Consider the following 230,686-nt stretch of genomic DNA (forward strand, 5'->3'; position numbering starts at 1 on the left):
GCTTTCGTGAACTGTCCGAATTTTATTTTCCTGATAATCAAATTGGATAAGTCGCTTATCTTTTTCAATATATATCAATATTTCCTCGGCACTGGCAGTTGTAATCAATTCGACCGATGATAGTAATTCCAATTTGCGCCTGAAATCACCTGTATAACTCAAGAGATGTTGGTCGGAAAGCATCTCTTTGAGTGTATCAAAAATTGAACTGGCTAACTTCTCTGCCTGGGAATACAAAAATAAACCTTGACTGGCCATATTAAACTCAATGGCCATCTTGATTTCTTCTTGTGTTTTTAGCCCGAACCCCTTTGCTTCGATCAGTCGATTTTCGTTACACGCATAGTAAAGCTCTCCTAACGTTTCGATTGCAAGCGTATTCCATATGATCAAGATTTTTTTTGGCCCCAAACCTTTTATTGTTAGCATCTCTAAAATGCCTTCAGGTGTTTTAGCGAGTAATGCCTCTAGATCCTCTATACAGCCCGTATGGATAAGCTCCCAAACTTTTGACGCTATGCTTTTGCCGATACCTTGCTCTGTACTTAATTCTTGTTCCGTTTTATCAATAATTTTAAAAGGTAGCTTATCTAGCTTAAAAGCTGCATTAGCTATCGCTTTAGTTTTGAAGGAATTCTCGCCATGTAATTCCATCAATTGCGAAAGCAATCTAAATTTGCGGGATATAATTTTATTTTCCATTTCGATGTATTGTTAAGGGGCTTCGAAGCTTTGCCAATATAACGGGCAAACTTACGTATATAGACGATATATAACAAAATGTGCGCAACCAAAAAAGGGCACTCCGAAAGGAGTGCCCTTTTTTGGTTGCGCACGGTAAGATTTAATGAATATTAATCATATACGGTAATCTTGCCTGTATACCGCTTTGTTGCATAACCTGCTTTGCTTGTTCGTAAAGAAGGTAGCCTTCATTCATTTCTTTCTTCATTATCCAAGTCTTCAGCTTATCGCTGGAAGAACCGAGAAAAGCTTCTAAAGGATCTTTCATGGCAGGGTAGCTCACCAGTTTATAGTCTTTCAATTTGGCTTTACGAGCTGCAGCTGTAATAGCTTCATTGAAACTGGCTAAACGATCAACTAAACCAATTTTTGCCGCTTGTGCACCCGTCCATACCCGTCCTTGACCGATACTATCTACTTGGCTTTGACTTATTTTTCTACCGTTAGCTACTTTTTTTGTAAAGGTATCGTACGTCTTGTTTACTTCTTGTTGAATAAGGTCGCGCTCGTCCGCTGTAAGTGGTCTATTAACACTCATTAGGTCAGCATATTTTCCTGTTTTTACTTCATCAAACGTAATTCCCAATTTGTTGTTGAAAAAGTTCTGTAAATTTGGAATAATACCAAACACACCGATTGAACCTGTAATGGTATTCGGTTGAGCAAAAATGGAATCGGCGGCGCAGGCAATATAGTAACCACCCGAAGCTGCAACGTCGCCCATTGATACGATAATAGGTTTTACCTTTTTTGTCAGTTCAACTTCTTTCCAAATAACATCAGAAGCCAACGAGCTTCCACCCGGAGAGTTGATACGAAGCACAACTGCTTTAACTTTATCATCTTCACGTACTGTTCTAATCGCTCTCGAAATTCTTTCCGAACCAATTTGCTCATCAGAACCCTCACCGGAAACGATATCACCTACTGCGTAGACTACAGCTAGCCGATTTTGCGAACCGTTTTCTTCTGTTTTTGGAGAAGTATAATCTTCAATATTTATTGACTTGATCTTCTTCTTTTTATCAATGCACAACTTAACTTTTAGTTCATCTATTATTTCATTTTTATATTTCAACCCGTCAACTAATTTTGCGTTCAGCGCCTTCTCGGCATCTCTTCCACTGTAGTTGTCGGCAATGTTCCGCAAGGAATCCATAGGTATATTCCGTGATTTGGACACATTGCCAAGGTAATAGTCGTATAAAGAATTAAGATAGGAGTTGACCTGTTCTTTGTTTGCCGGGCTCATTTTATCTAATATAAAAGGCTCTACCGCACTCTTGTAAGTACCTACTTTCACTACCTGTGCTTCAATGCCCAGTTTTTCAAGTGTGCCTTTAAAGAATGGAAGCTGCGCTGCCATTCCGCGGAAGTCGACCGACCCTTCCGGGTTCAAATAAACCTTATCAGCTGTTGAAGCAAGGTAGTATCCCTTCATTGAATACCCCTCACTGTAAGCTAATATGAATTTTTTTGATTCTTTAAATTTGAGCAATGCATCTCTAATCTCTTGAAGTGTGGCAAAACTTGCACCGATACCGTCCATATCGAGTACAATACCTTTTATTCGATTGTCATTTTTTGCTGCATCAATTCGAAGCAATATCTCATCTAAACCAATATATTTTTCCGAATTCATAGACGGAAGGCTAACATTGTTAAAGGGACTTCTGTCTGTACGTTCTTTAATGGCGTAATTTAAAGACACGCGTAGAATGGAGTTTTCACTTATTTCTACTGCCTTGTCTGAACTGGCAGCACTTATTATCGCGGCCATAATGGCAATAGCAACGAAGAAAAAGATGATCGTTGATAAAAATACTCCAAGCATGGAGGCAAATACAAATTTGAAAAATTGCTTCATGTATGTTTTCTATGTCTGAAATTTAAATGTTTACACTGCTATAAGACAAATAAGGTGCTGTATTGTTACATGAAATGCAAAATAAGTAATCATTGGTATAGAAGCTCAATCGATCATCGGAGTACCGTCAAAACCATAATTGGATATCAATGTCATTTTGATTAAGTTTGTTTATGCACACAGTTTATCTGATATTGGGTTCAAATTTAGGAGACAGCAGACAGCAATTAACTAAAGCCATTCAATTAATTGAAAGTAGAGTAGGAAACGTTATTGATCAATCCGCAATTTATGAGACAGTTGCTTGGGGGGTAAACAACCAACCGAATTACCTAAATCAGGCGCTCAAAGTCAATACGATTTTAACCCCTGAACAAACGCTAAAAGAAATCCTCGCGATTGAGGAGACGCTTGGAAGGAAAAGAAATACAAAGTGGGAGGCTCGACTAATCGATATTGACATTTTATTTTATGATGCAATCATCTTAGATACCCTTAATTTGAAAATCCCTCATCCGTTGCTTCATTTACGGAGGTTTGTACTAACTCCCCTTGTTGAAATAGCGCCTGGGCTAATGCACCCTTCCTACAGAATGGGGATAGCTGATTTATATGAAAAATTAGATGATAACCTGTCGGTAAGGCGGCTTGAAAAATGACTTTACGATTAAACTTCATCAAATCTGAGCAAAGATAAATTGAAAATCGAGTCGTTTTTCAATTTATAACTCTTGAGTAAGCTTATTATATTGCATAAGTGACAATACCAAGTAGAAAATAATGATGAACGGAATGGCCGTTAGTTGAAATAAAAAAAGCAATATTACACTGACCAAAAGAAGGATATAGCGATGAAGGTTGGTGCGCAATTGTAAATCTTTAAATTTTAGCGACATGAGCGGGATTTCCGCCACCAATAAAAAACTTAAAGCAAGTATTAAAGCAAGCAAAATAACCGGATGCTGCACATAGGCACTGATTATCGGATCTTTGCTTAAGGCGATATGTGGAAGCGATAGGATGAACAATGCACAGGCAGGAGTAGGAAGACCTATGAAAATAGAAGTTTGCCTGCTATCTAAATTGAATTTCGCTAAACGTAGCGCAGAAAAAACGGCTAACAAAAAAGCCGAATATTTGATCCACGAACCGCCGTATTCTATCGCCGGGTTTGTCTCCAGCATCATAAAGACAATAACAGACGGTAAAAAACCGAAGCTAATCATATCAGCAAGTGAATCCAACTCTTTACCTACCGGAGAGTTTACTTTCAATAGACGAGCCGCCATGCCATCGAGGAAATCAAAAATTGCGGCTATGATAATAGCGTACCCCGCATTTATCAACTGTCCTTCAAAAGCTAGTACGACACCTATGCACCCACTGAACAGATTAAAACTTGTAATCGTATTAGGTATATGTTGTTTCATGCGTCATTTCTTTCACTCCCGTCAAATGCTTAGAAAAAATATGATTTTGGCAGTGTCTTCATAAAGTGTTACAAAAAAGCTTTCCTACCTATTATAAAGTAAGAAAGCTTTGTTTATCAATTAATTGTACGATTATCCGTTTCTAGCCGTTCATGCTGATAAGAAACTCTTCATTTGATCTTGTTCCACGCATTTGAGCTAGCAAGAATTCCATAGCTTCTGTGGAGTTCATATCCGCTAAGTGATTTCTAAGCACCCATATACGTTGAAGTGTTTCCTTGTCGTTTAACAAATCGTCTCTACGTGTACTCGATGCAGTAATATCAATAGCCGGGAATATACGCTTATTAGCCAACTTCCGATCGAGTTGTAATTCCATGTTACCTGTACCCTTGAACTCTTCAAAAATCACTTCGTCCATTTTGGAGCCGGTATCGGTCAAGGCAGTAGCTAAGATAGTAAGCGAGCCGCCATGCTCAATATTACGAGCTGCTCCAAAGAACCTTTTCGGTTTATGCAAGGCATTAGCGTCCACACCTCCCGATAAAATTTTTCCGGAAGCAGGAGCAACTGTGTTATAAGCGCGAGCCAGCCTGGTAATCGAATCTAACAGAATGACAACATCATGACCGCATTCGACCATACGCTTTGCTTTTTCGAGCACGATATTGGCGATTTTAACATGTCGTTCAGCCGGTTCGTCAAAAGTAGAAGACACCACCTCTGCCCGAACACTTCTAGCCATGTCAGTCACCTCTTCCGGACGTTCGTCGATTAATAAAATGATCAAATAAACCTCTGGGTGATTTTTTGCTATGGCATTTGCCACCTCTTTCAATAAAACTGTCTTACCGGTTTTTGGTTGCGCTACAATTAAGCCGCGTTGCCCTTTTCCAATAGGCGTAAACAAATCCATGATGCGGGTCGAATTGTTTCCTGCATCGGTATAGAGCTTCAAACGCTCAGTAGGGAATAGCGGTGTCAAATAATCAAACGGAACCCGATCCCTTACCTCTGCGGGAATTTGGCCATTAATGGCTTCTACACGCACCAAAGGAAAATATTTTTCGCCTTCCTTCGGAGGGCGAATACTTCCTCTGACAGTATCGCCTGTTTTAAGCCCGAAAAGCTTTATCTGTGATTGTGAGACATAAATGTCGTCGGGTGATGTCAGGTAGTTATAGTCAGACGAGCGTAAAAAGCCATAGCCATCAGGCATGATTTCTAATACGCCTTCGTTGACGATCACATTGTCAAAATCAAGATTAGAAGCGGGTGTCGATGCCGGAGCAGTTTCCGTTTTTGTTTGAGGTGGGGTTGTAGAGGAGGGAGTTGAGCTGCTCGCTCTGCGATCAGTGCGCTGTGGACGGTTTTCAGATGAAGCAAGTTTTTCTTTGCTAGGTTCATCTTTTATAGCCGTAGCCAAGACAGGCTCTTTCTCTACTTTTTTTCTTATCTCTATAGGCTCGGCCTGTTTTACAGAGGTCCTGACCCGTTTACGATGTTTCGTTTCACCGGATTCTTCCTCTTTTTCAAGAATGTCCGCCATCGCTTCTTCTTCTGCAGGCTTTTCATTGTCTGTAGCAATAATTTTGTTGATCAACTCTTGTTTTCTCAACTTTTCAGCATCTGCAATACCGATTAATTTTGCAATTTCACGTAGCTCAGACACGAGCTTAGCGTTCAATTCATTAATATTCATCAAATGTCGTTATGTGTAATAAGGATTTTTATGCTTGTGTTTAACAGAAATTTACCCATATAAAAACTCGATTGATAAGTTTAAATTTTTCGCTGAAGGACTAATGATTCTCCTTTAACGGATAGGTAAATTTTGAGATTCCGCTGCAATTGTATGCATAAGAATTGAAAATTCAAAAAAAAAACGAAAAAAAATAAAAATAGAGATCAATATGTCTTGTTAAAATTGTTCAATTTAGTGCCCTTTTATATTGAACACCATTAAAAAAGTGATAAGGTCTCAATTGCAAAGTCTTTTGTATATGCCGACAAATATAGCTAAATTTGTCGTGTTTTTTTACATGTTCCTAATAATTTTTCCCCTTATATGACTCGTAAGCAATTAATAGAGCAGATTAAACTGAAACGCTCTTTTTTGTGTGTTGGCTTAGATACGGATATCGAGAAAATACCAAGTTGCCTATTGGACTTGGAAGATCCCATTTTTGAATTTAATAAGCGTATTATTGAGGCAACTGCTGATCTATGTGTCGCTTATAAACCCAATATTGCTTTTTATGAGAGCAGGGGCGCTCAGGGTTGGCGGAGCCTACAGCGTACGTGTGAGATCATTCCGAAAAGTTGCTTAAATATTGCAGATGCCAAACGTGGCGATATAGGAAACACAGCAGATATGTATGCTAAGACGTTCTTTTCAAAGGAGGTGTCCGGTCTGGAATTCGATGCGGTAACTGTTGCACCTTATATGGGAGAAGATTCGATTAGCCCTTTTTTGGAGTATCCGGGTAAATGGTCGGTCGTGCTGGCCTTAACATCAAATAAAGGAAGCTTGGACTTCCAGTTTTTGGCTGATTTAAGTGGTAAAAGGTTGTTTGAACATGTTATTGAAAAGGTTAATGCTCTGGGAAGCAGTGAACAGGTAATGTATGTCGTAGGAGCCACCAGAGGGGAATATTTTAAGGATATACGACGGATAGCACCCGATCATTTTCTGCTAGTGCCGGGGATCGGTGCTCAAGGTGGCAGTTTGCAAGAAGTGTGTGCGTTTGGAATGAATAAGGAATGTGGTTTGTTGGTAAATGCTACCAGATCAATTATTTACGCGAGCAATGGTAGTGATTTCGCTGAAAGGGCAAGAGAGGAGGCCCAAAAATTGCAAATTGAAATGGAACAGGAATTACAAAAAATCGGTATACTAATTTAAAGAAAGTAAAAAGCTGCGAAGGGAAAATGACGACCGTCATTAATTTACATTGAGATTATTTATTTGCCGTAAAAGAGCCGGTAAATGCTCGAATAATTGCTCTTCAAATTGTAACTTTGCAAATTAATTAATGGCAATCGCTTCTAAAGGAGAAGAGAAGTACGAAGCGAAATCGATAATGAAATGAGTACGAAAGACGATAATATATTGCAAGAACTCGCGGTAGAGGAGTACAAATATGGTTTTACTACCAATATCGAGATGGATATCGCTAAAAAGGGTCTATCCGAAGAAACAGTACGCTTCATTTCTGCAAAAAAAGGTGAGCCTGCTTGGCTTCTTGACTGGAGGTTAAAGGCCTTAAGGCATTTTGAAAAAATGACAATGCCTAAGTGGCAAAACTTTGAGCATCCCAAAGTTGATTTTCAGGATATATCTTACTATGCTGCGCCAAAGGAAAAACCGAAGGTAAACAGCATGGATGAGGTTGACCCCGAATTGTTGGATACTTTCGCAAAATTGGGAATTCCCCTAGATGAACAGAAGGTGTTGGCAGGTGTCGTTGCTGTAGATGCTGTTTTTGATAGTGTATCAGTAAAGACAACCTTTAGGGAAAAATTGAAAGAATATGGCGTCATATTCTGTTCTTTTGGAGAGGCGGTAAAAGAACATCCCGATTTGGTAAAGCAGTACCTGGGAACAGTAGTGCCACAAACCGATAATATTTATGCGGCTTTAAACGCCGCTGTATTTTCCGACGGATCTTTTGTCTATATACCAAAGGGCGTAAATTGTCCAATGGAGCTTTCCACCTACTTTAGGATTAATGCGCAGAACACAGGGCAATTTGAACGTACGCTAATAATTGCCGATGAAGGAAGTTATGTGAGTTACCTGGAAGGATGTACCGCCCCAATGCGGGATGAAAACCAGTTGCACGCTGCCGTTGTAGAATTAATTGCACTTGAAAACGCAGAGATAAAATATAGCACTGTACAAAACTGGTATCCCGGAGATAAAGAAGGCCGGGGAGGTATCTACAACTTTGTAACCAAGAGAGGAATTTGTAAAGGTGATAATAGCAAGATCTCTTGGACACAGGTTGAGACTGGTTCATCGATTACATGGAAATATCCAAGTGTAATTTTGAAGGGCGATAATTCTGTAGGAGAATTTTATTCCGTTGCTTTGACAAGAAACCATCAGATAGCAGATACCGGAAGTAAAATGTATCATATCGGTAAAAACACACGCAGTAAAATTGTTTCTAAAGGCATTTCCGCCGGTGTTAGTCAAAATAGTTACCGAGGCCTGGTTCAAATAGGTAAAGGTGCCGAAAAAGCTCGAAACTTTACGCAGTGTGATTCTTTATTAATTGGCGATAAATGTGGAGCTCATACGTTTCCTTACATTGAAGCAAAGAATAAAACAGCGAAATTGGAACACGAGGCTACTACCTCAAAAATTGGGGAAGATCAGATATTCTATCTTACACAACGAGGTATTGATCCGGAAAAAGCCGTTGGACTGATTGTTAATGGTTATGCTAAGGAGGTTCTTAACCAATTACCAATGGAATTTGCCGTGGAGGCGCAAAAGCTGCTGGCAATTTCACTGGAGGGTAGTGTTGGATAAAGAGTATTGTAAATATTGTTAATATAAAAAACAAATAGCAAATCGCGAGATTTGAATTGATGAAGATATGTTAAGTATAAAGAACCTACAGGCATCTGTAGATGATAAAGAGATTTTAAAAGGATTAAATTTAGAAGTTAAAGCGGGTGAAGTGCATGCTATTATGGGGCCGAATGGCTCGGGTAAAAGCACGTTGGCTTCGGTTTTAGCCGGTAAGGAAGCTTATGAGGTAACCGGCGGGGAAGTTAGGTTAGATAACAAGGATTTACTGGAGCTATCTCCCGAGGATCGAGCACGGGAAGGGCTTTTTCTGGCTTTTCAGTATCCGGTTGAGATTCCAGGTGTCTCTAATATCAACTTTTTAAAAACGGCCGTTAACGAAATCAGGGCCTATAAGGGACTAGCCCCAATGGAAGCGAAAGAATTTTTAAAGTTGGTTAAAGAAAAGCAAAAGCTTGTTGAATTTGATGCTAAATTGGCTAACCGGTCGTTAAATGAAGGATTTTCAGGTGGAGAGAAAAAGCGTAACGAAATTTTTCAACTTGCCATGCTGGAACCAAAGCTGGCTATTTTGGACGAAACAGATTCAGGCTTAGACATCGACGCGCTTCGCATTGTGGCGAACGGTGTTAATCATTTGCGTTCAGAGAATAATGCTTTTATTGTTATTACGCACTATCAACGCCTTTTGGACTATATAGTGCCTGATTTTGTACATGTACTATATAAAGGAAAAATCGTAAAATCCGGAACGAAAGAACTAGCACTCGAGCTGGAGGAGAAGGGTTACGACTGGTTAAAAGAAAGTGTGGATGCAGAAGAGAATGCTGCCATTTAGGTTATAGCGATTATTTTCTCATCCTTTTATGATAATTAACAAATGATTACACAAGTTTCAAGTTCATTATATCATCAATTAGTTACTTTTTTTGAAGAGAGGCTAACCTTAAAGGGATACCAGGAGCCGCAAGTCTCTCTACGTAAGGAGGCTTTTGCCCGTTTTAAGGATTGGGGCTTTCCTACGCTGAAGGCGGAAGATTGGAAGTACACGAATCTGCAACCTTTAATCAATCAGCATTATCTATTAAATGACGCCATTCCGGGAAAAAATGTAGATACGAGTCAAGCGATTATAAAAGGTTTGGACGCTTATCGACTCATATTAGTGAATGGGCGCTATCGCAAAGACCTTTCTGATGTTATTACAGAACCAGGCATATTTGTGAGTGCTATTGAAGATGTAGCGAATAATGAATTATTCGCTGCGCATTTTGCAAAATACGCAGATAAAACAGATAATCCACTAGTTGCGCTCAATACAGCTCTTCATGAGGGGGGACTCTATATCCACATAGGTCAAAATATTGCTTTAAAAAAGAGCATTCAAATTATTCATGTTGCATCTTCAAGTGAAGCTATTTTTAACCAAACAAGGAATTTATTTGTTTTAGACCCAAACGCTGAAGCAGAGATTATCGAATCCTTTATTGCAAATGGTAGCACGATAAGTCTGAACAATACAGTATCCGAACTTGTTTTGAACGAGAATGCTCATCTCCAACATTATTATTTACAGACTTCCGGCGAAAAGTCTCGATACCTTAACCATACAGAGGTTAAACAAGCTAAGCATAGCTTGTACAACAACTATAATTGTTCATTTCCTGGATCTTCATTCGTTCGAAACAATATTAATGTCCGTTTAGACGATACATCGGTAGAAAGTCATTTATACGGGGTAACGCTTACCGCTAAAGATCAACTGGTGGATAATCATACTATTGTTGACCATCGAATGCCTCATTGTGAAAGCTATGAATGGTACAAGAATATTGCACAAGATACCTCAACGGCAGTATTCAATGGCAAGATTTTTGTACAACCCGACGCTCAGAAAACCAATGCTTTTCAACAGAATAACAACATGTTAATTGGTGATAAAGCAAGTATTCTGACCAAACCGCAATTAGAAATATTTGCAGATGATGTAAAATGTAGTCACGGTTGTACCATGGGACAATTCGATGATGAAGCTTTATTTTACCTTAAAGCAAGAGGTATTGGCGAAGCGAGTGCAAGAGTGCTCTTGGTTCATGCTTTTGCCTTTGATGTAACGGAAAAGTTCAGCAATGATAATGTAAGAGCTTACGTTGATCATCTAATCGAACAGGGCCTAATTATTGAGTAATAAGTTTTCGGTCTTACTTTAAATTTCTGATTTTGACACATTACGATATTCATAGTATAAGAGCTGATTTTCCTATATTAAAAACGAAGGTAAATGGGTACCCCTTGGTTTATCTGGATAACGGAGCGACTACGCAGAAGCCACAATCGGTAATTAATGCTATTACTGATTATTATACACAAATCAATAGTAATGTGCACCGGGGTGTTCATCACTTAAGTCAGCTGGCAACAGATGCTTATGAGGTCACACGGAGAAAGCTTTCTGAATTTATAAATGCAGCGCAAGATTATGAGGTTATTTTAACCAATGGGACTACGCACAGCATCAACTTGGTTGCGCATTGTTATGGAAAGCAATTTGTAAAAGAAGGGGACGAGATTATTATTTCGGCCATGGAACACCATAGCAATATTGTGCCTTGGCAAATGTTATGCGAAGAGCAGGGCGCGAAGCTACGTGTAGTTCCCATAAATGATGAAGGAGAATTGGATATGGGCGCTTATCAGGCTATGCTCAACGAAAGAGTAAAGCTTGTTTCCATAACCTACGTATCAAATACGCTCGGAACTTTAAACCCAATAAAAGAGATTACAAAGCTGGCGCATGATCATGGCATTCCCGTGCTGGTTGATGGTGCGCAGGCCATACAACATTTACATGTGGATGTACAAGCTTTAGATGTTGATTTTTTCGCTTTTTCAGGACACAAGATGTACGGTCCAACCGGCGTGGGGGTCTTGTACGGAAAGGAAAAATGGTTGGATCAGATGCCGCCTTATCAAGGAGGGGGTGATATGATTAAAGAGGTTAGGTTTGAAAAGACGATTTATAACGAACTACCATTTAAATTTGAGGCGGGTACACCCAATATCGAAGCGGGAATATGTTTGGGGGCAGCCGTAGATTATATAAAGACGATTGGCTTGAGTCAGATTGCGCTTTATGAAACGGAACTGCTTAAATATGCGACTAAAGCTTTGTCGGAAATTGATCAAATCCGGTTTATAGGTACGGCGAAAGAGAAATCCAGCGTGATATCTTTTCTGGTGAATGGTGCGCATCCGTACGATGTGGGCGTTATCTTAGACAAGTTGGGCATTGCTGTTCGTACTGGTCATCATTGCACACAACCTTTAATGGAGCGGTTTGGGATTCCTGGCACGGTGCGTGCCTCCATTGCAATGTACAATACAAAGGAAGAAATAGATCTGTTGGTAAGCGCTGTAAAAAGAGCCGCTTCTATGTTGCTATAACGATGGTTGATATGACAATTAAGGAAATACAGGACGAATTGATAGAAGATTTCTCTTTTTTCGAGGATTGGATGGCTAAATATGAATATATTATTCAATTGGGGAAGGAGCTGCCTTTAATCGACGAGTCCCATAAAGTTGACGATTTATTGATTAAAGGATGCCAGTCTCGCGTTTGGTTGCATGCACAGTATGTAGACGACAAAGTCTTTTTTACGGCCGATAGTGATGCAATCATTACTAAGGGACTTGTTAGCTTAATGATCAAAGTTTTATCCGGACAGCGTGCAGAAGATATTGTGAGTGCCGATCTTTATTTTATAGATGAAATCGGATTAAAAGAACATTTGTCACCTACTCGTGCTAACGGGTTGGTGGCGATGGTAAAGCAAATGAAATTGTACGCGCTTGCCCTAAATGCTAAACGTTAATTGGCACTCATTTTCCATCGTATTAAATGTACTATTGAATACCTAATCTTTGAAATTAAAAAATCAATATTGTAAAATTTTATTTGGTTATTTGTTAACTTTACGCTAAAACTGTTAGCCATGGCTTTTGAACCAGATAGAATTGATTTAAAGATTATTAAATTACTCCAAGAAAACGGTAGAATAACCAACTTACAACTTTCTTCCAATATCGGTTTGTCACCGGCACCAACACTGGAAAGGGTTCGAAAACTTGAAAATGCGGGCTATATCAAAAGCTACCATGCCTTGGTGGATGAAGAGCTTCTAGGCTTGGGCATTAAATCCTTTATACAAATACAATTGGATTTTCATACACACAATTCAATCCCTGAATTTGTTGAAGCGATCAAAAGTATACCTGAAGTGACCGAATGCCATCACGTCACCGGGCAATGTGATTTTATTTTAAAGGTTTATGTCAAGGACATTAAATCTTACGAGCGGTTGATTATGGAAAAGATTAGTCGGATACCATGTGTGAAAACCTTTCAAACGATGATGATTATGTCAACGTCTAAAAAAGAACCGATCGTACCAATGGAATACTAAGATCGATTTTTTGCATAACAATCTACTAGGTCTACACCTGCCAGTCAATTGGCGTTTTTCCGTGTTTTTCTAAATAGTCATTGGTTTTTGAGAAGGGTTTACTGCCAAAAAATCCATTGTGTGCAGATAGCGGCGAAGGGTGGGCTGATGTTATAATCAAATGTTTGGAGGAATCGATCAGTTTCACTTTCTGTTTAGCGTAATTTCCCCATAATATAAAAACAATTCCTTCTCTTCGTTGTGCGAGTTCCTTAATTACGGTATCCGTAAAAACTTCCCATCCTTTTTTTTGATGAGATGCTGCCATGTGTGCTCGCACCGTCATTACCGCATTAAGGAGCAGTACACCCTGATCAGCCCATTTGGTCAGTGTACCGTGATTGGGAATCTTAAAACCTGGAATATCATTACTTAATTCGATATACATATTCCGTAGCGATGGAGGGATTGCAATGCCTGGTTGAACCGAAAAAGACAATCCATGTGCTTGTCCGATATTATGATAAGGATCTTGCCCCAAGATAACGGCTTTCACTTCATAAAAGGGTGTGTGTTCAAAGGCATTGAATATAAGTTTATTGGGCGGAAATACCTGATATTGTGCTTGCTCTGTCCTCAAAAAATTTCGTAACTCGCTCATATAGGTTTTGGAAAATTCCGGTTCTAAAATTTCTTTCCAGCTTTTTTCAAGGGCTATACTCATGCTCAAACTTAGCTAAAATTGACATTATATACAATACAATAGTCGTTTGCACGTCCTATAGACCGGATTTAACAACAGATTTTAACGGATAATTTTTTGTTAAAACCCATAAATTAACGGATATTTGCAGCATTATAATGAATACATTCATAAAGTAAAGATATGCCAAATTTCATTCGTATTATTATAGCTTTCCTTTTGTTGGGAGCAGCTGTCAGTCTATTTGTATTTGGCCACTGGCCGTGGGGAGTATTAGCACTTCTTTTGGCTATAGTTGTTTTTGTCACTTTCTTTTTTAACGAAAATATGCTGATTGCGCAATTTTACTTACGAAAGGAAAATATGGACAAAGCAAAAACTTGGCTAAATAAAATCACTAATTATGAGAAACAGTTGATTCGTGCTCAGCATGGGTATTATCATTTACTCATTGGACTAATTGAGTCGCGATCCGCTCCATTACAGTCAGAAAAATATTTCAAGAAGGCACTTAGCTTAGGCATGCAGATGGATCATAACGTAGCATTGGCTAAATTAAGCCTGGCGGGCATCGCCATGGCCAAGCGAAATAAGCGGGAAGCTACACAATTACTTCAAGAGGCTAAAAAAGCTGATAAAAATAAATTGCTAGCCGATCAGATTAAAATGATGAAAGATCAAATGGGTATGCTTGACAAGCAGCAGATGCGATTCCGTTAGTAAACAAGACGCCAGATACCCAAGCGAATTAAGAGCAGCTACTGTTGGTTAAACTTCTTCCTCCAGTAGCTGTTTTTCGTATAGCTCAAAGTAACTGCCTTTAGCAGCCAGAAGTTCTGTGTGTTTACCTTCTTCTATTATCTGACCGTTTTCCATTACCAAGATATGATCTGCGTTCTTGATGGTAGAAACACGATGCGCAATAAATATGGCGCTTCTGTCACGCATAACCGTACCTAAATTCTGAAGAATTTTTTCCTCTGTTTTGGTGTCTACCGCTGATAGGCAGTCATCAAAAATTAGTATTTTAGGGTTTATTGTAATTGCTCTTGCTATCGAAACACGCTGTTTCTGTCCTCCCGAAAGGGTGATTCCTCTTTCTCCGATAGCTGTCTCAAAACCTTTTTCGAACTCCATGATATTGTCATACACGGCTGCTTTTTTTGTTGCCTCCTCTACCTTCGCCATATCCAGTTGATCCAGCCCAAAAGCGACGTTCTTTGCTATCGTATCTGAAAAAAGGAAAACGTCTTGCGGAACAAAACCTATTGTGCTCCGATAGCTGTTTAGGTTTAAGTCCTGTATGGGTATCCCATCGACAAGAATAGTACCGGAAGAAGTATCATACATACGCATTAAAAGTCGTGCAATGGTGGATTTTCCCGATCCTGTTTTGCCAATGATCGCTAAAATTTTTCCTGGATTAACCTTAAAAGATACTTCTTTTAGTGCAGTAATTCCTGTATCCGGATAGGTGAAAGATACGTTTCTAAATTCAATATCTCCTCTAAACTCCTCTTTCCCGCCGGTTTGCGATTTTATACGAGGAGAAGTATCTAAAAATTCATTGATCCGTTTTTGCGAAGCTGCCGCTCGCTGCACCAATGAAGTCACCCAGGCAAGTGACATTGCAGGAAATGTTAATTGATTAACATAAACAATAAATTCTGCAATGTTTCCGGATGATATGCTACCACGCATGACCTCGATACCTCCAATATAAATAGTTATAATCGTACTTAAACCAATGAGAAGTAAGATAAGCGGAAAAAATACAGCCTGAACTTTCACTAATGATAAGGAGACAGTTTTGTAATCGTTGCTTTCTTTTGCAAAGCTGTTTTTCTTATCCTGCTCACGACTGTATGTTTTAATAACACGGATCCCTGAGAAAGTCTCTTGTACAAAAGAGCTCAACGCGGATAGCTGCTCCTGTATTTTTTCACTTCTTTTATTGATGAGCTTATTAATAAAAAGTATGACCGCTGATAGAACGGGTATAGGAGCTAATGCGTAAATAGCTAGCTTGGCGTTCACGGTAAACATAGAACTAATGACCATTATTGACAGCACAACCGTGTTAATAGAGTACATAATGGCCGGACCCAAGTAAGCTCGGACACGACTTACATCTTCGGTTACACGATTCATTAAATCTCCCGTGTTGTTTCGTTTAAAGAAAGCCATATCCAATTGTTGGTAGTGATCATAAATTTCATTCTTTAGATCATATTCGATATGACGTGAAGTCAGGATGATTGTTTGTCTCATAAGAAAGAGGAACAGTCCCCTTATCAGTGCTAAGACCAAAACAAGCGTACCAAATAAAAGAAGACTATGTCCAAATATCTCATAAATCAACGACTGACGTTCAAAGCCATCGAATAGCTGAAAAAGAGCTATATTATCTTTAACCAGATCAAAGGCAATACGAATTACTTGAGCCGGTATAATGCCGAAGTAGTTTGATACTACCACGAATATAAAACCGGGAATCATTCGCCAACGATATTTATAGAAAAATTTATTAAGATAAGCTAAGTGCTTCATGAAGACTAAAATTAAACCTATCGTACAAAAGTACGTATCCTGATAAAACTATTGCTATACTGAGTGCATTTAACTAATATTAAAATTAAATGGCAATGCAAACAATTATTTACTGAATGAAATGATTTTAAATTCGTAAAAAGATACCGATAAAATTAGTACTTTTGCGCAGAATTGCCGATACTAAAATAATAGTAAAATATGTCTTCCGAAACGCCATACCCCCAAATGTTTGATTTGTTACGACAATTTGAACATCAAAAGATTGTATTTTGCCAAGATCATACAATAGGATTAAAGGCTATCATCGCTATTCATGACACTACACTTGGTCCCGCTATCGGTGGAGTACGTATGTTGCCATATAAAACCGAATTGGAAGCGATAGACGACGTCTTAAGATTGTCTCGGGCGATGACATATAAATCGGCAATAAGTGGTGTCAATTTAGGGGGTGGAACTGCGGTAATTATTGGCGATCACCGTACCCAGAAATCGGAAGTTATCTTAAGGAGGCTCGGGCAGTTTGTAGAAGAGATGAATGGTTCATTTATCGCTTCATTGGATATGGGAACTACTTCCAAGGATATGGAATTTATCCACATGGAAACCAACCATGTGGTTGGCTTGCCGAAATCTTTGGGTGGAAGCGGCGATACGGCTCCCTTCACCGCGAAAGGCGTGTTTTATGGTATAAAGGCAGCCGTCAAAGAACTTTATGGTACAGATAGTATGGCTGGGCGGACGGTGGCCGTGCAGGGAACGGGAAAAGTGGGGGAACATCTTGTTTCATTACTTCGGGAAGAGAATGCGAAGGTATATGTAAGTGATATTGTTGAAGATCGAATGATTCAGGTTTCTAACAAATACGGTGCAGAAGCCATCGCGCATAATAACCTCTTCGATATGGATTTGGATGTTTATGCGCCTTGTGCATTAGGAGGGACAGTTAATAATTACACGATTGAGCGTATGAAATGCAAAATTATTGCGGGTTCTGCTAACAATCAGTTGGCCAACGATCGTGAACATGGCGCTAAGCTTCTGGAAAAAGGCATTATTTACGCGCCTGATTTTTTAATAAATGCTGGAGGCCTTTTGAGCTGCTATGCTGAAATTGCTGGATATAATGTCTTAAGAAGTGCCGCATTAACCGAAAATATCTATGAAGCAACGCGCTCGGTGATTCAAAAATCGTTGAAAGAAAAAATTCCAACGCATCAGGCTGCTATGCAAATTGCTGAAGACCGGATTGCGCTTATAAAAAAAATAAAACAAAACTAGTCATAGGGCTAGCATGACTATATAATCGTTCTTTATAAATAATATGTTAAATAGAAGGCACCTGAGGGTTAAAGTATTACAAACAATCTATGCATTCCAGCAATCGGATGATAAGAATATAAACAATTTTGAAAAGGCATTGCTGAAAAGTGTTGATCAGGTTTATGAGATGTATATTTGGGTGCTCGCACTCGCGTCAGAGGTGGCTGAATATGCGTTGGTAGATGCGGAAGACCGGGCAAATAAATTTTTACCTACTGAACACGATCTCAATGCCAATACACGATTGGCGAATAACACCTTTATTGAACTGCTACAACAAAATGAGGAGTTTGTGGATCTGTGTAAAAAATATAAGGTAGATGCCGTTTTTGATATGGAAACGGTGAAAAGTATTTTCCACATTTTAAAACAATCTCCCGAGTATGTTGCTTATTTAGAGAATGAAGATCGATCGCTCAAGGCTGAGAAGGATATTATAAAGTTTATCTTTAAAAAAATTATATTGAAATCACCGGCTATTGAACAGATATTCGATGAGCATTTTATTAATTGGACGACTGATAAAGATGTGTTACAAGCGCTGTTAGCTAAAACTTTGAAAAATTTCAACAGCGAAGATCCGGAGAAAAATAAGTTAGCGCAATTGTGTCCAAATTGGGTTGATGATAAAGAATTTATTGTTGACTTGTTTCGATTGACAACTCGGCATGGAGAGGATTATCAGATATATATTTCGGGGAAAACAAAAAACTGGGAAGCTGACAGAATAGCGTTAATTGATACCTTACTGATGAGAATGGCGATCACCGAATTATTGAATTTTTCTTCTATACCTGTTAAGGTTACAATTAATGAGTATATTGAAATTTCTAAGGAATTTAGTACACCGAAGAGCAATTCGTTTATCAATGGCATCCTCGATAAAATTTTGATCGAACTTCAAAAGGAGGGCAAAATCAGAAAATTCGGAAGGGGACTTATTGGATGAGATGTTTCTATAAACCCTTAGTCGATAAGCTAGTGCATGGCTGATCTACATCAAATAACCAACAATTATAAGTATATGAAAAATAAAATTTTGTTACTATCATTAGCAGTTTTGGCGCTAAGCGCTTGCAATGGATCTAAACAAAAGGAGAAAAGTGCTGGAGAGGATATTATCGAAAGTGTAAATACGACTGATAATACCGGGGTGAATAAGCAGATTCCGGATTCCGCCGATGTAGCGGATGCTCCCGTGCTAAAATTTAAGAATGATACATATGACTTCTCCAAGATCAAAGAAGGGGAGAAGGTAAATCACGTTTTTGAATTTACTAATACAGGGAAATCACCTTTAATAATAAGCGACGTGCAGGCAGGATGTGGCTGTACTACTCCCAAATTTGATAAAAAACCGATTAAACCCGGAGAGCAAGGCAGCATTGAAGTTGGTTTTAATAGTGCAGGACAACGCGGTGCACAGCATAAAATTATTACCGTATATAGTAACGCGCAACCCGCACAATTAATGCTACACTTAAAAGGTGAAGTACAATAGTTAACAATTTTAAATCACAGTAATTTACATGACAACAGCAGCAATTTTATTACAAGCAGGATCAGGCGGAATGTCATCCCTCATTATGATGGGATTAATTGTGGTAGTATTCTATTTTTTCATGATACGCCCACAGATGAAGAAACAGAAAGATCATAAAAAATATATAGAAGATTTAAAGGTGAATGATAAAGTGGTAACTACCGCAGGCATTCACGGTCGTATCGTTGAGATAGGCGAAAGCACATTTATCATTGACGTAGGTTCCGGTACACGTATCAAATTCGATAAAGCTGCGATTTCATTGGATGCTTCCAAACTTGCCAATACACCAAAGCAAGGGACAGTAACTACAACAACGGACGAAAAGAAATAGACTTTGTCGGCTAGACGAGGTGCTATAAAACGCCTGACAAAATTGATTTGACCGACAAAGGTTGTTATTTTTGTTAGGCGTTTTGTTCGTTTATAAAGGGTAGGTATGTTTAATCTCAATAAGAAGCAACAAAAGAAACTAAGCTTATTTGCTATTTGTCTCTTTATCTCCTTTCTGGTGTGGAGCCTCTTTGCTTTATCAAACCGTTACATTTATACGGTAAAGGCCTCTCTAAATTATGTAAATGTTCCGCCGAAAAGGGCATTTCACCCACTTCAGTCAGATACCGTCGCTATGCAGGTCGAAGGAACGGGCTGGCAGGTGTTATTTTCTAATCTTCGACTTAAACCTCAAGATATACATGTTGACTTAAGCGGTTTAAAAACACGTGATTGGATACTATTTTCCAATCAAATGGGATATATAAATCGGCAATTTAGTGCAAATCAACGTATTGTTTCCATTTCTCCCGATACACTTTTCTTTAATTTTTCTAAGCAAGATGTTAAAAAAGTAACCGTTAATTTGTCCAAAGACATTAAGTTTAGAAAGCAATATGATATCACAGGCGATATTCAGATTGAACCGAAGTTTGTGACGGTTACAGGGCCTTTGGAAGACCTGGTATTGATTGATGGCTGGGCGACAGATACATTAAGGAGAAATAATGTTGACAATACCATTACTGCCAAAGTTACTTTATCAAAAAGTCAGAAAGCAAATATTAATGTACACCCCTCATCGGTTGATGTTACCATACCGGTAGGTGAAGTGACGGAAAAGATTATAGAGGTACCTATTAGGGCAGAGAATAGTAGAGCCTTTAGAACGGTGAAAGTGCTACCTGAGAAAGTAAGATTAACAACCATTGTGTCTTTAGAAAAATACGAAGATATAGATCGGGATATGTTCGAAGCAGTTATTAATTTGAACGACTGGCGAAGTAATCACATCAAGAATTTGCCGGTTATTATCACGAAGCAGCCGGATTTCGTGAAAATTATTAAGGCAGAACCGCAAAATGTAGAATTTTTATTGTGGAAATAAATAAAGATAAACTACGCATTGGCGTAACTGGAGGAATTGGTACTGGTAAAACCACCGTTTGTAAAATATTTGAAGCTATGGGATATCCGGTGTTTTATGCGGATACCGAAGCTAAGAATGTGATGGTAGACAATAAGGATTTAGTGGAAGATATCAAAGGAATATTCGGAGCGGAAGTCTATTCAAAAGAAGGTAAACTTGACCGGGTCTATCTCTCGAGGATTGTTTTCCAAGACCGTGATAAATTAGATAAGCTTAACGCCCTGGTTCATCCAGCTACAATAAAAGCCTATGAAAACTGGGAAAGGCAACAACAAGCAGAGCTAACATTTAAAGAGGCTGCGTTACTTTTCGAAACAGGAACCTATAAATTATCAGACTATAATATTTTAATAGTTGCCCCGCAGGAACTTCGAATCAAGCGCGTGATGGAAAGGGACCAGCTAACAAGAGAGGCGGTGTTAGCAAGAATAGATAAACAAATGATTGATGAAGAAAAACGCAAGCTCGCTGATTTTGTGATAGATAATGACGAGATTCACGCTCTTATTCCGCAAGTTTTAAAAGTCAGGGCTCGCTTGCTAGCGCAGCTGAAAGCAAGATGATTTTAGATGATTTTTTGACAGTCAATTCCAAGGGTATTTATTGTGCTTATGGCGACTTTTTTATAGATGCCCGGGAAGCGGTGAGAGTTTCGGTGGTGTCTCACGGCCACGGTGATCACATAACATCAGGCTGCTTTACTGTATTCTGTACGGCTCCAACAAAGTCATTTATGGAGCTGCGTTATAACAAGGGCGCTGCACGCGACTTCCAAGTTTATGATTATGGCGTGCCTTTTACGTTAGGAGGTGTGACGGTTACGTTTCTTTCTGCAGGTCATATTTTGGGTTCGTCTTTAATATTGATGGAATTCAAAGGAGTACGTTATTTATATACCGGCGATTATAAGTTGCAAGCAGATCCAACCTGTACTCCCATCTCGCTTGTTAAGGCGGACGTTTTGATTACAGAAAGCACTTTTGCGAATCCGATTGTAAAACATCCGGACCCTTCGGTGGAACTTGATAAGCTAAATAGTACAACCTATCCGATTATGCTTGGTGCTTATGCGTTAGGCAAAGCACAACGTTTGACGGCGATGATCAATCAATATTGCCCGGAAAAAAAAGTACTTCTCCATCATGCAGTGCTTCCTTTTCATCGGATTTATGAACAATATGGCTATGCTGGTTGGCACTATATACCTTATGGTCGTAAAATTATTAAAGAGCAGCCTGAGAATATCATTTACCTTGTGCCACCATTAACTTTTAATAGCTATTTTAGAGCTAAAAACCTTATAAAGGTCTTTGCCTCCGGTTGGAAATATCTGCAAAACAGAAATGATATGGAATTGTTTATTTCAGATCATGTTGATTGGGGGGATATTTTAAAGACAATTGATGTTGTTGATCCCCGGGAGATATGGACACTTCATGGTGATGGCAGTTTTCTTGTAGATCATTATAGAGGCAGTCGTTATGTGAAAATTTTATAATCGTCGATTACACGATATTATACAGAATGTAGTTGCAAGACATCTTTATTTTTTAGATCAGATTTTAAGCTATATATTAGTGCTCCAATTCTAAATTAGGTATATGAAGATAGAAGAAGTACTCGTCACTAATAAATTCGAAAACGAATACCATAAGGCTGCTCTAAACGTCATATATACAAGCAACTTCATTCAAAGTCTTTTAAAAGAGCGGACCGACAAAGAGAAAATAACGCTTCAACAATACAATGTGTTGAGAATTTTGCGGGGTCAAAACGCAAAACCGGCTACCGTTAACATGTTAAAGGAGCGTTTGTTGGATAGAATGTCGGATGTGAGTAGAATTATCGATCGTTTGGTGCAAAAGGGACTGGTTTCGCGGTGTATGAGCCATAAAGATAGACGTGCTGTTGATATTTTCATTACCCATGATGGTATGACAATTTTGGAACGTTTAGATAAAAAAATGTCTATCTTGAGCGTCTTGGATGAAAACCTTTCTGAAGAAGAATGCAAGCAACTTAATTACCTTCTTGATAAGTTGCGTGGTTAAATTTATTAGACAAACCAGTAGCTTAATGCACCAGAAAATTAAATAGGGAAAGAGTGACCCCGGTAATCACTGCTAAGAGCTTTCTTTTATTAAAGTGATGATGATCTGCTGAAGAAGATTCAAACAGAATCGTTGTAGAGATGTGAAGAAATATACCGATGACAATCGCCATCATTTTATCAAAGTATTGGTTGATTTCGCCAATACCTCCTAAACTAATCATATTACTCAATGTAAAACCTATTGGCGACATTAAAGCAAAAATAAAAAGAGATAGGATAATGGTGCGTTGCCTAACAGTTGACTGAATGAGTAAACTGCCTAAAGCGAAGGCAGCAGGAATATGATGAATGGCAATGCCGAATAACAGCTCTCTCTGATGTCCCTTTGCTAGTGGCATCCCTTCTAAAAAAGCATGTAAGCATAAGCTGGTCATAACGCCTATCGGGAAATGTCCGTGGTGGCCATGCTTATGAATGTGACCATGTTCTATACCTTCTGAAAATCTCTCTAATAATAACTGAAATAAAAAACCGCCAAGTACATATAAGCCTAAATAATGATCGTCGTTATGCGCGTAGATCTCAGGGATAAGATGCAATACAGTGATCGAAAATAAATACGCACCGCTAAAAGAAAGTACGAGCCTTAATAAATCGGTATTATCTCTTTTTACAAAGAATACAGCCAAACCGCCCAAGAGAGCCGAAAGAAATAAAGTAACTATTATAAGAAGTGTCATGGTTGTGCTATCTGCCGAGTTGTTTCGGGCTGAATATAAAGAAATAACGTTGCCATAGAATAGCCAATGATACTACCAAATAGGGCGCCGGCAGTTACGTCAAGAGGATAGTGCACGCCTACATAGACTTGAGCAAAACTAATAGCGAAAGCCCATAACAAAGCAAACCATAATATGGCGCTCCAACGCTTCCTATAGACCATAATAAGAAATAGAGCCATGGCAAAATGATTACTTGCATGGGACGACGGAAAACTGTATCCGCTGCCGCATCGTACCCGGCTTACCATTTCCCCCTGTAGGGTAAGTTCATTACAGGGTCTTATCCTTTTTACTATGGGTTTAATAACCGAGGCAGATAAAAAGTCAGCTATTCCAAAGCTAAGCACCAGAAATAACATCATGATTACTCCTCGTTTTTTATAAGTACGTATCGAAAAAATTAAGATGAACAAGTATAAGGGGGCCCACGTATATGGATTCCGTAAGTAAGGCATTAGCCAATCAAAGACAACATTGGCCATATCCTGATTTATTATCAGGAAAAGATCTATATCAAATTGTATGATAGAAGCAAACATGTGTTTTTATGAAATAAGATTTTAATCTTTTTTACCCCCAAAGCGATCTGTATATAAATTACCATTGAAATGTAATATGCCTTTCTGTGTCGCTAAATTCAATAAGGTTGCAAATATACAGTTTACAAACGTATCCGGATTTATAATTGCGTCATAAAAATAAAAAATTATTTTATTAAGCAATCGGTTGCTTCTACAGATGGTGACAGAAGCGTTAGAATATTCTAATGAAAATGCTATTTTTACCACCTACTTAATAAATTCGAGTATAAAATGACATTGATAAAATCTATTTCGGGTATTCGCGGAACCATAGGTGGAAAACCTGGCGAAGGCCTGACTCCTATTGACATTGTAAAATTTACCGCTGCTTTTGGAAAATACATTACCGAAAAAGCCGGCAATAAAAAAATAGTAATAGGTCGAGATGCACGGCTTTCAGGAGAAATGGTAAGTAATATTGTAACAGGTACACTCCAAAGTCTCGGCATTGAGGTGATAGATCTCGGTCTGTCTACTACGCCTACCGTTGAAATAGCCGTGCCCGAGGAGGATGCGGCAGGTGGTATCATCTTGACAGCTAGCCATAATCCGACAGAATGGAATGCATTGAAGTTGCTTAATCAGCAAGGAGAGTTTATTAATGATTACGAGGGAAAAGAAGTATTGGCTTTAGCCGATGAATTGAGTTTTGATTTTTCTGAAGTACACGCACTTGGACGGGTCATAAAAAAGGACACCTACCTGGAAAGGCATATTGAGAAGATCTTAGCGCTGGAAACAGTTGATAGAGACGCAATTGCACAGGCTAATTTTTCAATTGCTGTAGATGCTGTTAACTCAACGGGGGGACGCTTTGTACCAGCTTTATTGAAAGCACTAGGGGTATCAACCGTATATGAATTGTATTGTGAGCCAAATGGCCTCTTTCCGCATAATCCTGAGCCCTTGGCCGAAAATCTAAAGGATTTATCTGCCCTTGTAAAAGAAAAGCAAGCCGATCTCGGAATTGCGGTTGATCCAGATGTCGATCGGTTGTGTTTCGTCATGGAAAATGGAGAAATGTTTGGAGAGGAATATACATTAGTAGCCGTTGCAGATTATATCCTCCGGCAAAAGAAAGGGAATACGGTATCTAACTTATCCTCCACACGGGCCCTTAAGGATATAACAGAGAAACACGGCGGTACTTATTACGCAGCAGCGGTTGGGGAGGTGAATGTAGTGACCAAAATGAAAGAGGTAAATGCAGTGATAGGAGGCGAGGGGAACGGAGGTGTAATTTACCCGGCTACCCATTATGGTAGGGACGCTTTGGCAGGTATCGGTATTTTCTTGACACATCTTGCTAAAAGCGGTCAAAAAGTGTCCGCTTTGCGCAACAGTTATCCTTCCTATTTTATGGCGAAGAAAAAGATCACGCTCACTCCTGGATTGGATATTGATCAGCTTTTAAAATCGATGGAGGAAAAATATAAGGATACCCCCCATAGCACCATTGATGGTTTGAAAATAGATTTTGAGGAAGAATGGGTTCATCTACGGAAGTCGAACACCGAACCGATCATCCGTATTTACACAGAATCGCCAACACAGAATCGCGCCGACTTATTGGCTGATAAGATTATTGGCGAAATAGAAGCCATTTTATCTTGATCACCTAGAAGTAAAAGTATAAAAGAATAAAATTCTGTTAATGGATTACTTAGTAGATTTGTAGCATGCGCGTATATTTAGATAATGCGGCAACCACTGCAATAGATGAACAAGTATTGCAAGAGATGATGGTTGTTATGCGAGACGATTATGGGAACCCTTCATCCATTCATGCGGATGGTAGAAAGGTTAGAACAATTATCGAAAAAGCCCGAAAAAAAGTCGCTGCTTTATTAAATACTTCTCCAGCGGAGATTTTTTTTACATCAGGAGGAACAGAAGCCGACAATACGGCAATTCGAAGGGGAATTTTAGATCATCAATTAAGTCACGCAATCAGTTCACCGCTCGAACACCATGCGGTTTTGCATACCTTACAAGAACTGGAAAAAGAAGGGAGCATTAAGCTAACACTGCTTGACGTTGATGCGAAGGGACATGTGGATTTATCGCAACTGGAAAGAGTTTTGCAAAATAGTCCACCTAGTTTCGTCTCATTGATGCATGCAAATAATGAAATAGGCACAATAACCGATATACAAAGGGTATCCGATATCTGTCAGACCTATAACGCATTATTTCATACCGACACGGTCCAGACAATGGGACACTTTGTGCATGACCTAAGTGCTCTGAAAGTAAGCTTTTTGGCGGGAGCAGCGCACAAATTCCACGGCCCGAAAGGAGCAGGCTTCCTATATGTTAATCATGAAGTAAAAATAAAGCCGTTCATCCATGGCGGTGCGCAAGAACGAAATATGCGAGGGGGCACGGAGAATGTCTATGGCATTGTTGGCTTGGCCAAGGCACTCGAGATTGCTTATGAACATATGGCCGAACATAGGGCTTATATACAGGGGCTGAAAGATTACATGAGAGCGCAACTTATTCAGCATATTCCCGGTGTAAGCTTTAACGGCGAGTTGGAAGCCGATCAAAGCTTGTATACGGTATTAAATGTGTCGTTTCCACCTACAGATTTAGCTGACATGTTACTCTTTAACTTAGATATTGCGGGTATTTCCGCTTCGGGCGGCAGTGCATGCAGTTCGGGATCAAATATCGGATCTCATGTTTTAACCGCGATTGGCGTGGATGCCAAACGGCCGTCTGTTCGATTTTCTTTTAGTAAATTCAATACGAAAGAAGAAATCGATTTCGTTGTTTCTAAATTGAAGGAAGTATGTCCGGAGAACGTATAACGTAACTTTCGTGATATTTATCCAACAAAATGGGTTTGGACTTGTTAATCAATTACCAACCCGTTTTTTGTTTATTTAATTAAGAGGAGGTTATTATGCGTGATGAATTGAAAGATAGAAAAAGTGACAAAGAAATCATAAAGGAAAAAGATGGAAAGAAAAAAGTCGTTGAGGTGAATCAAGGCAGTTTTTCCGAGAGAGACCATCATAGAAAAAACGAAGGTCCTGCTTTTACTGCAGACTCACCTACCACAAGAGAACGGAAATAGTGTAAAAAAAGCCTGATTTTAAATCAGGCTTTTTTTACACTATAAAATATTTCTTAGGAATGTTGCTATTTTATGCTTCATTTCCCTTCGATCAACAATAAAATCTAAAAAGCCATGTTCAAGCACAAATTCAGCTGTTTGAAATCCCTTTGGCAAATCTTTTTTGATCGTTTCTTTAATGACACGAGGCCCTGCAAATCCGATCAATGCACCCGGCTCCGCAATGTTGATATCACCGAGCATGGCATATGAGGCTGTTACGCCTCCTGTCGTAGGGTCTGTTAAAAGGGATATATAGGGAAGCTTCGCCTGACTGAGAAGCGCTAGCTTAGCCGATGTCTTGGCCATTTGCATAAGCGAAAACGCTGCTTCCATCATCCTGGCACCACCCGATTTTGAGATAAGTAAAAAAGGTAGACGGTGCTGTATGCAATAGTCGATCGATCTTGCAATTTTCTCTCCCACTACGGAGCCCATTGAACCACCGATAAAAGTAAAATCCATGCAGGCTATGACTAGATCAAGCCCTTCGATCTTGCCGTGCCCGGCACGTATTGCATCGTTTAAACCCGTTTTAGCATGGCTTTCCGCAATTCGTTCCGTGTATTTTTTTGTGTCTTCGAAGTTAAGGGGGTCTGCTGAACGTAGACTGCCAAACAGCTCAGTGAATTGATTGTCGTCAAATAGTACTGAAAAGTATTCTGCTGAGCCTATCCTCAAATGATAGCCGCAATATTGACATACATATTTGTTTTCAACTTGCTCTGATTTCAAGAGTGGTTTTTTACAGGACGGACATTTATTCCATAACCCGTCGGGAGCTTCTTTTTTATTTTCTGTTGCCGTGTTAATACCGGCACGATCTCGTTTAAACCAAGCCATTCAAAAAAATATTAGAGGTACAAAGAAACAAAAAAAATGTATAAAACGTGACCTTTTGTGTAACCTTATCACTTTATATCCTATTTTACTAAAAACTACCCTAAACGGCTCCTGCTGTTGAAAGAAAAATGAAAGGGAAAGTAGCTTATTTTAAATAAAATACCTACTTTCGGGAATCAAAAATTAAACAACGTATTACAAATGAGTTTAAAAGGTTATAAAGGTGTTCTGCATGGAGATGCTGTACAAGAATTATTTGAGATCGCTAAAAAACATCGATTTGCTCTCCCCGCAGTAAATACCATTGGAACAAATTCTATCAACGCAGTGATGGAAACTGCAAAAGCAGTTAATTCACCGGTAATCATTCAATTGTCAAATGGCGGTGCGCAATTCTATGCTGGTAAAACGCTGGATAATAATAAATTGCAAGCATGTATACTAGGTGCTGTATCTGCTGCAAAACACGTGCATTTACTGGCCGAACATTATGGTGTAGCGGTTATCCTACATACAGATCATGCAGCTAAAAAATTACTACCTTGGATAGACGGTTTGTTAGATCACGGCGAAGCGTTTTTTGCCCAACATGGTAAGCCTTTATTTTCTTCTCATATGCTTGATTTATCAGAAGAACCTATTGAAGAAAATATAGAAATCTCTAAAAAGTATTTAGAGCGCATGAAGCCGCTTGGAATGACTGTTGAAATTGAATTGGGAGTAACTGGCGGAGAAGAAGATGGAGTGGATAATAGCGATGTTGATAGCTCAAAACTTTATACACAACCGGCCGAAGTAGCTTATGCTTTTGAAGAACTCAGTAAAGTAAGCGATAAGTTCACCGTAGCGGCAGCATTTGGAAATGTGCATGGCGTTTACAAACCGGGAAATGTTAAACTTCAACCGGTTATCCTCAAGAATTCTCAAGACTATATTAAAGAAAAGTTTGGACTAAGCGCTGAAAAACCCGTGAATTTTGTTTTTCATGGTGGATCAGGTTCGTCTCCGGCCGAAATTGAGGAAGCGATCTCTTATGGAGCCATTAAAATGAATATTGATACCGATATGCAATGGGCGTTTTGGGAGGGGATAAAAGATTACTACAAAGCAAATGAAGGCTATCTTCAGAGTCAAATTGGTAACCCTGACGGAGAGGATGCTCCTAATAAGAAGTATTATGACCCTCGCGTTTGGTTAAGGAAGGGAGAAGAGAGCTTTGTGAAACGTTTAAAACAGGCTTTCGAAGAACTTAATTGCGTTGATGTGAACGATAAATTATAAAAAAGGTGTTTTTGCCATAGTAAAGGGAAACAAGTTGTTTCCCTTTTTTTATGTTCAAAATTTTCTAAACATCCTCTCGTAGTCTTCCGATTCCCTTTCTTTTGACTAATATAAAAAATGTAAAACAAAATAGCTTTTAAAAGCTTTATTATGGCAAGAAATAAATAGGCAGTTACAGCGCAATGAAATGTGCCTGCCTGAACTAATTATTAATCGAATTGTTATGGGAAATCTATTGTATTTAATCGCTGTTGTTCTGGTAATTATCTGGGCCATCAGTTTTTTCGGGGGATACACCAGTAGCGGTATTATCCATGTTCTGTTGGTAATTGCAATCATTGCGGTATTGCTTAGAATTATCAGAGGAGCTGCCTAGTCGTTGGCTAACGACTTCATTATGACCTCTGCAAAGAGTAAATCTTCCGAAAAAGTGATTTTAATATTACGGGTATCCCCAGGTAGAATCTGAATCGGATACCCTTTTTTTTCCACAACAGAAGCGTCGTCTGTAAATGTATCACTATAGGTTTGCTCATAAGCTTCAAATAAAATCTCCGCGGAGAAAAATTGAGGCGTTTGAACGAGGAAAACGGTGCTTCTATCAACCGCTCTAGAGGTATCTCCCGACTCTTTAATGCGTACAGAGTCCTTGCTGCTGACAGCTGTTATTAGTGCTCGGTGCCGACCTATTTGTTGAAAGCCGTAATCAATGATTTCTTTAGATACAAGTGGGCGTACCCCGTCGTGAACCGCGATGTAAGTTGGCTTTATTGGTTCACTTAACTGCTTTATGTGGCTTAATCCATTCTGTACGGAGTGAAATCTGGTATCTCCACCTTCAACAATTATATGGGGTACATCAAAACTATACTTAATACAAAGCTGTTCCCATTCTGATTTCAGTCGGTTATTCAATACTAATATAATCGTTGGTCTGGTGTTACTTTGTGAGAAAGCAGTCAGCGTGTGCATTAGTACCGGAAGTCCATTTAATAGCATAAATTGTTTCGGAATTGCGCTTTGCATGCGTGTTCCCGATCCGCCACCAACAATAATTACGTAGTTTTTCCTCATTCCAATACCAAGAAAAATAGGCTACCTTTATTAGATAGCCTATTCGTTAAGAGTATTCCTCCTTATATGATTAACATCGCGTCACCGTAGCTATAAAAACGGTATTTCTCTTTTACGGCGATCTCGTAAGCATTCATCACATGTTCATAACCGCCAAAAGCACAAATCATCATTAAAAGTGTGGATTCCGGTGTATGGAAATTAGTGATCATACTATTTGCAATACTGAAATCATAAGGCGGGAATATAAACTTGCTGGTCCAATCGTTTGCCGCTTTCAAGGTCCGGTTGGCCGAAACCGCTGACTCGATAGAACGCATGCTTGTTGTACCAACTGCGCATACTCTTCGCTTTTCAGCAATCGCTTTATTGACAATATCAGCATCTTTTTGTTCAATAATAAATTGCTCCGAATCCATTTTATGTTTCGTTAGGTCTTCTACCTCTACCTGACGGAATGTTCCAAGACCAACATGTAAAGTAACCTCTGCAAACTCAACACCCTTTAATTCCAAGCGCTTCATCAATTCTCTGCTAAAGTGTAAACCAGCTGTAGGTGCCGCTACAGCGCCTTCGTTCTTAGCAAAAATAGTTTGATATCTAAACTTATCTTCCGGCGTAGGCTTTCTTTTGATATACTTGGGAAGTGGTGTTTCTCCTAAGATTTCAATGTTCCTCCTAAACTCTTCATCAGACCCATCAAACAGGAAGCGAATGGTTCTACCACGCGATGTCGTATTGTCTACAACTTCAGCAACCAGTAAGTCGTTGTCGCCAAAATATAATTTATTCCCGACCCGGATTTTTCTGGCGGGATCAACCAGTACATCCCAAAGACGCAATTCCTTATTCAATTCACGGAGTAAGAAGACTTCTATCGTGGCGCCTGTTTTTTCCTTATTGCCATATAAACGAGCGGGGAAAACTTTTGTGTTATTGAGGATCATCACATCATGTTCTTCAAAATAGTTCAATACATCCTTGAAAATTTTGTGTTCAATTGCACCGGTTTTGCGATCAAGCACCATTAAACGCGCCTCGTCCCTCGTTTCTGCGGGTTCATGAGCAATTAACGAATCAGGTAGATTAAACTTAAATTGAGATAACTTCATGTTTTGTGAATTTTATATATCTTATTTCTTAATAATAAATAGGTCAGTCAACCTAAATATGGTAATAACAAAAACGGGGCATAATTTGTTCCCCTCTTTTATTAGCTGATAAATTAGCGCGCAAATTTACAAAAAAAAGTTTTAAAAACGTAAGCCTTAAAGGCTATATATTAGGTGATTGTTGGATAAAAACATCCGCCTATAAAAAAGTACCGAAACTTGTAACCTTTCCCTGTTTTACGTGTCTTAAGAGCGTATGATTTTTATCAAGCTATTTTTTGAGAGTTTCCGGTTTGCATTTTCAGCGTTAAGGGAAAATAAGACGCGTACTTTCCTTTCACTATTAGGTGTAACGATCGGTATTATGACGATTATTGGTATTTTCTCTGCCGTTAATACACTCCGAGCGAATTTAGAAAGTAGCGTTGAAAAATTGGGAAGTCGATCAATTTACATTCAAAAGTGGCCCTGGGGTGGTGGAGGTGATTACCCTTGGTGGAAATATGTGAACAGACCCGAGCCTACTGTCCGTGATTTTGATCAATTAAAACAACGGGCAACACTTGCTGATGGTATCGCACTTGAAGTCGGGATGTCGGACAAAACGCTCAAATTTTTGAATAACAATGTGGAGAAGGTGTACATCAGTGCAGTTTCAAATGATTACTATAAAATACGAAATCTCGAATTTCAGGCAGGACGATATTTTACCGAAAGTGAATCAGAGAGAGGTACCGCTGTTGTCATTATTGGATCAACGATAGCTAAAGGTTTATTTCCGCATACGGATCCCATAGGAAAGACTATACAGGCGCTCGGGCGCCGATTAAAAGTAATAGGTGTTTTCAAGGAAGAGGGGGAAGGCATGTTAATTGATGTTTCGCTGGATAATATTGCAGTGGTACCGTTGAATTTTGCCAGAAACGTAATTAATGTGAGAAATTTCGGACCGTCGATTATTGTTAACGCAAAAAATGGTGTTTCCTTGGATGAAGCGGAAAGCGAATTGAGAGGGCTCATGCGTTCCATTCATCGGCTTAGCCCTAAACAGGAGGACGATTTTGCACTTAATCAAACAACCATTATTACCGCGCAGCTCGATACCATGTTCCAAATTGTAAATACAGCAGGCTTTTGTATAGGCATTCTTTCTGTATTAGTTGGGGGATTTGGAATTGCCAATATTATGTTTGTATCCGTTAAAGAGCGTACCCATATTATTGGCATTCAAAAATCGCTTGGTGCAAAGAACTACTTTATACTTTGGCAATTTTTGATCGAATCAGTCGCTTTATGCATTTTTGGCGGTTTAATGGGTTTATTTGTGGTATACACCTTGGCGTTTTTATTAAAAATCATCGCTGGTATAGGCGTTGTCGTACACCTTGATGAAGTGTTGTTGGCTATTTTTATTTCCACTACTATTGGGCTCATTTCCGGAATTATACCCGCTATAATTGCTGGTAAACTGGATCCTGTTGAGGCTATAAGAAGCAAATAATCTGCCCACCGTCGCGAAAAAATTACGATATCGTTTTCGTAAATAATACATCCTTTCCAACCTTAGTATTGGGAATATTTACTAATATTGAACGTTGGGACAAAGATCCGATTGTAGGCTGTTAAATGATAGATAGCCTGCAAGGGGTGCAGTCTACAGCGTTTCAATTGATAAATATCCAATGATAACCGACTCGCTAGCAATGTTAAATTTTGTCCCGCTTAAAAATCACTCGCACATATTGAAGAAGCTTCGCTAGCCATTAAAATGTATATTATTAAACCAATATAGGGATACTAAAACATGAGAAAAATAAGTTTAATTGCTTTGAGCGCCATTGGGATCTGTGTTTTTTCAGCCTTTTATACTCAGAAAAGCACTTGGCAGGATTTATTCGACGGAAAGTCGTTAAAAGGCTGGAAACAAGTTGCAGGGGATGCCCCTTATACCGTAGAAAACGGAATGATTGTTGGAACTACCGTTAAAAATACCGGGAATACCTTTCTGGTAACGGAAAAGGAATATGGGGATTTTATTTTGGAACTGGATGCGAAAATAGAAGGAGATCACAATAATTCAGGCATTCAAACGAGAAGTCATATCGATCAACAGGCAAATAATGGTAAAGGGCGGGTATATGGAAGACAGGTTGAAATCGATCCGACTCCACGTAGTTGGACAGGTGGCATTTATGACGAGGCGAGAAGAAATTGGCTTTATCCTTTAGATCTCAATCCGACAAGTAAATCAGCATTCAAAAAAGGAGAATTTAATCATTTTCGGATTGAATGCATTGGCAACACAACCAAAACTTGGATTAATGACATCCCTGTCTCTTATGTCGTTGATACCCTAGACAAGACCGGGTTTATCGGTTTACAGGTTCATAGCGTCGGCAAAAATGGCGAGGAGGGCAAAAAAGTCTATTTCAAAAATATTAAAATACAAACAAATAATTTACAGCCCAAAAGGATAGGAAAGGAAATTTATGTTGTGAATTTAGAGCCCAACACACTTTCGTCCCATGAACGCGAGAGCGGATATAAACTGCTTTATGATGGTAAAACAACAAATAATTGGGTCAGCTCAAATAAAAATGTCTTTCCTGAAAAGGGATGGTCGTACGATCAAGGAGAATTGCGCGTGCATGCTACTGAAGGAACAGATATACCCCGTGCCGGTGATATTGTAACTAAAGAGCTTTTTAGTGCTTTCGACTTATCCTTTGAATTTAAGCTAACACCCGGTGCTAATAGTGGACTTAAATATTTCGTCGTAATCGATGACAAAAACAAAGATTGGCCTTTGGGTCTAGAATACCAGGTACTTGATGATGTAAAACATCCGGACGCAAAAATGGGACGTGATGGCAATCGGACGCTCGCTTCGCTATACGATCTATTGACTGCCGAAAAGCAGCCAAGGTTTTTAAGGCCAATAGGTTCCTGGAATAATGCACGAATCGTTGTGTATCCGGATAATAAGGTAGAGCATTACTTAAATGGTGTAAAGGTTCTTGAGTATGTAAGGGGCTCTGATGAATTCAAAAAAATGGTATCTTTAAGTAAATTTAAAGATAAACCTGGATTTGGTGAGGCAAAAGAGGGTCGTATTTTACTACAAGATCACGGGAATGAGGTGAGCTTTAGAAGCATTAAAATAAGGGAATTGTAAAAGAATGGACAGAAGAAGTTTTTTACAACAAGGCAGTTTGTTAGGGGGGAGTCTACTTATGTTTGATGAGCTGTTGGCAAAAACGAGCTGGCTGAATGATAAGCCAATTAACATTGGGATGATTGGTTGTGGTGATCGGGGAAAGGGCGTGTTATCTGTCATAAAGTCGTTGCCCCAGTTATTCAGAATCAGAAGTTACTGTGATGTTTTGGACTTTAGATTAGATGAGGCGAATCATCTTCTGAAAGACGATAAGATTATTAAATTCAAATCGCATCAGTCAATGCTTGACGACAAGGATCTCGATGCTGTCTTTATTGCAGTGCCCTTGAGTGCGCATTTTAGTATTGCTAAAGACGCAATTGAAGCAGGTAAACACGTTTACGTAGAGAAAACGATGACCTACTCGATTGATGAAGCAAAGCAATTAGTGAGGTTAGCTGATCAACACCCTAAACAAACGGTTCAAGTAGGTTATCAATACCGGTATTCACCCCTATATTTCAAAGTGAAAGATATGATTAGTAGCGGCTTCCTTGGCAAAGTTAGTCAGGTTGACTGCAGGTGGGATAGAAATGGCACTTGGAGAAGGGCAGTACCCGAACCTGGGCTGGAAAGGCAAATTAATTGGCGCATGTATAAAGAATTTTCCGGTGGCTTAGCAGCAGAATTGTTGTCACATCAGATCGATTTTATAAACTGGGCCTTTGATACGCACCCGGATGAAGTTTATGGTACCGGCGGTATTGATATTTATCCTGATGGCAGGGAAACGTTTGATAATATCCAAGTCATGTTTAGGTACAAAAAGGAGGGGATGATCGGTAATTTTGGTGCCACTTGCGGAAATGCGCGAGATGGTTATCTATTTAAGATCAAGGGTACCAAAGGAACTGTTTCCTTGTTGACAAACACAGGGCTGTTTTATCCTGAAAAAGAAGCAAAGGAGGCTTTAAGTACAGTAGATGGGGTAAGTGGTGCAACGAAAATTGTTTGGAACAAAGATGGCGGAACACCGATTTTAGATGAACCGACTAAAGATGGTACTTGGTATGCACTACAGGAGTTTTACAAAGCCATAAAGACCAATACGATGCCTTCGTCAAACGTAAAACGTGGTGCTAGCGCTGCTATTTGTGTCGCCATGGCTAATAACGCCATTTATAACAATCGGCCTGAGTATTGGAAGGCGGACTATGATATATAAAAAATACCCGTATTTGCTCCGGAGCAAATACGGGTATACGGAATACGTTTAAACTAATTTTTCAAGCGCAATTTTAATGCGTCGCAATGCTTCCGTTAGTTGCTCGTCCGAAGCAGCGTAGGACAAACGGATGCAGTCATTGTTGCCAAATGAATCTCCTCCTACAGTTGCCACATGCGCTTCATTCAATAGGTAAAGTGCCAGATCCGATGAATTAGCAATCGTGTTACCATTTCCATCCTTTCGTCCGAAGAAGGCACTTACATCAGGGAAGAAGTAAAAAGCTCCTTCGGGTAGGTTAACCTTTACGTCATTAATTTCTTTCAGCGCGTTATATACCAACTCTCGCCGACGCTCAAAGGCCTTTTTCATTTCATTTACCGATTCTAGTCCCCCTTCATAGGCCGCAATTCCTGCCCGTTGCGCAATTGAGCAAGTTCCGGACGTGGTTTGTCCTTGAAGTTTGTCATTTGCGGCTGCTATTTCTTTACTAGCTGCAAGATAACCCAAACGCCAACCTGTCATAGCATAAGATTTGGAGAATCCGTTGATCAATATCACACGGTCCTTTACGCTTTCAAATTGGGCAATTGATTCGTGTTGACTTTTAAAATTAATATGCTCATAAATCTCATCAGATATAATATAGATCTGAGGATGCTTTTCAAACACTTCCACTAAAGCAGCGAGTTCATCCTTGCTATAAACGCTACCTGTTGGATTGCAAGGAGAAGAGAACATGAATAATTTCGTTTTATCTGTTATCGCAGCTTCTAATTCTTTTGGAGTGATTTTGAAGTCACTTTCAATGCTGGTATTAATGAAAACCGATTTTCCTTCCGCCAAATTAACCATTTCTGAATAAGACACCCAGTAAGGAGTCGGAATGATAACCTCATCTCCCGGATTAATCACACAAAGTATAGCGTTAGATAGTGATTGCTTGGCACCGGTTGAAACGACAATCTGCGAAATATCATAATCTAAACCGTTTTCTTCCTTTAACTTCTTTACAATGGCTTTTCTTAGTTCGGGATATCCGGGAACGGGAGAATAACGCGTATAGTTTTCGTCCAACGCCTTCTTCGCCGCTTCCTTTATATGATCCGGTGTATTAAAATCAGGTTCACCTACACTAAGGCTAATAATGTTGGCGCCCTGGGCTGCCAACTCCCTACCTAATTTGGTCATTTTTAGTGTGGCCGATTCAGATAGGTTATTGATTCTTTCAGATAATATTGATAGTGTTTCCATTAGATTACAAACCTAAGCAAAATTCTACTATTTTAAATTTTATAACAATCTTTTTGATAAAAAAGTTATGAACTGTGATTTAGGATAGCATATTCGCAACAAAGTGCAATTAAGTCGACTAATTCTTTCAATATGCCTTGAGGCCTTCATTCAATTCACATTGTTATGATTTTTTAATTTTTACCTTTGCACTTTAAGCAGTCTGCGCGTGCAAGAACAGAAAAGGATTATATTATACTCGCTGAGTACCGGTATCATTTTAATGCTGTTTAAATTCACAGCTTACCTCATAACGCACTCTAATGCGATTCTGACTGATGCTGTTGAAAGCATCGTTAACGTAATAGCGAGCGGCTTTGCGTTCTATAGCATTCACCTTTCTTCGCAGCCCAAGGATGAAAATCACCCTTATGGTCACGGCAAGGTAGAGTTCTTTTCGGTCTTTCTGGAAGGCGGTTTGATATTTATCGCCGGACTTTTAATTGTCGGCAAGGCTGTTTATAATATTTTCTTTCCAGAGCAAATTAGTAATTTGCTAGAGGGAATGGGCATGCTGGCTTTTACGGGTTTGGTTAATTTCGCGTTGGGCACTTACATGATAAAAAAAGGTAAGAGCTTGTATTCGCTCACTATTATGGCCGACGGCAAGCATCTACAAGTTGACTCATACAGCACCTTAGGCTTATTGGTAGGATTACTTCTGCTCTATATGACAGGTGTACAGCAAATTGACATAGTGCTTTCCTTAGGATTAGGCTTTTACATTTTATTTAGTGGTTACAAATTATTAAGGAAGTCGGTCGGTGGCTTAATGGATGAGTCCGACTTCGAATTAATAAACCAGGTTGTGCAAATATTGGAAGAAAATCGGAAGGACAGCTGGATCGATGTTCATAATTTACGGGTTCAACGCTACGGACACGAACTCCATATCGATTGCCATATGACTTTACCCAACTATTTTGATTTGATAAAAGTGCACGAGGAAGTGTCTCAAGTTGACGCCCTTATCAATAAGAAAGTACATATAGATACCGAACTCTTTATTCACGCAGACCCATGTTTGCCCGCATGCTGTCACTATTGTAATATGAAGAATTGCCCTATTAGGAGTGAGGAAAAAAAAGTGGATATCGTTTGGGATGCGCCACTTGTTATGAGAAATAAAAAGCATTTTGATGTCTAGCGCTCTTACGAAAAACAAATTGAATGGTTAAGGAGTTTACCTAATAAAGCACCTTAACGATGAATAAGTTTTTTAGAGCACTAATTGCAGGATTTACCGCCAAAAAATTGGGAGGTGGATGTTTATCGACTATAATAATTTTTATAATCGTTTATTACGCGCTTGGACATTGCAATTGATAACGAAATAGTGTCTGTTAACTCTATTTTGAATATCCTAAAATCACGCCATTTTCTTTGTGTCTATGTGAGTGGATTTTTCTTTCTATTGAAAAATATTTCAAAATTCTAATTTATCCTTCAAAATTCTTTAAAATTAGGCCTCAATTCCCGACCTAGGCGAGCACCATTTTATGATTCCCATTTGTGTATTTTAACAACATATTCAGATAATATTTACTTTGTTGATATTTTTTTTGAAGAAATATTAGGAAATTTCGAAAAAATATGATGATTTTTACGGCATAATCTCTAAACAAAGACAAAAAAATAATAAAATCAACACAAAAGCATGTCAAATCTCAGGTTTAGCGCAGTTGAAGCTGCAATTTCTCGTGACAAAAGACCAGCAGTGATAGCCGCTGGAGAAAAAGCTTCCTCATACTTTGGTAAAAATGTTTTTACCGTGAAGAAGATGAAAGAGTATTTGCCGAAAAATGTATTCGCGAAATTAACAAGTGTAATCGAAGCCGGCGAGGCGATCGATTTTGATTTAGCGGAGCATATCTCTCAGGCTATGAAAAGTTGGGCGATCAGCAATGGGGTAAGCCATTACACTCACTGGTTCCAGCCTTTAACGGGCGCAACTGCAGAAAAGCATGATGCCTTTTTTGAGCCTGGCGGTGATGGTGTAGCCATTGAGAAATTTACAGCTGATGCGTTAGTGCAACAGGAGCCGGATGCGTCCAGCTTTCCGAATGGTGGTATTCGTAATACCTTCGAAGCAAGAGGCTATACCGGCTGGGACCCCTCTTCACCTGCATTTATTTATGAAACAGGAGGCAGCAAGACACTTTGTATTCCAACAGTCTTCTTGTCATATACAGGTGAAGCATTAGACTATAAAGCTCCTTTGTTAAAAACCCTAAACGCGTTAGATAAGGCGGCTGTTGATGTTGCACAATATTTTGATAAAGGCGTTGAAAAAGTTTTTGCTTCTTTAGGTATCGAACAAGAATATTTCTTGGTTGATTTAGCCTTATTTAACGGTCGCCCTGATTTGCAATTAACGGGAAGGACTTTATTTGGTCATATGTCTGCTAAAGGTCAACAATTGGAAGATCATTACTTCGGTGCTATTCCTGAGCGGGTACTAGCTTTTATGGTTGACCTGGAGCAAGAAGCGTTGAAACTGGGTATTCCATTGAAGACACGCCACAACGAGGTAGCCCCTTCACAGTTCGAATGCGCTCCGATGTTTGAGGAAATCAATTTAGCAATTGATCACAACCAATTGTTAATGAACTTGATGGATCAAGTGGCTTTGCGTCATAACTTCAAAGTTCTTTTACACGAAAAACCGTATGCTGATATTAACGGATCGGGCAAACACAACAACTGGTCGTTGATTACCAATACCGGCATCAATTTGCTGTCTCCGGGGAAAACCCCTAAAAATAACCTGATGTTTTTGACATTCTTCGTGAATGTTATTCGTGCGGTATATGAGCATTCCGATTTGTTAAGAGCTTCTATCGCTACAGCCAGCAACGATCACCGTTTAGGAGCGAACGAAGCTCCTCCTGCTATTATCTCTATTTTCTTGGGCAGCCAATTAAATGCTGTGTTGGACGAAGTTGAAACGGCACGTGTTGCGAAGAAAGTGAAAGCGGATAGTCAATTGTGGCATGGAATTCCTAAAATCCCTACCTTACAATTAGATAATACAGACCGTAATCGGACTTCTCCTTTTGCATTTACAGGAAATAAGTTTGAGTTCCGTGCTGTAGGTTCTTCTGCAAACTCAGCCAGTCCGATGACGGTATTAAATGCGATCGTTGCAGAGCAGTTGATTAAGTTCAAGGTTGAAGTAGACAAACAAATAAAGAAGGGAACGAAGAAAGATCTAGCGATCTTAAACGTTGTTCGTAAGTATATTAAAGAATCAAAGGCTATCCGCTTCGAAGGTAATGGATATAGCAAAGAGTGGGAAGACGAGGCAGCGAAACGCGGATTGTCTAATATCAAAACAACACCAAGAGCTTTAGATGTTTACGTGAGCGAAAAAACCGAAAAGATGTTCGAATCTTTAGGGATCATGACTAAGCGTGAAGGTGAAGCTCGCCATGAGATCTTATTGGAAAACTACTTCAAAAAGATTCAAATTGAAGCCCGTGTAATAGGCGAAATCGTTAACAGTTCACTTGTTCCTGCGGCTATTACCTATCAGAATGAGCTGATAGAAAACGTTAAAGGCTTAAAAGACCTCGGTGTAAAAGCTTCTGCTTATAAATCGCAATCTGAATTATTGGAGCGTATCGGTGAGCATATCAATATAATACTTGAAGAAGCTGAAGCTATGAGACAAGAGCGTAAGAAAGCCAATGTTTTGGAAGACGTTCGTGACAAAGCTATCGCTTATGACGAAAATGTGAAGCCGTATTTTGATAAGATTCGTTATCATCTCAATAAACTTGAGCAGATTGTTGACGATCGCAAATGGCCTCTTCCAAAATTGAGAGAACTTCTGTTTGTAAGATAAAAGAGGCGGCCAAAAAATACATCCTCAAGGGTTTCCCTTGGGGATTTTTTATTTTTACCCCATCGTATTATATTTATATTAAGGTGTCTAAAATATCATTAGGATTAGTTACTTTTGCAGCCGTATGTCAGATTTAAAGTACAACCAACGCGGTGTTTCGGCCGGTAAAGAAGATGTGCATAATGCCATTAAAAACATTGACAAGGGCTTATTTCCAAAAGCGTTTTGTAAGATAATACCGGATATTTTAGGCGGGGCGGATGATTGGTGTAACATTATGCATGCCGATGGTGCAGGCACCAAGTCCTCATTGGCCTATGTTTACTGGAAAGAAACCGGTGATTTATCGGTATGGAGAGGTATTGCACAAGATGCAATCGTCATGAACATCGATGATCTGCTTTGTGTTGGAGCCTTAGATAATATATTAATTTCGTCCACCATAGGAAGAAATAAGAGTCTAATCCCCGGAGAAGTAATCGCAGAAATCATTAATGGAACGGAAGAAATCCTTCAAGAACTGAGAGATCTGGGGATAGGCATCTATTCGACCGGGGGAGAAACGGCGGATGTCGGCGATTTGGTTAGAACAATTATCGTCGACAGTACAGTTACCTGCCGCATGAAGAGAGCTGACGTGATTTCAAATCATAAGATAGAGGCAGGAGATGTTATTGTAGGGCTTTCCTCTTACGGAAAAGCTGTGTATGAGTCTGAATACAATGGCGGAATGGGATCAAACGGCTTGACATCCGCCCGTCACGATGTGTTCAATAAGTCAGTCGCTGAAAAATATAAAGAAAGTTACGACCCCGCAATTCCTCATGAGCTTGTTTTTTCGGGAAGCAAAGCGCTTACCGATACGATTACTATTGACGGCGAGGAGATTACAATCGGAAAATTGGTCCTTTCGCCAACCCGTACTTATGCGCCCGTTATGAAGGAAGTGCTCGATCATTATCGCCAAGATATACACGGGATGGTTCATTGCAGTGGTGGAGCACAAACAAAGGTTCTGCATTTTATTGATCGTTTCCATATTATTAAAGATAACCTTTTTCCGATCCCTCCCTTGTTCAGACTGATACAAACGGAGTCAAAGACTGATTGGCAGGAGATGTATAAAGTCTTTAATATGGGACATAGAATGGAGTTATACGTTCCGGAGGCGAGAGCAGTCGATATCATTCGCATCGCAGAAAAATTTGGCATTGAGGCTAAAATAGTAGGAAGAGTTGAAGATAGTGAACAAAAGAAGGTAACCGTCCATTCCGAAGTTGGGGAATTTGTTTACTATTAATTATCTTACGCATACATTATAGTTGAGAAATTAGTTAATATTATGAAGATTATCGGCTGGAAGGAGACTGTCGATTTTATAGATTTTAAACTTTATAATGTTCCAGCCAAAATAGATACGGGAGCCAAAACATCCGTATTACATTGTAAGTTCATCGAACTGGTTAAAGTAAAGCGAAAAAATTTTGTTCGTTTCATCCCCTTGGACGACAATTTTGGGGGAAATGGAACAGTTTATATGCTTCCATACCATAAAGAGCGAAAGGTTAAAAACTCGTTTGGGAGTGAAGAAAATAGATTCATAGTAAAAACAGCAATCTCTATATTTAATGAAAATCACGAGATTGAAATTTCGCTTCGTGATCGGTCGGGTATGGAATTTCCGATGTTACTTGGAAGAAGTTTTATCCGGAAGAAATTTCTGGTCGACGTCTCCAAGTCAAATTTATCAAAAAAAGAAAGCAAAACCAAATAGAAACCTAATAACGAAAGAATCACAACTGACCTCTCGAAACAAAACATGATCAGCTGCTGTTGAAACACATGTTTATCGTTGCGTTCAATTTATTTATACATATTGTGAAGATTGCAGTACTGTCAACCAATAAAAATTTGTATTCTACCAAGCGTTTGGTAGAGGCGGCCCTAAAAAGAGGGCATGAATGTGTTGTGCTAGATCATAGGCAGTGTTATGTAGGCATAAAACAGGGGGAGCCCAGTATACATTACAAAGGGCAGGATGTGTCCAATATCGATGCAATCATCCCCAGAATAGGTGCTTCGGTAACCTTTTACGGCTCGGCTATAGTGAGGCAATTTGAAATTATGGGAGTAGCGTCCGCTAATCCAAGTCAGGCTATTACGCGATCCAGAGATAAATTACGATGTATGCAGATTTTATCCGGTGCCGGTATTGGTATGCCGATAACGGGATTTGCACGACAAACAAATGATGTCGATGATTTAATAAAGATGGTAGGAGGGGCGCCTCTTGTGATCAAACTATTAGAAGGAACACAGGGTATTGGCGTTGTTCTTGCCGAAACCAGAAAGGCTGCCAGCTCGGTGATCGAAGCATTCTATGGGCTTGGAAACAACATTTTGATACAGGAATATATTAAAGAGTCGAGAGGCGCAGACATCAGGGTGTTGGTAGTAGATGGTAAAGTGGTAGGCGCAATGAAGCGCACTGCTAAAGAAGGCGAATTCCGATCGAATCTTCACCGAGGTGGATCTGCTACCGTCATCAAGTTAACGAAAGCCGAAAAAGAAACCGCTTTACGAGCTTCCGCTGAGCTTGGCCTAACCGTTTGTGGAGTAGATATGTTGCAATCTGATAGAGGTCCGCTTGTTTTGGAAGTGAACTCTTCACCGGGTTTAGAAGGTATAGAAAAGGTTACCGGAAAGGACATTGCTACCCACATTATCGAATTTTTGGAAAAGAAACACCAGCTAAAGAAAGAGCCAAAGGAAAGGAAAAAGAAGAGTAAGGTGGGGCAGACACTTTAGTGTCCCGGTCAATCTTTCTTTTACAATCGATTATGCTTTGATTATCAAATTCTTTTTCATATTTTTGCGGACTTTAATAGAAATAGGACAAAAAGCAAATTAAAAAACAGTAAATGCCTACTATTCAACAATTAGTTAGAAAAGGTAGAGTAGCTCTGGTTGATAAGAGTAAATCACCAGCGTTGGACAGCTGTCCACAGCGAAGAGGTGTGTGTACACGTGTATACACCACTACCCCTAAAAAACCAAACTCAGCCATGCGTAAAGTTGCTCGTGTACGTTTAACCAATGGAAAAGAGGTGAACGCCTATATCCCTGGTGAAGGACACAATTTACAAGAGCACTCGATTGTATTGATCCGCGGAGGTCGTGTAAAAGACTTACCAGGTGTGCGTTATCACATCATTCGCGGTGCCTTAGATACTTCCGGTGTTGCCGGTCGTAATCAACGTCGCTCTAAGTATGGAACAAAACGTCCAAAACCAGGACAAGCTGCTGCAGCTCCTGCAAAAGGTAAAAAGAAATAGTTAAACGGAGGAAATTAAGATGAGAAAGTCAAAACCAAAGAAAAGAATCATTTTACCTGATCCAAAGTTTAACGATATTCAGGTTACACGTTTTGTAAATAACATGATGTACGATGGAAAGAAATCCATTGCATACTCAATTTTCTACAATGCTGTTGATTTGGTTGAACAAAAAACCAATGAAAATGGCTTGGAAACATGGAAAAAAGCACTAAACAATGTGATGCCTTCAGTTGAAGTAAAATCACGTCGTGTAGGCGGTGCTAACTTTCAAGTACCAACAGAGGTTCGTCCGGAACGTAAGATTGCCTTGGGAATGAAGTGGCTGATCAGCTATGCTCGTAAACGTGGTGAAAAAACTATGTACGAGAAATTAGCCGGTGAGATAATTTCAGCTTCTAAAGGTGAAGGTGCTGCTGTTAAGAAAAAAGAAGATACCCATAAGATGGCGGAAGCTAACAAAGCTTTCTCTCACTTTAGGTTCTAATCCAATTACAATGACACAGATTAAATTGAATAACACAATAGCATGTAACAAACTAGTGTGTGTCAATTTAATCTGTGTCGTTTTTTGCCGAAGTATAAAGCAAAGTGGATTTACCAATAGTAGATTCACATTTATATAAGAGTTTAAATACACCTTTAGGGAATATAAAAAAGATGTCAAGAGACTTAAAATTCACAAGGAATATCGGTATTGCCGCACACATCGATGCTGGTAAAACCACTACTACCGAGCGTATCTTATACTACGCCGGAGTTAACCACAAAATTGGGGAAGTGCATGAGGGAGCTTCAACCATGGACTGGATGGTCCAGGAAGCTGAGCGCGGTATTACCATTACTTCCGCTGCTACCACTGTATTCTGGAACTATCGAGGAAGTAAATATCAGGTAAATATTATAGATACACCGGGACACGTTGACTTTACCGTTGAGGTAAATCGTTCTTTACGTGTACTGGACGGATTGGTATTTTTGTTCTCTGCAGTTGACGGTGTAGAACCTCAATCCGAAACTAACTGGCGCTTGGCAGATAACTATAAAGTTTCACGTATCGGCTTCGTTAATAAGATGGACCGTTCAGGTGCTGACTTTTTAAAGGTAGTTAAGCAAGTAAAAGATATGTTAGGTGCTGATGCAATTCCTTTGCAATTACCAATCGGTGCTGAGGATAACTTCAAAGGAGTTGTTGATTTGATCAATAACCGTGGGATCGTTTGGAATGAAGAAGATAAGGGTATGACCTTTACTGAAGTGCCTATCCCTGAGGATATGGTTGACGAAGTTGCCGAGTGGAGAGAGAAGCTATTGGAATCGGTAGCGGGTTACGATGAATCGTTGATGGAGAAATTCTTTGAAGATCCTAACTCGATCTCAGAACGTGAAATCTTAACAGCACTTCGTAAAGCGGTAATTGACAATGCTATTGTGCCAATGGTTTGTGGATCGTCCTTTAAAAATAAAGGGGTTCAAACCATGTTGGATTTAGTAATGGAGTTGTTACCGTCCCCGCTAGATCAAGAAGCGGTAAAAGGAACAGATCCTCGGACTGATGCAGAAATTATTCGTAAACCTTCTGTTGACGAACCATTTGCTGCACTAGGTTTCAAAATTGCAACGGATCCATTTGTGGGCCGCTTATGCTTCATTCGTGTTTATTCGGGCATATTGGAAGCAGGTTCCTATGTTTATAATACACGCTCAGGCAATAAGGAGCGTATATCTCGTATCTTCCAAATGCACGCGAATAAGCAAAATCCTATTCCAAATATCGGAGCAGGTGATATCGGTGCAGTTGTTGGTTTCAAAGATATCAAAACCGGGGATACCCTTTGCGATGAAAAACATCCAATTGTTTTAGAATCCATGACTTTCCCCGAACCGGTAATTGGTTTGGCGATTGAGCCTAAGACGCAAGCCGATGTTGACAAGCTGGGTGTTGCTTTGGGTAAATTAGCTGAAGAAGATCCTACCTTCGTGGTACAAAGTGATGAAGAAACAGGCCAAACGGTTATCAAAGGTATGGGTGAGCTACACTTAGATATCTTAATTGATCGTTTGAAGCGCGAATTTAAAGTAGAAGTAAATCAAGGCGCTCCGCAAGTGGCTTATAAAGAGGCGATTACAGCAGAAGCTGCGCACCGCGAAGTATACAAAAAGCAAACCGGTGGTCGTGGTAAGTTTGCGGATATACAAGTAGTTATTTCTCCAATCGATAAAGATTACGAGAAAGGCGGCTTACAATTTGTGAATGAAATCGTAGGTGGAGCAATTCCACGTGAATTTATTCCTTCAGTACAGAAAGGTTTTGAAGCAGCCATGGTAAATGGTGTGTTAGCGGGCTTCCCGGTAACGGATATGAAAGTTCGATTGGTAGATGGATCTTTCCACGCGGTCGACTCCGATGCACTGTCTTTCGAGATTGCCGCCCGTACTGCCTTCCGTGAAGCACTACCGAAATGTCGCCCCGTGTTAATGGAGCCGATCATGAAAATTGAGGTGCTTACACCGGAAGAAAACATGGGAGATGTAATGGGTGACTTAAACCGTCGCCGCGGACAGCTTCAAGGTATGGATACACGTAACGGATCTCAAGTAATTAAAGCACTTGTGCCACTTTCTGAAATGTTCGGTTATGTGACTCAATTGAGAACAATTACATCCGGTCGCGCTACTTCTACCATGGAGTTTGATCACTATGCAGAAGCACCTAAAAACGTTCAGGACGAGGTGATTGCAAAAGCAAAGGGTAAAGTTAAAGCCTAATTTTTAAATCTGATGTTCCGTTATAAATAGCTCTAACGGAACATCATTAATATAACATATAATGAGCCAAAGAATCAGAATTAAATTAAAATCGTACGATTACAATTTGGTTGACAAATCAGCCGAAAAGATTGTAAAAACTGTAAAACCTACAGGAGCTGTAGTAAGCGGTCCAATTCCACTTCCTACTGAAAAGAAAATTTACACCGTTTTACGTTCACCACACGTGAATAAAAAAGCGCGTGAACAATTTCAGTTATGCTCTTATAAAAGATTGTTAGATATTTACAGCTCTAACTCAAAAACAGTTGACGCTCTGATGAAACTTGAATTGCCTAGTGGTGTAGAAGTTGAAATCAAAGTTTAATGATTTTAGTTTTCTTTAGAACAAGAAGCGAGGGCCAAACCCCTCGCTTTTTTTGTTTAGGGACATGATATAAGCCATAAAATGTGTATTTTAGCAATTAACGCTTTTTTATTTAATAAGTATGGCCAATAAAATCTTAGTTATCGAGGATCAGTCGAAATTAGCATCGTTAATTCAAAGGGGACTCAGCGCAGATGGTTATGACGTTCGGATTGCTTCCGATGGAGAATTGGGCTTGGACATGATATACCACAACGCATTTGACCTTATTGTTTTGGATGTCATGTTGCCTGGAATTAGTGGAATTGAAGTTTGCCAACTGTTGCGTAAAGAAAATAACCCCGTTCCTATTCTAATGCTAACCGCATTAAGTGCAACAAACAATGTTGTAACCGGATTGGATTCAGGAGCGGACGATTACATGGTTAAACCTTTTAAATTCGAGGAACTGAAAGCTCGCATTCGCACATTGGTGAGAAGGGCAAATGGCACTAACGGTCAGCAGAATCCAGCTTCGTCTACTATTCGAATTATGGACTTAGTATTAGATATGGATGCGCGGATCGCTACTCGAGGTGGTAAAGAAATTGCCTTAACGGCAACCGAATACCGTTTGCTGGAATTTATGATGAAAAACAAAAATAAAGTACTAACGAGAATCGAGATTTTAGAACATGTCTGGGACATCAATTTTAATATGGGAACCAACGTGGTAGACGTTTACGTAAACTATCTTAGGAAGAAGGTAGACAAAGGTTTTGACGTAAAATTGATTCATACGATGATAGGAGTCGGTTACTCGATCAAAGAAGCTTAAATATTGAGACTGTCGAAACAAGTGCGGTATAAGCTTCTCTGATGATAAAGAATATGTTGACTTAGATGAAAATCCAAAGTAAGTTTGTCCTTCTTTTCTTCTGTGTTGCGCTCGGATTAATTTCCATTTTAATGGGAGCTATCTTCTTTTTTACGCAGCAGTATGCTTTTGAAGATTTCTATAAGCGCTTGGAGGCAAGGGTGAATATCGGTGCTGAGGTATATATGCAGGAAGACGAACTGACCATCTACTATTACCGACGGATACGAAATCGTTATCTCGAAAGATTACCGGCAGAAAGCGATTTCTTCTTTCGTGTTGAACATGGAAAGGTAATTCCAAAAAAGGGAGCGCCGCAACTGCCGAAGAGCTTTTTTACGGAAATACTAAAAAAAGGCCGTAGTCGATATAATAACCGGAACGATTTTTTTGCCGGTCGATTTTTTAAGTCGGAGAAAGGCGATTTCATTGTAGTGGTTTACGCCAAAGACCCTTCCGGTTTCCGTGAACTGGCCATGCTTCAAAAAATATTGATCATCGGTTTTTTTATATCTATTCTGGTTGTTTATTTCATCGGCAAGGTTTTTTCTCAACAAATTTTCAAACCTTTTTCGCAAATTATTAAAAAAGTGCAGGAAATAACGGCTGATAACCTACATCTACGCTTGCCTGGACGTAAAGGAACGGATGAGCTGGCTGAAATTACCACAACATTTAATGATATGCTGGATCGATTGGAAACTGCATTTGATACACAGAGTAATTTCATCAGTAATGCTTCTCACGAGCTACGAACTCCCATTAGCATTATATCCGGGGAAGCAGAATTGGCTATGGGTAGCGGTGAATTGCCAGAATCACATAAACAATCCTTGTCGGTCATTATTAGCGAAGCTGATAAATTACAGGAGATTATCAGTGGCTTACTTTACCTTGCCAAAACGTCTGCAGATAAAAGTAAGCAACCAAAAGAGCGGGTGCGCATGGATCAGCTTTTAATGAATATTAAAAAGATCACCGATCAGGTGAATCCCGGTTGTGAATTGAGGTTAACCTTTGAAGACTTGCCGGAGGAGGAAGATGAACTTACGGTGATGGGATATGAACATTTGTTACAGCTGGCTTTATCTAATATTGTGACAAATGCCTGCAAATACTCCGACAACAAGCCAGTACGAATTCATTTAAAAACTTCTAATAAACATATTCTCATTAATGTTTTAGACGAAGGGATAGGTATCCCCGAACAAGAAAAGAAATACATCTTCGAACCATTTTTCAGGGCATCCAATACTCATTTTTATGAAGGACATGGTGTAGGGTTACCTTTAGCCTTAAAAATAATTCGCTTACACAGAGGCACAATCGATATTAGAACCCAAGTAAATTCCGGAACAGATATCACTGTTTTACTGCCAAGCGTTGCCAATCATAAATAAGGTCATAGCTTGATTTTGCCTAAAACTCTAATCCTATTTTAATTTTATCCTTAATCTTCTTTAATGAGTTTCTTATTTCTTTGTAAAGTTAGGTAAAATGAGCAATTGTTTGTGGGAGCTTTAGCAATGTTCTTTTTTATTGATTTTTAAGCTAAAAGGAGACATTTTATGAAGAAAATTCTTATTCCGACTGATTTTTCAGGCCAATCATTGGATATTCTGACCGATTATCTTTTGTCTTGCAATGAAAAAGAGGTATCTGTTTTATTCTTTAGCGTAGTGAAACTTTCTGATTCTATAACTGATTTGTTGCTTTTGTCGAAAAGGACTAAAGAAATAGAATTGATCCCAAGATCGTTCGAAAATTATTGTAGATGTATACAGGATGAGTTCGAAAGGATTAAAGATGTAAGATTTGAATACTTTTACGGGAATACAATTGCACTTTTTAGAAACTTTTTGGATGCAAACCGTATCGATGAAATTGTTTACGATCCTTCTATTGAATTACAGATGATTACCAAGGAGAGTTCCGATCCCATTGATCTAATTGAAAGGTGTAAATGGAATAAATGGGTTCCATCAAGAAAGCAGATGGGCAGTAAATTAACCGAGGAGGAGAAAGCAATTTATGCTCGGGAATTAGAAAGAGCGCTCCTATAAATCAAAAAACTTAAAGAATTTACTTATGCTACTGAAAAACAATATACCCATAGGATACGTGCTTGGTAAAGTAAAATACGACAGCGCGCTGGTTGCCATATATGCCATTGTTGTGACGGTTTCACACCAACTGAACATATTTAATTTTGACATTCCAATAGGAGGAGTGCCTGCGATTCTTGGAACGGTTATTTCCTTATTACTGGCTTTTCGTTCAAATCAAGCTTATGATCGTTGGTGGGAGGCCCGCATTGTTTGGGGAGCTATCGTAAATGATTCAAGAAGTTTCGCAAGGCAGGTTATTACATTTATTGGAAATCTTTACGATTCAGGAAGCACCGGCGAATTGAAAGAAAGACTGATTAAACGTCAAATCGCATGGAATTATGCGTTAACGAAGTCGTTGCGGAAACAAGATCCGTATAAAGATATCAAAAGGTTATTATCCGAATCTGATTTTGAGTTTGTCAAGGCTTATGACAATGTACCTAATGCTTTACTTAAGTTGCAAGGCATGGACATTAATAGGGCGACAAATGAGGGGCTTTTAAACCAATTTCAACAGATTGAATTAGAGAGAACCTTAATGAAGCTGACCGATTCGATGGGGAAATGCGAACGCATAAAAAGTACGGTATTTCCTGAAACGTATACACTATATATACGTTTGGCAATTTATCTATTCATTACGGTGCTGCCATTCAGCCTTTTCGGTTTGTTCGGATATATATCTATTCCTTTGGTTATCGCCATCGGTACGTTGTTCCTTTTAATAGAAAAGATGGCTGTACATTTGCAAGATCCATTTGAGAATAAGCCGACGGATACGCCTATGTCTACCATTTCCGCAAAAATCGAGCGGGATTTAATGCAAATGTGGCTTGATGATCGAATGGAAGATCAGCGAGATGAAGCGAAAAATGCAGATCGAAAAATGTTCTATATACTTTAATTAACCTAACTTTTATCCGTTAAAAAAGCCGGTAGAGATTATCTCTACCGGCTTTTTAACTATAATCGCCATAGCCTATTATTTATAAGCGAAGACATCATCCAATTGGGTGCTTTCTGTAAAAGTTAAGTCAAGGTCAATCAACCTGCCTGTTTCCAGTTCAATAACCATACCGTGAACAGCTAAATCGTCCCTTTCCTTCCAGGCGTTTTGGATGATGGTTGAGGTGCAGAGATTAAATACCTGTTCTGCAACATTCAGTTCAACCAAGCGATTCACCTTAGCAGTAGAGTCGGTAATAGCATCGATTTCGCCTTTATGTAAGCGATAAACGTCTTTAATATGGCAAAGCCAGTTGTCAATTAAGCCAAACTGCTTTTGACTAAGAGCAGCAGCCACGCCGCCGCAACCATAGTGCCCTGCAACGATAACATGTTTAACCTTTAATACATTTACTGCATAGTCCAATACACTCAACATATTCATATCCGAATGAATACACATATTTGCAATATTTCTATGCACAAAAACGTCTCCCGGTCTTGTATGCGTGATTTGATTTGCCGGTACACGACTATCTGCGCAGCCGATCCAAAGAATCTCAGGACGTTGTCCCTTGGCTAATTCTTTAAATAAGCCCGTTGTATCGCTTGCTACTTCATTAACCCATGCGTCATTTCCTGCCTTAATTCTATTAAATGTTTCTTCTAAAATGGGATTCTTAAAAGCTTTGTTCGACATATTAAATTTGTTTTATTGGTTTAATCTTTTTTTTTCTTGTTCTTGGTTGTATTTTCTTAAATAAATGATGGATATTCGGCGCTTCTCGTTTATCATACACATCGATCAATTCGACGCGTTTTCCCGAACTGAGCGCATTTTGTTCAAAGTCTTTGATTACTTGAACAACATCTTTGTCTATGAAACGGCTACCGGTTCCGTCCACGATAATATGCGTTACATCTTTCGGCAAATTATATAATGATTGTTGAATAGCTGCCTTATTTAGAAAGGACACTTCTTCAGATAAGTATACTTTTATTTTTTTATTTCCATTGCTTTCCTCCAGGTCATATCCAAAAGGATTGCGCATATTGTTACGTAAGATATAGAATATAGCCACTACCATGCCAATACCGACCCCTTTTAATAAATCAGTAAAAACAATTGCTAATATCGTAACAACGAACGGAATAAATTGATCGAGCCCTCTTCGGTACATGCGGGTAAATAGGGGGATTTTGGCTAATTTGTATCCGGTAACCAATAGTATGGCCGCTAAGCAGGCGAGCGGTATCATATTAATAATGGCAGGAATAATTAATAGTGCCAATAGCAACCAGAAGCCATGAAACATCGCGCTTTGCCTGGTCTTTCCGCCGGCATTAACATTTGCGGAAGACCTCACAATTACGGAAGTCATTGGAAGGCCACCTAACATACCGGTTGTCATATTTCCAATTCCTTGCGCAACCAACTCCCGATTAGTAGGAGATACACGCTTATAGGGATCTAGTTTATCAACCGCTTCAATGCAGAGAAGTGTTTCCAAACTCGCAACAATAGCAATTGTAAATGCAACTATCCAAACATCATAGTTTACGATCGCAGTGAAATCAGGGAACTGAAATAAGCCTAAAAATTCATTAAAAGAGTTAACAACCGGTATCTCAACTAAATGTTTTGGGTCAATTTCGAGCTTGCTGCCCTTAAAGGCGATATTAAGCAATACGGCGAAAACAACGACCATAAGAGGCGCCGGCACTATACTCAGCTTTTTAAGTTTTGGCCAGTAGATTAATACTAGGAGGGATAAAGCCGTTATAATAGTAGCACCTAAATGGATCGCTCCGAAAGCGGCTTTAATAGCTAATAACGTGTTGTCTCCGTCTAATTGCTTGAAGCTTTCATCTCCAAAAAAATCAGCGTCATATCCCAATGCATGGGGTAACTGTTTAAGGATAATGGTTATACCGATGGCAGCTAACATACCTTCGATAACTGCTGAAGGGAAATAGTTGCCGATGGTTCCTGCTTTAATCATACCAAGAACTAGTTGTATCATGCCCGCCAAGACTACAGCTAATAAAAAAACATGATACGAACCTAACGACTGAATAGCACCGAAAACAATAACCGTTAAGCCGGCGGCAGGGCCACTTACACTTAATTGCGAACCACTAATAGAGGCTACTACGAGTCCTCCGACAATTCCTGTCAATAGACCTGCAAATAAAGGTGCTCCCGATGCCATTGCTATCCCCAAACAAAGGGGTAAGGCAACTAGGAAGACGACCACACTTGCGGGTAAGTCGTACTTTAAGTCTCTTTTGGCAACTTTAAAAAATGCTGAAAAACGTGTGCCTAGCATAAAATTTTAATGTGTTAGATAAATGATAATTATTTGTTGTTTTAAGCAAGTATATGTTATCCCTACAATACAGCACCGAATCTTTATTATTGGTTATACGATTATAAAGAGCTGATTGTGGGAGTATATCAGTCCTTTACTAGCTCGCATAACCAATAAGGTATGTGGGTGCTATAGCTTTAGGAAAAATTAATTTGGGAATTACTTGTTTAACAATTTGGAGGCGGCGTTGGGACAGAAGGGTAGAATGACTTTACGCTGATGTCATCATCTGTAACATATTGCTTGATAGCTAAATAACGTAAAGGAGTCATGAAAATGTCCCAATTAATTACCGTTGCGAATTCTTTGCTGAAATTTTCAATATTGGTGTCGCCACAATTAGATTTACCGGAGTGGTTTTCAATCTCTAATTGCAAGATAACTGCCATTACATGTTTGCTATCGTATAAAGAAGCATATATAGGTGCGATTGAAATAGCCATCTTCAAAAAGAAGATAGAAAGAAAAAGAGCGCTATATACTTTTCTGATCCTTTTCGTTCTCATGCTATTTTAAGTTGGTAATTTCATATTATACCTGTCGCTAAAATAAACAAAAAACATTTATATATGATTTTAATGAATAAAAAAATTACGAAAGTCAGACAAAGTTAGGGAGTTTAAAAACTAAACCAGACAGGCTTTGTTTTTCAGTCGTGATCTTCATATGATCGATATTAATAAGACACGAGAATCATCGGCCAAAGCAAAATAGCTGGATGATAAAGGCTTTTGAACGCAAGCTCCTATGTCAGTACTTAAAGCGAGGGCAATGAAAATGAGCTTTATGAAGCATTAAGGGTAAATTTATTTTTAGGTGAAATGTATAAATTACCTTGAGATTATTCAATAAAAAAGGCGACTTTTGCAGCAAATAGAATTTTTATGTAAAAACTTTACTTGAGGGCTTTTGTATGGAGAATAACCTGGACACTCTGGTAGAACAAATAGAATTATTGATTGCCGAAGGTGATAAGGAACAGCTACAAGAATATCTGGATAGCCTAAATATATCCGAGGTAGAAGATCTCATCGACGAACTGCCCGAATATGGTTCTACATTTATTGAGACGCTCAGTATCAATAGAGCGGTTAATGTCTTTAGGATTTTAGATTTCCCTACGCAAGAGCGAATTATAAAGAAACTATCCGGTGCAAAAATAACTGAACTGATCAACGAGTTGCCCCCGGATGATCGAACAGCTTTCTTTAGCGAACTTCACGGCGACGCCGTGAAGAAGATGATTATATTAATGCCGCCTGAGGATAGAAAGGAGGCTCTGACATTATTGGGTTATCCCGAGGATAGTGTAGGTCGATTGATGACACCGGACTACGTAACGGTGAAACAAGACTTTACCGTGGCGCAAGCACTGGAACACATACGTAAATATGGGAAAGACTCCGAAACCATTGACGTCATTTACGTGATAGACGATAAAGGCGTGTTACTTGACGATATCCGAATCCGCGAAATACTTTTGTCCGCTCCCGATGTAAAGGTTGCCGATCTAATGGATAATCGATTAATCGCCCTTAATGCTTTCGATCCACAAGAAGAAGCTATCAATATATTTAGGATGAACAACCGGGTGGCTCTACCCGTAACTGATAAGCAGGGAATTATGTTGGGGATCGTGACGGTGGACGATGTGTTGTGGATAGCTAATGAAGAGTATACTGAGGACATACAACGGATGGGGGGGTCCGAAGCGCTGGACGAGCCTTATTTGGACGTATCAATTTGGCATCTGGTAAAAAAACGGGCTCCATGGTTAATGGTGTTGTTTATCGGTCAGCTATTTACAGCTACCGTTATTGAAAAATATGAGGTACAATTGGCGACAGCCGTTGTATTGATGACCTTTGTTCCTTTGATTACTTCAAGTGGAGGGAATACCGGTTCGCAAGCTTCTGCTCTTATTATCCAGGCGATGGCTATGGGAGAGGTTAATCTATCTGATTGGTTTAGAGTCTTTAAAAGGGAATTGATATCCGGTGTCATATTAGGCGTTATCTTAGGTGTGCTTGGCTTATTGCGGATATTCGGTTATCATCTTTTCGGCGAATATGGGCAAGACTGGTTTTTAATCAGTATGGTCGTAGGCCTATCCCTGGTAGGAGTGATATTATGGGGTTCTTTGGTTGGCTCCATGCTTCCCTTTATTTTAAGAAAATTGGGAGCCGATCCCGCCACGTCATCGGCTCCTTTTGTTGCTACTTTAGTGGATGTTACGGGGTTGGTCATCTATTTCACCGTGGCGACATCGATTCTAAAGGGTACGCTGCTTTAATCGATTATTACTTTTTCTTTTTATAGGCCAGGTAAAATACCTGTGGTAAAACAACAAGGCTCAGTATCATGCAGATTAAGAGCCCCCCAACGATCATGATGGCTAAGGGTTTCTGTATTTCAGAACCCATTCCCTGAGAAAGGGCAGCTGGTAATAAACCTAATGATCCCATAATAGCAATCATAAACACCGGTCTAATTCGGTCATATACTCCTTCCGAAATAGCATTTGATAGATCTTTGCCTTTGATTAAATTGCTTTTCATAACTGAAATAAGAATAATTCCATCAATTGTTCCTACACCGAACAAAATAATGAAACCAATACCGGCAGAAATACCAAAAATGGTTCCTGTTAACCATAAAGATATGAAGCCACCAATAAAGGCAAAAGGAATGGTTATTAACGAAATGAGTGTATCCTTTAAGTTGCCAAAGTTTAAGTACAAAAGAAAGGCTATTAGCAGCAGAGACACAGGCACTATAACGGCCAGTCTACTTAAAGCGCGTTGTTGGTTTTCAAAATCACCCGCCCACTCTAATCTGTAGGATGAGGGGAGAGACACTTGTTTCGTTACCTTATCCTGTGCTTCTTTAATTGCGCTGCCCAGGTCACGTCCCCTGACTGAAAAGCCGACGGCAATATAGCGCGAGTTCCCTTGCCGATAAATAAAGGCAGGGCCTGAATGATACCCGATGTCAGCAATTTCGTAGAGCGGAATTTTAGCATTGTCGATTGAGGGAACTAAAATATTTTTAATCTGTTCTTCTGTATCCCGAAAGGGCTTATCATAGCGTACGCGAATATCAAACATCTTTTCTCCGTCATAAAAGGTAGACGCCGCCTTTCCTCCAATAGCCATTTCAACAACGGCTTGTGCGTCACGCATGGAAACACCGTATCGTGCCATTCTGGCCTCACTCAAGCGTATTCTTAATTCCGGTAAGCCAATATTTCTAAAAACTAATAGATCTTCAATCCCCTTTACCTGATTCAGGCTTTTGGCGATACTATCCGCAATTTGTTCTAATTTGTATAGATCATCACCGTATACTTTTGCCACTAAAGAACTCTTAACACCGGCAACATACTCCTCCACATTATCCATAATGGGTTGGCTAAAGCCGAAATTAATCCCCGGATAAACATTAAGCGTTGCTTCCATCTCTTCCAGGAGGTCTTCTTTCGTTATGTTTTTTCGCCATTCGTTGTCGTCCTTTAGCTGCACGTGAAATTCTATATTGAAGAAACCCGTTGGGTCCGTTCCATCGTTAGGTCGTCCTGTTTGTGTCAGTATAAACTTCACTTCCTGAAATCTTCTCAATTTTTCTTTCATTTCTTTGGTTAAACGTACCGATTCGTCGAGATTTACGCTATTTGGTAGGGTTGCTCGTATATAGATGGCACCCTCATTCAATTCAGGTATGAATTCTGTACCAATTTTGGTAAAGCCGATGCTGCAAATTGTTAAAAGCAAAGCAAATAAGAACAAGGTTGTTTTGATATGCCTGTGGGCAAATTGATAGCAATTGAAAATGAGCCGACGAAAGAACTCGGCAACGGGATTGTGCCGATCCACCACATGGGTATTCAATAAGAGCTTGCACATGGCCGGAACGTAGGTGAGCGATAATAAAAGCGATCCTAAAAGTGCATAACCCAAAGTGAAAGCTAAGGGTGCAAACATCTTGCCTTCAACTTTCTGGAAAGTGAAAATCGGCATCAGTGCGATGATCAATATAATTTGGGCAAAAAGGATAGATTTTGCGACGCCCTTTGCGTTTTTTCTTATAATGCCTCCTTTAGCAATTTTGTTGAAGCGTTCCATTCCCAATAGCTTCGCCTTTTTGTCGAGACTTACATATACGTGCTCTACAATAACCATCGTACCTTCCAAAAGTAATCCGAAATCAATAGCACCAATTGAAATTAAATTGGCGGGTAAACCCTGGATCCTCAGCATCAAAATTGCGAACAGAAACGCCAGTGGGATGACGGAAGCAACGATTACGGTTGTACGCCAGTTAAATAGAAATAAGAATATGACAACGGATACCAGTACAATACCTTCAATCAAGTTATGCGTTACAGTATCTACCGTTTTCTCCACAAGATGCGTGCGATCGTGAAAAGCTTCAATTTTAACACCTTTCGGCAGTATACGATCGTTTAAATCCTGTATACGTTCTTTCAATCGTTCAATAACTTCACTTGGGTTTTCGCCCCGTAACATCACGACGATGCCTTCGATCAGGTCGTCTTGTTCATTTAATCCGGCCTGACCTAATCTTGGTTTGCTGCTAATCTGGACGTCGGCCACATTTTTTACCAGTACGGGGACCCCGTTTACATTTTTTATCAATATACTGGCGATATCACTTACCTTGTCAAGTAAACCAACGCCCCGAACCACATAGGCTTGATCGCCCCTTTGAATGACATCGCCTCCCACATTAATATTGCTCTTTTCTACCGCATCATATACATCAAGAGCCGTCAAATTATAGTTTGCTAACTCAGCGGGATTAACTCTTATTTCAAATATCTTTTCCTCACCACCGAAACTAACAATGTCTGCCACGCCATCTACGGATAAAAGTTCTCTTTCAATAACCCAGTTTTGCAATGCAGATAACTCTCTAATCGGAATCTTTTTTTCACTTTTAATTACATACCTAAAAATCTCGCCGGTTGCCCCATAGGGCGGCTCTATTTCTGCTTCAGCCCCTTCGGGTAGATCAACAGCACGCAACCGGTTGGCTGTATACTGTTGGGCGTAAAAGTCTTCTATATGATCTTTGAAATTGACAGTGATCACAGATAGGCCAAAAAGTGATATGGAGCGGACTTCTGTTTTACCGGGAATGGTGTTCATTTCCTTGCTTATCGGCAAAGTAATGAACTTTTCTATTTCTTCGGCGCTTCTCCCGGGCCATTGCGTGATGATCCGTGCACGTGTATTGGTAACATCAGGAAAGGCCTCTATAGGAGTATGTTTATACGCATAGACGCCGGCGGCTATCAAGAGGGCCACAAAAAAGAAAACAATCAGTTGATTCTTCAGTGAAAAACCAACAATCTTCTCTACAAGTTTAATCATTTGAAATAAAGTATGAGTAGGGGATAGCGCTTAAAATAACTTAGAACAAATTGTTATCTTCCGATCAATCGGTTATAGATTAATAAACTGTTTTTACCAATAATACGATCACCGTCATGAAGGTGGTCATCAGACACATAATAATAATGATTGTCTTCATAGCTAGGTGTAAAATCCACCACCTCTAAATCACAATCGTTATTGTATTTAATAAGATGATACGCTTCATTATCAAAAATAACGGCGTTATGTGGAATGGCCATGCTGTGAACTTGATGATCTAAGTAAACATCAATGGTAGCCATCATTTCCGGTCTTAATAGTAAGTCTTGATTGTCTAGCTCAATAATGGCTTTCAGAACACGTTCGTTTGGGTCCACTACATTGGAAATACGATTAATAACCCCATTAAAATGCTTGTTTGGATAGGCTGTTGTTTCTATATTGACAGATTGTCCCCTTCGTACACTACTAATATTGCCGGTATACACGTTAGCTTTTACCCAAACCCTACTCAAATCGCCAATTACAAACAGCGGTTCTCCTCCCGCTTCTATCTGCTGACCATTTACAATATTTTTCTCCACGATGTACCCATCATTCTTTGAGCGGATAACCAGTACTCCTTTTTCAATATTGCCACCAAAGATATCTAAGCTTGCTTTGGTCTTTTTAATTTCGAATTGTGCATTACTTACATCAGCCTGTGCCTCTAAAATTTCTTTATCCGAAGCTACGCCATCGGCATATAAATTTTGGGTTGCGCTTAATTGTCTTTGTGCAATTTTTAATTTTAGTTCGGCTTCATTCAAACCGGCAACCATATCATTCAGGTCTGTGCTGCTTATTTCAAGTAATATCTGACCTTTCTTCACATAGTCGCCAAGGCTGAATCCCACATGTTGCACCACACCGCTTAATAGCGGTACAAATTTGTAAACTTTATCTTCGTCATAGCTAACACTTCCGGTAAGTTTGAGAATTTCCTTGTTTTCAACGCTTGTTCGGATCGTCTCGGTTGATATTATTTTTTTAAGATCATCGTTCAAACAGGTTTTTTTTATGTTTTCTTCTTCTTGACCTCCATTGCTTTCTTTACTTGAATTACAAGAGCTTACACCTAAGGCTATAATGAACGAAATAAATATTATACTTTTTCTCATTAGAATGAATTTGTTTATGTATCACCTGTTTAAGGTACTTATCTATAAATGCTATTTTCAGCGCCGAAGCGCTTTGAATAAACTTGGTTAATATGTTAGTTGAAGCTTACTTTCTCATACCTATTCAATTTTTCCTATCCAGCTACAGATCCTTGCCAATTATATAGGTCAGTTCGCAAGCCTGTAATTGAATATCCCTTTTCGTTTTGTAGTACAATTGTTTATTGCTTTTAAATGAATCGAAGAGATCAAGAAATTCAAGCAGGCTCAGGTTGCGGCTGAGTAGATTATTGGCGATAGATGATTGCATTTTTTCTAACTGAACAAGGTAATTGGCATCGAAACTTCTATAAAGCTGAATCCGCTGGCGGATGTTTTTGTAGGTCTCGTCCAGCTGATTGCGAATGGCGTTTCTCTTTTCCTCCGTCAACTGCTCCTGCTTTTTCATCTCAATTGTGGCATACTTAATATTGCCTTTGTTTCTATCAAACAAGGGTAAATCGAACGAAATACCGGCACCGAAAAAATTGAACATCGTAGAACCATTGCGATCATAGTTTAAATTAACAGTCAGGTCTGGAATCCTTTTTGCTTTTTCAACAGCCAATGTAGATGATGAAACTTCTTTTAGACTATTGGCAATCTTAAGTTGACTGTTATGATGATCAGCCATTTCAAGCAATGCCGTATAGGGCATATCGGACCATTTATTAATCGTCTTTTCGTTAAGTTTATTGTCATTTAGTACAATGAAGGTAGAACCACTAATGGCCATAAGCGTTTTTAGATTTGATTGCAACTTATTGCGTTCTTCGCTAGTTTCATTAAGTTCACTGAGCAGCTCAATTCCAAGCGCCTTGAGGCGTAGATAGCTGGCTTGCGATATATTTCCTTCCTGCAGTTGCACCTCCTGTGCCTTTACTAGCTTGTTAACGAGCTGTGCTTGTCGTTCCAGATCCGAAAAAGTTTCCTGATTAAATAATAAATTAGCCAGAAGCGCCCTAAACTCTACTTTTAATGATTGTAAAAAATCGATGAACGTATTTTCCGCTAATTGTTTATTGCTGACTTCAAGGCTTATGTTTTTCTTTCTTTTCCTAGCCGTTAAGATCAATTGTTCGAGTTGTACGGTAAATTGTTGATTGCGCGCAAAGCTTCCGAATAGAGGCGGAATGGATTCGGATGTAGAATTGCGATTCAAGTTGATTTCATCAATACTCAAGTTTGGGTTTGGCCAAACTTTCGCTTGCAGTATCAAAGCATTTGCCTGATCGATATTTAATCGTTCGGCTATCAATGATAAGTTATTGCGAAGAAATAGCTGTTCCGCTTCTTCGGGATATATGCGGAGCGTATCCGGTTTTATCTGTCCGTAAGAGACGCTACAAATGGAAGAAAGAAAAAATATAACCAATAGAATAGGTGTCTTTGCCGTCATTATCATTCATTATAATGCAGCAAAGATGAGGCACGCCTTATTAGGAATACTTTATAAGTATATTAGAGTTAGATTAAAGTTGTGGGCCTTTTGAACTTTCCCTTACGATTAGTAAGGGGTCAAGCTTGATTCTTTGCGGGGCCATTTTATAAAAACTTCCCTCTTTTAACATCGTCAAAAATAACTGTGCTGTCTCTTGTCCCATCAAATGCGTTTGTTGATCAATGGTTGAAAGAGATGGCGTAACCAGACTGCCGAAAGCTTCGTTGGCAAAGCCTATTACACCTACTTCTTCCGGTATTCTGATCTGTTGTGATTTTAACTGCTGTATAACTCCCATAGCAGTAAAGTCTTCTAGTGTAAAAATAGCATCAAAGTCGATGCCTCTGCTTGTCAACTCCTTTACACAGTCTTTACCGAAATTAAGCGATAAGTTGCCCTTAAGAATTAAATCCTCGTTAACGGGAATATTATAGGCTTTCAAAGCATCTAAATAACCTTTTAGACGTTCCTTAAAAATGGATAGATCCCTTGTTTCTGTAATGTGGATGATCTTTTTATACCCAGATTGGATGAGGTGTTCTGTTGCCATATAGCCACCTTTGTAATCGTCTATAGTAACGGACGGTGCATTCAATTGATATAACGCACGATCGAAAAACGTAAGCGGAATATTTTTCGAGATAATTTCCTCAAAGATGGTACTATCTTCACGGTCGATAGCAAATGAGGTAATGATGCCATCAACACGCGAATTAAGCAGCGTTTCAATACCTTTGTCCTCTTTTTTATAGGATTCCTGCGATTGGTATAAAAGTATCGAATATCCATGTTGGTTCATAATAGATTCAATACCATGTACCACTGAGCTGAAGAAACTAACGTCCAACGAAGGGACGAGGACACCGATGATATTACTTTTGCCCGAACGTAGCGAAGAGGCAATCTTGTTTTTACTATACCCTAGTTTCTCGGCTGTCTTCTTTACAGCTTCTTTTGTTGATTTACTAATAGCAGGATGATCATTTAAGGCCCTTGCAACAGTTGAAAATGTGATGTTCAGTTCTTTGGCAATATCCAGTATAGTGACTTTCTTCATTCGGTAATATAATATTTAAACTTGGGTTGCCGGAACTAGACCACCAAAGCAAAGATCCACGGCTATTATAGAAAATATACGAAATAATTTATCAAACATAGAAAAAATGAAGGTGATATGCAATTTTGCTATATAGCAGCGGGCGATATCATTGTGAAGCCAAAAACAATAAAATAATACGCTGCCTATTGCAATTTTCATTCTTTAGTTCTATTTTTATGCCAACGTTAGCATTAACCTAAGTAAACTGGAGATCTATGTTATTATTAGGAATAGATATTGGAACATCTGCTATTAAGATATCAGTGGTAGACGCTGACAAGCAAAGCTGTGTCGCCTCGTTAAGATATCCCGAAGAAGAGGAGACAGCGATTTTAACTCCCGAGGCAGGCTGGGCGGAGCAATCACCCGATATGTGGTGGGAGCATGTTCAACAAGCGATCCGCTCATTAAACAATCAAAAATGTTATAACCCGCAAGATATTAAGGCTATTGGTATTGCTTATCAAATGCATGGATTGGTCATGGTTGACAAAGCGTTAAATAATCTTCGTAACGCGATTATCTGGTGTGACAGTCGGGCTGTTTCAATAGGAGAGAAGGCTTTTCGTGCATTAGGAGAAGAAGCCGCTCTTGCTAGCTTGCTCAATTCTCCCGGAAATTTCACCGCTGCTAAATTGGGATGGATAAAAGAATATGAACCAGTTCTATATGATAGCGTATATAAAGTAATGCTTCCAGGCGATTATATTGCCATGAAATTAACAGGAACCATTACGACAAGTATTTCAGCTCTTTCTGAAGGGATATTTTGGGATTTTCGGAACAAGCGATTATCCAAAGAACTTATGGACTATTTTGGCTTTAGAGAAGATCTAATACCAACAGTGGCACCCCTTTTCGGGGAACACGGCAGGCTTAGCAAGGAGATAGCCGATAAATTGGGTCTTGCTGCCGGTATTCCTATAAGTTATAAGGCAGGAGACCAGCCTAATAATGCATTATCCTTAAATGTTTTAAATCCGGGAGAGGTGGCCGCAACGGCAGGCACATCCGGCGTTATTTATGGTGTAAGTGACCAACTTGTTTATGATCGCCTCTCGCGTGTGAATACATTTGCTCACGTCAATTACGGGTTAGATGACCCGAAGGTTGGTGTATTGCTTTGTATAAACGGCACGGGGATTTTAAATAGATGGGTTAAAGAACAATTCGGAAAGGGACTTGATTATGAGGATATGAATAGGCTGGCTTCGACAGTTTCCTTAGGAAGCGATGGACTTAAGATACTGCCATTTGGAAATGGTGCCGAACGGATTTTGGAAAACCGTATACTTGGTGCGCACTTAGCCAATCTGGATTTAAATAAGCATCAGCGTGAACATGTATTTAGAGCTAGCCAGGAGGGAATTGCCTTTGCTTTTCGATATGGTCTTGATATTATGAGAGAGAACGGTATGTCTCCCGAGGTGATACGTGCGGGTAAAGCTAATTTATTTTTAAGTGACCTATTCACACAGATTTTTGTGAACGTAACGGATACCCCCGTCGAACTTTACAATAACGATGGCAGTGTTGGAGCTGCGCTTGGAGCAGGTATTGGTGCCGGCGTTTTTAATTCATCGAAAGAGGCTTTTCAAAACGCAAAAGCACTTAGGGTAATTGAACCAAATCCCAACTGGAACTATGAGGAGGAATATGGTCAATGGCTGCATCTATTAGAGAATCAACTGAAATAATGTATTATAATAAACTAATAAATAGATATCATATGTCAATTATTATTGGAGAACGCGAGTATTTTAAAGGAATCGGACAAATAAAGTATGAAGGTCCGGAAAGTGATAACCCATTAGCTTATCGTTGGTACGATCCTAACCGGGTAGTAGGAGGTAAAACCATGAAAGAGCATCTTCGCTTTGCTGTAGCCTATTGGCACTCATTCAACGGAACGGGTTCGGATCCTTTTGGTGGTCAAACGCATGTGTTTCCGTGGGATGAGCACGCAGACGTAATTCAGCGGGCAAAAGACAAAATGGATGCCGCATTTGAGTTCTTTACCAAAATTGACATGCCATACTATTGCTTCCATGATGTAGATGTAGTGGATTATGGAGATAATGTTATGGAAAATGAAGAACGTCTACAAAAATTAGTCGCTTATGCAAAAGAAAAACAACAGGCTAGTGGCGTAAAATTGCTATGGGGGACGGCTAATCTCTTCAGTCATAAACGCTATATGAACGGCGCTGCAACGAATCCTGATTTCCATGTAGTGGCACACGCGGGCGCACAAATCAAAGCGGCGCTCGACGCAACAATCGCTTTAGGTGGTGAAAATTATGTCTTCTGGGGTGGTAGGGAAGGTTATATGACCTTGCTGAACACGGACATGAAGAGGGAACAGGAGCATTTGGCGAAGATGTTACATATAGCAAAAGACTATGCACGTTCGCAAGGTTTCAAGGGCACCTTCTTCATTGAACCCAAACCTTGTGAACCTACAAAACATCAATATGACTACGATGCCGCGACTGTTATAGGTTTTCTACGTCAATATGACTTGTTAAATGATTTTAAGCTAAATCTGGAAGTGAACCACGCTACCTTAGCAGGACATACTTTCCAGCATGAGCTACAAGTAGCTGCGGATGCGGGATTATTAGGTTCCATTGACGCTAACCGTGGCGATTACCAAAATGGATGGGATACGGATCAGTTTCCGAATAATATCAACGAACTGGTGGAATCCCTGTTGATCATTTTAGAGGCGGGTGGTTTTGCTGGAGGCGGTATTAACTTTGACGCTAAAATTAGACGAAACTCAACCGATCCGGCCGATTTATTCTACGCACATATCGGTGGCGCAGATACTTTTGCACGTGCTTTATTAGTGGCAGACAAAATTTTGAAAAACTCTGACTATACTAAAATAAGAAGAGAGCGCTACCTTTCTTTCGATAGCGGTGATGGCAAAGCCTATGAGGAAGGAAAGCTATCGTTAGCGGATCTTCGAAACCTGGCGATTTCGCTTGGTGAACCGAAAGCAATCAGTGGTAAACAAGAATATTTGGAGAATCTGATTAATCGGTATATTTAAAAATGTACTCGGAAACCCTGCCCCATAAGCAGGGTTTTTGGTTTGCTCAAAAAAATGTAATATATTGAACCCTCAGTATTAGAAAAGCCAACAAAAAGTAAAATTTGGAATGAAACCGAGACGTAAATAATATTGACACATAGAGCAATATTATTTACGCGAGCTCTCATCAGCAATTAAAAAAAATAATAGATGAAAACAATTAAAGGACCAGGCATTTTTTTAGCACAATTTATTGGAGAAAATCCACCATTTAATACCCTAGATTCTATTTGTAAGTGGGCTAAAGATTTAGGGTTCAAAGGTATACAAATTCCCACATGGGCGACTTCTTATTTCGACTTGCAAAAAGCCGCTGAAAGCAAGACCTATGCTGATGAAATAAAAGGGCTTGTAAATAGTTACGGTTTAGAGATTACGGAGTTATCAACCCATTTACAAGGACAACTGGTAGCAGTGAATCCCGCATATGATAAATTGTTTGACGGCTTTGCTCCGGAGAAGTATCATAATAACCCGAAAGCTCGTACCGAATGGGCGGTTCAGCAGCTCAAATATGCAGCGAAAGCCTCACAGCATCTTGGCCTTACCGAGCATGCTACTTTTAGCGGTGCCTTGCTGTGGCATACCGTGTATCCTTGGCCGCAACGCCCTGCGGGTCTAGTGGAAGAAGGCTTTAAAGAGTTGGCTAATCGATGGTTACCCATCTTAAATACATTTGACGAAGCTGGTGTTGATTTATGTTACGAAATTCATCCGGGGGAAGACCTACATGATGGTATTAGCTACGAGATGTTTCTAGATAAAGTCGATAACCACAAAAGAGCTTGTCTTTTATATGATCCATCTCACTTTGTACTTCAATGCTTGGATTACCTAGCCTATATAGATCATTACCATGAGCGTATTAGAATGTTTCATGTAAAAGATGCCGAATTTAATCCAACAGGTAAACAAGGTGTTTATGGAGGATATCAGGGTTGGGTTGAACGTGCGGGTCGATTCAGGTCGTTAGGCGATGGTCAGGTAGACTTTAAGTCAGTGTTTAGTAAACTCACCGCGTACGATTTTAGCGGATGGGCTGTTATGGAATGGGAGTGCGCACTAAAACACCCCGAAGATGGTGCTAAAGAAGGGGCTAAGTTTATTAGTGAACATATTATTCGAGTAACGGATAAAACATTCGATGATTTTGCTTCTACCGGGGTGAATGAGAAACTCAATAAAGAGATACTAGGAATCCGCTAGATCAAAGAGTAGGAGGTCGTCTAGAAAGTAGTTTCCGGACGACCTCTTACTTAGATTTAGAAACTGCAATTAAATCCGAGATTAAACCACCGTCCCGGCAGCGGAATAGCTGATGCTTCAATATAGCTCGTATCGAATATATTATTGGCGTCTAAGAACAGTCTGTAATTCTTCCAGTTATAGCTCAGTTTTACATCTGTTAAAAAATAATTTTTATAACTTATCCGCTCAACAAAACGTTCTGATATACTGAATGATATAGGTTCTGATCTAAAGCTTAATTGCAGTGCTGCTTGATGCCTTAAACTCTCAATGGCGTATTTGGACATAACAGGATCCCGGTAAACTGCCTTTACCTTGGGATCTAGGTAATTATAGGCAAGACCGAGATACCAGTTACTATTAGCGAGGGTGCTCAATTGCCAATTGGCATTTACATTAAAACCCTGCACTTGATTTTGCATAAAATTGGAAGCACGCCAACTTTCATCGGTGTTAGCCCTTGTCCAATCAATAAAATCAGTTATTTTCCTGTAAAAATAACTGATGCTTACAAAACTACGCTCATTGTTATATTTTAATCCCCCTTCTGTATACCAAGCATTTTCGGAATTTAAATCAGGATTACCAACGTTGCCTCCACCATTGGTGTAAAGATCGGTGAAAGAAGGAATTCGCTGTCCCGAACCCGCGTTGATATAGAGACGCCAATGAGGAGCTAATTTATAGCCCAAGTCTAAGCCAGGGTATACCTGCCAGCCGAAATGTGTGTTATAATTCAAATAGGCGCCGATATTAGCTGTTAACCGTTCCGAAAATTCAGTTTTATACTCAGCGTACAGGCCATAGTTATTTCGTTGTCGATCACCCATATTCGTACTGATGAGAAATTCATTTCGCAACTCTATACCTAATCCTAATACACCCCTTCCTGTGCCATAGGTAGCATTGAACTCTGTGTTAACTACATGAGAATGGTGTAAATTTCTGAACAAGCTTAAATTATATTGGTTGTAACGATAGTCGTCATAATTATATCGATAACTCAGTCGCGGTGAAAACTTCCATCGATTTAAAGTGCTGCTGGTAAACCCAAGCGAAAAAAGGGCGGTTTGTACAATCTCCTTTGCTTCTTTGTCATTTGGCGGAGCGTAGAAAGCATTGGCTCCAAAATTATTATAGGTATAGCCTCCCATGAGGTTCCACAGTCCCTCATGATGGTTTTTTATCTTTCCTTGATAAAAAATCTTGCTGTTATTGTAGGGCGTATTATAACGATATCCATTTCCGGAATCATGACTTCCATATACGAGATGCGTCGCAGTACTATCTGCGAATCCGGTGCCCAATTGGATAGTGCGTCCGTTATAAAGGCCGCGGCCTTCTTCCTTGCTTTTTAAACTGGAAGCGAGTTGGACAGTTCCCTCGTAGAAATCGTTATCAGGTGTTCGGGTGACGATGTTAATGGCTCCGGTTAAACTATTTATACCATAGACACGAGCCGCTGGCCCACGGATAACTTCCACTCGTTCTATGGCTCCGATAGGAATTGGGATATTCATGGAATGGTGTGCGGTTTGTGGATCATTTACTTTAATACCATTGATCAAAATCATCGTTTGCTCGAAAGTACCCCCATCAATACTGATATCCGCTTGTGCACCCCACGGACCTCGCTGTCGAACATCCACACCGGGTATAAAGCTGAGCAACTCACTAACCGAACGCGCAGGTAAATTCTTTATTTGCTCTTTCGTTAGGATATTGATATTTCTGTTTTGTTCCGAAAAAGGTGTCTGAAGGCGATTTTCATTAATAATCACTTCATTTAGTGAAGTAGTTACGGTATCCGTGTCAATAGATGATAGGGGCGATTGTGCTAATAGGGCCTTTGTAAAGAGGCAAAAGACTATAAACGTAAAAACTCTCATGACAGCTAGGTGTTTTTAAAAGTGCTTCTTCCGGTTTCTCATAGTAGAAACCGGTGCAAATTAAACAGCTATTACGTTAGATTAGGTAGTCCGGTTTTAATATTAGAGGTAGTCCGGATTACTTATTGCCATTCTTCCCTGCCAAAGGCTTTACCATTAGGGGGGATGCTATCTTTTTCGGGATTAACCAGGTGGCGGCTATCAATTTTTAAAAGATTTTCCAGATCGGGCTGCCCGGCATCGATCCATGCCGAATACCAGAAACTGCCGGTAGCTAAGATTGATTTCCTCATCTGTCTTTCTACCATTCCGCCCAATGATCGATGATAAGCTGTTGAGTAAGAACGGGAATAGACCCTTTCCAATGTACGTAGCCGGTTTTCATAGGTGTATTTTTTTTCCTTGGGATGCCGATCGTTAAGCGTAGATTCCAAAGTCAACACGCTGTCGACGAGTAAAAAACTTTGCTGGACGATTCTCCAAGCCTCATCTAGCGGATCTGCAACATACCGGGCACGGCCGACAATAAAATTATATTGATGAGCAAACAATTCAGGAAGACGGCTTTCCCAGAACGCGTGGATCCCGACTTGATTGGTCAATTGACCATTGTAATTGTGCGTCGTATGAAGTGGAACATGTGCGTCGGCAATATAGTGCCCCAAGTCAGCAGAATATCGTAGAATCTTCGAAAGTTCGCCATCGCTAAAGGCTTTTGTTAAAAGACGGTAGGTTCGATCGATCTGCCAAGGCACAATACCATGGCTGTTGAGCGTATCCTCGCCGTACTTTGAGACGGCTTCCGACCAATGCTTCGGTAAACTATCAAATGGATGGCTTCCATAAGCATCGATGTCAATATAGTGTCGGGCCGCCTCGTATTCATTGGCATATCTTCTTTTGTCAGCATCCACCGCGTGTTCACTTAAATACAACAGATGTTTTTTGTAAAAAGGAGCCAATTGGCTTGGTAAAGTGAAAACGGCTAAGCGATTGATCTCTCTGTGGGCATAAAAGCCCCAAGAACTTAAGAAAAATATGGTTGTACAGGCTAATAAAAATGTCAGGATACGATTCATAAGCAAGATTCGTTTCAAACTCTTTTTAAAACTTTTTTGTAATATCCAAATCTTAATTCTATATTTGCAGTCCGAAAAAAAACATTAAGGATTAAAGGCTAAAAAATGGCAAACCATAAATCTTCAATTAAAAGAATTAGAGCTAACGCTGCGAAGCGTTTAAGAAATCGTTACCAAGCAAAAACAACGCGTAACGCTATTAAGAAATTACGTGCGACAACTTCGAAAGAAGAAGCTGCTACTTTATTACCTCGTGTAATATCAATGCTAGATCGTTTAGCAAAGAAAAACGTGATTCATAAAAACAAAGCATCTAACAATAAGTCTAAATTGACGAAGTTCGTTAACGGTTTAGCTTAAGATATATAGTTTAAGATTTTTGGGGTTGGGATTTTTTCCACAACCCCTTTTATTATTTGGTGTCCCTTTCACGAATTTCCTTCAATATACCATCCAACTTTTTTGGATCTTTAGCATAAGGTTCTAAATCAATAATAGCAACTTTTCTAAATTCTATTGGATGGCTTTCGCTTTGCAGGGAAAAATATCCGCTGCTCAGCAATTTCCCATCTTGTTTCACTTTAGGGTCGTAATTGCTAACGCCACCACCATTTATCGTCGGCTTGGTATAAACCATTACGGTATCACGATTGATGATATGTTTGATAATGGAATCACCGAGCACTAGCACATCCGCAGTAACCCATTGATCACCGGCATAGGTCTTTGAATTAGAGTTCAAACAATGAGGCGTATATTGCTCATTTTTATAAACGACCTCGGTACCCGGCGTGCATAAATTTCCGGTGCTTCTTTCTTCTTTTCCATTCCCGCCAAGAAGTTGTGCTTCAAGAGAAATCGGAAAGTCTTGATCTTTTAACATAGTATGAGGTTCCTGCCCATGAAGCATAATACCGCTGTTTCTCCAGGCCCAACCTTCACCGCCTTTTGCTTGCTCACCAACAAATCGATATTCAACTCTTAACAAATAATAAGAATACGGTTTATTATAAAAAATATGTCCGTACTGTTGGTCGAACTGATCATATCCTTCGTAGCCTACCTTGATAACGCCATTTTCCACCCGAAACGTGTTAGCATAATTTTCGCCAACCTCATGTTTGGCAATCTTTACCGTCCAATCATCAAGGTTTTTTCCGTTGAATAAATCAACCCAAGACGGTGTTTCCATTTTTGCTTCTTTCGATTGAATGTGTTGACAAGCCGATAGCGTTCCGCCGATCAATGCGCACATTCCTAACTGTAGTAATTTGTTCATTGCTTATAATTGCGTAAATTAAGGCCTAAAATAGTAAACTTAGATGAATTTGCTACTATAAGATTTGGGTTTTAGCTATCGGGAGGAGGAGAGAGGATTTCCAACCGAAATTTACTATCTTAGTCCTATAAATTTCACTGAACCTGAAAATCTTTTTTAAACCTTAGAATTAAAATTATGCAGGAAACCTACACCAAAAGAATGCGTTTAAAACAATGGGCAGAACAAGACAGACCAAGAGAAAAGTTATTATTAAATGGCCGTCGTTTACTCAGTGACGCTGAACTGATAGCCATTTTAATAGGCAGCGGATCAAAAGAGGAAACCGCTGTTGAGCTCAGTAAGCGTATTTTAAGTGATGTGGAAAACAACCTGAGTGACTTAGCGCGATTAACCCTTGCAGATTTATGCAATTATAAGGGAATAGGAGAGGCGAAAGCTATTGCCATCATTGCTGCTTTGGAGCTGGGACGACGGAGAAAAGAGAATGCCTCGGTACTAAAGCCTCAAATTGAGAGTAGCGAAGATGCCTATCAGGTGTTGCAATCGGTTTATGCTGATCTATCTCATGAGGAATTCTGGATTCTGTTATTAAATACAAATAATAGGGTAATTGCAAAGGAATTAATAAGCAAAGGTGGGAGCGGTGTAGTGGCTGTTGATGCCAAGGGTGTGTTCCAAGCGGTATTGCAGGCAAAGGCAACGGGTTTGATCTTAAGCCATAACCATCCTTCCGGCTCGCTGAGGCCAAGCATGGCAGACAAACAGCTGACGAAGAAAATTGTTGAGGGAGGGAAACTGCTTGACGTTAGGGTACTGGATCATCTCATCATTTCCGATGAAGGCTATTACAGCTTTTTAGATCATGGAGATATCTAGTAACCGAATTCAAGTTAATATTCGTGATCTATCTTATCTCAAAGTACGATAAAAATAAAAAATATGCTAAGTTTGCAACAATTTTTAGCGTTGCAACCGGTGGGACGATTAACAGGTAGCCTGTTTATTGCAGCCTCCGTATTGAGTCTGGATTTAATAAACTTTTATTGGCGATATTTATTTAATCTGTCACCCTAGCAACGTCGAAATAAAAAAGCAAAGAAAACAGACTATTTCCATGAAGATATCGTACAACTGGCTCAAACAATTTATATCTACTGATAAAAACCCGAACGAACTTTCACAAATATTAACAGATATTGGTTTAGAAGTTGAAGGTGTTGAAGAAATCCAGGGCATTCCTGGGGGTTTGACAGGTTTAGTGATCGGAGAGGTGAAAACTTGCCAGCAACACCCAAATGCTGATAGACTGCGTATTACTACGGTCGATGTCGGTGAAGCTTCTTTATTACACATTGTCTGCGGGGCTCCAAATGTCGCTGCCGGCCAGAAAGTAGTAGTAGCAACCGTTGGTACAACGGTTTACCCATTGGAGGGTGAGCCTTTTAAAATCAATAAATCGAAAATAAGAGGAGAAGTTTCCGAAGGGATGATCTGCGCGGAGGATGAAATAGGTTTGGGCAAATCGCACGAAGGAATTATGGTATTGCCCGCTGACGCACCCGTTGGAAGTTTGGCTAAAGATTTTTTCGGTGTAAAAGACGATTATTGCTTCGAAATCGGGCTGACGCCGAATCGTGCTGATGCCGCCTCTCATTTAGGCGTTGCTAGGGATGTAGCGGCTGTTTTGAGACAGGAAGTAAAGTTGCCGGATATTAGCTCCTTCAAAGCGGGATCGGGTCGTTTGATGCCTGTCACTGTGGATAACACCAATGCTTGTAAGCGTTATTCTTCCCTGAGTATTAGTGGCGTAAAAGTTGCCGACTCACCTGAGTGGTTACAGGAAAAACTAAGGGCAATTGGCTTAAGACCCATTAATAATATTGTTGACGTCACCAATTATGTCCTTCACGAGCTAGGGCAACCACTGCATGCATTTGATGCAGATAAGGTAGCAGGTAGTCACATTATCGTTCGCAACGCAAAAGAAGGCGAGGCTTTTGTTACATTAGACGAGGTAGAACGTAAGCTATCTTCGGAAGATCTTATGATTTGTGACGAGGAGAAGCCCCTATGCATTGCTGGCGTATTTGGCGGACTAAATTCAGGCGTTACCGGAACGACTATGAATGTGTTTTTGGAAAGCGCCTATTTTGATGCCGTTTCTATTAGAAAGTCGTCAAAGCGACATAACTTGAAAACAGATGCTTCGTTCCGATTTGAACGTGGTACAGATCCCGATATGACCGTTTATGCGCTTAAACGGGCGGCGTTGCTAATGGTGGAAGTCGCAGGTGGAGAAATATCTTCCGAGATATCAGATATTTATCCTGCTCCGGTAAAACCTTTTGTTTTTGAGGTCAATCCGGACAACGTTCGACGTTTGATCGGTAAAAATATCACTGACGAAAATATTGTTGATATTTTACAGGCATTGCAAATACAGATAGCAAGCAAAGACGCAGGCGTTTTGACGGTTTATGTTCCGCCCTATAAAGTTGATGTGACGCGGGAGGTTGACATTACCGAAGAAGTTTTGCGCATTTACGGTTATAATAATATCGAGATGAAGCAGCAAATCAAGGCTTCATTGAATACTTCTGCAAAACCGGACAAAGAAGTGATTCAGAACCTTGTTGCGGATACTTTAATAGCCAATGGATTTAATGAGATTTTATCCAACTCGCTTACTAAACTAGCCTATGCCGATAATGAAGAGACAGTGGTTAAGATACTAAATCCCTTAAGCAGTGATTTGGACGTCATGCGACAAAACTTGCTCTTTTCCGCATTAGAAGCTGTTGCATATAATCAAAAGCGAAAAAATCCCGATTTGAAATTATTTGAGTTCGGGAAGACTTATCATATGGTAGACGGCGTTTACGAAGAAGAACAGCAATTAAGTTTAACCATTACGGGCGCTCAACATACCCAGCAATGGAACCAACCGTCGCAGCCCGTTTCTTTTTACGATATAAAAGCAGCAGTTGATGCCTTAGTGAAGCGTCTTAACATTCGCGATCTCAAAACGGAAGACTTGGAGAGCGTGCATTTTTCATATGGCCTACAATATGTTAAAGGACAAAAGACCTTAGTGAAATTTGGCGCAATTTCTACAAAGGCTTTAAAAAAAGCCGATGTGAACGGCATGGTATATTGCGCGGTATTCAATTGGGAATTACTACTAAAGGCCATCCGTAAAAATAAAATCACCTATAAGGAAGTAGCCAAATTTCCTGCGGTAAGAAGAGATTTATCGCTATTGATTGATCGGCAAGTAACCTTCGACGCTTTAAAGAATATAGCCGAACGAACCGAACGTAAACTTCTCAAATCAGTAGGTGTTTTTGATGTTTATGTAGGTGACAAGTTGCCGGCGGGAAAGAAGTCCTACGCTTTGAGCTTTGAGTTGCAAGACGAGGAAAAAACCTTAACAGATAAACAAATTGATTCGGTGATACAAAAATTAATACTTAACTTTGAAAAAGAAGTAGGTGCAGAAATTAGAAAGGGATAGAGGCTAACTAAAAATGCTAAATAGAGATGTCAACGGTTTCAGCGCAATTAGATAATGTCGTAGAGAAAACAGCAAAACTGATTGAATTATGTTTATCTTTACAAGAAGAAAACGACATGCTTAAATTGGAGAATCAATCCATTAAAGTAGCATTTGAAGCGTCCAAAGATAAAAATAAGGATCTGGAGGAGAAACTGAAGGCGCTAACTGTTGCCCGTTCTTTGGAAGGTGCACCGGTAGAAAAGGAAGCCATTAATGAAAAAACACTTGACATCAAGCAAAAAATTAACGATTTTGTGCGAGAAATAGATAAATGTATTGAGTTACTAAAATAGAGTAACCCAAATTATATAGTGAATCAAGCTCATTCTATGGGAGATATTTCCATAAAAATAAATATTGCAGACAGGATATATCCTTTACGGATAGAGATGGAAGAAGAAGAGATTATCCGTCATGCAGCGAAATTAATTAACGACCGTATAAAAGATCTACAGGAGAATTATGCGGTAAGAGATAAGCAAGATCTGCTTTCGATGGCTGTATTGCATTATGCTACAGCAGCCTTAAAGGCAGAAAAAAAGGTGAGAGAAGAGGATACAAGCGTATCCGATAAAGTTTACCAATTAGATCAATTGCTATCGGAGTTTTTTAAAGATTGATTCGTTCTTTTGAAATATAGAGCTATAAGATTTAACCGCAGTTAATTCGGGTTTCACTATTTTTAAACTTAACACTTCAATATAAAGAAGCGTAAATAGACATACTCCATTTTGCTTTCGCCACCTGGAGATAGTTAGTACGCTAAACCTGTATATAGAAGTTTAAAATAATTGGAACCTATTTTTAACTGCGGTTTTTTTTTGCGTAAACCTTCCTGACCTTATGGGAAAGGTGTTGGTTTTGCACGATGATTAAGCAATCAACGGTTCTAGAAACGGGGATAGTATGATCCCCCGGTTCTATTATCAACTAAATATATATATAAACAACATGGAAATAGTAATTTATGTGTTATTAGGTTTGGCTATTGGCGTATTGATCGGACGCTTTTTACTCCGTAGCTTACTTAAGAAGCAAGAAATTGCAGCACAGAATAAGGTTAAACGTATCTTAAAAGAGGCTGAACAAGAGGCGGAGATGCTGAAGAAAAATCGTTTATTGGAAGCAAAAGAAAAGTTTCTTCATTTAAAGGCCGAACATGAACGGGAGGTTAACCAAAAAAATAATGCGATCAATCAAAAGGAGAACTCGCTTCGCCAAAAAGAACAATCACTTAATTCCAAATTAGAGCAAGTTAATCGGGAAAAGCAAGAGCTTGATAACGTTAAGAAAAATCTGGAACGTCAGATTGAGCTGAACAACAAAAAACAGGATGAGGTGGAGCATTTGAAAATGCAGCACATTAAGCAGTTAGAAACAATTGCGGGTTTATCGGCGGAAGAAGCGAAAGAACAACTGGTAAATAACCTAAGAGAAGAGGCACGGTCGAAAGCAATGATCCAGATAAAAGACATTGTAGATGAGGCCAACCTCACCGCCAGTAAAGAAGCAAAAAAGGTGGTCATTCAAACTATACAGCGTACGGCTACCGAAAGCGCTATCGAAAATACGGTTTCCATCTTTAACATAGAAAATGATGAAATCAAAGGACGCGTTATCGGTCGTGAAGGACGTAATATCCGTGCATTGGAAGCAGCTACTGGCGTAGAGATCATCGTTGACGACACACCTGAGGCGATTATCTTGTCCGGGTTTGATCCGGTAAGAAGAGAGATTGCGCGGCTTGCTTTGCACCGATTGGTTACAGATGGACGTATTCACCCCGCCCGCATTGAAGAAGTTGTAGCGAAAACCAAAAAGCAGATAGAAGACGAAATTGTAGAGATTGGCGAACGTACCGTTATTGATTTAGGCATTCATGGTTTACATCCGGAGTTGATCCGGATGGTTGGCAGAATGCGTTATCGTTCCTCTTATGGGCAAAACTTGTTGCAGCACTCGCGCGAAGTGGCTAATTTTTGTGCAACCATGGCAGCTGAATTAGGGTTAAACGTAAAACTGGCAAAACGTGCCGGCTTATTGCATGATATTGGCAAAGTACCTGATGATAACCCGGAATTACCTCATGCGATTTTGGGTATGCAATTGGCTGAGAAATACAAAGAACATCCGGAAGTTTGTAATGCCATTGGAGCTCACCATGACGAAATCGAAATGACTTCACTTATTTCTCCAATTGTGCAAGCTTGCGATGCTATTTCCGGTGCGAGACCGGGAGCACGGAGAGAAGTTGTTGAAAGTTATATCAAGCGTTTAAAAGAGTTGGAAGAGCTAGCACTTTCTTATCCAGGCGTGGAAAAAACGTTTGCGATACAAGCCGGTAGGGAATTGCGTGTGGTGGTAGAAAGTGAAAAAGTTACTGATGCCCAGGCAGAAATATTAGCGGCAGATATATCCAATCGTATACAAACCGAAATGACATATCCCGGGCAGATTAAGGTTACGGTTATCCGCGAAACCCGATCAGTGGCCTTTGCAAAATAAATAATACAAGGAGGTTGTTTAAAAAGGCCTTTTCTTGACATTTTTTCGATTGCTTGCTCATCGCTGGTAGGCAATCGAAATAAGTTGAGATATGAGTACACGGTCGAATGAACATCGGGAAAGCTTTTAGGCATCCTCTAAATTCTTACTCTTATGTCAAAACAGCTTAAGTCGGCGAAGCAAATACAGACAAAGAAACGCCCTATTGATCTTTATTTTGAGCAATATGCTGAACACCACCAACGTTCAAGCAACAAACTGATTCATTGGATCTGTGTTCCACTTATAACCTTTAGTATTTCCGGGCTTATCTGGTTCATTCCTTTTCCACATCTTGAATTCTTAGGGCGCTATAATGGCTTTATTAACTGGTTTACCATCGCAATGGCACTGGTGGTTTACTACTATCTCCGTTTAGCTCCTACGTTATCTTATGCGATGCTTTTTAGCTTTGGGGTTTTCAGCTATATTATCGTACAACTGGAGTATTGGGAAAAAGCAGGAGGGCCTGCACCTTGGTTGATATGCCTGATCATTTTTGTTATAGCATGGATCGGACAATTTATAGGTCACAAAATTGAAGGTAAGAAACCATCGTTTTTGACAGATATCAAGTTTCTTTTAATCGGTCCGGTTTGGTTATGGCATTTTATTTTCAAAAGGCTAGGAATACCGTATTAAGGTCTTAGGTATTAGCTGTTAGGTCTTCAATCCTAACAACCAATAACCAGTAACCAACAACAAACAATTTTGGTTACAAATAATTAACTTTAACCTAACCAAAAGATTAAGTATAGTACTTATCATTATCAAATGAAGATATTGTATGCTGTACAGGGAACAGGTAACGGACATTTAAGCCGGGCGATGGATGTGATCCCTTGTTTAAAAAAACGGGCAGAGGTAGATATTCTTGTGAGCGGTATCCAAGCCGATTTAGATTTGCCTTTTGAGGTCAAATATCGTAAGCACGGGCTTAGCTTTATCTTTGGAAAAGCAGGCGGTGTTGACCTTTGGCGAACTTTTATGAGTAATAAAGTTCGAGATATCGTAAAAGAGGTAAATGAAACGCCTGTTGAGGATTATGATCTCGTGATCAACGATTTTGAACCTGTAACGGCTTGGGCCTGTCATCTACGTGAACACCCTTGCATCGGCATGAGCCATCAATCAGCTGTTTTGGATTCCAAATCGCCAAAGCCTGAAGAAGTGGACATGATGGGTAAGTTTATTTTAAAGCATTATGCCCCCGTAGATGTAAGTTACGGCTTCCATTTTCAGCCTTACAGTCCCTCTATATTTACACCGGTTATCAGAAGGCAAATCCGGGAGCAGGAAATCAGTGATAAGGGGCACTATACGGTGTACCTACCGGCCTATGATGACGCACGTCTATTAAAAAGCCTGCTACGCTTTGATCAAGTTCAATGGGACGTGTTCTCTAAGCATAATCGAGTGCCCTTTTCACTCAAGAATGTGAACGTTCAGCCTATTAATAATCAGAAATTTGTGGAAAGTATGGCCTCTTGCCATGGTATTTTATGCGGGGCGGGCTTTGAGACACCTGCTGAAGCGCTTTTTTTGGGTAAGAAGTTAATGGTTGTTCCGATGAAAAATCAATATGAGCAACATTTAAATGCGGCGGCGTTAATGCAAATGGGCGTACCGGTTATCAAAAATCTCAAATCAAAGAATGATGAAGCTATTGAGCGCTGGATAAATACCGATCAGGGGGTAAAAGTTAGTTACCCTGACAATACACAAGAGATTGTAGATAAGATTTTAGCCACGCATCTCCATATATGAATCGCAGTTTATTTGGTGAAGAGTTTATCTGGGGCGTATCTACGGCCGCTTATCAGATAGAAGGGGGGCATAATGCTGACGGGAAAGGCCCATCCATATGGGATGTTTTTAGTAAAAAGAAAGGAAAAATCAGAAACGGGCATCATGCGCAAGTTGCGTGCGATTTTTACAATCGGTATGAAGACGATATTTTACTAATGAAACAGCTGAATATCCCGCATTTTCGCTTTTCCATTGCTTGGACACGTATACTGCCGGAAGGTGTGGGAGAAATTAATCGCGAGGGTATCAACTTTTATAACCGGGTCATTGATACGTGTATCCAACATGGAATTACACCTTGGGTAACCTTATATCATTGGGATCTTCCGCAAGCACTGGAAAACAAAGGTGGCTGGACCAACCGTTCCATTTTAGAATGGTTTGAGACCTATGTCCGTTTATGTGTTGATTCTTTTGGCGATCGTGTAAAGCATTGGATGGTTATGAACGAGCCGGTTGCCTTCGTTGGTGCGGGCTATTTTTTCGGAAAGCACGCGCCGGGACGGTGGGGTCTCCGTTATTTTTTGCCGGCGGTGCACCATGCTACCCTTAGCATGGCCCGAGGGGCCAAAATTATAAAAGAGCGTTATCCTACGGCAATGGTAGGCACTACTTTTTCACATTCGGTGCTCGAGCCCATATCCCTTAAGACGAGACATATCCATGCACTTAGAAGGGCAGATGCAATTATGAATCGCCTTTTTTTAGAACCTATCTTAGGGATGGGATATCCCATCGACGCTGTCAAAGCGCTTAAAAATTTAAAGAAATACATCCTCCCCGGCGATGAAGATAATATTGCTTTTAATTTCGATTTTATTGGACTTCAAACTTATACCCGAGAGGTTATCCAATTTTCAATGCTGATGCCTTATGTGTGGGCTAACATTGTTGAACCTCGCAAAAGGGGGATAAAACACACGACGGCGATGGATTGGGAGATTTATCCATCATCTATCTATGAGGCACTCAAAAGATTTCAGAGCTATCCCAATATGCCGCCTATTATCATAACCGAAAATGGGGCTGCATTTAAAGACGAAGTGATCGGTGATCGTGTTTATGATGCGGAGCGGACAAAATATTTACAAGATCACATTCAGCAGGTCTTGCGCGCTAAAGAGGAGGGAGTGGATGTGCGTGGCTATTTTGTATGGACCTTTACCGATAATTTTGAATGGGCGGAAGGATACCATCCGCGCTTCGGTCTGGTGCATGTCGACTTTGAAACGCAAAAACGTATCGTTAAAGAAAGCGGGAAATGGTATGGAGAGTGGTTAAGTCGTTGATTTGTTAAGTAGGGTCTTAAGTGATGAATGTTGAATGATGAATAATGAATGATGAATTTTTGCGTAGAGTAGAATAGTTCATGCCTATAGCTTAATATAGACATAGGATGTAAGACAGGAAGTGTTGATACTTGATACCTCCTAAGACATAGGAGGGGAAGAAAACACGCAACCCACAACTCGCAACTTAAAACTACTCCCTTAACTATTTTCCTACTAACTATTTCCCCACTCAACTAATTTTTTTATGTTTGCCTATCATGATCAAACCATTAATTATCGCGGGTCTTGTAGCTGTGTCGGCACTTCCTACATTCGCGCAGCAAAAAACGAAACAAAAAATAATACCCAAGCAAAATAAAGTTACACCCATGTTCGAAAGTAAAATCGACTCAGCTTCTTATGCCTTTGGTTTAAGTATGGCAAGAGATTTAAAGAAGAGAGGATTGAAAAATCTAAACGGAAAATTAGTAGCACAGGCTATCGAGGACTATTTTTCAGAGAGTCCTATCCGTATAAAAGAAGAAGATGAATATAAGGCTATCAGCGACGTGTTAACAGCGGCAGCAGAAGATTTAAAGAAAGAGCAAACAGCTGCGGGTGATTCCTTCTTAGCACAAAACAAAACGAAAGCAGGGGTTCATACTACAACGAGTGGTTTGCAATATGAAATTATTCGGGACGCTGTCGGACCGAAACCATTGGCGACAGATTCCGTTACCGTAAACTATAAGGGTGCACTTTTAAGTGGAAAAGTATTTGATAGCTCTTACGATCGGGGCGAACCGATTTCATTTCAATTAAATCGCGTTATTCAGGGATGGCAGGAAGGCTTGCAGTTAATGCCTGTTGGGGCGCACTATCGCTTCTATATACCCTATCAATTAGGATATGGAGAGCGCGGTGCCGGAAACGATATTCCTCCATTTAGCGTTTTGGTATTTGATGTTGAGCTGCTTAAAATAGGAGGCTAGTATTCATGAATGTGCTTGGAAAATCCGATTTAAAAGTTAGCGAAATCAGCTTTGGCTGTATGTCCTTAGGAGAAAACCAATCGCATGCAAGTCACTTATTACGTAAAGCTTTTGACAATGGCATTAACTTTTTCGATACGGCCGATCTCTACGATAAAGGGATGAACGAAACCTATGTTGGCGAAGCGCTGAAATCGGTCAGAAAAGAGATTGTTCTTGCCACAAAAGTTGGAAATCAATGGCGACCAGATGGAAATGGCTGGGAGTGGAATCCTTCGAAAGAGTACATTCTCAAAGCGGTAGAGCAAAGCCTTCGACGTTTGCAGACGGACTATATCGATCTGTACCAGCTTCATGGCGGTACCATAGAAGATCCAATAGATGAGACGATTGAGGCCTTCGAACTATTGAAGCAACAGGGTAAAATTAGGTGGTATGGAATTTCATCGATTCGACCAAATGTCATTCGCGAATATATTAAGCGATCTAGTATTGTGTCGGTGATGATGCAATACAGTCTGTTGGATCATCGTCCGGAAGAGGAGATACTGAAGTTGTTAGCTGATCACCATATTAGTGTAATCAGTAGAGGAGCTTTGGCTCAAGGAAGATTGCTTGGAAAGAAAGAAGGAGATTATTTGCAATTCAGTTCGAGTGAGGTACTCAAAGCCGCTAAAGCCATTCATAAACTAGCCGGAAAGTTGGATACATCGGATACTGCTGTGGCATTAGCCTATGTACTCGAAAATCGGGCAGTAGCTTCGGCCGTAACAGGCTTTCGTACAGAAGAGCAGTTAGATCAAGGTTTAAGCATTTTGAAAAACCGGCCGAAACTATCATCTGATGAACTGCAGGTGTTAAGAACGCAAGTCCGAAGCTTTACCTACGATAGCCATAGATAGAATAAACCCACAAACCAAATAAAATCAAGATGAACTATAAAAAACATGTATGGAGTAGCCTGATTGCTATCGTAGCAATCGTTTTTACAACAAGCGTTTTAAAAGCGCAAGATAGGCCGGAAGAAAAATTAGGTTGGAAATTAGGCGCCCAGGCCTATAGTTTTAACCGATTTACTTTCGCCGAGGCAATTGCTAAAGTAGATAGCTGTAAATTGAAGTATATTGAAGCTTATCCAGGTCAAACTATTGGTGGTGGGATAGAAGGTAAAATGGATTTCGCCATGAGCAAAGAAAAAAGAGCGCAGGTTTTGCAATTGTTGAAAGACAAAGGAATTACCTTGGTTGCTTTCGGTGTTGTAAGCGCCGATTCGCCGGAAGCTTGGCGTCAACTTTTTGAGTTTGCCAAAGCCATGGGTATTAAAAACATCAATACTGAGCCTAAGCAAGAAGATCTTCCTTTAATCGGAAAGTTGGCTACTGAGTTTAAAATCAAAGTATCCATTCACAACCATCCGAATCCAACCCACTACTGGAGCCCCGAAATTGTGTTAAATGCTATCCAACTGGCAAACAGTAAATATGTAGGCGCTTGTGCCGATATTGGCCACTGGGTACGTTCCGGTTTAGATCCCATAGAATGTCTACAAAAGTATAAGGGACATATCAACCATTTACATTTTAAAGATTTGAACGAAAAATCGAGAAATGCACATGATGTACACTGGGGTACCGGCGTTGGTAACATAAAAGGGGTGATGCAAGAATTAAAAAACCAAAAGTTTAAAGGGATGCTTTCAGCGGAATACGAATACAATTGGTTAGCCAATTCTGCAGATATCGCGGCTAGTGCTGAAAACTTCCGCAAATTAGTGAAAGACTTAGAGTAGGATAAGTTTAAGCTATACGTTGTAAGTTATACCGTATAGAATGGAGCCATTGCACACCGCAGTGGCTTTTTTATTTACAAATCAACGTAAAATTTTTTTTGAAGCTACCGTGTCACAGCAAGGCGGGGATTTCGTTTATTATTACAAACATTTCCACTGATTTTAAATACATCAAGAATTTATTATATTCGCCTTAATTATCATATATTCTTATGAATAAACAATTTTCCTCAAATACGCCCCCTCCGGTAGCCTAAAGGCTAAATAACCGGATTTATCATTTTCATGTTCTCACTTTTTCAGTGAGGGGATATTGTCTACATTTTCATGTGACCATTCAAGGTTGTTTGGCCTCTAAGCAGGTATTAACGTAATTATTTTCTAACAATCTTGAAATGGCAAATTTAAAATACATCATAATGGTCTTAATGGGAGGCATCATGTATGGTACGATGTCCTCGTTCGTAAAGTTATTCTATTCACGCGGGTACCATGCCGCTGAACTATCCTTTTCACAAGCATTCTTGGCAGCAGTATTTCTCGGGACAGCCCAATTCCTTTCCCGTAAGGGAAAAGTACGCCTCACACGGAATGAATTTATATCTCTTTTAGCAACAGGCGGAGCGATTGGTCTCACCAATTATTTATACTATCAGTCCGTAAGCTATATTTCCGCATCACTTGCTATCGTAATTCTTATGCAGTTTACATGGTTCAGTTTATTACTGGATTGGGCTGTGTTCGGTAAAAAACCAAATAAGTCGGAATTGCTGACGGTTGTTTTCATTCTTATCGGCACGGTTATGGCCGCAAACCTTTTCGGAGAAGATGTCCAATCCCTCTCGTGGATCGGTATTACCTTGGCACTTTGTTCATCGTTGACCTATGCCATCTATATCGTTGCGAATAGTAGGGTTGGCCACACGGTGGGTTGGTTGCCTAAAAGCATGGTAATCATGGCGGGTTCTGCATTGACTATTTTCATCATCAATGTAAAAACCATTTTGGCGGGAAGCTATTTCAGCTATGAATTTGCAATGATGGCAGTTTTTCTTGCCATCATCGGAACGACCATTCCTACAGCGCTTTTTGCAGCCGCTATTCCAAAGATCGGGGCAGGCATCAGCTCCATACTAATGACGATCGAGCTTCCCGTTGCCGTCCTTTGTGCAAGCATCGTCCTGAATGAACAACTAGGGTTCGTGCAGATTGTAGGCATACTTGTGATGTTGGCAGCAATATCGACAATGAATTATTATAAATCACTAAAAAACAAAAAAGAAAAGCAATCAGGTTCTGCATTGTCTCCATAATTTAAGCATTATATGTACCTGGTTTAGCCATTTATCTATTTTAGTATGCTTCTACGGAATTGATTTGGGACGCGGTTGTTGCAAGCGCTTAGATCCGACCTTGAGCCGTGCTCCATCCGTGTCCCATTCGCCCTATATCCCAGTGATATCCTTATATGGTACGTAAAAAGGCCCAAAACACGGCTTTTTAAGCAATACCTATCGGACTCCTATCGAACTAAGCTATAGATGCGATCAAGCATGAACAAAGATCGTGTAAAGCAGTTTGGGCCCCTCGCTTGTACCTCTTTTGGAGATGGCTTCGGTGGTTCGATTCACCTTGGTCGGAGCTCAATGGGGACTCGTGGCGAGATCCTTGGGGAAACACTCCATTAAGTGCGCCTTCAGCCCCGCTCAAGTTAGCTCGCTGGGGAGAGGATGGGGAGGGGCGAGGGAGTAACTAGATAGCTTTTCAGGGATCTTATCTTCGAGAGGTGCTTAAATAGTATCTACGACGTTCTGTCTTATGCCTGATGATTCATCGAATCCACGTGGTAATCCCTTTTTATTCCATTCAATTACCCCTTAACTCCGTACCAAATTCGTAAGTTTATTAGGTGCTGTTCAGGTTTTACCAGATTTTAGTCAGGTTTATCTGATAAAAAGCTGATAGGATCTGGTAAATATCTGATGAAATCTCGAATTTGGCACGAATTTAACCTGAAGTTGGTTATGCCTTTTAGACTTTGGCATGCTAAGCAGCGCAGCTTCAGGCAGTGTATATGTGCTTAGTCTTACATTTAAATACAAGTAGGTAGCTGTCTCCGTTATCTTTTTTGAACTGTTGATGATTTATAACATCACTTCGAGGGGGTGTTTTTTATGAACGAACACGAAATGATCCATTTACGAGTTCCGAAATCATGAAGATTTTATTTAAGTTATTTTTATAGTCTCGAATTGCGAAAGCAATATTATAAAGAGGTTATGAAAGTGTTAAGCGTTATATAAAATGCTGATTTTATGCTTAATATTCCAATGACAAGGTATGTCTAACAATTCAATCCTTGTTTAGTCTTAACACTATATTAACAATAGATATATATAAGAATAATACGAACTTAACATTCTGTTTACCTGTTCTTGCGTCCTTTGTAGCGGAATATTACAAGTTACATGAAAGTCAAGACCCTAATCTTTTTAACTCTATTATTTAGCGGTTCAATTACTTTTGCTCAACAAAAGGGAATCGTTAGTGGTGTTGTGGTAGATGCTTCATTAAATAATGAAACCATGCCCGCGGTGTCCGTCGCCGTGCAAGGTACCAAGTTGGGTGCCAATACAGATATCGACGGAAAATTCAAATTAGAACTTAATCCTGGAACTCATATCCTCGTGTTTAGTTATGTAGGTTACCAAACTTTACGGGATACAGTCACTGTAAAAGCAGGAAACAACATTAATCTTAATGTCGCCATGGCCTCCGATGCACAGATGCTCGATGATGTAGTGATTGTTGGTGAAGTAAGAAAGGATACTGAATCGGCTTTGTTAAGAAAGCAGATGAACTCGGCTGTGATTACGCAAAGCATTGGCTCACAGGAAATGAGCCGAAAAGGTATCAGTAATGCAGCCGTTGCTATTACGAAAGTAACTGGTATTGCGAAACAAGAAGGGACAACGGGTGTATTTGTTCGTGGTTTAGGAGATCGTTATAATAATACCTTGTTAAATGGTTTGCCGTTGCCATCGAATGAGCCAACAAGTAAGAACATCTCGTTAGATTTATTTGGAACGGATGTTATTCAATCAATTGGCATTAGTAAAACATATACTGCAGAGGACTATGGTGATGTTGGAGGTGCTACTGTTAACATTCTTTCGAAAGAACACGTTGGTAATCCTACATTAAGCGTAGAAATTGGTGGTGGTTTAAACACAAATGCTTTTCGGTCTGATTTTAAAAGAGCAGATAACTGGAAGCGCTTTGGTTTCTATAATATCAAGCCACCTACTACGCTGCAACAATATACTTTCGGGAGTAAATGGTCGCCTAATACTGTTGATAAGCCTTTTAATTATGACTTTTCTATTCAAGGGGGAAAAAGTTTTCAGATAGGCCAAGAAGGGAGATTAAATGTTTTTGCAACTGTCTCTCATAAAAACAATTATCAGTTTAGAGAAGGTTCTGAGAAAGTAATGGGTTCAAGGGTTGATATCGTCAATGCCGATTACTTCAACATAGAGAAGAATGTTTACGAGACGAATACCACTGGTATGTTCAACCTAGATTATCGAGTTAATTCAAAAAACCGATTAAGGTGGAATAGCATATTCATTAATGGCTCTTCTAGTGCTGTGAATGATTATGATGTGGCTCCATTAGATGAACCAATACAATTTACACGACAAACATTGACCCAGCAAAACCAATTATTCTTGAATCAGTTGCTCGGAGAACATCAATTAAAAGAACGTTTATCTTTAGACTGGGGAGCATCTTATGGTATCGTCAATGCTGATATGCCTGATCGGATTACTAGTACCTTATCAACTAGTAACAGTGGAGGTTTTGAGTTCAACAATTCTCAGGTAAATAATCAGAATAGGTATTTTCAATATATTAATGAGAAAGAAGTCGCAGGGAGATTTGCTTTTAATTATAAGCTGTTTGAAAATGAAGCAGGGGAATACGACGGAAAACTAAGTGTGGGTTACACCGGACGGTATAAAAAACGGGATTTCGAAGCTACTCAAATTAACGCTCGCATCCAACAGTCCGGCATAGCAGCTGATCCTAACAATCTAGATGCATTTTTGAATGCAGATAACTTTACAACTGCTACTGGTACAGGTCCAACGTTTCGCTTTGAAACCGCAAGAGTTTTAAGTTTGGTTCCCCAAACATACGACGCTAATTTAAATATACATGGTGGCTTCGCCCTTTTTGAGCATAGTCCAAACAAAAAACTTACCTATACATTGGGGTTAAGAGCAGACAAGGTCTTACAAAAAATGACATGGGACGTAAATATTCTGCAACCCATAGTAGATTTTGATCAAGCGGACATTGATAAAATTTTTATATTACCTGAAGCTACTCTTAAATATGCTTTGTCGGAAAATCAAAACTTACGAGTAGCAGCTAGTAAATCTTATACGCTTCCTCAATTCTTAGAAAAAGCCCCTTTTCAATACGAAGATGTGACATCTTTGACCTTCGGAAACGGAGCGTTAAAGCCCGCAGACAATTATAATTTAGATATCAAATGGGAGCAGTTTCCAAGTTCTGATGAATTATTTTCGGCAGGAATCTTTGGTAAATATATCAAAGATCCGATTAGCCAAACATTAATCACGTCAGCGGCATCGAACTTGTTTTCATTTCTAAATGCTGGAGATTATGCTTACGTATTTGGTGCCGAAGTAGAGATGAGAAAGAACATTGCTGGCGGTTTTTCGGGAGGGATGAACGTAACTTATATGTATAGTCGCCAAGAGTTGGATCCCGAGAAAGTTGCGGAAGAGACCGACTACACAATGAGTGTTAATTTTAATGGTGATCATGATCGCCTACAAGGAGCCTCGCCTTTGTTGGTGAATGCAGACTTGACTTATAAGTTAAATACTGGAAAAATCAGGCCAACTGTTGCTGTCGTAGGAAATTACTTCTATGATCGAATTTTTTCATTGGGAGCTTTCGGTAGAGGGAACATAGTAGAAAAAGGCTACCCTACTTTGAATTTTATTTCAAACACTGCAATAAATGAAAGATGGGAGGTAGGATTGAAAATTAATAACTTATTAAATAATGAAGTGCGTATGGAACAGGAAAATACCGATCAAAGTGTAGAGGTATATAACTACAGGAGAGGATTGGACTTTAGTTTAGGTATTAAATACAAGATTTTTTAGACAAAAATAAAAACAGAAAACAACAGAGTTATTCATTCAAAATGACAATTATGAAAAAATTATTCTTAAGCATGATGGTTATCGCAACTATGTTTGCAAGCTGTAGCAGCGATGATGATAATAATCCAGGCCCTGATGGTGGAGAAATTACTTTTGAGGATGGTATTATTAGTGGAAATATCGATAGAAACGCTCGTGTAACCGCGGGGAGAACATATACTTTGCGTGGTCCGGTCTATGTTAAGTCAGGAGCAACCTTAACAATTGAACCAGGTGTGCGTATTGAAGCGGAATATTCAGAGAATGTAACAAATGTAGCTTTTTTAGCTGTTGAACGAGGTGCTATGATCAATGCTGCCGGAACAGCGGAAAATCCAATAGTATTTACTTCAGGCGCTGCTACACCTGCTGCTGGGCAATGGGGTGGCATTGTTATTTGCGGAAATGCTGGCACTAATAAAGGTGCAAATGCACAAGCAGAAGTGGCTGGTTTGATATATGGCGGTAATAATAATACTGATAATTCAGGTGTCTTATCACACATCATTATTGAGTATTCAGGCAATAAAATTAATGACGAATCTGAATTCAATGCGCTTACGTTATACGCTGTTGGTAACGGGACTACTGTAAACAATATATTTATCAATCAAGTTTCCGATGACGGTGTAGAATGGTTTGGAGGTTCGGTAAATGCTGAAAATTTGACAGTGATCGGGTCGCAAGATGATTCCTTTGACTGGGCTGAAGGCTGGAATGGTAGAGTGACGAACTTGTATGCTGATCAATCTGCAGCTACAACTTATTCTTCAGATAGCCGTGGCATTGAAGCGGACAGCAACCAGGATAATCCAACTTTAGCTCCTGTTTCAAGTCCGACGTTAACAAATTTAACATTAATAGGTCGTAATAGCACCTCTGTAACTTCGGAAGCGGGAATGATGTTGCGTCGTGGTACATTAGGCTCAATCACCAATGTTTATCTAAAAGATTTTATCGCTGGAGAAGGCGTTGTTGCAAGTGGTGCAGAATCTTTAGCTCATTTTCAAGCTAATAAAGTGAAACAAGTTCGTTTTGATAACGTACCAAATAAAGGTACTGCTGGAACGTACGAAGAAGATCCTAACGCTACGGGCGCTGGTAACGGTGCTGCTCGTCCTAATTGGTCAACTTGGGCTGAGTCGCATTTAACTGCCAACTAGTCTATTGTTAACATAAATGCTTTAAAGCGGCTATCTAACAGGATAGCCGCTTTTTTGTTATCTATACTTGGATGTTTGATATAGGATGACTGTTAGGTTTAACTAAAACCTCACTTCAAAGAGGTTCGTCCTTATAGCAAACACTATTGGCTTTATAATAAACACATTCAGATTTAATTTAAAGTTGTTTGCCTTTATCTTGTTTCCGTACAACTTTGCCTTAATTCCGGTCGTCTTTACTTCAAAGTCGGTTGGGTTTATGATGAATCCTTTTGGGTTTATTTCATTGCTGTACGACTTTGTAGCAAAGTTGATCGACCTTATATGAAGGACGTTTCCATCTATAATAAAGTCATATGGGTTTATAGTAAAAACCGTTGACTTTACTATAAAGACAATTGGGATTACGTTAAAGTCAATTGGAATTGAGGTAATTCCGTACTTCTTTAAAGCAAAGCTAATTGCCGTTACATTTATGTTGATCGGCTTTATAATAAAGGTGATCAAATTTGTATTAAATATGGTTGTCTTTATGACGATCCCGGTTGACTTTACATCAATACTAGTTAGGTTTGTTTTAATGTCATTTGGGATGGGATTGAAACTGGAGGGAATAGGGAGTAGTTAGTAATGAATAGGACTTAAATGAGGACGTAAGGTATGTTCCCAACTAACAGGTTCCCTTGTTCACTGGGGGAGGTGAATAGAGAGTAGTTAATAGGACTTAAATTAGGACGTAAGGTATGTTCCCAACTACCAGATTCCCTTGTTCACTGGAAGGAGATGAATAGGAAGTAGTGAGTAGTTAATAGTGAATGGAGTAGGAGTTAAATGAGGACGTAGGGCCTATTCCCAACTAACAGGGTCCCTTGTTCACTGGAAGGAGGTGAGTAGTGAGAAGGGAGTAGTTAATAGTGAATAGGACTTAAATGAGGACATAAGGCATGTTCCCAACTACCAGGTTCCCTTGTTCACTGGAAGGAGGTGAGTAGTGAGAAGGGAGTAGTTAATAGTGAATAAGACTTAAATGAGGACGTAAGGTATGTTCCCAACTACCAGGTTCCCTTGTTCACTGGAAGGAGGTGAGTAGGGAGTAGTTAACAGTGAATGGGGTAGGACTTAAATGAGGACGTAAGGCCTATTCCCAACTACCAGGTTCCCTTGTTCACTGCGGGAATATAGCGTACTGCCTATAGCCTAAAAAAAATAACATTCCTTTAACATTTAAACGACGTTCTGTTTAACTCTCCATGCTAGTTTTATGCCAGGAAAGCCTTACTTTTATGGAACTTATTCTTCGTCGTAAACTAAGCAGAAAGTGGATGAACTTCTTCTTTATTACCTGTCTTTTGTTTTTGGTTGTGAAGCGATATTTTCAAGTTTGTCGTGTTCCTACACAAAGTCATTCGTTTATTAGCTTCAATACCCATCCTCCTGAAGAATTGCCCATCAATTATGAGGGTGAATTTTCCGTCATAACTTATAATATAGCGGGTTTGCCACAGCTTATTTGCAGCGCTGTTACCGAGCGTTCGTCAAGTATTGCAGAAATTGGGCGTCGATTGAATGATTATGATATTGTTCATGTGCAGGAAGACTTTAACTATAATAGCTTCTTGTACTATAGTGGTAATGAGCATCCTTATAAAACCAAAACGAAAGGAGGCGTACCTTTTGGTGATGGTTTGAATACACTCTCAAAATATCGTATTACGGAAATACACCGCATTCCTTGGAATAATTGCACAGGGGCGGACTGTTTGACACCTAAGGGTTTTACGTTTAGTAAGATTGAAGTAGGGAAGGGCGTATTTATCGATTTTTATAATGTACACGCAAATGCGGCGGATGATCCGGCCGCTGCTGCCGCGAGACGGAAGAATATGATTCAACTGTCCAATTATATTAAAGAGCACTCAGGCGATCGAGCGGTCATCGTTATGGGTGATTTAAATGCGCACTTCTGCTATGAACATGACAATATTCGCGATCTGCTTGCCCAAAATGGTTTGAAAGATGCATGGGTAACGCTCAAGGCTAAGGATAGCTTCCCCGCTTTCAAAAAATTTGTGAAAGAGGATATTTTGAAGTTGACTGACGACTGTGAGTCTATCGATAAGATACTCTTTCGAAGCAGTGCTGATCTGTTGCTGACTCCAAATGCCTACCGTTTCGAGAACGAGAAATTCAATAATAAAGAAGGAATACCGCTCTCGGACCATTGCCCCGTGAGTTTATCGTTTAGTTGGCAGCAACGTAGTTATTAGTTGTTGGTTATTAGTTATTGGTTATTAGTTGTTGGTTATTGGTTGTTGGTTGTGGGTTATTGGTTGTGGGTTGTGGGTGTGAGTTTTCTTCCTGTCTTTATGTTCTAGCAGGTATCAAGTATCAAGACACCAGCCTACCGGCAGGCAGGTAAGTATCAGGACATAAGTATCACGACTTTCCGTTCTATGTCAACTATTTTCCTGTTCAACTACTCAACAACTTAACTACTTAACAACTCGGCGACTTAACTACTCAACTAACCCCAAAAATGCCTCATAATAAGCTTTGACCATTTTCTTCCAACCGAAGTGTCTTTTTGTATAATTAACCGACGCTGTCTTTTTCTCCTCGTCGCTAGGTTTCTTCATAAACTCGTTTAGTGTCGTAATCCATTCTTCTGCTTGTTCTGATGGTAACAGATAACCGTTCTTCCCGTGTTTTACAGCGTCCGAAATACCTCCTGTGTGGGAGGCAAAAACAGTTGTTCCACATAAGGCAGCTTCCAAACAAACCAGGCCAAAGCCCTCCATATCACCCTCTACTTCGATATTGGGCATAATAAAGGCACTTGCATGATACAGGATGTTCAGAATTTCATCGAACGGCAATCGTCCCAAGTGTTTGGCTCTTTTTCTTATTTCAGGCTTGCTTAATAACTGACGCAATTTCGGCTCATCGGTGGCCGCACCTAGAAATAACGCAAGTTTGTTTCGGAAAAAGGGTGGAAGGAATTTAAAGAAGCGTTCTTGTTTGGTTGCTTTCCAATGAAACGGCCCTATAAAGAGCAATAAATAATCATGTTGCAAATGAGGCATTACGCGTTCGACAAACCAAGAAAATCCCTTTCTCTTAACGGGCCTGCCCATGGCTACCAATAATTGTTTTCCACGAATATCCAAACGGTACCTTGCTTGGAAATCGTCATGGAAATTTAATGAGAATTTATGTTTAGGTATTTTTTCATCGACACCGTTTGAAATGACTCGTAGCTTTCCCGTAGCGATCCCCACGCTTTGTGCGGCTTGGGCCGTAGCTTTGCTTACTGCCACGATAAGATCAAAGCGATTCAGTTTTGGGAGAATAAATTTCCTATATAAAAAACTCGGAAAGACGACGTCTAAACCATGTATGGTAACCGTGTGTTTAATGTGCGGATTGAATCGACAGCACAATAAATAATAGGAGGCAATCAATGCATCATTAAAATGGATAAGTTTAATATTGGGATGCTGATTGATAAGATGTCTTATGTTTTTTCCGAGTGCTAGAAAAAAGCTCAGCCGGCTACCGATGCCTTTGTATATTAACTCGTGCACCGTACACCATTTTCTCATACCCACTACCAGTTCATAGCTTTGCTTTTCCATACCGCCGGTAGTAGGGGGATATTTATGACTTACAAATAGAACTTCCATGAATAATTATACTGCTTGCAGTTGCGGGGCCTTTCTATGATATACAACATAACTGATACCGCCAAAAAGTAACCAAACGAGTTGTCGAGCCCGCCGGACAACGGAGACGCTAAGCCATAGGCTGCCCGTTATACCAATAAATTCTAACATAAATTGATTGCCATACTCTTCAATACCGATTTGCCCCGGAATTATTGCGCCTGCTGATTTAAAAAAAATAACGCCCATATCCATGGCTAAACTTTCAATTACGTCAATATTGATATCCAGCGAATGCAAGATGAGCAGGAATTCAAGGGAACCGACAAACCAATGGAGCGAGAAAAAGAGAAACGACAGCCATAGCGCCTTTTTCTCTTGGTGATAGTATAACTTTGTTTCGGATAGGGTAGTTGTTAGACTTAATTTGAGTTGACTAAAACGGGTTGTAAGTTTCTTATGCAACGATTTAGTAAGGCGAAATATTAAGAAAATAAGCAGACTGATGACTAAAAAAACAATCACAAAATAAGGGAAAAAAGACGCTACTTGTCGATTAAAACTATCGTCGCTGCTCTGCTTAAGTAGAATAGCTACCGCTAGTGCCGACAACAGAAGCTGCGAAGCGATCATCAGAAAGCGTGAAACGATAACCGATCTAATAGCCGATTTTCTTTCGATCATATAGGGTTTCAACAATTCGGCCTTTAGAAAATCGCCCCCAATAATGCTACTGGGATTAAAAAGGCTCACCGTTTCACCAATAAGTCTGATCCAAAACAATTGATAAATGTTGATTCTCTTTCGCTGGTCTCCCAAGCAATAAGCCCAGGCCAGAGTGCCTAGGAGATACGCGAGGCAGGTAAGGATCAAAACCCAGCAAAAACCCCAACCGATATGTGCTAACGACCGGGTTACCTGCGTAAGGTCTGTATGAGCAATGTAGATTCCTAAAGAAATAACAACAGATAAGAATAGTATAATTTTAATAAATCGAAGCATTCCGGTACTAAGAGGTTAGTTTGTAAATGCTGGGAACTTTGCCCAACTGCTCAATATCGTTAAAGTAAATGTCCGCTAGCCGCTCCCAGTTCCGTTTTGTGCTTTCTTGTATGCCAAGCATGCTGAATTGCCGGTGAATCGTTTTTTTATTCAATAACGTTTCTATACAGTCTACAAATTCTCCCTCACTGTTAGGATTGCAAGCAAAGCCATTAACACCATTTTCTATTAGATCTTTGGAACCCCCACCGTTGGCAATGACACAAGGCAGGCCGGGGGCCTGTGCTTCTAAAATAACATTGCCATAAGTTTCACTAACAGATGGGAAGACAAAAATGGAACTCGATGCATAAAGACTTGCTAATTCGTCGTGACCAACATGGCCTAAAAAGATTGCTTCAGGCATATTGCTTTCGCATGCTTTTCTTGCGGATCCATCTCCTACAACTAAAAAATTACATGCAATTCCTCGTATTTTAATTAATCGATAAATTTTAAAGAGCATTTTTAGGTTTTTTTCCCATACCAAGCGGCTTACAAACAAGAGTGTAGGCTGTTGGTTCCCGGTTATTTTTTCAAGCTTTGCCAGATCCTTTTTCAGCGGATTAAACAATGTATTGTCAATTCCTCTTTCCCATAGCAACATCTTCGATGCTTGAATGCCGTAATTGATTAGTTCCTGTTTAATGGATTTTGTTGGAACATAAATGCAATCACATTGATTATAAAATAATTTTTTCTTCGACGAAACATATCGCTTAACCGGGCCGATAAGAAAAGGCAAATGTTTCAAGTAGTAGTCTATATATGAAATAAAGTGGGTGTGATAAATGCTGACGACCGGGATATGCCGCTTGCTGGCGTAAGTGACCGCGAAATGCCCCAAAAGAGAAGGGGTAGCGATGTGTACGATATCCGGACCGAATGTATCTAGTTTACGGATTAATCTTCTTTTTATTAAGGAAGGAATCGATAACGTATAATTCTTATTGGAAGGAATGGTGATAGTTGGAACTTTAAGCGAAGGAAAGTCTAACAGCTGATCCGGGCCATCACCATAAATAAACATGAATTCAAAACGATCGAACGGAATCCTCTTAATAAGCTGAAACATCGTTCGGGATGCCCCATCTTTATCTTCATGCAAGATTTCCGCAAAAAACGCTACTTTAATTTTTCGCATAGCATATACTTCGTATTTATAAAGCTATCGGTTTAAATTAATAATAGCATTAATCAATTGTTATGAATTCGTCATGTAATGAAGAAAATCTAGCCGATAGCCTTGTTTTTTTCACAAAGGCATAATGCTTTTTTAAAATAGGCTTAACGCGGATACCTTAGATTTGTATCAGAGTTAAATAGTAATTGATTCATGTAAATTAGGTTTGGTTAAAATTGGGAAAAGGCTCGCTGTGAAGCGCGCCTTTTTTTGTTGTTATTAGCTGTTAGTTATTAGCTGTTAGTTATTAGCTGTTAGTTATTAGTTGTTAGTTGTTAGTTATTAGTTATTGGTTGTTAGTTGTTAGGTGCTATTATTAAACTCTATTCCTTCATGCTAAGTGTCAGGGTCATTTTTCCATAGTCAATGATACCTTGATATTGGGTGAGTATATCGCCGCCAATAACGCCGATTACAGGCTCGACTGAAAGATTCTCGTAGGCAAAATTAATAGAAGACAGATCCAGTACGGCCACTTCAAAATTTTTAAGGTGGAAAGTGCCGATTTGAAAATCAGGAAGTTGCCAAGTAAAGCTTTCCATATTAGTCGTACCCAAACCGGTAGATACGCGGTCACTGCTTTTAAGTTGCTCATTACCTATGTGACGCTCTACGATTGTTTTGTCGAATACAGTTTTGGACGCACCCGTGTCCAATACAGCTTTAAAGCTATGTTCGAAAACAACGACTTCCACCAATAAGTGGAAGCCGTCATCTTGAAGATTTAATAATGCTAGTGGTATTTTAATCATTAACGATATTAGTTTTTTAGATGATTTTACTCTCAGAAAGCACGTTATTCATGCTTCTCACGGCTTCGGCACTTTGTCTGAATTTAGCCTTGTCTTCTTCGTCCAATTGAAGAGCAATTATTTTTTCGGCGCCGTTTTTACCGATAATAACAGGAACTCCCAACGTGATGTCCTGCTCACCATATTCGCCTTCTAAATAAACAGAAGCCGTGAATAGTTTTTTCTGATTTCTGACAATACTTTCCACCATCCCGGCGATAGCTGCACCCGGCGCATACCAAGCAGAGGTGCCTATAAGTTTCGTTAAAGTGGCTCCACCTACCATCGTGTCGGCTACTACTTGTTCCTGTTGCTGTGCAGATAAAAACTGTGTCACTGGAATACTGTTCCAAGTGGCGTGTTTTATCAACGGAATCATCGTAGTATCACCGTGCCCGCCTATGACAATGGCGTTTAAATCGGAAGGAGAGGCTCCGGTATGCTGACTGATCTGATATTTAAATCGGGAAGAGTCCAATGCGCCACCCATACCGATAATTCTGTTTTTAGGTAAGCCAGTGGCTTTAAGGGTAAGGTAGGTCATGGTGTCCATGGGGTTAGAAACCACTAGAATAATCACCTCAGGCGAATATTTTAGCAGATTCTCGGCAACCGATTTAACAATATTTGCATTTGTTCCGATCAATTCCTCACGTGTCATTCCCGGTTTACGCGGTATACCTGAAGTAATAACAGCAACGCTTGATCCGGCAGTTTTTTCATAATCATTTGTTACCCCCGTGATTTTAGTGTCAAATCCTAAAAGGGCTGCGGTTTGCGAAATATCCTGCGCCTTGCCTTCGGCAACTCCTTCTTTGATATCCAGCAGTATAACTTCTTCTGCAAGTTCTTTCCTTGTGATATTGTCTGCAGCGGTTGCGCCTACGGCACCGGCGCCAATAACGGTGATTTTCATAAATTTCCGGAATTAAATGATTCGTTAAAATTATTGTTTTTTACCTCAGTTCCGCACGATGGTAAAATAGTAAAAAGGAATGGGAATGGCAAAACAAGTCGTAAGTTATAAGTCATAAGTTGTATGCTATTACTTATATGGGGTAAATCGTGTTACCGTTGCTACTAACAACTCAAAAACTTATAACGTATAACTAAAACGGATAACCAATAGCCAAGTTGAAGACCAAGTTATCACGTCGCCAATCAGGGTCTCTAAAATTAATTTTATTGAAAACCCAGCGCTGGCCATCCGGTAAATAAGGGATACGGAGTGGAATAGCAAGATCCGTTCTTAAAATGAGGAAAGTCAGATCAAAGCGGAGCCCCACGCCGCCGCCAACCGCTAATTCCTTAAAGAAATTCTTGGAAAATTTACCACCTTGAAATACCGTATCTGCATTTTGTAACCAAATGTTACCGGCGTCGATAAAGGCCGCCCAATCTAATATACTAACAATCTTAGACCGATACTCTAAATTGAATTCCATGCGGATATCACCGGTCATATCCGGAACGAAATTATCGTTTCCAAATCGCTCGGGGTTATAAGATCCCGGACCAATTGCCCGGGCTCTAAAAGCACGTAGACTGTTAGGCCCACCCGCAAAGAACTGCTTCACATAGGGAAGTCGAGTCGAATTGCCATAGGAATAACCATAACCAAACAAAGCACGAGCGGCAAGCGTCCGATTTTGCCCCAGTTTCATATAATGACGGTACTCAATTTCGGTTTTAATATATTGCGAAAATGCAGCGTTAAAAATACTGTCTTGCTTCCCTTTTTTTACGTTTGATCCCAAAATCAAGCCAACGGTATTGGCGGAAAGATCCAAACCACCGGAAAAGTAAAAGGTATGTTTCCTGTCGGTTTCCATGGTATTGGTATAGGTAAATTTGTAGTTCGGACCAAAGGTGAACTGTCGGTCGATCGCTCTTTGTAAATAGGGAAACTCTGTAGCTAAGCTATCGTAAAAGCGGGTTACATTTACCGGTTGCACGTAAGCAACGTCTAATACGTTCAGTTGATGTGTTTTTTTTGCGGATTCCTGCCAGTTATAGCCCCATGCAAAACGTAACGAATTCAAACGGTAGGCCTGTCTTCTATTTAGAAATTCGTAGCCTACCAGCGTGGTAGTATGCGGGACGAACCGACGCGTAGGCTCCCAACCAAAAGGAGCAATGATACGTGGCCAAGTTAAGGAGGCTTCTAAACCATAACGGTAAAAATTGGAGTTGATATTGATACCACCACCTGATTGCACTTCGTAGCCGCCATAAGCAGTTAAACGTAAAAGTTCGGCTCCTTTGAACGCATTTCGATGACTCCAGCTGACGTTAACCTCGGAACCATTGTAAACAGCAGCTGTTTTACCAAGCAATTCAACACGTACAGCCTTTTTTTGTTGTGGCGTAAGGTAGTAATGGACATCTAATTTATTGCTTTTTCCACGATCGGCCAACATAAAGTTATTTTTAACAAAGCGGAAAGTTCCCATTCCGACAAGCTGGCTAATCGTTTGATTTTGCCGATCTCGGTTATAAAGATCGCCTTTATGGAAAAACATCGTTCTGGCGAGTGCAAACTTTCGAAAGGTCCGATGTGGATCTATAAAATAAAAGCCTTTGTATTCTTCGGCATCTTTGGGAGTAGCCACTTCATAATTACCCTGAACTAGTGAATATTCCGGATAAATGAAAATGTTGTTGATCGTATAAGGTTGTTTCGCATTTTTTGGTGTTTCCTCTTTTAGTTTGACATTCATGTCTACCATGTGATTGCCAATCATACTGTCTACCTGTACCAAAAGGTGATCAGGGCTGAAAAAATAATAACCTTTATCCTTGAGGATATTATCAATCCGCTCGCGTTCCGCAATGATCCTATCCAAGTTATAAGGTCTACCGGGCACCAAAAGCGATCCTTCCTGCGCTAATTTTAACTCCCTTCCAATCTGTGTAGTTGTGTCAGCTTCATACGTTACTTTATTGATACGGTAAATTTTATTGGTCGTAGCTACATAGTTCAGCGTCGCCTTTCTGTTTTCAATAGTCGTATCTGTCGTTACATAAGCATTAAAGAAGCCGATGTTTTCCAACCTATTCCTGACGAGATTTTCATTGTACGGAACATTTACATCTTGGAGCAATACCGGAGGTTCACCTACTTTATTTTTCAACCAGTGTTTAAATCCTTTGTTTTTCTTGGGCTGACCGGCAATGTTATAGAAATAGAGTTTGGTACGTAAGCCTAAAAACTTCTTATTCGGACGCGGCCGTAGCACCCCCTCCAGTCGTTCGGTTAGCGGTCCTCTATACTGGTCCGGAATCGAATCGTTATTCAATTCCACCTCACCTTTCACATACAAGTTTTCACCTTCCTTTAAATACTTGATATTACTACAGGAAGCAAAAAGTACTGAAATCGCTATATATGTGTATATTTTAATTCTCATCGTTGCTCTTCTCTGATGATTCTTGCTCTGTAACTTCATCCTCATTCCGGTAGGCTTTGTTTAACTTTTCGACGTGATCCGCAGGTATGTCTTCTTTCTTTTCTTCGGCCACCCCATCTTCTTTCTTCGTCTCCTTAGGTTGATGGTCATTGCGGCGCTCCACACTATCCTGGCCGTTTTCATCCTCCTCATCATTTTTTTCCAAATGCTCTTTCATCTCCTCTGCTCGTTCTTCATTAAGCTTTTGAATGCGCTTAGCGCTCATAAACAGCTCCCTGAATTCATCGTAATTCATATTGATAATGAAACCCAGCCCGGTCTCAATAAATTGGCCCTGTAGGGTTACCTGATATTGATTTTTTCGATATACACGGGCGATATAACGACCGTCTCTTGATAATTGGTATTCAACCGAGATATCACCCGCAATATTCGTAGCCTTTTGACCAGGTTGCGTAGCTCCTTCTAATTCAAAATTGGAGCCGACGGTCACTTTCAACCGATCATCTAACATTCGTTTTGAAACCCCGACGTTTAGATCTGTCCGATTTTGCGCTTGCCCCGTGCTATAGTCATCCGCAGTAGATTGTAGATCAAAATTCAATTCTACACCGGCAATTAGATCACCGGCCATTTTATTTAGCTGACTTGTTAACAAACTACTAACGCTGGATCGTACCATCGTTTCAGTGCTGGATCCGCCTGCACTGGAGAAAGGATTCTCAGCGATAAACCTACCTAATACAATCAGAGCAAAGGTCTGCTTGTTCATCTCCGAAGGGTTGTCTCGTAGTTGTGCCAGTTTTGCTTCTACATTTTGGGTCACATCTTGCGATACCGTATTGGCATTTCCGCCGGTTCCCAAATCAATGTCAAAAGAAATCTCGGGTTTTAACATTTTGCCCCCTATATGAAGATTGACATTGAAAGGAAGGCGTTGTCGATAATAATTTGCTTGCGTGCCGGTAACCTGTACCAAATCAATCGGTTGTGCTTGCAAGGTATAAACTGCCGTCATATTAAGATCAGCGTCCATAATGTCGCCACCCCAAGTGATTGTACTTCCTTTTTTAAAGTCAAATCTTCTTTTGATCATATTAAAGGATAGGGAATAGTTACCTTCTTCCACTTCGTAAGTTCCGGCAAGGGTCATCTCGCCGCCCGGATTGATACCGAAGTTAAGTAGAGCCTGGCCTTTGACAAATAATTTATCGCCGGTTCCGGGATCAACGATCACAGTAAAGGCCGCGTTTCTATCCACATCGATATTTAAGGATATGTTCATCCCGGTAATGGTATTGCCCGTCGTTTCGGTTGTATCGTAAACCGCTAAGATCTCCGCGCTATCTCGAGGACTCAAACTAGTAAATTCTACAATGCCCTCACGTTCCACTAAACCGGGATCCGTTTCTGGCATGGTCAGTGTCATGTCGGTATTTTCATTGACTCTTAAGGTACCATTCACAGACGGACTCATGGCTGCGCCACGGATACGCAGGTCGGTATCGATGTTCAGTTTTCCATAGAATAAGTTGTTATCGACCTCTGTAGAATTTAAAACCTGGAAATCATCAGCTTTTACGTCCATACCCAAAGCAAATTCGGTATACGTCTTTGTTCTGATATTGCCATTGATAATCGCTTTATTACCAACACTATCAGTCAAGGTAAATTGTTTAAAGCTGATGCCTCGATCATTGAAATTAATCCGCTGCTGATCCATGTTAAACGTAGCGTTTAGCATGGAAATATTCATTCTGGCTCGGTTAAAGATCAAATCGCCGTTGATGATCGGTGCATCTAAACTTCCCGTTAAATCAAGCTTTCCGGAAATGCTTCCGGATGAGCGCCTTAAATTGCCGAAACTAAAGGCTTCGATGGTACTCATATTAAGATTATTAACCAACAAATCAAAATCCATCGTAGATTCGGCGTCAAGCGGTGTAATATAGTCGCCACTTAATTGAATATCGTTTCCTTTTCCTTGAATAGTAATATTCGCATTGTAGGTGTTTTCCTTCGCATTATTTATTTGAACGCCAATATCTCCAATAGTGTCTTTGCCAAAGTAGAAGTCGTTGATGGTTATATCGGATGTAAAAACGGGGTAGCCATCGAGTCGATCGACTAAGGCATTACCGTTTATTCCGCCACCTAAGTCTAAATTTGCACTTTCCACCATATTAGCAAAAGTTTCAATACGAAAGTTTTTGAAATTAACGGCTAAAGGTGAATTGGGTACGGAGTCTTGCGATGCAATAGTCATTTCTTGCCCATTTTGGCTGAGATCGAAGTGAGAAGCCAATAAACCTTTTGCGCCAAAGCTAATAGCGTTTTGGGGATTAACGGACCATTTGTCATAATTTAACATAAGGCCGTTTTCCTTTAAGGAAAAGAGAAAGTCTTCGGCACGGGCCTGTAGATTAGCGCCCAAATGATATTGCTCTTTACCTTTCTTATCTTTGATCCACAAACCCGCATCAATAGAACTGTTCTTTACGGTACCGCTTAAAAGTGTATTCATGATTTCGATACCGGATACTTTAATGTTATTAATAAGTGCAGCGTAGTAGAGTGTACTATCTAAAGTGTTGACATCAAAGCTAACATTTTGTATATCGGTGCCTGCATATACCGCCTTCGGTGCAACACCCTTAATGTTAATCGATTTGGTTTCGCTATTGAAGTTGCCGTCTAAAGTAATAGGTTGCATTTCGGTTAGTTCCGGCATTACACGGATGATGAGTGGTGACCTTCTGAAAGTTGCACCAAATTCGATTTGTGCAGGACTATATGCAGGAATGGTGTCCGGTAGGCCTGTCTTTTTATTAATGGCCGGATTGGGATTATAATACGTGTTTAGTATATCCTGAAAAGCATAGGATAAAGAAGTGAGTTTATAAGATCCAATCATATGTGCATGGAGAAACTCAGAACGTAATTGTAAGAGATTTTGACTACTGTCAGTCTGCGCAATCAAACTGATCGTGTCTAATACGTATCGATCAGTATTATAAGCGATAATAGCATTTGTTAAATCCAGCTTTCCATTGAGATAATCTGGATCGGCTGAATCAAAATTAGCAAGCAATTTGCCATGAAACCGGATATTGTCGTTGGTCAGGTTTAAATTTTTGGTGTTGATACTATCCACTAGTAGATCCATGTTAAACGTTGGGTATCGCTCTTTCAAGTTTGCAAATGCCTGCATTTCCAGGCTTATGTTTGGATCTTTACTGCTAAGCGATGCTTTTACATCGCCACTATTGGCTGTGGCCGCTAAGTTTATATTGGTATAGGTATAACCCAGGGCTTCCGCACGTATCAGCTTGGCTTTGGCATCTGCTACTAGTTTAGATGGATCAAGACCTTTCCCTTTGATTTGTGCAGCAAATGATATCTTTCCAAGTGTTGAATCCATCTTCATCAGATGACCTACATTCACATCTTGGATTGTAATATCTGCATCATAACTCGTATCCCTTTGGGCGGCATAGTTTGCTCGGAGATTTGCATTTCCCATAGATGATCGAAGATGCATGTTGGTAGTAAATTGATTAAGCCCTCCTTTGAACGTACCGTTCAAGTTCAGCTGTTTTGGCAATTCGATGCTATCAGGCAGCATGCTCTTCGCTACCAAGCGATCCAGGTCTCGCTTTCCGGTCTGTAGATCTTTTAATTGTAAATCGATATAGAATTTGTCGATGTCAGGTAATCCTTTTATATGTGCGCTGGCTTGCAAGCGGGTTTGATCTAAGGTTGTAAATGTCAAATTAGCTATGCGAAGATCATCAACACGCCCCTTTACGTTTCCGTCCACAAAAAAGGTATGGCCGAGTAGCGGCTTCATTACTTCCATCGTATCTAAATCCGGAACTAACAAGAGTACATCCTTCATTCCAATTTTACTCTTTTGGATATTAGCATTCAATTGAATTTCGCCAATGCGCTCCGTAATTTGTTCCAGCGAGGGATAGTTTACCCGGGCATAGTTTCGAATAAGGGTGTTAGGGGTTTCAATGTATAAGTCTTTTGCCTCCGCGCCTTTTTCTGTATAGACGAAATCAGCTTCCGCTTTCGTGATGGTAAAGCCACTTCTATCCTTGAAATTCAATTGGTTTAGCTTCCCACTTATCGAATCAATCGAAAAGAAAAAGTCAGACATTTTCAGGTCTACGCCCGTCATATCAAGATTTCCATAATCCATGCCCTTGGCCACTTTTGGCTGATTTGCGTCAAAATAAGCAAGTTTATTCTTTCCAATAATTAAGTCGGAGATATTTACTTGCCATTTTATAGGTGTGGTTTCGCCGGTATCAAGCGTAAAGGTGCTAGGGGTTGGTTTTTGTATCCTTCCAAAGGATACCTTTGCCGTATTGTTTTCTAATACGGCCTGTTTTATATCTATTCGCTCGCCACTCAAATCGATGTCTTTAAAATCAACCAAAAGTCGATCAAACAGAACTTGCGCATTTAAAGCACTTGCTTCGTCCACGTATTGTGCTTTGATATCTTCTAAGCTGACACTGCCAAGTTGAATGTCGGGGAGGGGAGCCTCTTCTCCAACGGCTGCTTCCACTCCTAAGTTTTTGCTAGATGGGATCGCTGTGGAGTCTGCTACCGTCCATTGTCTGATAGCTGTATTGACTCCTTGGATGTTGATCTTTGGAATCTCGAAACGCATTTTGTTCAGGTCGAAAGTCTTAATCCGTGTATCTAAATGGCCTAAATTGAAATCGGCATTGGTACCAATAACTTCGTCTTGATAAACGAGTCGAATACGGTTGAGATTAATCTTATCAATCGAAAACTCCATGCTGGAGGTTGTATCTTCCGGCTTAGGCTGCGTTTGCTCTTCACTAACAAATGCTCGCATAATGTAATCGAAGTTGAAGCTACTGTCAGGTAAAGTGCGGTCAATCTTGACGGTAATGCCTCTTAAATCGATTTCGTTTATTTCCACTTTGTTTTTTAGGAGCTTAAGTAGACTTATATCGACTTTTAATTGCTCTCCTGCGAGCAATGTATCTTTCTTTTGGTCTTCGAAATAAACACCTTCCAATACCAATAATTTAGGTAAATCGAGCGATACCCTTTCAATTTTAACCGGCGTTTCGATTTTTTTCTCCAGATAGGATACTACTTGTTGGACCAAAAAATTCTGAACGGCTGGAATACGAATTAAAATAAAAATCAGGAGTACTAAACCAATGATACTACCAACGACCCATAAAATGGTCTTGAGTGCAATTCTTCCAACTTTATTCAAAATAATATATTCTTAAAAGTGTTCCCAAATTCATGTGTTTTCGAACCCCTAACGAATGCTGTCGCTCTTTTGCTTTTCACCTGTTTGTGTTAATGACCCTCTTCCCCCGGTAAACCTTCAGCACTCAAATAGTTGTGCAGAATAGAAAAAACAAAGGTATCAAACTTTGATAAAAGACAGGGCCGATCTTGTTTTAAATAACGTTTTTTTTGTTTTTTATACTTGATATTATTGGCAGCTTTACTGCTTAGGTAAGCATCCACACAATGATCAGAATAACGACAATCAGCGCCAGTATCAAAAATAAAAATCTTCCTGAACCTCTGTCTGTTTTTTCGAATGCTTCCGGTGAGGGTCCTGGATTTTCTTTATGTGCCACATAATCCTCTTCAGCCTTCGTTTTACTGCTGTTTTTATCATTATCTACCATTTTCTCTCTTCCTGTCATTTTATTAATGCGTCCATCTGAGCTGTTTTTACATTCTTAACTCTAAACACGCTTTTGGACAAAAGGTTTAGCCTAATTCATCCTTTATCTCAGATAAAGTCAACAACAAAGCGCTTGTTAAATTGTATTAATAGGGAAGAAGCTTTTTGATATGCATACAGATAAAGAGATTAAGGACTGGGTTTGCAGTCACATTCACCAACTCATTCAGGAAAATGAGGCCTCGAGTGAAACTGAATTCAAAACGAGTGTCGATATAGAAGGGGAGGATGGCCGTGTACATACTTATACCGTTTTTCTGGAAAGAAGCAATATAAATGACAGGGAAGAATGGATTGTCCGCAACATTGTTAGACCGGAGCAATTGCAATAATTAGGATACAATGGCTTTTTGTTTGCCTGAATCACTACCTTTAGCCTGACAGAATAGCCATACACTCATGAATCTATTATTTAAAGTAACGCTTGCTATTGTTTTGCTTATGCCTAACCATCTATTCAGTAGGGAGGTATTAAAAGTTGCCGTGGCTGGCCTAAACCATGACCATGTACATCTTTTGCTGAATTTGTATGAGCAACGGAAAGTTGATATAGTAGGAATAGCTGAATCAGATGAACAGTTAGTGCGAAGAATGCAAACAAGGTATAAAATTCCGGGGAATCTGTTTTACAAAGATCTTGCTACCTTATTACAACATGTAAAGCCAACCGTTGTACTCGCGTACAATCCCACGAATGAGCATGTACAGGTTGCTGAATTATGCATGCCGCTCAAAATACCCGTCATGGTAGAAAAGCCTTTAGCGACCAATACGGGGGAAGCTGCACGGATTGCTCAATTAGCAGAAGAGAATGCCACGCTATTTTTAACTAATTACGAAACTACCTGGTATAGAAGTAACCAACGTCTCAAAGCTTTGCTTCGTGAACAAGCAGCTGGAACTATTAGGAAAATGATGGTGAAAGATGGTCATGAAGGCCCTAAAGAAATAGGATGTAGCGAAGATTTCCTTAATTGGTTAACTGATCCGGTAAAGAATGGGGGCGGTGCTTTAATGGATTTCGGGTGTTATGGAGCTAATTTGATGACTTGGCTTAAAAACGGAGAAAGACCGAAGGCCGTTATGGCTATCACCAAACAGCTCAAACCCATGATTTATCCGAAAGTAGAGGATGATGCTACCCTTGTTCTTGAATATGCGGATGGCAGCACGGGGATTATCCAAGCTTCCTGGTGCTGGCCTTATAGCGTTAAGGATTTACAGGTGTTTACTACGAAAGAGCAGTGGCACGCAGTAAATGGGACCACGCTCCTGAAGTATACTTCGCATCAGAAACCAGAATCGATTTCGCTTACAAACGAGTATTACGAAAATCATTTAGCCTATCTAGAAGCCCTTTTAAAAGGTGAGGTGCGAGCAGACGACGATTTGTCTTCTTTAAACAATAATGTGATTGTTGTAGAAATTTTAGAAGCTGCAAAAAAATCAGCTATGGAAGGTAAGCGTGTTGAATTGTAAAATAGAAAGCAGGCTTCATACGAAGCCTGCTTTCTATTTTTACTTATTTTGACTTTCAGCAAAGTCTTTAGCTATAAAATTGTATACCAATAGCGCTAAGCCTTCACCGTCGACATCCTTATCACGGTAAACTCCTAATCGCAGCGTGTTTTCATCAAGGGCTAAAATTTCGTAGGTAGTCCAATTAGATACACCGGTAATACCGTTTTTAGCCGGCTTATATCCTCTGAGTATCGTTCCTCCGTTTATCGTTAAGGTTTTGTCGGCTATATTTAGCATATAGGTGCCTTTTTCTTGAACGTTATTTTCCATCCTCTTGATGTTCCGGAAATCGGGACTTGTTAAGAGCGAGAAGGTCATTTCACCATAATCTCCTCGTGCCATATTGTCGGGATAGATTCCTTGCCCGGCATCCCACCAAATAGTCGAGAAATTATTGGGATCAACAAAAGTCATCGGACCCTCAAAAAAAAGGCCGTCGGTGTCGAGCACCCAAGTTTTTTCATGACCGGCGCCACCGGATATATAGGTCCACATAGGATCGCTAACATAATTGAGATTATTCTCAGTAACTGTGATTTTCACAGAATCAACCTCAACAATACCACCACCTGTCATAGCCGAAAACTTAATCGTGTAATCGCCTTTAAATGCATAATGAATGGTATCTTGTTGTCGGGTTGATTTTCCGGTTTGATAATCCCATATGGATACTGTACTAGCTGTGTTATTTTTTAATATAACCGTATTACCACCTGCATCGGCATTGAAATCTTGCACAACTTCGAACTGGATTTGGGACTTATCCAAAGGTTCATCCAATTGATAGTCTTTTTTCTGACAGGAGCTTGTCAGTATAGTGATACAAGTCACGATCAGTGCTATATTTATTTTCTTTGCTTTCATTTTTAATAGCTTTAGTATGTTACCACCCTGCATTTTGAACCAGTACACCATTAGACAGGGTTATTTGATTGTTCGGAATTTGTTGTAATCCGTTTGTTTCATTGATTTTCCCGGCACTGATCGTTTTACGCACTTCTTGGCCCCCGTTTAATACGGTGGTGCTTTCAGCGATTGTTGAAGCAGCTACGTCTACGCCTTGACGTAGTAAATCCCAGTAACGAATTCCTTCTAACGCAAATTCAAGCTTGCGCTCATTCATAATGGCCGACTGACTAACCGGTTGAGCGGAAAAATTAGTGCCAAAAGCACGCCTGCGTACGGCATCAAAATAAGTTTGGGCGTTAGGGCTTCCAAGTTCTGCTGCCATTAAAAGCACATCCGCATAACGAATGGATACATAATCTTGGAATTGGCCAATTTGAAAGTTGACCCCTCCTTTGTTTACGGCAATGCTGTTTCCGTTTTCATCTACCAATGGGCTGTACTTTTTGTTGTAATAGCCGGTATACTCTCTTTGCTTACTTTGATTGGTGAAGTTGATGCCCTCTTCTGCGATGGCGATGATGGAAGCTGTTCTGCGACTATCATTTCTATTATAAGCATTCCATAACTTTGGATTGACAGTTGCGCCACCCCATCCGTTGCCATAAGGAAAACTCCATTGCTCGCGCATGCCAAACATAACCATCCAATGATTACCATCCGTATTTCCATCATAGTCGCTTGTAAAGGTATACTTGATAGCAAAAACGGTTTCTTTATTATCCTCTCCCACATAGTTTTCTAAGGAGGCTGGCCATAGATGAGCAAAATTCTCTACCAACGAAAAGCCTCCGTTATTGATAACGTCTTCCAAGTAGTTGAGTGCAGCACTACGGTCAACCACGCCTGCCAAGTCGGTTTGCTTGTAGTAACCTGTATAATAAAGGAACACTCGGCCCATTAAACTTTCAGCTGCCCATTTTGTAACCCGCCCATAAGTGGCGGTTGGTTGGCTTGCGTAAGATGTTGCCGGCAAATTTTCTATAGCGAACTTAAGATCATTGGCTATAACCGTATAAACTTCATTAGGATCGGCTTGCGGTATATTTTCATTGCTCGGCTCCGTTAATAAAGGAACGTGCCCCCATAACCGGATCATATCAAAATACAAATAGGCACGGATAAAACGTGTTTCTGCTTCGTATACAGGACGCAGATCGGCTTTGTTTCCCCATTCTATACCGTCCAATTTTCCTAAGAGCATATTACATCGATAGATTGCCTTATAATAGGCGATCCAATTATCAACAAATAAATTTTGGTCAGCGGGTGAACGTAGCCGATCAAATTCGTCCAACATTTGATAACCAAAGCCGTCCGAATTACCCGTACCACCAAAGCAGTTATCAGATAGGATCTCAGTGGCAACTGGTAAGCTAACGCCACCGGCCCAAACGATCTGTAAACCATCGTAACAGCCGACAAGAGCTTTATATGCATCGTCCGTGGTACGATAAAAGTTTTCATCCGTCAATTCGGTTATTGGCTCTGTATCTAAAAATCCTTTCGTGCACGATCCTAATGTTAACGTGCTCGCTAAAAGCGTATAGAGAATGAAATTTTTCATTTTTTCAATAGATAATTGGTTAAAAAGTAATGTTAGTTCCAATCATAAAAGTTCTTGGGCGTGGATAATAACCTAGGTCGACACCACTGGCAAATCCTTCGGCATATCCTATTTCCGGATCCATACCGTCATATTTCGTAAAAGTGAAGGCGTTCAATACAGAAGCAAATAGGCGAACTTTTCTTAAATAATTCTTTTTAATGATTTTTCCGAAATCATAACCCAATGTAATGGTACTTACACGAAGGAAATCACCGTCATGAATGTATAGGTCAGAAAAGTTAGTCCAGTTACGTGCATCTTCGGTAATGCGAGGAGTGGTATTCGATGATCCCGGCCCGTGCCAACGGTCAAGTATGGCGGTTGTGTAATTGGAATATGGATCCGTATGATTGCGGTACGATTGCACTAATTGATTACCTGCCACGCCCGAAGCCTGAATTGCTAAATCGAAACCTTTATAATTAGCTGTAATACTGAAACCATAGGTAAAGTCGGGGTTTGGGTTGCCAATCATGGTTTTATCCGTTTCGCCGATCTGTCCGTCACCGTTTACATCAACATAACGAACATCTCCCGGTTGCGCACTGGGTTGTATAAGCGTACCATTGGCATTGCGGTAGCTGTTAACCTCGTCTTCAGTCTGAAAAATCCCATTTGTTTTATATCCCCAGAAATAGCCAATGGGAAAGCCGTTTTGTGCACGATAAAACTCACCGGAGTTAGCAAACAGTAAATTGTTGGCACCATGGATAATTCCGTCTGCAGTGGGTATACTGCCTACTTTATTTTTATTGTAAGTACCATTAAGGCCTACACTGTAGTTAAACTCACCAATATGATCATGATAATTCAATGCAAGTTCTACACCGGTGTTTTTCACATCACCGCCATTTATAAATGGTCCGTCTGCTCCCGCTGTTGCCAACACGGGAACCTGGATTAACCAATCTTTTGTGATTTTATCATACCAATCAAAGGCAATGTCCAGCCGATTTTGTAACAATCGGGCATCGAAGCCGATGTTTGTCTGTTGCGAAGTTTCCCATTTCAGGTTAACATTGCTTAAGCGACTTGGATAGGCGCCCGGTGTAAGCACACCCTCTTGATTTCCAAAGATGTAATTGGTATTCAGGAATGTTACCGGCGACATAAATTGAAAGGCATCTATTCTTTGATTACCAACCTGTCCCCAGCTCGCCCTTAGTTTAAAGAAATCCAACCAGTTTTTGGTGCTTTCTGCAAAAGCCTCGTTGGAGATAACCCAACCGGCAGAAATGGACGGAAAATATCCCCAACGATTACCGCGCGCAAATCGCGATGAACCATCCGCTCTAAAGGTCGCATTTAATAAATACGTGCCTTTATAGTTATAGTTAAGCCGTCCAAAATAAGACATACGCTTATCCGCATCATCGGGTGCGCCCCTTAAAGTCATCTGTGCTGCATCATTAGCGTTGGTGGCATTAGATAACCAGGCGTGCTCTAGATCGTTGAAGACCGCATTTATATTGGCTCCCCAGATACTCGATCCATCGTATTGAAAGGCCGAAGATCCAACCATGGCCTCAAAGTGGTGATCGTCTTTTATATCGAACGTATAACTAAGTAAATTATCCCATAGGAGGGATTTATTCTTTCCCATATTTTGATTAATTCTGGAAAAATCATTGAAAGAATAAGCAGAAAGCCTATATATGGGGGTAAAAGATCTACTTTCATTAACATTATAGTCCAGCCCTAAGCTGGTTCTAAAACGTAGGCCTTTCATAGGTTCTACTATTAAATAAACATCGCCAAATAAACGCTGACTATTGCGATCATGTTGATTGCCATAATACATGGTTGCATAAGGGTTTGCCTCACCGGTGTTCCATGAGGAATTGGTGTTGTCATAGAAATTCCCCTCTTCATCGTACATTGGCACCAAAGGACTGGTATTGAAAGCCCCCCTTAACGAGTTGTTGTATTGATTTCCTACCCCAATCCCGTTACTGTTCAAATAGGTAAATGTGAGATGTTCTCCTAACCGTATAATGTCATTGTATAAGTTGTGTTCTGAATTGATGCGATAATTGAAACGCTCATAGTTGGATAAACTTTTACCTCCTACAATTCCCTCCTGCGACGTATACGCAAAGGAAGTCGAATAGGTTGATTTTGTACTGCCCCCTTGTGCACTTAGCGAATAATTTTGCGTTAATGCATTATCCTTGAACATTTCGTCCATCCACATGGTCCCTTCTCCGAGATTGGTTATCTCTTCATTCGTAAAATAAGGCACTTTTCCGGCGTTAATAGCTCCTTCGTTCATAATAATGGCGTATTGTTTGGCATTGAGCATATCGATTTTCCTTGCCAATTTTTGTAAGCCGGTATAAGTGTCCACGGAAATTTGTGCGGGCTGATCCGATTTACCTGTTTTAGTAGTAACGAGTATCACGCCATTGGCGGCCTGTGAGCCATAAATAGCCGCAGAAGCAGCATCCTTTAGCACATCCATGGAGGCGATGTCGTTGGGATTCAGGTAACTGATGTCGTTTGTTAAAACACCGTCTACTACGTAAAGTGGACTGGCATTGGCGATCGTTCCGACACCCCGGATGATGACACGCATGCTTTCTCCCGGCTGTCCGGAGGTTGAACTAATCTGAACCCCCGGTGTTTGTCCTTGTAAAGCTTGCAGTGCATTGGTTGTGCTTTGCTTTTGAATGTCATCGCCTTTTACTTGAACAGAGGCACCGGTTATCAACTTTTTCTGCTGCACGCCATAGCCTACCACTACTACCTCGTCTAGATTTCCTGTTGTTGGCTCGAGCGCGACGTTAATAGGTGCAGCGGATGTCAATTTTACTTCCTTTTCTTGCATACCGATATAGGAAAATATCAATGACTGGCCAACGTTGGCATTAATGGAGAAATTACCGTTTTCGTCGGTTGATATACCCTGAGCGGTCCCTTTGATTTTTACACTTACCCCTGGAATAGGAAGTCGGTCTTCCGTAGAGACCACCTTCCCTCTAATTGCTTGTTGGGCGAATGTCAATTGTACTGAAAATAGCAGTAAAAGAGCCCATAATCCAAGCTGTTTAATGGTTTTTTTGAATGTTAGCATATTCATGTTTTTAGGTCTTACCGTTGCTGGCTTGTTTATTTAATTGTTTGTTAGTTTTACCTTGATACTATTGCCCTTATAGCTCACGCTTGTGTTGGGTTTAGCTTGGCTATCTATACCGCTAGGTCGTTGCTTGCTGACAAAAACGATGTTAAACATCCGACTTTTAGGCGCGGCCGTGTAGTTTCCTGTTCTTTTTGAAAAGGTGACTGTTTTTGTTTGATCGTCGTATTCAATTTGAATGTAGTTAAAACCTCCTTTTTCATAGTTATAGGTGAGTCCATCGTCTTCATACAAGGTGAAATCGCCATTTCCGCCTTCGAAAACATACAACGTAGTGGCTTGATCATTTTTTTCGTCAGTATACTGTAGGGAGGGGCCCAACGGTAGAATGGAGCCCGCTTTAACAAAAACAGGTATACGCTCGAAGGGAGCAGGTGCATCGATTTGTTGGCCTCCTTGGACCTGTTCACCGGTGTAAAAGTTATACCAGGAAGTTCCGGTCGGTAAATAGAGGGTGCGACTGTTGGCTCCTTTACGGGTGACCGGGTTGACAAGCAAGGACGGACCCAACATAAACTGGTCGTTGATATTGTAAGTTGTAGTATCGCCGGTGAAGTCCATAGCCAATCCCCGTAGTATACTATAGTCGTCGTGATAGGTTTTACAGGCTAAGCTATACAGATAGGGAAGCAACCGATAACGTAGGCGTATATAGTATACCATGCTATTGTAGGCCGGATGTCCTTCAGGAGCGATGTTAAAGGGCTCTCGGAACGGAAACTGCCCGTGAGCCCTAAAAATAGGCGTAAAAGCGCCAAATTGGTACCATCTGCTGTTTAGTTCGCGCCATTCTTCCTGATCGGCAGCCTGAGGTTGGTAATATCTTTTTTCAACTAAAAAGCCGCCAACATCCATTGTCCAATAGGGAAGTCCGGACATTGAGAAATTCACACCAGCTGCTATCTGGTCTTTCATATCATTCCAGGTAGAAGCAATATCTCCACTCCATGTGGCAGCGGCGTAGCGCTGTTGCCCGGAAAATCCGGAACGTGTAAGCATAAAAACTCTTTTATTAGGATCTTCCGCTCGCTGACCTTCGTAAATTCCTTTGGCATTTTGCAATGGGAAGGCATTATAATAACGTGTCGAAGATCCGATAGACGGTTGAAACACGTCTTTCCTTTCCTGAACACTTATATTCGAATGAATATCCGGTTCGCTAGCATCCATCCAGAAAGCATCAACACCTTTTTGATAGAGCTTTTTATTGAGCAAGTCCCAGAATCCGCGCCTTGCCTCGGCATTGAAAGGATCGTAAAACGTCGAAGTGTACCCTTTTCCTATCCAATCTTTCCTGCCATCCGCAATGTTTCGTCTATATAGCCAACCATATTCCATGAATTGAGAATAGGTGGTAGCTTCTTGGTTAAATTTAGGCCATACGGAAATCATGAGTTTGAAATGGTCTTTATGCAGTTGAGAGATCATTCCTGTTGCATCAGGGAAGCGTGCAGCATCAAAATTTTGGCCTCCCCAATCTTTTTCGGGCCAATATGACCAATCGAGTACAAGATTATCAATTGGAATGCGGCGTCGTCTAAATTCTTTGGCTACTTCTAGGATTTCAGCTTGCGTTTTATAGCGCTCGCGACTTTGCCAATAACCAAACACCCATTTGGGCATCACGGGTGCCTTTCCGGTAAGCGTACGATACCCACTGATTACGTGGTCCATATTACTTCCTTTAATAAAGTAGTAGTCAATGCCATCACCCGCTTCTGAATCGAAGCCAAAGATTCGTCGCCCTGCTTGTGGAATGGGGCGTTGCCAATTTATTCCTAAATACGACTGGGCGCCTTCCGGTTTCCAATCGATTTGTATGGCGTGTTTCTCATTGGCCTCCGTGGCGAATTCCAATTCGAAGGTTCCGGCATTCCATGATTCCCTCCACCGGTCCTGTAAAAGTTTGCCGTCGATCCAAACCTTGATATAGCCTGCATACTTAAAGTGTAGGCGTTGTTTACCGGTTAAAGGAGAGCTAAAGTGACCCTCGTAACGAACTAAACACTTGGAGAGGTCAATTCCTTGAGGAAATTTATATAAATCACTCAGATCATTGTAATCGATATCCGATTCGGCGCGCGTTGTAAAAACCTCTTTTTCGTTTTCTTTATTTACATAGCTCGCTGTTAACCAGCCTTGTTGACTATCTTTTGCATACAATGCTAAACCGGATAAAGGCAATAGTTCGCGCGTGTCTCCGACTTTAGTAATAGCGTAATTATTCCATAAGAGCCCATAGTTTTTTGTAGACAATAACATGGGTACGGCAACATCGGTGTTGTATTGCAAAAGGGTGACTTGCTTGCCCTGGTAATTCATAATACCGTTTTGATGTTGGCCAAGTCCGTATAAGCCTTCGTCTTCACTTATTTTAAAATCTTGCTTTATTTTGTAAAACACATCGCCGTTGGCAACGCCCGGAGTAAATGCTTGGGCATTTCTTGGCATTTCGCATAAGATGGTATCGCCATTAGGATTTAAGAAGGCTATCTGGCCTGTCAGCAGGGAAATACTAAGTTGAAGCACTTTGTTTTTGAGGTGAATGGTATTCCCGGTTTCCTCAATAGCGTGTGGCGTCGACTTACTTTGAAGTGTATCGGTGATGGAAAGTTGGGCCGACTGCTTTACCGAGTTGTTTAAGGGAGTTGACCTGATATGTACAATGCTGTCACGAATGAATTCAATTGCTAGATTTTGATCAATCGTTCCGGGAGCATTTCTAAATGTCAACGAAATTCCGTTTTCAGTTTTTCGATAATCAGCTTTCTGTGCATTTACCAGTAGTGGTAAACTGCAACAAAGTAGGGCAAAAAGAGTAGGTAATTTTGGCATGTTTTGTTACAAAAAAAATTCTTGTTTTACAAGTTTTGGTTAGTTTGTTTTGGTTAGTCCTGTAAAACTTGTGAGACAAAACTACGTGTACACCCAATATGGGAGGGGACGGAAATGTTTATAAATAGGGGTATTTTGGTTAACAATATAGATGTGGATGCTTGCTTTATCGCGTTTTTTCGTCGCAAAAGGTATAGAAAATCTACTGATTCTGTTTATACACAGAAGGCAATACCGCATACATTGCCTTAAAATATTTGCTGAATTGTTTAGGATTATTGAAACCGACTTGATAAGCTACCTCTGCAACACTTAGATTGGATTTTACCAGGAGTTGAGCGGCTTTGCGCAATCGAATATTACGAATAAACTCGGAGGGCGTATGGCCATTTAATGCTAAAAGGCGTTTGTATAAACCTACGCGACTAATGTTTAGGGCTGCCGCTAAATCTTCTACTGAAAATGTCGTGTTGGCTATATTATCTTCCACGATTTTGGCTGCACGCCGTAGAAATTTTTCGTCCTCAGATTCAATGGCGGTGATAGAAGGAATAACTTCAAGTTGTTTTTTATAAGTTCTTTCCAATAATGTCTTTTGCTTTAATAGGTTGTCGATTTTTGCTATTAGCAACTGGAAATGAAAAGGTTTGATGATATAATCTGACGCGCCGGAATCAGTAGCTTTTAGCTGTATCGCTTCATCGCTATAGGCTGTCAATAACATAACGGGTATATGACGGGTTCGGGAATCGTCTTTTATCTTTTTGCATAAGTCAATACCCGAATCGCCGGGCATCTGTATATCCGAAATGATTAAGTCGGGATGTTGCCCAAGTGCTTTTACCCACGCTGATTGTGCATCAAAAGCATAATCCAGTTGAAACTTATACTTTAAGTTTTCATATAGGTAAAAAATCAAATCTTCATCATTATCAACCAAAAGTATTGATGGAAGCTTTTTCCCTTGCTCCCTTTTGTGTTTTTGTGGATGGAGATCGGGTCCAACTTCAGCTAGTGCAGATAGGGCATCGCTGTTTTTTTCAACATTAACAGGTAATGGTAGATCAATTGTAAAGGTGCTACCCACGTTCTCTTGGCTATTGAGTGTAATTGTTCCACCTAGCAGTTGCACGTAATCATGTGTAATTGATAATCCAATACCGTATCCTTGATTGTAAAGGTTCTTGGTGTCAACATGTTGAAAATAACGTTCAAAGATTTTTTCTTGCTGATCTGCGGGTATACCTATTCCTGTATCTTTCACTTTTATTTCTAAGTAATGTGAATTTGCAGCATCTTTTACTGTAAGTATTACCTCCACTTTACCATTTTTGTCGGTGAATTTCAACGCATTACTTAATAAATTAAATGTAATACGTTCGATTTTTTCTTGATCGAAATAGGCGTAAAAGCTGCCTTTATTTGAGATGAATGAGAGTGTTATATGTTTTACGGCCGCCAGATCCATAAAAGAATCAACATGTTCTCTGATGTGCGAGATGATATCACCTAAAGTTAAGTCTATCTTTAGCTTGTTGCTGTCAACCTTTTTTAAATCAAGAAGTTGATTGACTAAATTCAATAACCTTTTGGCATTGCGCTTCATGGTTTGCAACTGAGTCTTTTGTCCCTCATTTAGCTTTTCATCCAGTAATCGATCAATTGGTGCTAGGATGAGACTTAATGGTGTGCGAAATTCATGACTTATGTTAGTGAAAAATTGTGTTTTAGTTCTGTCTAGCTCAACTGCCTGTTTAAAAGCTTCGCGCTCCTGTTGCAGTCGAAATCGGCTTTTTTGTCGTTTCCTTTCAATATGTCGGATCAGTAAAAGCGAGGCACCAAGCAACAGAATGTAAGAGACATAGGCCAGAGGTGTTTTCCAAATGGGGGGAGCAATTTCAATGCGGAGCAAGGTATAGGGATCGCTCCATTGTCCATTATCGAGCGACGCTTTTACCTTGAATTCGTAAACACCCGGATCCAAATTCGTAAAGGTTATTTTGTGATCGCCCTGGTCAGGTAACCAATTGTCATTAAAACCTTCAAGCTGATAGAGAAACCGTCGATGCTCCTTCGTTATATATTCAAGCGGCGAGAAGGTAATTGTAAAAATATTCTGATCATAATTTAGGGATATGTTTTTGGTATAGGTAGGGGAATTGATTAAAATGGAACGACCATGATATTCTTTATCGATTTCCAATGTCTCGTTGAATAATGAGAAGGCTGTTATTACCGGTTTAAATGGCGCTTTTAATTTAGGAATATCCTTTGGGACGATGATGTTAAAACCAGCTGGCCCACCGAAAATAAGCTCTCCCGCTTTTGTTTTGTATACTGCATTTTCATTAAAAGAAAGGCCCTGAAGACCATCTTGGGTATGGTAATTTTTGATATCCGGTAATTCGTTATCGCTTTCCCGATAGTGTATGCATGATAGGCCTTTTAAGGTGCTTACCCAAAGTCTGCCCTGTGCGTCTTCTAATAAATTCAGCGCAAAATTATCAGGTAGGCCATTTGTATTCCGAAAAACTTGAAAGCTATTTGATCCAGGTTTATACAAGTTTAGACCATCTTGTGTAGCAATCCAAATACGGCCATGTTTATCTTGCAATAAATCCGAGATATAGTTATTGCTCAAGCTGTCTTTCCCGGTTCCGGCCGTAAACTTGTAAATGATTTCGTTAGATCGATTCAATATCACAATTCCCTGCGCACCTCCGACCCATAGATGTCCGTTTTTATCTTCCATTATGGCTGATATGTATTTCGGTATGCCTGCATTGTTCACACTGACAAACCGATCGTATTCCGCTTCATAGTAATAAAGCCCGTTTGATAGCGTTCCTACCCATATCCGGCCTCTGCTATCCTGATAGATTTCCCATATATTATTATCATGAGGGTATCCATCTCGATCTGATTCAAGCGGGTATTGCTTAAACGTCTTGCCGTCGAACATATTTAGGCCGCCGTGGTAAGTGCCAACCCAAAGTCTATCTTTTGTATCGAGCAGCATGCTGACAATGATATTGCTACTTAGGTCGTTGGGTAAGTCGGTTTGCTTATAAGTTTTGAACTGATTCTTGGCGCGGTCGAAATACAAAAGACCACCGCCATTTGTACCTATCCATAAATTGCCCTGACGATCTTCTGCAAATCGATTTACATCTTCAAAGGGTAACCCTGTTTGCTTGTTTACCAGCGGGAACATAAAAAGTTGCTTATGATAATAGCTTAGCCCTTGTTTATATGTTCCAACCCATATGATTTGCTGGTCATCCTTATAGAGTGAAATGGTGCTGTTCTGTGCTATCGTGGAAGCATTGGCATCATGATGAAGAATATAGGACACGGAGAAATCCTTTTTGTGTAATAGATTAATTCCACCATGATCAGTTGCTAACCAGATATTGTTGTTTTCATCCTCGGTAATATGGGTAACTACATCCGTATTCAGCGCAGCAGGTTTGCTGTTTTTATGCAGGTGTCTGGCGTCTGTTTTTCCCTTTTGGAGGTAGTAAACACCAAGCGGAACATCTGTTGAGTAAACCCAAAGGTCGTCATGCCGATCACAAAATAGTTTAAAGATTGCACCAGACAAACCATCAACCGCTTTTGTGATCGCTTGAAGACGTTTTCTGCACACGAGGGTTTGAATATCTATAATCTCTATCAATCCATTTGCGTAAATTGTATGCAATGTTCCATTGCTTTGCGAAAGCGCTATACCGGTTATGTTTTGTCCGTTGAGGCTTTGAAGGCGGACGCTCGTTTTTTTTACAGGATTATATCGATATAAGCCATTTCCAACAGTTAGAAACCAAAAATTCCCCTGACTATCTCGCTCTATTTGAATAATGTCTGTAGGCGGTAGTCCATAGGTTTTTAATACGCTATCTACATTCCTGACGAAATTTTCGTGTTTGTCCTGATAGATGTTTAAGCCTTTTTTACTTTTTATCCACAGTTTGTTTTCAGGGCCGATAAACAGATCGATGATATTATTGTCCTTTATGCTGGTAATATTTGCGTTAGAGTGGCGGTAAACCTTGATTTGACGGCCATCGTACCGGTTTAAGCCCGCTGAAGTACCGAACCAAAGAAAACCGGTTGAATCTTTAATAATGGCGCTTATGTGGTTATTGGATAAGCCATGCTGCTCGTTCAACTGGTAGAATCGAATATTAGCTATACGTTGTGCTAACGTTGTCATTATGCTAAACAGCATCAAAATCAGGGTATATAGGGTAACTCGTCGCACGGTTAAGCAATTTATTTCAGTGGATCGACAGTAGATGATTAGATCAAAACTGTTGGTTTTTGTTAGTTTTTGTTCCACCAAACCTATAGAAAATTGGCGTGATTTCCAATTTGCTAAATAACCTTAACTGAAATAAGCATAAATATAAAACAATAATATACCGTTAAAAAGCGAAATCTCTGATAGTTTGAACAGAATAGCGGTAGCGGAAAAAAACTTGCTTTCTCTACGGTATAATTTCTGACATATGTGGATACTTTTGTGATCAGGTGGCAAGCGGATACGTTTAATTTTCTGTAGTTTTGTGTCATCTTATTGCTCAATCCATTTAATAGCTATGTACTTAATTTTTGATACTGAAACGACAGGATTACCGAAACGTTGGGATGCACCCATTACCGATACAGATAATTGGCCGCGCTGTGTGCAGATAGCTTGGCAATTACATGACGATATGGGCCGTTTGATTGAGCATCAGGACTATCTGGTTAAGCCGGAAGGTTTCAATATTCCTTATGATGCTGAACGGGTCCATGGTATCTCTACCGAGCTAGCTTTAGAACAGGGAATTGATCTGGTTGAGGTGTTGGAAAAGTTCAATATTGCTTTGGATAAAGCCAAGTTTATTGTTGGACAGAATATCGGTTTTGACATCAATATTATGGGTTGTGAGTTTCATCGGATGGGAATTGCCACAACCATGGGCGAGAAGGCGGTATTGGATACCTGTACAGAGGTTACGGCAAATTTGTTACAGCTACCGGGAGGTAGGGGTGGTAAATTTAAACTTCCCAATCTGACAGAGCTGCATGCATATTTATTTGGAGTACCCTTCGCTGAAGCACATAATGCAACCGCCGATGTTGAAGCTACGACACGCTGTTTTCTAGAGCTGATCAAGAAGAATATTTTCACTGCGGCTGAGTTACAAGTTCAGGAAGATTATTTTGAGGTTTTTCGAACGAATAATCCAGATCCTATCGCGGCAGTTGGTTTACAGCATGTTAATCTGAAAGCAGCCTCTGATTCAATTAGGCGACGTTTAAAGGCTGATCAAGATAGCATTTCACAAAAAGAGCTTGACGCCAACAGAGAGGAGCTTAAAGAAGTCGATTACGTACACCTTCATAACCATACGCAATTTTCCATTTTGCAATCGACCATTTCTGTTTCCGATTTAGTGAAGGCCGCCGCTAAGCATAGAATGCCTGCTGTAGCAATTACTGATCATGCAAATATGATGGGCGCTTTTCACTTTGTCAGCAACGTGCTGAATCATAACAAGGCGGCAGAAGCCAAAAATAAAACAGCCGTGGAGAATGGAGAGGAGCCGAGCGAAGTGATCATTAAGCCTATCGTGGGCTGCGAATTTTTTGTTTGTGATAATCATGCGGATAAGACGAGAAAGGACAATGGTTACCAGATTGTAATGTTAGCAAAGAACAAGACAGGCTACCATAACTTGGCCAAGATGTCTTCGTTAGCTTATACTGATGGATTTTATTATGTACCTCGTATCGATAGGAAGATAATTGAGCAATATAAAGAAAACATTATCGTCCTTTCAGGAAACTTATATGGTGAAATACCGAATAAGTTACTCAATATGGGAGAAAACCAGGCGGAGGAAGCTTTGATATGGTGGAAGGAGACTTTCGGTGAGGACTTCTATATCGAATTGATGCGACATGGCCAGGAAGATGAAAATCGTATCAATGCCAGTTTAGTTGAACTGGCAAGGAAACACGGGGTAAAACTTATTGCAACTAACAATACGTACTATATAAACAAGGAAGATGCGCATTCACATGACATTCTTTTATGTGTTCGGGATGCGGAGAAACTAGCGACACCTAAAGGGCGCGGTCGAGGCTTCCGTTACGGACTGCCCAATGAGGAGTACTACTTCAAATCGGGCGAAGAGATGAAGAAACTCTTTACCGACATCCCTGAAGCGATTGCAAACATCCAGGAGATTGTAGACAAGGTAGAGGTTTACTCACTTTATCGTAATGTACTTTTGCCAAAGTTTGATATTCCTGAAGAATTCCAGGTAGCAGAAGATCAGCTGGACGGCGGTAAAAGAGGAGAGAATAAATACCTTCGACATTTAACTTATGTAGGTGCCGCTAAGCGTTATAGCGAGATTACACCGGAGATAAGAGAGCGGCTTGATTTTGAGTTACAAACAATCGAAAAAACCGGTTACCCAGGCTACTTCCTGATTGTACAAGACTTTATTGCGGCGGCTAGAGAAATCGGCGTGTCCGTTGGGCCGGGTCGTGGCTCGGCTGCAGGCTCCGCGGTCGCTTATTGCTTGGGAATTACAAACATCGATCCAATTGCATATGATTTACTTTTTGAGCGTTTCCTAAATCCCGATCGTGTTTCCATGCCGGATATTGACATCGATTTTGATGATGAAGGCCGAGGACGGGTAATGGACTACGTTATAAATAAATACGGCGCCAATCAGGTAGCACAGATTATTACCTATGGTACAATGGCCGCCAAATCTTCTATTCGAGATACGGCAAGGGTGTTGGACTTACCATTATTTGAAGCGGACAAAATTGCGAAACTCGTACCAAACTTAAAGCTTAACAAGCTATTTAATATGGATGCACAGGCCTTGAAGAGCGCTTTAAGAACAGAAGAGCTTGAGAGTGTCCGCGAATTAATCAATTTGGCAAATGGTAATGATCTCGGAGCTGAAACAATCAGGCAGGCGAAAGCATTAGAAGGGTCTGTGAGAAATACAGGAATACATGCCTGTGGTGTAATCATTACGCCGGATGATATTACCAATTTCGTTCCTGTATCCACGGCGAAAGATTCCGAGCTTTACGTAACGCAGTTCGATAACTCGGTGGTTGAAAGCGCAGGTTTATTAAAAATGGACTTTCTGGGTTTGAAAACCTTAACCTTGATTAAGGACACGGTCAGCTTGGTGAAACATACGAAGGGGATTGAACTAAATCCTGACTTTTTTCCGATTGACGATGTGAAGACCTACGAGCTTTTCCAGCGCGGTGAAACGGTAGGTATTTTCCAATACGAGTCGCCCGGCATGCAGAAGTATATGAAGGAGCTAAAGCCGACCGTTTTTGGTGACCTGATTGCTATGAACGCTCTTTATAGACCCGGGCCATTGGAATATATCCCCAGTTTTATCCGACGAAAAAATGGAGAGGAACCCATTACCTACGATTTGGAAGCTTGTGAAGAGTACTTAAAAGAGACCTACGGTATCACCGTTTATCAAGAGCAGGTGATGCTTCTCTCCCAGAAGCTAGCCGGTTTTACCAAAGGTGAAGCGGACGTTTTGCGTAAGGCTATGGGTAAAAAGCAGCGCGATGTACTGGATAAAATGAAACCGAAGTTTGTGCAACAAGCAGCGGAAAAAGGACATGATGAAAAGGTTTTGGAGAAGATATGGAAAGATTGGGAGGCCTTTGCAAGTTATGCCTTTAATAAATCGCACTCCACTTGTTATGCGTGGGTGGCCTACCAAACAGCCTACTTGAAGGCTCATTATCCTGCCGAATATATGGCCGCTGTATTATCCAATAATATGAACGATATCAAGCAAATATCATTCTTTATGGAAGAGTGTAAACGAATGGGATTAACGGTTTTGGGTCCGGATGTAAATGAATCATTCTACAAGTTTACGGTGAACGACCAGGGAGCTATACGCTTTGGTATTGGTGCAGTAAAAGGAGTTGGAGCCGGCGCTGTAGACACCATTGTGAGCAATAGGGATGAAGGCAAGTATCTATCCATTGCCGATTTTGCCCGGCGCAGTAATCCACGTACGATCAATAAGAAGGTATACGAAAGTTTGGTGTATAGTGGGGCTTTTGACTGTTTTGGTATAAACAGGGCGCAATTCTTCCATGTGCCTGAGGGGCTAAGCCAAAATGGGATAGAGCGTCTAATAAAATATACGAATGATTACCAGTACAACAAAAATAATGCAGCTATGTCATTGTTCGGAGGAACCAGTGATGCGGATATTCCCGAACCATCCTTACCGCCATGCCCTGAATGGGGATTGATGGAGAAGCTGCGTTACGAAAAAAACGTTGTTAGTATGTATATAACCGGGCATCCAATGGATGACTATCGTTTGGAATTGGAGTATTTTTGTCAACACAAGGTGAGTCAACTCCACTTGATTGACAAAATGAAAGCCGGTGCAGGGAAAGATGCTGATAACGGACAGGACGCAGGACTAGAATCTCCGGAGGAAGGAGTAGAAGATGTCAAAACGGAATTTGCTAAGATAAAAAATAAGGATTTAGTAGTAGGAGGGATGGTTACCGCAGTTTACCATGGCATGACCAAAACGGGCAAACCCTATGGACGTATGACCTTTGAGGATTACAGCGATTCGTATGAAATGGCACTTTTTGGTGAAGATTATGTTAAATTTAAAGGGTTTATGAACGAAAACTACTTTTTGCAGATTAGGGGCACAGTTAGTGAACGTTTTCGACAACAAGATAATTGGGAGTTTAAAATCACTTCGATTCAACTATTGTCTGAGCTTCGGGATAAAATGGCGAAATCGATCAGTATTCAGGTACCGCTGCATGAACTGAACAATAAGTTTGTAGATAATCTGCAACAAATTATTCATAAGAATCAGCAGGAACAGGAAATTAGAAATTGTCAATTGAAGTTTGTATTGTTAGACTATGAAGATAAGGTAAGCTTAGAGATGCCTGCAAAGGGCATGAAAGTACATCTAAGTAATGAGTTTTTACAAGATTTGCGAGCTTTAACGGGCGATAGGGGCTATAAGTTAAATTAGTGTCAGATTGTCAGATACTATACTTTGGCAAAGCTTTTGAAAGTTATCTTTGTAATATCAATTCTAGGATGTAGGAAAATCTTGGATATTAATAATAAGCATATAAAATAAAAAGATAATGGCATTAGAAATCACAGATAGCAACTTTGATGAAGTTGTTTTGAAATCAGACAAACCCGTGTTGGTGGATTTTTGGGCAGAGTGGTGCGGACCATGCCGTATGGTAGGACCTGTTGTTGAAGAATTAGCAAAAGATTACGACGGTAAAGTTGTTGTAGGAAAAGTGAACGTGGATCACAACGCCGAAATTTCTACTAAATACGGAATTAGAAATATCCCGGCTTTATTGTTCTTTAAAAACGGTGAGATTGTGGACAAACAAATCGGTGCCGTGCCTAAGTCGGTTTTGGCTAGTAAGTTAGAAGCACAGTTAGCTTAGGTTTTCGCTGTTAGGTATTAGCTGTTAGCAAATTAGCTAATGGCTAAAGCCTAATAGCTTAAAGCTCATAAACGATCCAAACCCTGTTTAATAACCGTACAAGCTGCTATTATTTCTTCCTCTTTAATAATTAATGGCGGAGAAACGCGCAAAGCCGTTTCGTGATGTAAAAACCAATCGATCATGACGCCATTTTCTGCACAGTATTTACTAACAGCTTCGACTTGCTGAAAAGACGTTAGCTGAATGCACATCATGAGGCCAATGCCTCTTACTTCTTTTATGAGTGGGTGCTTCAAATGAGCTTTGAATATTTCATGTTTCTGTGGAACAGTATCCATTAATTTCTCTTCCAAAATAACCGTTAAGGACGCCAGCGCTGCAGCACACGATACAGGATGTCCGCCGAAGGTGGTAATATGGCCTAAGATCGGATTTTCTTTAATAACATCCATTATTTCTCTTCTAGCAATAAATGCCCCTATGGGCATACCCCCACCTAAGCCTTTTGCAGTTAATAATATATCCGGGACAATACCATAATGCTCAAAAGCGAAAAGTTTTCCAGTTCGTCCCAGCCCTGTCTGTATTTCATCTAGTATAAGAAGAGCTCCCGTCTCATTGCAACGTTTACGTAGCTGTTGCATATAATTTATATCCGGCACACGGATGCCCGCCTCTCCCTGTACGGCCTCAAGCACTACGCCAGCGGTATCTGTGGTGATTTTTGAGAGATCGTTGAGTTCGTTATAGTTGATATAAGTTATATTAGGAAGCAAGGGCTCATATGGTATTTTATATTTTTCATCTCCCATTAAGCTGAGAGCACCTTGCGTACTTCCATGATAGGCCTTCTTCGCAGCAATAAACGCGGAGCGTCCGGTGTATTTTTTAGCTATTTTCATCGCTCCTTCAGTTGCTTCGGTGCCCGAATTTACGAAATAGATGTTGTTCAGGGTAGAAGGGAGTTGCTCTAACAACTTAGTAGCCAAGGCCACCTGAGGTGCTTGAATAAATTCGCCATATACGGTAACGTGGAGATATTTTTCCAGTTGATCGCGAATAGCCGTTAAAACTCGAGGATGCCGATGTCCGATATTACTAACAGCGAAGCCTGATACTAGATCCATATACTTTTGGCCGTCGGGCCCATAAAGGTAAAGCCCTTCTGCTTTTTCAATTTCTATTAACCGTGGGCTTGTAGACGTTTGTGCGGTATTCAATAAAAAAAGTTGGCGATTACTTAACATAGAAATCCTTTCAATTCACTCTGTGCGTCGAAGGTACAGATTTAAAATAGTATAGAGGTACGGGCGGGCGATAAAGATCTTTTACTCGTTTCGTCGGTCTTTCAACTCCTGCAATAGTTGCTCCCTAAATTCTCGCTCCGCTTCAAAAAATTTAGCGGTTCGTTGTGCATTTATTATAGGAATAAAAGCGTCACGATAACGCATCTTCAAAGCTAAGACCTCCGAGTCATAGTCTAATTCACTTCTCTTTTTTCCGGTTTTAGTTCGCCGTTGATGAATCAGTGCCCTCATTTCCCGCTGGTATTGATTATATAAAGGGAAAAAACGTTCAGCATCAGCCGGACTTAAGGAAAGTTCTTTGGTTATGTAGGCTATCTTGGCAGCTTCAATCTGCTTAAATCGATTCTGTTGATCTCTATCTTGAGCCTTCAGCGTGAAGATAGAAGCAACCAACAGTATATATGTAAAAAGTAATTTCTTCATTTCAAGTTAGATACTGTAATCCAAATAGGCTTCTATATCTTCTTCTGAAAATTTGGGTTTATCCATTTGAATGACACCATCAAATTGAGCTTCAAGAAAAGCAGCGTCTCCCGGTTCACTATAATACTCCAGATAGTTCACAATTTCATTATCGGGAATGCTTTTCAAAGTACGTTCAAAATTGTTGGATTGATACTGAAAGAAACCGTAAACACCTAAGCCGATTGCTATGCAAGCCGCTGCCGCATAGCCGATCCAGGTTAGATTCCGATTTTTCCTTCTTATTGGAAATGCAATCTCCCTTGTCTTTTCGTTTTTAGCTGTGGAAACTATCGCTTGATTGATTTTTTTATCTAATTGATCAAAATAATTTTGCGGTGTGACAAAACCCGAGGTCGTAACTTTTTCCCTTAGTTTTTCGATGAAAGGGTGATATTCAGTATCTTCAAACGTAGAATTTGCCAGTGTCAGGTTGTCTTCCTTTTCTATTTTGGCAATGATATGGTCACTAAGTGATTCAAAATACCCGTTTGGTACAGTGAAGCTTTTCTCCATATCGGAAATGATGGAGACACGTTGCATGATGTTAGCTTCCAATCGATCAAAGTAATCCGTAGGCACAATAAATGGCGTATCCTTTGGATTAGGCGGCACCCCTTGTATGCCAGCTAAATCATCTTGATAATTACGTTCATTGTCCATAGTGCTCATAGTAACTCTTAGATATAGATTACGCTAAAAGGTTTAATCGTTATCACTAAAAAATTGTTCAATTTTTTTACGGCTAAATGATAGGATGCTTTTAGCGCACCAACACTTGTTCCCAGGATTTCAGAAATTTCGTCATATTTTAGATCATCGAAATATTTCATATTAAAAACCAGTCGCTGTTTCTCCGGTAAGGTTAATAAAGCTTGCTGTAATTTTAGTTGAGCTTGGTTTCCGTTGAAGTAACTTGAGGTAGTGAGGGTGTCCGACAAATAGGAAGCAGAATCATCATCTAAGGATATACTTTGATACTGCTTCTTTTTATTTAAAAATGTAATACACTCATTGGTTGCGATACGATAAAGCCATGTGTATAGCTGCGCATCGGCTCTAAAGTTCTCCAGATTTTTCCAAACTTTTACAAAAATATCCTGCACCAAATCATCCGCGTCATCGTGATCTACTACCAGCCTACGGACATGCCAGTAAATCCGCTGCTGGTATTTTTTTAGCAATAAATTAAAAGCCTCATTTCGAGTTCTTTCGTTAGAGAATTTTTCAATTATTATTGAATCTTCCATTAGAGAGCTTGATGGTTGATAACAACGGAAGGAAACCTGTTACCTTCCGTTGCTAACCTAAACCATTTATTTTCTTTTGATAACTTTCTGAGCGGCGCTAACAATACTCGCAGCATTTAGTCCGTATTTCTCCATTAATTGTGCAGGTGTGCCACTTTCTCCGAAGCTGTCGTTAACAGCAACATATTCTTGGGGAGCTGGATGGTTTTTAACCAACACTTGGGATACGCTATCACCTAAGCCGCCAAGACGGTTGTGCTCTTCTGCTGTCACCACACAGCCGGTTTTAGCCACAGACTTTAAGATTGCTTCTTCGTCCAAAGGTTTAATGGTATGAATATTTATAATTTCAGCGTCTATTCCCACTGCAGCAAGCTGTTCTCCTGCTTGAATAGCTTCCCAAACTAAGTGACCGGTTGCAATAATCGTAACATCGGAGCCCTCGTTTACCATCCAAGCTTTGCCGATTTCAAATTTTTGATCCGGGTCGGTAAAGATTGGTACGACAGGGCGGCCGAAACGAAGATAAACAGGACCATCGTAGTCGGCGATCGCGATCGTTGCGGCTTTTGTCTGGTTATAATCGCAAGGATTAATCACCGTCATACCGGGCAACATTTTCATTAAACCGATATCTTCCAATATCTGATGGGTAGCGCCGTCTTCGCCTAATGTTAGACCGGCATGTGAGGCACATATTTTAACATTTTTTCCGGAGTAAGCGATAGACTGGCGGATTTGATCATAAACTCTTCCCGTGGAGAAGTTTGCGAAGGTTCCGGTGTAGGGGATTTTTCCGCCAATGGTTAAACCGGAAGCAATTCCCATCATATTAGCTTCAGCAATTCCTATCTGGAAGAATCTTTCCGGAAAATCTTTGATGAATGCATCCATTTTTAATGATCCAACTAAATCGGCACACAGTGCAACGACATTGCTGTTTTTTTTGCCTACTTCATGTAAACCAGCTCCAAAGCCCGAACGCGTGTCTTTCTTGTCCGTATATGTATATTTCTTCATTTCGTAATATTGAATAGTGTATGACCAAGTCAGGTCAATTAATAATCTCCTAAAGTTTCTTCAAGCTGTGCTAGTGCTGTAGCTAGCTGTTCATCATTGGGTGCTACACCATGCCATTTATGAGATCCCATCATAAAATCAACGCCATATCCCATTTCGGTATGCATAAGAATCATAATCGGTTTTCCTTTTCCGGTACGGCTTTTCGCTTCCGTTAAGGTTTCGATGAGCTGCGCCATATCGTTACCTTTTGCCTCCAAAACATCCCATCCGAAAGCCTCCCATTTGGCTTTTAAATTACCTAAAGAAAGTACACGTTCGGTTGGACCATCGATTTGTTGACCGTTTAGATCAATCGTTGCGATAAGGTTGTCCACTTTATTATGTGGCGCATACATGGCAGCTTCCCATACTTGGCCTTCTTGCAATTCGCCATCGCCCATTAAAACATAAACCAGTTTATCATCCGCATTTAATTTTTTCGCACGGGAAGCCCCGATTGCCACGGAAAGTCCTTGACCAAGAGAGCCAGAAGCAACACGCACACCCGGCAAATGTTCATGTGTTGTTGGATGCCCTTGCAGCCTGGAATCAATCTTTCTAAAAGTTGCTAGTTCACTTTTGTCGAAGTATCCGGCACGTGCCAAGGTGCTGTAAAATACGGGAGATATATGTCCATTGGACAAAAAGAAAATGTCTTCTCCAATACCATCCAAGTTGAACGTAGGATTGTGTTCCATTTGATGGAAATAGAGAGCTACGAAAAAGTCTGCACATCCCAGTGATCCTCCCGGATGGCCGGACTGGCAACCATGTACCATGCGTACGATATCTCGACGTACTTGCTTTGCTATGTTTTCAAGTTTTGCTATGTCTGCACTCATTATAATTTGTGTTAAACGATATTAAGATGCTAAGATAAATATTTTTAGTTATTAGCCGTTAATTAATAGTTGTTAATTTGACACTTATATTAGTTGGTCTTTTAAATAAATGGTCTATTTTACCAAATCCCGTATCTGGCGGGAAGCATTTTTATTATCGACCTTTCTGATGATATGTTCAATGATTCCCTTTTCATTGATCACAAAGGTAGTTCTGGCTGTTCCCATGTATTTTCTACCATACATATTTTTCTCCACCCAAACACCGTAGTCCTCAACTATCTTTTTATCCTCATCAGCCAATAAGTTGAAAGGGAGTTCATACTTGCTGATAAACTTTTGATGCGATTGTTCACTGTCAATACTCACTCCTAATACCTCATATCCATCTTGAAGGAGAGACTGATAATTATCTCTAAAGTTACAGGCTTCGGTGGTGCAGCCCGGTGTATTATCTTTCGGGTAAAAGTATAAAATCACTTTTTTACCTAAATAGTCTTTCAGTTCTACGGTTTCACCTTTTTGATTTTTGGCCTTAATCGCCGGTGCTTTATCACCTTCTTTTAGTTCTTTCATTTTTTTAGTTATTAGATTTTAGCCGTTAGCTAATGACTAATAGCCAATGGCTGACAGCTTATTTCACAAAATCCGCCTCAAATACTTTTTCGTTGTCTTTCCAGTCTTTTACACGCAATTTGAACCGATGCCTTCCTTTAGGGAGGTTGTCGTCAAAGGTATGTCGGAGAGATGCACTTTTGGGATCATATTCCATTAATATCCATTGATCATCTATGTAGCCCTCAAATGACTGAATTCCTGACAAATTATCGGATATTTTGAAGTTAATCCGACTGTAGGCACTCATATTTTTGTTTGCAGAGAGATTAAGCGAACGGATAATGGGAGCGACGGTATCAACGGTGATATAAAAACTTCCCAGGGTTCTTGCAGTCGTCATAACAAAACCATCTTTATAAATGCCTCCTTGCGAATCGCCTTGCGCATTTACAATAAGAGCTTTGGATTGCAAGTTGCGGGGCACGTCCTGCGCATTAATTGCCAAGCTATATCCCTGATGCACCGGAACCATGCGGTTATGGATGTGCTGTAGATGCGAATAAGCACCTTTTGGACGCGTGCCTTGATCGTATCTAAAATATAAATCGCTGTATAGGCTGCCTTTAGGCAGGTTAATCTTTATCGCGTCATTTTCAAATTGGTTATCTTGCCCATAATAAAAGAAAGTCGTTCCTTCGTGATTCTTTTTTGCTATCGTATACTGAGGATCGTTTCTGACTTCGAATGATAAAGTACTCACATTGCCCATTATATCTTTTACTTTATAAAGAAGCCGATGACTCTGTTGATCTTTAATATGGATGATACCCCGATTATGAAGATTGTGGTAAATTTCTAGTTTGTTCCCTTGTTCCACGAAGCTCTTTTGTATTCTTCTTTTATGTAATATATAAGACGCATAATCAATATGTGCATTAATGGCTCGACTATTGTCAAAAGAAAAGCTTTCCCAGGCCGCTGTATAAATGTTCTTTCCATCCAAGAAAAGTTCAATGGAGTATACGCCGTTTCGATTGGCCGATGCAGAATTGAGGTCGGAAGCTACAATTCCAAAAGCGGTTGGTCCGTTGATGATAATTGTTTTTGTCGGGGTAATTTTATATTCACCACCGGTCCCCGAAACCTGAAAGTGTTCTCTTTCTGTGTTTTCGTCGTATGTATCGCTTCCAAATCGATATATCGTTAAAGCGCTAATAGTAGGAGGGACCCTGTCGGGAATTGTCAGTCCAAAAAGTTGAGCGTTAATGGTATGCTCGGTCTTAGTATCTCTAAGTTCAAAATGTAAATGGGGTCCAGCGGACCCACCGGTATTCCCCGAGAATGCGATGACGTCTCCCTTCTTCACCGGAATCATTGTGGCTGTCAACGGAAAATCTACATCAAATCTTTTTTCACTGTATTGCTTATCTTTTACAAGTGTGGCGATTTTTGCATTGAATTGTTGTAGATGCATATAAACGCTGGTATAACCATTTGGATGATCTATATAAAGCGCATTTCCGCCACCACCTATTTGGATGCGGGCACGAGAAATAAAGCCATCAGCTACGGCGTAAACCGGATAACCCTCTCGCTGATTCGTCCTATAGTCTGTTCCAGAATGAAAATGGTTTGACCTCAATTCACCAAAGCTTCCGGCTGCCTGCGGCGCTAAGTCTAGCGGAGGACGAAAATAGTTCTGCGGGTATTGTTTTTGCTGAACGCGCGAATCTTGAGCTTCTACCGGAAGCATGAAATGGAGAAATAGCGAGGTAATATAGAGAAGTTTCATCCGCAATTTACTTTATATTGAAATCAAGTAGCTTTTGGTCTTCAATATAACCTTCCAAATGATCGCCGATAGCCACAGGGCCTACGCCGGCAGGTGTTCCTGTAAAGATTAGATCGCCCTTACGGAGTGTAATGTATTCGCTTACAAAGGATATAATGCTCTCAAAAGAAAAGATCAAATTGTTTGTATTCCCTATCTGAACTTCTTCTCCGTTTTTCTTTAAACAAAAATTAATGTTATAGATATCTGCAAAAGTGTTTTTTGGAATCAAAGTACTAACGGGCGCCGATTGATCAAAGGCTTTTGCCAGTTCCCAGGGTAGACCTTTTTGTTTATGTTCTGCTTGAAGATCGCGTGCTGTAAAATCGATTCCCAAACCGATGGAATCATAATAGGTATCAGCAAATTTTCGCTGAACATGCTTTCCCTCTTTGCAAATTCGGATCACTATCTCAATTTCGTGATGGACTTCCTTTGAAAAATCAGGTAGATAAAAATCTTTATTGTCTTTAAGTATTGCTGTATCCGGTTTCAAAAAAATTACAGGCTTTTCCGGTACAGGATTGTTTAATTCGTGGGCATGGGCTACATAGTTTCTACCGATTGCTATAATTTTCATTTAATAATTTGTTTTAAAGTGGCAATGAAGCTTGCCTGCCTACGGCCAGCAGGTTTCATTTAATAATTTGTTTTAAAGTGGCAATGAAGCTTGCCTGCCTACGGCCAGCAGGTTTCATTTAATAATTTGTTTTAAAGTGGCAATGAAGCTTGCCTGCCTACGGCCAGCAGGTTTCTGTAAATATACCCCCAAACCTACTACAAAAAAAAATTGCAACGAATTTTTTGATTGTTAATTTAAATAAAAAAACCATCCGTTTCCAATTGGAGCGGATGGTTTCGAATCAGAAAAGTAATTAGTTTTTATCTAGAGCACTTCAATTCGCTTAACAATAGTTTCTGTACCGGCAACAACACGGATAAAGTAAAATCCCTGGTTAAGCTTACTACCCAAGTTAAAAGTGTTGCTTTGTTCTCCCGCAGACAGACGTTGTGAAAGCAAAGTAGTTACTTCATTTCCCAACGCATCCATCACTTTGATGGACACATTACTATCTTTGTTTAGTTTAAAGGACAAACTCAGTTGATCTGAAATTTGGTTTGGAAAAACCTTCACATTACTGAGCAGCTTTTCATTTTCGGTCCCCTCCATCTTTTGTGCCCCCATTAAGGGAGAAAAAGGTTTGAATCCAAAGTGCAGATCGCTGACCTTATAGGCTTTGTGGTCAGAAATTCGACTCTTCTGCATGGGTGTTTGCTGCTTTCTCGATGCGGAATCCATTTCTAGACTGAGAGAAGCCGCCGCATGCGTGTCTATTTTTGCTAGCGTAAAGACTACACTTAAAATAAAAAGATATAGAATAGAAAAGTATTTATATGCCATAGGTGTCGCTTCAAATAGTTATTGCAAAAAAAGAGAAGTGGATCGTCACAAAGGGAAACACTTCACCAGTTAGCTTGACTACAAAAATATAATAAATATATTTCAATTTTTAGAACAAAGCAAAAAAAAGATAGTTTTTAACAATTTTTAACAACTTTTTTCGTTTGCTCTGTTTTTGAATTGATTGGAAATGAGACATGCTTTCAAATATCAATATATTAGCTACATTTGCCTCGTAAATTAGAAAAATTAATCAGTGGAAAAATCAAAAGATTTACACAAGTTAAGCGCTGCGGGTTTATTGGTTAGTTTGGGGGTGATATATGGCGACATAGGAACCTCTCCTTTATATGTATTCAAAGCCATTATAGGTGACGATGTTATCACATCTGAGTTGATTTATGGGGGATTATCCTGTATTTTTTGGACTTTGACTTTACAAACTACCATAAAATACGTTATCATCACGTTAAAGGCCGATAATAAGGGAGAGGGTGGGATTCTGTCTCTATTCTCGCTAGTCAAACGGAGAGCTAAGTGGTTAATATTTCCGGCCATGGTTGGAGCTGCCGCTATGCTTGCTGACGGGATGATTACGCCACCAATCACCGTATCTTCCGCAATTGAAGGGTTGAAAATCTATAACAAAGATTTGCCCACTGTTCCCATTGTGATCGGCATCATTTCTGTTTTATTTGTTATTCAACGATTTGGAACATCGGTGGTAGGAAGAGTGTTTGGTCCGCTGATGTTTGTTTGGTTTACGATGATGGGGGTTTTAGGCTTACGTTACTTGGTTGATATGCCCGAAATTATTGCAGCTATCAACCCGTATTATGCCATTAAACTTCTAATTAATTATCCGAATGCATGGTTGATTTTAGGAGCGGTATTCTTGTGTACTACAGGTGCTGAAGCACTTTATTCAGATTTGGGCCATTGTGGGCGCGCGAATGTTAGAATAAGCTGGATTTACGTAAAAACCTGCCTATTAATGAATTATTTTGGTCAAGGCATTTGGTTGGCACAGCATCAAGGTGCCTATCTAAACGATCAGAATCCTTTCTACCTCTTGATGCCGGAGTGGTTTTTGACGATTGGCATTACCATTGCAACGATAGCAGCTATTATCGCATCGCAAGCTATGATATCGGGATCGTTTACCCTGATTGCTGAGGCGGTGCGACTTAATATCTGGCCGAAAGTGAAAATTAACTACCCAAGTAATCAAAAAGGCCAGTTGTACGTGCCATCGGTAAATTTACTTTTATGGATTGGCTGTATGGTCGTAATTTTAATATTCAAAGAGTCGCGCAATATGGAAGCGGCCTATGGATTAGCCATCAATACCACCTTTCTAGCAACAACTGTCTTAATGGTAGCGTATCTTTTCAAAAAGCATACACCACGGTATTTGATTGCGCTTTTTTTCATCATTTACATGGGGATAGAACTGGCTTTTTTAGCGGCAAACGGCGCCAAAATTGCTCATGGTGGATGGCTGACGCTGCTTTTGGCGAGTGTGCTTTTTGCTGTTATGCTTTGTTGGTGGTGGGCTCGAAAGATAAAGAATAATTTTGTACGCTATGTTGATATAGAGGATTATTATCCTATATTAAGTGAATTGACAGAAGATGAAACAGTGCCTCGCTATGCTTCTCAACTCGTATACCTGACTAGCGCCAATTTTAGATCGGAAATAGAGTCGAAGATTGTTTATTCTATTCTTCAGAAGAAACCAAAACGCGCCGATGTATACTGGCTGGTTCATGTTGATGTGACCGATGAACCCTATACAAATGAATATAAAGTGGATCACCTAGTTAAGGGCAAGTTGATACGAATAGATTTTCGTTTAGGATTTAGAGTCGAACAACGTATTAGCCTGTTGTTCCGAAAGGTAGTAGAAGAGTTAGTGAAAAACCAGGAGGTAGAGATTACAAGTAGGTATAAAACCTTGAAGAAATATAATATGGTGGGTGACTTTCGATTTGTGGTCCTCGAAAAAGTGGTTTCAAGGTCTAATAATCTAGGGTTTATGGAACGTATCGTAATGGATGCCTATAATCTGCTGAGGCATTTCAGTTTATCAGAAGAAAGAGGTTTCGGCTTAGATTCCAGCTTCGTGACCATTGAACGTGTACCACTTGTCATTTCGGGTACAAAAGAAATTAATATCAAACGAAGTTATTGGAAGCAGTAGGTTCGGTTAATTAGCCAATTAGCGAATTATTCGTAAGTGTTAGCTTTTTCGGCACTCATGAACTCCCAAAGGTCGGTTAGCCAATGTAATGGTGGTGGGTTAGGTGGTTGTGACAGTTGTACTTACATACCGACAGGGTAACTAAAGCTTAGAGCTTATCGCCTAAAGCTCTATGGCTAGCATTCAATTTTGACTTTCTATAGCCGTAAATGAAGTAGATGATAAGACCTATAACGAGCCAACCAATAAATATAATCCAGTTGCTTGCGCCAAGTTCAGTCATGAGGTAAAGATTTACCAAAATACCGGCTACCGGGAGTGTCGAGAAGTTGTATTTGTAGCTGAGAACAGTGAGTATGACCCAAGTAAGCCAGAAGATTATTGTGAGCGATTTATGTTCGATTAATTCCACGGCAGAGAGATCAACCCATTCTTTTATCGTTGCTTTACCATATATGAACAGACCTAGCACTGTTATTAAGAGGGCTAAACCGACTATATATTTGCCGTTGACGTAAGGAACCCGGAACTTTGATTGTTTTGAGATCCCTTGATGATCTAAATATAAAACACCACCACAAACCAATATAAAGGCAAAGAAAGTACCTACACTGGTTAAGTCTACAAAGAAATCCATTCTAAAGAATAGCGCAGGAATCGTAACCACGATACCGGCAATAATGGTGGCAAAGCCAGGTGTTTTATACTTGGGATGAATACTGGCAAATTTTTTCCATAATAGACCATCTCGGCTCATCGTCATCCAAATGCGTGGTTGACCCAATTGAAAAACCAATAGGGCACTGGTAATAGCTATAACAGAACTAATGGAGATGACTCCTGCCATAAAATCTAATCCTGTTGATTGAAATACAAAGGCTAAGGGATCATTCACGTTCAATTCTTTATAGTTCACCATCCCTGTTAGCACAAGCGTTATTAATACATATAAAACGGTACAGATTAAAAGGCAGTAGATCATAGCACGTGGGAGGTCACGTTGTGGATTCTTACATTCCTCCGCTGTAGTTGAAATGGAGTCAAAACCGATGAACGCAAAGAACACAGCTGCAACACCACTTAAAATTCCTTGAATTCCATTAGGTGCGAAAGGACTCCAGTTTGCCGGTTTAACATAAAAAGCACCCCCGATAATAACAAAAAGCACCACGCTGACTTTAAGAATGACCATGATGTTGCTTGCAGTTCTTGATTCTTTAATGCCAATATAGACCAGCCACGTCACCAAAATCGTAATAAGGCCAGCCGGAAGGTTGCAAACAAGGGCAATATTACCTAAGTGGGGAGCTTGTTCATAGGCCGCTGCTGCAATTTTTTCAGAAGAACTGAGAGCTTCGGAGCCCGCTTGTTGTAGTTTATGGAAAGCTTCATAGGCGCCTTCGGAAGAAGTTGTAAGCCACAGTGGAAGTCGGATGCCGAAGCCCTTTAGCATGCTTACAAAGTATTCAGACCACGAGATGGCAACCACCATGTTGGACACTGCATATTCCAAAATAAGTGCCCATCCGATTATCCATGCGAATATTTCACCGAATGCAACATAGGCATAAGTATAGGCACTTCCGGAAACGGGGACGGTGCTTGCAAATTGCGCATAAGAAAGCGCCGTAAATACACATGCTATCGCTGTAAAAACGAATAAAAGCGAAACTGCCGGACCACCGTTATAGCTTGCTAATCCTATTGTACTAAAGATACCCGCCCCAACAATAGCCGCTATACCGAGCGAAACTAGATCTTTTACGCCTAGGACTTTTGCTAATCCTCCGCTTCCTTGATGATACGTGTCTTTTTGGATTTGCTCAACGGTTTTTTTGCGGAAGAGTTTATGAGCCATACGATGTTTGGTTGTTAAACAGCAATTAAAATTAAGGCCCAAACATAAAAAAAATATTTTATTCCGTTGTTATGGACACCAAATAAAGCTGCATCCATTCTTAGGTGAGCCTAATTGTAGTATTTGCTTAAATAATCGGCAATTTCGTTAAAGATCACTTTATAATTGTATGCTAATTCTCTTTCATATACATTTAAGGCATCAGTCAGCTGAAGTTTTTTATCTTCATTTAAGCCTTGCGGCCAAAATTTTTTACAAACTTGGTCTAGAGCGTAGGTAACTTTGGCCATCTCACGATAGGTTCCTAAATATCGATCATTGATAAAAGCATTAAAAAATGTAAGGAATAGTGTGGTATCTTGTAAGCCGGCAAGTTCCAAAAAACGGGATAAGCTTTGACGATCTACATCTTGGAGTTGCCCGTAGAAGTCGTTTTCATGTAGCCAACTATCCTTGAGAAGTAAGCGATCAAGGAGGAGCTCGAGCGCAATGTGTGAAAGAAACGAAGCGCGGATGGGTGTATTTGCAACAACAGGTGACAAATGCGCTTTCAATTGTCTCGTTTTTTCCAAAAAAAACACATTGTTGTGGAAGAACCGGTCTGTAGCCAAGTGGCGGCACCAGCCTTTCAATATCCGAGAAATACGCTGATCATCGATAAACAATGCAACATTCTTCTCGGGAAAAACACGGATATCTCTATCCATATTTCGTAAAAGATCAGGCAGCACAGATCCAAGTGCGCGATGAGGGTCATTTACTTTTCGTTCAAAATAAAAATGAGATAGGAAATTCATGGTACTCAGTTTAAAGTCCTCATCTTTGTCCAATTCTGTTATGTGCAAACTTCCTGTGAATATACATTTTTTATGCCAGTTTTCAAATAGGAGCTTTCGAGTAAAGAACTCCAGGTATTAAATGGAGAAAAAATTACATCGATGAAAAAATAATGCTAAGTTTGCACATTTCATGGGAAAAATAGATAGTTAAATAAATAGACACAGAGATGAATTTTGTTGACGAGCTGCGTTGGAGGGGCATGCTACAGGACATTATGCCCGGAACAGAAGAACAATTAGAAAAAGGAGTAACTTCCGGTTATATCGGCTTTGATCCAACAGGCGATTCGTTGCATGTAGGTCATTTAACGCAAATAATGACTCTCATTCATTTTCAGCGAGCGGGACATAGACCGATCGCTTTGGTGGGAGGAGCCACCGGGATGATCGGAGATCCATCATTCAAATCAGCGGAAAGGAACTTGTTGGACGAGGAAACGCTTCGCCATAATGTTTCATGCTTGGAAAAGCAGTTGAGAAAATTCTTAGATTTTGACAACCGAAGTGGAAAAGGCAATGGAGCCATAATGGTCAATAACTATGATTGGTTCAAAGATTTTAAGTTTTTAGATTTCATACGTGATGTCGGAAAGCTTATCACTGTCAATTATATGATGGCAAAAGATTCAGTAAAAAAGCGATTAGAAGGTGAAAATGGCTTATCATTTACGGAGTTTTCTTACCAGCTTATCCAAGGCTATGATTTTTACTATCTATGGAAACATAAAGGTTGTATGATTCAAATGGGCGGATCGGATCAATGGGGTAATATCGTAACCGGTTCGGAGTTTATTAGAAGGCAGGAAGGAGGAAGTGCCTTTGGTTTAACAACTCAGTTGATAAAGAAGACAGACGGCACAAAATTTGGAAAAACTGAAAGTGGTGCCGTGTGGTTGGATCCTAAAAAAACGTCGCCCTATAAATATTATCAATTCTGGCTTAATGCAAGTGACGAAGACGCAAAAAATTGGATCAAAATTTTTTCCCTTAAAGATAAGGCCGAAATCGATTCGATTATCGCTGAACATGATGCTGCTCCACATTTACGAATTGTTCAAAAGGCGCTAGCCGAGGATATTACGATAAGAACACATTCGGTATCTGCTTACCAAATGGCCGTAAAGACTTCTGAGTTTTTATTTGGAAGCGGTTCTTTGGACTTTCTAAGTGGCATGGACGACGCAGATGTATTGGACGTCTTCGATGGTGTGCCACAGTCTGTAATTAGAAAAGAGGAGTTGAAAAACGGAATCAATGTTGTCGATCTCCTCTCTACCTACGCATCTGTTTTCCCTTCAAAAGGTGAAGCTCGGAAAATGATACAAGGTGGGGGCGTATCCATTAATAGGGAAAAAGTTGGATCGGTTGATCAAACGATTGACCTTTCAAACTTGATTAATAACAAATATATAATTGCACAAAAAGGTAAAAAGAACTATTTTTTACTTATTGCACAGTAAGCCCCTTTTTGAATGTCGGTTACCGGTTGTAGCTCAGCAGCCGGTAACAATAATAGCTATGAGCGAGTGGCTACTGGACCAATAGATTACAACCTCGGATATCACTTTGATCGAAGCGGCCCAATATTTCAAAATGATTATTACTTGAAACGCGACCGAGATCTTGTGTGGCAATAAAAGAGCAACTATTAAGATTAGCCAAGTCAATTATATTGACGCCTCCCGTTAATCCCTTCGGCAATTTGGTAAGTGGATCATTTACATCTCTTATTAATACTTTCATCCAAGGAGGACAGGCAAAAACGCCCTTTGCCTCAGAATAGGCTTGAGACAAAAGCTCAGTCATTCCATATTCGGAATGTATGGCGGTGACGCCGAAACCGGTGCACAATATATTATGCAATTCATCTCGGATCATTTCCTTCCGCTTACCTTTCATTCCACCGGTTTCCATAACGATCAACTCTTTAAAAGAAATGTTATAGTTTTCGACAAAATCAAGCAAAGCATAGGTGACGCCGATTAGCATGGTTGGAATTTTCAGGTTTTGAAGCTCCTTCAATCGTTCATATAAAGCCCGATGGTCATAAAGGAAATAACCGCTATATTGTGGATTGGAATCCTTAATCAGATCATCTACCATATAAATAAGTGAAGATCCTTCGCGTTCCAAATAAGAAGGAAGAAGGGCCAATAGGGCCATGTTTTTTATATCGCCATAAAAAAGCCTGAAAGCTCTTCTGAAACTCTCTTCGTACAAGCTCAAGTCGCTAACCAAATGCCTGCTTGGTTGCATACCGGTAGTTCCCGAACTTGAAAAAATAACTTGACTGATTTGATTATTCAGTATGACTTCTTTTGTTTTAAAAAATTCAATAGGCAGAAATGGAATTTCTTCTGTATGAGAAATATTGTTAGGATTACAGTTGAGATAGTCCAGGTATTCCTTATACACCGCATTCTCCAATGCTTGCTTCTTAAAAATTTGCAATGCAACTTGCTCAAATTGTTCCGATGAGCGTATTTGAAAAATTGCCCTTTTATCGATGTTTACCATATTTACTGAAAACAAAGATACGTGAAAATATTAAAATGCTTTTCTAATGTATTGTCCCGACAAGCCGGCAAAACCCGCTACAAGGCCACCGGGTATACCACTGATCAGCGTCATCCAGATCCAATTGAAAGAGCTTTCAGGTAAGCCCAGCAACAGGCCGACACGGTTAGCTAGTATGTGTCCGTTTAAATAACTTAGATAAAGGCTGTACAAAGCCCAAACACAATAGATTGCAGCAAAGCAAATGATGAAAGCTTTCCATGGCTTTTCGTTGAAAAGATAGGATACAATGACGGAAATTGGTATAATGATCCACCAAGGCAATACTAATTGAGCCGTAAAGATGATTACACAGAGTACGATAAACATTTTCATTATAATAGTATTTTAAAAAGCATGAAGTTTGCCTATTCACTTACGAAAGACAGAAGCAGATTTAGTTGGTAAGCGTAATTTTACTTACAATTCTGTTTTGCAGCTCATTTTTTTCACCTGTCAGGAATAGTAGTTCTTTGAGCTCTCCCTGAAGCCAGGCTTTCAACTGATTGTCATAATAAATGCTACCCGGATTTCCTGACGAGCCACCCGGTAATATGCCATAAGCCTTCGGCCTATGACCAAGTTCGACCACCATTCTCCAGGAAGGGCCGCTCTTTTCCTTGATTGCATTTATTGTACGCCCCGAACCATTGACGGGAAACTTAAAAGATGCCAATCCTTTTATACTCGCCAAGTGAAGAACACGTCGTTCATTGACCGTTCCCCACGCCCAAGTTTCATCGAGCGCACCATATTTTTCTTCCAGGTTCTGTAGGGCGTCGTGAAGTGATTTGGCGAACAGGGTAGCTCGAGGGCTTAGGGTGCCCGTCTTTTCCTTTCCATACCATATTGAATTAGGTTCATTGAGTAAGAGCTCGACGGTACGATCGCGATTGGGATAACGCATTTTCGCCGATTTTTTATCAAACCATTTGCTCCATAATGCATTTTCAATTTCTTTATACCATTGTTCAAAAATGGTTGCAGCAATAGAAGTTGCTTCATAACAATGATCCCAATTTCGCAATAAGGCAAGTGCTTTTCGATCAATGTCATTTAATTCCTGCACCCCTTCAGTAACAGACACCAAGGTATCCAGGATATCGTCCGCCAATATGCTTCTGTTATCGAGCTGAAGTAATCGAAGTGAATCAGCCGTTGCGTGTTCCAGTTTTGCTAGTCGTTCATTTATTCGATGCCCGCGATCATAGGGTGCATACTCCCAATTCAAATAATAAGGATAACTTTGATCAACCGGGGATTGATTTGCCGAACTGACAAAACCGCGTGATGGATTTTTAACGCTTGGGTTCTGCTCGGCAGGAATTCTGTCCGACCAATCGTTCTTGCTGTATTTTCCATCGAGTATAAATTTTCCATGTTCAAATGATTTTAATGGAAAATAGCCGTTTGGTGTAATAGCAATGTTATCCTGATTGTCAGCGAAAATAAAGTTCTGAGCAGGCGCAGTAAAAAATACCAGTGCTTTTCTGTAGTCACCATAGTTCTTGGCTCGATTCAACTCATAAAAGGTTCGCAAATCATTGGAGGGCAAATGGGCAACCCATTTCAAAGCTGCACCCGTTGGTATGTTGTTTGCTAAGTTGCTTTCGCTATTCAGCGGTTCTTCGGTGACGCTAATAGGACCGTGATGGGTGTAGTATACCGTATCGAATACAGTAGCACCTGATCTTACGTTGATTTTTTCTATTCTTTTCGTAGTTTTCTTCCATTCATCATCAACTAAATAGAAGTCTTTTTTTTTATCTTTAAAGGTAATTTGGTACCAATCTAATACGTCTGATCCGACATTAGTCACACCCCAGGCAATGTGCTGATTAAAGCCGATAATTACACAAGGGGCACCTGGGATAGAAACACCGCAAGTGTTGCTGGTGGAACTTTGAAGCTGTACCTGATACCAAATGCTTGGAAGTGTAAGGCTAAGATGTGGGTCATTTGCCAGTATTGGATAGCGCGTGCTGCTTTTTTGCGAAGATATTGCCCAATTATTGCTGCCTAAACCCTCTTCCTTGTTTCCTGCCAGTAAATTATTTTGATCAATAAACTTCATTAAAGAGAGTGACTCTTTGGGTTGTTCTACAGGTGTCTGAATTTTATTTGCAATGTTTGTTCCGTGTACCGCCTTAAATGGCCAAGGCGTTCCCTGTGGGATAATCGGATCTTCTCTAAAAGGATAGTTTGGAAATAAGTTGTCTGTTATTTCTTTTCCATGTGTCTTCAGGATGTTCGTCATATGAAGTTCATCGGTACTACCGGCGAGTGTAGCAGACATTAATTTCAGCAATAAGGCTGAATTTATAGGTTGCCAAGGTTCAGGTGCATAATCTAACAGTTTGAATTCCAAAGGGTAATCAGCAGGAGAGAGATCGGCGATATAAGCGTTTACACCATCGGCATAGGCTTCAAGGATAAGTTTACTAATAGGATCTTTCATACTTTCAGCTAGCATTCGCTCAGCACCCAACATCATACCCATTCTTCGTTGATACCGATCTAACGGAACTGCTTTTGCACCTACTACTTCCGCAAGTCTACCACTTGCATATCGCGTTTGAAAGTCCATTTGCCAAAGTCGGTCTTTCGCAGTAATGTAGCCCTGCGCAAAATAGAGATCATAATCGTTTCTGGCAGAAATGTGGGGGATGCGTTGGTCGTCATAAAAAATTTCGATGGTGTCTTTTATCCCTTTTACAAAAAAGCTTTGATTTTCTGTTTGCGAAAGGGGCTCTGCATTTTTCCAAAAGCCATCAAATGGACTTAAAAACTTTCCTAGAGGAGGGATATCCCCGATTTTTTTATTTAATACGAACGCTAAACCGATACATAGAAAAATAGCTAAGGCTGCTTTTAACTTCATAAGTCTATAGAATATAATGAACGGTTGTAATAGGTCACGACATAAAAGTAACTAAAAACGTCATTTCCTGCAACGTTTTTTAAAAGAAAAGGAGGTGATCTGGAGTGTGCGATACCCAAACTAACGTGTATATTTTGCAAATTACTTTTGTAATTCTTAAGAATAACTTTAATTTTACCGCACTCATCGGGAACGTTTTCATTACGTGTAGTGTTTCCTGAGGCCAATATAAACAGATTGTGTGTTGTCATGAAAGACGTTGACAATTGCCAATCTTAACAAAAGGTATCACCAATAAAATTAAAGTAAATTATGAATTTTTATCCAACGCCCGTTCCTTAAGCTTATCTAGCGATGTATGTATGTAAATGGCCAAATAAATTGGCCCAACAAGCTTCATTATAACCATTAAAACCAATCGAATGAAAAAGAATCATGTTGTCAGTTTTCTGGCGTATTTCATTTTTATGCTAAGCTCTCTCGTTTCTATGGCACAAAGTGGCAGTATAGCGGGAAAAGTTTTAGACGAAAACAACCAACCTTTACCAAGTGCTTCTATACAACTAAAAGAATTAAACAAATCCGTAGGAACGAATGTCGACGGGAATTTTAACATGGCTAATATTCCGAATGGAAGGTACACATTAGTTGCCTCGTTTGTCGGCTATATGCCGCAAGAAAAATCTGTCACGGTTTCAGGCCAGGCAGTTACGGTGACCTTTACCATGCAACCCGATGCGCAGGGTTTGGATGAAGTGGTGGTGGTAGGGTATGGTACCCAACGCAGAAGTGATTTAACGGGAGCTGTTGCTTCCGTTGGCGCCAAGGATTTCAACAAAGGCCCATTAGTTGCAGCCGATCAATTAATTCAGGGTAAGGTGTCCGGTGTGCAGATGATCAATAATAGCGGACAACCAGGGGGCGCTACTACCGTACGTATTCGTGGTAATTCGGCTGTTACAGGTACCGGGCAACCACTGTACGTAGTGGATGGCGTTGCTTTGGACGGGCGTTCAGCCAGACCGAGTCAAAGTGGCGGGATAGGTACGAGCCCGGCAGGAAATCCCTTGAGTTTTATTAATCCGGCGGACATTGCCTCGATGGAAATCTTAAAAGACGCGTCCGCAACGGCAATCTATGGTTCAAGAGCTGCTTACGGTGTCGTTTTAATCACAACAAAACGTGGTCAGGAGGGCGGCCTGAAGGTAGATGTCAACTCTTCCGGTGGGATAAGTAATATTATGAGAAGAATCGACATTCTTGACGGCAACCAATATCGAGACGCTTTAAACAAATATGGACTAACAACGGGTGATTTTGGCGATAATGTCGATGCTTTGGATGCGATATTGCGAACCGCTTACAATCAAAATCACAGCCTTTCATTAAGCGGAGGGAACGCTGATAATAAGTACAGAGCATCTTTTGGATATCAGGATCAGCAGGGTATTATCGAAAAAACCGGATTTAAAAGATACAGCGGTTCGTTTAATGGAAATTTCAAAATGCTTAAAAGTAAAAAATTGGGATTGGATGTGAGTTTAATAGCCAGCCAGACCAACGAAAATATAGCACCCCTGGCAACAGACGCAGGAGCGTCAGGTAGTTTACTAACACACGCTTTAGCCTGGAACCCAACTCGGCCATTGCGGAACCCGGATGGCAGTTTGCTGGTAGAACGTGGTAATATTGTTAATCCGCTAGCCATGTCTGAAGCTTATAACGATCGTTCTAATGTATCTACCATATTGGCAAGCTTGTCACCTTATTATAAGTTTAACGATTGGTTGGAGTATCGGATGTTGTTGAGTATTAACTATAACCGGGGAGAACGTCGATCATCCACGCGGAGTTTTATTAATCTTCCAAGTATTCAGGCGGAGCCCGCCAATAATTTCCCTGGGGGATATGCTAGTGTTGCTAATAATGAGCTCATAACTAAACAATTGACTCATACACTCTCATTTAATAGAGAAATTGCCTCCGACCTTAATCTAAACGCGGTGATAGGTTATGAATACATGGATTTCATCAATCGGGGCACCGACATGAATGCACGTGGTTTCGGCGATATTCCTGTAGATTATACCGATGTTATGCAAGCCACTGCACCTGGAAATAGAAATTTGAACTCTTTTAACGATCCTACTACGCAACTACAATCTTATTTCGGAAGGGCTACCTTTAATTTTAAAGATCGTTATCTATTGACTGCTACGGTTCGTATTGACGGTTCTACTCGATTTGGAGAAAATAACCGTTATGGAACCTTTCCTTCATTCGCGGGTGCTTGGAACCTGAAAAATGAAGACTTTATGGCGGATGTTGCTTGGTTGAATCAATTGAAGTTACGTGCCGGTTGGGGTAAAACAGGTAATCAAGAGTTTCCGTCGGGTTCATCACAACGTAGATATTCAATCGGATATGGAGGTGGTGGCCAAACCAGACCTATAAATAATAACGAGAATCCAGACTTACGTTGGCAATCGGATGAACAGATGAATGTGGGGCTGGATTTTGGTTTATTTAACGGTCGCTTGAGTGGTACGGTGGATTATTTTAATAAGAAAACAACGGATTTACTTTTTCCGCAAACACCACAATATCCTGCATCACCGGATGCATCTATTACTTGGATAAATTTGCCGGGAGAAGTAATTAACAAAGGGATCGAACTGAACCTAAATGGTGTAATCGTTGAAAATGATAATTTTCGATGGGATTTAGGGGCGAATGCAACGTTTGTAAGCAATAAGGTACGCAATTTAGGAGAAAATGAAATCATTAGAACCGGTAGCTTAAGCGGACAAGGGCTCAGTGATGTAACGGTGCAAGTAATTCAAAATAATTATCCGCTTTTTGCCTTCGTGACAAGGGAATATTTAGGATTGGATCAAGAAGGGTTTTCACAATATACAGACGACGGTTTTGTGTTTTATCGTGTGGGAAATCCAAATCCAAAAGTGTTATTAGGTATTAGTACAGCGTTAGATTATAAAAAATTCTCTTTCTCTGCAAACTTTAATGGAGCCCTCGGACAAGATATTTATAATAATACCGCTAATGCTGTATTACCTATATCTAATTTAGGGTCTAGAAACATTGCTTCGGAACTAGTAAATTCAAGCATATTAGAGTCGCCAGCCAATCCAATTGCAGCCTCATCACGTTATATTGAAAATGGAAGCTATTTAAAACTTGCCAACGCTACATTAAGTTACCGGGTAGGAGATGTTGGTAACTCCATTAAAAATTTAGGCATTTTTGTTAACGGGCAAAATTTATTTGTGATCACTAAATATAAAGGATTTGATCCTGAGGTGAATGTCAATAAATCGGTAAACAGCGTGCCTTCGGCGGGCATAGATAATGTGACCTATCCAACAGCCAGAACATTTAATTTAGGCGTCAACTTTTCATTATAAATTTTAGCGGAAGAATCATGAGAAATAAATATATAAAGGTCCTTTTACTTGCATTAGTTGCATTTACAGGATGTACAAAACTGGAAGAAGATCTTCATGGGCAAGTAGGTTCCGGTGGCGTTGGCAGCGATGATGTACCAGCGTTGTTAAATGCGGCCTATATTGCTATGCGCAATCCGTACTATGGTCCGTATGGTTGGTGGGCGCTACAGGAATTTCCTACCGATGAAGCTATAGTTCCTACGAGAGGCGGCGACTGGGACGATAACGGTGCTTGGCGAGCGCTTCATTTGCATCGATGGCAATCAGATCATACACGCGTTCACAGTGTGTTTAAAGATGTACTAGGAGTTAGCTATGCGGCAACGGATATTTTGCAGTATAATCCTACTCCCTCGCAAGAAGCCCAAGCTCGATTTCTCCGGGCTTTTGCCGAATTTTCCATTTTAGATGGTTGGGGACAGGTACCTTACCGTGACCCCGGAGAAAATGTTACGCAAAATCCGAGGGTCAGAACTGCGCAAGAAGAAATTGACTACCTGATTTCTGAAGTGACAGAAGTGTTAGACGATTTACCTACGGACAGAATTGATCGTGCTTCACAAGATGCAGCTAAAATTCTGTTGATGAAAATTTATTTAAATAAGGGAGCCTTTTTGAATCGTCAAGCGCCGACTTTTGCCAATGAAGATATGCAGGAAGTCGTTCGGTTGGCGGATGAGATTATCAATAGTGGAGAATACGCCTTAATTGATAATTATTATTTAAATTTCGCGCCAAATAATGGGCAATCGACAACCGAAAATATCTTTACAGGTGAAAATATCGGTGGAGAAAGTTCTGCTACCGGTATGACGAATATGTGGGTAGCTACATTACACTATAATCAAAATCCCCCGGGAAATAATGGTTTCTCTACTTTATCGGACTTCTATAATAAATTTGAAGAAAGTGACGTCCGGAGAGGCGGTGAATATCCCGGTGTAACTAATGTGAGTGGTGTAAGAGTTGGCTTTTTGGTGGGACAGCAAGTAAATCAAAATGGTGAAAACTTAACCGATAGACGAGGAAACCCTTTAGCCTTTACTCCAGAAGTTAGCATTATAGAAAGAGATCAGAATCATTTGGAAGTAGCTGGTATACGTGTTATTAAGTATCCAATTGACTATGCGAACGGTTCTACGAGCTTGTTAAATAATGATTGGGTATTCTACCGTTATTCGGATGTTTTATTAATGAAGGCCGAGGCGTTATTACGGTTGGGACAAACCGGCGAAGCCCTTAACTTAGTCAATCAAGTACGGACAAAGCGCGGTGCCAGCAGTTTTACCGAATTGAACGAACAGCTATTATTGGATGAATTAGGCCGGGAATTCTTTTGGGAAGGACATCGGAGAACTGATCTCATCCGTTTTGGCAGATTTCTGGAAGCCTGGCAAGAAAAACCGGCATCAGACGCGAAAAATCTGTTGTTCCCGATTCCTTTGAACCAATTGGGAAACCCAAATTATACACAAAATCCAGGATATTAGTATTCAAGCCGGGCAGTAGCTGCCCGGCTTGAATATTATTTAGTATTGTTGATTTCTTGCTGTTCCCTTAGTCGAGCCACATTGTTTTTTTCACCAAAATCACTGGTTTTTGAAGTGAAGTCTTCCATTAAACTTGTGACTGCATCCAGGTTATCTGCTGTGCGCTGATGGATTTCGGGAAGAATCTGTTCAAGACTTTTATCATCTACTTCAATGTTCTCTACTTCAATGTTACTTATTTTTTCAAGAATAGCCTGTTGGCTATTTCGCAAATCTTCTAATTGACGGACAATCTTTTCCATCAATTCAAACTTTTTTAGTTTATCCATATCTCAAGCTCTTGTTTTCCTAATCACTAACAAGAAATAAAATTAATTTGTTTGTCCAAGTAACATATTATAAGAAGATAGATTAGCAAAGCAGTTGGTTTACAATGCTTTGTAAGCTTGGAATAACGATCAGCTTTATCTAAGTTTGTTAATAGAATTATAAATAATGAGCCAAATAAACATCAAAAAATTAGCAGCCGCTTTGGGTTTATCTACCTCGACTGTTTCCCGAGCCTTTCGAAATAATAGCGATATCAATCCGCTTACTAAAGAGCGTATTTTACGCATGGCCGATGAATTAGGTTATTCACCTAACCTTTATGCTAGTAATCTGCGCGAATCAAAGAGTAAAACAATCGCCATCATCATTCCGGAATTTGATAATAACTTTTTCTCGCAAGCGATCAAAGGTATTGAGCAACAAGCGAGACGTAATGGCTACCATACATTGATTTATGTTACAGAAGATGATGTAAAACAGGAGGCCACATTTATCCGATCGTTATGCAATGGAAGGGTAGAGGGGGTGGTTATGTCAGCGTCAGGAGAGGGGTTAAAACATGTTCACTTAAATATGTTGAAAGAAAGGGGGATTCCATTAGTTTTTTTTGACCGCTGCTATGAAGACGTAGAAGCTACTTGTGTAACGGGAAACGACTATGAGAGCAGCTATGAAGCAACACTCCATTTAATCATGAACGGATGTAAGCGGATTGCTTACCTAGTGGTAAATAAGAATGTATCTATCGGGAAGATCAGGATGCAGGGTTATTTAGACGCGCTAAAGAGTGCCGGTTTACCATGTGAGGACGAGTTGATTATTGAATGCACAAACGATAAGGAAGAAATATATAAATCTATTAAACGATCTTTTGAGAAAATGAAACCCGATGGTGCTTTCGCCTCTGTTGAGCGGTTAGCAATGACTACTTTGCGATATTGCGCAGATGTAAAATTGGAGATTCCTTCAGATTTTAAACTGGTTTGCTTTTCTTGCTTGGAAATTGCCGATATGCTGAACCCTCCTTTAAGTACTATTAAGCAACCAGCTTTCGAGATGGGCAAACGCGCCGCAGAAATTTTATTTGAGGCTTTATGCAATAAGGAGTCCGTAACGGAAAAGCAGGTTATTCTTCTTCCTTCGACTATTATTCCCCGAAAATCAACTGCCGTTGTTAATAACTAAGTGTTTGTTTAATACTAAAGCAATCGGTCTTTAAACAGAGCCAAACTGCCTAGTTTGCGTTACCCTAGCATGAATCAACTAACTAAACCACGTCTCAGCACTTTGCAAATATTTAATATGAGCTTAGGCTTCTTAGGAATCCAAATAGGTTTTGCGCTTCAGAACGGAAACGCTTCCAGAATATTGCAAACCTTTGGTGCTGATGTCGAACATTTGTCTTTATTCTGGTTAGCCGCGCCTTTAACCGGTATGATTGTGCAACCACTCGTAGGGCATTACAGCGATCGGACGTGGGGCAGGCTCGGCAGGAGGCGTCCTTATTTTCTAACCGGGGCGTTATTAACGGCTATTGCCCTATTATTGATGCCAAACGCCGCGGTTTTAACAACAATTTTACCTCCGTTGATAATAGGAGCGGGTATGTTAATGATAATGGATGCTTCCATTAATGTGACGATGGAACCATTCAGGGCGTTGGTCGCCGATAATTTACCCAATGAGCAAAGGAGTAAAGGCTTTTCTGTGCAAAGTTTTCTTATTGGAGTCGGCGCAGTTGTTGGTTCCTGGTTACCCTATGTGTTAGCAGAGTTCTTGGGTGTCTCTAAATTAGCAACGGAAGGGCATCTTCCCGACAATGTAGTCTTTTCGTTCTATATAGGCGCTTTCATCCTGGTGATGAGCGTAATGTGGACGGTGGTGACGACAAAGGAGTATACACCGGCAGAACTGAATGCCTTCGAAAAATCCGAGAATAGAACTACTATCAATCAGAAAGACATAAGAGGTTTAACGGCTATTCTGAACGATTTAAAACAGATGCCAAAAGCAATGAAACAATTGGGCCTTGTACAATTTTTCTCTTGGTTTGCATTATTCTCTATGTGGGTTTTTAGTACACCTGCAATAGCAGAACATGTTTATAGTGTTAAAGTAGGAGATTCGTCCTCAATCGATTTTGCAAATGCCGGCAATTGGGTTGGTGTGTTATTCGGTATTTACAATGCAGTTTCAGCCCTTTATGCATTAGTTTTACCAAGAATAGCTAAATATTTCGGACAGAGCGCTACCCATGCCATATCACTTTCGTTGGGAGGATTCGCTTTGTTGTCTATTTTTTTTATCCGCGATCCGTACCTTTTGACCCTGCCCATGCTGGGTATCGGTATTGCGTGGGCGAGCATTTTGGCTATGCCTTATGCCATTCTTTCTGCAAATTTACCAGCTAATAAAATGGGTGTATATATGGGTATTTTTAACATCTTTATCACTTTTCCACAGATTATAAACGGCCTTTGTATCGGTTATATCATAAAGTATGTGTTTAATGGAAAGGCCGTTTATGCACTTATATTGGCAGGTTTTTTTATGTTGTTTGCCGCTATTTCGGTATTAAAGATTAAAGGTAATGCACAAGATTAAGTACCTAAAAGGCACCTATCATAGGCTATTCATTCAGACGCTGTTATTCTCCCTAACGACACTAAACGCGTTACGTATTTTCCAATAATATCAAATTCCAGGTTAACCCGATCACCGACTTTTACCATATGCATAGATGTATGCTCAAACGTATAGGGTATGATTGCTACCGAAAACCTATCTTCTTTTGAATCCACTACGGTTAAGCTTATTCCATTTACCGCTATGGAGCCCTTTTCTACTGTGATATTTCCGACAGAAGGATCATATTGAAAGGTATATATCCAGCTCCCAAGCTCATCCTTAATTTGGATACAAGTGGCGGTTTGGTCTACATGCCCTTGAACGATATGTCCGTCTAAACGACTTCCAACTAATGTACACCGCTCCAAATTTAATTTGTCACCTTCTTTTACTTCATCAAAATTGCTTTTTGTTAACGTTTCCTGAATAGCGGTCACGGTGTGACGGCCAGGACTAAGAGCCACCACCGTAAGGCACACCCCGTTATGAGATACACTTTGATCTATCTTAAAATCATCTGAAATATCGGAAGCTATCGTTAGATGCAAGTTTGTGTCCTCTCGTTTTATATTTTTTACAATTCCCAATGTTTCGATAATGCCTGTAAACATGTTTCCGGTTTTTTTAACAAAGGTACATTTCCATTTGATATCCTAAAACAATTCGGTGTCATGAAGTAGCTAATTGTAAAAAGTACACTATATATTACCATAAATATGGAGATACAAAAACAAGTTTTTCAGTGTTATTAATGCTGTTTTTATACCAATTGTATAAACGGTATAATAAAATTGTGTATTAATTTTTCTGTATTTACTTGTAATAATATCCTGAAAGGTGTATTTTGTGCCACGATTTTCAGGTTTTGCAGCGTATTTTGTTTTTGAACGCTTGCTTGAGAGAAATTTTTTAAATTAGAAAATGATATAAATCAATATTAACTAAAACCAATAACATGATCATTATTGCAGATGGCGGTTCAACCAAAACGAATTGGTGCCTGATCAATGACTCCGGTAAAAAAATCTATTTTAACACTGAAGGGTATAATCCTTATTTTGTATCGAGCGATTACATTGTAAGTTCTTTGAAAAAGGGGCTTCCAAAAGATTTGCCGTTCAGTGAAGTAAGAGAGGTCAACTATTACGGTGCGGGGGTTCACAACGAAGAAAAAGCGGCTATTGTTGCAATGGCTATCAAACAAGTATTTAGTCGATCGGAAGTATTTGTAGGACACGATTTGTTAGCAGCTGCCAGGGCTTTGTTAAAAGACAAAGCTGGATTTGCTGCCATTTTAGGAACAGGAACCAATACCTGTATTTATGATGGAAAAGACATCGTTCAGAATATTGATTCTGCAGCCTATATATTGGGTGATGAGGGCAGCGGATGCTATATTGGAAAAAAACTTTTAACAGATTATGTACGCGGCTACATGCCAAGTGATGTAAGAGAAGTTTTTTGGGAAACATTTAAGCTTACGCCGGATGATGTAATGGACGCTGTTTACACCAAGCCACTGGCGAATCGATTCTGCGCGAGCTTTAGTAAGTTCGTTTACGATATCATGATCAATATCGAATATTCACGAGGATTGGTAAAGAGCTCTTTTGAAGATTTCTTTAAGAATTTAGTTGTTCATTATCCTGACTATCAAAAATATTCATTTAACTGTATCGGCTCCGTAGCTTATAACTTCCGGAATGTCTTGGAGGAGACGGCACATGAGTTTGGTATGGAGTTTGGCAGAATTGTTCGGTCACCGATCGATGACCTGGTGAAGTTTCATCAAGAGAAAATTAATGCTTAGTTAAACTTGGCATAGTCTATAAAAAGTAAAGGGTTTCTAAAGACCCTTTACTTTTTTAAGAAAAGTTCAACTCATTTTTAAAGATCTTATTGTATTTTCGCTTATCAAATTTGTACAGTTTGGCGGCACGATAGGAAACCCCTTTTTGCTTTTCATCCAATTCTTTTAAGACATTGTATTTAAGCATCTTCTTTCTGAAATTTCTTTTATCTAGTTTTTTGTCCCAAATAGCTTCATACAGTTGTTGCAATTGGGTAAGCGTGAATTTTTCAGGAAGCAGTTCAAAAGCTATCGGACTGTGACTGACTTTACGCCGTATTTTTTCTATGCTTTTTTCTATTATATTTCGGTGGTCGAAAGCAAGTTCAGGCAGGTTGTTAAGGGGGTGCCACTGCGCTTTTCTCACGTAGTTGGTGGACGGCTTCAGATTGAGGTTGACAGCTTCCAATCGCAACATAGCATAGTATGCCACCGTTATGATTCTTCCTTGAGGGTGTCTTTTTAGGTCACCGAAGGTATAGAGCTGTTCCATATATATTCCCTTTAACCCCGTGTGTTCCAGTAAAATACGTTTAACTGCATCATCGATCGTTTCATTGTGTTCAACAAAAAAACCCGGAAGTCCCCACCAATCTTTGAAAGGATATTCATTTCTTTCAATTAAAAGGACTTTCAGCTCACCTTCGTTAAAACCAAAAATAACACAGTCAGCCGTAAATATAGATTGTAGATGTGGTAAGTTTGATTGCAAAATTCTGTTTTTTAAGGTTCAATTAAATATCCAATTCTCAGTTCCATAGACGCCCATAAAATTGAGCAATTGATTGCTAATTTCAAAACGTTAGGTACTTTAGGCAAATAAACTCAAAATTATGGAAGAAAACTATAAAAGCAAAAAACTTATCCACTTCCGCTACGTTTTTAGTATTTTTAGAATGTTCGTAACGAAAGAATAAAAGCTGATGCGAAAAAGTAAAAAAAAATACAAATAAATAGCAATAGTGTAAGAAATACACCTTATATTCGTGCTTTGATGTGAAGTGAAGCAACCTAATACGCACGCTAACGCTATATTTTAATGAGCAATGCGGATGTGTTTCTTCAATTCATAATGAAAGTTAAATTCAAGTGAAACCTATATAGATTATTTACAGTGGACAATTCAATCAAACGTATAGGCGTATTTACTTCAGGGGGAGATGCTCCAGGGATGAACGCATGTATTCGGGCGGTAGTTCGTACCGCCATTTATGAAGGCAAAAAAGTAAGTGGTATATTGCATGGATATCAAGGAATGATCGATGGGAATATCATCGATATGAATAGTCGTTCGGTCAGTAATATTCTTCAACTGGGAGGTACTATTTTAAAAACAGCACGTTGCTTGGACTTTAGAACACCTGAAGGACGTAAAAAGGCCTATGATAATATAAGAGCACAGGGAATTGATGCTTTGGTAGCTATTGGAGGAGATGGAACTTTTACCGGGGCCGAAGTGTTCTCCAGGGAGTATGATATTCCGGTTGTTGGCGTACCAGGTACTATAGACAATGATTTATACGGATCCGACTTTACCTTGGGATATGATACAGCTAACAACACGGTGATTGATGCAATAGATAAGATCCGTGATACAGCGGCTTCTCATGATCGTTTGTTTTTTATTGAGGTAATGGGACGCGATTCGGGCTGCATTGCCTTAAACTGCGGTATTGCAGGAGGTGCTGAGGCCATTTTGTTACCTGAGAAGGAAACAGGTATTGACGAGCTTATTCAAAAATTGGAAAATGCTGCGAAAGACAAGAAAACTTCTACCATTGTAATTGTTGCTGAAGGTGATAAAAATGGAGGGGCATATAATGTAGCTAAAAGGGTTCAGGAAAAGTTCGATTTTTATGATACCAAAGTTACCATATTAGGCCATTTGCAAAGGGGCGGTTCTCCGAGCAGCTTTGACCGTGTATTGGCCAGCCGGCTGGGCTTTGCAGCCGTTAAAAGGCTATTAAGAGGTGAGACAAGGATAATGGTTGGTTTGCGGGGAAATGATATTGTGACAACCCCTTTGGAGGTTGCGCTCCGAAGCAAGGAATTTAAATTAGCCGATGATATGATCGAAATGATGAATGTTTTAGCGATTTAGTCAATTAAGATGATTGCCGTAGTGTACAGTGGTTCGAGATTTGCTGATTGGCGATTAGCCGATAAGGGTAAGGTTGTTGCCGGGTTTAAAACTATGGGTATTAATCCTTATCATAATGATGAGCGGTACATAAGCCAGGTTTTGAACAAGAACAACAGTCTGATAAACTACGCTGAAAAAATAAAGAAGATTTATTTCTTCGGTGCAGGTGCCTCTTCTGATGAGCGTAAGGAGACGGTTTACAATGCCTTTAAGGAATTTTTCCGCTATAGCAAAGTGCTTGTTGAGCACGATATGCTGGCAGCTGCCCTCGCTACGGGAGGCAATGAGCAGGCGCTTGTAGGGATATTAGGCAGTGGCTCCAATGCTGCCTATTATGATGGCAAAAGAATTTACGAGACTAACTACGGGCTAGGCTATATTTTGGCAGACGAGGGTTCGGCAAATTGGATGGGCAGATATCTTCTGCGAAATTATTTATCCGAAACTTTACCCATTGATCTCGAGAATAAGTTCACCAGCTATTATCCTCTTGATCGGAAGCAAATTATGGATAAAGTTTACAGGAATCCAAATGCTGCATTATTTCTAAGCTCCTTTGCCGACTTTGTTGCAGAACAAAAAAGTCATGAATTCGTTCATAATATGGTGATGGAGGGTTTCAATTTATTGTTTGAAACGTATTTTGTTCCGTTGAAAGAGCGGTATCATTATCCGAAAATAAATTTTACCGGAAGTGTGGCTGCCGGTTATGAGCCCTGGTTAAGGCAAGTAGCTAATAATCATGGCATGGAAGTGGGAGTGGTTATCAAAGAGCCGATTCAGAATCTTTTAAATTATTATTTAAATAAAAATTAGTTAAAATGAAAATTGGAATTAATGGATTTGGACGTATAGGACGTCTTGCATTTAGGGCTGCTATAAACCGTGAAGGTATAGAAGTTGTTGGTATCAACGATTTAGTTGATCCGGAATACATGGCCTATATGTTAAAATACGATTCTACACATGGTCGTTTTGATGGAACGGTAGAGGCAAAAGATGGAAATTTAATCGTTAATGGAAAAACTATTCGTGTAACAGCCGAAAAAGATCCTGCAAATTTGAAATGGGGAGATGTAGGCGCCGAGGTAATTGTTGAATCAACAGGTTTGTTCCTAACGCAAGAAACTGCTCAAAAACATATTGATGCCGGTGCTAAGAAAGTGGTAATGTCAGCTCCCGCTAAAGACGACACGCCTACATTTGTCATGGGTGTAAATCATAAAGAACTAAGACCTGATCAACATATCGTTTCAAACGCGTCTTGTACTACCAATTGTTTGGCTCCGCTTGTAAAAGTGTTGCACGACAAATGGGGAATCGTTGAAGGTTTGATGAGCACCGTACATGCTGTAACAGCTACCCAAAAAACGGTGGATGGCCCTTCCGTAAAAGACTGGAGAGGAGGACGTGGTGCTTATCAGAATATCATCCCTTCTTCAACAGGTGCTGCTAAGGCGGTAGGCTTGGTTATCCCTTCAATCAAAGGTAAATTAACGGGTATGTCTTTCCGCGTTCCTGTTCCTGATGTATCGGTAGTGGATTTAACAGCTCGTTTAGAGAAACCAGCTACATACGAAGAAATTAAGCAAGCTTTCAAAGACGCATCAGAAGGCGAATTAAAAGGTATTCTAGGATACACTGAAGATGACGTTGTTTCAGAAGACTTTAAAGGGGATGCAAGAACCTCTATTTTCGATGCAAAAGCAGGTATTGCTTTGAACGATAATTTTGTAAAAGTCGTTTCCTGGTACGATAATGAATGGGGATATTCCAATAAACTGATCGACTTGGTTCAGGAAATTGGCAAATTGTAAAATTGTTAAGTAGTTAAGTAGGTAAATAGTTAAATCAACTATATGCCTACTTAACGTTTTAGCTATTTAACATCGCTACTATCTTCCTAATTTTATGCTCATTACTTACCTCGATCGTATCGCCCATATTGGTTATTGCCATGTTGTGATAGATCATTTTACTTGGAATAGGTTCTTTTGCTGATGTATGGAATTCTTTAGCATTGGTCGATTTTTTTAATTCTGTAATGTTTTGTTCATTAATGCCCGAACCAGGCATAATGACGATTCTATCACCTGCCTTTTCAACTAAGGTCTTTAAGAATGCAGTTCCTTCTGTCGCAGTATTTTCCATACCCGATGTCAATATACGTTCGCAGCCACATTCTATAATATCTTCTAGCGCTTTTAAACCATCATTGCTGCAGTCGAAGGCGCGATGGAAGGTAACACCCATTGGAGAGGCTAGTTTAACCAATTCTTTCGTTCGCTCGATGTCTACATTCCCATCTTGATCTAGTAGACCAATCACTATACCATCGCAGCCAAGCTGTTTGCATATAGCGATATCTTCTTTCATGACGGTAAATTCATCATCAGAATAAAAGAAGTCTCCTGCACGTGGTCTAACCAGTACATATACCTTTATTTTAAGCAGCTTGCGAACGCTTTTTATGGTTCCATAGGAAGGTGTTGTTCCGCCTTCATTTAAATTCTCACAAAGCTCGATGCGTTGGGCACCGCCAAGTTGCGCGGACAAAGCGGATGCAAGTGAGTTTGCACATATTTCGAGTGTCATATGTAGTTGTTGGTTATTAGTCATCAGTTGTTGGCGGAAGAAGCTAGGCTTCAAAACTCATAACACGAAAACGTTATTTAGTATATACTTTTCCCTTTAATAAGTAAGTCTTGTTGTTCTTCATTACACACGGCAAACGAAAATCCTTGTTGTAGGGCATAGGCGCCATATTCACCTTGCTTATTCATGGCTAAGAAGCCAACTTGGATTTCCTTCGCTTTCGCGGGTTTTTTCTTTACAATGCGCTGAACGGCTTCCTTGCAGGCATCTTCCGGTGAATAACCTTGGCGCATTAATTCAACAACCAGAAAGCTTCCAACGGTTCTGACCACTTCTTCACCCACGCCCGTAGAAGTAGCAGCACCTATTTCGTTATCTACATACAAGCCGGCGCCAATAATGGGACTGTCACCCACCCGGCCATGCATTTTAAAAGCCATTCCACTTGTGGTGCAGGCACCGCTAAGGTTGCCACGGTTATCCAAAGCTAGCATACCAATTGTGTCGTGATTATATTGATTACCTGGTAATTTATTTGGCGAAAAATGCTGATTTTCAATATTCATAATCGGCTTGTACTCAGCTTTTTTTAACCATTCTTTCCAAGCTTTCTCTGATTCTTTTGTCAAAAGGTTTTCCTTCTTAAAACCGTTTTCCAATGCAAATTGAAGCGCACCATCACCTGCAAGCATTACATGTGGAGTCTTTTCCATTACCAACCTGGCGACTGAAATGGCGTGTGTAATATGCTCCATAGCTAACACGGCCCCGCAATTGCCATTCTCATCCATAATGCATGCGTCTAATGTCACGTGTCCATCGCGATCAGGATAACCGCCTTTGCCAACGGTAACATTTTTAAGATCGGCTTCCGGCACTTTTACACCAGCTTCGACGGCATCTAATGCACGTCCTCCTTCTTTTAATATTTGCCATGCAGCTTGATTGGCTGCAATCCCAAAATCCCAGGTGGAGATGACAATAGGCTTGGAAGATTTTGCGGAAAACGAGAGTGGATGTCCATATGTTTCGTTCTTAATTCCCAAGGCAACAGTTCCGATAATGCCTTGACGAATGAACTTTCTTCGATTGATCATTCTAGTTTATTTATATCGATGCAAACATAAAAAAACTCTTTAGAAAAACGGCAAGTAAGTGACATGCAAAAGAAATCGTTGCGCAAAATGCGTTATTTTGCATTTTTATATAAAAATTATGCAAAGATAATTTGCTCTTCTTGACATATACGTTAATTTAGTACCTAATACCTCCATCTGAATTATATGAAAAGGATCACGATTCTTGTTATATTCGCTTTAGGGCTTTGTTCGCGGTTAAATGCACAGCAGAATTTGCCCCTAGAAGAAAGAATTGTACACTTAATAGAGCTCACACGCAGTAAATATGCATTGGATAAAAGGACAGTTGTTTTTGAAGCTTATACCGATTCTTTAGGAAGATGTGTACTTGAAACGAGCAGCAACGTAGCAGCCGCCTATTTTCGTGAACAATACCAAACTGCCAATATAAACCAGCCTTTATTCATTAATACTTTGCCGGACGCGGCGCTGCAAGATACTACTTTTGGTGTAATAAATGTTTCTGTAGGTAATATGCGTACGGTCCCCAAAAATGCTGCGGAAATGGCCAGTCAAGCACTGCTCGGTTGGCCGGTTGATGTATTGAGAAAGAAGGAGGGGTACTATCTAGTGCGAACGATCGATGGCTATATTAGCTGGCTAGATGAAGCTGCTATTTCGTTAAAAACGAAGCCTGAAATAGATGATTGGAATAGAAAGGAAAAAGTAATAATTGTAGGCGACTACGGGCATGTCTACAGTGATCTGGATAAAAGGTCTTTGCGAGTTTCTGATATAGTGATGGGAAATATATTGGTAAAAGAGGGTGAGTTCAAGGATTTTTTTAAAGTCATTTTTCCCGACGGCAGACGTGGTTATATCGATAAGGCAATAGCGCTGGATTATGAAGATTGGAGACACGGGCTTAACCCATCAGCAGATGCAGTTCTGGGAATTGCAAAAACAATGATTGGTGTGCCTTATCTATGGGGAGGAACATCGATAAAAGGAGTTGATTGCAGTGGATTTACAAAGACAGCCTATTTAATGAATGGTTTTATCATTCCGAGAGACGCTTCACAACAAGTCTTAGTAGGAGAGCCCATTAATATTTTAACGAATGATAAACTTGATTTATCCAAAGCACTTAACAATTTAAAACCGGGCGATCTCCTATTTTTTGCTGGAGGAAAGCATAGAAGCTCAAATGCCAAGGTAACCCATGTGGCATTATATATAGGCGATGGTAGCTTCATCCACGCCGCAGGCAAGGTGAGGATCAACAGTATGGTGCCCGGAGCCTCCAATTATGATGATTTTGAAAGTCGAACGGTAGTAGCAGCGCGTCGCTATTTAGCAAACCGGGAAATAGAGGGCATAAAGAAGGTGAAATAGTTCGATTGACACCTCGTTTCTTCCAGTCTGTTTCCTCATTATTGAATATAATTTTTAAAGTTTTCATCCAGCTCTTTCGACAAGTCAACCAAATAACCATTTACAATGGCATACTTAGGTTCACCCTCTTTAGCAAGAAAAAAATTCGCCTGACTTCCGAGCGTTGGACTGTTGCCATAAATTGTTCCGTTACCGGTTAAAAGAAGCGGCCATTTATAGTGTTTATTATTCGCTACGTTTTTAACTTGAACAGCAATGTAACCTGCTCGCAATAATCCGATAACCTTTTCCTTTGTGAGTTCGTTGGGATGATTTATTGCTGTCGGATACAATTTCCCTTTCATAAAACTAAGCCCTTTCGCATCCAACTCCTCATAGCCGTAACTATCTTTCAGGTCACCTACATCGTCAATTCTACCTCGTATATAAAATGCGCTGTCCGGTGCATTCAATTCGTCTCTTTTAATCGCTAGATCAATCGGATAGGTTACCGAGTCTCGCTCAGCTTGGATATTCCTTATTAATAGATCACATAGTTTAGTCGCATTTTCAGGAATATCTTGATAAGCCTTTTGTTCATACTGGGTATAACTTTCTTGTGCGATCTCAATCAAGGCGTTTAAAATAATCAAAAAGTTTAGCTTTCGGATATATTGCTTTTCGGGATCATTTTTATAACCTCCCGATTCGATAAGCACCGTGCTGGCTCCCCATTTCTGAAAATTGTCGCCGAAACCGCGGGGTTCATGTGTGTCATCGTATTTAGCCACACCATTGGGGATGTATTGCTGTAAGATTTTATTCATTCCCACAATAAGTTGCATCGCTCGGCCCCTTACATCATTAATGTCTTTTTCATGATTATAAGCTGGTGCCAAGAACGATATTGTCGCTGGATTTGGCGTGCCCGGAACGTTGTAATAAATATGTTGATCATGCAAATTAAAGCCGAATGCCGGTTTGTTAACTTCGGCAGCATGTTTTAGTATGCGAGCCTCCGGGCTCGCGGTTTCGCGGGCATCTCGATTTAAATCGATGTCCAACGCATTTCTGCGGTTAAAAATTTCAGCACCATCGGGATTGATCATGGGTAGAAAGTACAATGTTGTTTCTTTGTTCAGCAGATTTCGAACGGAATCAAATTGGTCATTTCTACCCTCCAAAAAATTAAAGAGATCAAATAGCGCCATGGTAGCGGTACTTTCGTTACCGTGCATTTGTGACCATAGCATCACTCGTTTATTTCCTGAGCCATATTTCAGCTGATAAAGCGTTCTTTTTTGTACGGATTGGCCTAACTTACTTATTTCAAAAAGCTTACTCTCTTCTCGTTTTAATATCAAAGGCTCTATATCTGCGTGTTTAAATCGACGATGCGTAAGATTTTTTTCTTTAAAAGTTTCAAAAGCAGTTGCTAACATAGCGGTATCGGGACTATAGTTTTTTTTGTTGTTAAAGCTGGATTTTTCGCGCTGACAGGCGCTTATTGTAAGTAAAGCAAAGAATACGATTTTAATTAACTTCATATTGCACGGGATTGTGAGAAATAACCACAGACCTAATTCATTTTAAGAAACCATCTTCCCTTCAACAAGAAATGTGCCTTCATTTGCGTTCATCGTAACTTCTGCGCCGACAGGAAGAATAAACTGCTCGCGAATATGACCAATTAGTGCACCCTGATAAGCGGGTATACGAAGTGGTTTAATATAATCTTCTAAAATTTGATCGAGTGTCAATGAGCCATAACCACCACTAGGCGAGCAATCTGTGCATTTTCCAAAAATAAAACCTTTGATTTTATCGAGTGTACCGTTTAGCTTCAGCTGACAAAACATGCGTTCAACTCGATATGGTTCTTCTGATACATCTTCCAAAAATAAAATGCTATTATCAAAATCTGGATAATATTTTGAACCAGCAATACTGGTCAAAACGGTAAGATTTCCACCTAATAATTTGCCTTTGGCAATACCGGGGACAATTGTTTGGATACGGTTTTGCCTTGGAATAAGATCGTCACCTTTGTTCAATGGATTGCGGTAGAGTGGGGGGATGCCGTTAAAGAAAATATCTCGGAACTGCTCCACGACTAGGGTCGGCCAGGAACTCGATCCTACCGGGCCATGAAAAGTTATCAAACCTGTTTGACTGTGTATAGCAGCGTGTAAAGCTGTAATGTCACTATATCCCAAAAATATTTTAGGATGGTGTCTTATTAGATTGTAATCTATTTTATCTAACAACCTCGCAGCGCCTGAACCTCCACGCATGCAAACTATAGCTTTAACCCGCGTATCTTCGAACATATCATGCAAGTCATCCAATTTTTGTTTATCATTCCCTGCAAGATGGCCGAAGCGATCATGGGTATGCTTACCCCATTTAACTTTAAATCCCAGGGCTTCGAATGTCTCTTGTGCTAGCATAAATGGCAAGTTTCCATCAATAGCCGACGAGGGAGAAATGATACCAATAGTATCGCCAGGTTTTAATTTTTCAGGATAAATCGGGGCTATCTTAGGCATGTTTTTCTTGGCAGCCTGCACCGTAGGCAGGTTCAAATTCGCCGATGTGACATATGCTATGCCAGTTCCCATGAAACGCAAAAGAGTTCGTCTATCCATTGCCTAATGGTTGTGATTGAATTTACCTGAATTAGCTAATCTCTTTCAAATAATAGGCGTTTCCCCGGTTCGTTGCTCACAATTTTTTCATTTTCAAAAGCCAGATTTCCGGAGACAATCGTATGTGTAATCGAGGATTTAAATGTATATCCATCAAACGGCGACCAACCACATTTTGATAGGATGTTGGATGAACTAACAGTATATGGCTTGTTTAGATCAACTAATACAAGATCTGCGAAATAACCTTCACGAATAAAACCTCTATTTTCAACCTGGAAACAAATTGCCGTATTATGAGCGGTTTTCCAAGCAATATCCGTTAGCGTTAGCTTTCCTTCATGGTATAAGTCAAGGAGGGCTTGGAGTGCATGCTGTACTAAAGGTCCTCCTGATGGCGCGTCGATATACGGCTTGGATTTTTCTTCCAGCGTATGTGGCGCATGATCGGTAGCTATTACGTCTAGTCTTCCGTCCAACACCGCCCGTAGAATTTCTCTTTGGTCTTCCTTCGTTTTTACCGCAGGGTTCCATTTGATGAAATTGCCCTTCGTTTTATAGTCCTGATCGTTAAACCACAAATGATGAATGCATGCTTCTGCCGTTATTCTTTTTTCTTTAAGCGGTATATCGTTTCTAAACAGGTGCGTTTCCTTTGCGGTCGAAATATGTAAAATATGTAATCGAGTACCAAACTTCTCCGCAAGTGCTACTGCGCTTGAAGATGATAAATAACAAGCTTCGGCAGATCGTATCAAAGGATGCATATCCGGCGTAAGTTTATCGCCATACTGATTCTTGAAATTTGTTAAATTCTGCCGTATTGTAGCTTCATCTTCGCAATGTGTTGCAATAAGGATAGGTGCATTTCTAAAGATAGCCTCTAAGGTCTTTTGGTTATCAACAAGCATATTTCCGGTTGATGATCCCATAAAGACTTTGATACCACAGACATCTTTGGGATTGGTTTTTAATACTTCCTCCAAATTGTCATTAGCAGCTCCCATAAAAAAGGAATAATTTGCCAACGAGTTTTTTGATGCTATTCTATATTTGTCTGCTAACAACCCCTGAGTCAACGTATTTGGAACCGTGTTGGGCATTTCCATAAAGCTGGTAGTACCACCGGCAACGGCGGCCCTGCTTTCATGCCATATATCTGCTTTGTGTGTCAAACCAGGTTCTCGAAAATGGACTTGATCGTCGATTAGGCCTGGAAAAAGATGTAAACCCTCCGCACGAATTATGTGATCGGCCGGGTGGTTAATCTCCGACGAAATCATTTCTATTATACCATGGTTTATATATAAATCAGCGATCTGAGTAGTTCCTTCGTTTACAATGGTAGCGGCCTTGATTAAAATGGATGACATAGTATTTTGTTCAGTATGATAAGTCAAACTTAGGCAAAATTGGCTTCATAAACAATTTTATCCAATCCAATCAATTCTCTATCTTTGCAGGCTATGCACAAATCATTTGAGGACTTTAAGTTTAACAGGCAAATACTGAACGCAATAGCTGACGCGAAATATAAAGAGCCTACGGCTATTCAACAAAAGGCGATTACTCCAATACTTGCCGGGCAGGACGTGATGGGTATTGCTCAAACGGGTACAGGAAAGACGGCCGCTTACGTATTGCCCATAATTATGAAGCTCAAATATGCCCAGGGATCAGACCCGAGAGCATTGATCTTATCGCCGACAAGGGAATTAGCAATGCAAATTGAAGAGAATATACAATTGTTCGCTAAGTATACGGATTTGCGTACCGTAGTTCTTTACGGTGGACTAGGGCCTAAGCAGCAAATAGAAGCACTTGAGAAAGGGGTGGATATTCTTGTGGCTACTCCGGGAAGGTTTTTGGATCTATACCTAGCTGAGCACATTAATACGAAGCAAATCAAGTTGCTCGTGATGGATGAAGCGGACAAAATGATGGATATGGGATTTATCGGAAAAATCCACAGGATTCTTGAAGTTGTTCCTAGAAAAAGACAAAATTTGCTCTTTTCTGCAACAATGAGTGAGCTAGTTCATAAAATTGCCGGTGATTTTTTGGCTTTTCCAACTATAGTAGAGGTGTCGCCACAAGCTACGCCGGCAAACACGGTAAGCCAGCAATTATACTTTGTGCCGAATACAAAAACGAAAATTAATCTCTTGCAATATTTACTAAAAAATGATGAAGATTTTCACCGGCTCATCATCTTCAGTAAAACGAAAACGATCGCTGACAATATATATCATTTTTTATCTAGAAAATATGGCGAAGATGAAGTGCGGGTGATTCATGCCAATAAGGGACAAAATACGCGAATCAACTCTATCAACGCCTTCAAAGAGGGATCTGTAAGAATACTTGTTGCGACAGATGTAGCTGCCAGAGGGTTGGATGTAAGCGATGTAAGCCACGTTATTAATTTTGATATCCCAATTGTTATAGAGGACTATGTACATCGCATTGGTCGTACAGGCCGAGCAACGAAATCGGGCATTGCCATTAGTATGTGTACGCCAGCGGAAGCGTACTATATTGCGAAGATTGAAAAACTTATTCGCCAGCAAATTCCTGTATCTGAACTACCCGCCGAGGTGCTTATAGAAAAGACTCCTTTTGAGGAAAAACAAGCTCAGGCTAGGGAAATTGATATGCAAAAGCGGAAAGAGAATCCCGAATTCAAAGGGGCGTTCCACGAAAAGAAAGCGGCGAACAAAAAGGTGAATAAAGCCGGTAAAAGCAAAACGGCAAGTAAAAGGGCAACAAAAGGCAATATGAAACGTAAAAGATGAAGAATCTCCGTTTGACTCCGCTCAATATTGTATGTGCCTTGCTCGCTGTTTCGGGGGTGTGGAGTGTAATTGTTGATCAATTGGCTTGGAAGAGAATTGCGCTTGGCATACTATTAATTGTTATACTGATCATTGCGGACCAGTTTTTTCGTCTTTTTTTTCAACGAATCAGACGTATTTGGCTTGTTGAAATGGGCTTTGTTGTTTTTACCATCTTGGTGATATGGCTAATAGAAAATCAAGGCTCTTTTTGATGTAGAGCTATTAATAGATAATGAATAAACTAAAATAATATAAAGTGAGAAAAGCAGAAATAAAATTAACAATTGAATTAGATGACGCTAATATTCCTGAAAATATAACCTGGGAGTCGACAGAAGGAGAAAACAAAGAAGCATTACCAACCAAGGCAATGTTTCTAGCACTTTGGGACCATCATTACAAAAATGCGCTACGTATTGATTTGTGGACAAAGGACATGCCTCTTGATGAAATGAAACGTTTCTTTTATGAAACCTTGCATACTATGGGCGACTCATTTTTGAGAGCTGCGGGCAGCGATCCTTTAGCGGAAGCCGTAATAGGAGATTTACGCGACTATTGCGCCCATTTTGCTGAAAAAATGGAAGTAGTACAAGCTCAAAAATAACGTTTTCAAAAAGAAACAACTAGTTCAATAAAGTGAACTAGTTGTTTCTCTTTCTCTACAAAGTATCCTTCTCATTCCACATGCCATAATTATGTAAGCAATATTGGCTGTCTTCAATTGCAAATTTCTGATTAAATAATCAAATTGTGTATTTGACGCTTCAGCTTTTCATAAATAGCGTTTTTAACCCTCATTGCTATAAAAGAAAGGCTGATGAGCCGTTAGTAATATGCTACGACTCCTTAGAGTGGACAGACAATTGTTACATACCCTGCATTATTAATCGTTATTTATTAAGCCTTCTGTTATGGTGGTTAGACTCTTATTTTATTTAATGCAATCGTTTAAATACATCAGTATACTGATTGCTTTTTTGTTAGTTGCCGATGTGTTATTTATAAAGCTGTCTCAAGCACAAGAGATTCCAACTCCGACCATTCCCGGCGATACGACCAACACAAAAACACAAGACACGATAACCGGAATTGTGAGGGATGAACAAGGAAATGCACTTCCGGGCGTTTCGGTAATGGTAAAGGGAAAACCCAACACCGGCACCACAACCGATCCGAACGGCCGCTACAAAGCCACTGTTGGCGGTAATACGATACTTGTGTTTTCTTACACCGGTTACGGAAGTAAGGAAGAACGCATTGGAAAGAGAAAAGAAGTTGATGTTGTCCTTAGAGCAGAGCAGGAAGCGTTGGAAGAGGTAGTTGTTATTGGTTATGGTTCGGTAAAAAAACGAGATTTGACCGGTTCCGTGGCGCAGGTAAAAGCTACTGAAATCAATGCTTTTCCAACAAGTAATGCATTGCAATCGTTATCAGGCCGGGCACCTGGCGTGCAAGTTTATCAGGGTTCCGGCGCACCTGGGCCTGCTATGTCCGTACGTATTAGGGGAGCCAATTCCATCTTAGGAAGCAACGAGCCCTTATACGTCGTGGATGGTTTTCCCTTATCGGGGAGCAATCCGACTATCCTAAATAACGCGGACATAGAAAGTATGGAAATACTGAAAGATGCATCCGCGACAGCAATATATGGTTCGCGGGGGGCCAACGGTGTAGTAATTATCACAACAAAACAAGGCGGAGTTGAAGGTACGGGAAGTGCAACACAGGTAGATTTTGAAGCTAATTACGGCATACAGCAAATCCGAAAAAAACTGGATTTGATGACCGGACCTGAATACGCCACGTTTTATAACCTACGTGCTGCAAATGATGGAGTTACCCCTTATTTTACGCAAGAACAAATTAATAATTTACCATCGTTCGATTGGCAAGATTTTATTTTCCGTTCAGCACCGATAAAAAGCACCTCACTCAATATTGGCGGTGGAAATGAACGTACGCAATTTTCAGTCGGTGGTAGTGTGCTTGCACAAGACGGAATTATCAAAGGAAGCGATTATGATCGATATTCTTTACGTGGAAGTATTCAACATCAGATTAGTGACAAGCTAACAGTTGATGCTAATGCTACGTTAAGTAGATTAATCACGGGAAGAAAAGACAGTAATGGTGGAGCAAGGGGTAATTCATTGATATCATCAATTTTAGGGGCACCTCCTGCATTAACGCCATACGACGATAATGGGGGGTACAGATTGCTCTCAAACGCCTTCAATATCGCAGCACCGGATATTATAAATCCATTGAATTGGATAAACGAAGAAACAAACAAAACGGAAGCAAATTTAGTGCTTGCGAATGCAGCCGTTACTTACAAACCTATATCAGACATCAATATTAAACTCTTAACCGGTATTGAGAATCGAGATGATCGCGAAAATATGTATCGCACAAACCGGTATCAAGGCTCAACGGGTGAAGCAAAAATTACGGCTAATAATGAACAAAGTAGATTGGTTGAACTAACCGCAAACTATAATAAGATTTGGAATGAGCGACACAATTTCTCCGCGTTAGCGGGTGTAACTTATCAGGATTTTATAAATAGCTACGTGATGGGAAGCGGCCAGGGATTCATTAGTAATGTAAGCGGATGGGATAATTTAGGCGGCGCTTTGGTGCCTTTAGTGCCTGCATCAGGTTATAATAAATCAACTTTGCTGTCTTATTTGGCAAGAGTAAACTACACATTGGATGATAAGTATCTTTTTACGGTAAGCTTTCGTGCCGATGGGTCGTCTCGGTACCGTACGGACAGTCGCTGGGGTTATTTCCCGTCCGGCGCTTTTGCATGGCGAGTCTCGCAGGAGGATTTTATGAAAGATCACAATTGGATATCTGACCTTAAATTGCGGGTAAGCTGGGGTAAAACAGGTACACAGATTGAAGATTTTTATCCGACGTTTAATCCATTAGCTGGCGGATATACTGTTTTCGGACAAGATTTGCACTTAGCTTTTGCGCCTGAGACTGATCTTCCAAATAGGGATTTAAAATGGGAAACGACTGAGCAGATCGATGCGGGACTTGATTTTGGTGTTTTAGATAATCGGCTTGTTTTTACGGCAGATTACTACCGCAAAACTACAAAAGATTTATTAAATGCTGTTCCACTGCCCACTTCAATGGGATACGCAACGACCTTTCAGAATGTGGGACAAATACGTAATAGCGGTGTTGAATTAGGCCTGAATGCTAACATTTTCAAGGGCGATTTTAAATGGGATGTTACTGCTAATATTGCATTTAACAGAAGCAAAGTCTTAAAATTATATGCAGGAGCCGATATATTTGGCGATGAACTGAAGATGAATGTGGTAAGTGATTCCAGAACCATTTTACGAGAAGGTTTACAAAGGGGCTTGTTTTTTGGTTATCTAGAAGATGGATATGATGAAAAAGGCCAGATAAAGTATAAAGATTTAAATGGTGACGGATCGATCAGTAACGCAGACCGAACGGTAATAGGCAACCCGAATCCGGATTTTATTTATGGGTTGAACTCCTCCATGTCTTATAAAAACTTTGATTTTACCTTTTTTATACAAGGGATGACCGGTAATGACATTTTCAACGCCAGCTCAATTGGCAGCACCGTGGATTATGTTTCCGGACTGAATATGGTGCGTGATGTGCTGAATAATCATTGGACTCCCGAGAATCCAAACGCAAAGTATCCGGTAATCAGCAATACCGTTAATGCACGTGTGTCTGATAGATGGGTTGAAGACGGTTCCTTCTTACGATTAAGGAATATCCAGCTAGCTTATAATTTACCTGTAGAGAAGTTTAATCTCGGGTGGCTTAAGCGTTTACAGGTTTACGTGAGTGGGCAAAATCTGCTCACATTAACCAATTATTCATGGTATGACCCGGAGATGCCTTCCAGTGGTTCTGATTACCTAAGTTATCCGATCGCTAAAACCTATACATTCGGTGTGAAAGCTGGTTTCTAACAAAAAAAGACTTTAAGAATATGATACACAACGCTCAATTAATATATACGATGAAGCATCACAGCCTGGGGATATGGCTAATAGTCGTATTTTTTACGCTATCGAGTTGCAGCAAAGAATTGGATCAGGAACCACGGTCGATCTTGGAAGAAACCTTTTATAATACAGCTGCCGAGGCCGAGGCAGCCGTCAATGCGATTTTCCCCCCAATTCGTTTAGGAGCGCAGGGCATCGCTTCTTATAATGCTACCTTGGAATGCCATAGCGATTATGCCTACGGAAGAGGAAGTTGGGCGCAGTTTAATGATTTTAGTGGCTTAGATGCTACGAATACCAATCGAGTAGGCGATTTTTGGAATTCATTTTATCTGGCCATCCGAAATGCCAATCTTGTCATTAGACACGTACCGGAGGGTAATGCAATGAATGATGAAGAAAAGAACAGGTATGTTGCAGAAGCAAAGTTCATGCGTGCCTGGTGCTATTTTCATTTAGTTCGTAATTGGGGAGGCGTACCGTTACGTATTGAAAGTAATATGGAAGAAAAGGATGTGCCAAGAAGCTCGGTTGAGGAAGTTTATGCTTTGATTGATGCTGATTTACGGTTTGCAGAAAGTTACCTCCCTGAAGATAATGCTGCACAGCCGGGAAGGCCTACTAAATGGATGGCAAAGACGGTGCTAAGTGATTACCTATTAACCAACAATAAATATCAGGAGGCAAGAGATAAAGCATTGGAGCTTGTGCAATCCGGTCTTTTCTCCCTTGTTCCTATACAACAAGTTGATGACTTCGAACGTATTTTTGGAGCAGGAGTAGGCGTAACAGATGAAGAAGTTTTTCATTTCAAATATACAAGAGAAGGTCAGGGAAATTATTATCCATTTATTATCAACCATCCGGAAACAGGGTATTTCATGAAAGGGGGTGGAAAAGGTGCTTATGCCCAATATTCCAATGTTAATAATAATTTTTATAAGGAATGGAGTGACTTGGATTTACGTAAACAATCGTGGTATCCAATGAATATCGGTCTAGGAGAAGGAACCGTTCTTCAAAAAAAGTTCATTGACCCCGCAGCTGCAAATGAATACGGGGCAATTAATGATTTTCCCGTATATCGTTATGCTGAAGTATTACTGTTATTTGCTGAAGCAGAGGCACGGGTGAATGGCGTCACAGCCGAGGCGCTGGATGCATTAAATCAAGTTAAAAGACGTGCTTATGGAAGAGAAATAAATACAGCTTCTGACATCGATTATCAAATTGGGTCATTTTCTCCTGAAACGTTGATAGACTCCATCCTACAAGAAAGGGCCTATGAATTTCAGTTTGAGGGAAAGCGTTGGTTTGATTTGAAACGCACAGGTAAAGCAGCAGAGATACTTCAAAAGAATAAAGGTGTAGCCATTGCTGATAAACATTATTTATGGCCGATTCCATTAGCTGAATTAAACTACAATCAGGGTATAACGGAAAATAACCCCGGGTATTGACAGTTGCTCGTCTATTTGTCTTATTATCTTGTTGGGCAAGTATAACACTTGTTATTACAGTAAACCAAAGTCTGGGAGCGATCCTAGACTTTTGGTTTACATGGCGTAATAGTTCTAAAAAAGAATCCATGTAGTAGTAATGTAAAAAAATCCTTAATTTGGCCTACTTTAGCAGAGTTGGTACACGCATGGAAAGAAAAAAGAAAGTAGCCGTAATAGGAGGGGGTAGCTGGGCGACAGCCATCATTAAGATGTTAAGCGATAACGAAGTGGAAAAAGACATTTTCTGGTGGATGCGAAACAAGGAAGCTGCATCCTACATTAGAGAATACCATCATAATCCAAATTACCTTAGTGCTGTAGAAATTAAAATCCCTTCGGACCAGATAACAACCAAATTGTCTGCTGTTATCAAATCTTGCGATCTCTTGATCTTAAGTATACCTGCGGCGTTCCTGAAGGATGCACTTTCGACAGTTTCAGCAGAGCTATTGCAAGGTAAATATATTATAAGCGCTATCAAAGGCATTGTTCCGGAAGAAAATCAGATAATTGGCGACTATTTACAGAGTCGATTCGACGTTCCCTTGGATCGCATTGCTGTCATTAGCGGACCCTGTCATGCGGAGGAAGTCTCCTTGGAAAAGCTTTCTTATCTAACTATTGCCTCTGCGTCTCCACATACGGCTTCTGTTTTTTCGTCTATGCTCAATACGCGTTATATTAAGACGATTCAATCCGATGATATATATGGAACCGAGTATGGAGCTGTTTTGAAAAATATTTATGCCGTTGCCAGTGGCATATGTCATGGCGTGGGGTACGGTGATAATTTCCAAGCGGTTCTTATTTCCAACGCTATTCGTGAGATGGCTCGCTTTTTGGCAAAAGTACATCCGATTAACCGAGATATCAATGAATCCGCTTATTTGGGTGACCTGCTTGTAACGGCATACTCACAATTCAGCCGAAACAGAACTTTTGGGAATATGATTGGAAAGGGCTATACTGTTAGATCTGCTCAACTGGAGATGAACATGGTGGCGGAAGGATATTATGCATCAAAATGTATTCACCAAATTAATAAAACATATCAGGTAGATATGCCCATTTGTAGAGCCGTATATGCCATTTTGTACGAAAAACATTCACCTCATATCGAAATGAGACTTTTATCTGAACAATTAACCTAATTATTAACCAATCATATAAGACTTATTATGAACACCTATTTACGATCAATCGGCAGATTCAGTTGTTTGTTGCTGTGCTTTTTACTTCCAACCCATCATATTGTCGTTGCACAGGATGCAGTTTCAGGATATAGGAATGGTATGGTAGTTTCTGCTCACCCGATAGCTTCAGAAGTTGGTTTGAATATACTGAAGAAAGGTGGAAACGCGGTTGATGCTGCCATTGCAGTACAATTTGCCCTAGCCGTCGTTTACCCCAATGCCGGGAATATCGGTGGAGGCGGGTTTATGGTGTATCGTTCTGCCAAAAACGAATTTGCCGCTTTGGATTTTAGGGAAACAGCTCCCGGCAAAGCGACACGAGATATGTATTTAGACCCCGAAGGCAATCCAATCGAGCGTTTAAGTTTAGATGGACAGTTATCAGTAGGGGTTCCGGGAACCGTGGATGGAATGGTTAAAGCCCACGAAAAATATGCTAAATTGGCTTGGAAGGATTTGCTTCAGCCAGCAATAGATTTAGCGAGAAAAGGTTTCCCCCTTACAGCTATGCAAGCGGAGGAGCTGAATGCAAGAAAGGAAGCTTTTCAGCGGTTCAATCCAATGGGAACGGCGCTTATTAATAAAAAAAGCGAATGGAAAGGAGGCGATCTTTTAGTGCAAAAGGATTTAGCCCGGACACTTACCGCAATTAAGGAGAAAGGTCGTGCCGGTTTTTACGAGGGTCGGACGGCTTTTTTGATTTTGGAGGAAATGAAGCGCGGTAACGGAATTATTAGTTATGAGGATTTAAAACGCTATCAAGCTAAATGGCGCGAACCGATTATAGGAAATTATAAAGGTTACCAAGTTGTGTCGATGCCGCCTTCATCTAGTGGCGGTATTGCTTTAGTGTCCTTGCTCAAATCAGTTGAACCCTATCCGTTGAGCAGGTGGGGCTTCCAACAAGATTCGACAATTCAAGTGATGGTGGAAGCTGAGCGGAGGGTTTATGCGGACCGCGCGGAACATTTAGGAGACATCGATTTTTACCCAGTACCAATTAAGGGGCTGTTGGATTCCAATTATCAGCTTGGAAGAATGCGAGACATGAATTTTAATCGGGCTACCCCTAGCAGCGCCATCAAAGCAGGAAGCCCTCAACATCATGAGAGTGAACAAACGACGCACTTTTCAATTGTTGACAAAGAAGGGAACGCGGTATCCATAACGACTACCCTGAATAATGCCTATGGCTCACAGGTGGTGGTGCAAAAAGGAGGGTTTTTATTAAATGATGAAATGGATGATTTCTCAATTAAACCAGGTGTGCCCAATTTATATGGACTTCTTGGTGGAAAGGCAAATGCAATAGAACCGGGAAAGCGAATGTTAAGTGCAATGAGTCCGACAATCTTAACCAAAGATAACAAGCTTTTTATGGTTCTTGGTACACCTGGCGGATCAACTATTATAACGTCGGTATTTCAAACGATCTTAAACGTCATAGAATTCGATAAAACAATGCAGCAGGCTGTTGATGCACCCCGTTTTCATCATCAATGGATGCCGGATGAGGTATTTGTAGAAGAGAACGCGATAACAGACGCTGTCCGAACTCGTTTGGAGCAGAAAGGATATAAGTTTACGCCTAGAGGTAGCATTGGTAGGGTGGATGCAATTTTGGTAGGTTCGGATGGCTCATTGATGGGAGGCGCCGATTCAAGAGGAGACGATAAGGCCGTTGGATATTAACTTAAAAATAAGAAACAATTGGTATAAAAAAAGCCCCTACTAAATAGGGGCTTAAGGGTTACCATTTTTTTCGTTCACCTTTTCTCTCGCGACGTTTTCCCGAAAAATCACGAAAACCTCCGCCATTACCACTATCTCTTTCACGATCGCGTCCTCCACGTCCACTACTTCTTGAAGAGCGCCCACTCCGACTGCTTCCACTTCTAGAAGGGCCTGCGTCTCGGTCGCCGGCTAATTCAACACGTACGGAACGTCCGTTGAAATCCGCTCGCTGAAATCCGCTCATGATTTTGTCAACTACATCATTTTCTACTTCAAAGAAAGTATACACACCTTTTAGGTCTATCTTACCGATGCTTTTACCGCTTATCTGTGCATTGTTACAGATGTATCCCAACATATCTCCTCTGGTAAAATCATCCACCGAACCAAGATTAATAAATAAGCGAGTAAAGTCAGATTTGTAGCCTGTACGGCCAAAACGATCTGCTTTTCCTCCCTTTTCTGATCGGGAGTCAGTTGCCGCAGATACATTCAGATCAGGTGCATTCTCGTAATAATCCAAGAAGCGATTGAACTCCAAGCTAGCAAAGTGCTTAATGACATCTTCTTTAGAAAAATCACTAAACTCGTCCATGATACGTGGAAGGTATTGACCGATTTGGTCATCATTCACTTCAACGGCTTTTACTTTATGAACAAGTGCAAACAATTGTTTCTCGCATACATCAAAACCATTAGGAATCTCTGCTTTTACGAATTGCTTGCCGATTACACGTTCAATCTGTCTTATTTTCCCTAGTTCTTTAGAGGTAACCAACGAAATAGAAACTCCCGTTTTACCTGCACGAGCAGTACGACCACTTCTGTGCGTATAATTCTCGATCTCGTCAGGTAAAGAGAAGTTAATAACGTGTGTTACATTATTAACATCGATACCACGCGCAGCAACATCAGTTGCGATGAGCAGTTGCAAGCTACGTTCGCGGTAACGTTTCATTACTTTGTCGCGTTGTTGTTGCGAAAGATCACCATGTAGAGAATCGGCATTATAACCATCCTTTATCAAGGCTTCCGCAATTTCTTGCGTTTCAATTTTCGTGCGGCAAAAAACAATACCGAAAATTTCAGGATTAAAATCTACAATGCGTTTAAAAGCCGCGTATTTATCGCGCGGTCTCACGATGTAGTATTCATGATCGATATTTGCGTTACCTGTATTCTTTGTTCCTACGGTAAGTTCAAACGGATCGGTCATGTAATTTTTTGCGATCCGACGTACTTCTGCCGGCATAGTGGCTGAAAATAACCACGTTTTCTTTTCATCGGGAGTAGTTGAAAGGATATCGTTAATGTCCTCTTGAAAGCCCATATTGAGCATTTCATCCGCTTCATCCAAAACTACATACCGTACTCCCGAAAAATCTATGGCCTTTCTGCCGATAATATCGAGCATACGGCCAGGTGTCGCAACCACAATTTGTACACCACGTCTAATCTGGCGCAGCTGATCGCTAATATTAGCGCCACCATACACAGCTACAACGTGTACATTGTCTAGATTTTTAGAAAAATTTTTTAAATCATTAGTAATCTGTAAACACAGTTCACGCGTAGGACAAAGCACTAATGCTTGAGGCGTGTTTTGTGAGAAGTCTAATAATTCTAATAACGGCAGGCCAAATGCTGCGGTTTTACCGGTTCCTGTTTGGGCTAATCCGACAAAATCGCTGCTGCCTGTAAGAAGGGCCGGAATGGCCTGCTCCTGGATTGGTGTAGGTTTTTCAAAACCTAGCGCCGATATGGCATTAACAACATCATGACGGATTCCCAATTGACTAAATGGGTTCATGAAATTCAAAAAACGTTAGACTTTATTGTCTAAAGAAGGTGCAAAGGTAGACTTAATTATTGATATATGCAAGCTTATAACCTTTTTTATTAACTGACTACATTAATTGTAATATAGAACCTCAAACCTGTTTTAACATTAACTTGTTTTAAAAAGATCATTATCTTATTTACCTCTTAACTATTTCCCACCCGAAGTAAGAGTGAATGAAGTGTTGTGAAAAAAAGCCGCCCAAGGGGAGCGGGCGGCTGTCCATCGATTGGGATATGATGGACATCAATCAACCTAATCGTGCTTGAAGATGGAGACCTTAAGCTTTTTCGCCTCCTCTTCAGTGTCTATAAAGCCAGTAGCCAGTATAGTATAATATTGTCCTTGTTTTGGTGTAAAAGTAGCGTTCGCGATTGATACATGCGTATCATGGTTAATTACCTCCAGTGTGTAGGCTGTGTTGTCGTCCGCTTTAATATTACCAAAAGCACTATTTTGCTTAAACTTTTTATCGGACGCTAAAAGTGTATCCACCGCACTTGTCTTCAAGTCAAATTTCACGGAGTCAGGGCAAAGATTAATAAAACGAATTCTTGCCATGCCGCTGGCAGGGACATCGCTTGCATAAAAATCCCGCATACCTAACAGTTCCAATGAATCAAGGCGATCTACCGCAAAAATGGAATAGCATACCCCACCCTCTAAACTCCAATTTTTTACATCCAATTTTTTATTGTCCGCTGACGTATTTACCTGAAATTGGTTACCCCCTGGATACACCAATTGGTAAACCGTTCTATCCAAATATTTAAATTGTTGTGTATTAACTCTATACCCGTTTATTCCTACGATTAAATCACCAGCATCCGGTGATGTATGTATAAACGATACAAGTGCTGCGGGTATGGTTCCATCTTGTCCGTTATCGTCATCTTTAAGACATGCGCTCATTGGCAACAAAAAACAAAGGCCTAGAAACGCATAGATCAATCTCTTCTTGTTATTTAACAATAAAGTATGTATGTTCATGTGAATTAATAAACGTATGTAGATAGCCTGTTGATGGCTTATCTTCTGATACCTTTAACGGGTTGGGGAGTGCGAGCGCTACAGTATTTATAAAATTTATTTAGGGCGAAGCCTTCGTCCAAAAAAATCCATAAGTTTGTACCAAAGAATTGTAGAAATTAATGTCTTTAAAAGGAAATCAGTTTAGGTCTAATACAGTAAAGGGAGAAGGGAAGATACGAAATAACGGTACCCCTAAAAGATCACGCGATGAACAATCGACGTTTGGTACCCGATTTTCGGGGCGAATAAATTTCCAGAATAGTAAAGCTGTGAAAATTGCCGGCCTATTTTTTTTGGTGCTGTCTCTTTATTTTTTCATTGCATTTACCTCTTATCTATTTACTTGGCAAAATGACCAAAGTTATATATCTGCGGCTAATGGAGGGTGGAACACACTATTTAAGACCAGGGAAGAGCTGGAAACCTTGGGATTTAAAGAGGTAGTTGTTGAAAACTGGCTTGGCAAGTTGGGTGCATTATTGGCGAATCAATTTATGTACGAGTGGTTCGGTATCGCATCCTTTTTGTTTGTAATAGCCTTTTTTGTAATGGGGTATAGGCTTCTATTTAAAGTAAGACTCATTGCTTTAGATAAGCTTTTTGGCTACGGTTTTTTTCTTTTGTTGTTCATATCGGTAACGATTGCTTATTTTCATAGCTTCATCTTAGAATATCCACATTATTTAGAAGGAGAGTTCGGCTTTTGGACCAATAAGATACTAGAAGCACAGGTTGGCACGGCAGGTGTTGGAGCCTTTTTGTTATTTATAGGCTTAACCGCTTTGATTATTGCATTTAATCTCGATTTTAAACTGCCGGAGAAAAAGAAAAAAATAGTGTTAAATGATGATGTCAACGATCTTATATCCAACGTGGAGGAAGAAGAGGATGATGACGTTCAGGAGGATGAATACACAACACCCGCCTTTCAGCGCAATCAAATAAAGAATGACCGGAGCGATCATATTGGTGGCGAGAAAGAAAATGAAACTCGTTTATCGCAGAACTTAGAAGTTAAACCTAGAAAGGTTGAATTGGACTCAGACGCAAGTTCAAATAATCCTTCATTTGAATTGGAACCGCTCATTGCAAATGAACCGGAATCCGAGCGAAATATGCCACTCAACGAGGTTAAAGAAAGTCCTGACTTACTGGTAGAGCGCGTGAAGGAGGAAAAGCCGTTGACCACCGCTGATACGCTTGTAGAGCAATTTGGTCAATATGATCCAAAATTAGATTTATCAGGCTATCAACACCCTCATTTAGACTTGTTAAAAGATTATGGTTCGGGAAAGATCGTGGTGAATAATGAAGAACTGGAAGCAAATAAAGATAAAATTGTTGAAACACTTAGCAATTATAATATTGAAATCGACAAGATCAAGGCAACTATTGGTCCTACGGTTACCTTATATGAAATTATTCCTAAGCCAGGTGTGCGTATTTCAAAAATCAAGAATTTAGAAGATGATATCGCACTTAGTTTAGCAGCCCTTGGAATACGTATTATTGCACCGATGCCGGGTAAAGGGACTATCGGTATTGAAGTTCCAAATAAAAAGCCGGAGATGGTTGCTATGAAAGCAGTTATCGCTACCGAAAAGTTTCAGCATACTGAAATGGACTTACCGATTGCTTTAGGCAAAACTATTTCGAATGAAGTATATATAGCTGACCTAGCCAAAATGCCACACTTACTAGTTGCAGGGGCAACGGGCCAGGGTAAATCAGTGGGCATTAATGCCATTATTACTTCTTTACTATATAAAAAGCATCCGGCAGAATTGAAATTTGTGATGGTAGACCCGAAGAAGGTTGAACTATCGCTTTTTAAAACTATTGAGCGACATTTTTTAGCTAAACTTCCAGGAGAAGAGGAAGCCATCATAACCGATACGAAAAAAGTTATCAATACCCTCAATTCACTTTGCATTGAAATGGATCAACGTTACGATTTGTTGAAGAATGCGCAAGTGCGAAATCTGAGAGAATATAACAACAAATTTGTTAACAGAAGGCTTAATCCTGAAGAGGGACATCGCTTTATGCCTTTCATTGTTCTGATTGTCGATGAATTTGCAGATCTGATGATGACAGCCGGAAAGGAAGTGGAGACACCTATCGCGCGACTTGCGCAATTGGCACGGGCCGTGGGAATACATTTAGTAATTGCAACGCAACGCCCTTCCGTTAATATTATTACCGGTACTATTAAAGCAAACTTTCCGGCTCGTTTAGCTTTCCGAGTTCTTTCTAAGGTGGACTCACGCACGATTTTAGATACCGGAGGTGCGGATCAACTTATTGGACGAGGTGATATGTTGCTCGCGACAGGAAGTGATTTGATCCGGATACAATGTGCTTTTGTGGACACCCCCGAAGTAGAAGAGATTTCAGAATTCATCGGGGCACAAAGAGGCTATCCTTCAGCTTTTCTGTTGCCCGAGTACGTGGATGAAAATGGAGAGGGCAGTGGTTTAAGTGATATCGATTTGGTAAACGACCGCGATGCATTATTTGAAGAAGCTGCGCGATTAATTGTTTTGCATCAGCAGGGTTCTACGTCCTTGATTCAGCGAAAACTCAAATTAGGGTATAACCGTGCAGGGCGCATTATCGATCAACTTGAAGCAGCAGGCATTGTAGGTCCTTTTGAAGGTAGCAAGGCCAGGGAAGTGCTATACCCGGATGAATACTCATTGGAACAATTTTTGGAAAGTTTAGCTAAAAAGGATTGATGGAAATCGAATACGCAATTAAACGTTTTGCAGATAAAAACGTCTATCCCATATAACCTAGCTATTGAGCCCCTACCAATCGCTGGGGAAAACGGTGGCTACAGAAGTTTATAATATGAAGAAATTTATTTCTGTGATTATTTTGCTTGCTTGCAGTTTAATGGCTTTAGGTCAAAATGATCCTGCAACAAAGAAGCTGCTAAACGACATAAGTAAAAAATACCAATCGTATAGAACGGCTAAAATTCAATTTAGCTTAAAGGCACTTAACCAACAAAAACAGACGACGGTAAATGAAAAAGGGGAGTTAACTGTAGAACCTCGAACCAATAAATACCGTATCGTTCTTGACGATCAGGTAATGATCTCGGATGGTAAACAGCAATGGCATGTACTGAAAGAAGAGCAGGAAGTTCAGATTAACGATGTAGAAGAAACACAATCGGGATCAATTACCCCGGCAAATATTTTTTCGTTCTATAATCAGGGATTTAAATATCCTGCCGCAAAAAGCGAGCAAGTAGCAGGCAAGGCCTTGTGGGTGATTGATTTGACCCCGACGGACAATAGCAAGTCTTATTTCAAAGTGCGATTACGGTTAAACAAATCAGTAAATCAGATTTACGATGTTACAGTTTTTGATAAAAGTGGAAGCCTTTATAGCTACACCATCCAAAATTTCATACCCAATGTTAAAGTTAGCCCCAAAACTTTTATATTTGACAAAGCAGATTATCCGGGGATGGAGGTTGTAGATTTGCGATAAGTTCTGCGATCGGGTCAATGATTTTTATACATAGAAAAAGTGTTACCGTTTACGCAACATAGTTTGGATAAGTTAGAGGCTCTTTTTAAGGGCATGGGCTATAAAGTTCGCTATGAAAAAGGAAACTTTAAGACAGGTTCCTGCCTTTTACAGAATAGTAAGATAATAGTTGTTAATCGCTTTTCGAATGTAGAGGTAAAGATAAATTCGTTAATTGAGCTTTTGCGTGAACTGGAACCCGATATATCCCAGCTGGATGATAAACAAAAACAACTATTATTTAATATTAAACAAACTAAATTAACACTTTGACGATTAAGTTTTTAGGTACAGGAACATCACAGGGCGTGCCTGTAATTGCATGCAGTTGTAACGTCTGTACCTCTTCTGATTATCGTGATAAACGTCTTCGTTCTTCTATTTTGCTCACGGAGAAAGGCAAAAACATTGTGATCGATACCGGCCCTGATTTTCGTTTTCAAATGCTCCGTGCGAAAGTAAATCATTTAGAAGCCGTACTTTACACGCATGCACATAAAGATCATATAGCAGGTTTGGACGATATCCGTGCCTTTAACTATTTTCAGGGGACAGCAATTGATGTTTTTGGCGATTATTTGGTTCAAGAAGCACTTAAACGGGAATTCTATTATATCTTCGCTGAGCACAAATATCCAGGTATACCTAAGATTAATTTAAGAGATGTAACCGATCAATCCTTTTTCGTGGGAAATATAGGTGTTCAACCTATTGATATTATGCATTTTAAACTACCGATAAAAGGTTATCGCTTTGGTGATTTCACTTACCTTACCGATGTGAAATCCGTTTCGGAAAGTTCCGTGAACAAAATAAAAGGTACAAAAACTTTAGTAGTAAACGCGTTGCAACGAGAGGCGCATATTTCTCATTTTACTTTAGAAGAAGCTATAAACTTTGCGAGCAGAATAGGGGCTGACCACACCTATTTGACCCATATCAGCCATCGTTTGGGCTTGCATGAGGAAGTTTCCAAAGAATTGCCTCCAGGAATCCACCTTGCTTATGATGGATTAGAAATTTCTTTGGATGATTGATCTTTTTGGCACTTCATTTTCATTAAAGCACAATCCCAGAGCTTAATGCGAGATTGTAAGGATCTTTTTACCGCTTGTATCGCATCTTGCCAAACAGAGGGGTCGTCACCGCACAGGGTGCTCGTCATCTCGAGTGCAAGATTGCCATGATGATCTCCATCTACTTCAATATGTCTTTCCAAATAGTATTTAAAAATGGAAATACTTTCCGGAAATTCGCTGTCCAAATCTTTTATGATGGAAATAAACATATCAGGAATCAAGTCTTCTCTACTAAAGGTAAATACAGCTGATTGAATTGCCGGGGTTGCATGGCTTATTATATCGAAAGTGTCGCTAACAAAATCTACTGCCGCCTCCGGTGCATCTGCTATACGTAGAGCAATTTGCATTGAATTACCTTCTTTAAGTGCCTGCGTCAATTTGGTTATTGAAGTCGTGTCAGCTCCACACTGCTCCATTGCTTCCAAATACATTTCGTAATGGCTCTTTCGATTTCCCAGATGGTCAATATCAGATTCTTCACCGGTGACAATTTCGTTGATTAAATAACGTGTGTTTGCGTCGCCAATAGGATACCAAGGTATTTGAACGCAAGTTAAACTTCTTTGTAACGCTTTTAACAAGGACATAAAATCCCACACGGCAAAAATGTGATGTTCCATAAAAACTTTCAGATCATCAATACTTGTAATACTCCTATAAAGCGGGTGGTAAATGATCTCCTCCTTCTGTTGAGCGATCGCTTCTTCTAATTGTTGTATATAAGCTAACTGCATGGCCTGTAATTTTCTGCAAACATAGCTATGTGCGACGTAATTAACATAACACAGATGTCAAAAAAGCAAGTAGGAGCTACTATGAAAACCATTTCCCCGGATTTATGTAATGTCAATGTAATAGGTGTAGATCGAATCAGCTATAAGTAAAATTTGTGATGGCGGCGTTTGTTATTGTCGAAAAAAGTCGATTAATTTGATATACTTTGTATTAACTTTAAAGGAGGAAAAATAATGAGTTTACAACTAGGAGATGTTGCACCAAACTTTGATGCGGTCACAACAGAAGGAAATATTAATTTTTATGATTACGTTGGAGACAGTTGGGTAGTACTTTACTCTCACCCATCTGATTATACACCGGTATGCACAACTGAATTGGGAAAAACAGCATCCCTGAAGCATGAGTTTGACAAGCGTAACGTGAAAGTCTTGGCACTTAGTGTGGACAGCGTCGAGGATCACCATGGATGGGTAAAAGATATTAATGAAACCCAGCATGTGGAGGTAAACTTTCCGATTATTGCGGACAAAGACAGGAAAATAGCAGAAGCTTATGGAATGATTCATCCCAATGCATCTGCCACTGCGACTGTGCGCTCGGTTTATATCATCGATCCAAATAAAAAAGTACGGCTTACGATTACCTATCCTGCGTCTACAGGCAGAAATTTCCAGGAAATTTTGCGTGTGATTGATTCATTACAACTTACCGAGAATTATAGTGTTGCAACACCTGCTGATTGGAAGGATGGAGAGGATGTTATTGTAGTTCCGGCTATAAAAACAGAGGATATTCCATCAAAATTTCCGAAAGGCTATAAGGAGATCAAACCTTATTTGCGCACAACTCCACAGCCGAATAAGTAAGAGTAATCAGCTAATAACTTAATGAGCTATTAGCTGAACTTTTAACAAATCAGTGAGTAACGATGATATCAATGAAACAACTTATCATATACCGTTCAATTTTTTTGCTTGATCATTGAAAAATTGAAAATTTTATAGTAGGTTTGGTATAGTTTAAATAAATCTGTTCGGGTTCTCACCATCGCCGGTAGTAATGTGGACTATTTTTTTAAGCAAAATTACTGAGAATTAACCCTGTGTTTCCTAAATTATGATACATCAGTATTTCTATATAGGGCCACAACAATCGTACAACAACAAATTTTTTATTAATGAAAACCGGAAAAGTAAAATGGTTCAACGCGCAAAAGGGATTTGGATTTATTATTCAAGAAGACGGGACCGACATTTTTGTTCACTTTAAAGACGTAAAGGGCGGAATAGATGCAATCAAAGATAATGATCGAGTGGAGTTTGAGGTAGCCGATGGAAGAAAAGGCCAGCAGGCTGTAAATGTGAAGAAGATCTAGTGTGTATAACTTCTGCTTAAGCTTGTATTAAGAAATTCTAACAGCCCGTTATTACGGGCTGTTCTATATTATGTTACCCTTTTATTAATAATTCGTAACCTTCAATTTCGGATCGTCAGTGCTGTTCGTAAACTTCCGGGTTGACTATATGTAATAAAGGTCGTCCCTGGAACGCGGCGATAACGTTTTTAGCCGCAATACTGGCCATCCCATTTCGCGCTTCTACAGTATTTGATCCTATATGAGGGAAAACAGCTACATTAGGCATATTGAGAAGCGGGTTGTCTGCTTGCATCGGCTCAGGATTAGTTACATCTAGTCCGGCTCCCCATATTATACCTTGCTGCAAGGCTTCGATGAGATCGGGTTCATTGTGTACGCCACCTCGCGAAGGATTTATAAAAATGGCAGACGGCTTCATTTTACGGAAAACGTCTCTATTAAACTTATTTTTCGTCTCCGGTGTTAGAGAAGAGAAAGCAACTAAAACGTCACTTTGACTTACTAAGTCGTCGAAGGATACACGTTTTGCCCCCAGGTTTCTTTCGGCTTCTTTATTGTGCGAACGGTTGTGGTAAATAATAGGCATATTAAAAGCCGCCTTTGCTTTTTTTGCTAGTTCGCAACCAATATTACCTAAGCCAAATATGCCTAACGTTTTACCCTGAAGGGAAAAACCAAGATCATCTATTGGTTGGCTAAACCCCCATTCTCCTTTAATAATTTTTTTATGAAGGTACAGTGCTTTCCGCGATACAGCAAGCATTAAAAGAAAAGCGGTGTCAGCGGTGGCTTCGCTTAATACATCCGGCGTATTGCCGACAGGAATACCCCATTTTGTGGCCGCCTTAATATCAACGCGGTCATAGCCAACAGAATGGAGTGAGATGATTTTCAAATGCTTACATGCTGCAATAAATTCACTATTGAGCGGCCCCCAACCGGCAGTTAGCAACGCGTTGTGTTTACTGCAGCGATCAATCAGCTCTTGTGTGCTAAGTTCTCTTCTGTCAACGTGTTGTTCATAAGTTATGCCAGCCTCATTTAAAAGATCTAGGCCGATTTGCGGGATCATGCGGTCGATAAATACGGTCATACGTAATCGTTTTATTATAATAATTATACTAACGATAAATAGTTAATCCTGCTTTAGGTGGTTCCCTTGCATTAGGTATTCCTAAATCGGAACGATGCTAATGGGCAAAACCAAAAAAAATACTAAAACAGATTATTGCGATAACAAGTAGTGTAATTCCTACATAAAGATAGTCTTTCTCTAACAAGAAAGCCACTAACGAAAATATTATACGCAGAATTGGTGTTAAAAACAAGAGTAATATTCCCAGCAGGATTACATCATCGCCTCTTCCATGTGCCACCCCAATAAGTGTTTGCTTAGATAATGTTAAGATATCTATGTCTTTCTCTATAAAGGTACCGTAGTGAATTGTTTCACGCTCATGATTGAACAGATAAATCAATCCACCCAAAGCGGCAACACCAAGCGCCGTCCAAACGCCGTATCGCAATAGATTTCCTATAACCAGCTGGATATCTCTATCTTTTACTTTCTCATTTTGCATTCGTTATTGAATTAGAGCTTCCTCTCATCATATTATATATTTCCGGCGGCGCCGTTATAAATCATGTTGAGTGCCAAAATAATGATGATAACGGCAAAAAACATTCTTAATTTTTTTGGGTTGGCCCTCAGTAGGACTTTAGCACCCGTCATAGCACCCAATAAAACACCTATTACCACCGGCATGCAAATATCCGGTTCGATATATCCTTTCTGCAAATAAATAACAGCACTGGCGGTAGCAGTGACTCCCATCATAAAGTTACTAGTGGTTGTTGACACCTTGAAAGGAATACGCATAATATTATCCATAGCGATTACTTTAAAGGCACCGGATCCTATTCCAAGTAATCCCGAAAGCATACCCGCCAAACCCATCATGCTAAAACCGCCTATTACGTTTTTGGTTCCATAGGAGATAATCCCGGAAGTGCTGGGATAACTTGAAGGTAACTTTAATGCTAAAGCCAAGGAGCTTGAGGATTTCACATTGTGTTCTTCCTTTTTACGCAAAGAATTTAACGCTGAAAATATAAGGGTACAACCAAATAGAATAGCGATTAAGCTGGTTGGTGCAATGGAGGCCAGCAAGGCTCCTCCCACAGCGCCTGCCGTTGTCGCTATTTCTAGAAACATTCCTAAGCGCATATTCGTGATCCCTTCTCTTACATAAGCTGCAGCTGATCCGGAAGATGTGGCAATGACCGAGACAAGAGCAGCGCCAATAGCATAATGTATATCAACACCCAATACTACTGTCAACAGCGGGATAATTACCACACCTCCACCAAGTCCGGTAAGCGATCCAATAAATCCAGCACAGCACGCCCCAAATAACAAGATGAGTGTAAAAGTTAAAACTGTCATTAATATGGTGTTTGGCTTCAAACTTAGCCAATTTGTGGGGATTATACAATTAGATAGCCTAGTGTGGACGTTATTTTTAAAGCTTTTAAAAAAAATTTCCGTTTTTTGCTTATATTAACTATAATGGACTTATGAAAATACTCCATACTGCCGATTGGCATTTAGGTAAGAGATTAGACAAGTATTCAAGGCTAGAGGAGCAGCGCGCTGTATTGGATGAGCTAATTGCCCTAGCAGATGAAGAGGAAATAGATGTTGTGTTAGTCGCCGGAGACTTATTTGACGCTTTTAACCCGGCCGCTGAAGCCGTGGAACTTTTATATAGAAGTTTGAAAAGATTGGCAAAGAATGGTGAACGAGTTGTTATCGCCATCGCTGGTAATCATGATTCGCCCGATAGAATAGATGCCCCCGATGTATTGGCTCGTGAATGCGGGATTGTGTTCGTCGGTTATCCACAGGCCACAATCGCTGTAGGTGAATTGTGTGGTGGCTTTTGTATTACTAAGAGTGAACCTGGCTTCCTCGAGATAAAGGTTCCGAAATACGATTATCCGCTTCGTTTGCTGTTAATGCCTTACGCTAACGAATATCGATTGAGAACATTTTTGGGTGTGGATAATGAGGAGAAAGAATTGAGAAGTATTTTGGAAGCCCATTGGGAGCAGCTGGCAACAAAGTATTGCGACAAATTTGGCGTAAATATATTAACGGCACACCTCTTCGTTATGAAGAGGGGAGAAGTCCCCCCCGAAGAACCCATCGATGAAAAACCTATACTGCACATTGGTGGTGCGCAGGCTGTCTATAGCGAAAATATACCGGAGAGTTTACAATATGTGGCATTAGGGCATTTACATCGATATCAGGAAATAGATAAAGCTCGCATGCCTATTGTGTATAGCAGTAGTTTATTAAGTTATAGCTTTGCTGAAGCGGGTCAACAGAAAAATGTAGTACTGATAGAAGCTGAGCCAGCCAGAGCAGTAGATTTCCGGCAATTGCCACTAAAAGCAGGAAAACCACTATATAAAAAACGTTTCGAAAGTATATCAGAGGCTCTTGAATGGTTGCACCACTGCGGTCCTGCCTGGATTGAATTGACAATGGTAAGTGAAGATTTCATGAATGCAGAAGACCGAAAGCAACTTCTACAGGCCCACGACGGCATCGTTACTATCATTCCTGAAGTAAAAACCAAAGGAAATGTAGCTGAAGAGACTAGAACAATCGATTTAAGTCAGTCAGTCGAAGAATTATTTATCCAGTATTTTAGCTTCAGGAACAAACAGCAACCAAATGAGGACTTGTTAAAACTATTTACAGAAGTAAGAGCAGAGCAGATAGACGAATGATTCCAATTTCATTAACTATAAAGGGACTTTTTTCCTATCAAAAGGAGCAAACGATTAATTTCGCTCGACTAATTGAGGGACAATTATTCGGCATTTTCGGTTCCGTGGGTTCAGGCAAATCATCGGTTTTGGAGGCGATTGCTTTTGCTTTGTACGGAGAAACCGAACGACTGAGCACCCGGGACGATAGAAACTATAACATGATGAACTTGAAATCGGATGAGTTGCTCATTGATTTTGTGTTCAGCAACTTCGACGAAAAGCAGTATCGATTTATCGTTAAAGGGAAACGCCATGGCAAGAAATTTGAGAAAGTAAATACTTTCGATCGGTCTGCTTATAAGTTTGAAAATGGTATGTGGCAACCTTTGGAGGTAACAACTGCGACACCTTTATTGGGACTTAGTTACGAGAACTTTAGACGTACCATTATTATTCCACAAGGCAAATTTCAAGAGTTCTTACAGCTGACAGATAAAGCCCGAACGGAAATGCTCAAAGATATTTTTCAGCTGGACAAATATGATTTTTTTCAACAGACCGCCTCTTTAGAGCGAAAGAACAACGAAGTGATCCAACGTCTAAAAGGACGTTTATCTGTTTTTGAAGGAATAAATGAAACCTATGTTGGTCTCGCTTTGCAAAAATTGCAAAGCTTGGCAGCAGAAGTCTCGACAATGAAGGCCGAGCTTCAACAGAGAGAAAGCGACCTAAAAGAGCAGGAGATATTGAAACGATTATTTGAGGACTTAAAAACTGCTGAAAACTCCTATAAGCAGTTGCATCTTAAGTCATCGGAATATCAGCAGTTGAAACAGCAATTGAGTGATTATGAATACTGCGAACGTTATTTTAAGGTAAATATACAACGAGCGGAAGAGCTGGCAACAGGAATAGAAAAGCGAAAAGAAAGCTTGAAAGAATATCAGTATAAGCTCAAAAACTGCGAAACATTACTGATGGAGCAACAGCAAGAACTTGCCAATATCACGTTGAAATATCAATCACTTGAGCTCCTTAATCAAAAGCGTAACGATTATCGGACTGCTTTGCAAATATTGCAGTTAAAAGAAGATATCGATCATTTAAGTGGACGAATTATCAAGGGGAAAGAATTTGTCCATAAAGCGCAGCAGGAGAAGATATATCGAGAAAAAATAGCCTTAGCGCTTCGAGAAAAACTAAAAAAGAAACGGAATGAAAAGCTGGATTTGAACACCTTATCGCAGATAAAAAATTGGTTTACTTCCCGCGAGCATTTAGAAAAAAACAAAAAAACAAGCCAATTAGCACTTGATGATATAACTGGAACTTTAAAGCAACTTGAAAGTACCATCGACGACTTACTTGTTGGGGTAACTACTCCGATCCAAAATCATAAAGAATCATTAGACACACGCATAAAGACCATTGATTTTGAGCTCGATAAGCTTTCAAATGAAATTGCGCATGCCCGGATGCAAGTTAAATTAGGTGATTTTGTCGCGGCCTTGCAGCGAGGTGAAGCTTGTCCGCTTTGTGGAGCATTGGAGCACCCTCAAGTTATGGTCTTAGAGGATGTGGAAAATCAGCTCCAACAATTAAATGCTAAATCTGTACATCTCAAGGACGAACGGAATCTCGTGCAGGGACTTATACGCCAGCTTGAAATATTAGATGGAAAAAAAGCCACCATTCTTAAGAGTCGGGACGAACTCCTTTTTAGGGCCGAGTCAGACGAACAGGCATTACAAGTACATTTCCAATCCTTTATTTGGGAATCTACTTGCGGTAGAGACGATGCCCGCACTATTGATCGGTTACTTGAAGAACACAAAACCGCAGAAAAAGAGTTGGAACGACTGGAACTGGAGATTAATGAAAATGATGCCATTTTGAAAAAAGCAGAAATAGATAGAGATCAATATGAAATCGGAATACAAAAAATAGTAGCAGAAGAACGAGTAAAGGTTGGGGCCTTAAATATGCTCACGAAACAACTTCACAACTTATCTGAAGATGAAGTTTATCAATATGATAAAAACTATCTGGAAAACAGTATTTTAGATATAGATAGTGAAAGTAAAGCTATTGTCGATCAATACGAGCAACTTCAAGCTTTGGTACAGGAGGAGCAACAGCTAAAAGTATCGTTGGAAGCAAGATTTCAGGCAGTCAATGAAAACTTAGCTGCCGAGCAGGAACGTCTGGACTTTATTACTGATCAGTTACGAGGTTCTTTAAGTAAATCGAAGTATGGCAGTTTGAATGAAGTTAAAAATATATTAAATCTAGCAATTGCTGTAGAAGAGGTCCGAAGCAGTGTAGACCTATTCTTCCAACAATTATATAATGCGAAAGAACAATATACCAAGCTAGCTACGGAGGCTAGCGATAAAGTTTACAATGAGGAGCTGTTTCTAAGGTCATTAAGCACTTATGAAGTGCTCAGGGATCGATTCAATCAAGAACAAGAGAAATATGCTGCTGCCAAAGCAGATTACGATAGGCTTCTAAAGCAACTCGAAGAAAAACAACAACTAGAAGACGATTTGGCGCGTTTACAGCATCGAGCAGATAACCTGACTATTCTTAAAAGCCTATTTAAAGGAAGTGGCTTTGTTAGTTATATATCCACGGTTTACTTACAACAATTATGTGAGGCAGCGAACAAGCGTTTTTATAAGCTTACACAGCAGCAATTGCGACTGGAGGTAACCGATAAAAATGAATTTCAGGTAAGAGATTACTTAAATGATGGTAAAACCAGATTAGCCAAGACCTTGTCCGGCGGCCAGACTTTTCAGGCTTCATTGTCGCTAGCCTTAGCTCTTGCGGAATCTGTACAACAACAAAATCGATCCAAGCAAAATTTTTTCTTTTTAGATGAAGGCTTTGGTTCTTTAGATCGGGAATCATTGGCAGTGGCGTTTGATACGTTGAAAACATTACGAAACGAAAATAGAATTGTGGGGGTTATTTCTCACGTAGAGGAGTTACAGCAGGAAATAGATGTTTATCTAAAGGTTAAAAATGATCCTTTTACGGGCACTCAAATAAGTGGAAGTTGGGAAATTAAATAAAAAGGATCACACCGAAGCATGATCCTTTGGAGCGAAAAACGAGGTTCGAACTCGCGACCTCAACCTTGGCAAGGTTGCGCTCTACCAACTGAGCTATTTTCGCATGAGGAAACAAATATAAGATAGATAAATATTCTTTGCAAGCGGTAAGTAAAAAAATTGGGTCTTTTTACAGCATTCACTGATACAGGCCTTTATTTCTTCAGGCCTTCTGAGGATATATTATTTGGAAGGAAATAGGTGAACAATTTAAAAAACAATGCTAAGAAATCCCATATAAAGCGGTTATTATCTTGTGCACTTTCACCGCAATCTATCGATGCCGAACGTTGTAACAGGTGTTGTAGTGTTTTTGACTGATGATTAATACCAAAAAAATGTGTCAGTTTTAGAAGGTAATACTCGAAATATAAATGACCCCAGATTTCCATAAGAAAAGATTTTCGCTTTATTTTAAGAGGATTCCCATAAATAGATTCATAATCCTGTTGTATAGCATTGGCTAACCATTCCGTTCTCTCTCTTACATTACTATCCAAAAAACGCCATAGGTTAATATTGTTTGTAATATGAATAAGTCCAGGCTCATAACCTACGCGTATGGTAAATGAGTGATAATGAAGTATTCGTTCTACCATCGTTTTATGGCGCGAGGTTTGGATAGGAGAGATATTCGGGAAGGATGATACGGACTTTCGGTGTTTTCATTACTTATTTAAATTAGAAGAAGAAAATGCACTTCTTTTTGGAAAGCTTGTGGTAAGTCCTTCGGTTTTCTCTTTCGTAGCTTTTATAGGTAACATAAAATAAAAAATTGAACCTTTCCCAGGTTCACTTTCCAGTCCGAATTTACCCTTATGATGAGAAATAATTTGTGCGCAAATAAACAGACCCATTCCTAAACCTTGGTGTTTATGCTTCTCATCACTCACTCTATAGTATTTATGAAATATATATGGTTGCTTCTCTCTGGGAATACCTTGTCCACGGTCTTTCACACATACCTTTAGCCATTTCTTATCGATAATCTCGGTATAAACAAGGACTTCGGTACTAGTAGGCGAGTATTTAAGCGCATTTGTTAAATAATTAGTCAGCACCTGTTCTAGTCTTTCCTGATCACCTTCCAGCCATACTTTTGTATTACAATTGACGTTAATCTGCCTATCAGGGTAACTATGTCTGACATTTTCTATCGTTTGCCTTAGAAAATCCCGACAATTAAACACAGCAAAATTATACTCCATTTTTCCCGCTTGTAATCTGGAAGAGTCCAGAAGGTCTTTTGCAAGACGGTTCAATTTATTGATTTGGTTCAGGCCCTTAGATAATAGCTGTATGGTTTGTTCGATGTTTTGACTGTTAGCGTTACGTAATGCCAATTGTAGGTAGGCATTTATAGAAGTGATTGGCGTACTAAGTTCATGTCCCGCAATACTGATAAATTCTTCTTTGGCGGCTTCGGTCATTTTTGTTTTCTGAAGCTCATCCTTTAAGAATCGATTATCATGGTACAATCCTGCAATATATTCTTGTCTGTCTTGAATGGATTTAATTTTAAAAATCAAGAAATCCGTACTGTAATCCCCAAAGAGACAATCCAGCCATAATCCGGTATACGTTTCGAACTTAATTTTCTGTTTGATTGATGACGGAGTAATCAACAGAACGGGAGTGTCTTTTACATTCGGGTTATTATTCATTACTCTTAAGACTTCTTGCGCGTCGCTACCCTCAAAAGCGTCCGCTCTTAGTATTAAGAGTTTATATTTATATGTGAAGATATGTTGCAGTGTTTCATCCGTCGACATAGCAGCCTGGGCAGGCAGGTTATTTGCTTCCAAAATTCTCATTAAAGAATTGTTGGCTTCAGCTAAACTATCAAAAACCAGTATCATACAATCTAATTTACAACGTTAGGTGGTTTGATCTGACTTACTAATATCAATAAATCCTATTTACTAATAAAAAAAATTACACGAAATTGCGTTTTCTGAGGACGGAATTCTTATTTACGCCACTATATCTTTAGATTGTTGCGCATAACTCTCTAACGAACAATATCCTTGAACTACTAAAACTTTTATATTTTATACGAAACATCTAAGTCTTTCTTTTGTTCTTAGATACACAAATTAAGCAATATTATGGCAAAGTATTCAAAAAAGGCAAGTGAGAAGGTTGAAGAAACTATGCATGAAATGAAAGAAGGTAAACTGAAGAGCGGAAGCGGAAAGAAAGTCACTTCAAAAAAACAGGCTGTAGCCATTGGCTTATCGGAAGCGAGAAAAGAAGGCGCTAAAGTGCCAAAGAAAAAATAAGTAAGTTTCACAACATCACTATTTAGTAGAATCCTTATTTTTTTTCAGCATGATGGTTTTTTCTCTTGCTTGCAATAGATGGTTTGTGAGTAATTGATTTAAACCCTTGTCGTTGTCAGCATCGGCTTGGCTTACAATTGCAGTCGCTTCGAAGTACTCATTATCAATATGACCGTTAATGTCTAGTTGGATTTTACCATTTTGCAATAAACGTCGAGTGTATTGCATATTTGATATAGCGGGTTGTTTTTTTTGATATGTCATAACTTTCTTCAAAAACCTGTCTTATGGAAACAACAATTCCCAACTAATTGTTGTAATTTATTGCATTATGTTTGTGATTGATCATAGGCAATTAGTTGATCAGCACATATTATTTATGACAAAAGCCGCTGTCATCTCACGACGGCAGCGGCACAAACACACATGAAAATATTTTTATTTCCCTACGCGGTTTTTCTCTGAGCTATCTAAATTTCTTTCAGATATTTTCAGCTTTTGATTCCCAAAGTTAAATGTAAAAGTCAACCGGGCCACGCGACTTTCCCACGTGTTGAAAACACGGACATTCAAATTTGAGTAGTCTGTTTTGACTGTGTTTGGTCGCGTATTAAATATATCGGTAACTGCAAATTTTACCTGCGCTTTTTTATTCCAGAATGATTTGTTAACACCGAGATCTAATCCCCATGACGTGCCGATCTGGTAAATGCTCCACCGTAGAGGAGAGCGATACTGCAGGGTAGCTTCGAAACGTAAACTCTGCGTTACATTGAATGTATGATTGCTGTTCGCTTGTACGGCGAATTGGCCGAAATCTATAGGCGCGGCAGGAATATCTGCCTTATAACCGAGATGCATGGCATTAATATTTGTGTTACTACTCCAGACTTTACCAAGTTCTAAAGGAATATTCAAATTTGCAAAATATACATTTTCGCTTGCGATATTCTCATTCGTTACATACACTATATTAGTTTCATCATCTTGGTACATCATTTCTCCAACCATATCTTTGGTTTTCTGGTATCCTGCTGTTAACGTATATTTCTTTAGAAGTGTATAGCTTAATTCGTAAGAATTTGTATATGACGGGTTCAGAAATGGATTTCCTTGTTGATAGCTGTAAGGGTCAACATAGAACAAAAACGGATTGAGGTTTCCATAATTTGGCCGATTTATTCTTCGACTGTAGGACAGGCCTATACTTTGCTTATCAGATAGTTGTTGATTTAAGCTGATGTTTGGAAAGAGACTTAGATAATTCCGTTTATTTCTCACATTCATCGTTATCGAATTACCGTCAGAATAAGTATGTTCGGCACGTAAACCGGCTTTAATCTCGGTTTTGTTAATGGTTTGATTGTAGATCGCATAAGCAGCGCTAACCCGTTCTTTATATATAAAATGATTCGAGCGATTTTCGTTATTTTGCCAGTCACCATTTATCTGATTGTAAAAGCCCATGTTGTTGTCACTTTTCACGCTGCTGTATTTCATTCCCAGTTCGATTTTACTTTTAGAATTTAACGGATGAGTGTAATCAATCTTCGCTGTCTGTATATTGATGATTGAAGGCATATCGTTTAAGATGAATTCCGGGCTTCGTAAGTTCTCACCGTTCGATCTATAAAAATAATTGTCATAGTAGTTGGATGTTTTATCACTGAATCTAGAAACATCTACTTCAGCAACAAGTTTACGTCCATTGGTATCGATATTAAACGTGTTATTAACGTTAAAGGACAGATTGTTATACTTGTTTCGACCGCGATTTAGCGTTGTAAGTGTAGAATCCAGAGGGGCATTTAAATCTGAAATCCGGTTGTTACTGGTGGAATGATCATTTCCTTGCAAGAAAAAGCCGGAGAATAAACCGCTTAATGTATTCCGTTCCGATGTTTTATAATCAATACCACCCCTTATACTGCTGCTCGCGCGTTCATTTTGGAAATCAGCAAATTGATCGAATACTTTTGCCGACGCGCTTTGCCCAACAATTCTATATAACTCCAGTGTGTTATTAAAATTGCTGTTAACGTAGCTATAATTTCCGAAAAGATTGACTTTACCTGTTTTGTGATTAATTTGCAATGAATTATTCGACTTATGGGTACGGCCGTATCCTCCGCTCAAACTCAATGTTCCATTGGTACCCTCCATATTATTTTTCTTCAATTTGATGTTAATAATCCCGGCAGTACCTGCTGCATCATATTTCGCGGAAGGATTGGTGTTTAATTCAATGGATTGCACGTTATTGCCGTCCATCGATTTTAACATATTAGCTAATTGTTCAGCAGATAGATAGGTTTGTTTCCCATCTATCATAACTGTTACGCCTTGACGTCCCATGAGGCTTATATTCCCATCTTTGTCAACACTTACGCCAGGTGATCGTTCTAATATATCCATTGCACTGTTACCTGCTGCTAGTGCAGTATTAGCGACATTTACAACCAAGGCGCCATCCTTACGTTCGATGGAAGGGGTACTAGCCGTAACAGTTACCTCTTTTAGTGCATTTGTCTCTGGCATTAGAACAAAAGAAGCTGCTTGTATCGTTTTTTGTCCGGATCTTATCGCAATAGGTAAATAAGTCTTGCGGAAGCCGATCATAGATGCAGATAATATATACTTCCCTTCGTCTACCGCAGGTATCTGATAGTTACCTTTCTGGTCACTGAATACTGAGCGAATATAAGATGAATCTGCGGCCCTGAGCAAAATGATTGTCGCTAAGTCAACAGGTGCACCTGTTTGGTCCTTCACGGTTCCTTGAATATTTGCTTTCTCTTGTGCCAGCACGCAGATAATGAAAGAATAGAAAAAAAATAGGGTTAGTACAGAGATTCTCAATAAAGGCATTGGTTTATAATGTTTTTTGTGTGTGTTTGGAATATTCATGGCTAAATTTCTTTTTGCCAAAAGTATTTATCATATACATGTTCTTGAAGATGAATTAGGTAAATGCATTCAAAATCTCGGTAAACGACCTGTTTTATTGGGTAAATTTTCGATTGTGCTAGAGGATTAGTTGTTGCAGACTAAAAGGACGATTTAGCTTTTGACAAAGGATTGTTTTATTCTTTTGATGTTCCATTGATCAGTAAGGTTTAATTTTTTTATGCGTGTTTAATGTGCTTACTGACTTATAGACGCTCAAAATGCCAAAACGTTGCAAGTAATCACATATTTTCGAAAATAAATAATCCCTAAGCAAATGAACCCTGATAGTATGGCTTTGTGTGCCGTTAAGTATGCATCGTGAGAGAAGCGAGGGATATATTATAAGGGGAGGTCGGAAGTGGATTCGAACCACTCTGGGATCTCTTGCGGAGCTCCGCCTAACCGCTCGGCCATCCGACACGTTCTGATTTGGATCAAAAGTACTGATATCGACGGGCTTTACTTATACAATCCGATCGCAGTAAACGTGCAGTTGATGTGTAGTTAAGAACCCGTTCTTTTGTTTTCTCCTTTTTAGGTGCAATAAATATTCCGCATGATTTGTCAGTCCGTAAATATGCATTAACAAAAAGCCCGGCTGCAGAGCCGGGCTTTTTGTTAATGTTGTTCAATCCATTTCCTAGCATTGACGAACGCTTCTATCCATGGAGAAATTTCGTCATTCCTATCACTTGGATAATGAGCCCAATGCCACTTAAATAATGAACGCTCGATATGAGGCATCATTACAAGATGTCTGCCCGACTTATCACATAACATGGCGGTATTGTAATCAGAGCCATTTGGATTAGCAGGATACGTCTCATAATGGTATTTCGCCACGATATGATATTGGTCTTCTCTATATGGAAGTTGAAATTTACCTTCACCATGTGAAATCCATACCCCCAAAGTCGACCCGGCCAGACTTGAAAGCATTACCGAATTATTTTCCTGTATTGTCAGTGCTGTAAATCCGCTCTCGTGTTTATGGCTGTCATTATGTAACATTTTGGGTTTAGATTCATGGTCGGGATTAATAAGGCCAAGTTCAATAAAGAGTTGGCATCCATTACAAATACCAACAGACAGTGTATCAGGACGTTTAAAGAAGTTTTCGAGTGCAACTCGGGCTTTTTCGTTATACATAAACGCTCCCGCCCAGCCCTTTGCCGATCCCAAAACATCTGAATTGGAGAAACCTCCGACAGCACCAATAAATTGGATGTCTTCCAAATTTTCCCGCCCGGAAATTAAGTCGGTCATATGAACATCTTTCACATCAAAACCAGCTAGATACATGGCGTTAGCCAATTCTCTTTCCGAGTTACTTCCCTTTTCACGAATCACTGCAGCTTTTGGTCTAGGTTTGGTATTATCAATTTGTGGTTTTTTACCATCAAAATGCTTGGGAAACGAATATTTCAGTATATGGTTTTTATAGTTTTTGAAACGCTCGGTAGCCTTTTGCTCACCACTTTGTTTTTGATCAAGCAGATAAGAAGTTCTAAACCAGACATCTCGCAGTTCATCTATGTCAAAGGACCATTTCGAACCGTTGTTTGTTAATTCTAAGACCGCTTGATCGCTTACCTGACCGATCTTATGGAAGGTCACCCCTTTATTGTTCAACTCGAGTTCAATAGACTCATCCGCTTGAAAAACTACACCCACATTCTCTGCAAACAGAAGTTTGATACTATCTTGTTCTTCTAAAGCGGATAAATCAATTTGAGCTCCAAGGTGACGATCGGCAAAGCACATCTCCAACAGCGTGGTGATCAAGCCGCCACTTCCAATGTCATGCCCTGCATGTATCTTTCCGGATTTTATAAGTTCCTGTACGGCATTGAATCCTTCTTTAAATGCGTTAGGATCAATTATGTCAGGTGTATCGTTACCTATACAGTTTAAAATTTGAGCGAAGGATGATCCGCCCAATTTAGGTTTATCTCCGGAAAGGTTTATATAATAAATTGCCCCTTTATTTTTTTGCAATACAGGTTCTACGACGGCAGTGATGTCAACGCAATGCGCAGCTGCAGATATGATAACTGTTCCAGGTGCTATTACTTCGCCATTCGAGTATTTTTGCTTCATAGAAAGCGAATCCTTTCCTGTCGGTATGTTGATACCTAAATCAATAGCAAAATCAGAGCAAGCTTTGACAGCTTCATACAAACGAGCATCTTCACCATCATTTTTACATGGCCACATCCAGTTTGCGGACAACGAAACACTTTGTAGCCCATCCTTTAGCGGTGCCCAAATTATATTGGATAATGATTCAGCTACCGCATTACGACTGCCTGCCGCTGCATTGATTAGCGCAGATAGGGGAGCATGGCCCACCGATGTTGCCACACCGTCTTTTCCTTGGTAGTCAAGGGCCATGACGCCGCAGTTGTTTAAAGGTAATTGAAGAGGACCCGCACATTGCTGTTTAGCCACTCGTCCACCGACACATCTGTCTACTTTGTTTGTTAACCAATCTTTGCAGGCCACTGCTTCGAGTTGTAATAACTGATGGAGGTATTGGTCCAAATGAGTCTCGCTGTAGGAAAGATCCCGATATACCCTTTTTACGGTTTTATCTTCCATAATTGTTTTTGGCGAACTACCGAACATATCGTTTAAAGCTAAATCCATCGGTTTGGATCCATTGCTTGAAGAAGCGATGGTAAAACGGTAATCGCCTGTGACCTGACCTACTGTATAGATTGGTGAACGTTCGCGGTCGGCAATTTTCTTTAGCATTTGCAGATGTTCTTCAGCAATAACCAAGCCCATACGTTCCTGTGATTCGTTGCCGATAATTTCCTTTGCAGACAAAGTAGGATCGCCCACAGGAAGTTGATCTAGATCAATTTGTCCTCCCGTACTTTCAATTAACTCGGAAAGACAATTTAAGTGACCACCGGCACCGTGATCATGTATAGAAACAATGGTGTTATGATCGCTCTCAACTAAGCCACGAATTGCGTTTGCAGCTCTCTTTTGCATTTCCGGGTTGGATCGTTGAATAGCATTTAATTCAATACCGGAGCCAAAAGCCCCTGTATCAGCTGAAGAAACTGCTGCACCGCCCATTCCGATACGATAGTTTTCGCCACCTAGTACAACAATTTTATCACCTGGGCTAGGCTGCATTTTTTTTGATTGTTCTTCTTTACCATATCCAACTCCCCCAGCCAGCATAATTACTTTATCGAAACCTAGCTTACGAGCATCCTCCTCATGTTCAAAAGTAAGAACAGAACCCGCGATAAGAGGCTGGCCGAATTTATTTCCGAAATCAGATGCGCCATTGGATGCTTTTATTAAGATATCCATTGGCGTTTGATAAAGCCAATCCCGCTCTTCCATGGCTTTTTCCCAAGGTCTATTCTCCTCCAAACGCGAGAACGCAGTCATATATACAGCAGTTCCGGCCAACGGCAAAGAACCCTGTCCTCCTGCGAGACGGTCTCTTATTTCGCCTCCAGAGCCTGTTGCTGCTCCATTGAAAGGTTCAACGGTTGTGGGGAAGTTATGAGTCTCCGCTTTAAGGGAAATGACTGAGTTGAACTCTTTGATGGCGTAATAGTCAGGTTGATCAGCTCGTAGCGGGGCGAATTGTTGTAATTTAGGCCCCTTTATAAAAGCCACGTTATCCTTATAAGCAGAAACGATATCATTTGGGTTCTTCTCAGAGGTTTTTCTGATCAACTTAAATAAAGAAGTCGGTTGTTCTACGCCGTCAATTATAAAAGTACCATTAAATATTTTATGTCGACAGTGTTCCGAGTTAACTTGAGAAAAACCAAACACTTCAGAATCCGTAAGTTTTCTGCCGAGTTTTTTAGCCAACGCATTAAGGTAGTCAACCTCCTCATCACTTAAAGAAAGGCCCTCCTTTTGATTATAGGCTGCTATATCTTCTACTTCTAATATAGGTTCGGGTTTTAAACGAACCGTGAAGATGTCTTGACTTAATCCATTATATTTTTGCAATAGCATGTGGTCAAAGTCAGTAAAATCAGGGCTAACCTCCTTAAATTCCTCTATTCGAAGAATATCGGAAATTCCCATATTTTGCGTTATCTCCACTGCATTCGTACTCCAAGGCGTTATCATGGTAGCCCGAGGGCCGATAAAAGAACCTTCCAGACTTTCGCCTGTATGTAATTCAGCTCCACCAAAAAGCCATATTAGTTTAGCTGTTTCATTGGCTGTTATTGGCCGTTCTATTTGTAAAGCAAAAATGGTGTGGTGAGGGTTTTTGAAGAAGTAAATCATGATGTTTTATACGTGCCGCAAAATTAGGCAAAATTGCTTTTAAATGCAATGTAAGAAAGAGATAGCAAACCGTATCCCGCAAGTATTCTAGCCTGAAAAAGTTCTAATAGAAATAAAATCATCAAGTTAAAGGAAATTAAACATGAATTTGTCCGTTTTTAATTTTGTAAGTAAAATGTAAAATGATAAGAAATTCACTTTTACATCTACAGTCGCGGTTCCATGCAATATTGCTTTTAGTTATTCACCTGATTTTTTCGGGAAATAGAATATATTAGCCTTTTATTATTTGTGTATTTTGAAACTCATGATAACCGATACAATATATTTGGTTTCCACTATAGGTTTAGCCATTTTGCTACTGGCATCCATTATTGTATTATTGTTTTTGTGGAAAAACCAGGAGCAATTAAAGGAGGAAAATTTGAGGTTAAAGACGAAGTATGAAGAAATTGAAAAAAAATACACAGGCGTTCATGCAGAGCAGCTTCGGTATAAGCTGAATCCTCATCTATTCAGAAATGCTCTGAATGCGATCCAATCACATGCTTACCAAAGCTACTATGCCTTGGATAAACTATCAGGCGTGTTAGACTATATTTTATATGACACCGACGGACGTTTAGTAACGATAAAGGAAGAGATAGCGTTTGCACGCAATTTTATTGAGATAAATCGATTAAAAACGAGTCCGTTGTTCGATATACGCATAAAGAATAGAATAGACGAGGGAGATCCCCGTTGCAACCAAGCTGTAATCGCACCGCTGACATTTATAAATCCCATAGAAAATGCTTTTAAACATGCCGATCTTCAAAGTGACAACGCCTTTATAAGCGTCAGCTTCTCTTTTGAAAATGATTCCTGGTTTGTACTGCAGGTAGCTAATAAAATCAATGATTTGCCGGTACCGTTAAATACGAAGGGAGGATTAGGAAATACGATCTATTTAGATCAGCTTTCTTCTGTTTACGGCGAAGGAGGGTATTCTTGTAAGGAATCGATAAATAATGGAATTTTCATTACCGAACTAAGAATAAAAATACTGTGAAGGAATTAAGGTGTATTTTATTGGATGATGAGCTGCCCGCACTTCGGTACTTGCGATCGATTTGCGAAGGGTTTAGTAATGTTGAAGTTGTCAAGGCATTTAATAACCCTTTGCGAATGCTAGAAGAGGTTGATCAGCTGGATTTTAATGTATGCGTCCTCGATATTGAAATGCCGCAAATGAACGGAATGGAGTTGGCCGGTAAACTGGAAGGAAAAGCCATCATATTTACTACCGCTTATAAAGAATTTGCCGCCGAAGCCTATGAATTGGATGCTGTAGACTACATTATAAAACCTATTCAGTTTGATCGATTAAAAAAAGCTTTTGATAAATCATATAATTTCCTCCAACGGGAAGAGCTTCCCCAGTACGTCCAGTTGAACAGCAATAAAGGGAAAATACTATTACACTTTGCAATGATTGCATTTATTGTGGTCTCTGAAGTTGATAAAAGAGACAAGAGGGTGATCTATGACGATGGAAGGGAAGTAACGTTAAAAAATATTTCATTTGAACAACTCGTTAAGCTTCTTCCGCGAGACGCTTTTGTGCGCATCAACCGACAGACAATTATTGCCACTCGGTGTGTACATGCCTTTACCCATAATCAGGTTACCCTATTAGTAGGATCCAAGTCTTTTGTCTTCTCCTTGAATGAACATTATCGTAAAGATTTTCTTGCGATGTTCGGCGCTTAACTTTATTACATTTTATTTCTCGTTGGTTACAGAATAGACTGTCAGCGCTTTCATAAAGGATACCTAAGTTCTAAATTCGTAAAAGTACTTTAAAAATTTTCATAATGAGGCGATATAAAGATTTCGTATTTTACGTGGTGAGTATTGGGGGCTTTTCTCTGTTCATCTACTTGCTGATCATTCAAGGTGCTAACTTAGAATTTGAAAAAAATGTAAAAGTGGAACAGATAGGAGTTTCAGGCTCAGCCTGGAGTCACTTTATCGATTCATTAAAATATAACTTTTCTTATCCGTTAGCCACTTTATTATTACAGATCATCGCCATTATACTGGTTGCTAGATGCTTTGGCTATATGTGTAGAAAAATTGGTCAGCCGAGCGTAATTGGTGAAATAATCGCCGGGATCGTATTAGGACCTTCATTGTTAGGCGCCTATTTTCCAGATTTTTCAGCGGTTCTTTTTCCCGCAAGCTCACTGGGGAATCTAGGTATTATGAGCCAGATCGGTCTTATACTTTTTATGTTTGTTGTGGGGATGGAACTTGATTTAGGCATTTTAAGAAACAAAGCGCATGAAGCTGTAGTAGTGAGTCACGCCAGTATAATTTTTCCTTTCGCCCTCGGCGTTGCGTTGGCCTATTTCATTTATCAGGAAACAGCACCTGAGGGTGTCAATTTCATTTCTTATGCACTGTTTATTGGTATCTCCATGAGCATTACTGCTTTCCCCGTATTAGCTCGGATTGTGCAAGAGCGTGGACTTTCAAAAACCAAATTAGGTGCTATGGCCATTACATGTGCCGCAGCTGATGATATAACGGCCTGGTGTATACTCGCGGCTGTAATTGCTATTGTGAAGGCAGGTTCCCTTGCTAGCGCCCTTTACACTATTTTATTATCTGTAGCTTATGTAGCACTCATGCTAAAATTTGTTAGACCTTTTTTAAAGAGAATAGGAGATCTTTATTCCACTAAAGAGAGTTTAAGCAAGCCAATCGTAGGTATCTTTTTCGTAATCTTACTGTTATCCTCTTGGAGCACAGAAGTGATCGGCATCCATGCCCTATTTGGAGCCTTTATGGCAGGCGTAATCATGCCCGCTAATATAAATTTCAGAAACATCTTTATTGAAAAGGTAGAGGACTTAGCCCTTGTCCTCTTGCTACCTCTTTTTTTCGTTTTTACCGGTTTGCGTACGCAAATAGGACTGTTAAATGAACCCGAGCTATGGGGGTTGTGCCTTGTTTTCATTTTAGTAGCTGTAGTAGGGAAGTTTGCGGGAAGCGCAATAGCCGCAAGATTTGTAGGGCAAAGTTGGAAAGGAAGCCTGACAATAGGTGCATTAATGAATACGCGTGGATTAATGGAGCTTGTAGCACTTAATATTGGATATGATCTTGGCGTGCTTTCTCCCGAAGTTTTTGCTATGTTGGTACTTATGGCCCTGGTTACTACCTTTATGACAGGCCCTTCTCTAGCATTTATTAACTATTTTTTTAAGGATAAGCAGGAGGAGAATTCACTTCCGGCATTACAGGTTGATAAATACAATATTCTGATCGCCTTTGGTAATCCACTAACAGGTCGTCTGCTCGTACGACTAGCCAATAGTCTAACTAGAAAAACAAAAGATACGGTAAGTGTTACAGCATTACATCTTTCCATTGCAAACGAATTGAATCAATTCAACGCATTCGAATATGAAAAAGAAAGCTTTGCGCCAATAGAATCTGAGTCAAAGGAGTTAGGGCAGTCCGTTGTTTCACTGTTCAAGCCTTCAGATAATATCGATGATGATATTATAGAAACAGCCAACAAAGGCGAATTTGATCTACTCTTAGTTGGTGTTGGCAAATCTGTATTTGAAGGCACATTGTTAGGTCGGATATTGGGGCTCACCTCTACCGTTGTAAATCCCGAAAGGTTATATGAGACGTTTAAAACGAAAGGTAACTTTTTTTCTTTTGGTGTATTCGACGAACGAACCAAGTATATATTGAAGCACTCGAAAATTCCGACAGGCATATTGATTGACAAACAATTAAGGGAAATAAAAGAAGTGATCGTGCCAATATTCTCCTTGAGTGATAGCTTCCTATTGATTTATATTCAGAAACTTATACAGAATGGCGGCGTCAAGATTTATATCATGGATATTGCAGGTGTCATTAAACAGAATATTGAGTTTAAAGAAGCTATCAGAGCGATTGATGTGGTAGCATCAAATCACCTGTCAGTAATAGACGAAAGAACGATGAATAAGGCATTATTGGGCCAGAAAGATTTGCTGCTCGTTAGTCTGGATAGCTGGAAGAAGGCAGTTGAATCAAGAAGTGTCTGGTTGGCTGAAACTCCTTCTGTACTTATTCTAAAACCCTAGCTCGTAAATAAGCATTTGGTAACATAAATTTTAATTATGGAGACTTTAATATTCAAGACTGATATTCAAACGCCTCTTATTAAGAACAAACTACTGAGCGCGTTAGAAAATATTAAAGGCCTAAATCATTGGAGGCTCGATATCGAATCCATTTATAAACTGTTAATAATAAACGGTATTGGCATAAATTATCTGGAAGTCATCAATGAATTAGGGAAGATTGGTATTCACGCTATTCGTATGTACGAAGAATAGCTGTTTTTAACCTGATAATCAAAAAATCCCGGATATAATACCGGGATTTTAAGGTTGGTTGGTGATATAAAAAATATTAGGCAGATGTTAAGTTGTTGTAAAACTCCATTTTCGTGACTTCTATAACATGTTTATCACAAGAGTAGGTAATAATAAAACTATGAAAATGATTGTCAACCGTACTTTCATTTCCATAAAATAATACATCCATATAACGTACATATTCATAGTCTGACGTCAGGCGCTTGTCTATCCAAGCGTTTTGAAAAGGTTTAACTTCCAGATTCTTTATATCTATTCCTTTCGGCAATCTTTCCGGGTGTTGTAGAAAAAACCTTTTAAGATGATCAGCAAAGTCATTGAGTGCGACAAAGTTTCCCATAATACTTTATTGTTATGGGTAAAACTAGGTATTAACAACAATAGCTGTATATACATAAAGTACACAGAAAAGCGTAAAAAAATGCGCAAAAGGTTATCACGACCTTTTGCGTTGACTTTCTACATTCGGGAGAAAACCTGTTATAATTCCTATTAGCGGCAAAAAGGCACATATTTTAAATACATAATTGATACTTGTATGATCGGCTAACCACCCCAATAAAGCCGATCCTACACCGCCCATCCCGAAGGCAAATCCGAAAAAAAGACCTGCAATCATACCAACTTTGTCAGGAACTAAGTCTGTAGCATAGACTAAAATTGCCGAAAAAGCCGATGATATAATTACCCCTATAAGTACGGCTAAAATACCTGTCCAGAATAAATTTGCAAAAGGTAGAAGCAGCGTAAAGGGAGCAGCCCCTAATATGGATATCCAGATAATATACTTTCTTCCAAAGCGATCTCCCAAGGGCCCCCCAATCATTGTACCAGCTGCTACAGATGCTAGAAAAGCAAATAAGTACAGTTGAGATTGTTGTACACTAAGATGAAATTTCTCAATTAGGTAGAACGTAAAATAACTGGTCATACTAGCCATGTAGAAATATTTAGAGAATATTAAGACAAGCAGGATCCCGAGCGCTGTGAGAATACGTTTCTTAGAAAAAACAGGTGTGCTTATTGTTGTTTTACCCGATTTGACGCTTTTTAGATACAGATGTTCTTTATACCATTTCCCGATTTGCAAAAGAACTATGATAGCCAAAATAGCCGCCAAGGCAAACCAAATAATATTAAGTTGTCCATAAGGAACTACTATTAAGGCAGCCAACAATGGACCAATGGCACTGCCGGCATTACCGCCCAGTTGAAAAATAGATTGCGCCAATCCTTTTTTTCCACCAGACGCTAAGTGTGCCACTCTGGAAGATTCAGGATGAAATACAGAAGATCCCATTCCAATTAAACTTACTGCTATTAGTATGGGAATGAATCCGTTAGCTGTTGATAATAAGATCAGGCCAAACAGCGTAAACGCCATGCCGATTGCAAGCGAATAAGGACGTGGAGTTCGATCGGTGTAATAGCCTACAAAAGGTTGCAATAGAGAAGCGGTTAGCTGAAATGTAAAAGTTATCATTCCGATTTGTGTAAATGATAAATGGAAATTGCTCTTTATTAATGGATAGATTGCAGGGATTACCGACTGGATCATATCATTTAATAAATGCGTGAAACTAATGGTAAAGAGGATTGAATAAACTGTTTTTCTTACGTCAGAATCAAGCGTGCTATTGGTAAGCGTTTTCATTTTTTTAGATTGGAGAATTAGAGATTTTTGATTATTGTGAAATGTGTCCGATTATTTTTGCTGCTGTGTTCCAAGCTTTTTTGGCGTTGCCTGCAATTATATCTTTTAGAAGCTGCTCGTGGAGTTGCTGTGTATTCCTAAAAACAGAAGTATCCGAATATATACTATGGAACCAATTTTTTAAATGAATCGAAACCATTTTATATAAGTCCGTTAAAATCTCATTTTGTGACGCCTCTGCAATGGAAATATGAAAGTTAACGTCGGCGTCAATGCAGTTTTCCAGCGAATCAGCATCAGCAGCTTTTTTACGAGCATATAGATGAGTTTGTATCTGAATAATATCTCGTTCTGTTCGGTTAATTGCGGCTTTCTCCGCAATCTTCATTTCCAACAATTGCCTAACCTCATCCAGTTCTTTAAAGTCTGCCCGTTTAAATCGCTGTTCGATAGGCTCCTTATGAATATGATTATTTTCCACAAAAGTACCGATACCTTGTTGTACTCGCAATAAACCGGAATTAACTAAGATTTTAACGGCTTCCCTAATAGTAGAACGACCAACTCCAAAAGACTTCATTAACTCCGATTCGATCGGAAGCTTCTCATGTAATTTATAATTTCCGTTAAAAATTTGTTTTTGAAGTTTAGATGCCACTTCGTCGGCAAGTGATTTTCGCTGTATTACTGTTTTCATTATACTACTTTATTCATCATATCATCAGATGAATGTACAAATGTAATAAATGATTTATAAAATCAAAGCCCATCGAGAGATTGTTGTACATTATTCTTCTTAGTGTTGTGTTTTATATTGTTTACCTCATTTAATCCATCAACATGAAGGTGCCTTGCGATGAACTGCAAAAAATATTTTTTTTAGTGTTTAATGGAAAAGAAAGTGTTTTTTTGTAAAAAATAGAAGACTGATATGAGCGTATATTGGATAGATCATTTTAAGTTAATCGCCTGACATCAAAAATGAGGTTGACTCGGGTATTACACTCAATTGGATTTGGCCTATATTATAGATTATAAGAATCATAGTAGCGATATATTATAATAACTAGACCATCATTTTTTTATAAACTTGTATATGGATTCCCCGCATATTAATCGTCAATTTGAAAATATACGATCTATTTTTTCAGGTGAGTTATATTACAATGACAGCCCTGAGCATCATGCCGTGCGACTCGCGTATTCTACCGATGCTTCTGTATACCAAGAGTTGCCCATAGCCGTAGCTGTTCCAAAGAACGAAAACGACTTAAGGGTGTTAATAGATTTTGCTAAACAAACGGGAATTACCTTGATACCGAGAACTGCCGGAACCTCATTAGCAGGGCAGGTTGTTGGGAAGGGCATTATTATCGATGTATCTAAGCACTTTAACAAGATTTTAGAAATAAATCAGGAAGAGCGTTGGGTAAGAGTACAGCCAGGCGTAATAAGAGATGATTTAAATGCGTTCTTAAAAGACTACGGCCTAATGTTTGGCCCGGAAACTTCCACTGCAAGCCGAGCCATGATCGGCGGGATGATTGGGAATAATTCGAGTGGTTTGCATTCAATCGTTTGGGGTGATACACGGAGCCATCTATTGGCGATGAAAGTCTTATTGGATGATGGTAGTTCTGCTATTTTTGAAGCACTCGATGAGCCAAGTCTTTTTAGTAAGCTAAAGCAAAACGATAGGGAAGGTGAAATATACAGAGCGGTTAATGCCCTGTTAAGTGATAAAGGAAACCAAGCGACCATCAGACAGGGCTATCCTAAACATTCAATTACAAGACGCAATACAGGATATGCTTTGGATCTATTGGCAAAGCCCAACGAAGCCTTTAACTTTAGTAAATTGATAGCTGGTTCCGAAGGTACTTTAGCACTGGTTACCGAAGCTAAATTAAACCTTATCTCGCTACCACCTCAGGAGGTAGGAATACTCTGTATACATTGCCATTCGCTTATTGAATCTTTGCATGCCAATATTACAGCCCTAGCACACCACCCTGAAGCGTCCGAACTAGTGGACAAATACATTCTTGATTTCACGAAAGATCATCCCACTTACCGGTATAATCGTTTCTTTATTGAAGGTGATCCGGCCGCTTTATTAATGGTCGAGTTCCGGGACCATGATGTAGAAGGTGTAGTCAATAAAGCAAATACATTAAAATCGGCCTTAGCGTCCAACAATATAGGCTATGCTTATCCGCTTATTACAGGTAGTCGCACCAATTTGGTTTGGGACGTTCGTAAAGCTGGATTAGGACTGATCCGTAATTTACCGGGAGACACACAGCCTGTGAACCTAATTGAAGATTGTGCTGTTTCACCTGAAGATCTTCCTTCTTATATAGAAGAAGTTCAGGCTATATTAACCAAATACGGTACAAAGGCGTCCTATTATGCACATGCGGGAGCCGGCGAGCTACACGTTGAACCTTTGATTAATCTAAAAACAGCCGACGGAAGGCATAAATTCAGAGCGATATTGGCCGAAACGGCTGTTTTGGTAAAAAAATACAATGGATCGCTAAGCGGAGAGCATGGCGATGGTCGTTTGCGGGGAGAATTTATAAAGACGGTGTTAGGAGAGGAGGTTTATCTGCTTTTAGAAAAAATCAAATCTATTTTCGACGCTTCTTCTATTTTTAATGCGAATAAAATTGTCCGCACACCGCCGATGGACAAATTTCTACGATACGAAACAGACACCTCTGCTATTCACATAAATACAATTTTTGACTATCAAAAACAAGAGAATATTCTTCGTTTAGCCGAAAAGTGTTCAGGTTCCGGAGACTGTAGAAAATCACATATAACAGGAGGTACGATGTGTCCCTCTTATATGGCAACTCGTGAGGAGAAAGATACAACAAGAGCACGTGCTAACATGCTTCGGCAGTTTTTAACCCATTCCACTAAAGAGAATCGCTTTGATCATGCAGAAATCAAAGAAGTGATGGATCTGTGTCTAAGTTGCAAGGCCTGTAAAACGGAATGTCCTTCTGCGGTTGATGTAACAAAAATGAAGGCAGAGTTTTTGCAACATTACTACGATGCGAATGGGACGCCCTTTAGAACATGGCTCATCGCAAATTTCACCAAGTCTCAAAAGATAGGGAGTTATGCGCCCCGTCTGTATAATGCTGTTATCAAGAACCGTGTTTTATCGTCATTAGTAAAAGGTGCCATTGGCTTCGCTCCGGAACGATCCTTGCCTGAAATTGGTAACACAACCCTTCGAAAGTGGATACAACGACAAAAGCCGCAAGATCTAGCTGTTGGGCAAACGGTGTATCTCTTTTGCGATGAATTTACCGATTACAACGACACGGGGATCGGACAAACAGCTTTTAAACTGTTGAGTGCATTGGGGTACCAAGTAAAATTAATTAATCATAAAGAGAGTGGCCGCACATACTTGTCGAAAGGTCTCCTACGAAAGGCAAAAAAAATAGCCAATCAAAATGTTTTGGCATTCAAAGACGTAGTTTCTGATAAAAGCCCATTGATAGGTATCGAACCTTCGGCGATTCTCACTTTTAGAGATGAATATTTAGATTTAGTTGATAAAGATCTGGTATCCGACGCGCAGCGGATAGCAAGACATGCTTTACTAATCGATGAGTTTATTGCAGAGGAAATAGATCGTGGAAACATAAAGAAGGAGCAATTTAAAGCAATCGAAAAAAAGATCAAATTACATGGACATTGTTATCAGAAGGCATTTCACTTGGTTGCCCAAACAGAAAAAATATTGAAGTTTCCAACTGGACATGAAGTAGAGGTCATTCCCTCCGGTTGTTGTGGAATGGCAGGCTCTTTCGGCTACGAAAAGGAACACTACCATGTTTCGCAGCAAGTAGGCGAATTGGTCTTATTGCCTTCGATACGCTCGACAGATTCCAGTGAAATAATTGCCGCGCCGGGCACAAGTTGTCGACATCAAATAAAAGATGCAACCAGCCGTAAAGCATATCACCCTGTTGAGATACTCTGGGATGCATTGGTTAAATAGTCATGCATAAGCGAACGTAGGTTAAAAATATATCCAAAAAAAAATTCACCCGATGGCAGGTAAATTTGCTTCAAGGATATAAAACGAATATTGGTGAATAAAGGACTGCGGTTAAAAAGGCGTAATTTATCTTGTTATACTACTGGTTATATAGTTTTGCCAATGCTCCTTTTCATCGCCATCTAATACGTCGACAAAAGATTTGGCAATCTCCATTTCGTGCGCGTTACTTAGGTCGAGGGCTTCGATGTTTGCTTCAACGATTTCAGTGCAAAAAGCAGGCCCAAAGCTGTACGCTTTAATGCGTTCTAATTCCTTATAACCAATTTCTGTTGCGTATAGGTATAAAATTTCTTCGGGAATCTCGAAGTCGCCATCAGCTTCATATCCAATATACTGAAAGCAACCGCTTTTCCAAACAAGGAAAAGTATTTCATGGTTCAAAGATTCTCCAAAAAACACGTATATCCTCTTCAGTAAGAGATCCGCAACATCACGATCAAACAGTTCGTGTAACACCGTATCTAACGTTTTAACATATTTAAGAAAGAGTGCGGAATTCAATGATTGCTGAAAATACTGGGTGATGACATCATAAATTTCGTCCTCGGTTTTGCCTTGCAAAATCTGTTTTGCCGCCAAATTTATTAGGTTATATTCTTCGTCTTTTTTTTTCCGATATCCTTTATGCTGCAAATCAAGCGTCTGGGGTAGTGTTATTTTAGCTTCTATATCTAGAAGTTGCATAGCAATATCCCAATCTTTTCTGTTTGTCGCTAAATGGCAATTATGACCGATATAACCACCTTTTTTCTTGTCTGGTTTTTTTTCACCAATGACAACATCTCCACTGTCGATTGCTAGTGGCGTCGAACTAAAGCCGCGAATATGAACGAATAAGGATTCTTCTTCAGGTAATGCGATTATCCCGAATCCTTTTTGATTATCAAACCATTTCACTGCACCGATGAACATGGCCTGGAGTTTTTGATTATGATTCAACGGCGATAAAAGTAAGCATTATTCGTTACAATATCAGTATTTTTTTTATTATTTATTGATTATCAAATTAATGTAAACAGAATCTTATGGAATATGGGTAGCTTTCACAAAAACCACCAATTACTCTCACAATTCCGGTCAATAACCTATAGCGTTTCTAAGCTTTCAAGGGCTCTATTTAAGAAGTCAGGATATCCGGAGATACATCTCAGTTATTCGTTTTGCGATATTATGCGATTTTGCATAATATTGCAAAATGAATAACACTTCAATAAATGGAATTAATCCCGCTAAAGCGCGTTCCGCAACACAATATATTTTTTTGATATGTGGATTGGGAATTTCCAGTTGGGCTCCTATGGTTCCCTATGCTAAGGAAAGACTAGGCCTTAATGATGCAGACCTAGGTTTACTGCTTCTTCTTCTGGGAGCCGGGGCCATTACAATGATGCCCTTGACGGGTGTTATGACAACGAGATATGGGAGTCGACCGGTTATTCTGTATTCAACCTTCATTATGGCCCTTAGCTTACCGATGTTGCTTTTGATGACGTCTCCTATCTTGATGGGAATCATGCTTTTTATATTTGGTGCTGCTGTCGGCACCATTGATGTAGCCATGAATGCGCACGGCGTACAGGTTCAAAATATCTTTACTAAACCTATCATGTCCTCGCTTCATGGACTATTCAGCGTGGGAGGGCTATTGGGATCTTTGGGGTTAGGATTCTTTATTAGATTCGGTCTGGAGCCAATTGTAGCCGCTATTAGTATTTCACTTTTGTTGTTACTTATCGTTTGCAGCCAATACACCAATTTGCTTTCAGCAGATTCGGAGATAAAATTACGAAAATCCAATTCCTCGGAAGTTATTGACGGGCAGGGGGGCTTCTCTTGGATGAAAGGAAGTGTTCTATTTCTAGGTGCCATGTGCTTTATCGTTTTTCTATCAGAAGGAGCTATGTTGGATTGGAGTGCCGTTTATCTCCGGGAAATTAGGTATGTAGAACCTGAATTTGCAGGTAGTGGTTATGCTGCTTTTTCAATAGCAATGGCAATTATGCGTTTAGTTGGTGATCGAATTGTGGCGCGTTTAGACGGAAAGCGGGTCGTAGTAGGTGGAAGCTTATTGGCAGCGTTTGGATTGTCATTGGTCGTTTTCGTTCCCTGGATTTCAGGTACATTATTTGGATTTGTTCTTCTCGGATTGGGAGCTGCCAATATCGTTCCGGTATTTTTTACCGAAGGAGGACGAATAAATGGCCTTTCTCCAACCGTAACGATTCCGGCTATTACGACAATGGGATATGCCGGGCAATTAATAGGGCCGGCAATTCTCGGGTTCATCGCCTATAACTTTTCGCTTCCAATAGCATTCGCATGTATCGGCTTAATGCTTTTACTGGTAGCTTTGAGTTATAGCGTTCGTAGAAACGAGCGATCTAAACTGTTGAAAAACTATTCAGAATAATTTAAGAAGAAACCGTATGCTAGATGTAAAATGCATAATATTTGATTGCGATGGTGTCCTGGTAGATACCGAGTCCATTATGATTTCCGTTTTATTGGAAATGGCAGGGGAGCCGGCTGTGATAGATTTGGAAGAAGCACTCAAACTTTTTAGTGGCCGACAAATTTTGGAAACCATCAAGATATTGGAAGAGCGGCGGGGAAAAGCTTTTCCAGAGAATTTTGAGATTGAGTTCCGTAGAAAAGCGTATGAACGGTTCAAACAAGAGGTACGGCCGATAGCCGGTGTAAGCGAACTATTGTCAACTATAAAACTTCCCTGCTGTGTCGCTTCAAGCGGACCCCGGGAGAAAATTGAATTGAATCTTCAGGTGACGGGCCTGATACGTTTCTTTGAACCTCATCGAATTTTTAGCTCTTACGAAATTGATAGCTGGAAGCCTGATCCAGGTATATTTTTATACGCTGCTAAATCAATGGGCTATAAGCCTTCTGAATGTGTGGTTATAGAAGACAGTTTAGCCGGTATAACGGCTGGCTTGGCTGGCGGTTTTCGTGTTTATGCCTTTGCAAATGGTTATGATGAAAACGAATGGATCGATGAACGCGTACAGGTGTTCCGGAAAATGAGTGAATTGCCTGCACTATTGGGTATTTAAAAGTATTAATAGCAACCTGTAAATGGTAAAAGAGCAACGATTAGATCATATTTTGACGGTCCTAAAGGGCTCAGAAATGGTCACTTATGAATTATTGGCACAGAGTCTAAAAGTATCAGAAGATACGATAAGGAGAGATATTGACATCCTTCACAAAAATGGCCTCTTATCTAAAGTAAGAGGAGGAGCAATTTTGCGATCTAGGAATCCTTTAACTTTTCAGGATCGATCGTCTTACTTAAAGAAGGGTAAAGATGTCATCGCCCTCAAAGCACAACAATTTGTTAAGAACGGTCAAACGATATTTATGGATGGAGGAACTACGATTTGTGCAGTGGCCACACAGTTTCCGTTTAATGCACATTTTCGCGTGGTAACCAACAATCAGGCATTGGTACCCATATTGGCAAAGAATAAAGGGATAGAAATCGTTGTTTTAGGCGGGGTTTATAATCGTGATACAGAAACCAACGTCGGGACCAGAACTTGTCAGGAAGTCTCGATGTATGTTGCTGATGCCTATTTGATGGGAGCTTGTGCTGCAGATCCCAATCATGGAATAACTGCCCGCATACGAGAAGACGGAGACGTAAAGCAGAGTATGATGAATGCGGCGTTGAAAACTATTGTATTAAGTAATCACGAAAAACTGAACCATCATGATTTTTTTAAAGTTTGTGATCTTGCCCCTGTTGATGTACTTGTTACAGATCTTCCCAGCGAAGATAAAAGGCTGGATCTGTTTCGTAACAAGGAAATCCTCATTGTCTGAATAATATTATATTCTTACGTCGTTATTGTCGTTAAGCTTGTAATGAAACTTTTTGTCCACTCCGACAGGCTTCATAAATCGCATCAATAATCTGTAAGTCTTTTAAGCCTTCCACTCCGTCTACAGGAACAATCGCTTTATGTCCGTCCAAAATAATACCGGCCATTTCATCCATTTGCACTGTCTGGTGCGTTTTGTGCGGTTGTGTTAATGGTCCGATGTGTGTTTTACCTTCTATTGGACCGTACCCTGTTGAAGGCTGCAGCTCAGCAAAACCTTTTTCACCATTTAAAAAGAAACGATCCAAATTATTCATATTGTACGTTGATAAGCACGATGCAACTGCACCGCTTGGAAATCCCATTTGAAATTGAATCGTTTCGTCCACACCATCTTTAAATTTCTGTGGATCCGTTTTTGTCTCTTGCGCGGTGACCCAAACAGGTTCTTCACCTACCATGTAACGGGCGCCATTTATAGCGTAAATCCCTATATCCATCAAAGAGCCACCACCCGCTAGGTCTTTGTCTAATCTCCATTGATTCGGATCACCTATCTTAAAGCCGGAAAGGCCCTGAAAAAATAAAATTTTCCCAAATTCGCCTTCCTTTCTCATCCGAACAATCTCTAACGTCTTGGGCTCAAAATGCATGCGATAACCCACCAAGAGCTTAACATTAGCCTCGCGGCATGCGTTTACCATGTCTTGTCCTTCCTTTGCGTTAAGAGCCATCGGTTTCTCACATATGACGTGTTTCCCTGCTTTTGCTGCCCTTATCACATGGTCGTGATGAAGCGCATTAGGCGTAATAACATAAACTGCATCGATATCGGTATTCTCTTTTATGTTATCAAAATTTTCATAGTTGTAGCAGTTTTTATCAGGTATATTATATTTCTCTTGCCAAGCTTTTATTTTCGAAGGAGTGCCACTAATAACACCTACAAGTTTGGCTCGTCTGCAAGACTGCATTGCTTCACCGACACGTGTACCGTAGCCACCCAAGCCCATAATAGCTACTCTTAGTGGACGATCGTCAAAAAAAGGAAATTTGCTTGATAAAAACGGTATACCAGCCGTTGAAATTGCTAATCTATGTATAAATTCCCGACGCGAATGCATATAAGTTTATTTAAAAATGATTTAACTTAACTGACTAACAAAATACTTAAAACAAATGTTTTACTCAATCTGTGGAAAATCAACAAACAATACACTCACGAATGGGAATATATGCCCAAGCTTCCACATGTAGATTAATATAAGGTTATTTTTTTGTGAAAAATTGTAGTTTAAACATGTATTTTATCGCTATATTACATAGCTAATATACAAAAACAGGAAATTTCCTGTATTTTTTTGTGCTTTTTCCTCTAGTGGTTACGCTAATTGTCTCGTTTCTTTGTGTAGCAAAATAAAATTACTACCAACTAATGAGAAAAACTATGGACAAGCATTATGGCGAAATTATCGAAAGAACAATTAGACGTAACGGTTATAGTATCAGTGAACTAGCCAGACTGATGAAAGTAAACCGTAGATCCATTTATAACTGGTTTAATCAACCCAAATTCAAACCGGAAATCATCTTCAAAATAGGTTGCGCTTTGAAGCACGACTTTTCAAATGAATTTCCCGAGCTGTTTTCATCAGAAGAGTTTCAGCATGCATTCAACAATAGTAAACTGTTGAACACCGCTTTACTGAGTGAAGAGCGTGAGAAAATAAACTATTGGAAAGATAAATATATCAATCTACTAGAAGAATACAATCAGATTTTGGCGATAAGCAGTAATAAGATAAATACGCTGTCCTATCCTTCTATGTAAGGTATACTATCCTATGAAAACACAAAAGACAAGGCCAACTTTTAGTTGGCCTTGTCTTTTGTGTGATTTGATGTAGTTAGGCTGGCAAACTGATTATTTCGAGAGCTTTATTTCCACTCTTCTGTTTTGCGACCTACCTTCTTCCGTTTCGTTAGTAGCCACCGGTTTGGTTGCTCCGAAGCCCTGCGCGGTTAAATTATCCGGACTTATACCTGCATTTACCAAATAAAGTTTGACGGCGTTGGCGCGATCAACCGATAGAGCCATGTTATGTTCAGCCGATCCTTCTAGAGAAGCATGCCCATTAATGGTAAACTTAACAGAGGGGTCCTTCTTCATTTCTCGTACGATTTGATCCAATACACTATAAGAAGCGGTTTTTAGCACCCCTGAATCGAACTCAAACAAAATATTTTTAAAGTTATAATTGGGTTTCTCAACGACCGGTTCTTCCTCCTTTTCTTCGACAGGCGCAGGCTCCGGTTCTTTCTCTTTTACCGGCTCTTCCTTTTTAACTGTTTCAACGACGGCATTTGGCTGCACAGCCATCTTCTTCGATTTACAAGCTTGCATACTCACAAAAACAGTAAGTAAAATAACAAATGGATAGGTTTTCTTAATATTCATCACGCATAAAATTTCTGTAAACATAAGGAATATCCAGAACATAGAAAAGATTCTCTATGTGAGTACCTCTAAAAAGGCTATCTTGAAGCTCTTTCATTTAGGAACTAAAGTCAACTAAAACTTTAATGACAGCAGATGAAGTACTTGTGCAAGTTTTAAAAGCTTCACGAATGTGATCCGCTTCAAATTGATGTGTGATATATTTTTCCGGATTGACAGCCTTTTCTTTCACGTTTTTTATAACGTGCTCGAAATCTTGTATAGTGGCGTTTCGGCTGCTCATTAATGTAAGTTCGCGTTTATGAAAGGCAGGATGATTGAATATAATATCGCCTTTTTGAAGACCAATCAATATATACTCGCCACCATGAGCAACATATTCAAATGCACGATTGATCGCATTTAAATTCCCGGTACAATCAAATACCGCTATTGGCATTTCTCCGTTCGTTATTGTACGCAGCGAATCCATGGAATCTTCTGCAGTAGCTAAAATCGTGTAAGGTATGTTGAGCGCCTCTTTGCAAAACTGTAAACGATTGGGATTGATATCCATAGCAATAACTGTTGCACCACGCACCTTTGCCATTTCCATGGTACCAAGACCAATTGGACCCGCGCCTATGACTAACACAAAATCGCCCGCTACGAAGTGAGCCCTAGCTACACCGTGTGCGCCAATCGCAAGAGGCTCAATAAGAGCCAGTTGTTGTATGTTAAGCTGGTTTTCTTTAATAATCAGATGATTTGGTACACTTATATAACGGCGCATACCGCCATCAATATGCACGCCGATCACTTGCATTTGAGCGCAGCAATTTGTTTTTCCTTTTCTGCAGGCGATACATTTTCCGCAATTAAGATAAGGCATAACAGTAACCAAATCTCCTTTTTCTAAGTTTGAATCAGGGGTCGTCTCAAGTATTCTTCCCGCCAATTCATGTCCAAGTATTCTTGGATACTCGAAGTAAGGCTGAGTACCGTCAAAAGCATGTATGTCGGTGCCACATATGCCAACTTTCTCTATCTGTATGATACTATGTCCTGCCGATAGACGCGGAACCGTTGATTGAACTATCTCTAATTTACCAGGTTCTTGACATATAATTGTTTTCATTTCTCTTAAGTTTTTCGAATACAAATAAGACGCATTTTAACGATTTTTCATTTAAAACAATTAGCCTATTGTTACGGGATTTTAACTTTGTATATTCCATATTGTTCAAATAAAGAAAAATAGCCTTATTTTTATAGATTATCATATTGAATATTGTTGTTTTATGAGTTCTGGTATGAGAGCGCAGAACGGTTCATATTTTCGGCAATGAAAACTAATATAACAGTGGTTTAATGAAAGTTGAGCAAATTGTTTTACATTCAGGGCATTCGAGCTCTTTTCAGGTTCGTAAAGAGCTAAAAGCAAACATCAATAATCGATGGCATTGCCACGCCGAATTAGAACTCATACACTTTCATCAGGGAAGTGGCACTCAGTTCGTAGGAGATCATATTCAGCGATTTAAAGCTGGCGACATCGTGTTGGTCGGTTCAAATTTACCTCATTATTGGCGTTACGATGCAGAATACGACGAAAGTAATGAGCAACCTTATTCGACGGTTATACACTTCCATGAAAAATTTTTAGGCGCAGCATGGCTTAGTTTACCGGAGTTTCGCTTGTTTAAGCACTTGTTTGATTCGGCACAACGAGGAATTATGCTAAAAGGACACGAGCATCCAATTGTTGTTGATCTCATGGCAGCTATTTATGAATTAGAGGGATTCAATCGGTTAATGTCTCTACTAACCTGTTTACATTATATAGCGAACATTAAGTCACCCTGTGTTCTAGCCTCCGTTGGTTTTTCCTATAAACACAGTGAAAATGAAACAAATCGCTTGCATAGTATTTACAACTACACCCTTAAAAATTTTAGAAATAAAATCGAATTAGATCAGGTAGCTGCCATAGCTGATTTAGTACCCAGTTCTTTCTGCCGATATTTTAAAAATCGCACCGGGAAAACTTATACGCGGTTTTTACAGGAAGTCCGTATTGGTTATGCCTGTAAGCTTTTGGTAGAAAACAAAGGTACAATCAAGCAGATATGTTACGAAAGTGGATTTAGCAATTATACCTCATTTCACGAAATTTTTAAATCGGTAACAGGTAAAACCCCTAAAACGTATCTACAGCTACACGGAGCGGGATAAACCTATGTAATCTATAAGCATATGTTGGAATGCTAAAAAAATTAGTGTAATTTTGATTCTTTAATTCATTAGTAATAGCTTTTGATATGGATCCGACCAATGACGATAAAAATAAGCGGGACGATAGGGAAGGACAGTCGGTAGATTTGGACCGTTTGTTGGATGGTTTGCTGTTTGATACAAACATAGTAAGCTACTCCAAGCAAAAAAAAGAAGGGCTCAAAGACCTATTAAGTAAACCCCTACGAGTTGAGAATTTTGATACGCAAATCCCTACGTATCTACGGACATTAATGGATGCTGCAAAGCATATTGATGAGAAGCTTGTTGATATTTACCGTATTTATGATCTTTCCAATCTTAAAATCAACTATAAAAAAGAGCTAAATCCACAGCAGTTAGCTGCAGTATGTACCCTAGATAAGCCCTTATTGGTTATTGCAGGAGCCGGTACGGGTAAGACGCGTGTTATTACTTATAAAGTAAGCTATCTAATTGAAAAGGGATTTGAACCAAACGAGATTTTGCTGCTCACTTTTACGAGGAAATCGGCTAATGAAATGCTTAACCGGGTACAAAAGTTGCTGCATGCCAAGTCTATTACGAATGTACTAGGTGGAACTTTTCACTCTTTTGCTAATTATGCATTGCGAAAGTACCATGCTTTAGTCGGCCTTCCACCAAACTTTACCATCATTGATGGCGAGGATGTGGTCGATATCATCAGCCTTCTAAAAACCGAATTAAACTTAACGCCAAAAAAAGGCAGTAAGCATTTTCCTAAATCAAGTACGATTCAGAGTATCTTCTCTAAAGCAAAGAATCATGAATTGGGTATTGAGAATGTTATTGCCGAATATTTTCCCGAATATGAGCGATTTGTAAAAGACTTTCAGCGAATTTATACTTTGCTCGCTGCATACAAGCAGCGGTCGAACTTAATGGATTACGATGACTTGATTGATATATTACGTGATAAACTAAAAACTAATACGCATTTCAGACAAGTACTACAGGCGAAAGTAGCTTACATTTTAGTAGATGAGTATCAAGATACAAACAATATTCAACGCGAGATCGTGGAATTGTTATCACAAAAAGGAAACATAACGGTTGTCGGTGACGATGCACAAAGTATCTATTCATTCCGTGGAGCTAACTTCGAGAATATTCTTCGTTTCCCACAACATTTTGAAAATTGTGGGGTAGTAAAAATTGAGGAGAACTATCGGAGTACACAACGCATTTTGGATTTTACAAACAAGCTGATAGAAAGTGCTCGGATCGGTTTTAAAAAAGAATTATTTTCTCGATTACATAAGGGACGAAAGCCTCGCATAAATCGGTTAGTCGATACGACCGAAGAAGCGGCTTATATTGTGGACACCGTCATGACACTGAAGGAAAATGATTTAGAATATTCTGATTTCGCTATACTAAGCAGAGCGTCATGGCAATCCAATTTTGTACAAGCAGAATTGATGAAGAGGAATATTCCATTCATTGTAGTAGGAGGAATAAAATTCGGTGAAAGAAGACATGTCAAGGACATGGTGTCCTTCCTAAAAATTATGATGAATCCGATGGACGCCGTGGCCTGGCATCGTATTCTAAAGTTGCTCGAAGGCATTGGAGACGTACGCGCAAAAGAAATTATTGTTAAAATACATGAGCAACACGGTCGAATTGAAACTAATTTGTTTGAAGGGAAAAAGCATGGAGAACATTTAAAAGAACTTTTAGATCTATTTAATCGAATGCAGCAATTAGGTTCTGCACCCGTCGATTTAATTCCTCCGATCTATGAATTTTATAAACCGCTATTAAAACAATTGGAAGACGATTTTGACGCCAGAGAAATTGATCTTGAGATATTTGCAGAGATTGCAGCTAAATACGAAGATTTAGAGAAATTTTTAGCTGATTTTACGTTAGAGCCTCCATCCAACCGATATCAGGATAAGACTATACCCTTTGATGAAAGTGACGAAAAACCTCTTACGATTTCAACGATACATTCTGCTAAAGGTTTGGAATGGCATACCGTTTTTGTTCCGTTTGCCCTTGATGGTATCTTGCCTTCGGTAAGATCAATGGCATCTTTAGAAGAAATAGAGGAGGAGCGACGTTTATTTTACGTCGCTTGTAGCAGAGCCAAGGAAAATTTGTTTATCACGATGCCAGCTTATGTTTCTTCTTGGGACGCTGTATTTACAAAACCGAGTCGATTCTTATACGGCATATCAGACAATACATACGATATCATTAACGAATGACGTATGTATTTCGGAAGATTTTGTTACTCGATTGAGAGACGGATTACTATGTCGTAATCTGTCTTGTGAATACATTTATGTTGTGCCTAAATGATCCTTATGATACAGCTCTTGATTAAGATAAAAAGCCGTCAAGCTTAAATTGTTGTCTACACCTATTTTTTTCATGATAGATTTTCGTATTTCCTCGATCTTCCTTTTGGTGGTAAATAGCTGATAGGCTATTTCCCTGTTGGCATGACCGCTCATAATTAACTCCAATACGTCTCGCTCTTTTTGATTAAGCAATTCCATTTTGGATGAAAAAAGCGTTGATGAACCCAAGCTACCAAGTTTCTGAATAAACTGCAAGGATATACTGGGTGCTACATATTTGTTTCCCTTGATTATGTATTCGATAGCGAATAACAGCTCTTCTTCCGAAGCGTTATCCATAATTACACCGGCTATTTGTTGTTCGAGCGATTGCGTAACCAGGGATAAATCGCTAGACGACAAGATGGCAAGCATTCGGGACCTCAATGATAGGGATTCCATCTTTTTCAAATACCGAATATCGTCTTCATTATTCAGTTCAAACAAACAAACATCTGCCAGTTCGTCGTAAGACTCATCTCTCAACAACAATAAATTCTTCTCTTCCTTTAACATGGCTTGTAAGCCGGTTTTTAATAGCGGATTCTGAATTCTTAATTTGATATTCGCGTTCATAGCTTAAGTAATAAGGTAAATGTACTGTGTTATGATTTAACATGTTGATTTTTAAATTGTTTTTTATTTTTTTTTAACATGTTAGTTACGCTCTATTTTCAGCTTCGTAGAGCGTCATCACCTTATTACTTGCCAATTTTAATTGTTGTTTGTGTTGTGAAAGAAGAAAGCGCGCATCAGAAGGGAGTTCTTCCAATTTTTCTGCATAATCATAGGCTTCGTAAATTATATTTTCGCCTTCTATGCAACTTTTAAGAATTGCTCGTCTCTTGTCTTCGCTGAACAAAGCCTTCATATCCATCCAACTTCGAAAAAACTCGCCTTCAACGGTCGCCCTATCGTTTGCCTTTCCACCGGTTCGCTCGAGCTCATCCTTTAATTCGGTAAGGAATTGATAGCTTTGCGTTATAAAATTGTGAAATTCTGATTTTAAATCAGTATCATTATCATCTAATTCCTGAATAGCATTTTCGTATCCAGCTATTCGGTCATTATTAAGCTGTATTAGGTCATTCAACAGTGGTGTTTTCGCTTCGAGATTTTCCATATGTATATTCAAGCGAAATCCATGCCGTTACGTCTTTCTATCGAGTGACTCCAGGGATTTTGTTTAAGAGGCATATTGCCCGAATCGTACCAGTAATATGTAAAATTTAATACACTTTTAAAATGTTTAGAAACACATTTAACGAAAGCAAAACAGCTACCTTGAAATAAAAACATAAAGTAAGATAAGCAATAAATAATAGCCTTAATAAACCCCATTTGTCTTTATATAGAACAGGGATAAATGGCCGGGTTGAGATGAGCTATTCGTCTGCTCCTTTTTTTTTCGACTTATTGATTCCTTTTGCATCTCCTATAGAATGTGATTGATGAATATCTGATTCCTGTTTGGCCTTATCCGCCAGCTTTTCGTAAAATTTATGGAGCATATCTAGCTCTTCCTCTGTAAAATCTTCAACGTCCACCATACGGTTACTCGCTTTTTTATTCGCGGCAACAAGTTCATTTAACTTTAGCTGGATTGCCTTTGAGTCTTTGTTTTGTGACTTTTGAATCAAAAACACCATCAAAAACGTAACAATTGTAGTTCCTGTGTTAATTACCAGCTGCCAAGTGTCAGAATATTTAAAAATCGGCCCGGAGAGCCCCCAACCGATGACAATTCCAAAGGCTATTCCGAAGGCAGTAGAACTCCCTGTCCAGCCGGTTATTTTATCGGAGAATTTTTCAAAAAAATTATTAGTTGACATATAAATCTTTTTTATGATCTGTATACAGAACACCTTATTCTGTGGGATTCTTCTTAAGAACATAGAATAGGAATTGAAAGTTTTCGAATACAAACGAATTAAGTACGGCGATAACCAAGAAATAAGAAAATGGACTGCTATGGTCAACCTTAAAAGGTAAGCGCCGCGGCGAGAAAACAGGTTTTATGCAAATTATGGACCGACCGAAATGATTGGTATGGTTTTATGTGTTGTATAGAAAAGTGGATTAGTTATTATGTCAAGACGACGAAAACACCGGCATTTTTATTTTAAAAGCCTTTTAACACCAGCAAATGAAATGGGTATATTAATTGTTTCATTATAATAAAAAGTTTTTATGATGTTCAAAGTGGCAATTGCGATAGGTTCGTTATTCTTTATATTAAGCTGTAACGAACAAGAACGAAACAAATACAGAAATAGACCTTTGAGCATGGAGGATTCTATTACCAACAAAATGGAAGCTGACTCGGGAATTTTGGAGTCTGAAGATAAAGCCTTTGTGAATGCAGTTATAAGGTCTGGAATGGGAGAGATCGAAGCGGGCAAGTTGGCGAGCGAGAAGTCTAGGGATACAGCCATCCAAAGTTATGCTAAACTGTTGATTACACAACATCAACAGTTGACTAAAGACATGAAGGATATTGTAGCAGAGAGACGAGTGCAAATCCCAGAAAGTTTAGATGACGCACACACAGACAAGCTTAATCGCCTAAGAAGTAAGTCGGGGAAAGAATTTGAAAGTGCTTTTTTACAACAAATGATCGAAGACCATACAACGTCGTTAACCTTATTTGACCAAGCTGGAGCGCATGCTAAGGATGTACATATACAATCATTTGCTAACAAAAACATACCCATTATAAGAAATCACCTTCAAATTGCGAAGAAACTAAGCAGCAAGCTTAATTAACTAGCTAAATATTCAAACCCATTAAAAAGACAATGATTATGGACACCATATCGAGAGAGCAATTTCTAGGGTTGGCAAATGTAAAAAGCGATCGCTGTATCACCATCTACATGCCAACCCACCGTTCCGGTTTTGAAGTGAACGAAAAACAAGACCGGTTATTATATAAGAATATATTGAAGAATGTGGAAAAGCAGGTTCTTGATTCAGGCGGAGACAAAGCAGACATACAACAATTGCTTAAGCCAAGCTATGAATTGTTAGATGATAAGGAATTTTGGTATAAACTGGATTATGGTTTGGCGCTATTCATCACAGCAGACTCTTTTTTGGTCAAAAAACTACCCATATCAATAAAAGAGGAAGTCTATGTTAATAACACCTTTTATCTCACACCTATTTTCCCGCTACTTAATAATGATATACATTTCTATGTACTAGCCATTAGTAAAAACGCAACGGCTTTTTATAGAGGGACTGCCTTTTCTATTGAAGAACTGAGCATTGAGGGTTTACCAAGAGGTATGGATGATGTCATCCATTTTGAAGAGAAAAGTGGCCAGAGGTTGTTCAGAGCAGGAGGGAGCCCAGCAACCGGCATAGGTAGTGCTCATGGGCATGACGCTGGACTCGCAGATGAAGAAGAATATGTGGCAGCTTATTTAAAAGAGGTCGATCAAACATTATGGAAGGAAAAATTGGGAAATGAGAAAGCGCCTTTACTATTAGCCGGGGTAGCATATATGGCAGCGAAATATAGACAGATCAGTCGGTATGGAAATATTGTACCTGAATATTTAGCCGGTAATTACGAGCGGGTAGACACCCACATCATTTTTGAAAAATCGAGAAATATGATGATCCCTTTTTTGCAGAAACCGGTCAGAAGCGCGTTAGCAAACTATTATAACAATCTTGGAGGAGGGACCAGCTGCGACGACTTTTCGAAAGTCATTACAGCCAGTTTTTTCGGACAAGTAGAAAACCTTTTTGTCAAAGAACGAAGTCATGCATGGGGAAAATTTGACAAGGATCGTAATCAAGTAACGCTCCATACCGAAAAAGAATATGGTGATGAGTGTCTTGTTAATCAAGCGATCATTCATACTATTCAGAACGGTGGAAATATATATGTGTTATCCGAAGAAGAAATGCCCGACGCAAAATTGCTCGTTGCAAGCCTCCGTTATTAAGGTTGTATTTCGCCTACGCGCATAATTTGCGTAACTAAATTGAATGTCACGATCGCAGTTAATGAAAACATGATATGTGCAAAAAATAAACCTAGGTAGAAATGAGCATTTATACCAAGAGAGATTAAGTGTTTCTTTAAGGTAATTCTAACGAGCAAAATACTCGCTAATCCATGGGCGGCTCCAAATAGAAGCGCCGTTATTACATCAGATCTTCCTACGCCAAGGCGCCATAACAGATAATAAACGCCAACGAAAAAGACCCCCAACAAATAACACACAATAAAGCCTATGTATAAACGATTGGACATTCCCGTGGGCCTCGTTTCCTCCTTACGCGTTTCAATTAGTAAATAACTAAATAATTCGGTTAGCGTAATTCCCCTTTGGCTAACCGTAACGTATAGTTTTTGTACGAGTACCATCAGTATGGTTGCGCTCAATCCGGATAATATGAGTTTAATAAAAAGCATTTTATGGAATTTTATTTTGTTAAGCAATGATTATTCCTTTATGCTAAGCCAAGGGCTGTTTACCCCTGTCAGCACATTAGCAGTTGGTTGTCAAGAAGATATCTGCTTTTGCAAACAGGCTTATTTACTTTTTAGGACAGCTTGAAAACCAGACCGGTTTTGTATACCGATCTCATTATAAAATCGTCCTTATTTCTAATGTTCTGCTAATCTAACAACTACAGAGCTTTTTCTTTTTTACCCTACGTAAAACAAATTCTATTCTTTTTTTAGGTATATGTCTTGTTTCTTTATAAGAAACGAAGGTTAGAAAAATTTAATTATAAGTATTGATTGCTATCTCTTCGTCAAGCAGCATGGCGTCTGCCACGGTACAATGTTTTAATCAATTGTACTACGTAAGCAAAATAAAGATGCTGATTACAGGGAATTTCAATAGCATATTATCCAGAATAATTATGAAGAAGAGAATTGCATTTATAAGCGAACATGCCTCACCCCTTGCCATGTTAGGCGGAATAGACAGTGGAGGACAGAATGTGTATGTTACGGAGCTCGCCAGACAGCTCGCCAAAGACGGCTATGCTATTGACATTTTTACACGAAGTGATTGCGATAGACTACCTCGAATAGTGCGACTGTTTCCGGATGTAAGAGTTATCCATGTCAATGCAGGGCCACAGCAAAGCATACCAAAAGAACAATTATTTGACTTCATGGAGGCCTTTAAGGACGACATGATCACCTTTATTGAATCAGAAGGAATAGATTATGCTTTGATACACGCCAACTTTTGGATGTCGGCATGGGTTGGTCTATCCCTAAAATTGAGATATCGTATTCCATTGGTTGTGACGTTCCACGCCCTGGGTAAAGTTCGGCGATTACATTTACAGGAAGATGATAAATTTCCTCAAGAACGAGTGACTATTGAAGAAAATATCGCGAGAGAAGCCGATTGCATTATTGCTGAATGTCCACAAGATAAACAAGATTTAATTAGCATGTACAACGCTAATGCGAAACGAATAGCCGTTGTCCCTTGTGGTTTTAATCCCACGGAATTTTATCCTATCGATAAAATGTACGCACGTATGCTTTTAGGACTTCAGAATGATGAAAAAATTATTTTACAATTAGGACGCATGGTTCCGAGAAAAGGAGTGGATAACGTAATCCATGCGCTAAAATACTTGAAAGGGGATTTTAAAGTAAGACTTCTGGTTGTAGGAGGAGAAGGAAACGCTGAACAATTTATGGCCAGTGCTGAATTGAAGCGCCTTCAGAAAATCGTAGAAGAGGAAGGTGTTTCCTCATACGTCGAGTTTATTGGACCAAAGAAGCGAGAAGAATTGAAATATTATTACAGTGCAGCAGATGTTTTTGTTTCCACTCCGTGGTACGAGCCCTTTGGAATTACACCTTTGGAAGCAATGGCCTGTGGGACACCTGTAATCGGTTCAAACGTAGGAGGCATTAAATATAGCGTTGTAGATGGAGTAACCGGTTATTTAGTACCGCCTAAAAAACCTGTTGAATTGGCTAACAAGATGCAAAGGCTTTTGAAATCGGAGGGTGGCTTAATGGGATTACAGGGTATCGATAGAGTAAATCATCTTTTCACCTGGCAGAACGTCAGTAATGCGATCATGATGATATATGAGTCGCTTATTGATCCGGATTTTATTGTTTATAGAGATGAGTCGCAACTTATAGCACATGCTTTTGAAGAAGCGGCTTCCACATTTCAGTTCTCAGCCGCTCTACTTTCGCCTGCTATCCTGGAAGCTGGTAGTGTTATCTGCAAAGGCTTTTCAAAGGGCAAGAAGATGCTAATATGTGGCAACGGAGGAAGTGCGGCGGAGAGTCAACATTTCGCTGCAGAGCTTGTAGGTCGTTTCGACATTGAGCGAAGGCCAGCTCTTCCAGCCATCGCGCTTACTGCCGATACGTCTACATTAACGGCATGGGCAAACGATTTTTGTTTCGAAGAAGTATTCGCAAGACAAGTCGAGGCCCTTGGTAATAAGGGCGATATCTTGTTTACAATTAGCACAAGCGGTAACTCAGAAAACATATTGCACGCAATAAAAAAGGCTAAGAAACTGGGAATGATCTGTATTAATTTACTGGGGAAGAAAGGAGGAGAAGCCTATCGTTTCGGAGATGTTAATATCATTGTCCCTTCCGATAGTACACAACGCATTCAAGAAATACAATTACATGTCATCCATTCGATCTGCACGTTGATTGAACAACGTATGTTTTCGTCGGAGGGATTGGTCCGCGAGACCGGTGAATTAAGGGCAACTACTAAGCGATTAATGAAAAACCGGGATGAACGCTTAGGATACGCGGTTTTAAACACTAACGCATATTATCTGACAAAACAACATCATGCAAGTTAATAGAAAGGCAGTGTTCTTAGATAAAGACGGAACGATCATACCAGACATTCCTTATAACGCCGACCCAAATAGAATTACCTTTGAAAAAGGGGTTGTCAGAGGTTTAAAGGAATTAGCAGCTAACGGTTTTGTCTTTATCATCATAACGAATCAGTCAGGCATCGCAAAAGGTTATTTCACGGAGGATGAGATTTTTGAGGTAAAAAAAGCATTGGCCCGACTGTTTATTGAAGAAGGATTACCACCTTTTGAAGGGTTTTATTTCTGTCCTCATCATCCTGACGGTATTGTCTCTCGTTTTTCCTATGCATGCAACTGCAGAAAACCCCAGCCTGGATTGCTGGAGCGGGCTGCCGAAGACCATCACATTTCACTAAGTCAATCTTGGATGATAGGTGATATCTTGAATGATGTTGAAGCAGGAAATCGTGCAGGATGTAAAACCATACTTATAGATAACGGCAATGAGACAGAATGGATGGTTGATGGTTATTATAGGAGACCATACTACGTTGCATCTGATTTTTTAGAAGCTGCTAATAAAATTATAACTCATTTAAGTACAGTAGATCATGAGCCAAAGATTAATAGATTTAGTCCATCAGTTTAAAGAGAAGAAAGTACTCGTTATTGGCGATTTTATTTTAGACGTTTTCATAAACGGAACGACTAGCAGGATCTCTCCTGAAGCTCCGGTTCCTGTAGTGGATGTACAAAAAAAGATGCTATGCTTGGGTGGGGCCGGAAATGTAGCTGCAAATCTTCAGGCGCTAGGAGCTACGACGCTCCTTTGCAGTGTCATTGGAGAAGACCTTTATGAATCGTCTGTAAAGCCTTTATTAAAGCGGCATAAAATTCAAGAACAATATTTGGTGCATGATAATAAAAGAAGAACGGAAGTGAAAACACGTGTTCTTGCAGATCAACATACGATTGTTCGTTTCGATGAAGGTGATCACTGTTCCCTGAGTGAATCTTCAGAATCGCTTCTGATTGACCTCTTAGCGGATGCATATCAAGCTTGCGATGCTGTAATAATTGCCGATTATGAAAAGGGCGTAATCAGTGCACGCGTAATCGCTGCATTGATTCAGCTACAGACGCGTTACCCAAGGTTCATAGCGATCGATTCCAAGCGATTGTTTTCTTTTAGCGCATTGAGGCCGACTGTGGTGAAGCCAAATTATAAACAGGCCCTTAATTTACTTAATATAGAAACTATGCCTGATAGGATTGCGCAGGTAGACCAAATTTCCAAGCAACTCATCGAAAAAACGAGGGCTAAATATGTTGCTCTTACCTTGGATTCGGATGGTGCAGTTTGGATCGAAAGAGGGCAAAAATCCTTACATCTACCGGTCGATCCCGTTTATAATCCAAATGTCTGTGGGGCAGGAGACACCTACCTGGCTACAGCAACTTTGGCACTTGTTTCCAATGCCGAGAAGATAGAAGCCGCCCAAATTGCAGCCATCGCTTCACATTGTGTAATTGAAAAGTCGGGAACCTCCGTTTGTCATGCAATAGATATTGTTGATAAAATAGTGAATAAGACAAAAATTTTAACTTCTACGTCGTTATTGACTAGCCTTACAGATCAACTTAAAGCAAA

At 39.8% G+C, this 230,686-nt stretch carries 186 protein-coding genes and 1 tRNA gene (2 of these 187 cut by a window edge); 106 read left to right on the top strand and 81 right to left on the bottom strand.

All coding sequences use genetic code 11. The features are described 5' to 3' along the window. Together E0E36_RS09495 and sppA are read right to left on the bottom strand one after the other, a co-directional pair. On the bottom strand, positions 1-702 hold the 5' portion of the coding sequence (locus tag E0E36_RS09495) for a DNA polymerase/3'-5' exonuclease PolX (protein ID WP_130855756.1). The gene continues 981 nt to the left of window position 1, outside the view; 702 of the gene's 1,683 nt are visible here — the first part of the coding sequence; it begins with the start codon at positions 700-702; its stop codon lies beyond the left edge, outside the window. A 142-nt stretch (positions 703-844) separates the two neighbouring features. After that, a complete protein-coding gene (gene sppA / locus E0E36_RS09500) occupies positions 845-2,611 on the bottom strand; it encodes a signal peptide peptidase SppA (protein ID WP_130855757.1) in 1,767 nt (588 codons plus the stop codon). Positions 2,612-2,784: 173 nt separating this feature from the next. Here sppA and folK point away from each other — a divergent pair, with 173 nt between their 5' ends. Then, on the top strand, positions 2,785-3,270 hold the full coding sequence (folK, locus tag E0E36_RS09505) for a 2-amino-4-hydroxy-6-hydroxymethyldihydropteridine diphosphokinase (protein ID WP_130855758.1): 486 nt from the start codon (positions 2,785-2,787) through the stop codon (positions 3,268-3,270). 63 nt (positions 3,271-3,333) lie between these two features. On the opposite strand, the gene E0E36_RS09510 is transcribed toward folK, so the two are convergent. Next, positions 3,334-4,041 carry a CDP-alcohol phosphatidyltransferase family protein gene (locus tag E0E36_RS09510; RefSeq protein WP_130855759.1) on the bottom strand — a complete coding sequence of 236 codons (708 nt, stop codon included), beginning with the start codon at positions 4,039-4,041 and terminating at the stop codon, positions 3,334-3,336. Positions 4,042-4,183: 142 nt separating this feature from the next. Continuing rightward, positions 4,184-5,743: a transcription termination factor Rho gene (gene rho, locus E0E36_RS09515; protein WP_130855760.1), complete on the bottom strand. Its 1,560-nt coding sequence runs from the start codon at positions 5,741-5,743 to the stop codon at positions 4,184-4,186. A gap of 366 nt (positions 5,744-6,109) precedes the next feature. Between rho and pyrF the strand changes: the two genes are divergently transcribed. The 7 genes from pyrF (at position 6,110) to E0E36_RS09550 (ending at position 13,047) form a co-directional block, all read left to right on the top strand. Continuing rightward, the gene (pyrF, locus tag E0E36_RS09520) at positions 6,110-6,946 is read left to right on the top strand and encodes an orotidine-5'-phosphate decarboxylase (protein WP_130855761.1); all 837 of its coding nucleotides are present in this window, start codon (positions 6,110-6,112) and stop codon (positions 6,944-6,946) included. Positions 6,947-7,129: 183 nt separating this feature from the next. Further along, positions 7,130-8,581 carry a Fe-S cluster assembly protein SufB gene (sufB, locus tag E0E36_RS09525; protein WP_013667267.1) on the top strand — a complete coding sequence of 484 codons (1,452 nt, stop codon included), beginning with the start codon at positions 7,130-7,132 and terminating at the stop codon, positions 8,579-8,581. 67 nt (positions 8,582-8,648) lie between these two features. Then, on the top strand, positions 8,649-9,419 hold the full coding sequence (gene sufC, locus E0E36_RS09530) for a Fe-S cluster assembly ATPase SufC (RefSeq protein ID WP_130855762.1): 771 nt from the start codon (positions 8,649-8,651) through the stop codon (positions 9,417-9,419). A 42-nt stretch (positions 9,420-9,461) separates the two neighbouring features. Next, positions 9,462-10,769: a Fe-S cluster assembly protein SufD gene (gene sufD, locus E0E36_RS09535; RefSeq protein WP_013667265.1), complete on the top strand. Its 1,308-nt coding sequence runs from the start codon at positions 9,462-9,464 to the stop codon at positions 10,767-10,769. Positions 10,770-10,801: 32 nt separating this feature from the next. Beyond that, positions 10,802-12,025: an aminotransferase class V-fold PLP-dependent enzyme gene (locus tag E0E36_RS09540; protein ID WP_013667264.1), complete on the top strand. Its 1,224-nt coding sequence runs from the start codon at positions 10,802-10,804 to the stop codon at positions 12,023-12,025. Positions 12,026-12,036: 11 nt separating this feature from the next. Beyond that, entirely contained in the window at positions 12,037-12,456 is a 420-nt protein-coding gene (locus tag E0E36_RS09545; RefSeq protein WP_013667263.1) for a SufE family protein, read from the top strand. A 120-nt stretch (positions 12,457-12,576) separates the two neighbouring features. Further along, complete coding sequence (locus E0E36_RS09550) at positions 12,577-13,047, top strand: Lrp/AsnC family transcriptional regulator (protein ID WP_013667262.1); 471 nt, start codon at positions 12,577-12,579, stop codon at positions 13,045-13,047. Between the two features lie 31 nt (positions 13,048-13,078). Here the strand turns inward: E0E36_RS09550 and ung are convergent, their stop codons facing one another. Then, positions 13,079-13,750, bottom strand: coding sequence for a uracil-DNA glycosylase (gene ung / locus E0E36_RS09555; protein ID WP_130855763.1), 672 nt, complete (start codon positions 13,748-13,750; stop codon positions 13,079-13,081). A 162-nt stretch (positions 13,751-13,912) separates the two neighbouring features. Between ung and E0E36_RS09560 the strand changes: the two genes are divergently transcribed. Beyond that, positions 13,913-14,449, top strand: coding sequence for a tetratricopeptide repeat protein (locus E0E36_RS09560; RefSeq protein ID WP_013667260.1), 537 nt, complete (start codon positions 13,913-13,915; stop codon positions 14,447-14,449). Positions 14,450-14,497: 48 nt separating this feature from the next. On the opposite strand, the gene E0E36_RS09565 is transcribed toward E0E36_RS09560, so the two are convergent. Then, positions 14,498-16,279 (bottom strand): ABC transporter ATP-binding protein, encoded by a 1,782-nt coding sequence (locus tag E0E36_RS09565; RefSeq protein ID WP_013667259.1) that lies wholly within the window; start codon positions 16,277-16,279, stop codon positions 14,498-14,500. A 201-nt stretch (positions 16,280-16,480) separates the two neighbouring features. Here E0E36_RS09565 and E0E36_RS09570 point away from each other — a divergent pair, with 201 nt between their 5' ends. The 8 genes from E0E36_RS09570 (at position 16,481) to E0E36_RS09605 (ending at position 22,622) form a co-directional block, all read left to right on the top strand. Next, positions 16,481-17,563 carry a Glu/Leu/Phe/Val family dehydrogenase gene (locus E0E36_RS09570; protein WP_013667258.1) on the top strand — a complete coding sequence of 361 codons (1,083 nt, stop codon included), beginning with the start codon at positions 16,481-16,483 and terminating at the stop codon, positions 17,561-17,563. Between the two features lie 43 nt (positions 17,564-17,606). Beyond that, entirely contained in the window at positions 17,607-18,554 is a 948-nt protein-coding gene (gene nusB, locus E0E36_RS09575; protein ID WP_013667257.1) for a transcription antitermination factor NusB, read from the top strand. Between the two features lie 75 nt (positions 18,555-18,629). Further along, positions 18,630-19,106, top strand: a complete 477-nt coding sequence (locus tag E0E36_RS09580; RefSeq protein ID WP_130855764.1) for a DUF1573 domain-containing protein — start codon at positions 18,630-18,632, stop codon at positions 19,104-19,106. A gap of 28 nt (positions 19,107-19,134) precedes the next feature. Continuing rightward, positions 19,135-19,482: a preprotein translocase subunit YajC gene (gene yajC, locus E0E36_RS09585; protein ID WP_130855765.1), complete on the top strand. Its 348-nt coding sequence runs from the start codon at positions 19,135-19,137 to the stop codon at positions 19,480-19,482. A gap of 105 nt (positions 19,483-19,587) precedes the next feature. Then, the gene (locus E0E36_RS09590) at positions 19,588-20,529 is read left to right on the top strand and encodes a CdaR family protein (RefSeq protein ID WP_130855766.1); all 942 of its coding nucleotides are present in this window, start codon (positions 19,588-19,590) and stop codon (positions 20,527-20,529) included. After that, positions 20,520-21,134 carry a dephospho-CoA kinase gene (coaE, locus tag E0E36_RS09595; protein ID WP_130855767.1) on the top strand — a complete coding sequence of 205 codons (615 nt, stop codon included), beginning with the start codon at positions 20,520-20,522 and terminating at the stop codon, positions 21,132-21,134. Before E0E36_RS09590 ends, coaE begins: the two co-directional genes overlap by 10 nt. After that, positions 21,131-22,069, top strand: coding sequence for an MBL fold metallo-hydrolase (locus E0E36_RS09600; protein WP_130855768.1), 939 nt, complete (start codon positions 21,131-21,133; stop codon positions 22,067-22,069). The genes coaE and E0E36_RS09600 overlap by 4 nt, the downstream gene beginning before the upstream one ends. 103 nt (positions 22,070-22,172) lie before the next feature. Beyond that, a complete protein-coding gene (locus E0E36_RS09605; protein WP_013667251.1) occupies positions 22,173-22,622 on the top strand; it encodes a MarR family winged helix-turn-helix transcriptional regulator in 450 nt (149 codons plus the stop codon). 22 nt (positions 22,623-22,644) lie between these two features. Here E0E36_RS09605 and E0E36_RS09610 read toward each other — a convergent pair whose 3' ends face one another. Next, positions 22,645-23,364, bottom strand: coding sequence for a ZIP family metal transporter (locus E0E36_RS09610; RefSeq protein ID WP_130855769.1), 720 nt, complete (start codon positions 23,362-23,364; stop codon positions 22,645-22,647). Beyond that, complete coding sequence (locus E0E36_RS09615) at positions 23,361-23,945, bottom strand: phosphatase PAP2 family protein (protein ID WP_013667249.1); 585 nt, start codon at positions 23,943-23,945, stop codon at positions 23,361-23,363. The genes E0E36_RS09610 and E0E36_RS09615 overlap by 4 nt, the downstream gene beginning before the upstream one ends. A gap of 273 nt (positions 23,946-24,218) precedes the next feature. Here E0E36_RS09615 and glmM point away from each other — a divergent pair, with 273 nt between their 5' ends. The 3 genes from glmM (at position 24,219) to E0E36_RS27720 (ending at position 27,072) form a co-directional block, all read left to right on the top strand. Further along, positions 24,219-25,601, top strand: a complete 1,383-nt coding sequence (glmM, locus tag E0E36_RS09620; RefSeq protein WP_130855770.1) for a phosphoglucosamine mutase — start codon at positions 24,219-24,221, stop codon at positions 25,599-25,601. A gap of 65 nt (positions 25,602-25,666) precedes the next feature. After that, positions 25,667-26,803, top strand: coding sequence for a cysteine desulfurase family protein (locus E0E36_RS09625; protein ID WP_130855771.1), 1,137 nt, complete (start codon positions 25,667-25,669; stop codon positions 26,801-26,803). A gap of 95 nt (positions 26,804-26,898) precedes the next feature. After that, on the top strand, positions 26,899-27,072 hold the full coding sequence (locus E0E36_RS27720) for a hypothetical protein (protein ID WP_013667246.1): 174 nt from the start codon (positions 26,899-26,901) through the stop codon (positions 27,070-27,072). A 39-nt stretch (positions 27,073-27,111) separates the two neighbouring features. Here the strand turns inward: E0E36_RS27720 and accD are convergent, their stop codons facing one another. Continuing rightward, positions 27,112-27,954, bottom strand: a complete 843-nt coding sequence (gene accD, locus E0E36_RS09630) for an acetyl-CoA carboxylase, carboxyltransferase subunit beta (protein WP_013667245.1) — start codon at positions 27,952-27,954, stop codon at positions 27,112-27,114. A gap of 201 nt (positions 27,955-28,155) precedes the next feature. On the opposite strand from accD, the gene fbaA reads away from it, so the two are divergent. Together fbaA and E0E36_RS09640 are read left to right on the top strand one after the other, a co-directional pair. Further along, positions 28,156-29,235, top strand: a complete 1,080-nt coding sequence (gene fbaA, locus E0E36_RS09635; RefSeq protein ID WP_130855772.1) for a class II fructose-bisphosphate aldolase — start codon at positions 28,156-28,158, stop codon at positions 29,233-29,235. A 223-nt stretch (positions 29,236-29,458) separates the two neighbouring features. After that, positions 29,459-29,611, top strand: a complete 153-nt coding sequence (locus E0E36_RS09640) for a lmo0937 family membrane protein (protein WP_013667243.1) — start codon at positions 29,459-29,461, stop codon at positions 29,609-29,611. Here E0E36_RS09640 and E0E36_RS09645 read toward each other — a convergent pair. Together E0E36_RS09645 and queA are read right to left on the bottom strand one after the other, a co-directional pair. Continuing rightward, a complete protein-coding gene (locus E0E36_RS09645) occupies positions 29,608-30,309 on the bottom strand; it encodes a 2-C-methyl-D-erythritol 4-phosphate cytidylyltransferase (RefSeq protein WP_130855773.1) in 702 nt (233 codons plus the stop codon). The genes E0E36_RS09640 and E0E36_RS09645 overlap by 4 nt on opposite strands. 62 nt (positions 30,310-30,371) lie before the next feature. Beyond that, positions 30,372-31,421 (bottom strand): tRNA preQ1(34) S-adenosylmethionine ribosyltransferase-isomerase QueA, encoded by a 1,050-nt coding sequence (queA, locus tag E0E36_RS09650; RefSeq protein WP_013667241.1) that lies wholly within the window; start codon positions 31,419-31,421, stop codon positions 30,372-30,374. 256 nt (positions 31,422-31,677) lie between these two features. Between queA and E0E36_RS09655 the strand changes: the two genes are divergently transcribed. The 3 genes from E0E36_RS09655 (at position 31,678) to E0E36_RS09665 (ending at position 35,803) form a co-directional block, all read left to right on the top strand. Then, entirely contained in the window at positions 31,678-32,922 is a 1,245-nt protein-coding gene (locus E0E36_RS09655) for an ABC transporter permease (protein ID WP_130855774.1), read from the top strand. Between the two features lie 303 nt (positions 32,923-33,225). Then, positions 33,226-34,596, top strand: coding sequence for a 3-keto-disaccharide hydrolase (locus E0E36_RS09660; protein ID WP_130855775.1), 1,371 nt, complete (start codon positions 33,226-33,228; stop codon positions 34,594-34,596). Positions 34,597-34,600: 4 nt separating this feature from the next. Beyond that, on the top strand, positions 34,601-35,803 hold the full coding sequence (locus E0E36_RS09665) for a Gfo/Idh/MocA family protein (protein ID WP_130855776.1): 1,203 nt from the start codon (positions 34,601-34,603) through the stop codon (positions 35,801-35,803). A 48-nt stretch (positions 35,804-35,851) separates the two neighbouring features. Here E0E36_RS09665 and E0E36_RS09670 read toward each other — a convergent pair whose 3' ends face one another. Continuing rightward, the gene (locus tag E0E36_RS09670; RefSeq protein ID WP_242627170.1) at positions 35,852-37,057 is read right to left on the bottom strand and encodes a pyridoxal phosphate-dependent aminotransferase; all 1,206 of its coding nucleotides are present in this window, start codon (positions 37,055-37,057) and stop codon (positions 35,852-35,854) included. Positions 37,058-37,265: 208 nt separating this feature from the next. On the opposite strand from E0E36_RS09670, the gene E0E36_RS09675 reads away from it, so the two are divergent. The 13 genes from E0E36_RS09675 (at position 37,266) to E0E36_RS09735 (ending at position 51,285) form a co-directional block, all read left to right on the top strand. Further along, on the top strand, positions 37,266-38,243 hold the full coding sequence (locus E0E36_RS09675; protein ID WP_130855777.1) for a cation diffusion facilitator family transporter: 978 nt from the start codon (positions 37,266-37,268) through the stop codon (positions 38,241-38,243). 510 nt (positions 38,244-38,753) lie between these two features. Then, complete coding sequence (locus E0E36_RS09680) at positions 38,754-40,943, top strand: glutamine synthetase III family protein (protein WP_130855778.1); 2,190 nt, start codon at positions 38,754-38,756, stop codon at positions 40,941-40,943. A 124-nt stretch (positions 40,944-41,067) separates the two neighbouring features. Then, complete coding sequence (locus tag E0E36_RS09685) at positions 41,068-42,243, top strand: AIR synthase related protein (protein WP_013667234.1); 1,176 nt, start codon at positions 41,068-41,070, stop codon at positions 42,241-42,243. 42 nt (positions 42,244-42,285) lie between these two features. Then, the gene (locus tag E0E36_RS09690) at positions 42,286-42,717 is read left to right on the top strand and encodes an ATP-dependent zinc protease family protein (RefSeq protein ID WP_130855779.1); all 432 of its coding nucleotides are present in this window, start codon (positions 42,286-42,288) and stop codon (positions 42,715-42,717) included. Between the two features lie 104 nt (positions 42,718-42,821). Next, on the top strand, positions 42,822-43,751 hold the full coding sequence (rimK, locus tag E0E36_RS09695; RefSeq protein WP_049795159.1) for a 30S ribosomal protein S6--L-glutamate ligase: 930 nt from the start codon (positions 42,822-42,824) through the stop codon (positions 43,749-43,751). Positions 43,752-43,864: 113 nt separating this feature from the next. Then, positions 43,865-44,278, top strand: coding sequence for a 30S ribosomal protein S12 (rpsL, locus tag E0E36_RS09700; protein ID WP_002993550.1), 414 nt, complete (start codon positions 43,865-43,867; stop codon positions 44,276-44,278). Positions 44,279-44,297: 19 nt separating this feature from the next. Continuing rightward, positions 44,298-44,765, top strand: coding sequence for a 30S ribosomal protein S7 (rpsG, locus tag E0E36_RS09705; RefSeq protein WP_013667231.1), 468 nt, complete (start codon positions 44,298-44,300; stop codon positions 44,763-44,765). A 173-nt stretch (positions 44,766-44,938) separates the two neighbouring features. Further along, complete coding sequence (gene fusA, locus E0E36_RS09710; RefSeq protein ID WP_130855780.1) at positions 44,939-47,047, top strand: elongation factor G; 2,109 nt, start codon at positions 44,939-44,941, stop codon at positions 47,045-47,047. Between the two features lie 61 nt (positions 47,048-47,108). After that, positions 47,109-47,414, top strand: a complete 306-nt coding sequence (gene rpsJ, locus E0E36_RS09715; protein ID WP_013667229.1) for a 30S ribosomal protein S10 — start codon at positions 47,109-47,111, stop codon at positions 47,412-47,414. Between the two features lie 121 nt (positions 47,415-47,535). Continuing rightward, a complete protein-coding gene (locus E0E36_RS09720; protein WP_013667228.1) occupies positions 47,536-48,231 on the top strand; it encodes a response regulator transcription factor in 696 nt (231 codons plus the stop codon). Positions 48,232-48,296: 65 nt separating this feature from the next. After that, complete coding sequence (locus E0E36_RS09725) at positions 48,297-49,670, top strand: sensor histidine kinase (protein ID WP_130855781.1); 1,374 nt, start codon at positions 48,297-48,299, stop codon at positions 49,668-49,670. Positions 49,671-49,838: 168 nt separating this feature from the next. After that, positions 49,839-50,333, top strand: a complete 495-nt coding sequence (locus E0E36_RS09730; protein WP_013667226.1) for a hypothetical protein — start codon at positions 49,839-49,841, stop codon at positions 50,331-50,333. A gap of 25 nt (positions 50,334-50,358) precedes the next feature. Then, positions 50,359-51,285, top strand: coding sequence for a bestrophin family protein (locus E0E36_RS09735; protein ID WP_013667225.1), 927 nt, complete (start codon positions 50,359-50,361; stop codon positions 51,283-51,285). A 78-nt stretch (positions 51,286-51,363) separates the two neighbouring features. Here the strand turns inward: E0E36_RS09735 and E0E36_RS09740 are convergent, their stop codons facing one another. The 3 genes from E0E36_RS09740 to E0E36_RS09750 all read right to left on the bottom strand — a co-directional run bounded on the left by E0E36_RS09740 (position 51,364) and on the right by E0E36_RS09750 (position 54,204). Next, positions 51,364-52,026 (bottom strand): carbonic anhydrase, encoded by a 663-nt coding sequence (locus E0E36_RS09740; protein WP_013667224.1) that lies wholly within the window; start codon positions 52,024-52,026, stop codon positions 51,364-51,366. A gap of 1 nt (position 52,027) precedes the next feature. After that, positions 52,028-53,656: a SulP family inorganic anion transporter gene (locus tag E0E36_RS09745; RefSeq protein ID WP_130855782.1), complete on the bottom strand. Its 1,629-nt coding sequence runs from the start codon at positions 53,654-53,656 to the stop codon at positions 52,028-52,030. A 209-nt stretch (positions 53,657-53,865) separates the two neighbouring features. Further along, complete coding sequence (locus E0E36_RS09750) at positions 53,866-54,204, bottom strand: hypothetical protein (RefSeq protein WP_013667222.1); 339 nt, start codon at positions 54,202-54,204, stop codon at positions 53,866-53,868. 407 nt (positions 54,205-54,611) lie between these two features. Here E0E36_RS09750 and mgtE point away from each other — a divergent pair, with 407 nt between their 5' ends. Next, on the top strand, positions 54,612-55,991 hold the full coding sequence (mgtE, locus tag E0E36_RS09755; RefSeq protein ID WP_013667221.1) for a magnesium transporter: 1,380 nt from the start codon (positions 54,612-54,614) through the stop codon (positions 55,989-55,991). Positions 55,992-55,998: 7 nt separating this feature from the next. Here the strand turns inward: mgtE and E0E36_RS09760 are convergent, their stop codons facing one another. The 4 genes from E0E36_RS09760 to E0E36_RS09775 form a co-directional block, all read right to left on the bottom strand. Continuing rightward, on the bottom strand, positions 55,999-59,091 hold the full coding sequence (locus tag E0E36_RS09760) for an efflux RND transporter permease subunit (RefSeq protein WP_130855783.1): 3,093 nt from the start codon (positions 59,089-59,091) through the stop codon (positions 55,999-56,001). A 53-nt stretch (positions 59,092-59,144) separates the two neighbouring features. Beyond that, the gene (locus E0E36_RS09765; RefSeq protein WP_130855784.1) at positions 59,145-60,254 is read right to left on the bottom strand and encodes an efflux RND transporter periplasmic adaptor subunit; all 1,110 of its coding nucleotides are present in this window, start codon (positions 60,252-60,254) and stop codon (positions 59,145-59,147) included. Positions 60,255-60,396: 142 nt separating this feature from the next. Further along, a complete protein-coding gene (locus E0E36_RS09770) occupies positions 60,397-61,692 on the bottom strand; it encodes a TolC family protein (protein ID WP_165446954.1) in 1,296 nt (431 codons plus the stop codon). A gap of 73 nt (positions 61,693-61,765) precedes the next feature. Continuing rightward, positions 61,766-62,791, bottom strand: a complete 1,026-nt coding sequence (locus E0E36_RS09775; RefSeq protein ID WP_130855786.1) for a LacI family DNA-binding transcriptional regulator — start codon at positions 62,789-62,791, stop codon at positions 61,766-61,768. 257 nt (positions 62,792-63,048) lie between these two features. Between E0E36_RS09775 and E0E36_RS09780 the strand changes: the two genes are divergently transcribed. The 3 genes from E0E36_RS09780 (at position 63,049) to E0E36_RS09790 (ending at position 67,139) form a co-directional block, all read left to right on the top strand. Continuing rightward, the gene (locus E0E36_RS09780) at positions 63,049-64,530 is read left to right on the top strand and encodes a xylulokinase (RefSeq protein ID WP_130855787.1); all 1,482 of its coding nucleotides are present in this window, start codon (positions 63,049-63,051) and stop codon (positions 64,528-64,530) included. Positions 64,531-64,562: 32 nt separating this feature from the next. After that, complete coding sequence (gene xylA / locus E0E36_RS09785; protein WP_130855788.1) at positions 64,563-65,891, top strand: xylose isomerase; 1,329 nt, start codon at positions 64,563-64,565, stop codon at positions 65,889-65,891. 192 nt (positions 65,892-66,083) lie between these two features. Beyond that, positions 66,084-67,139, top strand: a complete 1,056-nt coding sequence (locus tag E0E36_RS09790; RefSeq protein WP_130855789.1) for a sugar phosphate isomerase/epimerase family protein — start codon at positions 66,084-66,086, stop codon at positions 67,137-67,139. 56 nt (positions 67,140-67,195) lie between these two features. Here the strand turns inward: E0E36_RS09790 and E0E36_RS09795 are convergent, their stop codons facing one another. Both E0E36_RS09795 and E0E36_RS09800 read right to left on the bottom strand, forming a co-directional pair. After that, a complete protein-coding gene (locus E0E36_RS09795) occupies positions 67,196-69,070 on the bottom strand; it encodes a TonB-dependent receptor plug domain-containing protein (protein WP_130855790.1) in 1,875 nt (624 codons plus the stop codon). A 122-nt stretch (positions 69,071-69,192) separates the two neighbouring features. Beyond that, a complete protein-coding gene (locus E0E36_RS09800) occupies positions 69,193-70,149 on the bottom strand; it encodes a zinc dependent phospholipase C family protein (RefSeq protein WP_242627171.1) in 957 nt (318 codons plus the stop codon). A 105-nt stretch (positions 70,150-70,254) separates the two neighbouring features. Here E0E36_RS09800 and rpsT point away from each other — a divergent pair, with 105 nt between their 5' ends. Next, the gene (gene rpsT, locus E0E36_RS09805; protein ID WP_013667210.1) at positions 70,255-70,509 is read left to right on the top strand and encodes a 30S ribosomal protein S20; all 255 of its coding nucleotides are present in this window, start codon (positions 70,255-70,257) and stop codon (positions 70,507-70,509) included. A gap of 52 nt (positions 70,510-70,561) precedes the next feature. On the opposite strand, the gene E0E36_RS09810 is transcribed toward rpsT, so the two are convergent. Next, a complete protein-coding gene (locus E0E36_RS09810; RefSeq protein WP_130855792.1) occupies positions 70,562-71,428 on the bottom strand; it encodes a 3-keto-disaccharide hydrolase in 867 nt (288 codons plus the stop codon). Positions 71,429-71,605: 177 nt separating this feature from the next. Here E0E36_RS09810 and radC point away from each other — a divergent pair, with 177 nt between their 5' ends. The 16 genes from radC (at position 71,606) to E0E36_RS09885 (ending at position 92,068) form a co-directional block, all read left to right on the top strand. Next, a complete protein-coding gene (gene radC, locus E0E36_RS09815; RefSeq protein ID WP_013667208.1) occupies positions 71,606-72,307 on the top strand; it encodes a RadC family protein in 702 nt (233 codons plus the stop codon). 238 nt (positions 72,308-72,545) lie between these two features. Then, positions 72,546-74,945, top strand: coding sequence for a phenylalanine--tRNA ligase subunit beta (gene pheT / locus E0E36_RS09820; protein WP_130855793.1), 2,400 nt, complete (start codon positions 72,546-72,548; stop codon positions 74,943-74,945). A 26-nt stretch (positions 74,946-74,971) separates the two neighbouring features. Continuing rightward, positions 74,972-75,280, top strand: a complete 309-nt coding sequence (locus E0E36_RS09825; RefSeq protein WP_130855794.1) for a hypothetical protein — start codon at positions 74,972-74,974, stop codon at positions 75,278-75,280. Positions 75,281-75,316: 36 nt separating this feature from the next. Continuing rightward, the gene (locus E0E36_RS09830; protein ID WP_041387595.1) at positions 75,317-75,607 is read left to right on the top strand and encodes a cell division protein ZapA; all 291 of its coding nucleotides are present in this window, start codon (positions 75,317-75,319) and stop codon (positions 75,605-75,607) included. Between the two features lie 331 nt (positions 75,608-75,938). Continuing rightward, entirely contained in the window at positions 75,939-77,492 is a 1,554-nt protein-coding gene (rny, locus tag E0E36_RS09835) for a ribonuclease Y (protein ID WP_130855795.1), read from the top strand. Between the two features lie 153 nt (positions 77,493-77,645). Continuing rightward, positions 77,646-78,173, top strand: a complete 528-nt coding sequence (locus tag E0E36_RS09840; protein ID WP_130855796.1) for an Mpo1 family 2-hydroxy fatty acid dioxygenase — start codon at positions 77,646-77,648, stop codon at positions 78,171-78,173. 132 nt (positions 78,174-78,305) lie between these two features. Continuing rightward, positions 78,306-79,298 (top strand): glycosyltransferase family protein, encoded by a 993-nt coding sequence (locus tag E0E36_RS09845; protein ID WP_130855797.1) that lies wholly within the window; start codon positions 78,306-78,308, stop codon positions 79,296-79,298. Further along, positions 79,295-80,629, top strand: a complete 1,335-nt coding sequence (locus tag E0E36_RS09850) for a GH1 family beta-glucosidase (RefSeq protein WP_130855798.1) — start codon at positions 79,295-79,297, stop codon at positions 80,627-80,629. The genes E0E36_RS09845 and E0E36_RS09850 overlap by 4 nt, the downstream gene beginning before the upstream one ends. Before the next feature lie 260 nt (positions 80,630-80,889). Continuing rightward, positions 80,890-81,603 (top strand): BamJ family beta-barrel-assembly machinery protein, encoded by a 714-nt coding sequence (gene bamJ, locus E0E36_RS09855; RefSeq protein ID WP_242627172.1) that lies wholly within the window; start codon positions 80,890-80,892, stop codon positions 81,601-81,603. A 5-nt stretch (positions 81,604-81,608) separates the two neighbouring features. Further along, on the top strand, positions 81,609-82,505 hold the full coding sequence (locus tag E0E36_RS09860) for an aldo/keto reductase (protein ID WP_130855799.1): 897 nt from the start codon (positions 81,609-81,611) through the stop codon (positions 82,503-82,505). Between the two features lie 29 nt (positions 82,506-82,534). Then, the gene (locus E0E36_RS09865; RefSeq protein WP_130855800.1) at positions 82,535-83,392 is read left to right on the top strand and encodes a sugar phosphate isomerase/epimerase family protein; all 858 of its coding nucleotides are present in this window, start codon (positions 82,535-82,537) and stop codon (positions 83,390-83,392) included. A gap of 395 nt (positions 83,393-83,787) precedes the next feature. After that, positions 83,788-84,705 (top strand): EamA family transporter, encoded by a 918-nt coding sequence (locus E0E36_RS09870; protein ID WP_130855801.1) that lies wholly within the window; start codon positions 83,788-83,790, stop codon positions 84,703-84,705. Between the two features lie 240 nt (positions 84,706-84,945). Further along, positions 84,946-85,080, top strand: coding sequence for a hypothetical protein (locus tag E0E36_RS28165; RefSeq protein ID WP_278045553.1), 135 nt, complete (start codon positions 84,946-84,948; stop codon positions 85,078-85,080). A 780-nt stretch (positions 85,081-85,860) separates the two neighbouring features. Next, positions 85,861-88,599 carry a TonB-dependent receptor gene (locus E0E36_RS09875; RefSeq protein ID WP_130855802.1) on the top strand — a complete coding sequence of 913 codons (2,739 nt, stop codon included), beginning with the start codon at positions 85,861-85,863 and terminating at the stop codon, positions 88,597-88,599. Between the two features lie 50 nt (positions 88,600-88,649). Continuing rightward, positions 88,650-89,801, top strand: a complete 1,152-nt coding sequence (locus E0E36_RS09880) for a hypothetical protein (protein WP_130855803.1) — start codon at positions 88,650-88,652, stop codon at positions 89,799-89,801. A 1,283-nt stretch (positions 89,802-91,084) separates the two neighbouring features. Beyond that, positions 91,085-92,068: an endonuclease/exonuclease/phosphatase family protein gene (locus tag E0E36_RS09885; protein ID WP_242627173.1), complete on the top strand. Its 984-nt coding sequence runs from the start codon at positions 91,085-91,087 to the stop codon at positions 92,066-92,068. A 249-nt stretch (positions 92,069-92,317) separates the two neighbouring features. Here E0E36_RS09885 and E0E36_RS09890 read toward each other — a convergent pair whose 3' ends face one another. The 8 genes from E0E36_RS09890 to E0E36_RS09925 all read right to left on the bottom strand — a co-directional run bounded on the left by E0E36_RS09890 (position 92,318) and on the right by E0E36_RS09925 (position 105,605). Beyond that, positions 92,318-93,484, bottom strand: coding sequence for a glycosyltransferase family 4 protein (locus E0E36_RS09890; RefSeq protein WP_130855805.1), 1,167 nt, complete (start codon positions 93,482-93,484; stop codon positions 92,318-92,320). A 6-nt stretch (positions 93,485-93,490) separates the two neighbouring features. Beyond that, complete coding sequence (locus E0E36_RS09895; RefSeq protein WP_130855806.1) at positions 93,491-94,465, bottom strand: flippase-like domain-containing protein; 975 nt, start codon at positions 94,463-94,465, stop codon at positions 93,491-93,493. 7 nt (positions 94,466-94,472) lie between these two features. After that, a complete protein-coding gene (locus E0E36_RS09900) occupies positions 94,473-95,648 on the bottom strand; it encodes a glycosyltransferase family 4 protein (protein ID WP_130855807.1) in 1,176 nt (391 codons plus the stop codon). Positions 95,649-96,010: 362 nt separating this feature from the next. Then, the gene (locus tag E0E36_RS09905; RefSeq protein WP_130855808.1) at positions 96,011-96,439 is read right to left on the bottom strand and encodes a retropepsin-like aspartic protease; all 429 of its coding nucleotides are present in this window, start codon (positions 96,437-96,439) and stop codon (positions 96,011-96,013) included. A gap of 16 nt (positions 96,440-96,455) precedes the next feature. Further along, on the bottom strand, positions 96,456-97,394 hold the full coding sequence (gene mdh / locus E0E36_RS09910) for a malate dehydrogenase (protein ID WP_130855809.1): 939 nt from the start codon (positions 97,392-97,394) through the stop codon (positions 96,456-96,458). 193 nt (positions 97,395-97,587) lie between these two features. Beyond that, positions 97,588-99,888 (bottom strand): translocation and assembly module lipoprotein TamL, encoded by a 2,301-nt coding sequence (gene tamL, locus E0E36_RS09915; protein ID WP_242627174.1) that lies wholly within the window; start codon positions 99,886-99,888, stop codon positions 97,588-97,590. Then, a complete protein-coding gene (locus E0E36_RS09920) occupies positions 99,878-105,157 on the bottom strand; it encodes a translocation/assembly module TamB domain-containing protein (protein ID WP_130855811.1) in 5,280 nt (1,759 codons plus the stop codon). Before E0E36_RS09920 ends, tamL begins: the two co-directional genes overlap by 11 nt. 247 nt (positions 105,158-105,404) lie before the next feature. Further along, positions 105,405-105,605, bottom strand: a complete 201-nt coding sequence (locus tag E0E36_RS09925) for a hypothetical protein (RefSeq protein ID WP_130855812.1) — start codon at positions 105,603-105,605, stop codon at positions 105,405-105,407. Positions 105,606-105,756: 151 nt separating this feature from the next. Between E0E36_RS09925 and E0E36_RS09930 the strand changes: the two genes are divergently transcribed. Together E0E36_RS09930 and E0E36_RS09935 are read left to right on the top strand one after the other, a co-directional pair. After that, entirely contained in the window at positions 105,757-105,978 is a 222-nt protein-coding gene (locus E0E36_RS09930; protein WP_130855813.1) for a hypothetical protein, read from the top strand. Between the two features lie 67 nt (positions 105,979-106,045). Continuing rightward, complete coding sequence (locus E0E36_RS09935) at positions 106,046-107,125, top strand: Gfo/Idh/MocA family protein (protein ID WP_013667179.1); 1,080 nt, start codon at positions 106,046-106,048, stop codon at positions 107,123-107,125. Positions 107,126-107,164: 39 nt separating this feature from the next. On the opposite strand, the gene E0E36_RS09940 is transcribed toward E0E36_RS09935, so the two are convergent. From E0E36_RS09940 to E0E36_RS09960, 5 genes are all read right to left on the bottom strand, one after another. Next, on the bottom strand, positions 107,165-108,031 hold the full coding sequence (locus E0E36_RS09940) for a hypothetical protein (protein WP_130855814.1): 867 nt from the start codon (positions 108,029-108,031) through the stop codon (positions 107,165-107,167). 19 nt (positions 108,032-108,050) lie between these two features. Beyond that, positions 108,051-109,640, bottom strand: coding sequence for a RagB/SusD family nutrient uptake outer membrane protein (locus tag E0E36_RS09945; RefSeq protein WP_207303745.1), 1,590 nt, complete (start codon positions 109,638-109,640; stop codon positions 108,051-108,053). Between the two features lie 19 nt (positions 109,641-109,659). After that, positions 109,660-112,755, bottom strand: a complete 3,096-nt coding sequence (locus E0E36_RS09950; protein ID WP_130855815.1) for a SusC/RagA family TonB-linked outer membrane protein — start codon at positions 112,753-112,755, stop codon at positions 109,660-109,662. Positions 112,756-112,794: 39 nt separating this feature from the next. Continuing rightward, positions 112,795-115,653: a glycoside hydrolase family 31 protein gene (locus tag E0E36_RS09955; protein ID WP_130855816.1), complete on the bottom strand. Its 2,859-nt coding sequence runs from the start codon at positions 115,651-115,653 to the stop codon at positions 112,795-112,797. A 202-nt stretch (positions 115,654-115,855) separates the two neighbouring features. Next, complete coding sequence (locus E0E36_RS09960; protein ID WP_165446955.1) at positions 115,856-119,869, bottom strand: hybrid sensor histidine kinase/response regulator transcription factor; 4,014 nt, start codon at positions 119,867-119,869, stop codon at positions 115,856-115,858. A 385-nt stretch (positions 119,870-120,254) separates the two neighbouring features. Between E0E36_RS09960 and dnaE the strand changes: the two genes are divergently transcribed. Together dnaE and trxA are read left to right on the top strand one after the other, a co-directional pair. Next, a complete protein-coding gene (gene dnaE / locus E0E36_RS09965) occupies positions 120,255-124,736 on the top strand; it encodes a DNA polymerase III subunit alpha (RefSeq protein ID WP_130855818.1) in 4,482 nt (1,493 codons plus the stop codon). Between the two features lie 118 nt (positions 124,737-124,854). Beyond that, positions 124,855-125,175 carry a thioredoxin gene (gene trxA / locus E0E36_RS09970; RefSeq protein WP_013667172.1) on the top strand — a complete coding sequence of 107 codons (321 nt, stop codon included), beginning with the start codon at positions 124,855-124,857 and terminating at the stop codon, positions 125,173-125,175. 65 nt (positions 125,176-125,240) lie between these two features. Here the strand turns inward: trxA and E0E36_RS09975 are convergent, their stop codons facing one another. From E0E36_RS09975 to E0E36_RS10020, 10 genes are all read right to left on the bottom strand, one after another. Continuing rightward, positions 125,241-126,425 (bottom strand): aspartate aminotransferase family protein, encoded by a 1,185-nt coding sequence (locus E0E36_RS09975; protein WP_130855819.1) that lies wholly within the window; start codon positions 126,423-126,425, stop codon positions 125,241-125,243. A gap of 81 nt (positions 126,426-126,506) precedes the next feature. Beyond that, a complete protein-coding gene (locus tag E0E36_RS09980; protein ID WP_013667170.1) occupies positions 126,507-126,908 on the bottom strand; it encodes a hypothetical protein in 402 nt (133 codons plus the stop codon). Between the two features lie 6 nt (positions 126,909-126,914). Further along, positions 126,915-127,610 carry a hypothetical protein gene (locus E0E36_RS09985; protein ID WP_149105716.1) on the bottom strand — a complete coding sequence of 232 codons (696 nt, stop codon included), beginning with the start codon at positions 127,608-127,610 and terminating at the stop codon, positions 126,915-126,917. Positions 127,611-127,627: 17 nt separating this feature from the next. Continuing rightward, complete coding sequence (locus E0E36_RS09990; RefSeq protein WP_130855821.1) at positions 127,628-128,197, bottom strand: RNA polymerase sigma factor; 570 nt, start codon at positions 128,195-128,197, stop codon at positions 127,628-127,630. A 66-nt stretch (positions 128,198-128,263) separates the two neighbouring features. Beyond that, a complete protein-coding gene (locus E0E36_RS09995; RefSeq protein WP_130855822.1) occupies positions 128,264-129,217 on the bottom strand; it encodes a transketolase family protein in 954 nt (317 codons plus the stop codon). Between the two features lie 38 nt (positions 129,218-129,255). After that, the gene (locus E0E36_RS10000) at positions 129,256-130,101 is read right to left on the bottom strand and encodes a transketolase (protein WP_130855823.1); all 846 of its coding nucleotides are present in this window, start codon (positions 130,099-130,101) and stop codon (positions 129,256-129,258) included. 114 nt (positions 130,102-130,215) lie between these two features. Then, on the bottom strand, positions 130,216-130,677 hold the full coding sequence (bcp, locus tag E0E36_RS10005) for a thioredoxin-dependent thiol peroxidase (RefSeq protein WP_013667165.1): 462 nt from the start codon (positions 130,675-130,677) through the stop codon (positions 130,216-130,218). 58 nt (positions 130,678-130,735) lie between these two features. Next, on the bottom strand, positions 130,736-132,451 hold the full coding sequence (locus tag E0E36_RS10010; protein ID WP_130855824.1) for a M23 family metallopeptidase: 1,716 nt from the start codon (positions 132,449-132,451) through the stop codon (positions 130,736-130,738). Between the two features lie 7 nt (positions 132,452-132,458). Then, positions 132,459-133,070 carry a fumarylacetoacetate hydrolase family protein gene (locus tag E0E36_RS10015; RefSeq protein WP_130855825.1) on the bottom strand — a complete coding sequence of 204 codons (612 nt, stop codon included), beginning with the start codon at positions 133,068-133,070 and terminating at the stop codon, positions 132,459-132,461. A gap of 306 nt (positions 133,071-133,376) precedes the next feature. Then, complete coding sequence (locus E0E36_RS10020) at positions 133,377-133,892, bottom strand: T9SS type A sorting domain-containing protein (protein WP_130855826.1); 516 nt, start codon at positions 133,890-133,892, stop codon at positions 133,377-133,379. A gap of 256 nt (positions 133,893-134,148) precedes the next feature. On the opposite strand from E0E36_RS10020, the gene E0E36_RS10025 reads away from it, so the two are divergent. Next, on the top strand, positions 134,149-136,095 hold the full coding sequence (locus E0E36_RS10025; protein ID WP_130855827.1) for a KUP/HAK/KT family potassium transporter: 1,947 nt from the start codon (positions 134,149-134,151) through the stop codon (positions 136,093-136,095). 148 nt (positions 136,096-136,243) lie between these two features. Here the strand turns inward: E0E36_RS10025 and E0E36_RS10030 are convergent, their stop codons facing one another. Beyond that, positions 136,244-137,953 carry an amino acid permease gene (locus E0E36_RS10030; RefSeq protein WP_130855828.1) on the bottom strand — a complete coding sequence of 570 codons (1,710 nt, stop codon included), beginning with the start codon at positions 137,951-137,953 and terminating at the stop codon, positions 136,244-136,246. A 110-nt stretch (positions 137,954-138,063) separates the two neighbouring features. Further along, entirely contained in the window at positions 138,064-138,750 is a 687-nt protein-coding gene (locus E0E36_RS10035) for a hypothetical protein (protein ID WP_013667159.1), read from the bottom strand. Positions 138,751-138,959: 209 nt separating this feature from the next. On the opposite strand from E0E36_RS10035, the gene tyrS reads away from it, so the two are divergent. Further along, positions 138,960-140,252 carry a tyrosine--tRNA ligase gene (tyrS, locus tag E0E36_RS10040; protein ID WP_130855829.1) on the top strand — a complete coding sequence of 431 codons (1,293 nt, stop codon included), beginning with the start codon at positions 138,960-138,962 and terminating at the stop codon, positions 140,250-140,252. A gap of 70 nt (positions 140,253-140,322) precedes the next feature. Here the strand turns inward: tyrS and E0E36_RS10045 are convergent, their stop codons facing one another. The 3 genes from E0E36_RS10045 to E0E36_RS10055 all read right to left on the bottom strand — a co-directional run bounded on the left by E0E36_RS10045 (position 140,323) and on the right by E0E36_RS10055 (position 144,229). Next, positions 140,323-141,309 carry a LuxE/PaaK family acyltransferase gene (locus E0E36_RS10045; RefSeq protein ID WP_130855830.1) on the bottom strand — a complete coding sequence of 329 codons (987 nt, stop codon included), beginning with the start codon at positions 141,307-141,309 and terminating at the stop codon, positions 140,323-140,325. Between the two features lie 30 nt (positions 141,310-141,339). Beyond that, on the bottom strand, positions 141,340-141,684 hold the full coding sequence (locus E0E36_RS10050; RefSeq protein WP_130855831.1) for a hypothetical protein: 345 nt from the start codon (positions 141,682-141,684) through the stop codon (positions 141,340-141,342). Between the two features lie 61 nt (positions 141,685-141,745). Beyond that, positions 141,746-144,229 (bottom strand): penicillin acylase family protein, encoded by a 2,484-nt coding sequence (locus E0E36_RS10055; RefSeq protein ID WP_130855832.1) that lies wholly within the window; start codon positions 144,227-144,229, stop codon positions 141,746-141,748. 422 nt (positions 144,230-144,651) lie between these two features. Between E0E36_RS10055 and E0E36_RS10060 the strand changes: the two genes are divergently transcribed. Beyond that, positions 144,652-147,654 carry a SusC/RagA family TonB-linked outer membrane protein gene (locus E0E36_RS10060; RefSeq protein WP_013667153.1) on the top strand — a complete coding sequence of 1,001 codons (3,003 nt, stop codon included), beginning with the start codon at positions 144,652-144,654 and terminating at the stop codon, positions 147,652-147,654. A gap of 17 nt (positions 147,655-147,671) precedes the next feature. Further along, positions 147,672-149,186 carry a RagB/SusD family nutrient uptake outer membrane protein gene (locus tag E0E36_RS10065; RefSeq protein ID WP_130855833.1) on the top strand — a complete coding sequence of 505 codons (1,515 nt, stop codon included), beginning with the start codon at positions 147,672-147,674 and terminating at the stop codon, positions 149,184-149,186. Between the two features lie 35 nt (positions 149,187-149,221). Here E0E36_RS10065 and E0E36_RS10070 read toward each other — a convergent pair whose 3' ends face one another. Further along, on the bottom strand, positions 149,222-149,515 hold the full coding sequence (locus tag E0E36_RS10070) for a hypothetical protein (protein ID WP_013667151.1): 294 nt from the start codon (positions 149,513-149,515) through the stop codon (positions 149,222-149,224). 166 nt (positions 149,516-149,681) lie between these two features. Between E0E36_RS10070 and E0E36_RS10075 the strand changes: the two genes are divergently transcribed. Together E0E36_RS10075 and E0E36_RS10080 are read left to right on the top strand one after the other, a co-directional pair. After that, on the top strand, positions 149,682-150,701 hold the full coding sequence (locus tag E0E36_RS10075; protein ID WP_130855834.1) for a LacI family DNA-binding transcriptional regulator: 1,020 nt from the start codon (positions 149,682-149,684) through the stop codon (positions 150,699-150,701). A 117-nt stretch (positions 150,702-150,818) separates the two neighbouring features. After that, positions 150,819-152,120 carry an MFS transporter gene (locus E0E36_RS10080; protein WP_242627175.1) on the top strand — a complete coding sequence of 434 codons (1,302 nt, stop codon included), beginning with the start codon at positions 150,819-150,821 and terminating at the stop codon, positions 152,118-152,120. A 29-nt stretch (positions 152,121-152,149) separates the two neighbouring features. On the opposite strand, the gene E0E36_RS10085 is transcribed toward E0E36_RS10080, so the two are convergent. Beyond that, positions 152,150-152,755 (bottom strand): riboflavin synthase, encoded by a 606-nt coding sequence (locus E0E36_RS10085; RefSeq protein WP_130855836.1) that lies wholly within the window; start codon positions 152,753-152,755, stop codon positions 152,150-152,152. A gap of 344 nt (positions 152,756-153,099) precedes the next feature. Here E0E36_RS10085 and E0E36_RS10090 point away from each other — a divergent pair, with 344 nt between their 5' ends. Next, positions 153,100-153,954: an N-acetylglucosamine kinase gene (locus E0E36_RS10090; RefSeq protein WP_013667147.1), complete on the top strand. Its 855-nt coding sequence runs from the start codon at positions 153,100-153,102 to the stop codon at positions 153,952-153,954. A 55-nt stretch (positions 153,955-154,009) separates the two neighbouring features. Here the strand turns inward: E0E36_RS10090 and E0E36_RS10095 are convergent, their stop codons facing one another. Further along, positions 154,010-154,705 (bottom strand): NUDIX hydrolase, encoded by a 696-nt coding sequence (locus E0E36_RS10095; RefSeq protein ID WP_013667146.1) that lies wholly within the window; start codon positions 154,703-154,705, stop codon positions 154,010-154,012. Between the two features lie 402 nt (positions 154,706-155,107). Between E0E36_RS10095 and pfkA the strand changes: the two genes are divergently transcribed. The 3 genes from pfkA to gap are packed head-to-tail and all read left to right on the top strand — an operon-like array spanning position 155,108 to position 157,953. After that, on the top strand, positions 155,108-156,094 hold the full coding sequence (gene pfkA, locus E0E36_RS10100) for a 6-phosphofructokinase (RefSeq protein ID WP_130855837.1): 987 nt from the start codon (positions 155,108-155,110) through the stop codon (positions 156,092-156,094). Between the two features lie 9 nt (positions 156,095-156,103). Next, the gene (locus tag E0E36_RS10105) at positions 156,104-156,952 is read left to right on the top strand and encodes a hypothetical protein (protein WP_130855838.1); all 849 of its coding nucleotides are present in this window, start codon (positions 156,104-156,106) and stop codon (positions 156,950-156,952) included. Between the two features lie 5 nt (positions 156,953-156,957). After that, entirely contained in the window at positions 156,958-157,953 is a 996-nt protein-coding gene (gene gap / locus E0E36_RS10110) for a type I glyceraldehyde-3-phosphate dehydrogenase (RefSeq protein ID WP_013667143.1), read from the top strand. A 58-nt stretch (positions 157,954-158,011) separates the two neighbouring features. On the opposite strand, the gene E0E36_RS10115 is transcribed toward gap, so the two are convergent. Together E0E36_RS10115 and E0E36_RS10120 are read right to left on the bottom strand one after the other, a co-directional pair. Next, positions 158,012-158,731: a copper homeostasis protein CutC gene (locus E0E36_RS10115; protein WP_130855839.1), complete on the bottom strand. Its 720-nt coding sequence runs from the start codon at positions 158,729-158,731 to the stop codon at positions 158,012-158,014. Positions 158,732-158,808: 77 nt separating this feature from the next. Next, a complete protein-coding gene (locus E0E36_RS10120; protein ID WP_013667141.1) occupies positions 158,809-159,828 on the bottom strand; it encodes a glycosylasparaginase in 1,020 nt (339 codons plus the stop codon). 186 nt (positions 159,829-160,014) lie between these two features. Here E0E36_RS10120 and E0E36_RS10125 point away from each other — a divergent pair, with 186 nt between their 5' ends. Beyond that, positions 160,015-161,205 (top strand): C40 family peptidase, encoded by a 1,191-nt coding sequence (locus tag E0E36_RS10125; protein ID WP_130855840.1) that lies wholly within the window; start codon positions 160,015-160,017, stop codon positions 161,203-161,205. A gap of 38 nt (positions 161,206-161,243) precedes the next feature. Here the strand turns inward: E0E36_RS10125 and E0E36_RS10130 are convergent, their stop codons facing one another. The 3 genes from E0E36_RS10130 to E0E36_RS10140 are packed head-to-tail and all read right to left on the bottom strand — an operon-like array spanning position 161,244 to position 165,205. Next, the gene (locus E0E36_RS10130) at positions 161,244-162,731 is read right to left on the bottom strand and encodes a M14 family zinc carboxypeptidase (RefSeq protein ID WP_130855841.1); all 1,488 of its coding nucleotides are present in this window, start codon (positions 162,729-162,731) and stop codon (positions 161,244-161,246) included. A gap of 42 nt (positions 162,732-162,773) precedes the next feature. Further along, on the bottom strand, positions 162,774-163,832 hold the full coding sequence (locus E0E36_RS10135) for a S66 peptidase family protein (RefSeq protein ID WP_130855842.1): 1,059 nt from the start codon (positions 163,830-163,832) through the stop codon (positions 162,774-162,776). 35 nt (positions 163,833-163,867) lie between these two features. Then, positions 163,868-165,205, bottom strand: coding sequence for a dihydroorotase (locus tag E0E36_RS10140; protein WP_130855843.1), 1,338 nt, complete (start codon positions 165,203-165,205; stop codon positions 163,868-163,870). A gap of 93 nt (positions 165,206-165,298) precedes the next feature. Between E0E36_RS10140 and E0E36_RS10145 the strand changes: the two genes are divergently transcribed. The 7 genes from E0E36_RS10145 to ggt all read left to right on the top strand — a co-directional run bounded on the left by E0E36_RS10145 (position 165,299) and on the right by ggt (position 175,072). After that, complete coding sequence (locus E0E36_RS10145; protein WP_130855844.1) at positions 165,299-166,627, top strand: DEAD/DEAH box helicase; 1,329 nt, start codon at positions 165,299-165,301, stop codon at positions 166,625-166,627. Next, on the top strand, positions 166,624-166,881 hold the full coding sequence (locus tag E0E36_RS10150) for a hypothetical protein (RefSeq protein ID WP_130855845.1): 258 nt from the start codon (positions 166,624-166,626) through the stop codon (positions 166,879-166,881). The genes E0E36_RS10145 and E0E36_RS10150 overlap by 4 nt, the downstream gene beginning before the upstream one ends. A 44-nt stretch (positions 166,882-166,925) precedes the next feature. Continuing rightward, complete coding sequence (gene gldC / locus E0E36_RS10155) at positions 166,926-167,276, top strand: gliding motility protein GldC (protein ID WP_013667134.1); 351 nt, start codon at positions 166,926-166,928, stop codon at positions 167,274-167,276. Between the two features lie 307 nt (positions 167,277-167,583). Continuing rightward, positions 167,584-170,649: a SusC/RagA family TonB-linked outer membrane protein gene (locus E0E36_RS10160; RefSeq protein ID WP_130855846.1), complete on the top strand. Its 3,066-nt coding sequence runs from the start codon at positions 167,584-167,586 to the stop codon at positions 170,647-170,649. 50 nt (positions 170,650-170,699) lie between these two features. Next, complete coding sequence (locus tag E0E36_RS10165; RefSeq protein WP_242627176.1) at positions 170,700-172,145, top strand: RagB/SusD family nutrient uptake outer membrane protein; 1,446 nt, start codon at positions 170,700-170,702, stop codon at positions 172,143-172,145. Positions 172,146-172,333: 188 nt separating this feature from the next. Next, positions 172,334-173,338 (top strand): NAD(P)H-dependent glycerol-3-phosphate dehydrogenase, encoded by a 1,005-nt coding sequence (locus E0E36_RS10170; RefSeq protein WP_041387583.1) that lies wholly within the window; start codon positions 172,334-172,336, stop codon positions 173,336-173,338. 27 nt (positions 173,339-173,365) lie between these two features. After that, positions 173,366-175,072 (top strand): gamma-glutamyltransferase, encoded by a 1,707-nt coding sequence (gene ggt / locus E0E36_RS10175; protein ID WP_130855848.1) that lies wholly within the window; start codon positions 173,366-173,368, stop codon positions 175,070-175,072. Between the two features lie 58 nt (positions 175,073-175,130). Here the strand turns inward: ggt and E0E36_RS10180 are convergent, their stop codons facing one another. Next, positions 175,131-176,924, bottom strand: a complete 1,794-nt coding sequence (locus E0E36_RS10180) for a DEAD/DEAH box helicase (RefSeq protein WP_130855849.1) — start codon at positions 176,922-176,924, stop codon at positions 175,131-175,133. Positions 176,925-177,209: 285 nt separating this feature from the next. Continuing rightward, positions 177,210-177,944, bottom strand: a complete 735-nt coding sequence (locus E0E36_RS10185; RefSeq protein WP_130855850.1) for a DUF4397 domain-containing protein — start codon at positions 177,942-177,944, stop codon at positions 177,210-177,212. 161 nt (positions 177,945-178,105) lie between these two features. Here E0E36_RS10185 and E0E36_RS10190 point away from each other — a divergent pair, with 161 nt between their 5' ends. From E0E36_RS10190 to E0E36_RS10205, 4 genes are all read left to right on the top strand, one after another. Further along, positions 178,106-180,724: an FtsK/SpoIIIE family DNA translocase gene (locus tag E0E36_RS10190; RefSeq protein WP_130855851.1), complete on the top strand. Its 2,619-nt coding sequence runs from the start codon at positions 178,106-178,108 to the stop codon at positions 180,722-180,724. Between the two features lie 115 nt (positions 180,725-180,839). Next, entirely contained in the window at positions 180,840-181,490 is a 651-nt protein-coding gene (lolA1, locus tag E0E36_RS10195; protein ID WP_130855852.1) for an outer membrane lipoprotein periplasmic chaperone LolA1, read from the top strand. A 39-nt stretch (positions 181,491-181,529) separates the two neighbouring features. Then, positions 181,530-181,802, top strand: coding sequence for a hypothetical protein (locus tag E0E36_RS10200; protein ID WP_013667125.1), 273 nt, complete (start codon positions 181,530-181,532; stop codon positions 181,800-181,802). Next, entirely contained in the window at positions 181,799-182,566 is a 768-nt protein-coding gene (locus E0E36_RS10205) for an MBL fold metallo-hydrolase (RefSeq protein ID WP_130855853.1), read from the top strand. The genes E0E36_RS10200 and E0E36_RS10205 overlap by 4 nt, the downstream gene beginning before the upstream one ends. Here E0E36_RS10205 and E0E36_RS10210 read toward each other — a convergent pair. Continuing rightward, positions 182,533-183,345, bottom strand: a complete 813-nt coding sequence (locus tag E0E36_RS10210) for a DUF3050 domain-containing protein (RefSeq protein WP_130855854.1) — start codon at positions 183,343-183,345, stop codon at positions 182,533-182,535. The two genes, E0E36_RS10205 and E0E36_RS10210, sit on opposite strands and share 34 nt — an antisense overlap. A 234-nt stretch (positions 183,346-183,579) precedes the next feature. On the opposite strand from E0E36_RS10210, the gene E0E36_RS10215 reads away from it, so the two are divergent. Together E0E36_RS10215 and E0E36_RS10220 are read left to right on the top strand one after the other, a co-directional pair. Further along, entirely contained in the window at positions 183,580-184,215 is a 636-nt protein-coding gene (locus tag E0E36_RS10215; protein ID WP_013667122.1) for a peroxiredoxin, read from the top strand. A 311-nt stretch (positions 184,216-184,526) separates the two neighbouring features. Then, the gene (locus tag E0E36_RS10220; RefSeq protein ID WP_013667121.1) at positions 184,527-184,724 is read left to right on the top strand and encodes a cold-shock protein; all 198 of its coding nucleotides are present in this window, start codon (positions 184,527-184,529) and stop codon (positions 184,722-184,724) included. A 115-nt stretch (positions 184,725-184,839) separates the two neighbouring features. On the opposite strand, the gene E0E36_RS10225 is transcribed toward E0E36_RS10220, so the two are convergent. The 3 genes from E0E36_RS10225 to E0E36_RS10235 form a co-directional block, all read right to left on the bottom strand. Continuing rightward, positions 184,840-185,820 (bottom strand): 2-hydroxyacid dehydrogenase, encoded by a 981-nt coding sequence (locus tag E0E36_RS10225; protein ID WP_013667120.1) that lies wholly within the window; start codon positions 185,818-185,820, stop codon positions 184,840-184,842. A gap of 97 nt (positions 185,821-185,917) precedes the next feature. Continuing rightward, positions 185,918-186,307 carry a DUF1634 domain-containing protein gene (locus E0E36_RS10230; RefSeq protein ID WP_013667119.1) on the bottom strand — a complete coding sequence of 130 codons (390 nt, stop codon included), beginning with the start codon at positions 186,305-186,307 and terminating at the stop codon, positions 185,918-185,920. Between the two features lie 32 nt (positions 186,308-186,339). Beyond that, positions 186,340-187,173, bottom strand: a complete 834-nt coding sequence (locus E0E36_RS10235) for a sulfite exporter TauE/SafE family protein (protein ID WP_130855855.1) — start codon at positions 187,171-187,173, stop codon at positions 186,340-186,342. Positions 187,174-187,304: 131 nt separating this feature from the next. On the opposite strand from E0E36_RS10235, the gene E0E36_RS10240 reads away from it, so the two are divergent. Together E0E36_RS10240 and E0E36_RS10245 are read left to right on the top strand one after the other, a co-directional pair. Then, positions 187,305-188,528 carry a metallophosphoesterase family protein gene (locus tag E0E36_RS10240; RefSeq protein WP_130855856.1) on the top strand — a complete coding sequence of 408 codons (1,224 nt, stop codon included), beginning with the start codon at positions 187,305-187,307 and terminating at the stop codon, positions 188,526-188,528. Further along, complete coding sequence (locus E0E36_RS10245) at positions 188,525-191,590, top strand: SbcC/MukB-like Walker B domain-containing protein (RefSeq protein WP_130855857.1); 3,066 nt, start codon at positions 188,525-188,527, stop codon at positions 191,588-191,590. The genes E0E36_RS10240 and E0E36_RS10245 overlap by 4 nt, the downstream gene beginning before the upstream one ends. A gap of 27 nt (positions 191,591-191,617) precedes the next feature. On the opposite strand, the gene E0E36_RS10250 is transcribed toward E0E36_RS10245, so the two are convergent. From E0E36_RS10250 to E0E36_RS10260, 3 genes are all read right to left on the bottom strand, one after another. Beyond that, a tRNA-Gly gene (locus E0E36_RS10250) sits at positions 191,618-191,693 on the bottom strand. Between the two features lie 91 nt (positions 191,694-191,784). Then, complete coding sequence (locus tag E0E36_RS10255; protein ID WP_130855858.1) at positions 191,785-192,228, bottom strand: hypothetical protein; 444 nt, start codon at positions 192,226-192,228, stop codon at positions 191,785-191,787. Between the two features lie 69 nt (positions 192,229-192,297). Further along, positions 192,298-193,488, bottom strand: coding sequence for a sensor histidine kinase (locus E0E36_RS10260; protein ID WP_130855859.1), 1,191 nt, complete (start codon positions 193,486-193,488; stop codon positions 192,298-192,300). A gap of 249 nt (positions 193,489-193,737) precedes the next feature. Here E0E36_RS10260 and E0E36_RS27725 point away from each other — a divergent pair, with 249 nt between their 5' ends. After that, a complete protein-coding gene (locus E0E36_RS27725; protein WP_013667113.1) occupies positions 193,738-193,911 on the top strand; it encodes a DUF6496 domain-containing protein in 174 nt (57 codons plus the stop codon). An 18-nt stretch (positions 193,912-193,929) separates the two neighbouring features. On the opposite strand, the gene E0E36_RS10265 is transcribed toward E0E36_RS27725, so the two are convergent. From E0E36_RS10265 to purL, 3 genes are all read right to left on the bottom strand, one after another. Further along, positions 193,930-194,187 (bottom strand): hypothetical protein, encoded by a 258-nt coding sequence (locus tag E0E36_RS10265; protein ID WP_130855860.1) that lies wholly within the window; start codon positions 194,185-194,187, stop codon positions 193,930-193,932. A gap of 162 nt (positions 194,188-194,349) precedes the next feature. Continuing rightward, complete coding sequence (locus E0E36_RS10270) at positions 194,350-196,818, bottom strand: TonB-dependent receptor (protein WP_130855861.1); 2,469 nt, start codon at positions 196,816-196,818, stop codon at positions 194,350-194,352. Positions 196,819-197,478: 660 nt separating this feature from the next. Then, positions 197,479-201,138 carry a phosphoribosylformylglycinamidine synthase gene (purL, locus tag E0E36_RS10275; protein WP_130855862.1) on the bottom strand — a complete coding sequence of 1,220 codons (3,660 nt, stop codon included), beginning with the start codon at positions 201,136-201,138 and terminating at the stop codon, positions 197,479-197,481. A gap of 307 nt (positions 201,139-201,445) precedes the next feature. On the opposite strand from purL, the gene E0E36_RS10280 reads away from it, so the two are divergent. From E0E36_RS10280 to E0E36_RS10295, 4 genes are all read left to right on the top strand, one after another. Beyond that, positions 201,446-202,189: a histidine kinase gene (locus E0E36_RS10280; RefSeq protein ID WP_130855863.1), complete on the top strand. Its 744-nt coding sequence runs from the start codon at positions 201,446-201,448 to the stop codon at positions 202,187-202,189. Then, a complete protein-coding gene (locus E0E36_RS10285) occupies positions 202,186-202,890 on the top strand; it encodes a LytR/AlgR family response regulator transcription factor (RefSeq protein WP_130855864.1) in 705 nt (234 codons plus the stop codon). The genes E0E36_RS10280 and E0E36_RS10285 overlap by 4 nt, the downstream gene beginning before the upstream one ends. A 104-nt stretch (positions 202,891-202,994) precedes the next feature. Then, the gene (locus E0E36_RS10290) at positions 202,995-205,271 is read left to right on the top strand and encodes a cation:proton antiporter domain-containing protein (protein WP_130855865.1); all 2,277 of its coding nucleotides are present in this window, start codon (positions 202,995-202,997) and stop codon (positions 205,269-205,271) included. Positions 205,272-205,307: 36 nt separating this feature from the next. After that, positions 205,308-205,526 carry a hypothetical protein gene (locus E0E36_RS10295; protein WP_013667106.1) on the top strand — a complete coding sequence of 73 codons (219 nt, stop codon included), beginning with the start codon at positions 205,308-205,310 and terminating at the stop codon, positions 205,524-205,526. A 76-nt stretch (positions 205,527-205,602) separates the two neighbouring features. Here the strand turns inward: E0E36_RS10295 and E0E36_RS10300 are convergent, their stop codons facing one another. From E0E36_RS10300 to E0E36_RS10310, 3 genes are all read right to left on the bottom strand, one after another. Then, a complete protein-coding gene (locus tag E0E36_RS10300; protein WP_013667105.1) occupies positions 205,603-205,908 on the bottom strand; it encodes a hypothetical protein in 306 nt (101 codons plus the stop codon). 96 nt (positions 205,909-206,004) lie between these two features. After that, on the bottom strand, positions 206,005-207,222 hold the full coding sequence (locus tag E0E36_RS10305) for an MFS transporter (protein ID WP_130855866.1): 1,218 nt from the start codon (positions 207,220-207,222) through the stop codon (positions 206,005-206,007). A gap of 31 nt (positions 207,223-207,253) precedes the next feature. Next, complete coding sequence (locus E0E36_RS10310; RefSeq protein ID WP_130855867.1) at positions 207,254-207,919, bottom strand: FadR/GntR family transcriptional regulator; 666 nt, start codon at positions 207,917-207,919, stop codon at positions 207,254-207,256. Positions 207,920-208,318: 399 nt separating this feature from the next. On the opposite strand from E0E36_RS10310, the gene E0E36_RS10315 reads away from it, so the two are divergent. Beyond that, positions 208,319-211,249, top strand: a complete 2,931-nt coding sequence (locus tag E0E36_RS10315; protein ID WP_130855868.1) for an FAD-binding and (Fe-S)-binding domain-containing protein — start codon at positions 208,319-208,321, stop codon at positions 211,247-211,249. Between the two features lie 126 nt (positions 211,250-211,375). On the opposite strand, the gene E0E36_RS10320 is transcribed toward E0E36_RS10315, so the two are convergent. Beyond that, positions 211,376-212,224, bottom strand: coding sequence for a cold-shock protein (locus E0E36_RS10320; protein WP_130855869.1), 849 nt, complete (start codon positions 212,222-212,224; stop codon positions 211,376-211,378). Between the two features lie 283 nt (positions 212,225-212,507). On the opposite strand from E0E36_RS10320, the gene E0E36_RS10325 reads away from it, so the two are divergent. The 3 genes from E0E36_RS10325 to E0E36_RS10335 are packed head-to-tail and all read left to right on the top strand — an operon-like array spanning position 212,508 to position 215,152. Then, positions 212,508-213,722 carry an MFS transporter gene (locus tag E0E36_RS10325; RefSeq protein WP_130855870.1) on the top strand — a complete coding sequence of 405 codons (1,215 nt, stop codon included), beginning with the start codon at positions 212,508-212,510 and terminating at the stop codon, positions 213,720-213,722. 16 nt (positions 213,723-213,738) lie between these two features. After that, positions 213,739-214,380 carry an HAD family hydrolase gene (locus tag E0E36_RS10330; protein WP_013667099.1) on the top strand — a complete coding sequence of 214 codons (642 nt, stop codon included), beginning with the start codon at positions 213,739-213,741 and terminating at the stop codon, positions 214,378-214,380. 22 nt (positions 214,381-214,402) lie between these two features. Then, entirely contained in the window at positions 214,403-215,152 is a 750-nt protein-coding gene (locus E0E36_RS10335) for a DeoR/GlpR family DNA-binding transcription regulator (RefSeq protein ID WP_130855871.1), read from the top strand. Positions 215,153-215,183: 31 nt separating this feature from the next. Here E0E36_RS10335 and E0E36_RS10340 read toward each other — a convergent pair whose 3' ends face one another. Next, complete coding sequence (locus E0E36_RS10340; RefSeq protein WP_130855872.1) at positions 215,184-216,275, bottom strand: Gfo/Idh/MocA family protein; 1,092 nt, start codon at positions 216,273-216,275, stop codon at positions 215,184-215,186. Positions 216,276-216,598: 323 nt separating this feature from the next. On the opposite strand from E0E36_RS10340, the gene E0E36_RS10345 reads away from it, so the two are divergent. After that, complete coding sequence (locus E0E36_RS10345) at positions 216,599-216,982, top strand: helix-turn-helix domain-containing protein (protein WP_013667096.1); 384 nt, start codon at positions 216,599-216,601, stop codon at positions 216,980-216,982. Positions 216,983-217,075: 93 nt separating this feature from the next. Here the strand turns inward: E0E36_RS10345 and E0E36_RS10350 are convergent, their stop codons facing one another. After that, positions 217,076-217,609 carry an OmpA family protein gene (locus E0E36_RS10350; protein ID WP_130855873.1) on the bottom strand — a complete coding sequence of 178 codons (534 nt, stop codon included), beginning with the start codon at positions 217,607-217,609 and terminating at the stop codon, positions 217,076-217,078. A 97-nt stretch (positions 217,610-217,706) separates the two neighbouring features. After that, complete coding sequence (locus E0E36_RS10355; RefSeq protein WP_165446956.1) at positions 217,707-218,726, bottom strand: zinc-binding alcohol dehydrogenase family protein; 1,020 nt, start codon at positions 218,724-218,726, stop codon at positions 217,707-217,709. Positions 218,727-218,959: 233 nt separating this feature from the next. On the opposite strand from E0E36_RS10355, the gene E0E36_RS10360 reads away from it, so the two are divergent. Both E0E36_RS10360 and E0E36_RS10365 read left to right on the top strand, forming a co-directional pair. After that, positions 218,960-219,823: an AraC family transcriptional regulator gene (locus E0E36_RS10360; RefSeq protein WP_130855875.1), complete on the top strand. Its 864-nt coding sequence runs from the start codon at positions 218,960-218,962 to the stop codon at positions 219,821-219,823. A gap of 86 nt (positions 219,824-219,909) precedes the next feature. Beyond that, positions 219,910-222,099, top strand: coding sequence for an ATP-dependent helicase (locus E0E36_RS10365; protein ID WP_130855876.1), 2,190 nt, complete (start codon positions 219,910-219,912; stop codon positions 222,097-222,099). A gap of 75 nt (positions 222,100-222,174) precedes the next feature. On the opposite strand, the gene E0E36_RS10370 is transcribed toward E0E36_RS10365, so the two are convergent. The 3 genes from E0E36_RS10370 to E0E36_RS10380 all read right to left on the bottom strand — a co-directional run bounded on the left by E0E36_RS10370 (position 222,175) and on the right by E0E36_RS10380 (position 224,066). Beyond that, positions 222,175-222,810, bottom strand: coding sequence for a LuxR C-terminal-related transcriptional regulator (locus E0E36_RS10370; protein WP_041387569.1), 636 nt, complete (start codon positions 222,808-222,810; stop codon positions 222,175-222,177). Positions 222,811-222,895: 85 nt separating this feature from the next. Beyond that, positions 222,896-223,357: a ferritin-like domain-containing protein gene (locus E0E36_RS10375; RefSeq protein WP_130855877.1), complete on the bottom strand. Its 462-nt coding sequence runs from the start codon at positions 223,355-223,357 to the stop codon at positions 222,896-222,898. 262 nt (positions 223,358-223,619) lie between these two features. Continuing rightward, positions 223,620-224,066 carry a low affinity iron permease family protein gene (locus E0E36_RS10380; protein WP_130855878.1) on the bottom strand — a complete coding sequence of 149 codons (447 nt, stop codon included), beginning with the start codon at positions 224,064-224,066 and terminating at the stop codon, positions 223,620-223,622. A 358-nt stretch (positions 224,067-224,424) separates the two neighbouring features. Here E0E36_RS10380 and E0E36_RS10385 point away from each other — a divergent pair, with 358 nt between their 5' ends. Both E0E36_RS10385 and E0E36_RS10390 read left to right on the top strand, forming a co-directional pair. Beyond that, complete coding sequence (locus E0E36_RS10385) at positions 224,425-225,000, top strand: DUF4142 domain-containing protein (RefSeq protein ID WP_130855879.1); 576 nt, start codon at positions 224,425-224,427, stop codon at positions 224,998-225,000. A gap of 38 nt (positions 225,001-225,038) precedes the next feature. Beyond that, positions 225,039-226,193 carry a baeRF7 domain-containing protein gene (locus E0E36_RS10390; protein ID WP_130855880.1) on the top strand — a complete coding sequence of 385 codons (1,155 nt, stop codon included), beginning with the start codon at positions 225,039-225,041 and terminating at the stop codon, positions 226,191-226,193. Here the strand turns inward: E0E36_RS10390 and E0E36_RS10395 are convergent. Further along, positions 226,190-226,666 (bottom strand): hypothetical protein, encoded by a 477-nt coding sequence (locus tag E0E36_RS10395; protein WP_130855881.1) that lies wholly within the window; start codon positions 226,664-226,666, stop codon positions 226,190-226,192. The genes E0E36_RS10390 and E0E36_RS10395 overlap by 4 nt on opposite strands. Before the next feature lie 458 nt (positions 226,667-227,124). Between E0E36_RS10395 and E0E36_RS10400 the strand changes: the two genes are divergently transcribed. The 3 genes in view from E0E36_RS10400 to rfaE2 are tightly spaced (each overlapping or abutting the next) and all read left to right on the top strand, a layout consistent with a single transcriptional unit that may run on beyond the window. Continuing rightward, a complete protein-coding gene (locus E0E36_RS10400) occupies positions 227,125-229,074 on the top strand; it encodes a glycosyltransferase (RefSeq protein WP_242627177.1) in 1,950 nt (649 codons plus the stop codon). Continuing rightward, entirely contained in the window at positions 229,064-229,684 is a 621-nt protein-coding gene (locus E0E36_RS10405; protein WP_130855883.1) for a D-glycero-alpha-D-manno-heptose-1,7-bisphosphate 7-phosphatase, read from the top strand. Before E0E36_RS10400 ends, E0E36_RS10405 begins: the two co-directional genes overlap by 11 nt. Beyond that, on the top strand, positions 229,647-230,686 hold the 5' portion of the coding sequence (gene rfaE2, locus E0E36_RS10410; RefSeq protein WP_130855884.1) for a D-glycero-beta-D-manno-heptose 1-phosphate adenylyltransferase. 457 nt of this gene lie beyond the right edge of the window; only the first 1,040 of its 1,497 coding nucleotides appear in the window; it begins with the start codon at positions 229,647-229,649; the stop codon falls past the right edge of the window. Before E0E36_RS10405 ends, rfaE2 begins: the two co-directional genes overlap by 38 nt.

It is taken from the genome of Olivibacter jilunii, from assembly GCF_900607235.1.
GTDB classification, from domain to species: domain Bacteria; phylum Bacteroidota; class Bacteroidia; order Sphingobacteriales; family Sphingobacteriaceae; genus Olivibacter; species Olivibacter oleidegradans.

Bases quoted from the DNA above. Each gene is read 5' to 3' on its own strand.
- mdh (WP_130855809.1), bottom strand. From the start codon at position 97,394: ATGAAAATCACCGTTATTGGCGCCGGTGCCGTAGGCGCAACCGCTGCA.
- folK (WP_130855758.1), top strand. From the start codon at position 2,785: ATGCACACAGTTTATCTGATATTGGGTTCAAATTTAGGAGACAGCAGA.
- E0E36_RS09810 (WP_130855792.1), bottom strand. From the start codon at position 71,428: ATGAACAAATTACTACAGTTAGGAATGTGCGCATTGATCGGCGGAACG.
- E0E36_RS09890 (WP_130855805.1), bottom strand. From the start codon at position 93,484: ATGGAAGTTCTATTTGTAAGTCATAAATATCCCCCTACTACCGGCGGT.
- E0E36_RS10240 (WP_130855856.1), top strand. From the start codon at position 187,305: ATGAAAATACTCCATACTGCCGATTGGCATTTAGGTAAGAGATTAGAC.
- E0E36_RS09690 (WP_130855779.1), top strand. From the start codon at position 42,286: ATGAAGATTATCGGCTGGAAGGAGACTGTCGATTTTATAGATTTTAAA.
- E0E36_RS09955 (WP_130855816.1), bottom strand. From the start codon at position 115,653: ATGCCAAAATTACCTACTCTTTTTGCCCTACTTTGTTGCAGTTTACCA.
- E0E36_RS09850 (WP_130855798.1), top strand. From the start codon at position 79,295: ATGAATCGCAGTTTATTTGGTGAAGAGTTTATCTGGGGCGTATCTACG.
- E0E36_RS09600 (WP_130855768.1), top strand. From the start codon at position 21,131: ATGATTTTAGATGATTTTTTGACAGTCAATTCCAAGGGTATTTATTGT.
- E0E36_RS09610 (WP_130855769.1), bottom strand. From the start codon at position 23,364: ATGACACTTCTTATAATAGTTACTTTATTTCTTTCGGCTCTCTTGGGC.
- E0E36_RS10390 (WP_130855880.1), top strand. From the start codon at position 225,039: ATGGACACCATATCGAGAGAGCAATTTCTAGGGTTGGCAAATGTAAAA.
- E0E36_RS09765 (WP_130855784.1), bottom strand. From the start codon at position 60,254: ATGAGAAAAAGTATAATATTTATTTCGTTCATTATAGCCTTAGGTGTA.
- E0E36_RS28165 (WP_278045553.1), top strand. From the start codon at position 84,946: ATGAACAAAGATCGTGTAAAGCAGTTTGGGCCCCTCGCTTGTACCTCT.
- E0E36_RS10305 (WP_130855866.1), bottom strand. From the start codon at position 207,222: ATGAAAACGCTTACCAATAGCACGCTTGATTCTGACGTAAGAAAAACA.
- E0E36_RS10020 (WP_130855826.1), bottom strand. From the start codon at position 133,892: ATGGCATATAAATACTTTTCTATTCTATATCTTTTTATTTTAAGTGTA.
- E0E36_RS09680 (WP_130855778.1), top strand. From the start codon at position 38,754: ATGTCAAATCTCAGGTTTAGCGCAGTTGAAGCTGCAATTTCTCGTGAC.
- E0E36_RS10080 (WP_242627175.1), top strand. From the start codon at position 150,819: ATGAGCTTAGGCTTCTTAGGAATCCAAATAGGTTTTGCGCTTCAGAAC.
- E0E36_RS09565 (WP_013667259.1), bottom strand. From the start codon at position 16,279: ATGAAGCACTTAGCTTATCTTAATAAATTTTTCTATAAATATCGTTGG.
- E0E36_RS10395 (WP_130855881.1), bottom strand. From the start codon at position 226,666: ATGCTTTTTATTAAACTCATATTATCCGGATTGAGCGCAACCATACTG.
- E0E36_RS09945 (WP_207303745.1), bottom strand. From the start codon at position 109,640: ATGAAAAATTTCATTCTCTATACGCTTTTAGCGAGCACGTTAACATTA.
- E0E36_RS10255 (WP_130855858.1), bottom strand. From the start codon at position 192,228: ATGGTAGAACGAATACTTCATTATCACTCATTTACCATACGCGTAGGT.
- E0E36_RS10385 (WP_130855879.1), top strand. From the start codon at position 224,425: ATGATGTTCAAAGTGGCAATTGCGATAGGTTCGTTATTCTTTATATTA.
- E0E36_RS10270 (WP_130855861.1), bottom strand. From the start codon at position 196,818: ATGAATATTCCAAACACACACAAAAAACATTATAAACCAATGCCTTTA.
- E0E36_RS09605 (WP_013667251.1), top strand. From the start codon at position 22,173: ATGAAGATAGAAGAAGTACTCGTCACTAATAAATTCGAAAACGAATAC.
- E0E36_RS09825 (WP_130855794.1), top strand. From the start codon at position 74,972: ATGTCAACGGTTTCAGCGCAATTAGATAATGTCGTAGAGAAAACAGCA.
- gap (WP_013667143.1), top strand. From the start codon at position 156,958: ATGAAAATTGGAATTAATGGATTTGGACGTATAGGACGTCTTGCATTT.
- E0E36_RS09685 (WP_013667234.1), top strand. From the start codon at position 41,068: ATGTCAGATTTAAAGTACAACCAACGCGGTGTTTCGGCCGGTAAAGAA.
- E0E36_RS10230 (WP_013667119.1), bottom strand. From the start codon at position 186,307: ATGCAAAATGAGAAAGTAAAAGATAGAGATATCCAGCTGGTTATAGGA.
- E0E36_RS09880 (WP_130855803.1), top strand. From the start codon at position 88,650: ATGAAAAAATTATTCTTAAGCATGATGGTTATCGCAACTATGTTTGCA.
- E0E36_RS09660 (WP_130855775.1), top strand. From the start codon at position 33,226: ATGAGAAAAATAAGTTTAATTGCTTTGAGCGCCATTGGGATCTGTGTT.
- E0E36_RS10030 (WP_130855828.1), bottom strand. From the start codon at position 137,953: ATGGCTCATAAACTCTTCCGCAAAAAAACCGTTGAGCAAATCCAAAAA.
- E0E36_RS10320 (WP_130855869.1), bottom strand. From the start codon at position 212,224: ATGTTCATCGGTGCAGTGAAATGGTTTGATAATCAAAAAGGATTCGGG.
- E0E36_RS10055 (WP_130855832.1), bottom strand. From the start codon at position 144,229: ATGAAGTTAAAAGCAGCCTTAGCTATTTTTCTATGTATCGGTTTAGCG.
- E0E36_RS09560 (WP_013667260.1), top strand. From the start codon at position 13,913: ATGCCAAATTTCATTCGTATTATTATAGCTTTCCTTTTGTTGGGAGCA.
- E0E36_RS10105 (WP_130855838.1), top strand. From the start codon at position 156,104: ATGATTGCCGTAGTGTACAGTGGTTCGAGATTTGCTGATTGGCGATTA.
- E0E36_RS10190 (WP_130855851.1), top strand. From the start codon at position 178,106: ATGTCTTTAAAAGGAAATCAGTTTAGGTCTAATACAGTAAAGGGAGAA.
- E0E36_RS09795 (WP_130855790.1), bottom strand. From the start codon at position 69,070: ATGAGAGTTTTTACGTTTATAGTCTTTTGCCTCTTTACAAAGGCCCTA.
- E0E36_RS10160 (WP_130855846.1), top strand. From the start codon at position 167,584: ATGGTGGTTAGACTCTTATTTTATTTAATGCAATCGTTTAAATACATC.
- E0E36_RS09735 (WP_013667225.1), top strand. From the start codon at position 50,359: ATGCTACTGAAAAACAATATACCCATAGGATACGTGCTTGGTAAAGTA.
- E0E36_RS09780 (WP_130855787.1), top strand. From the start codon at position 63,049: ATGTTATTATTAGGAATAGATATTGGAACATCTGCTATTAAGATATCA.
- E0E36_RS27720 (WP_013667246.1), top strand. From the start codon at position 26,899: ATGCGTGATGAATTGAAAGATAGAAAAAGTGACAAAGAAATCATAAAG.
- E0E36_RS10380 (WP_130855878.1), bottom strand. From the start codon at position 224,066: ATGTCAACTAATAATTTTTTTGAAAAATTCTCCGATAAAATAACCGGC.
- trxA (WP_013667172.1), top strand. From the start codon at position 124,855: ATGGCATTAGAAATCACAGATAGCAACTTTGATGAAGTTGTTTTGAAA.
- E0E36_RS09830 (WP_041387595.1), top strand. From the start codon at position 75,317: ATGGGAGATATTTCCATAAAAATAAATATTGCAGACAGGATATATCCT.
- E0E36_RS10400 (WP_242627177.1), top strand. From the start codon at position 227,125: ATGAAGAAGAGAATTGCATTTATAAGCGAACATGCCTCACCCCTTGCC.
- E0E36_RS27725 (WP_013667113.1), top strand. From the start codon at position 193,738: ATGGCAAAGTATTCAAAAAAGGCAAGTGAGAAGGTTGAAGAAACTATG.
- E0E36_RS10185 (WP_130855850.1), bottom strand. From the start codon at position 177,944: ATGAACATACATACTTTATTGTTAAATAACAAGAAGAGATTGATCTAT.
- yajC (WP_130855765.1), top strand. From the start codon at position 19,135: ATGACAACAGCAGCAATTTTATTACAAGCAGGATCAGGCGGAATGTCA.
- E0E36_RS09865 (WP_130855800.1), top strand. From the start codon at position 82,535: ATGAACTATAAAAAACATGTATGGAGTAGCCTGATTGCTATCGTAGCA.
- E0E36_RS09655 (WP_130855774.1), top strand. From the start codon at position 31,678: ATGATTTTTATCAAGCTATTTTTTGAGAGTTTCCGGTTTGCATTTTCA.
- E0E36_RS09870 (WP_130855801.1), top strand. From the start codon at position 83,788: ATGGCAAATTTAAAATACATCATAATGGTCTTAATGGGAGGCATCATG.
- E0E36_RS10015 (WP_130855825.1), bottom strand. From the start codon at position 133,070: ATGAAAATTATAGCAATCGGTAGAAACTATGTAGCCCATGCCCACGAA.
- E0E36_RS10315 (WP_130855868.1), top strand. From the start codon at position 208,319: ATGGATTCCCCGCATATTAATCGTCAATTTGAAAATATACGATCTATT.
- ggt (WP_130855848.1), top strand. From the start codon at position 173,366: ATGAACACCTATTTACGATCAATCGGCAGATTCAGTTGTTTGTTGCTG.
- dnaE (WP_130855818.1), top strand. From the start codon at position 120,255: ATGTACTTAATTTTTGATACTGAAACGACAGGATTACCGAAACGTTGG.
- E0E36_RS09760 (WP_130855783.1), bottom strand. From the start codon at position 59,091: ATGATTAAACTTGTAGAGAAGATTGTTGGTTTTTCACTGAAGAATCAA.
- E0E36_RS09625 (WP_130855771.1), top strand. From the start codon at position 25,667: ATGCGCGTATATTTAGATAATGCGGCAACCACTGCAATAGATGAACAA.
- E0E36_RS09985 (WP_149105716.1), bottom strand. From the start codon at position 127,610: ATGGACAATGAACGTAATTATCAAGATGATTTAGCTGGCATACAAGGG.
- E0E36_RS09990 (WP_130855821.1), bottom strand. From the start codon at position 128,197: ATGGAAGATTCAATAATAATTGAAAAATTCTCTAACGAAAGAACTCGA.
- E0E36_RS09670 (WP_242627170.1), bottom strand. From the start codon at position 37,057: ATGGAAACACTATCAATATTATCTGAAAGAATCAATAACCTATCTGAA.
- E0E36_RS10370 (WP_041387569.1), bottom strand. From the start codon at position 222,810: ATGAACGCGAATATCAAATTAAGAATTCAGAATCCGCTATTAAAAACC.
- xylA (WP_130855788.1), top strand. From the start codon at position 64,563: ATGTCAATTATTATTGGAGAACGCGAGTATTTTAAAGGAATCGGACAA.
- rho (WP_130855760.1), bottom strand. From the start codon at position 5,743: ATGAATATTAATGAATTGAACGCTAAGCTCGTGTCTGAGCTACGTGAA.
- fusA (WP_130855780.1), top strand. From the start codon at position 44,939: ATGTCAAGAGACTTAAAATTCACAAGGAATATCGGTATTGCCGCACAC.
- E0E36_RS09640 (WP_013667243.1), top strand. From the start codon at position 29,459: ATGGGAAATCTATTGTATTTAATCGCTGTTGTTCTGGTAATTATCTGG.
- accD (WP_013667245.1), bottom strand. From the start codon at position 27,954: ATGGCTTGGTTTAAACGAGATCGTGCCGGTATTAACACGGCAACAGAA.
- E0E36_RS09720 (WP_013667228.1), top strand. From the start codon at position 47,536: ATGGCCAATAAAATCTTAGTTATCGAGGATCAGTCGAAATTAGCATCG.
- ung (WP_130855763.1), bottom strand. From the start codon at position 13,750: ATGAGTATAGCCCTTGAAAAAAGCTGGAAAGAAATTTTAGAACCGGAA.
- sufD (WP_013667265.1), top strand. From the start codon at position 9,462: ATGATTACACAAGTTTCAAGTTCATTATATCATCAATTAGTTACTTTT.
- E0E36_RS10210 (WP_130855854.1), bottom strand. From the start codon at position 183,345: ATGCAGTTAGCTTATATACAACAATTAGAAGAAGCGATCGCTCAACAG.
- rpsG (WP_013667231.1), top strand. From the start codon at position 44,298: ATGAGAAAGTCAAAACCAAAGAAAAGAATCATTTTACCTGATCCAAAG.
- E0E36_RS10290 (WP_130855865.1), top strand. From the start codon at position 202,995: ATGAGGCGATATAAAGATTTCGTATTTTACGTGGTGAGTATTGGGGGC.
- E0E36_RS10405 (WP_130855883.1), top strand. From the start codon at position 229,064: ATGCAAGTTAATAGAAAGGCAGTGTTCTTAGATAAAGACGGAACGATC.
- E0E36_RS09960 (WP_165446955.1), bottom strand. From the start codon at position 119,869: ATGACAACGTTAGCACAACGTATAGCTAATATTCGATTCTACCAGTTG.
- E0E36_RS09885 (WP_242627173.1), top strand. From the start codon at position 91,085: ATGGAACTTATTCTTCGTCGTAAACTAAGCAGAAAGTGGATGAACTTC.
- sppA (WP_130855757.1), bottom strand. From the start codon at position 2,611: ATGAAGCAATTTTTCAAATTTGTATTTGCCTCCATGCTTGGAGTATTT.
- mgtE (WP_013667221.1), top strand. From the start codon at position 54,612: ATGGAGAATAACCTGGACACTCTGGTAGAACAAATAGAATTATTGATT.
- E0E36_RS09590 (WP_130855766.1), top strand. From the start codon at position 19,588: ATGTTTAATCTCAATAAGAAGCAACAAAAGAAACTAAGCTTATTTGCT.
- rny (WP_130855795.1), top strand. From the start codon at position 75,939: ATGGAAATAGTAATTTATGTGTTATTAGGTTTGGCTATTGGCGTATTG.
- sufC (WP_130855762.1), top strand. From the start codon at position 8,649: ATGTTAAGTATAAAGAACCTACAGGCATCTGTAGATGATAAAGAGATT.
- E0E36_RS10045 (WP_130855830.1), bottom strand. From the start codon at position 141,309: ATGGTAAACATCGATAAAAGGGCAATTTTTCAAATACGCTCATCGGAA.
- E0E36_RS10220 (WP_013667121.1), top strand. From the start codon at position 184,527: ATGAAAACCGGAAAAGTAAAATGGTTCAACGCGCAAAAGGGATTTGGA.
- E0E36_RS10050 (WP_130855831.1), bottom strand. From the start codon at position 141,684: ATGAAAATGTTTATCGTACTCTGTGTAATCATCTTTACGGCTCAATTA.
- E0E36_RS09950 (WP_130855815.1), bottom strand. From the start codon at position 112,755: ATGCTAACATTCAAAAAAACCATTAAACAGCTTGGATTATGGGCTCTT.
- E0E36_RS10150 (WP_130855845.1), top strand. From the start codon at position 166,624: ATGAAGAATCTCCGTTTGACTCCGCTCAATATTGTATGTGCCTTGCTC.
- pyrF (WP_130855761.1), top strand. From the start codon at position 6,110: ATGACTCGTAAGCAATTAATAGAGCAGATTAAACTGAAACGCTCTTTT.
- E0E36_RS10360 (WP_130855875.1), top strand. From the start codon at position 218,960: ATGAAAGTTGAGCAAATTGTTTTACATTCAGGGCATTCGAGCTCTTTT.
- E0E36_RS10075 (WP_130855834.1), top strand. From the start codon at position 149,682: ATGAGCCAAATAAACATCAAAAAATTAGCAGCCGCTTTGGGTTTATCT.
- E0E36_RS10235 (WP_130855855.1), bottom strand. From the start codon at position 187,173: ATGACAGTTTTAACTTTTACACTCATCTTGTTATTTGGGGCGTGCTGT.
- glmM (WP_130855770.1), top strand. From the start codon at position 24,219: ATGACATTGATAAAATCTATTTCGGGTATTCGCGGAACCATAGGTGGA.
- E0E36_RS09645 (WP_130855773.1), bottom strand. From the start codon at position 30,309: ATGAGGAAAAACTACGTAATTATTGTTGGTGGCGGATCGGGAACACGC.
- E0E36_RS10130 (WP_130855841.1), bottom strand. From the start codon at position 162,731: ATGAAGTTAATTAAAATCGTATTCTTTGCTTTACTTACAATAAGCGCC.
- E0E36_RS10345 (WP_013667096.1), top strand. From the start codon at position 216,599: ATGGACAAGCATTATGGCGAAATTATCGAAAGAACAATTAGACGTAAC.
- lolA1 (WP_130855852.1), top strand. From the start codon at position 180,840: ATGAAGAAATTTATTTCTGTGATTATTTTGCTTGCTTGCAGTTTAATG.
- tamL (WP_242627174.1), bottom strand. From the start codon at position 99,888: ATGAGAATTAAAATATACACATATATAGCGATTTCAGTACTTTTTGCT.
- E0E36_RS09730 (WP_013667226.1), top strand. From the start codon at position 49,839: ATGAAGAAAATTCTTATTCCGACTGATTTTTCAGGCCAATCATTGGAT.
- E0E36_RS10280 (WP_130855863.1), top strand. From the start codon at position 201,446: ATGATAACCGATACAATATATTTGGTTTCCACTATAGGTTTAGCCATT.
- E0E36_RS10085 (WP_130855836.1), bottom strand. From the start codon at position 152,755: ATGTTTACAGGCATTATCGAAACATTGGGAATTGTAAAAAATATAAAA.
- E0E36_RS09940 (WP_130855814.1), bottom strand. From the start codon at position 108,031: ATGAAAGCAAAGAAAATAAATATAGCACTGATCGTGACTTGTATCACT.
- E0E36_RS10000 (WP_130855823.1), bottom strand. From the start codon at position 130,101: ATGAGTGCAGACATAGCAAAACTTGAAAACATAGCAAAGCAAGTACGT.
- E0E36_RS09750 (WP_013667222.1), bottom strand. From the start codon at position 54,204: ATGAGAACGAAAAGGATCAGAAAAGTATATAGCGCTCTTTTTCTTTCT.
- E0E36_RS10260 (WP_130855859.1), bottom strand. From the start codon at position 193,488: ATGATACTGGTTTTTGATAGTTTAGCTGAAGCCAACAATTCTTTAATG.
- E0E36_RS10375 (WP_130855877.1), bottom strand. From the start codon at position 223,357: ATGGAAAATCTCGAAGCGAAAACACCACTGTTGAATGACCTAATACAG.
- E0E36_RS10330 (WP_013667099.1), top strand. From the start codon at position 213,739: ATGCTAGATGTAAAATGCATAATATTTGATTGCGATGGTGTCCTGGTA.
- rpsJ (WP_013667229.1), top strand. From the start codon at position 47,109: ATGAGCCAAAGAATCAGAATTAAATTAAAATCGTACGATTACAATTTG.
- E0E36_RS09570 (WP_013667258.1), top strand. From the start codon at position 16,481: ATGTCTTCCGAAACGCCATACCCCCAAATGTTTGATTTGTTACGACAA.
- radC (WP_013667208.1), top strand. From the start codon at position 71,606: ATGCAGGAAACCTACACCAAAAGAATGCGTTTAAAACAATGGGCAGAA.
- E0E36_RS10300 (WP_013667105.1), bottom strand. From the start codon at position 205,908: ATGGGAAACTTTGTCGCACTCAATGACTTTGCTGATCATCTTAAAAGG.
- E0E36_RS09900 (WP_130855807.1), bottom strand. From the start codon at position 95,648: ATGCGAAAAATTAAAGTAGCGTTTTTTGCGGAAATCTTGCATGAAGAT.
- E0E36_RS10035 (WP_013667159.1), bottom strand. From the start codon at position 138,750: ATGAATTTCCTATCTCATTTTTATTTTGAACGAAAAGTAAATGACCCT.
- bamJ (WP_242627172.1), top strand. From the start codon at position 80,890: ATGATCAAACCATTAATTATCGCGGGTCTTGTAGCTGTGTCGGCACTT.
- E0E36_RS10140 (WP_130855843.1), bottom strand. From the start codon at position 165,205: ATGTCATCCATTTTAATCAAGGCCGCTACCATTGTAAACGAAGGAACT.
- E0E36_RS09980 (WP_013667170.1), bottom strand. From the start codon at position 126,908: ATGAAGAAATTACTTTTTACATATATACTGTTGGTTGCTTCTATCTTC.
- E0E36_RS09995 (WP_130855822.1), bottom strand. From the start codon at position 129,217: ATGAAGAAATATACATATACGGACAAGAAAGACACGCGTTCGGGCTTT.
- E0E36_RS10350 (WP_130855873.1), bottom strand. From the start codon at position 217,609: ATGAATATTAAGAAAACCTATCCATTTGTTATTTTACTTACTGTTTTT.
- E0E36_RS09895 (WP_130855806.1), bottom strand. From the start codon at position 94,465: ATGCTTCGATTTATTAAAATTATACTATTCTTATCTGTTGTTATTTCT.
- E0E36_RS09665 (WP_130855776.1), top strand. From the start codon at position 34,601: ATGGACAGAAGAAGTTTTTTACAACAAGGCAGTTTGTTAGGGGGGAGT.
- E0E36_RS10180 (WP_130855849.1), bottom strand. From the start codon at position 176,924: ATGAACCCATTTAGTCAATTGGGAATCCGTCATGATGTTGTTAATGCC.
- E0E36_RS09840 (WP_130855796.1), top strand. From the start codon at position 77,646: ATGTCAAAACAGCTTAAGTCGGCGAAGCAAATACAGACAAAGAAACGC.
- E0E36_RS09925 (WP_130855812.1), bottom strand. From the start codon at position 105,605: ATGACAGGAAGAGAGAAAATGGTAGATAATGATAAAAACAGCAGTAAA.
- E0E36_RS09770 (WP_165446954.1), bottom strand. From the start codon at position 61,692: ATGACGGCAAAGACACCTATTCTATTGGTTATATTTTTTCTTTCTTCC.
- E0E36_RS10325 (WP_130855870.1), top strand. From the start codon at position 212,508: ATGAATAACACTTCAATAAATGGAATTAATCCCGCTAAAGCGCGTTCC.
- tyrS (WP_130855829.1), top strand. From the start codon at position 138,960: ATGAATTTTGTTGACGAGCTGCGTTGGAGGGGCATGCTACAGGACATT.
- E0E36_RS10340 (WP_130855872.1), bottom strand. From the start codon at position 216,275: ATGCATTCGCGTCGGGAATTTATACATAGATTAGCAATTTCAACGGCT.
- fbaA (WP_130855772.1), top strand. From the start codon at position 28,156: ATGAGTTTAAAAGGTTATAAAGGTGTTCTGCATGGAGATGCTGTACAA.
- E0E36_RS09510 (WP_130855759.1), bottom strand. From the start codon at position 4,041: ATGAAACAACATATACCTAATACGATTACAAGTTTTAATCTGTTCAGT.
- E0E36_RS09545 (WP_013667263.1), top strand. From the start codon at position 12,037: ATGACAATTAAGGAAATACAGGACGAATTGATAGAAGATTTCTCTTTT.
- purL (WP_130855862.1), bottom strand. From the start codon at position 201,138: ATGATTTACTTCTTCAAAAACCCTCACCACACCATTTTTGCTTTACAA.
- E0E36_RS09905 (WP_130855808.1), bottom strand. From the start codon at position 96,439: ATGATTAAAATACCACTAGCATTATTAAATCTTCAAGATGACGGCTTC.
- E0E36_RS10355 (WP_165446956.1), bottom strand. From the start codon at position 218,726: ATGAAAACAATTATATGTCAAGAACCTGGTAAATTAGAGATAGTTCAA.
- E0E36_RS09975 (WP_130855819.1), bottom strand. From the start codon at position 126,425: ATGTTAAGTAATCGCCAACTTTTTTTATTGAATACCGCACAAACGTCT.
- E0E36_RS10060 (WP_013667153.1), top strand. From the start codon at position 144,652: ATGAAAAAGAATCATGTTGTCAGTTTTCTGGCGTATTTCATTTTTATG.
- E0E36_RS10065 (WP_130855833.1), top strand. From the start codon at position 147,672: ATGAGAAATAAATATATAAAGGTCCTTTTACTTGCATTAGTTGCATTT.
- E0E36_RS09615 (WP_013667249.1), bottom strand. From the start codon at position 23,945: ATGTTTGCTTCTATCATACAATTTGATATAGATCTTTTCCTGATAATA.
- E0E36_RS09745 (WP_130855782.1), bottom strand. From the start codon at position 53,656: ATGCTAGGCACACGTTTTTCAGCATTTTTTAAAGTTGCCAAAAGAGAC.
- E0E36_RS09875 (WP_130855802.1), top strand. From the start codon at position 85,861: ATGAAAGTCAAGACCCTAATCTTTTTAACTCTATTATTTAGCGGTTCA.
- E0E36_RS10170 (WP_041387583.1), top strand. From the start codon at position 172,334: ATGGAAAGAAAAAAGAAAGTAGCCGTAATAGGAGGGGGTAGCTGGGCG.
- E0E36_RS10010 (WP_130855824.1), bottom strand. From the start codon at position 132,451: ATGAAACTTCTCTATATTACCTCGCTATTTCTCCATTTCATGCTTCCG.
- E0E36_RS09845 (WP_130855797.1), top strand. From the start codon at position 78,306: ATGAAGATATTGTATGCTGTACAGGGAACAGGTAACGGACATTTAAGC.
- E0E36_RS10115 (WP_130855839.1), bottom strand. From the start codon at position 158,731: ATGACACTCGAAATATGTGCAAACTCACTTGCATCCGCTTTGTCCGCG.
- E0E36_RS10245 (WP_130855857.1), top strand. From the start codon at position 188,525: ATGATTCCAATTTCATTAACTATAAAGGGACTTTTTTCCTATCAAAAG.
- E0E36_RS10125 (WP_130855840.1), top strand. From the start codon at position 160,015: ATGAAAAGGATCACGATTCTTGTTATATTCGCTTTAGGGCTTTGTTCG.
- E0E36_RS09935 (WP_013667179.1), top strand. From the start codon at position 106,046: ATGAATCTATTATTTAAAGTAACGCTTGCTATTGTTTTGCTTATGCCT.
- E0E36_RS10225 (WP_013667120.1), bottom strand. From the start codon at position 185,820: ATGACCGTATTTATCGACCGCATGATCCCGCAAATCGGCCTAGATCTT.
- E0E36_RS10310 (WP_130855867.1), bottom strand. From the start codon at position 207,919: ATGAAAACAGTAATACAGCGAAAATCACTTGCCGACGAAGTGGCATCT.
- bcp (WP_013667165.1), bottom strand. From the start codon at position 130,677: ATGAAAGAACTAAAAGAAGGTGATAAAGCACCGGCGATTAAGGCCAAA.
- E0E36_RS10070 (WP_013667151.1), bottom strand. From the start codon at position 149,515: ATGGATAAACTAAAAAAGTTTGAATTGATGGAAAAGATTGTCCGTCAA.
- E0E36_RS10120 (WP_013667141.1), bottom strand. From the start codon at position 159,828: ATGATCAATCGAAGAAAGTTCATTCGTCAAGGCATTATCGGAACTGTT.
- nusB (WP_013667257.1), top strand. From the start codon at position 17,607: ATGTTAAATAGAAGGCACCTGAGGGTTAAAGTATTACAAACAATCTAT.
- E0E36_RS09740 (WP_013667224.1), bottom strand. From the start codon at position 52,026: ATGTCGAACAAAGCTTTTAAGAATCCCATTTTAGAAGAAACATTTAAT.
- E0E36_RS09800 (WP_242627171.1), bottom strand. From the start codon at position 70,149: ATGAATCGTATCCTGACATTTTTATTAGCCTGTACAACCATATTTTTC.
- E0E36_RS09860 (WP_130855799.1), top strand. From the start codon at position 81,609: ATGAATGTGCTTGGAAAATCCGATTTAAAAGTTAGCGAAATCAGCTTT.
- E0E36_RS10295 (WP_013667106.1), top strand. From the start codon at position 205,308: ATGGAGACTTTAATATTCAAGACTGATATTCAAACGCCTCTTATTAAG.
- pheT (WP_130855793.1), top strand. From the start codon at position 72,546: ATGAAGATATCGTACAACTGGCTCAAACAATTTATATCTACTGATAAA.
- E0E36_RS10365 (WP_130855876.1), top strand. From the start codon at position 219,910: ATGGATCCGACCAATGACGATAAAAATAAGCGGGACGATAGGGAAGGA.
- E0E36_RS09725 (WP_130855781.1), top strand. From the start codon at position 48,297: ATGAAAATCCAAAGTAAGTTTGTCCTTCTTTTCTTCTGTGTTGCGCTC.
- E0E36_RS09790 (WP_130855789.1), top strand. From the start codon at position 66,084: ATGAAAACAATTAAAGGACCAGGCATTTTTTTAGCACAATTTATTGGA.
- rpsT (WP_013667210.1), top strand. From the start codon at position 70,255: ATGGCAAACCATAAATCTTCAATTAAAAGAATTAGAGCTAACGCTGCG.
- rpsL (WP_002993550.1), top strand. From the start codon at position 43,865: ATGCCTACTATTCAACAATTAGTTAGAAAAGGTAGAGTAGCTCTGGTT.
- E0E36_RS10135 (WP_130855842.1), bottom strand. From the start codon at position 163,832: ATGGATAGACGAACTCTTTTGCGTTTCATGGGAACTGGCATAGCATAT.
- E0E36_RS10165 (WP_242627176.1), top strand. From the start codon at position 170,700: ATGAAGCATCACAGCCTGGGGATATGGCTAATAGTCGTATTTTTTACG.
- E0E36_RS10145 (WP_130855844.1), top strand. From the start codon at position 165,299: ATGCACAAATCATTTGAGGACTTTAAGTTTAACAGGCAAATACTGAAC.
- sufB (WP_013667267.1), top strand. From the start codon at position 7,130: ATGAGTACGAAAGACGATAATATATTGCAAGAACTCGCGGTAGAGGAG.
- E0E36_RS09580 (WP_130855764.1), top strand. From the start codon at position 18,630: ATGAAAAATAAAATTTTGTTACTATCATTAGCAGTTTTGGCGCTAAGC.
- E0E36_RS10335 (WP_130855871.1), top strand. From the start codon at position 214,403: ATGGTAAAAGAGCAACGATTAGATCATATTTTGACGGTCCTAAAGGGC.
- E0E36_RS10090 (WP_013667147.1), top strand. From the start codon at position 153,100: ATGATCATTATTGCAGATGGCGGTTCAACCAAAACGAATTGGTGCCTG.
- E0E36_RS09775 (WP_130855786.1), bottom strand. From the start codon at position 62,791: ATGAAGAAAGTCACTATACTGGATATTGCCAAAGAACTGAACATCACA.
- E0E36_RS09550 (WP_013667262.1), top strand. From the start codon at position 12,577: ATGGCTTTTGAACCAGATAGAATTGATTTAAAGATTATTAAATTACTC.
- E0E36_RS10215 (WP_013667122.1), top strand. From the start codon at position 183,580: ATGAGTTTACAACTAGGAGATGTTGCACCAAACTTTGATGCGGTCACA.
- queA (WP_013667241.1), bottom strand. From the start codon at position 31,421: ATGAAGTTATCTCAATTTAAGTTTAATCTACCTGATTCGTTAATTGCT.
- E0E36_RS09930 (WP_130855813.1), top strand. From the start codon at position 105,757: ATGCATACAGATAAAGAGATTAAGGACTGGGTTTGCAGTCACATTCAC.